The sequence below is a fragment of the Acinetobacter sp. WA-87 genome, from assembly GCF_039938935.1.
Taxonomy (GTDB): domain Bacteria; phylum Pseudomonadota; class Gammaproteobacteria; order Pseudomonadales; family Moraxellaceae; genus Acinetobacter; species Acinetobacter seifertii.
In genome coordinates, this window is the sequence record NZ_JBDUVF010000001.1 from 1 (window position 1) to 230,686 (window position 230,686).

A 230,686-nucleotide genomic window follows, 5' to 3' on the forward strand; every position below is an offset into this window, starting at 1 on the left:
CTTTTATACAGGTTATGGTGTTTATGTCGGCTATAACCAGATCAAATACAGTGATAACTCGTATAAGTTACTGTCTGCCAACTTAAGCGGAAGTTTGAACAAGAACTGGGGTTTTTATAGTTCTGCATATAAGGATTATGAAAACCATAAGGACTATGGCATTTACTTTGCGCTGCGCTATACGCCATCTACCAGAGTCAATGCAATTACAAGTGTATCTAATGACAGTGGTAAAACAACCTACAGACAAGAAATCAATGGATTTACAGATCCGCAAATTGGTTCATTTGGATGGGGTGGTTATGTTGAACGGGATCAAGATGCACATGCTAACAATGCATCGGTCTATGGATCTTATCGAGCACGAGCTGCGTACCTGACAGGTCGTTATAACCGAATTGGAGATAATGACCAAGTTGCACTTTCAGCGACAGGATCTTTAGTTGCAGCAGCAGGCCGTATATTTGCAGCCAATGAAATTGGAGATGGTTATGCTGTTGTCACCAATGCTGGACCGGAAAGCCAAATTATAAATGGTGGAGTAAATTTAGGAGAGACAGATAAGTCAGGAAGATTCTTAATTGCGAATTTAAGACCGTATCAATCTCATCATATCTATCTAGACCCATCTTATTTACCACTGGAATGGGATGTGACAACGACCAATCGAACAGCACTTGTGGGCTATCGCCAAGGAACTTTAGTTGACTTTGGTGCTCATCGAGTTGTTTCAGGATTAGTCAAAGTTGTAGATAAAAATAACTCGCCATTGTTACCGGGTTATAGCGTCCGAATTAATGGGCAACAAGATGCGGTAGTGGGCTATGATGGTGAGGTCTTCGTTCCAAACCTATTAAAGCAAAATAAACTTGAAATAGACCTTCTTGATCATGGTTCATGTCAAGTTAATTTCACTTACGAAAGTCAGCAATACAGTGCTAAAAAATTGGGGCCTTATGTATGTCAATAAGTATTGTAAGTCATAGTTCCTACATGCTAGCCAAAAAGTTTTCATCTACTTTAAAGTATGTTTTAGCTAGTTTATTGTTATTTGTGCTTTATGCTTTTTTTAGTTCAGCACATGCTGGCTGTACGGTAACTGGAACCACAAATAGTACTTATAATTATACAGCAGCAACGATTAATAGTGACGCTACCATTACTTATACTGGAACTATTCGGTGTACGAATGTTGGGAATACTGCTCAAATATCAAGATATATGTGCATGAAGACAGTATTTACTGGAGCAACTACTTCAAATAGTAATGTTTCATTACCTTATACGGTTATTGCAACGGTAGGCGGAGCAGGTTCTTCTACTGCAAATCAAACTTCAAACTTTTGGTATGGTCCTGTTACTACGGTGGCACCAAATAATATTATTAGTTACTCAGTAAGTATTAAAGTTCCAGCAAGATCGGGCTCTTTAACAGCCTATCCGGTAGGGACTTATATTGGCTCCGTTCAAGTATTTTGGGACATGCAAGCAAATTCGAGCAGTGTTTGTGAGGGTGATAGTGGCGGTGGCTGGGACTCGGGTAATATGACGATTACAGCTAACTATGTAGTACCAAGTTTCTGTCAGCTAGATTCCACATCAAATGTCGATTTTGGCAATATTAGTGATATTGGTACAACAAGTCGTGACTACACGGCTCAAGGTGCGATTAATGCAACTTGCAACAATGGAACACCTTATAGCATTTATTTGGGGGACGGCAATAACCGTATAAGCGGTGGATTTAGACGTATGACCAATGGAAGCAGTCAATATATTCCTTATCAGTTATACAAAGATTCTGCTTATGGCACAGTGTGGGATGCTACAGGTGGTACAACAACGGTGGGTGGTTCTGGTGGAGTGTCAAAGACAGGATCTGGCACTAGTCAAATTTCAAATGTATATGGAAAAATTCCGCAAGGAACCGCTATTTCAAGTACGCCCGGTAACTACTCAGATAGCATAGTTGTTACAGTGACTTACTAATGGCTGCCAACTCACTATTCACTTAAAGTAAGCAGATGGTGAGTGGGTAAGTGTATGTTTGTTAAGAATCTTATTTAGTTTGTAGAGAGCTTTGTTTTCGTATTAGGAATATAAACAGTGTGATTAATAAGCTAAATCCGAAAATAGGCAAACTAATTCCTAAAATAGTAAAAGTAAGTATAGTTAATATTTTTTGTTGATTGGTTGCGCGCTTCCAGACCAATAAAGTTTGGCTAACAAAATGGCTAGTCGTAAGTTTTAAATTAGATGTTTTAAACCAAGCTTTATATGCATAAATAATCATGATACATAGCCCAAGAGCATATAAGGCGAGTATCAATTGATTGATCCATCCAAATAACACTCCAATATGAGCATCGACTCCCCAGCGTGTAAGTCTTGCAAATAACGAGTAATCTTTAAAAGCTAGTTTGTCGATGACTTTATGTTGATGTACATCAATCGCTACACTGTCTGCTTGAGTTGGCCATTTGCGCTGTAGTTCAGTAACAGTCCAAGCCTGATTTGCATCAACTGGTGGTTTGATTTGTATTTGGGCTGAATGAATTCCATTTGCCCTAGCAATTGCTAATGCAGAGTCGAATTCAGTTGGCATGATCTCTAAATCCGAAGTTTCCATGACCATATCATGATGTTCTTTATGCTCATCATGAGACATTTGGGGTAATGGAGCATTATTTAAAGTTGTGGCTAATGTTGGTGTTTGCCAATTTAACCATTGACGAGCGATACGAATATTATCGCCAGCCCATTGGGACCATGTAAGACCAGTAATCGAAATGAACAATAAAAGTGGTAATAGAGTCAAGCCGATAGAGCTATGCCACTTTAATAAACGATTTTTAGATGTCTGTCTGATTTTAAAATTTTGACGACGCTTCCACCAGCTATATAGGCCCGTTAGGGTTAAAATGCCCAGCCAGCTTGCTGCAAGCTCACTATAAAAACGACCCCATTTCCCTAATAATAAATTACTATGCAGTTGATCTAAGAAGGTACGAAATGGAAGTACTCCACTGGTCCCATATACTGCAAGTTGACCTTTTATAGAGAGTGTATAAGGGTCTACAAAAACAGCTTCATTATTTAAATGATGAGCGTTATCAGAAAAAATAACTCGTGTTGTTTGTGTGGAGCTTGGAGCTGGCCTAACTTCTGTAATTTGTGCAGATTCGGGCATCGCTTTTTTAGCTGCCTCAACCTGTTGGCTTATGGGGCGCATATCTTTATTTAAAGGCTGAACATATAGTGCATTTTTATAGATAGATTGTTCTATCTGAGGAGTAATTGCATATAGAAGACCTGTAAATGCCGCAATGAATATAAATGGGGCAATAAAAATACCAGCATAAATATGCACAAGACGAAAAAGACTACGCCAAAAGCTAGGGGGATGAGGCATTGTGAAAGATGTCGAACAAACTTTGGTGTGAAGTATAGCTATTTTATTCTTAAATTTTAAAATAATTAAGGGATGAGATTATTCTATGTATCTAAGTTATTGTAAAAAATGTTTTTTTAACTAAGTAGATTAGATGGCTGATATAAGGTTTTGTTATCATGATTTTTATGAAAATTGGATAAGATTGACTATAGTCAGTTAAGGCAAAAAGATATTCAGATATCTTTATGGTGGATGGCTTAAGCAATAGATTGATCAAACGACTAATAGAAATAACTTATCAGCTATTAAATTTCTACTAACCTAATAGTTTATAATTGCATTTTATATAATTAAACAATTTATATAGCTATGAAAATTCATCATTTGCGAAGTGCAACTTTTATTATTGAAACTGGCCCTTATTTTATTTTAATTGATCCTATGTTGGGTGATAAAGGTTCGCTTCCTGCTTTTTCATACATCCGCTTTAAGGCTAAAAAGAATCCTTTAGTTGATCTACCTTTGAATGCCCAAGAATTATTAAACAAAGTTACTCATTGTTTAATTACTCATAGCCAAACTTTTGGAATAAAAGCATTTCAACATACTGATCATCTAGATCAAAAGGGCGAGGACTTTCTTGTTCAAAAGCAAATTCCTGTTTATTCCTTTCAAAATGATGTGTCGTATTTATCTAAATATGGGATAAATGTTCAGGCAGGTATTGATTACTGGAAAAAAATCGAGTTTTTAGGTGGAAGATTGGTCGCGATACCGGCGCACCATGGGCATGGCTGGATTAGTAAATTGATGGCGAATGGTTGTGGCTTCTATTTAGAATTGCCAAATGAACCTTCTTTATATATTAGTGGTGATACCGTACTTACTCATGATGTTAAAAATGCCTTACTTAAATTCCGACCTGATATTGCGGTAGTTGCTGCGGGACAAGCGCAAATGGATGTGGGGCAGCCGATTCTTATGTCGAAAGATGAAGTACGCGAATTTATTGAGCTTTCGCCTAAATATATTATTGCTAATCATCTTGAAGCATTAAATCACTGTCCTGTAAAACGAGATGAGATAAAGCAAATTCTGCATGGAATGAATGTAGTTGACCGTGTACAAGTACCCGATGATGGACAAACACTTATTTATGAAAATTAAGACAAGATTTAATCAATATTTATTAAATGAAAATCTTGTAATTCCATATCTTCTATTATGAATAACGCTATGAGTTTTTTATGTAAATGATAGAATTGCGACAGTCGGTAAGTTGATATCTACTTTGTCTAACTAATGCACAGTCTACAAAATGTTTAAAATTAAGTTTGTAGACTGTTGAACTACAAGTGAGGGTAAATGTAGATATACATATGCAACCATCTAAAATTTTAACCTATTGAAAATACAAAGGTTTATTACTTGCTCCCATCACTTACAATCCAAACCAGACTTGGTGGATTCTATTTTTTCTATTATTCCATTGTTGGTACATTCATGCCGTATTGGAATTTATATCTTCAAGATCAAGGGTTTAATTATCAGCAAATCGGGATTTTATCATCTATTGCGATTGTGACACGATTTTTTGCACCTTTAGTTTGGGGGTGGATCGCAGATAAATCTGGTAAAAGAATGCTTTTGGTGCGACTGGCAACTTGGATGGAAGCCTGTATATGGTTGGCTATTTTTATAGTTCCTAATACCTTTCAATCTGTCGCTTTACTCATGCTTATTTTTAGTTTTTTCCAAAATGCAATTTTAGCTCAGTTTGAGGGGGTAACCTTATTTTGGTTAGGTGATCAAAGAGCAAAACTCTATGGGAAGATTCGAAAATGGGGATCAGTTGGATTTATTGTAGGTGTATTTACTATAGGTGCCATTTTAGAAATTATTCCAATTTCTATGTTGCCTATTTTATTGCTTGTTATTGCTTCACTTGCTTTTATTTGGGCTTTCACTATTCGTGAGCCTGAGGGAGCTCCAACTTCTCAAAAGCATTTAGAGCCTTTATTACCTGTGTTAAAGCGTCCTGAAGTTGCTGCTTTTTTTACAATCGAATTTATTCTCCTTTTTTCGCATGCACCTTTTTATAGTTTTTATAGTAACTTTCTAAAATCTTTAAATTACAGTACGACTGAAATTGGCTTCTTATGGGCAATGGGGGTTGTCTCTGAAATCGTAATGTTTGCATGTGCGGCTACTTTCTTCAAATATTTTTCTTGGCGTAGTCTTGTTGCTATATGTTTGGTTTTAACCAGCATACGTTGGTTGCTAGTAGCTCTCTTTTCTCATTACTTTATAGGTCAGCTATTTGCACAATGTTTACATGCTTTTAGTTTTGGTCTATTTCACCTTATTGCAATGCGGCTTATTTTCCAAAACTTTTCAATAGGACAGCAAGGTCGTGGACAGGCTTTATACAGTACCATGTGGGGATTGGGAGTGGCATTTGGAAGTATTTTAGCGGGTCATTATTGGAAAACTCTGACGGGTGAGCATATTTTTATGATTGCTGCGCTCATTGTGCTATTCGGTTTATGTTTTGTATTTTGGTTACCTAAACAAATTGAAAAGCCAGCTTCTTAATCGAAACATCACTAACATTGTTAAAATTACGTGGTTAAGCGGCTAAATTGTTTTATGGAAAGTATCTATTCGTTACGGTTGAAAAATATTGTTTTTATATGGTTATGAAGCAATGTTTTTCTAAAAAAATGTGCTAACTTAAACTCATGCGTTTAATGATTAATAAATCTATGAAAAATATTTATATTATGGGATTATTATTAGCTTTTTCTGGTTTTGCTATGGCTGAAACAGCAACGCAACAACCTGCTGAACAGCCTGTTCGAACTGCAAGTAATCCTAATGCTATACGTATTGTTACGCGTCCTGAGATTATGGGATTATGGGGAATGGAGATTCCAAATAATAAGAAATGTGTAGAGTACTATAACTTCCGCAGTAGTAATGATGTAGTGATCAAAAGTGGTGAGGAATGGTCATATGGTATTTATGAATACCAGCCATCTGATGACCCTAAAGAGCAGTTATCTGCTTTAGTTATGCAGATTAAGTTTGATAATAATAAAGTAGATTGCTCTGGTCAGCAGCAAGATCAGACTGGTGATGTTTCCCAATATTTTGTGCAGTGGAAAAATGACCATACTATTAATTTCTGCTCAACTGCTAAAGGTGAGCAATGTTTTGCAACTTTACGTCGAATGTTGCCATAAATCTAAATAGATATAAAAAAGCCTCTTATTTAAGAGGCTTTTTTATTATGCATGTTATGCAGTTTCAGCTTTCTTCTTTTCTTCCAATTGCTTCAACAAGTGCTTTTCAAGGTAATGGATGTCCATTGCCTGTTCACAGAAGCTTTTGTCTTGCAAGATAAGATCTTTATGCAAAGGAATGTTGGTTTTAATTCCAGTAAGAATCATTTCGTCTAACGCTTGACGCATACGAGCAAGCGAAGTTTCGCGATCTTTACCATGAGAAATTAATTTTGCAATCATTGAGTCGTAGTATGGAGGAATACTATATCCAGGATAGATATGAGAATCTAAACGAATACCTGCACCGCCTGGCGCATAGAAGCTCTCAATTTTACCTGGTGAAGGTAAGAAAGTTGTTGGATCTTCTGCATTAATACGACATTCAATAGCATGACCACGAACTTCAATATCTTTTTGTTGAAGCTCTAGACCCAAACCAGCTGCAATACGTAATTGTTGCTCAATGATATCAACACCAGTAACCATTTCAGTTACAGGGTGCTCAACCTGAACACGAGTGTTCATTTCGATAAAGAAGAATTCACCATCTTCGAACAAGAACTCAAATGTACCAGCACCACGATATTGCATTAACTGACATGCGTTAACACAAGCTTCTAAAATATCAGCACGTGCTTTTTCTGGTAGATTTGGAGCAGGAGCTTCTTCTAAAACTTTTTGATGACGACGTTGTAATGAACAGTCGCGATCATATAAATGAATCGCATGACCATTACCATCACCTAAAACTTGAACTTCGACATGGCGAGGTTTTTGTAAGAAGCGTTCCATGTATACGGTGTCATCACCGAACCACATTTCTGCATCACGTTGAGCCGCTTGAACTGACTCAAGTAATGTATCTACGCGCTCAACAATACGCATACCACGACCACCACCACCAGCTGCCGCTTTAACAATGAGCGGGAAACCGATTTCTTTAGCTTCTGCTAAAGCGTTGTGGATAGTTACAGCATGGTCGCAACCAGGTACTGTAGGTACACCAGCTTTTTTCATTGCAACAATTGCAGAAACCTTGTTACCCATTAAACGAATATGTTCTGGGCGAGGGCCAATGAATGTGAAACCGGAGCTTTCTACAATTTCGGCAAACTCAGCATTTTCTGAAAGAAAGCCATAGCCTGGGTGAATTGCATCAGCACCAGTAATTTCTGCAGCAGTAATAATTGCTGGGATGTTTAAATAGCTGTCACTACTTGCACCCGGACCAATACATACTGCTTCATCAACGAAACGTAAATGCATCAAATCTTTATCTGCATCTGAATAGATACCGACAGTTTTGATTCCTAATGTTTTGCAAGCCCGGGTAATTCGTAAAGCGATTTCACCACGGTTTGCAATTAAAACTTTTTGCAACATAGTTGTCCCCGGGGTATTACGCGCGATAACGGAATAAAGGTTGACCGAATTGGATCACATCACCATTTTTCACTAAAATTTCTTCAATCACGCCGCTTTGAGTTGCTTCAATCGGGTTCATGATTTTCATTGCTTCGATAATACCCAAAGTCTCACCAGCAGATACAGTTTGACCTACTTTAACAAATGGTGCTTCACCTGGGCTTGGAGCAGCATAGAACACACCAACCATAGGAGAAGTTTCAACTGCTCCACGTGGGGTTTTTGCAACAGGTGCTTCAGCAACAGGAGCTGCTGGAAGTGCTACACCAGCCGCAGCAACGACAGGATTACGACGAGTTAAAGCGATTGATTGATCACCTTCTTTAACTTCAATCGCTTGCAAGTCAGACTCAATCATTAAATCGATGAGTTTTTTAATTTTGCGGATATCCATGGGCGACTATTCCTGAACTAGTTTGGGTTAGATGGTTGAATTTTTTTAATGGCGTAATCGAGTGCAAAGCTATAACCTTTTGCACCTAGACCACAAATCACGCCAATTGCTTTGTCTGATAAATAAGAGTGGTGTCTAAACGCTTCACGTGCGTGAACATTTGACAAATGCACTTCAATAAATGGAATGGCAACGCCAAGTAGAGCATCACGTAAAGCAACTGAGGTATGAGTAAGAGCAGCAGGGTTAATAATAATAAGTTTTACGCCTTCAGTTTGTGCCTGATGAATACGGTCAACAATGGCACCTTCCCAATTGCTTTGAAAAGTATCGAGTGTAATAGAGGCTTGTTTAGCTTGAGCAATAAGTTGTTGGTTGATATTGTCTAGGGTAAGATGACCATATACTTCTGGTTCGCGTTTTCCCAGCAAATTCAAATTCGGTCCATGAATTACCAAAATGGTCGAACTCATTCAGATTGCTCCAGCTCTAAAGTTGCAAATAGTCTTTGCAAGATGTCTGCAAAGTTTGCTTATTATGGCATATGTTTCTACAAGTTTTTTATAATTTCTTTTAATTGTCGCAGAAAGGGTACACCAAATTCGGCTTATATATTGTAAATTTTGCGACGAATTAGCAATGTTAAAAAATGACAAAATTTCAAGTAATTTAACAAGGCTCATTTTAAACCGAATTGACAAAAACAGTTCATGTATTTTGTGTAACGACGGTATGGGCATCTTCAATTGTTAACATTTCATTCCAGCGAGTTAGGTAGTTTTTTGAGCGATGGCATTGTTTCATTTGCCAAGATGGATTGCGCGAGTGATATCCCACTTGTAAATAATGACTACCAAAACGCTTATGAACTGTACCTAAAGTTTCCATTAATTGTTGTCTTTGATGAATAAGTTCCAAAGGTTGCCATAAATCATCAATATGTTGTTGACGCGCGTGTAGACCACAAAATAATACTCCAATTTTTATATAATTTTTATTTTCTTTATATAAAACATCAATTTGATGCATTGCTGCTTTCGTGATTATGCATAAGTCATCTGTTGCATAGTGAAGACCAATGGCCTGAGAAGTGGCTTTTTTATAAGGTGGCTTATCGGTTTTCTCATAAAGCATGACTTGAATGCAGGCACAAAGTTGTTCTTGTTTCATTAAGCGGCGATGCGCTCGATTAAGATGAAAAATAAGTGCTTGTTTAATAATCTCGATACTGGATAAAGCTTGAGCAAAACTTCGTGACGCTAAAATCCGTTTAGTTGGAATACTAGGATCGTCAAGTTCAATACATGATTGGCCTTTTAGCTCACGAATAGTGCGTGCCATGACCACAGAAAATGCCTTTGCCATATGGTGTTCATTGGCAAAAGTTAAGTCTAGGCATGAATATACTTCATAACTTTGTAGTTGTTTGACCAGTTGATAACCAATTCCCCATACTTCTTTGACCGATGTCTGTTGCATGAGGTCTTCCGTAATTAATGGATCTAAGGTGATGAAATTACAGATTCCCTTAAAACTTTTAATTTTCTTGGCAAAATGATTGGCAAGTTTTGCTTGTGTTTTTGAATATCCAATTCCAATACAACAAGGTAGACCTAACCATTGGAGGAGAGTCTCTTTCACCTTAAAGCAGTAGTCAGATATATCAATAGATTGAAGGTAAGGAGTGAGATGAATAAAGCACTCATCTATAGAGTAAGCTTCTATATCATCTGGAGAGAAAAATTCACCGAGAACAGCAAAAAAACGACGGGACATCTCGGCATATAAAGTGTAGTTGCTTGAATAGACTTGAACACCAGCTTGCACGGCATCTTTCTCAATTTGAAACCACGGTACTCCCATCTTAATACCTAAAAGTTTTGCTTCTTCACTACGTGACACAACACAACCATCGTTGTTAGATAAAACAACTACAGGTTTATCAATGAGTTTGGGGTTGAAAAGTCGCTCACAGCTGACATAACAATTGTTAATATCAACCAGTGCATAAACTTCGCGGTGTGAGATCTCTCTCATTATTTCATCCCCCCAAATTCATCAACTCAAAATTCATATTTTGAATTTGTAACATAATCAAGTTAACAAAATTATGCACAGATATCTAGGGTAGTTCTGGTTGTTCGTCGAAATTATGAAAAGGATGTAAAAGTAATGAATTGTCAGTTATTGATATGAAAATGTCTGAAAATGATATGTTTAGACAGATATGATCATTTCCATAAGCGCTATATTTTCAATGGATCAGTTGAGCCTGGAAAATATAGTAATGCGTGTTTCGCATTTTGTCTTATGGGTCTTTCAAGCTGTCTTTTTTATAAAAGACAGCTTTTTTTATGCTGATTTGACTCTTAGATAGCTTATGAAGAATATCGCTGTTTGGCTTGTTCATAAGCCTCAAGATTAATGCATTGAGCACCCAAGCTTGTGATTTGTGCTTGGTCAATTTGAAGTTCATCCCACTTTTGCATTTGTTCAAATAGCCAATGGAAATCTTTAGGTTGTGGGGCAGCATTTTCTTTAACTAAGTTTTTTACAATATTTTGAATCATATAGTATTTATCGACATGTACTTCTTCAGAACAGTGAAAGCGGACAATTCCAAAATCGACCAACAACTTTAAGACAGGTGAAAAGTCTTTCAAATCACTCAATTCCTTTTGAGCTTTTATAATTGCTGTGGTGAGTGCAATTAAAGTTTGAGGATGTTGTTCAGCCCATTCTTGAGTTACTGCAAGAACTTTATCTGCCACATTGGGAATAATGTCTTGACTTGAACATACGATTTTACTTAAGCCTAAAAGTTCGCCCTGTGTATTCCACGGTTCTCCTACACAAAAACCATCAATGACATGATTATCTAAAGCTTCGACCATATACGGTGGTGGAAGGGCTTTGAGCTTAAGTGTTTGAGCTATTTTTGAGTCTCCCAAAGCAAGCCATTCTCTTAAACAATAATGATGAATTGAATGTTTAAATACATGAGCTAAGGACAAAGAATGATCTGCTTCAATATAGCTCGTCACTTTTTGGGCGGTAGCTTGTGCATTATCGTTTTCTTGAATAGCCAGTTGATGAGTTAATTTTTGGCTTAAGCTAATAAAAGCACGGTTTTTACTTAAAATAAGAGGGGTTTGCAGTGCAATACCAATTTGGTCTGCACCCACGGCTGCTGCAGGTAGCATGGCAGATAAACAGTGGGCAGCATCTAATAGCCCAAAAGCTAAACGGTCTCGAAGACTTGCCCATGATGCTTCTTTAACTAAAGTAACATCTAAACCGACTTCTTCGAAAAAACCTTGCTGTTTTGCCCAAAGCAATGCAAGACAATCAAGTAAAGGAATATAGCCGAGTTGCAATTGAGTCTTTTCTAATGTGCTCATTTATTCGTCCTTTAGTTGATCATTTAGTAGTTTTTGAGCGTCAAGTAAACGGCGTGCCATTTCTCCAATCGTGATCCGGTGGCTCATGGCATTTTTTCTAAGAAGTTGAAATGCAGTTTCTTCAGGTAAGCCATGCAGTTGCATGAGTAGAACTTTAGCTTTCTCAACATCCTTACGGTCAGCAAGTTTGGTTTGAGCTTCTTTTAAATCACCTTCGAGTTTTTTGTGCTTTTTATATTGCTCGATCGAGATTTCTAAAATGGTATGTAAGCGGGTAGGATCTATGCCATCTACAATATAAGCAGTTACACCTGCATCGATGGCTTGTTTGATGGTGTCTTTATCTGAATTTTTAGTGAATAGAACAGTTGGTAGGTCATAGCTACTCACACAACTTTCAATAATGTCACGATGGGGATGATCCATGTCGAGCAAGATGACATCGGCTTGTAAATCTTCAAGACGAAAAATATTCAAGTGATCCAAAGTAAGGCAGGCCACCACTTCAAAGTCATTTTCAAGCAAACTATTTTTTATATAGTCGGCTCGCGCATGATCATCATCGATAAGAGCTATTTTGAGTTTTGGCATAAGTTCAGAAAATCAGGCTAAGAAAATGCGCCAATTCGACGCGTTTTTTGTTATTGAGTTTTAAGCAAGATTAGTGCCATCCAAAATTAAACCAAAAATCAGGAGTTGTTGACAATCTAGGAGGCTAAAAAGTTGTTTTGATCGATATTGGTGCAAAACTGCGATTCATTTTGTGGCAAAACTTATTTTTATTTAAACCATATAGAGGAGCAGTAATAGTGCAGGTAAAATTAAATACTCTTTATAGATGAAAATAGGTTTTAATTTAAACATTTGAAAATAATAATAAAAAATTATTAATATTAATCTTAAAAAGAATTGGCATGCAAAGTGCTTACTTAATTACAGGTCGAAGACGACCATGAGTTTTAAAGACGGCCAACGATGTCCGTTCTGATCGAGTTTGTGAGTGCAACCGCACATACAAAGAAGTTACGTTCAGTCGGAGTGAAGGTCATGTCTTTATTTTTATTGCATAAAAAAGTTACATCTGAATTATTTAATTTTTCAGTTCCAGCGATGCGAGCCTTCTCTAAAAGGGGGCTCGCTTTTTTTATTTCTTTTTTTGATTTTGCTGTGCATTGGGTGTCGTTAACGAGTGAAAAAAATTGGTTTCAAGCAGCTACATGCCATGTGAGCTTGATTCATTTCTCGATAGAGCACAAAGCAAAAAAACAATGTCTATTTGAGAACGCAATAACGCAGCTTAAAAGCAACGTGATTTGAGGAGAAACACTATGAAATTGGTAATGATTGGTCATGGTATGGTGGGCCACAAATTCATCGAAGCCATTTTAGAAAAAGCAGATGATGAACTGGAAATCACTATTCTCGCGGAAGAACCTCGTATCGCCTATGACCGCGTGCATTTGACAGAATATTTCTCTGGGAAATCGGCAAAAGATTTATCTTTAGCACGTTTTGACTTTGCCGATGCTCATGGCATTGACTTACGTCTTAATACAAAAGCAACTGCAATTGATACGACTGCACAAACTGTAACAACCAATCATGGTGATGTGATTAGTTATGACAAATTGGTACTGGCGACTGGTTCATATGCATTTGTTCCACCAATTCCGGGTAATGACCGTGAAAACTGCTTTGTTTACCGTACGATTGAAGACTTAGACGCGATTCGTGCAGCGAGTCTTAATGCAAAAACAGGTGTCGTGATTGGTGGTGGTTTGCTTGGACTTGAAGCTGCAAAAGCTTTACGTGATTTAGATTTAGAAACACATGTTGTTGAGTTTGCACCACGTTTGATGGCAGTTCAAATTGATGACTTAGGGGGCAAGGTTTTACGCCGTAAAATTGAAGACCTCGGTGTAAAAGTTCATACACAAAAAGCGACTCAGTCTATTGAGTCTGGTGTAAATACCACTCATGTGATGAAGTTTGCCGACGGTAGTGAACTCGAAACTGATGTGATTTTATTCTCTGCGGGGATCCGCCCACGTGATGAGCTCGCACGCAATAGTGATCTGGCGATTGGTGAGCGTGGTGGTATTGTCATTAATGATTATTGCCAAACATCAGATAACAACATTTATGCTATTGGTGAATGTGCGCTTTGGCAAAATAAAATTTATGGCTTGGTTGCACCGGGCTATGACATGGCACGTATTGCAGCAAAACATATTTTAGATGAAGAGTGTCATTGCTTCGCTGGCGCGGACATGAGCACCAAGTTGAAATTAATGGGTGTGGATGTTGCTTCTGTTGGTGATGCGCATGCCATGACTCCGGGTGCATTAAGCTACTTCTATGCAGATGAGCATGCGCTGGTTTATAAAAAGATTGTTGTAAATGCGGATAAAACCAAATTGCTGGGAGCGGTTTTGGTGGGCGATGCAAAAGAGTACAACGACCTTTTGCAAATGATGTTAAATGGTCTGGCTTTACCGGAAGTGCCTGAAAGTTTAATCATGCCAGGCTTTGAGCAGTCGGCAGGAAAATCTGGTGGTAGCGGAGTCGATTTACTTCCAGACAGCGCGACCATTTGTTCATGTAACAACGTATCAAAAGCGGACATCTGCCAAGCAATTAGCGATGGTTCGACCTCTTTAGGTGCATTAAAGAAATGCACCAAAGCAGCAACTGCATGTGGTGGCTGTGCACCATTAGTGACTCAAGTGTTAAAGTCAGAGTTACAACGTCAAGGTGTGACTGTAAATAACCATATCTGTGAACATTTCCCGTACTCGCGTCAAGAGCTACATCACTTGGTACGTGTCAATGAAATCAAAACGTTTGATGACTTGATTCACCAACACGGCCATGGTTTGGGTTGTGACATCTGTAAACCGACTGCTGCAAATATCTTGGCTTCTTGTTGGAACGATTTCGTCCTTGAGCCAAGTCATGCAGGTCTACAAGACAGTAATGACTACTACTTGGGTAACATCCAAAAAGATGGCTCTTACTCAGTTGTACCACGTATGGCTGGTGGTGAAGTGACTCCAGATGGTTTGATTGCCATTGGCCAAATTGCGAAGAAATATAACCTGTACACCAAAATTACTGGCGGTCAACGTGTTGATATGTTTGGTGCACAAGTTCACGAGCTTCCATTCATTTGGGAAGAGTTAAATGCTGCGGGCTTCGAGTCTGGTCATGCTTACGGTAAATCATTGCGTACCGTGAAATCTTGTGTGGGTAGTACTTGGTGCCGTTACGGGGTAGACAATTCAGTTGGTTTAGCGATTGAACTTGAAAACCGCTACAAAGGTTTACGTTCACCGCATAAATTAAAAATGGCAGTGTCTGGCTGTACACGTGAGTGTGCGGAAGCGCAAGGTAAAGACGTGGGTATTATCGCGACCGAAAAAGGTTGGAACCTTTATGTCTGTGGTAACGGTGGTATGAAACCACGTCATGCAGAGTTACTTGCATCTGACCTTGATAAAGCAACGCTCATCCGTTACATCGACCGTTTCTATATGTTCTACATTCAAACCGCAGACCGTTTACAACGTACGAGTGTATGGCGCGACAACATGGAAGGTGGTCTAGATTATCTTAAATCTGTAGTTGTTGATGATTCTCTTGGTTTGGCTGCCGAGCTTGAACGTCGTATGGAACATATTATTGGTACATATCAAGACGAATGGCGTACAGCTGTCGAGAACCCTGAAGTTCGTAAACGCTTCCAAACGTATATCAACGCAGGTGCAAATGAGCAGGCCGATCCACACATTCAATTTACAACTGAACGTGGTCAAATCCGTCCATTAACCGAAGCTGAACGTTCAGTAGACCGTATTCCAATGGTTGAAGCATAAAGGAGAACTTATATGAATATTGTACAAGACAAAAATATGCTTCCTGATGATCAATGGATTGATGTTTGCGCCCTCGATGATTTAACCCCAAACACTGGTGCAGGAGCTCTAGTGGGCGGTCAAGCTGTTGCAATCTTTCGTGTGGGGCATGAAAAACGTGTTTACGTGCTGAGCAATAAAGATCCGTTTAGCCAAGCGAATGTGATGAGCCGCGGGATTATTGGTGATTTACAAGGCGAACGCGTCGTTGCATCTCCAATCTATAAACAACATTTCAGTTTAGCTACGGGCCGTTGTTTAGAAGATAAAGACCAAAAATTGGCGGTTTATCCGAGCAAAATTGTTGATGGCCGTGTTTGGGTCAATGCAGTGCCGCAAAAAACTTATATTACCAATACAGGTGTATCACAAGACAAACTTAAACTGGTGCTGATCGGGAATGGTTTAGCAGGAATGCGTTGTCTAGAAGATTTACTTGATATGGCACCAGATCGTTATGAAGTCACGGTGATTGGTGAAGAACCTTGGGGTAACTATAACCGTATTATGTTGTCTCCGGTTTTATCGGGTGAAAAAACCATTGAAGATATTATGCTGCATCCACCAAAGTGGTACGACGATAAAGGCATTAAATTTATTGCTGGTGATAAAGCGGTAAAAATTGATCGTCCACGTAAAGTGGTTTACACCGAAAAAGGGCAAACTGTTGATTATGATCGTTTGATTTTGGCAACAGGTTCGGCTCCGTTTATTCCACCAGTTCAAGGTGTCAACTTAAAAGGGGTGTTAACTTTCCGTGATATTTATGACGTTAACACCATGATTGAGTACTGCGGTTCAAAAACTAATGCAGTCGTGATTGGTGGTGGTTTACTCGGTTTAGAAGCAGCCTACGGTTTAAAACAACGCGGTATGAATGTGACAGTATTGCATTTGATGGACCGCATTATGGAGCGTCAACTTGATGGGCGTGCAAGTCAGTTACTGCGTAATAGCATTGAGCAAAAAGGTATTAACATTATTACCGAAGCAAATACAGAAGCGTTAATTGGTGATGAAAACGGTCATGTCAAACAAATCCGTTTGAAAGATGGCACAGTGTTAGATGCTGACCTTGTGGTGTTTGCTGTAGGTATCCGCCCGAATATTACTTTGGCCCAAAGTGCTGGTCTACGTTGTAATCGTGGTGTGTTGGTGAATGACACCATGCAAACATTTGACCCAAGTATTTATGCTGTGGGTGAGTGTATTGAGCACCGTGGTCAAACTTTTGGTTTGGTTGAACCACTGTGGGGGCAAGCTTTTATTTGCGCGACCCATTTGGCTGAACACGGCAGCTTAACTTTTAAAGCACCCACTGTGCCGACTCAGTTAAAAGTCAGTGGTGTCGATGTATTCTCGGCAGGCAATTTTGAACCGAAAGATGATTATGAAGACATTATTTTAAACGATGAAAAACGCCAGATTTATAAGCGTATTATCATTCAAAGCGATCGGGTAATCGGTGCAGTATTGTTTGGAGATACTGAAGATGGCATGTGGTATGCAGAGTTAATTGCAGACCAAACACCTGTTTCTTCATTTAGAAATAAGCTGCTATTTGGTCGAGATTTTGCATTAAAAAAAGCAGGCTAAATAGGGAAAGGAGCAGTTATGAATAGTATTCCAAGCGTTGAAATCGATAGCTCCGACCATGTTGCAAAAACAACTAAAACAACATGTCCATATTGTGGTGTGGGTTGTGGTGTTAGTGTAACCGTTCAACAAAAACCTCAAGGACCTGTGGTGCAAGTTGAGGGGGATGTTGAGCATCCTTCCAACTTTGGACGCTTATGTATCAAAGGTAGCCGACTTGCGGATACTTTAGGGTTAGAAACACGTGTTTTACAACCAATGATCGGGCGCAAAGCTGATCGGGTAGTAACCACATGGGATGCAGCAATTAATAAAATTGCCGATAAATTCCAATCTTGTATCGATCAATATGGTCGTGACAGCATTGCATTTTATGTTTCTGGTCAGCTTTTGACTGAAGATTATTATGTGGTGAACAAGTTTGTAAAAGGTTATTTGGGCACTGCAAATATCGACACCAACTCACGCCTTTGCATGTCATCGGCTGTTGCGGGGCATAAACGTAGTTTTGGTGAAGATATTGTCCCAGCAAGCTATGAAGATTTTGAACATGCAGACATGGTGGTTTTGGTGGGTTCCAATATCGCATGGTGCCATCCTGTGCTGTATCAGCGGATTATGCAGGCTAAAAACCACAATCCCGATATGTTTGTGGTGGTAATTGACCCACGGTTTACCAGTACTTGTGAGCAAGCGGATTTGCATTTGCCGATCTTACCGGGTCAAGATGTCGCTTTATTTAATGGTTTATTTCAATATCTATATCAAAAAGGTCATGCCGATCAGGCGTTTGTAGAGGCTTACACGGAAGGTTTGCAAGAGGTTTTGGCAAGTAGTCAGCCAGAAACTGATATTGAACATGTGGCAAAGCGTACAGGAATTGCACTCGATAAGCTGCAACAGTTTTTTAAAAAGTTTGCACAGACTGAAAAAGTAGTCACCCTATTTTCAATGGGTGTGAATCAATCAAGTCAGGGTGTAAATAAAGCCAATAGCATTATTAACTGCCATTTATTGACTGGAAAAATTGGTAAGCTCGGCGCTGCACCATTTTCGATGACAGGTCAGCCCAATGCTATGGGAGGCCGAGAAGTGGGTGGCCTAGCCAATATGCTGGCAGCGCATATGGACTTAGATAATCCACTACATCAAAAAGTAGTGCAGACCTTTTGGGATAGTCCATTTATTGCGACTCAAGCTGGCTTAAAAGCAGTTGATTTGTTCCGTGCTGTTGAAGCTGGAAAAATTAAAGCCATCTGGATTATGGCGACCAATCCAGTGGTAAGTTTACCAGATGCCGATCAGGTGAAACGTGCTTTAGAGAAATGCGAATTGGTCGTTATGTCAGATATCTGTGCCGATACGGATACTACGGCTTACGCTGATATTTTGCTTCCAGCTTTAGGTTGGGGTGAAAAAGATGGAACTGTGACCAACTCTGAGCGTCGTATTTCACGTCAGCGTGCATTTTTACCTGCGCCGGGTGAAGCAAAAGCAGACTGGTGGTCAGTGAGTCAAGTCGCGAAAAAATTAGGCTTCGATGGTTTTGAATTTACCAGTGCTGTTGATATTTTCAATGAGCATGCAGCGTTATCTGCACAAGACAATGCAGACATAAATGCTCGTGCAGAAAGTAATAATTTCCGTTATTTCAATCTAAAAGGTTTAATGAACCTAAGTAATGCTGAGTACGATGCTCTGCAACCAGTGCAATGGCCAGTGTGGAATAAAAACCAAGACGCTAAAGCCGTTCAACAATTGTTTGGGAAAGGGCAGTTTAGTCATAAAAATGCCAAGGCAAAACTGATTCCAACTGTTGTAATTGATCCAGTTCATGCAGTTTCAGAAGATTATCCGCTCATTTTAAATACAGGGCGTATTCGTGACCAATGGCACACCATGACGCGTACTGGCTTGTCACCAAATCTGACCAGTCATCGTGCTGAACCATTCTGTGAGATTCACCCAAGTGATGCCTTGAAGTTTGGTGTACGTGATCAAGGCTTAGTAGAAGTTCGTTCGAAATGGGGTAGTTGTGTACTACGTGTGACCTTCTCATCGGGTGTGCGTCGTGGGCAAATTTTTGCACCAATTCACTGGACTGAACAAGTTGCGTCCGATGCCCGTATTGGCAAAGTGGTTAACCCAGAAGTCGATGCCATTTCAGGTGAACCAGAGTTCAAACATACGCCTGTGACCATTCAGCCGTTCTATACCACTTGGCAAGGTGTGCTCTATATTCGTGAAGGATACGATTCGCATATTCAAGAATCGCTACATCACTGTGCATGGTGGACTAAAGTCAAAATGGTGAAAACCAGCCGCTATGAACTTGCAGACCGCCAAACTTTTCATAATACTCAAAAGAATCTGAAAAGCTTTTTACCATTTGCCGATGAAACCTTTGAATGGTTGAGCATAGAAGATATTTCGTCACAACTGAGCCATAGCGTTATTTTGAAAGATGGCATTGTAATTGCAAGTCTATATATCGCACCTCCAGATTTATTGCCAGACCGTGACTGGGTAGCGAGTCTGTTTAAACGAGAGCGTTTAAGCGCCTTGCACCGTAAAGCTTTACTAGCAGGTATGCCAATGTCGGCTACCAATAATGATGGGCCTTTGGTGTGTAGTTGTTTTAAAGTAGGTAAGAATAAAATTATCGAAGCAATAAAAACACAAAGCATTATCCATGAAAAACAGGTCACTGCTTGTTTAAAAGCTGGTGGCAATTGTGGATCATGTTTACCTGAAATCCGAGGCTTGATTAAAGCTTGCCAGCAAGAGGTGGAAGTGTGAATAAGGGATATCCCGTAACTGATTTGGTCATTCTGGCAGGTGGACAAGCCCGCCGTATGAATGGTTTAAATAAGCTGTTGCAGCAATTCGATGGCGATACGCAACTACTCAAAATTCATCAAAAACTAAAGTCATCTGTATCTGAAATTTGGGTGAATAGTCATCGTGACTATTCAATCTATCAAAGTATTGTGCCCGATATTAAGTGTTTTCAAGATGATGCTTCCGGTTTTTTTGGTCCACTGATGGGGATGAAAAGTGCATGGTCACATGTAAAAGCAGATTATGTTTTGTTTATCCCTTGTGATGTGACCTACATACCTACGCAAGTCGTTGCAAAATTACACAGCGCTCTTCGGAAAAATAAACAGGCTCAGGCAGCTTACGTTTCAATTAATGGAGATGCTTTATACCCATTTTGTTTGTTAAAACGTGAAAGTCTCATCACCATAACGGAGCAAATTGAAAAGCAACGATTAAGTTTGAAAGAATGCTTTAAGCTTTTGCATGCGCAAGTCGCTATATTTCAAAAGCAAAACTTATTTTTCCATAGCATTAATTCTTTAGATGAACTTCAACAATACAAACAAATTAAAGCATTTAAAGAGATTTTTTCGACAAATTAGAACTTCAATCATATCGATTTAAAATTTACATTGATAATCTGAAATCATTTTTTAAATTTTGAGTTATTGACTGTTTAGAATTTAAGTTCTATTTTGGAACTTGTTATTTTCATTCTAGCCAGATGTATAAAAATAAACGGAGCCAGAAAAATGATGGACGCAGCTCAGCAAAGTAAAACAGATGTGACCGCATGTATTTTATGTTCAAGAAACTGCGGTTTGAGCGTAGAAATTAAAGATAACCAATTTGTCAAAATTAAAGGTAATCCTGAGCATCCATTTTCTCAAGGTTACATTTGCCAAAAAGCCGCAAGATTACAGCATTACCAGAAACATGCAGACCGTTTAACCGCACCTTTAAAACGCCAGCCAGATGGCTCATTTCAAGAAATTAGTTGGGACGTGGCTATACAAGAAATTGCCGATCAATTGGTTCAGATTAGAGATAATTTTGGAGGTACAGCTTTTGCCTCTGTTGGGGGCGGTGGTCAGGGTAACCACCTCGGTGCAGCTTATGGTCGACAACTTTTATTGGCTATGAAAAGTTATTATGCATATAACTCACTTGCCCAAGAAAAAACAGGTGATTTCTGGCTCAATGGCCGCCTGTTCGGTAGTCAGGCTTGCCATACGACAGAAGATGTTGAACATGCAGATTACGTACTTTTTATTGGAACAAATCCATTTCAAGCACACGGTATTCCTAACGCACGAGACACGCTAAAACATATTAAGAAAGATCCGAACCGAACCATGGTGGTGTTCGACCCGCGTGTTACCGAAACGGCAAAACAAGCAGACATTCACGTACAGTTAAAACCGGGAACAGATGCTTTTTTAATGTCGGCCATGATTGCGATCATTATTAAAGAAAAACTTTATGATACAGCATTTATTGAGCAGCACACACATGGGTTTGAAGAAGTAAAAGCTGCATTTAACCATGTCCCGATTGAAGACTATATTGCTAAAGCTGATGTACCTATTGATTTGATTTATCAGATTGTTCGAGATTTTGCCAAGGCAAAAAGAGGCTGTGTACGTATCGATTTAGGTATTCAACATACTTTGAATACAACATTAAATGGTTATTTAGAAAAGCTTTTATACTTGCTGACAGGGAACTTTGGAAAACAGGGTACCAATAATTTGCATACCATGTTTATTCCAATTTTAAGTGATACAGATGAAAGAAAACCAAAATATCGACGTAGCGTTTATCATAAAATGTTCCCGATTTCAGGGTTTTTCCCGCCTAATATTTTACCCGATGAAATCCTAAAAGCAGGGGAAAAACAAATTCGTGCGGTGTTTGTAGATAGTTGTAATCCACTATTAACTTACCCTGATACACCTGCCTATGAAAAAGCCTTTAAAGCATTAGATTTATTGGTTGTAGTTGATATTGCGATGACAGAAACCGCGAGACTTGCAGACTATATTTTGCCAGCGCATACTCAGTTTGAAAAATGGGAATTTACTGGCTTTAATCTTGAGTTTCCTAAAAATGGTTTTCACCTACGTCATCCTGTATTGACCGCTCAAGCGAATACTTTGCCAGAGGCAGAAATTTATACACGATTACTTGAAGCCATGCAGGTGATTCCAAAACGCTTTCCAATTTTAGAAAAAATAGCTGCGGTCGACTCGAAAAAAACAGCCTACTTACCCTACTTGTCTGCGCTAGGACTTACCTTGGCACGCCATAAAAAATATATCCCTTTTGCTGCCTCTATCATTTATCGAACTCTTGGCAAACGACTTGGCAATTCTGCAGATTCAGTTGCTTTTTTATTGCCGCTATCTATTCAATATGCTGTTTTACATACCAAAGCAGTACGCCGTGCAGGTTATAAAGGTAATCCATTAACACAAGGTGTCAAAGTATTTGAGCAGATATTAAAGCAACGTTCAGGTATGGTTTTATCGCAACATGAATATGATGAAGTCTGGAAACTGGTGGCTTATAAAGATAAGAAAATACGTCTTGCAATTCCCGAGATGTTAAGTGAACTCGCAAGCTTGAAAAGCCATAACGTTAATATTGAAGAGTTTCCTTTCATCCTTTTGTCAGGTGAACGCCGTAGCTATAACGCCAACCAAATTTACCGTGACCCTGCTTGGCGAAAAGTAGATGCAGAAGGTGCACTACGTATTCATCCCGAAGATGCAAAGCACTTAAATGTAGATACAGGAGAGCAGCTTAAATGTATCTCACAGCATGGAGAAATTCAGGTAGCTATTGAGTTAGATGATGGGATGAGAAGAGGTGTTGTGTCACTGCCACATGGCTACGGTATGCGCTTTCAGAATGGAGCACCGATTGGGCCACAATTAAACTTACTTATTTCTGCTGAACATTGTGATCCATTGTCGAAAACGCCGTACCATAAATATGTACCCATCCGTCTAGAAAAGTGTTAGAAATAGAATCAAGTAAAACATAGATTTTACCGTGCTAACTTGAGATTTATTTTTTAGTTGTTCTTAAGGTAGTGCGATGAAAAGTCTATAAAAAATTTAAATATTATGGAAAATAAGTAGAGCTGGAACAAATTTTGCTATTAAAAATCAAAGCACTATTAAGATGCAATTTTTTGTATTTGATTGTTCATAATCGGTGCTCGCAAGATTTGAAATGTTCTAGATATGAGTGCAAATGATGAAACAATATCACTCTGAAAATGCGCCAAGCCTTCTGCAAGATCAATATGGGCGTATCAAGCGTAAGTTACGAATTTCTGTAACTGATCGCTGTAATTTTAAGTGTGTATATTGCATGCCTGAGCATCCAGAATGGTTAAATAAACAGGACTTGCTTAGTTTTGAAGCGCTCTTTCAATTTTGTCATTTTATGGTGCAGCAAGGTATCGAGAGTATTCGCATTACGGGTGGTGAGCCATTAATGCGTCAAGGCATTGTTCATTTTGTTCGTGATTTGCAGGCCTTAAAAGCATTAGGTTTAAAACGTATATCGATGACTACAAATGGTCATTACCTTGCAAAATACGCTAAACAACTAAAAGACGCGGGATTAGATGATTTAAACATTAGTTTAGATAGTCTTGATTCAATTCAATTTAAAAAGCTTACTAAGAAAAAGTTAGAACCAGTTCTTGAGGGTATTCAAGCTGCTAAAGATGCAGGACTGCCTTTTAAAATTAACTGCGTATTAATGAAAGATAAAAATGATGATCAAATCTTACCTATGGTGAAGTGGTCAATTGCTAATCATATTCCTTTACGTTTTATCGAGTTTATGCCGCTTGATGGTGATGCACTTTGGTCAAATAAAGATGTGGTAAGCGAGGCTGAAATTTTACAGGTATTGCAACTGTATTATTCGGTACAAGTCATCGAGCAGCAACATGAGCCAGCGCGTCAATATCTAATTAACGGTAGCTACCATTTAGGAATTATTTCAACAATTACGCATTCATTTTGTCATCAGTGTGACCGCATACGAATTACAGCAAAAGGCGAACTATATAACTGTTTGTTTGCACCGAAAGGCTTAAATATTAAGCCTCAGCTTGAAGCATTGGTAAGTAAACAACACACGCCAGAATACGATATGACGGTCCAAAATTTAAATCATTTGGTTCATCCTTATATCTGGCACAAAGCCAAAGGTTTCCATGCCTTACAACATCAACAAACCCGTAAAATCAGCATGCATATGCTTGGGGGATAAATGCAACAATCTATTCAAATTAAAGTCGAAGCATTTGGTGCAATTGAAAAATTGCTACCTGAAAATCTTTCGCTAGTTTGTCCTAGCCATATTTTGGTTAAAGATGTATTAGATGAAATTGTTTCATTACATCCAGAATCTATAAAAGCCATGGAAAAATGTGCATGTGCGATTGGTGACAATGTTATCACCAGACAAGCTACCTTAAGTGAGCCATGTACTTTGGTTTTATTATCACCAGTTGCGGGAGGTTAAACCATGCGAGATTTTGCACGTATACAAGAGCAAGCTTTAAGCCTTGATACTTTTGATCCGATTCAATCTTTTCCTGAGTGTGGCGGTATCGATATTTTTATGGGTACGGTTCGTAATCACCACGAAGGTAAAGCGGTAAAGGCGCTGAAATATACATCGTATAAACCGCTTGCAGAAAAAATGATACGTGAAATTGAACTAGAAATTGAGAAAAAGTATCAGGTATCTTATGTGCGAGTGGTTCATCGTATTGGGTATCTAGATGTCGGTGAAACAGCCATTATTGCGATTGCGTATGCAGCCCATCGTCGTGAAGCTTTTCAAGCATGTGAGGAAGCGGTTGAGCGGGTAAAACATGAAGTGCCTGTCTTTAAAGAAGAGTTCTTTACAGATGGCACGAGTCATTACGTAGAGGGCTGTTGTATTCGTAAGGATGCATCGCACGAGCACAAACATCACCATCATCATGCCGGCCATGAACACTCACACTGAAATATGTAACACTAGGATAAATAATGAAAAACGTAGGAATGAAGCCGGAAAGTTATCGTGTTGCCGAAGCACAAGCGATTTTATATGCACCACCGCACTGTATTGAACTATTAAGACAAGGAAACACGGAAAAAGGTGATGCATTAAAAACAGCGCGTGTTGCAGGAATTTTGGCAGCCAAACGAACTGATGAGCTGATTCCATTATGTCATCCGCTACCGATTTATCGGGCAGATGTTGAATATGAATTAGAACATGACTTTGTAAAAATTATTGCTGTTGTTGAAACTATTGGTCCAACTGGCGTAGAAATGGAAGCTTTAACGGCGGCAAGCCTTGCAGGCTTAACTATCTATGACATGTTAAAGCCTCATTGTGAACCAGAAGAACTCTGGATGGATCAATGTAAACTACTGAAGAAAAAAGGCGGAAAATCCCATTTTAAACGGGTATTGCGTCAACCTGTTTCGGCTGCGGTTATTGTGTTATCCGATACCGTCGCAGCGGGCAGAAAGCCGGATACTGCCGGAAAATCTGTGGTTGAAACGTTAACTGAAGCAGGATTTGATCCGATTCACTACCAGATTTTGCCAGATGAAGCAGATACTTTAAAAAACTTAGTGCTTGAGTTGAGCAAATCATATGCTTGCATTATGACTGTTGGTGGTACAGGAATTGGCAAGCGTGATATTACAGTTGATACGCTAGAGCCTCTTTTAGAACGTAAATTAGATGGTTTAATGGAAGCTGCTCGCTCATTTGGACAAAAACGCACGCCATATGCTGCTATGTCACGTGGAGTGGCAGGGTTTATTGATCGTTCATTAGTAGTGACTTTACCGGGAAGCCGTGGTGGAGCAAGCGAATCAATGGCTGCTATTTTACCTGCCTTAGTCCATATTTTTGATGTTTGCCGTGATTTACCGCATCCAGGAGGCTATGAATAATGTCAGGTTGTGGTGCTGAGCGTGGATTAATCAGTATAGATGAAGCACTAGATTTAGTGATTAATAAGCCTAAAAACTTAAACTCTATTCAAAAGACTCTAACAAATAGCCTAGGTAGTTATCTTGCAAAAGAGATTTACTCTGAAATTAATCTACCAAGTTTTTCTCAAAGTGCGGTAGATGGCTATGCACTTTGTAGCCATGCAGAAGACTTAAATTATCAAAAGTTCCAAGTCACAGGTGAGATTCGTGCTGGAAGTGAGAGTCATGACATACTCGGTGAAGGTCAGGCGATTCGTATATTTACGGGCGGCAAAATTCCTGAAGGGACAACGCATGTAGCACGACAAGAAATCGTATCGGTTATTTCGGCCCAAGAAGTTTGTTTAACGGAACATATACGCCCTCAAGCCGATATCCGCTTTACCGGAGAAGAAATCCAGCAAGGGCAGTTACTTGCTCAAGTAGGACAGTTTCTAAATATTGGAAGCTTGGCTGCTTTAAGTATGGCAGGTGTACAAGAACTTACTGTTTACCGCAGACCAAAAGTTGCAGTTTTAGTCACAGGTGATGAAGTTGCTCAAACGGCAGATGATTTAATTGATGGAAAAGTCTTTGATGCAAATGGTCCATTACTAAAAGCTTGGTTTGAAGATTATGGTTTAGATATTGAACTCATTCACGTGGCAGATGAAGCAGAGCAGGTCACCCATTACTTTAACCAGTTAAAAGATAGTCATGATGTCATTATAACAACAGGCGGAGTTTCGGTAGGAGACTACGACTTTGTTCGACCATGCGCTTTCGAAGTTGGGTTTGAACAAATCTTTTGGAAAGTTAAACAAAAACCGGGTAAACCTTTATTCTTTGCCGAATACCATAATTCACAAGCTAGCCATTCTTGCTATTTGTTAGGCTTACCGGGCAATCCAGCTGCGGTATATGTAGCAATGCAAGTTTACGGCAAATCTTTGCTTGATGCATTGCAGGGTAATAGACAGGGACCAGAATGGTTTACTGCAATTTTAGAGCATGATTTAAAAGAAGATGCACGTGAGCGTTTTTTGCGAATGTATGCTTATTTTGATGCAGGACAACTTAGAGTAAAAAGTTTGGCTAAGCAGCAGTCTCATATGCTGAGTAACCTTATGCAAGCCAATTGTTTAGTCCGTATTCCTACGAGTACAAAACTAGAGTCAGGTGCTTTATTAAAAGGAATCTTTATTTCAAATTAGCCTATAAATAAGCTGAATATGATTAATTTATACTTATAAGTTAATCATATTTTATAAGTATTTCTATTCATTGTTATTTAAAAAATAAGCATCATAAGTACATTAAAAACTTATTTTTAAGCTGAATATTGCATATAACATATTAAGTGGTTTAGGGTATAAATAATAAGGCAAGTAAGCCAGTTATATATTGAGGTAAGCATAAAGATGAAATGGGATGACATCGGTGATCAACCTTGTTCTGTTGCCCGTATGCTATCAGTAATTGGTGATCGATGGACGATGCTAATATTACGTAATGCTTTTATGGGAATTCGCCGTTTTGATGATTTTCAAAAATCGCTAGGTGTCACTCGTCATGTCCTATCGGATCGTTTAAAGCGTTTGGTTGAATACGAAATTTTAGTCAAAGCTCCTTATTTTGATCGTCAGGAACGCTTTGAATATCGTCTCACCGATAAAGGATTTGAGCTTTATCCAATTATATTATCTATGGCGAACTGGGCAGATAAATGGATGGATCAAGGTTTAGGTAAACCTTTGGAATATCGTCATAAAGCTTGTGGTCATAAATTTGAACCAATCATGATATGTTCGGTCTGCAGTGAACCTTTGCATGCAAAACAAGTTCAAGTTACGGCTGGACCGGGCTATTTTGCTTATATAGAACAAAAGCAAAAACAAGCTTAAAGCGTTTTCTTTAAAGACTCTTGCTGAAGTGCCTCTGTAAGAGTCTTATAAATATAATCATGATTTGATTGGGTAATATTAAAACGAATAAATTGGCCTGCCGATTGTGCTTGGCTAAAGGCATTACCCGGAGCAAGAATTACTTCTCGATTCAGACAAAACTGAGCAATCTTCGCTGCATCTACTCCTTCGGGTAACCGACACCACACAAAAATTCCGGCCTTTGGTTCAATCCATGGTTCTATTCCAATCGATTTAAGTTTCGCTATTGTTTCCTGCATGGCTTGAGCTAAACGAACTTTTAACACATCTAGATGCTTACGGTATGAGCCATCAGTTAAAGCTGTATGTAATATTTTGGCTGAGAGCCCATTGTGAGAAAAGCTGGTAGCTATTTTTAAATCGGTAATTTGATCAATCCATTCTGGTTTAGCAATAATGTAGCCGCAGCGAATAGAGGCAGAGAGTGTTTTAGAGAAACTTCCAATAAAAATCACGCGTGAAAGGTTGTCTAGGGCCGCAAGTCGTGGCGCTGAAGTATGTTCAAAATCTGAAAATATATCGTCTTCAATCACAATCAAATTAGACTGCTCAATCAGTTTTAATAATTGATGAGCGATCGAAAGTGAGAGTGTTGCACCAGTGGGGTTGTGTATTCCAGAATTTGTAATGTAAAGCCGTGGATTATGGGTCTCAATCGCTTCTTTAAATGCTTCTAAATCTGGACCATTTGGTGTGTAAGGAATACCAATAACTTTAACTTGATGAACTTTAAGTAGGGCATGGAAGTTAAAGTAGCAAGGGTCATCAATCAAAACAACATCATCTGGTTTAAGTAAGAAACGGCAAACCAGATCAATTGCTTGGGTACCCGAATCAGTTAAAAGAACTTGGTTCAAGTTTGCATCTATACCTTTACTTTGCGCTCGCCTAGCGAGTAAATCTCTTAATGCTGGCAGCCCTAAAGGTGACGAATAGCCCATTAAGTTATCATCTTCGTTACGTGTAGCAGATCTTAAAGCTTTACGAATACTCTCAAGTGGCATCCAGTCATTTGGTAACCAGCCACAACCAGGTTTAAATGCATCGGGTTTTGCTTCCAGAGACTGACGCGAAATCCATAACGGATCTATAGAACGATCTAATTTAGGGCCTAATTCACTTAAAGCTAAAGGGGCAAGCGGTCCTACGACATAAAAACCGGAGCCACTACGAGATTCAATTTTACCTACGGCAATTAACCGTTCATAAGCTTCAACAATAGTAGAAACAGAAAAACCTAAATCTTTGGATAGTTTACGTACAGAAGGTAAACGGGAGCCTGGTGTTAAAGAACGATTTTTAATTTGCTGTTCAATCTGTGAGATAACAAGCTCGATTTTTGTTTTTGACTGATTCACGTTAACCATCTCTAACTGTACTGCTTATTTATACATAACAGTTTTTTGAAATTGTACTGCTTTGTATCTGGTTTTGACACCATATCACAGCTTAAATTCTTCGTATAGTTGCGGAGAATAATATGCAAAAGTTTATGAATGGTTGGGTAAATGGTTTTATTGGGGTTGCGATTTTTGCAGGCTCATTACCAGCCACCCGTGTTGCGGTTACCAGTTTTGATCCTGGTTTTCTCACGGCGGCAAGAGCAGCCATTGCGGGTATTTTAGGTTTAATTCTTATCTTTTTGCTTAAAGAAAAAAGACCCGCTAAACAATATTGGGGGCCACTTGCTATAGTTGCTTTAGGTGTTGTGGTGGGTTTTCCCTTATTTACGGCACTTGCTTTGCAATCTATGAATGCAGCACATTCAATTGTCTTTGTTAGTCTTCTACCGCTTGCAACAGCGATATTTGCAGTAGTGAGAGGCGGAGAAAAACCAAATTTATTTTTTTGGATATTTGCAATTTTAGGCAGTCTGATTGTTTTTACCTACATGTTTTTTTTATCGGGTGAAGCTTCTTTCAGCATCGGCGATTTATACATGCTTATTGCAATTATTCTATGTGGATTTGGCTATGCAGAAGGCGGAGTACTTTCGAAAAAAATAGGTGGCTGGCAGGTGATTTGTTGGGCGCTTATTTTAGCTTTACCGATTATGTTATTTGCTACTATTTTTTACATGCCTGTTTCTTTCCAAGATGTATCTACATCGGCGATAGCAGGGCTGGTTTATGTATCGTTATTTAGTATGCTTATCGGGTTCTTTTTCTGGTACAAAGGGCTTGCACAAGGCGGTATTGCTGCAATTAGCCAGCTACAGCTTTTACAACCTTTAATGGGACTCGCGATTGCCGCACTGTTATTACATGAACATGTAAGTTGGTCGATGTTAATGGTAACGGCAGTAACAATTCTATGTGTCGCTGCCGCTAAAAAGTTCGCATAAAAAATTTATAGACAATTTGCCGGTTTAGGAATGCCTGCCAAACGACTGAGATGGCGTGCAACTAGGCCGGTATTAAATTTTTGCTGTAAAACAGCATTATTAATATCTGGACTGACGGTTTTCATTAAAAACTTAATCAGAGGGCGTGTTGCAGGAGAATGCCCAAATTGCTGATAAAATTGGCGAACCGCAGCTAAAACTTCAAAATGCCAATCTGTTAATTCAAGATCGAGAGATTTGGCAAGTTCCTGTGCGACTTCGGGGTTCCAAATCGTATAGTCGACTAAATGACCATCTTGATCTAATTCTAAATTCATAAAAATGAGCCTAACTATATTATTTCAAAGAAATACATCGATTAAATTGTAAAACCAGATCCGCAAACTGGTCATAATTTAATATCTTAACGTGAGCTAAGGTTTCTGCATCAATTAAATCTTTTTCATGAGACAAACAAGAAACTGAGCCAAACTGCTGACAAATGCTTACGGAAAGCTGTGCGGTTGAATCGCCCATAAAAACAATCTGATCGTCTTTATTAAAAAGCTTTTCAAGTTCTTCAATAATACGAGGGGTATGGTGATAAGAAGCTTGCACCAGATAAAGTGTTGATTGCGTCATTAAATTTACACCTTTATCTACCAATATAAGACATGATTGAAGGATTGGATGAGTTCAGTATCTAACTGAACAAACTCTAGCTCCTGCTCACTGTTTTGAACAAAAGGATGCTGTTTATTTTTGGTCTCAACAAGAATGGGGCTCAAGTCATAAAACTCAAAGCTATCCACCATGTTTGAAGCAATTTTAAAAGCATGCTGCAACTGGTCAAAGTTATGTTCATTTTGTAAGAGGCTAAGAGCTGCATCTTTCAATAATACTTTGACTGGTGAGCCAAAGGTTGCTAAAACCATAGTAGCGGCGAGGCTTTCATTGACTTGTAGGCTGGTTAGATTGGCTTGGGTCAAAATAACGAGTACAGTTTTCACACAATATACCTTTTAAAAGCAACAATCTAAGTTAACAAAGTAACTTAGAATTGAAGAAGACGAGAGGCTGACTGTACTGCATCAGCAAGTTCACCTAGTCCAACTAACTCAAAGTTGTCTGCTAGGTTGTGATGACTAAGTTGATGGCGACTCGCATTTTCTGCATCGGTAATACCACGTGCAAGGGCGGCGCTGACACAGACAGGAAGTCGGATCGAGAGCTTTTGCCATTCATGCGTTAAATTACGCTGGTCGTCAGGAACCCACTGAAAATCATTCGCAACCTGAACGCCATCTTGGTAAAAGAATACACGAAAGTCTTCATTTTTACTTTTGAGTGCCTGAGCAAGGCCCAGCGCATGCCAAGCATGGATTGAAGTAGGAGCAGAGGTTATTAGTAGTAATGTACTCATTGAGAATTCACTATGGTCATACGTCTAAATGGGCGTAGATACATTAAGAGAAAGGTAAGTATACAATGATTTTAGTGACAGGTGGTTTAGGCTTTATCGGTTCACACATTGCATTGAGTCTGTTGGCTCAAGGCCAAGAAGTGGTTATTGTCGATAATTTGGCTAACTCGACCTTGCAAACGCTTGAGCGGTTAGAATACATCTCTGGTATGTACGTTCCGTTTGTTAAACTTGATGTACGTAATACACCTGCATTGAATAAGGTATTTGAACAATACTCAATTGATGCTGTCATTCACACCGCTGGTTTTAAATCCATTGAAGAATCTAACTTAAAACCGCTCGAATATTATAACGATAATGTCAGTTGCATCATGAGTCTATTACGTGCGATGCAACGTACAGGAGTTCGTCATTTTATCCATTTATCTAGCTTGGCAGTCTATGGAAAATCTGATTTAGAACTGAGTGAAACACAAGATTTCAACTACGCTTATCCAAATCCATATATCAAATCTCAACAGATGATTGAAGAAATCATTCGTGATACCTATAAAATTGATCATGAATGGAAAATTGCGATCTTACGCCTATCAAATATTGTAGGTGCTTTTGAGCATGGTGTATTAGGTGAGTATGTTGCGCAGCTTCCTAAAAATATTGTACCGCTTGCATTGCAAGTAGCAGCCATGCAGCGTGATTTAATTGAATTACAAGACCAAGTGTCTACCGAAGACCATACTGTAGAGCGTAGTTTTCTACATGTCTTAGATGTATGCGAAGCTGTAAGTGCAACTCTACTATGGCTACGTGATCAAACCCATTGCTGTGAAGCATTTAATATTGCACATGACCAAGTACATTCAATTCGTCAGTTATTAGATGAAATTTCACAAGTGACCCAAGCTGAAATTCCGACACAATCGGCAATTTATAAGCATGAAGAATTGGCTCAACTTGGTGCAAATGTAGGAAAAGCAAAAACTTTATTACAATGGAATCCGAAACGAACTTTAAAGCAAATGATTGAAGATGAATGGAGATTCTATCAAAACACATTAAATGGAAGATAAGATAATGATTCTTATTTACAATAATGGAATGCTTGAGTACGATACTAAAATTAACTAGCCAAAGCAAAAATTGCTTCAGCCCGTGAGTTCTTTAACCAGATAACCGAGGTTTCTATGCAAACACGAATTGAACATGACACTATGGGTGAGATTGAAGTTCCAAATGAAGCGCTATGGGGAGCACAAACCCAACGTAGCTTACAGAACTTCAAAATCGGGCAGGAGCGTTTACCCCGTGCCATGATTCGAGCGATGGGATTGGTAAAAAAAGCAGCAGCAATAACCAATGCAGAGTTAGGACAGTTACCACAAGATTTAAGTCAATATATTGTGGGCGCTGCTGAAGAAGTGATTGCAGGAAAATGGGACTCACAGTTCCCACTCGTAGTTTGGCAAACAGGTTCTGGTACACAAAGCAACATGAACTGTAATGAAGTGATTGCCAATATTGCCAACCAAAAATTAGGTGAAGTGCTGGGCGCACAAAAACCAGTACATCCAAATGATCATGTCAATCGTGCGCAATCTACCAATGACTCATTTCCAACAGCTATTCACGTAGCAGCAAGTTTGCAAATTAATGAATTGCTGATTCCAGCTGTAGAGCAGCTTAAAGTGACTTTGCAAAAGAAGTCCGATGAGTTTCACGATATTGTTAAAATTGGCCGTACTCATTTGCAAGATGCTACACCATTAACCTTAGGCCAAGAATTTAGTGGTTATGTTTCTCAACTTGAGCACGGTTTAGTACGTCTGCAACAAGCTTTAACTGGTTTGTATGAGTTGCCATTGGGCGGCACAGCAGTAGGAACAGGGTTAAATGCTCATCCTGACTATGCTGTTAAGGCAGCAACTCAGCTTGCAGCTTTAACGGGTTTGCCATTTGTTACTGCTCCTAATAAATTTGAAGCACTTGCAGGGCGTGATGCCGCTGTTTTTGCATCAGGCGCATTAAAAACTTTAGCAGTAAGCTTAAATAAGATTGCTAATGATATTCGTTGGTTAGCAAGTGGCCCACGCTGTGGTTTTGGGGAAATTCGCATTCCTGAAAATGAACCAGGCTCAAGTATTATGCCAGGTAAAGTGAACCCAACTCAAAGTGAAGCAATGACCATGGTGGTTGCACAAGTGCTTGGTAACGATACCACTATTAATATCGCTGGTGCTTCGGGTAACTTCGAATTAAACGTATTTATGCCAGTGATTGCTTATAATTTATTGCAATCTATTCAGCTTCTTGGCGATGCATGTAATAGTTTTAATGATCACTGTGCGGTTGGAATTGAACCTAATCGCGATAAAATTGACCACTTCTTGCATAACTCTCTCATGTTAGTTACTGCATTAAATCCCGTTATTGGTTATGAAAACTCTGCAAAAGTAGCGAAAACTGCCTATAAAGAGAATAAGACTTTAAAACAAGTGGCTGTTGAGCTTGGTTTAGTAACAGCAGAACAGTTTGACGAGGTCGTTAAACCTGAAAAAATGGTTTCGCCAAATAGTAAATAAGCAGTCTATATAGCCATCAGTAGTGCCATTTTGTACTGAATGTACAGATAAACTACTGATGGCTATTATATGTACGCATTAAATCTATAGCTTTTGATATGTGCTCTAACTTATTAGGTTGAGAATAAAAGCTACATCAGTAGATCTTCTATATATTCCCAACTATTTACTTTCATTTCTTCAAATTTTCTTTTTAGTTCTTCTTTCGTGTATTCATGAGCATCTTTTGCTAAAAGAACATGATAAGAATTAGAGGTCGGATCTATAGTGACCTCTATAATTTCTATCGGTTCAATCACACCATTTTCGGTCAAACCAAGATCGGTAAAGCACATTCCTTTTACTGGAATAACGCTGCATTCATATTCTTTTGAAATAAAATAGTGATTTGAATAAGTTGAATAGGTACGTGAAGCTCGAATCTTCATTGATCTCTCCTTTATTTGTAGGGAAGACATCAATAGTTTGGTGTCTTTTAACAGTTAAAACTGTTTAATTTTTATTGTTTATTTACTATGAATCTTTGTTTTTTATAATTTTTAACCTTCTATCTCAAAAATTCTTATAGAAGCCTTCCATTAAAAGAAGGCTTCAGAATATATAAAAGCTTATTTTAAAATTTTGTAAACTTTCTCTTTGTATTCATCATTGGAAATGACTCCTTTATCGTATTGCTGTTTTAATGATCTATATTGTTGAATACGAATATCTCTTTTGAGACCTATATCATCATGATTTCTAATATAGTAGAGACTTCGGTCATGATCACTCATATTCACAGTTGGATCTGGAGAATGAGAGTAGGTATTTTGTGGTTTCTCATCTTGGTATTGTTTGGCAATTTCAAAAAAATCTACTGTTTTCTTGTTTGAATCAGAACGAAAAGGATTATGTTGTGATTCGTTAAACTTATGATTTGAATTGTTTATCTCAAGCATACTTCTATGGCGATTCGATTTTTGGTCATAAAACTCTTGTTCAGTTGGGAAGGTAATCGTTTCAGAAAATACAGAAGAAGAAAAAGTACAAATACTTAAAAATAATAAAATTAACTGTGATCTATTCATTTCTTTGGGAGCCAGATGAAATTGAGTAAATCACTGTATTGTAACATTAAATCTGAATAAGAGGCTGAGTTGTAGTGTATTTAATGAGCACTCGCTTTTTGAGCTATTAATTCATATCAGCGCTCTTTACAAAGTTAATTGAATTTAATTGTTCTTATATAGCTTAATCAAACTAACTTAGAGTTGAATAAGCTGTCATAATTGTTAAAATGCCCACCTTATCCTGTTTTTGTATTGTTTTTAATTTGCATTTGTTTTGCGGTATAGAAATTAAACACATAATAAACAGTTGCTTAGCTAAGGATTTTTGAATGCTCTCGATTTATTTAACAGATACCGAACAACATGTACAGTTTAATGATTACCCAAGTGATCAGCCTGTTAAATTTCTGTTAAATCTTAAAAAGATTTTTCCAAGTACTGGTGATTTACTGTTACCTGTTTTACCCGAAGATAATAATCTGGAAAACGTAACTTGGGAATCAACGACAAAAGACTTTGAAATCTTCAAAAAATTGTTGGCAGGTTGGGGTGTTATTGAGCTTCGTTTAAATGCAATCACAACATATAAAGATAAAAATTTTGCAAATGAGCTCATTAAACAAGCTCAATCTAAACGTAAAAAAGTAGCACAAAAAAATCATCAACTGTCTTTAGTCGCGCTGGATTATATTTTTATGCACGAAATTCATGCACTCATTGATGCGGAGTTGGTCACAATTGGTGAGAAGTTTTATTTACCAGCTTTGAGAGAGCAATGGAAAGGTCTAGTTTCTGACCAAGTACTTGAAGGAAAGCTCTAATAAATAGCAAAAGGTGAATTTCAATAATTCACCTTTTTTTATAATTAAATCAAATACTTTCTTATTTAATTAAATTGTTGTACAAAAGTTTACAAGAAAAGAATGCGTTTTTTTAAAAGTGGCAGATACATTGCTTATATAAATACAAAATTATTGCGGGAGAGAGGTTCTTAGGAACCCGCCGAAGGAGCAACAGGCCCGGAAACTCTCAGGCAAAAGGACTGTAATAATTAAAAAATCTGGAGAGCAGCTTAAGATTTATAAGCATGAAGAATAAAAACTTATAAGTCATAAACTCACCGAAGGGGAAGATCGAAATGCTAAAAGGTAGTATTTAGGTCGAAACTCTCAGGTACAAATGACAGATGGGCTGTACTGATGAAATGTTTTTGCATTTCAGAGGAGTCTGTTATGCCACATGTTATTGTGATTGGTGCAGGAATCACAGGGGTTACTTCAGCCTATGAATTATCTCAATTAGGTTACCAAGTCACAGTGATTGATCGCCATCTTTATCCAGCTATGGAAACATCATTTGCAAATGGAGGGCAATTATCTGCTTGTAATGCAGAAGTCTGGAACCAGAAAGCGACCGTTATAAAAGGTTTTAAATGGATGAGGCAAAAAGATGCTCCTCTATTACTTAACCCTTCTTTTAGCTTGCACAAATATAGCTGGTTAGTTGAGTTTCTATCTCATATTAAAAATTATGAGGCTAACACTATAGAAACTGTTCGCTTAGCATTGCTCGCTCGTAAGCGCTTGTTTGAAGTCGCTGAAAAAGAGCAGCTTCAATTTGATTTGGAGAAACGCGGTATTCTTCATATGTATCACAGTAAGGCTGATTATGATGTTGCGAAACAGGTGAATGACGTCTTAAACAAAGGTACTTTGGAGCGCTATTCAGTTTCACCAGAGGAAATGAAGACAATCGAGCCATCTTTAACTGGTGATTACTTTGGGGGGTATTACACTCCAAGTGATGCAACTGGAGACATTCATAAGTATTCAACTTCTTTAGCTGAAAAGACTAAACAATATGGTGTTCAGTATAAATTTGGGCTTGAAGTGACTGATATTAAATGTCACACAGATAAAGTAGTGTTGAATTGTCAGCCAAGTGCTGAACATCCTCATCTTTCTCAATCAGATAGCTTTCAATTGGAAGGTGATGTTCTGGTTGTTTGTGGTGGTGTCGGAAGTTATCAGTTGGCTGATATGGTCGGTGAGCGTGTAAATGTTTATCCAGTTAAAGGCTATTCAATTACTGTCCAATTGAAAGATGAGAAAAGTATTAAAAATGCGCCATGGGTGAGTTTGCTTGATGAAAGCGCCAAAATTGTAACGTCTCGCTTAGGCCAAGATCGTTTACGTATTGCAGGTACGGCTGAGTTTAACGGCTATAATCGAGACATTCGAGCGGATCGTATTCAACCTTTAGTGAATTGGGTGAATCGTAATTTTGACATTTCAACTGAGCATGTTGTTCCATGGGCAGGTTTAAGACCGATGATGCCTAATATGTTGCCAGTCGTAAAACAGTCTAAACAGCCACGAGTTTTTTATAATACCGGACATGGCCATTTAGGTTGGACTTTATCAGCAGCGACAGCTGTTTTGGTGAGTCAAGATATTCTGCAAAAATATCCAACTTAAAAAAGAAAAGCCAGTGTAGATTCACTGGCTTTTTTGTTTTATATCAACTAATCATATAGTCTATAAACACCTGTAAATCGTTCACAACCTTTTTGTTGGGTTTTCACTACAAGTAAAGCTTTTTGGAAATCGAACTTATATTTGCAGTTATGTTCGTTATCTAAAATTTCACTTTTCTGTTCAGGAGAGCTATAAGCCATTAGTGAAATAGTTTGCGTATCTTTTCGGTTATTCGGATTACGGTAAGCTAATCCTTCGATTTTGATTTTATCTTTAGCAAGTTGATGAATTTGTAAATGAACAGGTTGAGCTGCAATATGCCCATTTTCAAATTTAAGATAATGCTGTGTTAGGGTTTGCTTAAGTGATGCATAAAAGTTTAAATCATCCCCACGTATATCAAACTGTTGTTGAAAACATGAAGTGTTTTTGCATTGTTGAGTATGTTTAAACCACAAAGTCTGCGTATCTTGTAGAAGTTTTAAGGGGGCATCTGTAACTAAGTATGCAGAAAGATATTGATTGTTGAGTTGCTTACGCGCTTCACTAAAGGTTTTTGAGCAGATTTTGAGCTCAGATTTTGAATTTGAGCAGTCGATAGATTCCGCAAAAACAAATGGTGAGCATAAACAACTCAATGTCACGACAAAACTTAATCTTTTCAATTGATTCATATCAGTATTCGACGGCATGATCGCTTATACTTTCAGTCTACTTTGCTAAGTGTACTATAGCGAAACACAACAGCTGAATACAAGATTTCTTAAGTTTTTATAAAAGGGAAGAGTTGATATGGTTGCTCAAATTCGTATTGGACAAGGAATGGATGTACATGCCTTTGAAGAGGGTAACTTCGTAACTTTGGCTGGCGTTCAGATTCCACATACGCATGGCTTGAAAGCACATTCTGATGGCGATGTTGTGTTACATGCGCTATGTGATGCTTTACTCGGTGCACTGGCGCTTGGTGATATTGGTCAGCATTTTCCAGATACCGATCCAGAGTTTAAAGGAGCGGATAGCCGTGTACTGCTAAAACACGTTTATCAATTAATATTAGACCGTGGTTATCGTTTGAATAATGCTGATATTACTGTAGCTTGCGAACGTCCTAAATTAGCGAAACATAATTTAGAGATGCGCCAAAGCATTGCAGATGTTTTGAATGTGGATTTAAATCAAATTAGTATCAAAGCGACCACCACCGAAAAACTTGGGTTTACGGGTCGCCAAGAAGGAATTTTAGCAACAGCGACGGTATTAATCTCTAATTAAACTAAATCATCAGTTTGTTGCAAAGACTGTTGAAGTTCTAAGGTAGCCTTACGGCCTTGTAGCTGTAAGGTAATGCTATGGATTAGTCCTGTCCAAGTTTCATTTGGTTCCCAAATTTCGTGCAGTAAATCTTGAGAAGTTGGCATGTCCATATTCATATAAAATTGTCTGTATACGTACATGAGACAACTTACACGTTTGTTTTTGGCACAATGTAACCAAACGATTTCATTTTGAACCAAATGATCAATTAAATCTAAAACCAATAAGCATTGGTCAGAAGAAGGTGTTTCCCAGTCAATTGGAATATGAATGTAATTTAAACCATGCTCAAGACAAACCTGATCTTCATTTTCAATACAATTCGATGAATTTGTCAAAGCTAAATTGATAACAGTACTACAGCCATACTCTTTAATGAGTTTGAGCTGTTCAACGGAAGGTTGTGCTGAACTAAATAAGTGTTCGTGAATAATTGAAAATGCAGGGATTTGAGATAGTGATTCTTCAAGGGTTGTCATAATCGCACTCTACAAGAGTAGGCTTGGCTTATTGTGTAGAATGTTATACACGATTCTGGAGTGTAGTTGAAATATAGACTGTTTATATATTCAGCAACATCGTGAAAAATTTTAAAAAATAAATAAGAAAAATAAGAGTTTTATGGAAATAAAAAAAACAGCACCTTAAAGATGCTGTTTTTCTATCGAGATTAAGTTTTTTTCAAATTTTCATTCAATAAAAATTCCATTAAAGCTTTCTGAGCATGTAGGCGGTTTTCTGCTTCATCCCATACGACTGAATTTTTATGATCAAGCATGGTTTCTGAAATTTCTTCACCACGATGTGCTGGTAAACAATGCATAAATAAACAATCTGGATGTGCAAGACTCATCAGTTTTTCATTGACTTGAAACGCTGAAAAAGCATTCTTACGTAATTTTTGCTCTTCTTCTTGCCCCATGCTTGCCCATACGTCTGTAACGATAAGGTCAGCATTTACAGCGGCATCTTCAGCATTGTCAAAAAGCTCAACACAATGTCCAAACTCTGCTAAAAATTCAGGTTTAGGTTCAAAACCCTTTGGCGAAGCAATTTTTAATTTAAAACCCATTAAATGTGCAGCTTCAATATATGAATTACACATATTATTGCCATCACCAATCCAAGCTACGGTTTTACCTTCAATACTACCGCGATGCTCAATATAAGTTTGTAAATCTGCAAGTAACTGACAAGGGTGGTGGTCATCGGTTAGGCCGTTAATCACAGGAACTTTTGAGTAAGATGCAAAGCGTTCAACAATGTCATGACCAAAAGTACGAATCATCACAATATCAAGCATGCTTGATATAACACGTGCTGAGTCTTCAATAGGCTCACCACGACCTAGTTGTGTGTCGCGAGGTGATAAAAAGATGGCACTGCCACCAAATTGGTTAATACCAGCCTCAAAAGAAATACGAGTGCGTGTGCTCGATTTTTCAAAAATCATTCCCAATACTTTACCAACAAAAGGCTGGTAAACCTTATTGCCTTGTTGCATTTTTTTTAGTTCACTTGCGCGTTCTAAGATGCGGTTAAGTTCTAATGTGGATAGATCACGTAAAGTCAGGAAATGTCTTAGAGCCATGTAGCTACTCCATAATAATTGTCTTTGAAATACAACAATTATCTGTTGTTGGCTGGGTGGATGTGGAGAAAAAGAAGTCTACTATACTATAAGCATTTCAAAATGCAAAAGAATTAGACTTTATGGTGGCCTTTTAAGAAAATGTCTACACAATATTCAATATAATCAAATGCTTCTTTCTCATTGGGTAGAGCGGGCATACCCATAATCATACGCCACTCAATATCGCGTAAAATCCCAAAGTACATGAGTGAAGAATGATAAGGAGAAGGACATGTGATTTCTCCTGCATTATGTGCAAACTCTAATGCTTGAGTAAGTGTATTCTGTAAGTTGTGTACCCATTTGTCATAAAGGTATTGTATGAGGACCGTATTACATTCTGTCTGTTCGATAATAAGTCGTAAAAACGCGATATGTTCCGGTTGAATGATATGAACGTAAACACGTTCGAGCGTTTGAATCAGATATTCTTTTAAAGTACTTTTTTCAGGATTAAATGGAATACACACATCTTTAAAAAACATTTCACGCTTATAGTCACAAATCGCGGTAAAAAGTCCTTCTTTGTTTCCAAAATATTTATAAATAGAGGCCTTTGAACCACCTGCATGATTTACGATATCGTCAAGAGATACGGCATCATATCCTTTTTCCAAAAACAGCTCGGTTGCGCTTAGCAATAAAGCTAAACGACGTTCGATACCGCGGCGCGTCTGAGGTTTGTCACATATAGGATGATGTGACTCAAGGACTGGATCATGCATAAAATTTAATAACAACGATTAATACTGCTTAGCTAGTATATCAAAACTATCTTTACCGATGGACATTGCTATATTCTTAGATTGTCTGCTAAACAATCATATAAGTATGAAACTGAATAAATATTTTAAAATATAAAAGCTTACACGATCTTTTGGAGTTTTTTAGTGATGTAACTATATGTTCACGTTTTAATTTAACGATTAATTTCCTTATCAATAGATATAAAGAAAAAGCGGCTAAAATCAATTAGCCGCTCTTATTATGTATTTTACAATTAAGCTTCAGACAAAGTCGCTTTGTGTTCGTCCTCATCATCGTCATCAGCAGAATCCATTCCTAGTTCCTTTAACTTTCGGGTTAGGGTGTTCCGTCCCCAACCTAATAGTTCAGCTGCATGACGTTTGCGTCCACGAGTTTGTTGTAGGGCAGCATTAATTAATGTGCGTTCAAACATCGGTGTTGCAATATCCAAAATCTTCATTTCGCCATTTTTGAGCTTTTGAATTGCCCATTGGTTTAGCAATTCATCCCAATGATGTAAAGAAATACGTTCAAAAGACGGGGCTGGCTGACTAGTTTCACTAGTTTTTTGAAGTGGTACTTGTTTTAGTTCAGAAGGTAAATCTTCTGGATAAACTTCACGACCAGTAATCATGACAGTTAACCAACGACAGGTATTTTCAAGCTGACGCACGTTACCTGGCCATGGCAGTTGTTGCATATAGTCTGTTGTTTCAGTACGTAAAATCTTTGGACTTACACCTAACTCTTTGCCTGCACGGGCCAAGAAGTGTTGAGCAAGCATTGGTATATCTTCGCTACGATGCGCAAGCTTAGGAATATGAATACGAATTACATTTAAACGGTGATATAAGTCTTCACGGAATCGACCTTCATTCACCAATTTTTCTAAATCTTGGTGTGTCGCAGCGACAATTCGAACATCCACTTTAACCGGGATATGCCCACCCACTCGATAAAACTCACCATCTGCAAGTACGCGAAGTAAACGAGTCTGTGTTTCAAAAGGCATATCACCAATTTCATCAAGGAATAATGTTCCGCCATTGGCTTGTTCAAAACGACCTTGATGTTGAGTGTTTGCGCCCGTAAAAGCACCTTTTTCATGACCAAATAATTCCGTTTCGATTAAGTCTTTCGGAATTGCTGCCATGTTTAGCGCAATAAATGGTTTGGCACGGCGCGGTGAATGCTTGTGTAAAGCATGTGCAACAAGCTCTTTACCAGTTCCTGACTCGCCATTAATTAAAACGGTAATGTGTGATTGCGATAACCGCCCAATTGCTCGGAAAACCTCTTGCATGGCAGGAGATTCACCAATAATTTCTGTCGATTGTAGCGGAGAAGCAGTTTTTGTAGCTTCTTGCTGCTGCAATTTATTGATATGCAAAATCGCACGATTGACTAAAGCTAAAGCTTCATCAATATCAAATGGCTTTGGTAAATATTCAAACGCACCAGTTTGATAGCTTGATACAGCTGACTCTAAGTCTGAATGAGCTGTCATAATAATGACGGGTAAGTCGGGGTGTGTGTTTTTTACTTTGGATAAAAAAGTCAACCCATCGATACCAGGCATACGGATGTCAGTTAAGATGACATCGGGCGCATCATGATGTAAACGTTCGAGTGCTGTTTGAGCTTCTTCAAAATTGGTGACGTCAAATCCTTCTTCTTTAAAGGTCTTTTCAAGTACCCATCGCATGGCGCGATCGTCATCAATAACCCATATTTTATTTCGCGACACGGTCTGACTCCCAAGGTAAATATAAGCTAAACATTGTTTTTCCAGGAACTGATTGGCATTCAATCATTCCGTTATGTTGATGCATAATGTTCTGTGCAATACTCAGGCCAAGCCCTGTACCTTTTGCTCGCCCTGTAACCAACGGGTAAAACACAGATTCTAAAATGCTTTCTGGAATACCCGGTCCATTGTCTTCAATATCAACTCGTACAGCAGAGCGGTTGAGCACACCATTAATAGTGACTAGACGTTGAATTCGGGTACGTAAAATTAATTCGGGTTCTTGATCTATAAAAAATGACTTATTTTCTGTAATCGCTTGAATGGCATTAACGCTAATATTGAGCATAACTTGAATTAATTGGTCTCGGTCAGCATTCACATCTGGCAAAGACAAATCATAATCACGCGTAATTTTAATTTTTTTCTTGGTTTGGTTTGCAATTAAAGACCGAACTCGTTCCAAAGGTTCATGAACATTTACGTTCTCATAACTCGGCAGTTGTCTTGAACCTAACATAGTGTCAGCTAAGTTAGTAAGACGATCTACTTCATTAATAATAACATCTGTAAATTCCGCATAACTCTCGTCATTCAAGCTCCGAGCAAGTAATTGAGTGGCCCCTCGTATCCCAGCCAGTGGATTTTTAATTTCGTGAGCAACGCCTCGAACCAACTGTCTAGCCACTTGATGTTGTTGAATTAAGTTTTCTTCTTTAGAAATTTTCAACATACGGTCAATTGGATTTAACTCAATAAGTAAAAGTGGATGATAACTTTTACCTGCATTTAATTGTGAAACCGTATAATCAACATGTAAGTCTTTAAAGTTGACATTAATCACAGCTTCACGACGTGTATAAGGTTGTCCTGTTTTTAAAGTATTGAGTAAAGCTTCATGTGTATTAAAGGTATCATCGGGCGCATGAAGTAAATTTAAAACCGGCTGCCCAGAAGCACGTAGCAAACTAATGTCGAAAAGTGCTTCGCAAGCTGAATTCAAATAAAAAATATTAAAATTACTATCGATTAATAAAATCGCAGTAGTTAAATTGTCTACCAAAAGGCGATAGTCGATAGGTACGTGTTGATCCATTAGCGAATCGTTCCTGTCTTAAAATGGCGCAATGGCATCTTCATTGGTTATCGGTATTCACCGTTATAGAACATGAATGATGCAAAATGTACGCCAACTTTGTTTATGGATTATTTTGAGGTTTCAAGCGTAATTAAAGCGCGCTAAAATCGTTCTTAATATCTTTTGGTCAAAAATAGCAGCCTGCTTGCTAATAATAACATGTTCCAACTTGGTGCAATATTGGGTTTTGGTGCAAATATTGGTTGTATTTTGGTGCATTACACAAAGAGTGGGGTTTCCACCTATGCGTGAGACGAGAAAAGACATACAATACGCGCATTCAAGTGGAGCGCAGATTCATGAAGACCCCCAAAGTCGGTTTTGTTTCTTTAGGTTGTCCTAAGGCATTGGTAGATTCTGAACGAATTTTAACTCAGTTAAAGACTGAAGGTTATCAAGTTGCATCAGATTATGATGGTGCTGATTTAGTAGTTGTTAATACCTGTGGTTTTATTGAATCTGCGGTACAAGAGTCGCTAGATGCAATTGGCGAGGCCATGAGTGAAAATGGTCGAGTAATCGTTACAGGATGCTTAGGTAAAGACGAAGATAAAATTCGTCAAATGCATCCGAACGTTTTAAAGGTTACTGGTGCGGCAGCTTATCAAGATGTGATGGAAGCTGTACATGAATATGTACCAGCACCGCCAAAACATAATCCTTTTATTGATCTTGTTCCTGAACAAGGTATCCGTTTAACGCCTAAGCATTATGCTTATTTAAAAATATCTGAAGGCTGTAACCACCGTTGTACCTTCTGTATTATCCCGAGCATGCGTGGTGATTTAGTATCACGTCCAGTTGGTAGCGTGTTAGAAGAAGCAGCTGCGTTAAAACGCGCAGGTGTGAAAGAAATATTGGTTATTTCACAAGATACTTCAGCTTATGGTGTAGATACTAAATATAAGTTGGATTTTTGGAACGGACAGCCAGTAAAAACTAAATTCTTTGACATGTGTGAAGCACTTGGTCAGCTTGGAATTTGGGTGCGTCTACATTATGTATATCCATATCCACATGTTGATGCAGTGATTGATTTGATGGCTCAGGGTAAAATCCTGCCCTATCTGGATATTCCATTCCAACATGCGAGCCCACGCGTTCTTAAATTAATGAAGCGTCCAGCGCATAGTGAAAATACTCTAGAAAAAATTAAATTGTGGCGTGAAAAATGCCCGGATCTTGTGATCCGTTCTACTTTTGTGGTTGGTTTTCCAGGCGAAACTGAAGAAGATTTCCAGATTTTGCTAGATTGGTTAGTTGAAGCTCAACTTGATCGTGTAGGCTGCTTTACCTACTCACCAGTAGAAGGCGCTACGGCCAATGATTTACCAGATCATGTGCCAGAAGAAATTAAGCAAGAGCGTTACGAGCGCTTTATGCAAGTGCAGCAGCAAATATCTGCTGCCAAATTACAAAAACGTATCGGTCAAACGATGACTGTATTAGTCGATGGTTTGGAAGATGAATATCCTGTTGCTGTTGCACGTTCTTATGCCGATGCTCCGGAAATTGACGGTAATGTCTTCGTAGAAGATATCGATAAGAGCACGATTCAACCAGGTGATATGTTGGAAGTCGAAATTACCGATGCGGATGAATACGACTTATTTGCAAAGTTAATTAAAATTAAATCGGTCTAATCGAATCACGATTCAAAAAGCATTCAGTTTAAGAGGTCTTGGAGCAAAATCATGGCGGAAACAATAAGCCCCCGTTATTCACGAATTTTATTAAAATTATCTGGTGAGGCATTATCAGGTAATAAAGATATGGGTATTGATGCTCAAGTTTTAGATCAGATGTCACTTTCTATTGCACATTTGGTGGGCTTGGGTGTGCAAGTAGGTATCGTTGTTGGTGGGGGTAACTTATATCGTGGTAGCCAGTTACAAAAAGATGGCTTGGTTGGCCGTGTAACAGGTGACCAGATGGGTATGCTTGCAACTGTCATGAATGGTTTGGCAATGCGTGATGCATTAGTGCGTCGAAACATTAGAACTCGTCTTATGTCTGCATTACCAATTGGTACTGTTGTAGAGTCATATTCAAGTCGTGATGCAATCCGTCATTTAAGCCAGGGCGAAGTTTGTGTTTTCGTTGCGGGAACAGGTAATCCATTCTTTACAACTGATACAGCAGCTTGTCTACGTGGTATTGAAATTGAAGCAAATTTAATTTTGAAAGCAACCAAAGTAGACGGTGTTTATAATAAAGACCCTAGCAAATACGAAGATGCAGTCAAATATGATCATTTAACATTTGATCAAGTGTTAGATGAGAAGCTAGGCGTTATGGATTTAACAGCAATTTGTCTATGCCGTGACCATAATGTTCCATTGCAAGTATTTGATATGAATAAATCTGGTGCGCTTTTATCAGTTGTGATGGGTGAAAAAGAGGGTACGCGCGTTACTAAATAATGTACGTGTGCTGCAAAGCTCTTTATACTAGCGCTAAATTAAATTTGTTATATACATCCTTGAATAAATAAGTAAGGAAGATCATATGATTAACGATCTGAAAAAAGACAGCGAACAGCGTATGATGAAAACTCTTGAGTCTTTGGAACAAGGGTTTAATAAAGTTCGTACCGGCCGTGCACACCCATCAATTTTAAATGGGGTAATGGTTCCTTACTATGGTTCTGATGTGCCTTTAAACCAAGTAGCGAACGTTGGTGTTGAAGATTCTCGTACGCTTATCGTTCAACCATTTGAACGTACAATGGTTTCTGCAATTGATAAGGCAATTCGTGAAAGTGATTTAGGTTTAAACCCTATTACTGCTGATTCAATTCGTGTGCCTTTACCAGCTTTAACTGAAGAAACACGTCGTGATATGCAAAAAGTTGCAAGAAGTGAAGCTGAAAATGCAAAAGTTGCTATTCGTAACATTCGTCGAGATGTTTTAGGTGATATCAAGGCACTGTTGAAAGAGAAAGAAATCTCTGAAGATGATGAGCGTCGTGCAGGTGATGATATTCAGAAAATCACTGATAAATATGTTGCAGAAGTAGATAAACGTCTTGCAGCGAAAGAAGCAGAATTGATGAAGGTCTAATTTTATGACCGAATCAGAAGAGTATCATCTTCCTCAGCATGTTGCCATCATCATGGATGGCAACAACCGCTTTGCCAAGAAAAATCAAATGCAAAAAGGCGATGGGCATCGAGAAGGTAAAAATATTCTTGATCCTATTGTTGAGCATTGTATAAAAACTAGCGTCCGTGCTTTAACTGTTTTTGCATTTTCGAGTGAAAATTGGAATCGACCACAATATGAAGTCGATCTGCTTATGAAGCTTCTTGAAGAAACAATTCATGAGCAAATACCTCGCATGAAAAAATTCAATATTGCTTTGCGTTTTATAGGGGATCGTTCTCGATTACCTTTACATTTAGTTGCCTTAATGGAAGATGCAGAGCAACAAACAGTACATCATGACACCATGACATTAACTATTGCGATTAGCTATGGTGGTATGTGGGATATTGCAAATGCAGCTAAAGAGGTTGCACAAGCAGTTTCTCGTGGTGAAATTGACGCTGATCAAATAAATGTTGATTTGTTCGGAAAATATGTCAGTCTAAACGATCTGCCAGCTGTGGACTTGTTGATCCGTACAGGTGGAGATTTCCGTATATCTAACTTCTTGTTGTGGCAAGCAGCTTATGCGGAACTGTATTTTACGGATACATTATGGCCGGAATTTACAGTCGAGGAATTCGATCATGCACTGAATGTATTTTCAGGGCGTGAACGTCGTTTCGGTAAAACATCTGAACAAATTCAGCAAGAGAAAATCGAGAAATTATAATGTTAGAGCGGATTGTTACCGCATTGGTACTTGTTGCAGTTGTTTTGGGCTGTATGTTTGCTACGCAATCACATTATCCAATGTTGGTACTTATGATTGTGGCGGCAGCTGTTGCGGGGTATGAATGGTATAAGTTAATGCCTCATGAAGCTGGTGCGGTAGTAAAGCCTAAAGCATGGGGTTATGGTCTACTTGTTGCCTTTGTTTCTGGTGTTGCCTTATTCTTTCATGACATTGCATTGTTGCTATGGTCTGCTTCAATTTTAACTTGGCTCGTTAGTGTATATTGGGTTAAGTCTTTTCCGGAATTTGATGGTTGGTATAACGCGACTCTCTATATTATTGGTTTAATTCTTATCTGTGCAGCAGTGACTGCAATCTTTGTAGTATGGCAAAGCTCACCATGGTGGTTGATGTATTTGTTCTTGCTTGTATGGGGTGCAGATAGTGGAGCTTACTTTGTAGGCCGCAAATTTGGTAAAAGAAAGTTGGCACCCACAGTAAGTCCAAATAAATCGGTAGAAGGATTGTATGGTGGTATTTTAACTACAGTGATTGTGATGATTGTAGTGCAATATCAATATTTAAATCTAACTTGGGTTCAACAACTTTTATTCCTGATCTTATCTTTAATTACAGTATTTGGTTCAGTATTAGGTGATTTGTTTGAATCAATGATCAAACGTCGTGCTGGTATTAAAGACTCTGGGCGTGTGTTGCCTGGTCATGGTGGTGTGTTGGATCGTATTGATTCTTTACTCGCAGCAGCCCCGATTTTTGCAACGGGAATGTATATATTAAAGCTTATTGGTGTAGATTTATAGATGACACAATCTGTTTGCATATTGGGTGTAACTGGTTCTATTGGACAAAGTACCTTAAAAATTTTAAGTCAGCATCCAGATAAGTATTCAGTTTTTGCAGTTTCGGCACATAGTCGAATTTCTGAACTTGTTGAAATCTGCAAACAGTTTCGCCCTAAAGTTGTTGTTGTTCCTGAACTGAAGATAGCTGAATTAAAAACATTATTTGCGCAACAAAACATACAAGACATTGATATTTTAATTGGGCAAGATGGTCTGATTGATATTGCATCACATGCTGACGTTGATATTGTAATGGCTGCAATTGTAGGTGCTGCAGGTCTTTTACCTACTTTGGCAGCTGTTAAAGCTGGTAAACGAGTATTGCTTGCAAATAAAGAAGCATTGGTGATGTCTGGTGAAATCATGATGCAAGCTGCTCTTGATCATCAGGCATTATTATTGCCAGTGGACTCAGAACATAATGCTATTTTCCAGTCATTACCTCATAATTATTTAGAAGTTGAGAGAACTGGGCAACCGCAATTAGGTGTATCCAAAATACTACTGACTGCATCTGGTGGTCCCTTTTTAAATCATTCCCTAGAACAATTGGAACATGTAACACCACAACAAGCATGTAAACATCCAAACTGGTCTATGGGCCAAAAAATCTCAGTTGACTCCGCCACTCTTATGAATAAAGGGTTAGAGTTAATCGAAGCGTGTCATTTGTTTTCAATATCTGAACATTTTGTTACAGTTGTTGTTCACCCACAAAGTATTATTCACTCTATGGTGCAGTATGTTGATGGTTCAACATTAGCACAAATGGGTAATCCTGATATGTGTACGCCAATTGCACATGCATTAGCATGGCCTGAGCGTTTACAAACAAGTGTTCCTGCTTTAGATTTATTTGAGTATTCTCAGCTTAATTTTCAAGCTCCAGATACCCAAAAATTTCCTGCACTAAATCTTGCAAGACAAGCAATGCGTGCAGGAGGTTTGGCACCTACCATTTTGAATGCAGCGAATGAAATTGCTGTTGAAGCATTCTTAAAGGAAAGGATTGGATTTACACATATTCCGCAAGTGGTAGAGCATACTTTGCAAGATTTAGAGAATGCAGCCGCTGAGAGCATTGAGTGCATTTTAGACAAAGATAAAATGGCTCGCTCAGTAGCTCAACAATATATATCAAGTATTGGAGGCTGAAATGAATGCTCTTTTTATGATTGCAGCAGCGGCTCTTTTACTTGGTCCGTTAATTGCAATTCATGAGTTTGGTCATTACTGGGTTGCACGTAAACTTGGTGTTAAAGTTTTAGTTTATTCAATTGGTTTTGGTCCAACTTTACTCAAATGGACCTCTAAAAAGTCCGGTATTAAATATCAGCTTTCTGCTTTACCTTTAGGTGGCTACGTTAAAATGTTAGACGAGCGAGAAGGTAATGTGGCAGAACAAGATTTACCATATGCTTTTAACCGTCAAAAACCATGGAAACGTATTGCTATTGTTGCGGCAGGGCCATTAATTAATTTAATTTTTGCCGTATTGCTTTTTTGGGTTTTATTTTTGCCAGCGCAACAACAATTAAATACTAAAATCGGTAAAATTATACCAAACTCGCCAGCTGCAGCTGCTCAGTTACATGTAGGTGATAAAATTATTGCTGTTGATGGCAAAGAAACAGCAACTTGGGAAAAGTTAAATTTTGCTTTGATTGATCGGGTAGGTGAAACCGGTACTGTAAATATCGATGTAAATCGTGCAGGCACCGATAAAAATTTTGTATTACCGATAAAAGATTTTTTAAAAAACCAAAATGAATCTGCACTCGATGTATTAGGCTTCTTACCTTATCGACCTGTAATTCCTGCTGTTGTAACAGATTTAACAGCAGATGGTGCTGCAATTCGTCAAGGAATGAAAGTGGGTGATCGTATTGTTGCGATTGACGGTCAGCCTATGAAAGATTGGTTTGATGTTGTTGAGGTTGTTCAGCGCTCTCCAGAAAAGTTACTTAATATTGATGTGTTGCGTCATCAACAGTTGGTTCATTTGCAAGTGATGCCTCAAGGAAAACGCGACAACATGGGACAAGTAAATGGTGTCCTTGGTGTAAAAAGTGATGCTGGAAAAATTACAATTCCTGACGAATATAAGCAAACAATCCAATATACTCCAATACAAGCTTTTGAAATGGCTCTTGATAAAACTGGCCAGATTTCGAGCATGATTTTGAACTCAATAGTGAAAATGGTAAAAGGACTTATTGGATTGGAAAATCTTTCTGGACCTATCACTATTGCAAAAGTAGCTGGGCAAAGTGCAGAAATGGGATGGCAAACTTTTATCTCTTTCATGGCATTGATGAGTGTAAGCCTTGGAATTTTAAATTTATTACCAATTCCAATGTTAGATGGTGGTCATCTAGTGTATTACATCATTGAAGCTATTCGAGGAAAGCCTGTTTCTGAACAAATACAAATGTTTGGTCTGAAAATTGGTATGGTACTGCTCGGTAGTATGATGCTTTTAGCTTTATTTAATGATTTTATGCGTTTGTAAACGTGTATGGATTTATAACTTACTGGAAAAAACTGGCATGCGGCACACACATTTTTTAATGCCTTTGGCACTTGTTAGCGCTATGGCAGCGGTACAACAAGCATATGCAGCTGATGATTTCGTTGTTAGAGATATTCGTGTAAACGGTTTAGTCCGTCTTACTCCTGCAAATGTTTATACCATGTTGCCAATCAACAGTGGCGATCGCGTTAATGAACCGATGATCGCCGAAGCAATTCGAACATTGTATGCCACGGGTCTTTTTGATGATATTAAAGCGTCAAAAGATAACGATACTTTGGTTTTTAATGTTATTGAACGCCCTATTATTTCAAAACTTGAATTTAAGGGTAATAAACTTATTCCTAAAGAGGCGTTAGAACAAGGCCTTAAAAAAATGGGTGTTGCAGAGGGTGAGGTTTTTAAGAAATCTGCTTTGCAAACCATTCAAACAGAATTAGAGCAGCAATACACTCAACAAGGTCGTTATGATGCTAGCGTTACTGTTGATACGGTTGCGCGACCAAATAATCGCGTTGAATTAAAAATTAATTTCAACGAAGGAACGGCAGCAAAAGTTTTTGATATCAATGTAATTGGTAATACTGTTTTTAAAGACAGTGAAATCAAGCAAGCATTTGCTCTTAAAGAAAGCGGCTGGGCTTCAATCGTTACACGTAATGACCGCTATGCGCGTGAAAAAATGGCCGCAAGCCTTGAAGCATTACGTGCTATGTACCTTAACAAGGGTTATATTAATTTCAATATTAATAACTCTCAGCTTAATATTAGTGAAGATAAAAAACATATCTTTATTGAAGTTGCAGTTGAGGAAGGTAATCAGTTTAAATTTGGCCAAACTAAATTTTTGGGTGATGCACTGTATAAGCCTGAAGAATTACAAGCCTTAAAAATTTATAAAGATGGCGATACTTATTCTCAAGAAAAGGTAAATGCTGTTAAGCAATTACTTTTGCGCAAGTATGGTAATGCAGGTTATTACTTTGCTGATGTAAATATTGTTCCGCAAATTAATAATGAAACTGGTGTTGTTGATCTAAATTATTATGTTAATCCAGGTCAGCAAGTTACCGTACGTCGTATTAATTTCACTGGTAATAGTAAAACTTCTGATGAAGTATTACGTCGTGAAATGCGTCAGATGGAAGGCGCTTTGGCAAGTAATGAAAAAATTGACTTGTCTAAAGTTCGATTGGAGCGTACAGGTTTCTTTAAAACTGTTGATATTAAACCTGCCCGAATTCCAAACTCACCTGATCAAGTCGATTTGAATGTAAATGTTGAAGAACAACATTCAGGTACCACAACATTGGCGGTAGGTTATTCGCAAAATGGTGGTATCACGTTCCAAGCAGGACTTAGTCAAACCAACTTCATGGGTACTGGTAATCGAGTTGCAATTGATTTGTCTCGTTCAGAAACTCAAGATTATTATAATTTAAGTGTCACTGACCCATACTTCACCATTGATGGAGTAAGCCGTGGTTATAACGTTTATTATCGTAAAACTAAGCTAAATGATAACTATAACGTTAATAACTATGTAACTGATAGTGTGGGTGGTAGTTTAAGTTTTGGTTATCCTATTGATGAAAATCAAAGTTTAAGTGCTTCAGTTGGTGTTGATAATACTAAAGTCACCACTGGTCCTTACGTCTCTACCTATGTACGTGATTATTTATTAGCAAATGGTGGTAAAGCAACTGGTAAGTCGACTTGGTGTCCAAGTGGTAAGACAGAGACAGATCCTAAAACAAATGAATCAATAGCTGATACATGTCAAGGTGGATTTGAAGACTACAATAGTGCTTTTGATGGTGAATTCTTTACTTATAATTTAAACTTAGGTTGGTCATATAACACGTTAAATAGACCAATTTTCCCAACATCTGGTATGTCTCACCGTTTAGGCCTTGAAATAGGCTTACCAGGAAGTGATGTTGACTACCAAAAACTTACTTATGATACGCAAGCATTCTTACCGATTGGTAATTCAGGCTTTGTACTTCGTGGTTATGGTAAGCTTGGTTATGGTAATGATTTACCATTCTATAAAAACTTCTACGCGGGCGGTTATGGTTCTGTTCGAGGCTATGACAACAGTACTTTGGGGCCTAAATATGCTAGTGTAAATTTACAAGAAACAAAACAAAATGATCCTTCACCTGAAAATGTGGGTGGTAATGCTCTAGTTCAATTTGGTACTGAGTTAGCATTACCTATGCCATTTAAAGGAGATTGGACTCGTCAAGTACGTCCTGTACTGTTTGCTGAAGGTGGTCAGGTCTTTGATACTAAGTGTAACATTAATAACTCTGTATATGGCGATAAAGGCATGAGGATTAATGGTCAGACAATTACAGACGTTAAGAAGTATTGTGAAGATAATTATGGCTTCGATTTAGGTAACTTACGTTATAGCGTGGGTGTGGGTGTAACTTGGATTACTATGATTGGGCCACTGTCACTTAGTTATGCATTCCCATTAAATGATAAGCCGGGTGATGAAACTAAAGAAATCCAGTTTGAAATTGGTCGTACTTTCTAAGTACGGCTTCATTGAACAACGAAATAAGGAAAGTGATTTATATGAAAAAATTAAATGCATTAATGTTAGGGTTGGGTTTAACGGTAGCTTCAGTGGCAGCTAATGCAGCTGGTTATGGTGTAATTGATCTAGCTAAAGTTGTTGAGAGTAGTACTTATTTGAAACAGCAAAATGCAAGCTTAAACCAGTCAGTAAAACCAACGACAACTAAGCTTGAACAACTTGGTAAAGAGTTAGAGGGACTTCAACGTCAGGCCCAAACTCAAGGCCAAAAAATGAAAGAAGATGATATTAAGAAATTGCAATCTCAGTATCAATCGAAACTAAATGAATTTAATTCAACACAACAAGGCTTACAATCTAGAGTTCAAGCTAGCTTACAAAGTATGAATACAACGTTTGAAACAAGAGTTAAGCAAGCTGCTGAACAGTTACGAAAAGAAAATAATCTTGACTTTGTTTTGAATAAAAATTCAACTGTTGCCTATGACCCTAAATATGATTTAACTGATAAAATGATTCAAAAGGTTAATTCAATGAAATAAATTAATGAAAGTGCAACAATATCGTTTAGATGAATTAGCTCATCTGGTTCAAGGTGAGCTAATTGGTGAAGGTAGTCTTCAACTTTCGAACTTGGCAAGTTTAGAAAAAGCTAATTCGAACCATATTACTTTTATAAATGGTGAGAAATATCTTGAGCAAGCCAAAATGAGTAATGCTGGTGCCTTCATTGTTACAGCTACTTTAAAAGAACTTCTTCCAGAAAAACATAATTTCATTATTGTTGAAAATCCTTACCTTGCATTTGCAATTTTGACTCATGTGTTTGATAAAAAGGTTTCCCTAACGGGGATAGAAAGCACTGCTCAAATTCATCCTTCTGCTATTATTTCGGAAACGGCATATATTGGTCACTATGTGTTTATTGGTGAAAATTGTGTGGTAGGTGATAATACGATCATTGAGTCACATACAAAACTTGATGATTATGTAGAAGTTGGAAAAGATTGTTTTATCGATTCTCATGTCACCATTACGGGCAGTTCTAAATTACAAGATCGTGTGCGTGTACACTCGAGTACTGTGATTGGCGGTGAGGGCTTTGGCTTTGCGCCATATCAAGGTAAGTGGCATCGTATTGCTCAGCTAGGTTCGGTCTTAATTGGAAATGATGTTCGAATTGGATCAAATTGTAGTATTGATAGAGGTGCACTTGATAATACAATTTTGGAAGATGGAGTAATTGTTGATAACCTTGTGCAAATTGCACATAACGTTCATATTGGTTCAAATACTGCTATTGCAGCCAAGTGCGGTATTGCTGGAAGTACAAAGATTGGCAAAAACTGTATTCTAGGTGGAGCATGTGGAGTATCAGGTCACCTTTCAATTACCGATAATGTGACTTTGACTGCAATGTCAATGGTCACAAAAAATATTTCTGTTGCAGGAACTTATTCATCGGGAATTGGATTATTTGAAAATAGTCATTGGAAAAAGACTGTTGTACGCTTGCGACAATTAGCAGATGTGCCATTGACCCAAATCACTAAACGACTTGATCATATACAGGCTCAAATAGAGTCTCTTGAATCAACTTTTAATTTGCGTAAATAGAATATTATGACCGAGTCAACTACCCCTAAATTTGCCATCCCTGAATTACCAATGCAGATTCAAACGATTCGTCAATATTTGCCGCATCGTTATCCATTCTTGTTGGTTGATCGTGTGACTGAAGTTACTGACAATAGTATTGTTGGTTATAAAAATGTTTCTATCAATGAAGAGTTCTTACAAGGACATTTCCCAGAATATCCAATTATGCCTGGTGTTCTAATTGTTGAAGCACTTGCTCAAGTTTCAGGTGTTCTTGGTTTTATTATGAACAATGAAACACCAAAACCAGGTTCTTTGTTCCTGTTTGCTGGTGCTGAAAGAGTTAGATTTAAAAAACAAGTAGTTGCAGGTGACCAACTTGTATTAAAATCTGAGTTGGTAATGCAGAAGCGCGGCATTTACAAATATAATTGTACAGCTAGCGTTGATGGCATTGTAGCAGCAACCGCTGAGATTATGATTTCACACCAAAAAACAGAGCAGGCATGAGCAATCACGATTTAATCCATTCTACCGCCATTATTGATCCATCTGCAGTAATTGCTGCAGATGTTCAAATAGGACCTTATTGTGTTATTGGTCCTCAAGTGACTATTGGTGCTGGTACTAAATTACATTCTCATGTGGTAGTAGGTGGTTTTACCAGAATAGGCCAAAATAATGAAATCTTTCAATTTGCAAGTGTTGGTGAAGTTTGCCAAGACCTCAAATATAAAGGTGAAGAAACTTGGCTTGAAATTGGTAACAATAATTTAATTCGCGAACATTGCAGCTTACATAGAGGCACAGTGCAGGATAATGCATTAACCAAAATAGGTAGCCATAATCTATTGATGGTAAACACGCATATTGCACATGACTGTATTGTAGGTGACCATAATATTTTTGCTAATAATGTTGGTGTCGCTGGGCATGTACATATTGGTGATCACGTTATTGTGGGTGGGAATTCTGGAATACATCAATTCTGTAAAATTGATTCTTACAGCATGATTGGTGGTGCTTCATTAATTCTTAAAGATGTACCTGCCTATGTGATGGCTTCAGGTAATCCTGCTCATGCTTTTGGTATAAATACTGAAGGTATGCGAAGAAAAGGTTGGTCTAAAAATACAATTCAAGGTTTAAGAGAAGCTTATAAATTGATATTTAAGTCTGGACTAACCTCTGTTCAAGCTGTTGAACAAATTAAAAGTGAAATTTTGCCTTCTGTTCCGGAAGCTCAATTATTAATTGATTCTATTGAGCAATCAGAGCGTGGAATTGTACGCTAATTAATAAGACATAAAAAAAGACACTGTTTAACAGTGTCTTTTTTTATGTCTAAATTATTTTTTAAAGAATTTAACTTCTTCAGATTTAGGATATTGCGTAAGTAATTTGTTCTTATATTGGTTTGCTGATGCAGTATTCTTATCAACATCCTTTGCAATACTATACAGTTGATACAATGCTCGAGGAGCTTTACTAGAGTTTGGATATTGATTCGCAACAATATTATAGTTTTTCTTCGCTTCATTGTAGTTCACAGGATCTGTGGCTAAATGAAATTCAGCTAACCAAAAGTAAGCATTACCTGTATAAATACTATTAGGGTGGTTTTTAATAAAGTTTTGCATTGGGGCAATAGCTTTTTTCGCTCCGCCTTGTTTGTAGGCATCTAAAGCTACTGTATAAGCGGCTTTTTCTAATTCAAGTGGATTTGACTGGTTTTGAGCAGCGGTGGTTGGTTGAGCGTTTGTTACTGGTGCGCTAGGTTGTTGTCCAGAGGTGGTTGGAGTAGGCGGAGTTGCAACTACTTTGTTGCCATCTGTAGGCTGAGAAGAAGGTGCTGATGTATTTGTAGTGGCGCTACTATCGGCAGTCGTATTTGAGCTATCATCTTGAGTCGCACTGTCTGGGTCAACTTTTTGATGTAGTAGCTCTAAACGTTGATCTAGGTCTGTATAGCGGTTGGCTAGATCTTTCTTTAGTTGCTCAATATCATTCGCTTGTTCTTCTAATTGTCCTCTTAATGTGCGGATATCATTCTCTAATTGTTGATTTTTTTGCATCAACTCCCAGTTTAAATTGGTGGGAACTGAAATATTGCTTGAAGAAGTATTAGATGCACTACCATCATTTTGACTTAAACCACGAGACTCAATAGGAATATTTGCGTATAGAGAAGTGGTACTCATTAAGGCAATAAATAATAAAGAATGCTTCTTCATTTGCATGTGTATAAATCCATAATTTTATATAAAAGCTACCTTGAACACCGGAATATAAAAATCAATTCACTAAATATCTAAGGTTTTTCATTGATCAATGCAATTAAAACAGTTAACAGTTTAAATGCAAGGATAGTTTACAATCTTCAAGCATATTTTATGCAAAATGAAAAAGGAACTTAAGCTCATAAAATTACATTTTCAAATTTTAAGCGATTATTGTTGATGAATTAATCAATCGAAACAAAAACTTGCTGAAAACGGTATAGAAGGGTTGCATCTCTTTTAAAAATCTCTATACTTTGTTTTGCAATGGTAGCCCCGCTGGTGGCTTCGCAATTGTACTCTGTGAACCCCGCCAGGACCGGAAGGTAGCAACGGTAGCAGATCTATGATGTGCCGAAGTTTTGCTAGTGGGGCTGCCACCTTTCTTTTAATCCAATTTTCTTTGGATTACTTTTAAAATTACATCTAAATCAAACCCTCTATATTGTAAAAATCTAATTTGTTTTGCTTTAAGCTTTGGGTCTTTTTCAACCATTTCTCCAAATTTCTTAACTTTAAGCTGATAAGCTTGCTCTACCCAATCAATTTCGTGAATTTCATCAGCGATTAAATCGTTCTCAATCTGTTTGGTTTTTAAAGCTTGTTGAATGCGTTTTGGACCTTTACCTTTACGAATCTGACTTGCAAGCATTTGCTCTGCAACACGTTGGTCGCTTTGATAGTTTTGCTCAGATAACTCTTCAACGAGTTGTTTCACTTCTTCTATATTTTGTGCATAACGGGCTAATTTCTCAATCAGTTCTGCTTTAGAGTAGTCTCGGCGAGTAAGTAAAGCAAAAGCATATGATCGTAAACGCTGGCCAGTAAGTGGGGGACGCTGTTGAGATTGCTCGTCGTTTCTTTTGAACATATAGGTTTCCTTGTAAAAAACGCCCCGAAGGGCGTTTTATGACTCATCTATAATTAAGATTCTAATAATAGATCTGGCTCTTCTTCGTCATCTTCAACTTGTACTGCGCCATTTGTACCTGTGGTCAGCAATTGCTCTCGAATATTGCGTTCAATCTCTTCAGCGATTTGCTTATTTTCTTCAAAATAACGAATCACGTTATTCTTACCTTGGCCAATTTTATTACCTTGATATGAATACCATGCACCAGCTTTTTGAACGATATCTTGTTGAACTGCCAAATCTACAAGTTCACCAAGTTGGTTAGTGCCTTTGCCGTATAGGATTTGGAAAATAGCTTCTCTAAATGGAGGAGCCATTTTGTTTTTAACGACTTTAACTTTAGTTTCTGAACCAACGATTTCGTCGCCTTCTTTTACTTGACCGATACGACGAATATCTAAACGAACTGACGCATAGAACTTAAGAGCGTTACCACCCGTTGTAGTTTCTGGGCTACCAAACATAACACCAATTTTCATACGAATTTGGTTAATGAAGATAACCATACAGTTTGAACGTTTAGCGTTACCCGTAATTTTACGAAGCGCTTGGCTCATAAGACGAGCTTGTAGACCCATGTGAGAATCACCCATCTCACCTTCGATCTCTGCTTTAGGTGTAAGGGCAGCTACCGAGTCCACAACGATTAAATCAATTGCGCCTGAACGGACAAGCATATCGGCGATTTCAAGTGCTTGTTCACCATTATCAGGTTGTGAAACAAGTAGGTTGTCAATATCTACACCAAGTTTACGTGCATATTGAGGATCTAGGGCATGCTCGGCATCGATGAATGCACATGTACCACCAGACTTTTGACATTGGGCGATTGCTTGCAATGTCATTGTGGTTTTACCAGAAGATTCAGGACCATAAATTTCGATAATACGGCCTTTTGGTAAACCACCAATCCCCAATGCGATGTCTAAAGTTAAAGAACCTGTAGATACGGCTTCAACTGCTTGAACAGTGTTATCACCGAGACGCATAACCGTATTTTTGCCAAATTGTTTTTCAATTTGACTCAAAGCGGCTTGTAATGCTTTGCTTTTATTCTCATCCATCTCAAAAACCTCAATACTCTATGTTCATCACGTTTAACCCAAGTGGATGCATTGAATCTCAACTTGTTTCACAGGGCTAATAGTGACAGATTTTTTCTTTAGCTTCTATATCTTATATATGTGAGTGCGACATAACTCGACGTTTCTATTCATCATCATAAGACCAATGGTCTTCATAATGTTGATCGTTATCCTGTTTAAACCGATTGATTTGTCGCCGATCTTTCTTACTTGGTCTATGGTCAGGTCGAGCTAGATTATGCAATTTTCGTTGGGACGCAATCAACTCCCGTCTCGCAATACTTACTTCAGTTTCTTCATAAAGTTGCTGCGCAACTGGAGCTGGTCCTCGGGTGTTGGAAAGTGCTTTGACAACAACTGTCTTTTTTTCGAAACCTTGTTGAACAACAAGTTCCATTCCAACACGAATTTCTTTAGAAACTTTTACACGCTCATTATTGTGATGTACTTTACCACCTTCAATTGCAGCTTTAGCAATAGAACGAGTCTTAAAAAAACGTGCTGCCCATAACCATTTGTCGACACGCATTGTGTCTACAGCATCGTTTTCATGCAATTTTGACATCATTATCCTTTCTATCAGTTTGATTCAAAACAGACAGTAGCTCTGTAAGCTGATCTAGAGCTTTATACTCTAAATCTTGTGGCTGTCTTTTACTCTTAAGAGTTGAGGGCTGTAATATAGTAAACAAGTGTCTTATACCAAATTTTTCTGCAGTTTTTAAAACTTGAAGAGTATCGTCTAAAAAAATAGTGGTTTTTGGTTCAAAATAATGCAAGCGTTGTAACTCTTGCCAAAACTGAAGATCTTCCTTCGCATAGCCCATTTGTTCACTAGATACAATCACATCAAAAAAATCTTGAATAGGGATGTTATTAAGTTTTAATTGTAAACTTGCGCAGTCTGCATTGGTCACTAACCAACATTGATAACCTTGTTCTTTTAGAGCATTAAGTAGCTCCATACATCCTGATCGCGTTTTAATTTTGTGTTGAAATTCTTTCTGAAGATTTAAAATATCTACTCCAGTAGTTTTCGTCCAATAATTTGAGGAGTACCATGAAAGAGTGTGCTTATTACTAAGATAAAATTGAGTCAATATTTCTTGGCTTTCTGTTAAAGAGAGTTGATGCGTCTGAGAATGCCGTACAGGTAGACATTCGTTCCAGATAAAGTCGTCAAAAGCCAAATCTAACAAAGTTCCGTCCATATCGAAAAGCACTATTTTAGCCATGTTTTAAGGACTCCAATTTGAATAGACAAGGAAGAAAGTTAGGCTAAGATTATAAGCATTAAAGCCTATAAAAACGGATTGATTTGTTATTATTTCATCATTTAGATGTCTATCGAGGCTGATTAATAATGATTGTTAAAAGTGATAAATTCAAATGCTGCCAAGGACTTGATTGTTATTTTTTAGATGGAGAGTCTAATGAAAATTGAGTGAGCGCAATTCTGATCAATTTATTCAAAATAATAAATGGAACTTTAAATGATGGGAATCTATCAATAGTACTCTTATGTCTATAAAAGTAGTAATCGCACTATTTTGATTTACATAGTGTACGTATTGAAGAACATTTTATAAATTGAACTGTGCATGTTTAAAGTTATATTAAAAATTATCCGAATAATAATTTAGAGTAGGCAATGAAAATTGGATTTATTGGAGGAGCCAATGATGGCATAGTTATCAATGCCGCAAATGGCATTGATACTTATAAACTTGAATGGCATTACAAGGCTGAAAAGCACTGTCAAGAACCATCACTGGGACTAAATGGTCCTGAATATGACTATTACAATTTATTAATTTTGAGAAAAAACAAAGAGGCAAAACTTTTCTATGTTTTAACTACAATGGACAAAGAAGCTATTGCAGATAAAATTAATGAGTATTGGGAGCATTCAACTTCGGTAGGTTATGACTTTGATGAATAGCTCTGGTTTAAATTTATTAGTAATCTTTGATCATATCACTATTTAATATACTCATAACTCAAATTAAGGATTGTATATTTCATAAAGAACGTGTTCTTGAAGTGCGTGCCCATCTGGAAGCTTGGGATGATTGAAGTGTTTAACTTTACGCATTCCTAGTCTTTCCATTACAGCTTGAGAAGGCTTATTCACTGTTGCTGTAAAAGAAACCACTTTATCTTTATTAAGCACATTGAAGGCATAGTCTAATGCTGCTTTTGCTCCTTCTGTGGCATAACCTTTTTTCCAGTATTTTGTAGCAATCCTCCAGCCAATTTCAATGCAAGGGGAAAAATCAAATTGTTCTGGTTGGTCGTGTAGGCCAATAAAACCAATAAAGTCGTGGCTTTCTTTTAATTCTACAGCCCAAAATCCCCAACCTTTTTCATCAATAAGGGCCGATGCTCTTTGAATTAAATTTATACTTTCAGTAGCAGATAAAAGCTTTGGAAAAAAACGCATAACATCTTTATCCAATCCCATTTCGATAAAGGGGGCAGCATCAGTTTCTTTCCATTGTCTTAAGATTAAACGTTCGGTTTCGATCATAGTAAAAGCTCTTTAAATATAATTTTTAATTTAACCATATAGTCTACAGTGGCTTTTGTATAATTTTCTGTAAGATAATCTTAGAATTAATGCTTACCACTCCTTTAATTTTATTGAGTGTATTAATAACAAAGTGAGAAAAAGAATTTAGATCTTTAGTGGCGACATGCAGAACATAATTAGATTCGCCTGTAATGATATAAGCATTAATCACTTCATCAAAATTCTTGATCTGGCTTAAAAAAAACTGATGATCATTTTCAGTGAGTTGAGCAAGTTTAATTTCAACTATGGCCTCAATTTTTATACCTAATTTTTCGTAGTTAACTTTCGCTTGATATTTTTCAATGATCCCGTTGGTTTCTAAAATCTTGACACGTCGGTGACAAGCAGATGCTGAGAGATTGACTAGATCAGCAAGTTCTTGGTTACTTAAGCGGGCATTATCTTGTAAATACTTCAAAATTTTTAGATCGATTGCATCCACATTCATTTTCGAATTACATCCATATTTTTTAATTTTAATTAGAATTTTATACGAAATTAGTCATTTTTTATCAAATATTATCGAATAAATCACAAGAATTGGCGTGATAAAATTCAAATACAAAGGAAATGTTGAAATAGGTGCAATACCAAATGATTACTCATGAACAGTGTCTATATTGGGATCAGGAAGATGAACTCAAAAAATTTAAAGATGAATTTGCATTGCCAGAAGGTGTCATTTATTTAGATGGTAACTCTTTAGGTGCTAGACCAAAGAAATCTTTGGCTGTCGCCCAGCACATTATTTCCCAAGAATGGGGAGAAGATTTGATCAATAGCTGGAATAAGGCTGATTGGTGGGGGCTACCTACTAGACTGGGAGATAAGGTAGCCACATTGATTGGTGCTGAGCAAGGCGAAGTTGTTATTTCAGATTCAACTACACTGAACTTATTTAAAGTTTTATCAGCAGCGGTAAAAATTCAGGCTGAAAAAAATCCTGAACGTAAAATCATCGTTGCGGAAAAAGATGCTTTTCCAACAGATATTTATATTATTGAAGGTTTCATTGATTTAATTCAAAAGGGCTATCAAGTTGAATTGATTGATGGCGTAGAAGACTTAGCTCGTGCGTTAGAGAAAGATGTTGCTGTAGTGGTACTTTCTCACGTGAATTACCGTACTGGGTATTTCTACGATATGTCATCTATTAATGAGCAGATTCACTCTAAAGAAGCTTTGGTGATTTGGGATTTATGTCACTCCGTTGGTGCTGTTCCAATGGACCTGAACCAAAGCGGCAGTGATTTTGCGATTGGTTGTACCTACAAATATTTAAATGGTGGTCCTGGTTCTCCAGCAATGTTGTGGGTCAATGAAAAGCACCGTGATCAGTTTTGGCAACCTTTATCTGGCTGGTGGAGTCACAAGAAACCATTTGATATGGCACAGCATTATGAGCCTGCTAATAGCATTCGTCGCTATTTATGTGGAACACAGCCCATTATCTCTATGAGTCTTATTGAATGCGGCGTAGATATTTTCCTACATGCCGATATGCAAAAAATCCGTGAGAAATCTCTGAAATTAACTGATTTATTCATTCAACTGGTACAGCAAGAATGCTCTGAATTTGGTTTTGAGTTAATTACGCCTTTAGAACATAAATATCGTGGTAGTCACGTTAGTTATCGCCATGAATTTGGTTATGAAATTATTCAAGCGCTTATTGCACGTGGTGTGATTGGTGATTATAGGGAACCTGCGGTGTTGAGATTTGGTGTTACACCTTTGTACTTAGGATTTGAAGATATTTGGAATGCAGTACAGCACTTAAAAGAAACTATGTTGAATAGTGAATGGAAAAACAAGCGCTATTTAGTTCGCGGTGAAGTGACCTGATTTTAAGGAATCAAAATAAAAAAATGGCTAGGAGGGCCTATGAGTAGTTTTGATGAAATACAAAATAGAGAAGCTGGGCTACATAAAAAGTTATCTGCAAAACAGATGGGTATGATTGCCATTGGTGGAGCAATTGGAACCGGATTGTTTATGGGAAGCAAATTTGCAATTAGCTTTGCAGGTCCCGCAGTCATTGTCAGCTATGCGATTGGTGGTTTAATTGCATTTGCACTTATGGCTTGCTTGGCTGAAATGACGGTTCAGCATCCTACTTCTGGCTCATTTGGGGCGTATGCAGAACATTATATGAGTCCACTTGCTGGCTTTTTAGTTCGCTACTGTTATTGGGCTTGTATTGTGCTGGCTGTAGGTACCGAGATTACCGCTGTAGCTGACTATATGAAGCTTTGGTTCCCCAATGTAGGCTCTTGGGTCTGGATTGGTTTTTTTTCACTAACTTTACTTGTTGTAAATGCCTATAGTGTTAAAGCCTTCGGACTAGTTGAGTACTGGTTTTCCACAATCAAAGTTTTTGCCATTATCGTGTTTATTCTTTTGGCTATTGGTATCTTGACTCAAAGCAATCAGGGAATGAAGCAAGTTGTGACTAATTTGTCAGGGCATGGAGGCTTTTTCCCCAATGGGTTTAGTGGGGTATGGATTGGTGTCATTATTTCAATATTTAGTTATTTAAGTATAGAAATGATCGCCGTCGCAGCTGGTGAAGCAAAAGACCCTGAAAAAGCAGTAAAAAAGGCATTTAAAAGCACAGCACTCCGACTCATTTTATTCTATTTATTGTCCTTATTTCTCATCGTTACTTTGGTGCCATGGACGGTTTTGATTGGAGCAGATGCAACAAGTCCTTTTGTTATGGTCATGAGGATTGTTGGTATTCCATATGCCGATAGCATTTTAAATTTTATTGTAATTGTAGCTGCCTTATCTGCAATGAATAGCATGCTTTATATTTCAACTCGTATGTTGTTTAGCTTATCCCGTGCAGGTGATGCACCAAAAGTTTTTGGCCGAATCAGTAGCAACGGTGTACCGGTAAATGCACTGTTGTTATCAGCGGTGGGGATTGGTATTGCTAGTATTGTTTATACGATTAATCCGGCTTCTGCGTTTCCAATCATGATTGCGCTATCGATGTTTGGTGCATTGTTCACGTGGGGCAGCATCTTTGTAACACATATGTTTTTTAGAAAACATATGGCTCAGCAAAGCATCGAGCTGAAATTTAAAATTCCTGCTAGTCGATTCATCTCACTATTTGGTTTTATTGCGATTTTGAGTATTACAGTAACTACTTGGTTTACCAATGAGTTTAAGTCTACTTTACAGTTTGGCGTACCTTTGGTGCTTGTTCTGATATTTTGCTTCTACTTAAAACGTTCAACCTTAAAAGTAAGTCTTAAGTCTACTGAAGAGACATTGAAGTAATCGCGATATGAGACAATATGACAATGCTACAACGGTAGCAAATGAAGGTGAAATATTAGCAAGCTTTCAATATAGAAGCTTGCTAAGTTATCAGGCCTATCATCACGTAAAAGATATTAAGTATGGTTCACAGAACCGATCAACGATGGATTTTTTCCCTTTAGAACATGCCAATAAAACCGTGATTTTTATACATGGAGGATATTGGCAGTGGTGTGATAAATCGGACTTTGCCTTTATAGCACCGTATATTTTGGCAAAAGGAGCGCAGTGTGTACTTGTAGAATATGACTTGGCTCCTCAAAGCCATATTTCGCAAATTGTGGCTCAGACTCAAAAAGCCCTCGATTTTATTGCACAGCAGAATTGGAAAACGGATGAGGTTTTATTAGTGGGCCATTCAGCAGGGGCGCATCTCGGAGCATTATGTTTAAGCCACCCTTTGTTATCTGAGGTGGCTTTATTAAGTGGAATATATGATTTAACACCTATACAAGCGACTCATTTAAACCATGCATTAAAGTTATCACAAGACGATATTTTAAAATATAGCCCTATTCATCGGGAAGAGAATGTTGATATTCCTTGTACGCTTTTGTGTGGAGAGTTGGAGCTAAGTGAGTTGAAATGGCAAAGCCAAAACTATTTTGATCATAAGTGCAAACAAAATCAGAATCTTATGTCATTAGATATTATTTCAGAAGTTAATCATTATTCTATTTTAGATTATTACTTTAAGTATATATTTTAATAAAATCGAAAAATGCGAAATAGAAAACTTCGGGAATTAAATTGGATAAATTATAGATTTTAAAAATCAAAAACTTATCCTTGCTCTATAAAAGAGAATACCTCCATCTCAATTGTTAATTTAAGTGTATAGACGATTTTAAGTGATTGTTAGACCTTATGTGGTAAATCAATTACTTGAACCTAGAGCTAGATTATATATATTTATTTAAATTTTAATGATATATATTCATTGTTTATTATATGTGGATTGAACTGTGAACTTTTTCACATTTAATTAACTTTTTTATTGATATATATGCTTTAGAGTTGACCTAAACTAATATCTCGATTAGATTAAAAAGATAGTGTTTTCTCTCTACGCGACAAATTGTTTAGCTGTTGCTTAGATGAGTTTTATAGTCCGTAGCTTCCCAAGATACGGACTTTTTTATTTTTAAACTTTGCTGTTGAAAAATATTTTAGTACATAAAATCATCAAATTTGCTCATACTTATAGTCATAAGTCACTAAATTTATCAAAGAGGTATTGAAAATACATCTTTAAGCGATTATAGTAGTTCAAGCATATACTGCGTCTGTAAAGTTATTTATTTTTTAATACCCTCATATTTTTTAATATGGGGGTATTTTTTATTAAGAACTAAATCAATAATTAATATATTTATACATTTCTGATACGAAAAATTTGTAGTTGAATAAATTGTAAAATTCTTATGGTTGATAATTTGATTGAATTTTTAAATAATTTTTAAAAGTTTGGTTGTTTCTATGATTTTATGGATATATTGAAGTTTCTAAAAAGTTTTAATACAGTTGGTACTTATTTGACTGTTATGCTAGTTGTTTTAATAAGTATGCTTTTATATTTTTATATAATTGCTCCTCAAACGTAAAAAGAAAGGTCCTGAAGGACCTTTTTTAAATTTTTGCATGAGTACCATATTTATCTATCATAATTGAGCTCGCTTCATTTAGACCGCGAACAGTTACTTTAATATTGTTCTTTTGAAATTTATTTACTACAGAATCTAGCATAGCAACTGAAGTCACATCCCAAATATGAGAGTGGGTAAGGTCAATAATTGCTTCTTTAATTTAATATCTTCTTTAAAGTTAAAGCTTTGCATAAGTTTCTCAGATGAACTAAAAAATATTTGACCACTTAACTTATACAGACGAGCTTCACCTTCTAAGGAGGTTTCTATACGAATATCATTTTCAAGTTTATTTGCTAAGAAAAGTGCTGAAAGTAATACGCCCGTCAATACGCCTAACGCTAAGTTATGAGTGGCAACTACCACGATAACTGTAGCAATCATAACAATATTACTGCTTTTAGGATTATTTTGAAATTGTGTTAGTGAACTCCACAGCAGAAAGTAGATAAACGTGTGCGGCCACCCGATTTTACATTAATCATTGATTGACCAATCATGGCACAACCGGCCATACCACCCAAAAAACCTGAAGCAATATTAGCAATCCCTTCACACGTAACTACACGACATCACTAAACAGTGATGAGTTATTTACAAGAAATAAGAGGATGTAAACTTAAGGTGGCGTAAGCATCATGGATATAGAGTTTGAAGCATTTAAAAGTGTTTGAGGAATAGCATAAGATCTAAAAATTAATAAAAGAGATAAGAATAAATTTAAGTTGTTTAACTTAAAAGAAGTTTATAAAGATGTTGAGCTCTTTTTAATAGCTACTTTTATGCAACAGAGCCTTTCATAAATTTGGATTTTAATAAATGTGCTATTCATCATAATACAAATCATATAGAGAGCATGTACCAAACTTTTGCTAAAAGTTTAAAAATTCTCGTAAATTTTGAAAATTTATAAGGTGGACATATGAATAAACATTTATTGACTAAAATTGCTTTAGTGGGTGCTGCCCAGATATTTGCATTCAATACAGCGTTTGCTGATATTCCTCTTACCCCTGCACAATTTGCTAAAGCAAGAACAGAAAATTTTGATAAAAAAGTTATTTTGTCTAACTTAAATAAACCGCATGCTTTGTTATGGGGGCCAGACAATCAGATTTGGTTAACTGAACGAGCAACGGGAAAGATTATAAGAGTCAATCCTGAGTCTGGTAGTGCAAAAACAGTGTTTCAGGTTCCTGAAATTGTGAATGATGCAGATGGACAAAATGGTTTATTAGGCTTTGCCTTTCATCCTAATTTTAAACATAACCCTTATATCTATATTTCGGGTACTTTTAAAAATCCAAAATCTACAGATAAAGAACTACCAAACCAAACAATTATCCGTAGGTATACCTATAATAAAATAACAGATACATTTGAAAAACCTGTCGATTTGATTGCAGGTTTACCATCATCGAAAGATCACCAGTCTGGTCGTCTTGTTATTGGCCCCGACCAAAAAATCTATTATACAATTGGTGACCAAGGTCGTAACCAGTTGGCTTATTTGTTTTTACCAAATCAGGCGCAACATACCCCAACTCAGCAAGAGCTTAACAGCAAAGACTATCATACCTATATGGGCAAGGTATTACGCTTAAATCTGGATGGAAGTATTCCTAAAGATAACCCGAGCTTTAATGGGGTAGTTAGCCATATCTATACTTTAGGGCATCGTAATCCACAAGGTTTAGCATTTGCTCCAAATGGAAAGCTTTTACAATCTGAGCAAGGTCCAAATTCTGATGATGAAATTAATCTCATTTTAAAAGGTGGGAACTATGGTTGGCCAAATGTAGCAGGTTACAAAGATGACAGTGGTTATGCTTATGCCAACTATTCGGCTGCAACTAATAAATCACAAATTAAAGATTTGGGTCAAAATGGAGTAAAAGTAGCCGAAGACGTTCCAGTGACTAAAGAGTCTGAATGGACTGGGAAAAACTTTGTAGCACCTTTAAAAACGCTATATACCGTACAAGATACCTATAACTACAATGATCCAACGTGTGGTGATATGACTTATGTCTGCTGGCCAACGGTTGCACCGTCATCGGCATATGTATATACGGGAGGCAAAAAAGCGATTCCGGGATGGGAAAATACATTATTGGTACCATCTTTAAAACGTGGGGTAATTTTCCGTATTAAGCTAGATCCGACATATAGTGCGACTTTGGATGATGCTATCCCGATGTTTAAAAGCAATAACCGCTATCGTGACGTGATTGCAAGTCCAGAGGGCAATGTTTTATATGTACTGACCGATACAGCGGGGAATGTGCAAAAAGACGATGGTTCTGTAACGCATACTTTAGAGAATCCTGGTTCTCTTATTAAATTTACGTATAACGGAAAGTAGTTTATGTAAAAAACCCAGCTCTATAGCTGGGTTTTTTATACAAGTTTAGATTTATTTATTCAGTTACGACCAATACTGGTACATGGATTTCTCCTAACAGTGCTTGAGTTACACTTCCTAAGAAGAACTTTTTAAAACCTTTTCGCCCATGAGAACCAATTACCAATAAATCAGCTTTTAGCTCAGTTGCTGCTTTGATAATTTCTGTGTGAATTGTTTGACCTTCAACAATCTTTGTTTCAACAGAAATTCCGTGTTGACTAAATTGCTCTTTAGCTTGATCTAAAATGCCCTGAATCGAAGCTCTCGCTTTATTAAAGTAATCTTGCGCGATTTCTGTACTATCGATGATTTCAACTGAAATAAAAGGATCAATAGTGAGCGCATATACTAAAGTAACTTTACTGTTAAATGCTTTTGCAAGACTTGCAGCATGATTAACCGCAATAAGTGAAGTAGGAGAACCGTCGACTGGAACTAAAATATGGTGATAACTCATATATTGCTCCTTATTGCCTTGTGACAATATTTATTGTTGAAGAACTAAAAATTAGTTATCGTTATGATTATATTATCGCCAATTTTATGGTTTTTATTGTGTGTTTTTAGTGTGTAAAGCGAGCGACTTCTTTTGAATATTCAGACTAATTCATAGAATAGTGGCTTTCTATATAAGCCTGACCTTGTTTAAGAATAGATATAACCTGATTCGCATCAATAGCTTGTTCAAATAAGAAACCTTGTCCAATGTTATATCCGAACTGGAGCAGTAACTCTTGTTGTTCTGGTGTTTCAATACCTTCTGCTATTAGCCTAAGGGAAAGATTGGGTGCAAGTAAGCCAATTGCTTGGACGATTGCATAAATTGATGGGTCATGTTGCATCTTTTGTATAAAGCTACAATCGACTTTTAGGCAATCAATTGGATAGTCTCGTATATGCGTTAGAGAAGAAGATCCTGTTCCGAAATCATCTAAAGCAATGCGTACACCATGTTGTTTTAGTTTATTGAGTGCACGAATAACATATTCAGAACCACGATCACCAAGCATATGCTCAGTAACTTCTATTTCAATTAAATGTGTAGGAACTTCAAACTGATAAATCTTTTTTAATAGGCGTTCAGCGTAATTGTCTCTTAAAAACTCAACTGGCGCTGCATTCAGAGATACAGGAAGTGGCTGAAAACCTAATTTTATCCATTTAGCCATATCATGCAAAACTTGATGCTGCATAATTTCACCGATCTTACTGGCTAAATCATAGTCTTTAAAAGCTTCAGCAATTTGTGAAGGCAAACCTGTTTGAGCTGATGTTGTGTGCCAACGTAATAATGCTTCAAATCCTAGGACAGCATGAGTTTTTAAATCAACTTTGGGTTGATAGTAAGGTTGGATGGTATGGTGACGAATAAGCTGCCTAGCAATGTTAAGCTGAGATGCGATTGCTTCGGTTAATTGCATCATACTGGGGTTATACATACGTATACCACCACGACCTCGAGCTTTTAAGTCATGTAATGCCATGTCTGCACAGCTTAATAAACTCGACTGATCAACAGCATCTTGCGGGTAAATGGCACAGCCGATACTCATTCCACCGTTGAGCACATTGCCAGCATATGTAATAGGGTGATTGAGTTGTTGGAGTAATACTTCAGCAAGTTCTCGGACATCATTTTCATTTTTTAAATGGCTGACAATAACTGCGAACTCATCGCCACCTAACCGAGCGACAGAACATCGTTCATGGTCTACGCACTGATTAAAACGTTTAGACAGGATTTTTAATAAGTGATCGCCAGCACTATGACCTATGGTGTCATTAATGTGTTTGAAATGATCTAAATCAATCAAAAGTAACCCTACGCTGGTTTGAGTTTCTCTTGAGTAAGTTAATGTACGCTTTAATTGTAGTTTAAATGAACGTCTATTAAATAATCCGGTAAGTTCATCTCGCTCACTAATATCTCTAAGACGATTCTCAGTAAGATATTGCTGAGTAACGTTCCGAGAAACACACAATATTTGAATAATTTCGCCGTTTGTATGTTGAATTGGGGTAAGCATGTTATCCCAATATTCAGGATCTTGATTTGGTAAACAACTCATGCCAGCGAATCGAGCTACTTTACCTTGTAAGGCTTTTTTTAAAGCAACTCTTCCACGTTTACGTATATGAGGTGGTAAAAGGTCTAACCATGGCATTCCAAATTTTTTTTCATTTTCAGGCACGCCTAGAGCAACGCATCCTGATTTATTCATATGAGAGACTGTGCCATCTGTATTTAAAACTTTAATACAATCGACACTGATATCAAGCATTTGATTTTGTATATCAATATCTTTAAGTAAGCTTTGTTGTTCTTGGATGTCTTGATCAATATCTAAAAAACTAATAAACCATTCATTTTTAGGCAAAGATTCATGATATTTTGACAATTGAATTGAAAGCTTACACCATCGATAGTGATGGCTTTTATGTAAAAGACGACATTTAAATTCGATTCTTGACTGGAGTCGTATAGCATCTAACCATTTGTTTTTAACTTCTTCTAAATCGGCAGGGTACACGAAATCTAACCATTGTTGAGATAATGGGGGAGAAGTATCGTGCCAGTATTTTGTACACTCCGTATTGCAATATAAAATTAAGCCTTTTTCATCACTAACCCATGTCGGTAGAGGAATCTGCTCAACAATAAAATGCTTTTGGGTAGTGTTCGACATTGAAGTCATAACATGCCTAAAAATTGCTGAAGAATTAAACTATTTATAAACTGTATTGTAATAGTTGTGTCGTCAGCACAAAAGCTATAAAAACTGGACATTTGGTGTTTTTTTGAGCTTAAATAAATATTTTTCTAAAATATAATTGTAATTACTCATGTATGCGTATGTTATTTATTAATTTTTAATTCTATTTAGGTTACTAAAAATAGAGTTTTAACTTTAAAAAATTATGCTTATTTTTGTAAAAAAATTGTTATAAACAGTTGTTTATATATTAGAAAAAAGAAGAGATTATGGAGGTATATAAATGAGATAAAATATTTTTTAAGGCGCAAGTTAGTTTAAATTCACTATTTTACTTAGAAAATTTATATAAAAAATTAATTTAAATTATTAAGCACAAATACAATAAATACCATTAAGTTTACAAAAGTAATATAAAATAAGGCCTTATATTATCGTAAAATTCATTCTGTCGAAAAGGATATATACATCCTTTTTGTGCATTTTATAGCCTACATTTTCCCCAAGATGTAGGTTTTTTTTATGCCATAATTTTTATTATCTTACTGTTTATTAACTTTTAAATTATATAAAAAAAAGCCGTGATGGCTTTTTATACGGTTTCTGGTTTTTTCAATTGTTGTTGAATATAAAGGTTCATATAATACTGCTCTATATAGTCATCAGCATAATTGTTAGCTAAAGTTTTTGTAGCTACCTGTTCATGCTTATTATAACAATTAGTTTCTAAATCCTTCTCAAGTACCCACCATTGACGGTTAATACGACGTACCTGAAACTTATCACTTTTATATTTTCTTTTAGCCATTTTCCAAAAATTACGATGTAGATAATAGAAGAGAGTTTCTACTGGAGTTGAAAGAACAAGTCAACACGCATAGTGTTTAATTGACTATTTTATGAAATTTAAGTTTCGAGTCATGGCCAGTAAATGTAAAAAAGCCCTCATAAGAGGGCTTTAAAATTCAGTAAGTTATAGAAAGTAATTAACGAGATAGATTCTTTAAAAGCATTTTTAAGCTTTCCATCATTTTTTCTAACTGTAAAGGGGTTATGCCTTCAAAAGATTGCTCAAGTACGACGCTGGTTAGGTCATTAATTTTATTTATCATTTCAGTGCCACGTTCAGTAAGATATACACGTGTAATACGTCCATCAGTTTGGCAAGAATATGTTTCAACTAAACCTTCGTCTTTTAAGCGATAAACAATTTTAGTTGTTGTCGACATCTTTGAAATGATCATGTCGGATAGCTCAGAAACGCTAGCATGTGGTTTGCTACTGAGTGCAAGCATAATCCGTCGACGAGAATTATCTAGGCCATATTTTTTGAGGGCATTGTCAATATTCTGAACATATTGAGCATGGACCTGAGTAATCCAATAATATGGAAAATCTTCAAGAGTGAAAGATTCTGTTGTAGGTAAAAAACGCGCATACTTCTTTGTCATTGACTTTTCCCCATACCTTGGTGGATCGCATTTTATGAAACTAATCTTAATAGTTGAAAAATATAGTTTCACTAAGCAAGTTATATCAGGACTTTAGATCGTGAGCAAAATTTATATTGTTTGATTTAACAAGGACAAACTATAAATTTTGCTAATCTGATAAAACTTATTTCTTACCGTTGATTTGAACTTGGCTGCTCGCTTGTTCGTAAAATGAACGATATCTCTTTGCCAGAGAATCCTAGAAAAAAAAATTTGCTTTGAACGTGACATTTCTCTAAATATTTTTTGTCTACAAAGTCATAACCATAAAAAATAAATGCATTTAATAATGAAATATTAAATATAATCAATAGCTTAATTGATATTAAAAGCTAAAAAATTTACCAGACATTTAACATGATTGATATATTAATAATAAAATTAAACTTTACAAGTGTATTTCAATTAATGATTTGCTTAATTGTTAAACTGTTGCATTGTATCTTAATTGTTATTTTTTGTTTGTTTTAATATAGTGCGTTTTCAAATAATGATAGATAAATTTTTTCGGATTAATGATGAACAAATTATTACTTACTTCAATGTTAGCTTTGACTTTAGGATTAAATGGTTGTGCGAGTATTATTACTGGCTCTTCGCAAACACTTACTTTTACAAGTGTGCCTGAATCGGCAACTATCGAAATTAAAAATCGTAATGGGATGAAAGTACATACAGGGCAAACACCTGCCACAGTAAGCTTGAAGAAAGGGGCAGGTTATTTTAAACCTGAAAGTTACCAAGTATCTTTCAGTAAACCAGGTTATCAAAGCAAAACTGTAGAGGTTACAGGTACTCTAAGCGGCTGGTATTTGGGTAATATTATTTTTGGTGGTTTAATTGGTCTTTTAATTGTAGACCCTGCTACTGGTGCAATGTATACACTAGCGCCGAAAGATGTAAATGCAGTTTTAGAAGCTCAAAACTTAGTAGGAGATGCTAAGCAAAAACCAACGCTTACAGTAATGTTGGCCCAAGACCTTCCTGAACAAGTTATGGCGCGAGCAGTGCAAATTCAACATTAAAAATTAGCTAGCAATAGAAAGGGAGAATTAATATTCTCCCTTTCTATTAACTTATGAGTTTGTTAATAGTTTTTCTTCTTGGTTCCTTTTTAGGATGGCATAACTTACACCTGTTACGATGCTTCCGGCTGCAATTGCTGCTAGATATAACCAAGCATGATTAATTGCATTTGGAATTAGGAGTACAAATACACCGCCGTGTGGGGTAACGAGTTCACAGTGAAATAACGCAACCAGTGCTCCAGTTACTGCGCCACCTAAAATACAAGTTGGAATAACACGCATTGGGTCTTTTGCAGCAAATGGAATTGCACCTTCTGAAATAAAGCATAAACCAAGCACGAAAGCAGCTTTACCTGCATCTTTTTCACCAGTACTAAATTTATTTCTAGCGAGGAAGGTCGCAATTGCCATACCTATTGCAGGAACCATTCCGCCAGCCATAGTGGCTGCCATTGGCATATAGGTATTGGTTGTAAGTAAACCGACTGTAAAAGCGTAAGCGGCTTTGTTAATTGGGCCACCTAAATCAATACACATCATACTTGCCAGAATAATTCCCATTAATACGGCATTTGTTGTGCCCATGTTATTGAGGAAATCTTTCATTAACTCAAAAATATGTGCTACAGGTTGACCAACCACATAGAACATAATGAGACCAACAAATAACGTTCCTAATAATGGAATAATTAAAATAGGTTTAAGAGACTCTAAGCTAGTTGGTAGTTTAAGTTTTTTAGCAATAAATAATGCGATATAACCAGCAAGGAAGCCAGAAACAATTCCACCTAAAAAGCCCGCTTGTAGCTGTGCAGCTAATAATCCACCAATTAAGCCAGGGGCAAGACCAGGGCGGTCTGCTATGGAATATGCAATATAACCTGATAGCATCGGTACCATCAGCATAAATGCTGCTGCACCAATCTGTTTTAATATAGCTGGCAGGCTACCAGCTTGTTCTGCTGCATTCAGGCCAAAACATAAAGAAAGGGCAATTAATAGACCACCTGCAACAACCATAGGTAGCATATAAGAAACACCAGTTAATAAGTGTTTATATACTCCAACTTTTTCAGTTTTCTCTTTATTTTCCGTTGTAGCTTGTTGTTTACCTTGTTCTAAAACTTGTGCATTCGCAATTGCTTCGGCAAAGGCCTTATCGGTTTGTTTTAAGGCAAAGCCAGTACTGCATCGATAAACACGTTTACCTACAAAACGGTCTGTGTTGACTTCAATGTCAGTGGCAAGAATAACAATATCGGCGTCCGCAATCGCTTGTGCTGATAAAATATTCTTTGCACCCACAGAACCTTGAGTTTCTACATTGATTTGATAACCAAGTCTCTCTGCACCTTGCTGTAACGCTTCGGCCGCCATAAATGTATGGGCAACTCCAGTTGGGCAAGCAGTAATTGCAACAAAGTGAGTTGCTGCATTTGAAGTCTGCTTAGGTTTTTGATCCCATTCATTTGCTGGTTTCGAGTGTTCAAGCGCCGTTAAAAGTGCTTTATCAGCATCTTCTTTAATATCTTGAATAGACACTAAAGACAAAGCACTTTGACCAAAAATATTTAGGTTTTTAGGTTGTTGCCCAACAATAATCACATGATTAAAGTCATCACTTGATTCAAATTCATCGAGTGAAATAACGCTGTGTTTATAGCCATGTTGTGTTGCGACTAAAGCAAGTTTACGAGCTAAAATCAAAGCATTAACTTGCTGTTGCGGACTATTCGTGACAAATAATAAATGTTTAGCAGTTTGCATCAGATTCACTCAATGAATTGATAGTAGTTTGTGCTTTTAATTGGTCTAGAACTTCTGGACTAGGAATTCGAAAACCAATTTGTGTTACAGCATGGCTTGCAATTGCTGTCGCAGTTTTTAAAGTTTCTTCAGGGGAAAGTTGGCTTACAAGTCCATGAATCATACCTGCTAAGAGGGAATCACCAGCACCAACTGTACTTTTTACAATAACTTTTGGTGCTTGAGCATGTAGGGGGTGTAAGGCATGCAGCCAATTTACGCCACCTTCACCCATTGAAATAACCACATGCTCAATATTGGTTAAGCTGTCGAAAAGTTTTCTTTGTTCAGCATAGCTTGTTGCAGGACGTTGATAACTTTCTACGAGCTCATCAGTATTAGGCTTGATCATCCAAGGTTGACATGCAATTGCGGCAACCAAAGCTTTACCACTGGTATCTAATGCAACTTTTTTATTTTGTTTTTTGATTAGTTGAATAAGTTGTTGTAACTCATCAATACTAAAACCTTGGGGTAGGCTACCAGCTATTGCAACCACCTCAACTTGGGGTAATAGAGATTCAATCTTATTAAATAGGCTTTGTTTGTCTGTTTCAGAAACAAAGAAACCTTTCCCATTTAAATCGGTCATCTGCCCAGACTGCTCAGCAATTTTTATATTTTGACGTGTTTCGCCATCAATATAAATAAATTCTGATTGAAATTGAGCTTGGGCAAAATGTGTATCGAAAATTTGTCGATTATGTTCGCCTAAAAAACCAATTACGATTACATCGTGACCTAAGTCTTTTAATACTTGTGCAACATTAAGGCCTTTACCAGCCGCATGAATTTCTACCGACTCTTGTCGATTCACTTCACCTACCTGTAACTCATTTAGTTGGATGGTTACATCAATTGCAGGATTTAAAGTAACTGTTAAAATTTTAGCCATTACTATTCCCAATTTTATAAGTCTTGTTCAGAGAGCTGGCGTACAGCAGGAGCGCTATCACACAGTAAAGCTTGTTGCGCAAGTTTTTGAGCATGACTATAGCTCAGCGTACGAATTTGAGCTTTTACTAGTGGAATGCTATTTGGTGACATACTCAGTTCGTCCACGCCCAATCCCATGAGAATAGGTACAGCTTTCGGATCTGCTGCAAGCTCACCACAGATTCCGACCCATTTGCCGTGTTTGTGGGCAGCCTGAACAGTTTGATCAATCAAGTTCAGAATACTTGGGTGTAACCCATCTGCTTCAGCTGAGAGTATTGGATGGCCTCTGTCAATCGCTAAAGTATATTGAGTCAGGTCATTTGTACCGATACTGAAAAAGTCGACTTCTTGTGCAAGAATTGGTGCAAGCAAAGCGGCAGAAGGAACTTCAATCATAATGCCAACTTGTAAATTGTCACATGGATGTTGAGCTCTTACTTCATCAAGAATCGCTTTCGCAGCACGCCATTCTTCAACGCGCCCAATCATAGGGAACATAATTCGTAATGGACGATTATCCGATGCTTTTAATAAAGCAGTTAATTGCTGTCTTAAAAGCTCAGGGCGTCTTAAAGTTAAACGAATTCCTCTTAATCCTAAGAATGGGTTCTCTTCCTCAGCAATTGGCAGATAAGGTAAGGGCTTGTCACCACCTACATCTAATGTGCGTACTACAAGTGGGCGGCCAGCAAGTGCATCTAATACCACGCGGTAGTCAACTTCTTGAACAGTTTCATTAGGTGCACTGCTATGAGACATGAAAACCAGCTCTGTACGAAGTAGTCCAATCGCTTCTGCACCACATTCTACTGCTTGTGCTGTTGCTTGAACTTTACCTAAATTGGCAGCAATTTCGATTTGGTGTTGATCTAAAGTAATAGCAGGTTCTTGGCTATGACGTTCGGCTTCTTCACGAATTTGACGTTGTTGCTCACGCTCTTGCTTAGCTTGTTCGATTTGAACTGTATCTGGATTTAAAACAAAAGTTCCCGTGTCACCATTAATGAGTAGGGTACTTTTCTGATCAATTTCCAAGACTTGTTCACCAGCACCAACAATAGCTGGAATGCCTAAAGCACGTGCCACAATTGCACTATGAGCACTTGCACCACCTATAGCAGTTAAAATACCTGCAACGCGGTCTTTGTTAAGACGAGCCACATCGCTTGGCCCAACATCGTGCATAATTAAAATATACGGCTCTTTAGGCTCTTCAATAACCACTTCACCACATAGTTGTGTTAAAACACGGTCACCAATATCACGTAAGTCTGTTGCACGTTCAGCGAGTAAACGATCTGATAATGCTTCCTGCGCTTTAGCTGCAGCCTCAATGTGCTCATGCCAAGCAGCTGGCGCTGATAGATTGTGGTTAATTTTTTGATAGACACCATTAATCAAATCAGGGTCATCAAGTATTTCTAAATGAGCTTGAAAGATTTGCTTAATTTCAGAAACATCGGATTTGGCAATAACTTGATGGATATTGTTCTTTACTGCATGTAATGCAATATCTAAATTTTCTTTTTCAGCTTTTACGCTTAAACCCATACGTTCATATTGATAAACCTTTGGTTTAATCACATGTACTGGTCCAAAAGCCAAACCGCTCGATGCCGCGATTCCTGTGTTGTTGTTTCCTAGAATTTTTACGCTTGATGTAGATGGTTGTAAAGAAACCTGTTCGGATACTTGACTGGTTATTGCTATTGCTTCGACTTCTTCGCCTAAGCCTTGCTCTACTGCAAAAATCACTTTATCTAAGGCATCTACTGCATCGGTTTCTGGTTCTGCGATAAAACGTAGAGTTTGACCACGTTTACAACCTAAGGCTAAAAGACGAGTTAAACTTTTAGCGGAAACAAAGTTGCCATCATCTACAGCAACTTGAATGTCGCCTTGAAAAGTTTTGGTCAAATTGACTAAGTGCGTAGCTGGTCGAGCATGTAAGCCATGTGCATTTGCTAATACAACTGAACGTTGAGGCCAGTCTGGAATAACATCAGCCCCAATAATTTTAGCAATTTCGTTTGGAGTTTGGGTTTTATCTAACTCTGCAACTTGTTCTGGGTTAAATAAAATATCAATTAAACGATTAAATCTTGCATTATCGAGCTGATCATTCGCTGCTATACAAACTAATGTATTTAGCTTTTTCCCATTTAGTTCTAAAGCGTTTGATGGTTTAGTAATGCTAATAGCAGGTTGTTGAACAAATTGATTGCTAGAAATAGACCAAATTTGATCTTGTAATTGGATGGCTTGTTCTGGATTTAGTGAACTTAAGAAACCACATTTTACAAAATTATGTTTTTTTAGTGTCTGAGAAGCTGTCCAAAATAAGTCTTCGATATCTTGCGCATCAATTTCAGTTTGAATGAGATTTTCATGAAGAGCTAAAGATAGAGGCTGAGCTTGTAGTAATTCTATAATTTGTTCAGGTTTAGAAGCATTTTTTACTTGTTCACTCACATCATGCATTAATGCACGAGTAAGAATTTGCAAAACTTGCAAATGTTCATCAGATTTTGCTGCAATAACGACAGCTAAATAGATTTTATTTTCTCCATCCCAAATTACGCCTTCCGGAAAATGGGCTAAGCGAATACCTGTTTTTAAAATATATTCACGTGATTGGGGAGTGCCGTGTGGAATGGCAATACCTTGGCCTAAGTAAGTCGCGCTTTGTTGTTCACGATTGATGAGTCCTGTTATATATTCAGGTGTAACTAACCCATCATTTTCTAATATATCTACTAGACACTTTAATGCATGTGTTTTATCAACAGCACGTTGATTCATATGAATATGTTGAGGCTCTAGTGCTAGCATAATTATCCTTGAACAATTTCTTTGGCTTTAGCTAAAACAGAAAAAAAGAAGCTGTATGCATTAAACAAGTATATTTACTTATTTTTGACAACAGCTTCAGATGAATTACCTTAGCAGAACTTTAAATGCATATCGACGCATTTAAGTAAAAAGTAGTTCGTTTTTAATACAAAAAAACCTCTAAGTAGGATTACTGACTTAGAGGCGAAAATAAAACCAGTGATTAATGATTAATTTCTTGTTCTAAAATAGACCAAAGTTTTTGATGTGATTTTTTGAATAACAACATATGGCCAATTGATTTATATCCTAAATCTTTTGGATTAAGTTCAATCATTTTTTTATTTGCATTTGGATATAGACTTAATAATTCTTTTACATTGCAATTGGTTGAAATCTCATCGTCATCAGCCCAAATCGCAGTAATTGAACACTGAATTTCTGAATGAAAATCATGAAAAATAGTCTTGCCGATGGCATTTTTGACATATCCGGGATGGTTACAAAACTCTCGCCATTGTTGAGCAACTTTTTTAGGTAGGTTTTCTCCCATACCAATGAATTGAGTTGCGCCATATCCTTTAACGAGACTAGAAATAGGGAAGATAAGATTAAACATCACTGGCGCTAGAAACTTAGTTTTTCCTTTAAGACCTTTAATGTTTCCTGTTGAACATGCAACGGCTATAACTTTTGCGACTTTATTATAATTAGGCACGACTCCAAGTAATTGTCCGCCAGCACTGTGTCCAATAAGAATAACCTGATCTGCTCCAGTTTTAATTAATAGAGTATCAATGGCAGCTGGTATATCGAATATGCCCCAATCGGTAATGCTTGCACTACTTTGCTTTAAAGTACCATGTAATGATTCACCAATTCCTCGGAAGTCAAAACTCAATACATCGTGGCCTTGTTGGCTTAACCATGCCGCAAAGGAGTGATAAAAGTTTTTAGTAATACCCGTTGCTGGACAAATAAGAATAGGGTGGTCAGCTTTCTTTTCTTGAGCAGGATAAAATTGTGCTGCAAGTTGATAGCCATCTTTACAGGTAATCCAAAAAGATTCAAAAGTCTTATCCATATATTTAAAGCTAATTATTTAATCATTCATCTTAATGTACATGAGTTCTGAAAAGGTACTTGATTAAAATGTGACTATAAAGTCAAGATTTATGTTATACAGCTCTTCAAATTTTAATAAAACGAATAAAGGAAATGATGGAAATATCGAAAGCTGTACAGTTGGCTATTGTCTTTAGTGGTGTCTTTTTATGGATAGGAATGTTAACAGGAGTATGGAAATATTGGCAAATTCGCCGTTCTGAATTAAGCCGTGCACATTATTATGTAGACATTGCACATAGAAGTAGTTTGCTTTATGCAGCAGCTACACTCACTTTGGCTGCATTAAGCTATTTTACGGTTTTAAGTGAAGATATTGCTCTATGGTGTGTATTTGCAAATATACTATTTTTTAGTTTCTCAATTTTAGTTTATATCATTCATGGTTTTTTGCAGGATACGAGCAATCAGTTTAAACAACCACATAGGTTAGGCCATTTAAGTTTACCGACATGGTTGATGACTTTAATGATGATTGCTTTAATTATTACTGAGTTATTAGCCACTGCTATTTTACTAATGGGAACCATTCTATTATTTTTAGGTAAATAAAAAATGGATGATCGCTCATCCATTTTTTTAAATTCTATTATTTCTGTCGACTCATTCGTCTTTTAGCTAATTTTCGCATTTTGTGATCGACAAAGGCCCATACACAAAATACAAAAGAAACAACCATGGCGTATACAAAGTACTCGGGTTTCAGATTCCCTTTAATCATACCTTGAAACAGTAAAGTGAGCATAAGAGCAAGCGTGGTTACCCCATACACAACTGAATCTTTACTGTTCAGAGTGTTAATGAAGACTTGTTTGTTGAAATGTAATGATAACATCTCCATCCCTCCTTGTGGTTGCGCTAAAACCAAATGTTTTAGTCAAGAATAAGTTTAATGTTGTACTTGTATTTTTAGCTTAATTCAATAGTCAATTGAAAAATTTTTGAACAGTTTTATGAAAACCTCTATATTTATAAATAGTTAAGGTATAAGAAAGGTAAATATTAAATATTTTTGTATAAAATACTTAATATTTTAGAAAAGAGAAATTTTTAGGTGAAAAGTATAATAATTTCTCTTTTCTTACAATTTACTTTAGTTGCTTTGTTTCTTTAAAAACACATCAATGGCATGTTGTGCAATTTCAGCATCTTCAAAAGATTGGACACCAGAAACACCAATTGCGCCTAAAATCTGGCCTTCATAAATAATCGCTTTTCCGCCTTCTAGCATACCTTTAGCACTTGGCAGACTTAAGAAACCAAGACGGCCATTTTGAAGAAGTTCTTCGTAAAATTTTGAAGGGCGGCCGCTCATTGATGAGCATTTAGCTTTTTCTAGACAGATATGTGTACTGAGAGGAGAAGCGCCATCTAGACGTTTCATAAGTAATAAAGAACTTGTTTCATCAACAATAGCGATACTAACTTTAAAGTTATGTTCTATTGCATATTTTTGAGCTTCTTCCATTAAAAACTCTGCATCTGCTAATGTTAGATAATATTTACTTTTCATTTATGCTCTTCTTTCCTGAGTAAGCTAAAAATTATTTTAGTGTAATATTACAGTAAAAATTAATTATATCTATAGTTGAATTGTCATGAAATACTGGTGTTTGAAATAAAATGCTGGTTGGGTAAACGCAGCATTTTATTCGATATATAAAATCATGTTTGGGTAAAACTCGATTTCAAAAAACACCAGATTAAATGTTTTTGTGTTTAACTTTGTCGATAAGGGTTGTTACTGCAAGAACAATTAAAGATGGGATCAGCCATGCTAGGTTTTGTTCATTTAATGGTAAATGCTGAAGGAATGTAGGAAGATTATCTCCAAAACCTGCAACTTTAAGTCCATCGATGATTCCGAAAATGAAAGCAATACTTGTTACCGAACCAACAATAAAAGACGGCTTATGCCAAAATTTCCAGAAGAAGCTAAGCATAATCACCACAATAGCAGGTGGATAAATTGCACTTAAAACTGGAACAGATACGGCAATCAGTTTGGTCAATCCAAGATTAGAAATAATGAAAGAGAAACCAACTAGAATGAAAACTAAAAGCTTATAAGGTAACTTGGTCAATTGGGCAAAATATTCACCACATGCACAAGTTAAACCAATTGCAGTCACCATGCAGGCTAAGAAAATGAGGCCAGTTAGGAATAATGAACCCATATTACCAAAAGCATGTTGAACATAGGCATGTAAGATTACAGCACCATTTGCTGCATTTGGTGCAACTTCGTGGCTACCCAAACCTAATTTAAATAAGCTTAAGTAAACTAAAGTAAGACCAACACCTGAAATAAGGCTAGCAATAATGGCATACTTGGTTACTAGTTTGTTATCGGTAACGCCGCGCGAGTAAATTGCTTGAATAATTACAATACCAAATACTAAAGCGCCTAAAGTATCCATCGTCAAATAACCATTTACGAAACCTTCTGAAACAGGAGAGTTCACGTAATGATTGATTGGAGCAGGAACATAGCCCGAAGGAATCATAACCGCTGCAATTCCTAAAATTGCGAGAGCAATAATTTTTAGGGGAGCGAGTACATGTCCAACAGTATCTAAAAGCTTGTTTGGATATAACGAAACTACAGTTACAAAGGAAAAATAGATTGCGCTATAGATTAAAAGGCTACTACTTGATGTTCCAAAATATGATGAAAAACCGATTTCATATGAAACAGTTGCAGTACGTGGAGTAGCAAATAAAGGACCTACTGATAAATAACAAACAACAGTTAAAATCAGACTTGCTATTCGGCCTAAAGGAGAACTAATAATTTCAATGGAACCCTGCATGCGAGAGAGTGCCATAATCGTAATGACAGGTAGGCCAACTGCAGTAATCAAAAATCCTATGGCTGCCAACCATACATGATCACCTGCTTGTTGAGCGACAATGGGAGGAAAGATAATATTGCCAGCTCCAATAAAGAGCGCAAAGGTCATAAAACCTAAAGCAATAATATCTCCAGTACGAAGTTGTTGCATAAATCAAATTTAACAAAAAAGAAAGAATTTTAGAGCAAACGAGAGCATGATCAAGCGCTATTTTATGTGAAAAAGCTTTTTTTCCGACCTTATAAATCATTCAGAGATATGAAAAATATCAAGTGGTTAAGTTATCTAGTTGAAAAACCTTTGAAAGAAATAAAGAAAAGATTTTTTATATCTGACTTTTTAAGAAAATTATGTAAAAATAAAAATATCAATTTCTATTATGAATGTTGAATATTTGGGCATTTACAGCTTCCTGCCTACTCTACATCCGTTCTAAAATATTCGAAATTAACTTACATTTTTGTAGACATGGTAAAAGCAATGTCTACGAGGATAAAATTGAATGAGAGCTTCTACTGTTACAATTAAAACTGAACAAGACCTGGAAAAATTGCGGATTTCTGGCCGTTTGGCTGCACAAGTTTTAGAAATGATAGGTGAGTATATTAAACCCGGTGTAACAACCGAATATTTAGATAATATTTGTAATGATTACATCGTAAATACCTTAAAAGTGATTCCTGCCAATGTGGGTTACCACGGTTTCACAAAAACAATATGTACCTCAGTTAACGAAGTGGTTTGTCATGGTATTCCTTCACCAAATAAAATTTTAAAAGATGGTGACATTATTAATATTGATGTAGCAATTATTAAAGATGGCTACTTTGGTGATACAAGCCGTATGTACTATGTGGGGAATGTCAATCCACATGCCAAAAAACTAGTTGAAACAACTTATGAGGCAATGGTTGCTGGTATTCACACAGTTAAACCTGGGGCAACTTTAGGTGATATTGGTTACGCTATTCAATCCGTTGCTCATCGTGAAGGGTATAGCATTGTTCGTGAATATTGTGGGCATGGCATTGGTAAAGTCTATCATGAGCAGCCTAATATTCTGCATTATGGGCAACGTGGACAAGGATTAGTTTTGAAGAAAGGTATGGTCTTTACGATTGAACCTATGGTGAATGCAGGGAAACCTCAAGTTAAAGAATTAAACGATGGTTGGACGGTTATTACTCAAGATCTTTCTTTATCTGCCCAATGGGAACATATGGTCGCTGTTACAGATACAGGTTTTGAATTGTTGACACCATGGCCAGAAGGTGTGGGAAGCTATCCGAAAATTTAATCGCTAAAAGTATAAAAAGTTCGATGTCTCATCGAACTTTTTTATTTTTTAATATTATGAATGCTCGGAAAGATGCTCTACCAAATAGTCAATGAATACGCGTACCGCTGGAAGCAATCCTCTACGAGACGGATAAACTGCATGAAATATACCATGAGCCGCTTTCCAGTCTGGCAAAATTTGTACAAGCTGACCGGATTTCACAAAATCTTCAGCAGCTGTTTCTGGTAATAAGGCAATACCGCAATTTTGACTTGCAAGTTGGGCAAGCATATAAAGGTTGGTTCCCATCACAGTTGGACTGACTTTGACTTTTTTCAATTGGTTGTCTGGTCCATGTAAAGTGAATTGTTGGTCTAAATGCTCTTCAGATAGACTTAAAATACGATGCTCACTCAGTTGTTCTGGCGTCTTGATATTGCCAAATTCATTTAAATAAGCCTGACTTGCAAATAGACTTTGCTCTATAAGTGAAAATTGTCTTAATACTAAGCTTGGATCATCATCTAATTTAGATCTGACACGTAAAGCAACATCAATACCTTCATTAATAACATCAACACGGCGGTTACTTACGATAAGTTGTAAGCGTATTTCAGGATATTTTTTTAAAAAGGCTGGCAAAATTTTAGGTAGTTGGTTTTGGGCAATATCTACAGGAACACTTACTTTGACCACACCTCTAGGTTGAATACTTAAGTGGTCGACTAGATCATGAGCAGCTTGAGCAGCATTCATCATGACTTGAGCATGTCTATAGATATCCATCCCGATATCGGTAACAGCGAAATGGCGTGAGCTGCGTTGTATTAAACGGACTCCTAAATTTTCTTCTAAATTATAAACACGACGACTTAATTTTGATTTTGGGATGTCAGTAACACGTTCAGCGGCGCTAAATCCACCATGCTCAACAACAAGGGCAAAACAATAAAAATCATCAAGATCGGTGAGCATTAAAATATCCTATTTATGCAACACTAAAGATTTTACATTATTATTTTTGCAACGATAAAGTTTGATTTTAATTTTTTGTAAAAAGCATATAAAAAGGACTCGAAAAGCAAATTTAGATGGTTTGAAATGCAAATGTAATGACGTTGAAATTGTTTTGTATGCCGTTTTTCGAATTAAAAATCAAATATGGTGTTTATACGTTATTTTTCATAAAATATATTTTTATCAAATTTTTTTTAAGTATGTCTTACCAGTTAGTTGAATTAAAAGATGCAACTGCAAATATTCTTTGCCCGATTTGTAAGCTTGCAGTTATTGATTGGTCACAAGAGCAATACGTTCAACCTTGTGAACATACATTGTTTATTGCAATGGATTTAGGCTTTGAATTTGTGGCTGACCGTTTTGAAGAATCTATGACTCAAAATGTAGATGAGTTACATGAAGATCCAAATATGAATGTTTTTGAAGCGATAACGAGCACATCATATAAAAATTTGACTATTTTTAAATCAGATCTTGGTGTTGATGGTTTGTTCCGTTATGTCGGCATAAGTGATTGTTAATTTGATGAGTATAAAAAAGCCAATCTTTCGATTGGCTTTTTTATTATTAAGCTTCTGGAGCTGCGCTATATTGTTCAACTAATGGTTTTAATTCGCCATTTTGGAACATTTCAAGCATGATATCGCTACCACCGATAAGTTCGCCATTTACCCATAGCTGTGGGAAAGTAGGCCAGTTTGCAATTTTTGGTAAAGTTGCACGAATATCAGGGTTTTCTAAGATGTTCACATATGCGAATGGACGACCAATTTGACTGAGCGCCTCTACTGCACGTGCAGAGAAACCACATTGTGGAAACTGTGGAGTGCCTTTCATGTAAAGTAAAACGGGATGCTTCGCAATTTGATCGCGAATTAACGCTTCAGTATCACGTGCTTGTTCAGTCATATGTAGATCCTCAACTAATCTTGCAGCATTATAGGGGGTGTTCACATTGGTTTGCAAACCACCTTACTGTCTAAAGTTGCATAGAATATTCAATATTTTATTGTATAAACCGAAGTGATAGTAAAAAGCAGACGAAATTTTAGATAAATGAGTGATGAGCCTTTTCATCAGCGCAAGTTTTTGTTTATATAAACCCTTCTTAAAACCTCATACAGACAGAGTTCGTGATGACTGATATTACCCTAGCTCCAGTACAACCTGATCAACCAACACACTTAATGGCTACTTATGGTCGCCAAGCGATCAGTTTTGTCCGAGGCCGAGGGGCATATCTATACACACAAGATGGTACAGAATATTTAGATGCATTAACGGGTATTGCTGTCTGTGGTTTAGGACATGCTCATCCTGCTATTGCTGAAGCAATTGCTGACCAAGCAGCAACACTCGTACATACCAGTAATTTATTTGAAATTCCTTGGCAAACTGCTGCTGCTCAGAAGCTTGCTGAAGTTTCTGGTATGGAAGAAATCTTCTTTTCAAATAGTGGTGCCGAGTCAAATGAAGGTGCAATCAAAATTGCTCGTAAATTTGGTACTCAACAAGGTATAAGTCTGCCAAAGATTATTGTAGCTGAACAATCATTTCACGGTCGTACTTTGGCGACACTTTCTGCAACTGGTAACAAGAAAGTACAAGAGGGTTTTGCTCCTTTGGTAGAAGGCTTTATTCGAGTGCCATTTGGTGATATTGAAGCGATTCAAGAAGCAGCCTTACAACATCCCGATATCGTTGCTATTTTGATTGAACCGATTCAGGGTGAAGGTGGCATTAATATCGCGCCACAAGGGTTTAGCTATTTAGAAGAAGTTCGCCATCTTTGCAATCAGCATAACTGGTTGATGATGTTAGATGAAATTCAAACTGGTAATGGTCGTACTGGTAAATACTTTGCATATCAACATACCAATATTATTCCAGATGTTTTAACCACTGCTAAGGGATTAGGGAATGGTTTTCCTGTGGGTGCTGTAATGACCCAGGGTAAAGCTGTAGGGTTATTAGGGCCTGGCAGCCATGGGTCGACTTATGGTGGTACGGTATTGGGTTCTCGTGTGGTTTATACGGTAATTGATACGATCCAGAAGGAAAATGCAGTAGAGAATGCAGCAGTCGTGGGTAACTATATTGTTGATCAATTACGTGCTCAACTAGCAGATAATGGCGTACAAGTGCGTGGTTTTGGTATGATGATTGGTATTCAATTACCTAAAGATTGTGCTGAACTCGTTGCGATTGCTCGTGATGAATACAAGCTTATTATTAATGTAACAGCAGGTTCTGTAGTTCGTTTATTACCTCCAATTAATATGACTCAAGCTCAAGCTGATATTTTGTTAGAACGTTTAGTTGCTTTAATTACCAATTATCTTTAAGTTTTAAAGGCAATAAAAATGGGCGATTAACGCCCATTTTTATTTTGTACGTTTAGCCAGAAATATATTGCTTTAATTGTTCAATTAAAACTTTTTGGTCTTCCATTGCTGCTTTAACTAAGTCACCGATTGAAATAAAACCAACTAGTTTTCCATTTTCTAATACAGGTAAATGACGTAAATGACGATCGGTCATGAGCTGTAAACATTCTTCAACTGTATTGTTTAGGCCTACAGTGATTACTTTTGCTGTCATAATTTCAGCAACTGTTGTGCTATAAGATGAGCGTTCCATTAGAGTTACTTTTCGAGTGTAATCACGCTCAGATAGTATTCCGACTACTGTTTCACCCTCTGCTACGACTAAAGCTCCAATTCCTTTTTCAGCCATAATCGTAATTGCTTCAAGGACAGTTGCTTCGGGTGAGATTGTGAAAATAGCTTGTTGTGATTTGTTCTTAATTACTTGTGCAACGATAGTCATTTCTTCTGTCCTGTTGTTTTATCATTTTGATTTAAATTAGCCTGATTTTAGAAAATTGCAAAGACTCCATAGTCACTCAAATACAAGTTTTATGCTCAAGCGTTCAAAAAGCACTCTATATTTGGTGGCTTAAAAATTAAGCTACCTGCCATTTAGGATGATTAAAAAAGAAATGATGCATTTGCTGAGTAGATAGCTTTAACTTGCGGTGAGATGAATTAAATAAAGCAGGGGTAACTTTTAACCGTGTTAAGGTTGGTAGTAGAGATTCATGGAAGTCTTTTGGAGTGATTTTTCTAGGTTTGTAATTAGGCCAGTGAGTTTTAGCATATCGATGCGCCTGAACTCCATTTAACCAAAACGGGAAAATGAAATCTTCCTGATCCGATTTAATGGCCCATCCTTCATCAAATAGTCCCCAAAGAACCCCGCAGTACATCATGGTTCTTAAAATATAAATCTTGATCATCAAGTCTTTAGAAACCGGTTGTAGATTACTTAAATTATTCATTTTTCAATTTAAAGGTTTTTAACTTATCTAGCTTATTATAAGAGAATCACATGACATTTCAGTTTAAACAGGTGTCAAAACGTAAACAAATATTGATGACTAGAAATATCAATGATAAATACCAAATGAAAATATTGTTTTCGTAGTTATTGAAGAAGCTTATTAGGCTTATTATTCATTAAGTTTTTACGGGTATAAAAACGCCCCCTGAGCAAGATAAAGCGACTAAAGCTTTGGTGAAGCGCAAGAAAAATAGCAATTTAGTTTGTCTATATTGAATTTTTATAGGCATAAAAAAACGCCACCTAAGTGACGTTTCTTTATGCTTGCATGGTGGCCAGTTTCTGCCAATATTGTGCTTTCAGGGAGTCACGTTCAACACGGAAACCTTGATAGTATAATTCTGCTAAGAATAGTGCAGCTTTACCGTGACCAGCACGAGCAACTTCTTCTAACTGTGCAACTGCATCTTGGAAATTCATTTGAGAGTGAATTGTGTTAACTGCAGTTGCGTATACATGTTCTAAATCATGATGAGAGATACGTTGAATCATATAAAACTCCTTATTGTAATTATGATTACTTTTTCTAAAGGTCGCTGCCTTTAATCTAATTTAACTTAGAATTGTTAAACTAATATTACAGATTAATTGATTTGTCAACTATTGATCAGCTTTCTTTATTTCACTATTAGGATACATGATTAAACATTATTCGCAAATAATTTTGAGTAAAATCAATATGAGAATAAAAGACAAGGAGAATAACTATGACAAATACAATCGATGGCTTTGTTTTTGATACTCCTCCTAAAGAGGACCAAATAATAGAGCTTGCTCATTATCATCGTAAATTATTAGACGAAGCAATTTTTCATCAAGAAATACATTTAGGTGATTATTGTTTGGCACAAAGAAAACGCGTTTTTGATTACGCTAGCCAATTAGATCCTAGTCAAAAAGCTCAGTTCTATAATATATATGATGGTGAGCTTAGAAAAATTGCAGATGAAGATGAATTGCACCCAGCAGATGCAGAAGAAGGTTTGAGCATTTTTGCTATGTTCCTTGTTTTAGTGATTATTGCTGCAATTTTATACTTCTCTGTAATTCGATCTCTCATCAGCTAAAGTTTGCGATCCAGTAAGGATAAAGAATATTAGCCTTACTGGATTTTGATCTTGTGCTGAAGTGCATTGAACCCTACACTACATAAATTAGAGGTAGGTCATGCTCACATTCAAACAAAATTTTCTTAAATTAAAGTCTGAGTTAAAGGCAGAGCAATGTTTTAATCTAGTTGTGATTATTATTATTGCCTGTATTTTTGTACTTTCTTATTTAGCATTACTTCGTCCTGTCAATTCAGAGCAATACCAAAGAATTGTACAACTTTCTCGACAGGCGACTTATCCTAGAACTCAGGATATGGCTGAGTTGATTATGACGCAATCTGAGATTCATCGAGCAGAGTATCTGAAATTAATGCATGCGTATCAATTTGAACACAATCATATCAAAGAATATCCAGCATTAGCGCAAGAAGATACTCAATAAGTATTGTCTTTATTTCAACAAGGTTTTGCTCGCTATTGGAGCAGGCAAAAACTTGAATTTATGCTAAACTTTCCGTTTTTTAACACGCTGCTTTTCAAGGAATCGGCATGCAACAACAATCGAATATGCAAAATAAATTCTTGATAGATGCTGAGATCGGGGATGACGATGTCACATTGCCTAATTTACCTGCTATCGATGTTCCTATCGTTGAATCACCTGTTAAGCAAGAAGTAAAAGTTGAAGAAGCTGTTGAAACTGCACCTTCTTTAGAGTCAGAAAAGCCAAAATCTGGTTTCTTTGGACGAATGAAAGATGGTTTGACTAAAACCCGTCGTAATTTCACTGATGGTATGGTCAACATCTTAATTGGTGGTAAAGAAATTGATGATGAGTTGCTTGAAGAAGTAGAAGAGCAGTTATTAGTTGCTGATATTGGTGTTGAAGCAACCAAAACAATTATTACCAACTTGACTGAACGTACCGCTCGTGGCGATTTGATTTATTCACATTCGCTTTATAAAGCTTTACAAGAAGAGTTGGTTGCTTTGCTTGCGCCTCGTGTTAAGCCTTTACATATTGACCCAAATAAATCGCCATATGTGATTTTAATGGTTGGTGTGAATGGTGTAGGTAAAACAACGACAATTGGTAAACTTGCTAAGCGTTTACAAGGCGAAGGTAAAAAAGTAATGCTAGCTGCAGGTGATACATTCCGAGCAGCTGCTACTGAACAATTGCAAATTTGGGGTGAGCGTAACGATATTTCTGTTGTTGCTCAAGGCCACGGTGCAGACAGTGCTTCGGTTATTTTTGATGCTTTTGAAAGTGCGCGAGCAAAAGGTATTGATGTACTAATTGCTGATACCGCAGGTCGTTTACATAACAAAAGCAACTTGATGGAAGAACTTAAGAAAGTTAAGCGTGTTATGCAAAAAATTGATGCGACCGCACCGCATGAAATTATGTTAGTAGTGGATGCTGGTACAGGGCAAAATGCAATTAACCAAGTACAAGAATTTGACCAAGCAGTGGGATTAACTGGTATTACTATTACTAAGTTAGATGGTACTGCTAAAGGTGGTGTACTGTTCAATATTGCAAGCCGTACTCATGTGCCAATTCGTTTCATTGGTGTTGGTGAAAAAATTGATGATTTAAGACCGTTCTCGGCGAAATCATTTGTAGCAGCATTATTTGAAACAGAAAAATAATGTCTAGTTAAGTTGATAAGACCTCACGAAATAGTGAGGTTTTTTTATATTAATATCTTTTTTTATTGTTGCGAAAATAAAACGAACTGTCATATTTTTAATGCTGATTATAAGAAATGAGTTTCATAGACTATATTCATTCCCAAACAACGGCCAATGGTCAATCAAATAGGTAGGAAATAACAAAATGTCTACTTTCTTAGATAAAATTAAAAACCGTCGTACTATTTATGCAATTGGTAAAAATGTTGCATTAGATCGCACTAAAATTGAAGAAACAATTCGTGAAGCGGTTAAACATAGTCCATCATCATTCAACTCGCAATCTTCACGTGTAGTGACACTTTATGGTGAATCACATGCTAAATTTTGGAATTTAGTTCGTGAAGCATTACGTAAAATTGTTCCTGCAGATTCGTTTGCTGGTACAAATGCAAAAATTGATAGTTTTGTTGCTGGTGTTGGTACAGTATTATTTTATGAAGATCAAGCTGTTATTAAAAGCTTACAAGAGCAATTTGAATTATATGCAGACAACTTCCCAGTTTGGTCTGAACATTCAACTGCAATTGCTCAGTTCGCAACTTGGACAGCACTTTCAGAGCTAGGCTTAGGTGCTTCTTTGCAGCACTATAACCCAATTGTTGACGCAGATGCTGCTGCTGCATTTGATGTACCTGCAAATTGGAAATTACGTGCTCAACTAGTATTTGGTTCTGTTGAAGCTCCTGCTGGTGAGAAAGCATTTATTAGCGATGAAGATCGTTTTAAAACATTCAACTAAGTTTAGTTGATGAAAAGAGCACCTTGTAGGTGCTCTTTTTTTATGCTTGAAAAATGGGTTGTAACTTTTTTTTAAAATAGATAATGACTAAAATTCAATAATATATTTTAAAAAAAATAAGGCTAAGTTTGTATAAATAAAGCTTGTCATAAAATGGTCATAATCATGTTGCATATTGCTCATGTTTTTACAAACTATTAAATATTATAGAGACGTGAACAGATGACTTTAAGATTAAGTGTTACTGCGATTGGTTTATTACTCAGCGGTTCAGTATTTTCAGCAGTTACAATTACAGCACCAGAGGAAATTGTAATCCTTGCGGTGAATGGTCAAGAAGTCAACTCTGGATTATTTCGTTCTTCTAAAAATAGTTACAAAGTCGATGCCGGCGAAACAAACTTAAGTGTACGTTATCAAGAATATTTTGAACATTTAAATGGTGAGCACGATATCGTTAAGTCGGGCGTGGTTACAATTCAAACACCAACATTAAAAGACGGCCAAACTTATAAGCTGGCGATGGTTGATGTGCCAAAAAAATATGAGCAAGCAAAGAAATATGCTGAGCAACCAACAGTGGCTTTATATAATTCAAATAATGAACTAGTTGTTCAGCAAACTGGTGCAAACAACGAAGCAAAACCTTGGTTTGCAACTGGGTTGTTGGGTAAGGTAGCAGACTTTACAACAAAACCTTCTAAACCTCAGCCTCAAGCTGTTTATGCTGCTGCCAAGCCATCTACTTCTCAAGTTACTACATCTGTTGCTGCAACGGTTCCTTCGACAGGTGCTGCGCAAAGTAATGATCAACGGTTGGTTGAAGTGTGGCAGAAATCTTCTAAAGCTGAGCGTCAAAAATTTATGGCTTGGTTGGCAGAGCAATCAAATTAAATTATTGCTATTCAAAATAAAGCCGATTTAATATCGGCTTTATTTTTATAATATTTTAAATAGCCTAAGTATATTTATGATGAACTTAAATTTCCGTCTAGCAGAATTGAGTGACATAACGTCACTGGTCGATTTAATTAATCAATCGTATAGAGAACAACAAGGTAGAAGCTGGACAACTGAAATTGAATTTGTAAAAGGGCAACGTATTAGTCAAGAGCAACTACAACAGCAATTAGAGTTGTCTAATTCATTACTAATAGTTGCAGAAATAGATTCTTCAAAAATTGTTGCGTGTATCGGGTTAAATTTTCAGGATAATAATGTTGAGATTGGAACGTTCTGTACCGATCCTAATTTACAGAACATGAAAGTAGGCCGCTATGTTTTGGAATATGCAGAACAGTTTGCTTTGCAAAAAGTCCCTGAATTAGACAGTGCGATCATGTATGTATTAGATGTTCGTTCAGAACTGATTGCTTATTACGAAAGACGCGGATATACAAAAACAGGTCATGTAGAACCATATCCATATGAAGCAGATGTTGGCGTTCCTCTTGTGCCTATACAACTGATTGAAATGAAAAAGGACCTCAAATGAGGTCCTTTTTTTAGGTTAAAAACCAGATGTAATAGCCTAACAGCATAAGAGGCCAAGCTATCCAAGGGCTAAATAACCATTTCCATAACCAGAAGTGGGGTACGAAACCAACACCGTAGATAAACCCTCCGGAAATTCCCACCATAACCAGCATAAGCTGACTATGGTTGTAGTGTCCGTTTGCATCTAGCATCAGTGAAGGATGAATCAATAAAATTGCAGCAAGCGGCAATGCCAACAGAAATGAAATGGCCATTGCAAATGCTTGAGCTTTTCGTTGATTTGATGTTGTCATTGCATTTGCCATGATCTATTCCTCATCTAAATCTTGATGATGTTCGATATAAAGTGCACTGAGTACACCCGCAAAACATGCCATCAAAATTCCAAGAATCCATGCGAAATACCACATATGCTTCTCCTTATTAGTACAAGCTGTGCGAGTTTGACTCGATATGTTTATTGGTAATCACGCCCCACATTTTGTAATACGACCAAGTGGTATATATCAAAATGATTGGAACAAATATACAAGCAGCAACTGTCATAACACCTAAAGTACGATGACTTGATACAGCATCCCACATTGTTAAGCTAGAGTTCGGATTAACACTCGATGGTAACAAAAATGGGAAAAGAGCAAACCCAGCAGTTAAGATTGCACCTACAATCATTAAGCTTGTTCCAGCAAAACTTAAACCTGCTTTTGCTTTTGATGCCGTAAAGAGTGCGATAAGTGCCCCTAAAATTGCGAGAACTGGAGCAACTTTAGTGATTGGATAGTTACTGTAATTGTTCATCCAACCAGGATTATTATTTGTGATGACTTGTTTCGCCAAAGGATTAAGGGCAGCATTTGGATCAATTGCGGCTGCATAGCTATAACCTGGTACTTGACCGAAGTACAACCATGCACCAATGACAAGGAAACAAATTAAGAATACTGCTGCCATAATTTGTGTGGCTTTAGCAGAACGTTGTTTTAAAGCACCGTCTGTACGTAGCATTAGCCAAGCACCGCCATGCGCACACAACATGGATAAACTAACAATACCGCAAACTAAGGCAAATGGGTTAAGAAGAGCAAAGAAGCTACCTGAATATTCAGAGCGCAATGTGCTATCTAAACTAAAAGGGATACCTAAGAATAAATTACCGAACGCTACACCGAAAACTAGAGCAGGCACTGCACCACCTATACATAGTCCCCAATCCCAAGAGTTACGCCATTTTGTATTCTCAAGTTTAGAACGATAGTCAAAACCTACGGGGCGTAAGAATAGGGCAAATAGCACAAGTAATAAGGCCCAATACATTCCCGAGAATGCAACTGCATAAACCATTGGCCATGCAGCAAATAAGGCACCACCTGCAGTAATAAACCAAACCTGATTTCCATCCCAGTGCGGTGCAATGGTATTAATAGCCGCACGGCGTTCATTATCAGTTTTACCAACAAAAGGCATAAGTGCCATTGAGCCCATATCGAAGCCATCGGTTAAAGCAAACCCGATGAGTAATACTCCAACTAACACCCACCATATGATTTTTAGGAGTTCGTATTCAATCATGATAAAGCCTCCCCATTAACAGATGCTTTTGTCTCTTGCTTTTCAAAATGATATTTACCAGTGTGAAGTGAGCTTGGTCCTAAGCGAGCAAATTTAATCATTAAGTACATTTCAATAATAAGCAGGACAGTGTAGAACGCTGCTAACGCGAGGATAGAGCCCCATACATCACCTGTACTTAAACTCGAAGTTGATAAGTGAGTTGGTAGAATTTCACCAATAGACCAAGGTTGACGGCCACCTTCAGCAACGAACCAGCCTGTTTGAGCTGCAATCCATGGAAGTGGTAACGCAAACAATGCATATTTGAGTAACCACGGTTTATTTTCAGCATTTCTTTTTGCTACAGCCCAAGTGGCTAAAATGAAAAGAAGCAACATTAAGAAACCAGAGGCCACCATTGCACGGAATGAGAAGAATAGAGCAGTTACATTTGGAATGGTGTCTTTAACAGCGGCTTGAATGTTTTGTTCACTTGCATCCACGACATTTGGTGCGTATTTCTTAAGAAGTAAGCCATAGCCTAAATCTTTTTGATTTTTTTCAAATGAAGCTAATAACTCTGGTGAACGGTCTCCAGCACGTAGTTTTTCAAGTTCAGCATAAGCAAGCATACCGTTACGAATACGGACTTCGTGCTGTTGCATTAAGTCTTTTAGACCAGTGACTTCTTTGGTTGTTGAGCGAGTTGCAATTAGACCTAATGCATAAGGAATTTTAACTGCATAGTCTGTTCGCATTTCTTCATGGTTTGGTACACCAAATAAAGTAAATGGAGCAGGAGCAGGGTGAGTATCCCATTCCGCTTCAATTGCAGCGAGTTTAGTTTTTTGTACATCGCCTAGTTCATAACCAGACTCATCACCAAGCAAAATCACTGAAAGTGTAGAGGCAAGACCAAAAATGGCAGCAATCGCGAATGAACGGCGGGCAAAAGGCAGATCACGTTTTTTAAGTAAGTAGTAACTTGAAATTGCGAGTACGAAAATTGCACCTGTTACGTACCCAGCAGAAACAGTATGTACAAACTTAACCTGTGCTACAGGGTTAAAAATAAGTGCACCGAAATCTACAAGCTCCATACGCATTGTTTCAAAGTTGAATGCTGCACCTACAGGGTTTTGCATCCAACCATTGGCAACTAAAATCCAGAGTGCTGACATATTAGAGCCAAGGGCAACTAACCAAGTAACCCCTAAATGCTGTACTTTACTCAGACGGTCCCATCCGAAGAAGAATAAACCGATAAATGTTGACTCAAGGAAAAATGCCATCAAGCCTTCAATTGCTAATGGGGCACCGAAAATATCACCAACATAGTGTGAGTAATATGCCCAGTTTGTTCCGAATTGAAACTCCATGGTGAGGCCAGTAGTTACACCTAAGGCAAAGTTAATACCGAATAGTTTTCCCCAAAATTTAGTCATATCCTTGTAAATTTCTTTACCCGATATAACGTAAGTGGTTTCCATAATAGCCAGAATGAATGCAAGGCCTAGGGTCAAGGGTACGAAAAGAAAGTGATACATTGCGGTCATCGCAAACTGGAACCGCGAAAGATCAACCACGCTTTCAGAAATCATCAACGTGTCTCCTTAATATGGGAAGTATTATCGCCAGCAATATGCTCAGCGACTTGATTGTCGAAATTTTTGGGGATGGTGGGAGCATCAAACCAAATATGTTTGATTGTTAAGAGAAGCACGACTTTAATTATTAGAATAATCGTGATTTCTCTAACTAATTTGGCATTTATATCTAGATTTTTAAGGCTCATAAAATAAACCTCGATACATATTAATTTTATTATTAATCAAAATATATTAAAAATAAACAATAAATATATTTTAAATAAAAACTTAATTATCTTTATTATTTAAAACAATAACTTAGGTGTTTAAATAATTTAAAATAAAATATCTTACTAAAATAGTTTGAATTTATTGTTAAATCCAACTAAAACACTTGTAAATAATAAAAATTAAATCCAACTAAAATACTTGGTTATTTTTTATTCTGAGTGTTTTGGTTGGTTTAAAATAAAAAATGAACAAATAGAAGGGAGTGGATATGACTCAGTTAAGAAAGAGCATCCATAAAAAATATTGTTTTGATAAATCTTAAAAAGGGTATAAAAGTATAAAAATTAGTCGGGTGCAAATAAGTCGTTGGACATCGAAATCTTTTTTGCAAGATAGTGGCTTTTTTGAACTCTCACTAAAATTACTTGTGAATATAATTCTAATTCACCATATTCTGGTTCAACTTGAACATAATGTAGTTGACCAAATTCATCTCTTACGCGTGCTTGAGCTGAAAAACCTGGTCTAGCACTGCCACTTGAGATAGTTGCTAGTCGTCCTAACAGATTGTAATTGGTGTGAGTGAGCTTTGGTTTAATCACTTGGTCAAGACAGTGGATCATGAATACAGTAAAAAAGATTGCGATGACCAGTGCAGGAATAATTAAATAAAAAGGAGTAATAAAGTAATGCTGTATTGCAAAGAAAGAGAGTTGTAAGAAATAACCTGCAAAGCTGAAATTAATAAGTAAAAAAACGAAAATTAGAGCTTTAGAAAATTTAACATTCAGTAATGGGGAGTTAGTAAGCCAATCGGGTGCAATTTTTTTAAGTAGTTGGCTTGGACGTAATCCAATATACATACCAATGGTTTCTACCACGCTGAGCAATATCAAAGCCACAACACTTAAATGAAATGGCATAAGATAATAATTAAAAAAGAAATCAGCCATGGTAGAAACTCTAATGTTGATGATCTTAGTCTACGATATAAATACCGCCATCTGAATGGACTTTAATCTCAACTTTATTTAAAAAATCACCTAAACAAGGACCTGATATACATTCACCCGTTTCCACGTTAAATAAAGCACCGTGAGTAGAACATTGAATATATTCTTGGTCTTGATCTAGAAATTGATTTTCTAAGTATTCAAGTTCTGTTTGCAAATGTGGGCATAAATTCTGATAAGCATAGAATGAGCCATCACGCTGTGTAATGAAAATAGTCGTTCCTTGTAAAGTGTCAAAAGCTCTAGCTTCACGCTCAGGAACTTCTTCCGTCATACAGATCCTTTCCATTTCAAGCACATTCCTTCTGAAAATTTTCAAGAAGTTTAGCATAGTCATTAATGGCTAAACGAGGACCAAATTGAGACACAACTTCACTAGAAATTAGGATGGCTAACTGTGCAGCAGCATTTAAATCTTCGTGATGGTTTAATGCATAGAGGAATGCGCCTGCAAAAGCATCACCAGCGCCATTTGTATCTACAGCTTCGACATGACGACCTGCCACATGAAAATGTTGCGTAGGGTTTGCAACTAAAGCACCTTTTGCACTTTGTGTAATCACAATGGTGTGGTTTTTAAAGCGTAATTGAGCAAGTGCATCTTCTACGGTAGTCGTATTGGTATACATTAAAGCTTCTTGTTCATTACAGAACAATAAATCTACACCATCATCCATCAGTTCTTCTAGGCCTTCACGGGCATATTGAACCATTGCAGGATCTGATAAAGATAAAGCGATTTTAACGCCGTGAGCTTTTGCAATTTCTCGTGCTTGTTTTACTGCTTTACGAGCTGTTTCACTTGTAGAGAGGTAACCTTCAATATAGAGCCATTTTGCTGTTTTTAACGGCTCAAAATCGATTTGATCATGAGAAAGTTCAGCCGTAATACCTAAATAAGTATGCATGGTACGCTCAGAGTCTGGGCTAATAAGTACCATACAGGTACCTGTTACACCTTCACTGATTGACTTAGGAGTGGTTTGGATGCCAGCTTCGTTTAGACCTTGTAGATAAATTTCGCCCAATTGATCATGACCAACACGACACCCATAAAAAGCGCTACCACCTAATGCACTAAAGGCTACAGTTGTGTTTGCAGCAGAACCACCACTTGCTTGGCCTTTGTAATCTTGAGTTTGCTTTAAATTTTCATATAAAGCAGATTGTGTTTCACCGTCAGACAACTGCATTGTGCCTTTTTGTAAGCCTTGCTGACTAAGAAAATCATCAGACACTTTAAATTCTTGGTCGATTAATGCATTACCAATTGCAAAAAGATCTACAGTTGTCATATGTGTTGTCACAGAGTAAAAAATCAGATTTATAAGTTTACACCATTGCTCACATTTGCTGTAGTTTGTTGAATAAAATTCAGGTAATTCAGCGGTTAGCAGACAAAGTATGTTTTGACTAGGCTATTGAAACAATCCTTTTAATAAATATTATCAATTAATAATGATTCTTGATAATATTTACAAATGTATAGTATTTCATTGAAACTTCGCCTGAAATTATTCGTAGCGAACTTACATGAAGCGTTCTATTTTATTTATTTCATCATTTGGGGTTATAACAGGCCATGTATATGCCGCAGAGGCAGACTCACAGGCTGTAACCAACCTTCCAACAATTTCAGTAAAGGCTGAGAAGGAAAAAAGTTTAAAACAAGAAGTAGGTCAAGCATCCAGTGCCACTAAGGGACTTATGCAATTAAAAGATGTTCCTCAAATTGTAAATGTTGTACCGAAACAAATTTTAAGAGAGCAGACAGTGACCTCTATGCAAGGTGCCTTGCAAAACGTTGCTGGTTTAAGCTTTAGTGTCGGGGATGGACAACGTGATCAGGTCATGATTCGCGGTTTCTCAGCAATCACAGATAATTATGTAGATGGTATTCGCGATGATGCATTGTATTTTCGTGATATGTCGAATGTTGAACGAATCGAAGTATTAAAAGGACCTGCCTCTGTACTTTATGGGCGTGGTTCGGCGGGTGGTTTGGTCAATAAAATTAATAAAAAACCAATGGATCAATCTTTGCGGGAAGTGAGCCTGATTGGTGGTACTACAGGTCAACGCCGTGCAGAAGTCGATGTGAATGAAAAAGTAGCAGAGAATGTTAAGGTTCGTTTAACTGGTGCAGTTGAAGATTCAGATGGTTATCGTGATCAGGCCTTTTTAAAACGTCAGGCGGTGGCTCCATCAGTACAGTGGGATATTAGCGATAAAACTAAACTTTTACTTCAGGCTGACTATTTGCATGATGATCGTTTAGCTGATCAAGGCTTCCCGACAGATCCAATTACAGGTAAACCTGTTAAAACAAATCCTAAAACTTTTTATGGTGCATTAAACGGTAAAGAAGTTGGGGATGTTGACACTGAAATCTCAAGTCAAACTATCAGCTTAGACCATGAGTTTAATGATCAACTCAAATATCATGGTGCAGTTCGCCACTATAACTACTCATTAGACCGTCAATATAGTGTTGATACGCATCCTGCTGATAAGTCAAAAATTACTTTGACTCAAAATAAACGCTTGCGGAATGAAGATGGTGTATATGTTCAACAAGAGTTGAGCGCTTTATTTAATACAGGTTTCTTAAAGCATAGTACCTTAATAGGTACTGAATATAGCAAGCAGCATAAAGATGAGATACTTTGGCAAGGTGCTAAAACAACTACAGATTTATATGATCCTAAATTAGAGTACTGGGCGCCTATTAATACTGGAACTACAGCTGCACGTAATAACAATAGCAATACTTTTGAAAACTACGGCGTGTATCTGCAAGACTTAATGACTGTTACAGACCAGCTTAAAGTTTTAGTTGGTTTACGTTATGACAATTTATCTCAAGATCGTGATGATAAAACAAGCGCGAATTTAGACTTAAACCGTACTGACAATACTTATTCTCCACGAATTGGAGTGGTCTATCAGCCAATAAGCAATCTTTCACTCTATACTTCTTATAACCGTTCTTTCCAGCCTTTGGCTGATTCATTTGTTTTTTATCAAAACAGTGATGATTTAAAGCCAACAAAAACCGAAAATTATGAGGTGGGTGCAAAGTGGGATGTAAATGATCAATTGAATGTGACATTGGCTTTATTTGAAATGAGCCAAACCAATATTCAAAATCAAGATCCAGCTAATCCAACGCAAGCACTGTTAGCAGGCGAACAAAAAACCAAAGGTGTTGAACTTTCATTAACAGGTCAGTTGACTGATCAATTGTCCGTGCTAGCTGGCTATTCTTATATGAATGGTAAGATTGAAAAATCGACTATTGGATTTACGGATAATCACTCAGCGCTTACGCCAAACAACACAGCTAATCTGTGGTTAAAATACCAAATTAATGATCATTGGTATGCAGCTGTAGGTGGTCGTGGTGAATCATCACGTTTTAGCGCGCCAGATAACAAAAACGTTTTACCAGGTTATGCTGTTGTAAATGCGGCCTTAGGTTATCAAAGTGAACGTTATGATGTGAACTTGAACCTAAATAACTTGTTTGATCGTGATTACTTTGTTTCAGGTCATAGTGGAGCAAATGATTCAAACATGATGGGTGACCCGCTAAATGCACAAGTCGCACTTCGCTATCGTTTTTAATTAACAAATATCAAAAAAAGCTCATCGAAATGATGAGCTTTTTTGTGTGTTGTATAGCATATAGATAGTATTAAAAGGTTTTGTTCTGCTAGGATACAACCACGTGGGCTATGTGTTTGATATCAAAGCTATGCCCATGAAAACTAATACTCAACAAAAACATAGTATTTTACTTGGCTTTTGTTCGCCAATCTCAAGCCGACTCAGGCTATAATGAGACTTATTCACTTATCCGATATGTTAGGAGATCACATGACTGTAGATGTCACTGAAACCATTTCTCAAACTGTTCACCCTGCGTTTCAGTTGCTACGTCAGCACCATGTTGAAGCATTAGATATTTTAGTGTCTGAATATAAGCATAAAGTCACAGGTGCGGTGCATTATCACTTGGCAACTGATTATGATGAAAATGTATTCCTTGTTGCGTTCAGAACACAACCGATGGATTCTAAAGGAACTGCACATATTTTAGAGCATACAGCTTTATGTGGTTCTGAAAAGTTTCCTGTTCGTGACCCATTCTTTTTAATGATTCGCCGTTCATTAAATACATTTATGAACGCATTTACAGCAGCAGATTGGACAGCCTATCCATTTGCAACTCAAAATAAGAAAGATTTCCAAAACTTACTCTCTGTTTATCTTGATGCGGCTTTTTCAGCAAATTTAAATCCTCTTGATTTTGCTCAAGAAGGTATTCGTATTGAACTTGAAAATGATCAGCCTGTATATAAAGGCGTAGTGTTCAATGAAATGAAAGGTGCAATGAGTGCACCGTCTGATCAGCTTTATCACCAGTTGGCTCATCATCTATTCCCTGAAACTACATATCACTACAACTCAGGTGGTGATCCTAAAGATATTCCTGATTTAACGTATGAACAGTTAGTCGAATTTTATAAAACTCATTACCATCCAAGTAATGCGGTATTTATGACCTTCGGTAACCAAACGGCATATGAGTTACAAGAGCAATTTGAAAAACTAGCTCTACATAAGTTTGCTGCGGGTACAACTTTATATTCAAAACCAGAAAAACGTTTAACAGCACCTATAGAAGTTACAGAAAACTATGCTGTTGATGGAGATGAGTTAAAAGATAAAACTTACCATGTATTGTCTTGGTTGTTACCGCAAGCGAGTGATATCAAACTACGTCTAGGTATGCGTTTGGTTGAAGGTGTTTTACTTGAAAACTCCGCGTCGCCACTACGTCATTATTTAGAAACTTGTGGTTATGCTCAGTCAACTGGTCCATTAATGGGCGTAGATGACAGTAACTTTGAAATGACATTCTACTGTGGTGTTCAAGGTTCAAACCCAGAGTATGCCGAAAGCTTTAAAGATGGTGTTTTAAATATTTTACGTGAAGTAGCTGCAAAACCAATTGATTCAGCTTTAGTTGATGCGATTTTGCATCAAATCGAATTGCATCAACGTGAAATTAATGGTGACGGTACACCATATGGTTTAAGTTTGATTTTAAATGGTTTAACTGGTGCTATTCATCATAATGACCCAATTCAGATCTGGGATGTTGATAGTGCCATTGCTCAGGTCAAAGAAGAACTCCAAGACCCAATGTGGTTATCTAATTTAATTCAAACACATTTGTTAGATAACCCACATCGTGTCCAAATGACTTTAGTACCTGATGCAACCAAGTCTGTAAAAGAGCAAGAAGCTGAAAAGGCACGTTTAGCTGCGATTGGTGAAAAGCTTACTGAAGAAGACAAAGCAGAGATCGTTGCTAAAACCAAAGCATTACAACAACGTCAAGATACACCAGACAATCTTGAGCTATTACCTAAAGTTGGTCTAGAAGACGTTCCTGCTGACTTGCATATTGTACAAGGTCAATTGCGTGAAATTATCTGTAATCGAATGGATACGCCGTTGAATTTGTATCATGCTGGAACGAATGGCATTTACTATCAACAAGTCCTCATTCAGATTCCTGATGATGTTGTTAGCTCACCATATTTCAATTTACTCTCTATCTTAATGGGTGAAGTTGGTGCAGGTGAGTATGACTATCTTGAACTACAAAACTTACAAACAGCTGTAAGTGGTGGTTTGGGAATGGGTGCTTCGTTACGCAGTAAAGTTGACGATAAAGACAAAATTAGTGCTTGGTTAACTTTAACGACTAAATCTTTAACTCAGAAGTTCGATGCGATTCATTTATTAAAACTAGCATTTGAACAACTTCGCTTCGATGAGAAAGAGCGCATTATTGAGTTGTTACAGCAACGTAAGACACGTTGGCAGTCTCGTTTATCAGGAGCTGGTCATAGTTATGCGATGCAGATTGCTTCTCGTAATATGAGTGCATTAGCTCAACGCGACTATCAAAACACTGGCTTAGGTGCGTTGAACTGGTTGGGTGAGCTTGTTACTAAAATTACTCAAGACGATGCCGCTTACGATGCACTTATTGCTGAATTGAAGCATATCCATACCAAATTATTGCAAGCACCTAAACAGTTCTTATTGGTATGTGAAGAGCATCAGTCAGAGCGTTTGGTTGAAGAAATTCAAAACGTTTGGGATAAATTAAACGTTGATAATGCAGCGGCTGAGTTAAACCAAGTTGAGCAAGAAAATACGAACGAACATGAAGCTTGGTTAATTCAAACCAATGTTCAGTTCTGTGCTTCTGCATATCAAGCAGTTGAAGTGTCTCATCCAGATGCAGCACCTTTAATGGTGTTGGCAGCCTACTTGCGTAATGGTTTCTTACACAGCGCTATTCGTGAAAAAGGTGGTGCTTATGGTGGTGGTGCTAGCTATGATGGAAATGCATGTTCATTCCGTTTCTTTAGTTACCGTGACCCACGTTTAGCTGAGACGTTTAAAGACTTTGAAGCGAGCGTGCAATGGTTATTAAATACAGAGCAACAACCTCATCAGCTTGAAGAAGCAATTCTTGGTCTGGTGGCAAGTATGGACAAACCTGGATCACCGGCAGGTGAAGCAATTACAGCATGTTATGCACTGTTACATGCAAGAACTCCAGCTTTCCGCCGTACCTTACGTGAAAGACTATTGCATGTGACTCTAGAAGACTTACAGCGTGTTGTGCGTCAATATTTAATTGAACAAACACCTGTAAAAGCTGTGGTTGCACCTTTTGCAAAACGTGATGAATTGCAGCAACTGGGCTTTACAATTAAACAAGTTAATTAAAATAAAAATTGGAGATGAACATGGCGTTCAGACAATTTGAACGCACATCATTACAGCTAAGTATGGGAACCCTGCTTAGCTGTTTATGTGCGTCGGTGGTATATGCTGACACCTTAGCCCCTGTAAAACCTGCGACCGTAGATGCATGTGTTGCCCTTGCTTCAAATGCTGATCGCCTAGCTTGTTATGACTCTGTATTTAAACCCTCGGCTTTGCCCGCTCTGCAAGCTGCAGCAGTCCCAGAGCCTGTTAAAAAAGTTGATCAGCCTGCTGTTCAACCTGAAACATTTAAAGAGAAGGTTGTAGATACGGTTAGTAATATAAAAGTAATAGGGAAGGCTCCAAAAATTGAGCCTACTACTTCTTTACTAGACCAACGGTGGGAGTTATCTGAAAAGAGTAAGCTCGGTGTTTGGAATATTCGTGCTTATCAGCCTGTCTATTTACTACCAGTATTTTGGACTAGTGATAAAAATGAATTTCCAAGTAGTCCAAATCCCAATAACACTGTTAAAGAAGCTCAAGATTTGAAATCGACGGAAACTAAATTTCAAATTTCTTTGAAAACTAAAGCTTGGGAAAATATTTTTGGCAACAATGGTGATTTGTGGGTGGGGTATACGCAATCTTCACGTTGGCAGACATTTAATGCTAAAGAATCTCGTCCTTTCCGTGAAACGAACTATGAGCCTGAAGCAAGTTTAATGTTTAGAACAAACTATGAGTTGCTCGGTTTAGATGGTCGTTTATTAGGTGTAACTTTAAATCACCAGTCAAATGGTCGTTCAGATCCTTTATCTCGTAGTTGGAACCGTGTCATTTTTAATGTGGGCTTAGAGCGTGGTAACTTTGCTGTCATGCTTCGTCCTTGGGTACGCATTAATGAAGCTGCCAAAGATGATAACAATCCTGATATTGAAGATTATGTTGGGCGTGGGGATTTAACTGCTTTTTATAAGTGGAAAGATAACGATTTCTCTTTAATGCTACGCCACTCTTTAAAAGGTGGTGATGACTCTCATGGTGCAGTTCAGTTTGACTGGGCGTTCCCAATTAGTGGTAAGTTACGTGGTCACTTTCAGCTATTTAATGGATATGGTGAAAGCTTAATTGACTATAACCACCGCGCAACTTATGCAGGTTTGGGTGTTTCACTCATGAACTGGTACTAAGTTCAAGCTGATAAAAAATGCCGCTGTAAAAGCGGCTTTTTTTATTAACCAATTTGAATGTTGGCCTGAGGATGTTTAAGGCGACTCTTTTTAGGTGTGGCGATCAAATATGCCAGAGTTAAAGGTCCAAGTCTTCCTGCAAACATAAGTAGGCTTAAGATAAATAGGCTACCATTGTGTAAATCTGGTGTAATACCACGAGAGAGTCCAACTGTGCAGGCTGCCGATACTACTTCAAATAATAAGTTCATAAAGTCAGCTTTCGGTTCTAAAAGCAAAAGTATGAAGAACCCAATAAATATAAGAATGCTGGTAATTGCAGTAACTGCTAAGGCCTTATAAGTAGTTTCATGAGAAACAGAATGATTGAAGACTCTAATTTCATCTGTACGTCTTAGAAATGAAAGTACACTTAAAACCAATATCGCAAAGGTTCCTACCTTAATACCACCAGCGGTACTCAGTGAGCCGCCACCAATAAACATAAGCAGCATCATAACCAATGAACTACTATTGGTCATTGCACCTGTATCAATAGTATTAAACCCTGAAGATCGTGGAACAGTCGCTTGGAACCAAGCATGTAAAGCTTGATCGCCTACACTCAGCATTCCTAATGTATGTGGGTTCTGCGCTTCTAGAGCCCAGATTAATATGAAGGCGACTAAATTAATAATCGCTATTGTTGTAAGTATTAGTTTGCTATTGGGGCTTAGTTTTTTCCACTTTTTATTCTGCTTGATATCCATCAAAACTAAAAAGCCAAGTCCACCTAAGATATAAAGTAAACTCACTGTAAGGCAGATTACATAGTTGTTTTGGAACCCCATTAAACTATTATTAAATAAAGAAAAACCCGCATTGTTAAATGAAGAAATACTATAAAAAATTGCATAATACAAACCGCGAGCAAAACCAAACGCAGGTGTAAATGCAGTCGTAAGAATTATGGTTCCGATCAATTCAAAAAGAAAAGTATAGGCGACAACACCTTTTGCAACAAAAGTCACTTTAGAGAGGCTAGTTTGACCGAGACTGTCTTGAGCCATCATTTGTTGCTTAAGGCCTACTTTAGGCGATAGACTTAATGCGGCTAAAATGGCAAAAGTCATAAAACCTAAACCACCTGACTGAATCAGTAATAAAATAATGACTTGCCCAAAAAGTGTAAAAGATTGATGAATATTTAAAACAGATAAACCTGTAATGGTAACCGCTGAGGTTGCTGTAAATAATGCATCCATCCAGCTGACATGTCCGTTATTGGCAATAGGAAGCTTAAGCAACAATGTGCCGAATATAATAAATGCTAGAAACCCTAACGCTAATAAAGATGGAGGACTTAAATTTAGTGTTTTGTGTGGCTTAGGTTTAAGAGACATATTTTCTAGTTCGTTTTCTTATAAGAAACAATGTGAGAGTTTTTTAAGTTGCTGTAAATGACCTTCCAAAATAATAATATCATGCATTTTTAAGGTAAAAGTCTCATCAGTTTCAAATAGAATTTGCTGCTGTCTTTTTACAAGTAGTGTTTTAACCTGTGGTGCTTGCTGCATAATTCCATACAAGTTAATGCCATTCAATTTCTCGGGAATATCAATTTTCACAATATAGTGATCATCATCTAAAGACATGTAGCGGCTCACCATAGGGTAATTGAGTGCTTGTGCAACACGTACACCCATGTCTTCTTCGGGATGAATGATTTTATTGATATTGAGGTGAGACAAAATTGTGTGGTGGGCTTTAGTTTTTGCTTTTACCCAGATTTTATCAATACCGAGATTTTTTAAATTCAGCACACATAAAATACTGGCTTCAATATCTTCACCAATTGCAACGACAACTGCATCACAATTTTGAATGTTTAATTCATCTAGTACATGTTCATCTGTAGCATCAGCAATGACCGCATGAGTTAAAACATCGGCAAGGTTCTCTACATTCTTTTTGACTGTATCAATGCCAATAACATCATGATTTAATTTTGTGAGTTCTTGAGCAACTGTTGCTCCAAAACTTCCCAAGCCGATGACCGCGAACTGTGCCATAAATAACCTTTTATACTTAATTAGGGCTTTATTTTTAATGAAATTTTCTTTGAGATAAAGACAAGCAATGTAAATATAAAAAAATATTGAGCTTAAATTATAAAAAAGCCGACAAATTTGCCGGCTTTTTATCAAAAAAAAAGATTATTTCAAGAAACGCTTATAACCCACATTGTCAGTAATTTCTGCATATGGATAGCTAATTTGCTCTAGAGTTTCGATTAAGCCATCTGGATTTTGTTTGGCATCTGTTGCTTGTAAACCAACCAATACGCGACCTTCAGCAGCACCGTGGTTACGGTAATGGAACAGGGTGATATTGTGGGTTGGGCCTAAACGAGTTAAGAAGGTGAGTAATGCACCTGGACGCTCAGGGAACTCAACACGGAACAATCTTTCATCGTCCAGATTAGCATGACCACCAATCAAGTAACGAATATGCAATTTAGCAACTTCATCATCAGATAAATCATCGACAACATAATTTTGCTGTTTAAGCTGCTCTAAAATTTCATGACGTTCAGCATCACCACCTTTTAAGCTAATACCCACAAACACTTGGGCTTCATCTGTGTTATTTGCACGGTAGTTAAACTCGGTAATATTGCGGCCTTGTAGGGCACGGCAGAAACCTAAGAATGCGCCTTTTTCTTCAGAAAGCGTAACCGCATAAATTGCCTCGCGTTGCTCACCTAGTTCAGTACGCTCTGCAATGTAACGTAAGCGGTCAAAGTTCATGTTGGCACCACAAACAATCGACACCATGTTTTTACCGGTAATTTTATGCTCAGCTACATATTTTTTAATACCAGCTAACGCCATTGCACCTGATGGTTCAACAATGCTACGGTTTTCATCAAAAGTATCTTTAATTGCAGCACAGATTTCATCTGTATTTACAGTCACAATGTCTGGGTCAACAATTGGACCTGAGTTATCAGATTTGCGAAGACGAATAATATCAAACGGCAAAGCACCAATTTGTGCAACAGCAGTACCGTCTGCAAATAAGCCTACATGTGGCAAGATTACGCGCTCATTGGCTTCTAGTGCTGCTTTTAAACAAGCAGACTCTTCATATTCAACGCCAATAATTTTCACATGGGGTGCAACTTCACCAAGGTAAGCTGCTACACCCGAAATTAGGCCACCACCACCTACAGCAACAAACACATATTCTACATCACGCCATTGACGTAAGATTTCATTTGCAATGGTGCCTTGACCAGCAATGACAAGTTCATCGTCATAGGGTGGAATGAATACAAGTCCTTCAACTTCGGCACGTTGTTGCGCATATTTATTTGCTACATCAAAACTATCACCATGCAATACAACTTGGCCACCCAAGCGTTTAACTGCTTGAACTTTAATGTCAGGAGTTGTACTTGGCATAACAATAATTGCAGGAATGCCTAAACGTTGACCGGACAATGCTACACCTTGAGCATGGTTACCCGCAGATGCACAGATTACACCACGCTCAAGTTGGTCTTTCGGTATTTGACTAATACGGTTATAAGCACCGCGTAATTTAAAAGAAAAAACAGGTTGTAAATCTTCACGCTTAAAACGAATTGTATTATTTAATTTTTGACTAATTCGTGGAGCTGCTTCGAGAGGTGTTTCAATTGCAACATCATAAACCGTTGCTTGTAAAATTTGTCGTACCACACGAGACAGCATGTTCATCTTCCCTATAACAGTTTAAAATAGGAAATTATTGTAGCAAACCCTTGTGCATTTGCGCCGTTTATTGGCGCATAAATGTCAAAAAATAGTTGAGTGATGTAATGAGCCTATATGCAACCCAAGATGAAAAGAAACAAGCTGCTGCGAAAGCTGCTTTAAAACACTTACCCAAAGGTGGCATTTTAGGGGTAGGAACTGGAAGTACTGTAAATTTTCTAATTGATTTGTTGCCTGAATTACAGTTAGAAGCAGCAGTAGCAAGTTCGCAAGCAACAGCAGACCGTCTTAAAAAATTAGGTATCGAAGTGGTTGATATGAACCATGTAGGTGGTTTAGATGCCTATGTGGATGGTGCAGATGAAATTGATCGCCATATGCATATGATCAAAGGCGGCGGCGCAGCATTAACTCGTGAAAAAATTGTAGCTTCAATTGCTAAAAAATTTGTATGTATTGTTGATGATTCGAAATGGGTTGATCAACTTGGTCGTGATTTCCCATTACCAGTAGAAGTAATTCCAATGGCGCGCTCTGCTGTAGCTCGTAAATTGGTCAGCTTAGGTGGTGATCCAGTTTACCGCGAAGGTGTGGTGACAGATAATGGAAACGTTATTTTAGATGTATTTAATTTGAATATCTTAAACGCAATTGATTTGGAAAAGACCATCAACAACATTCCGGGTGTTGTGACTAACGGTATTTTTGCGTTAAACCCTGCAACAATTGCAATTGTTGCGACAAATAATGGTATTGAAGAGCATACTGCACAGTAATGTCTGTGGAAATGCCAGAAATTAAAATTGTTCGTCACGTAAGGGCAAGAAAATTGCGCTTACGTGTTGAGCCTGCCTCTATACGACTGACTGTCCCGCTATTTTGTAGCAAGAAACAGATTCAGCTGTTTTTGGCGCAGTCTGAACAATGGTTGATCGAGACGTGGAGTAAACAGCAGCACGTTCAATCAGCATCCGTTGAGATTCCTTCAGAAATTTCCTTTTTCAATAGAGAACAGCCTTTTCAAATTGTGGTGCAAAAGCAACATCGCATTTTTCAGTTTGATTGGGAAAATAATTATTTATTTATTAAAGACCAACAGCCTTACCAAGCTTTACAAAATGCCGTGATTGCTTATGCCAAACAAGAGTTGCCACTTCTTTTATCAGAACTTAGTCAAAAAACGCGTTTAACGTATTCAGAATGTACAATTCGACGTCCTAAAACACGTTGGGGAAGTTGTAGTAGTCAGCATAATATTATGTTGCATGCAGGCTTGGTTCTTATGCCAGCCCAAATTACCCGTTATGTTTGCATTCATGAGTTAGCACACACCAAACACTTCGATCATAGCCCTGCATTTTGGGCCGAAGTTGCAAAGTTCGACCCCAACTATATGCAGAACCGCAGACAATTAAAAGCCAATCCATTGCCTGCGTGGTGGTATATAACAGCTTAGCTAAAGCTACATTCCAATTGTTTTGTTTGTAATACATCTGGGGCTTTGCGGCTATCAAGGCCAGCTTGGGCACTGACAATTTTATTGGCTTTAATATGTAACTGTATAAAATTATATTGCTGCGTTGAGTTGTTTGGTTCAGATGAGCTTGAGTTAAGTAAGTAACTATAACTTGCAGCATCTGTTTGCAGTAAGTTGTCTGTACTATCCGCACTCAATGCAGAACGATAAATCTGAGAACCTTGAATTAACTCAATTTGTCCATTTGCACGGAAATTAAGTTGGCAGCCTGATGCGCTGTTTTCATAGTGACCGACTAAATAGTCTGTGGCAGGTAGTTTAGGGTCAGCTATATTGATGCTGGTCAAACCTTGTTTACATGGATAAGCCGAACCATTACAAGTCGCCGTAATACCACTAAAACCAACAGCACGTCGATAATCACCCGTACCATCTATACGGAAAAAATCAGTCGTATTGCCAATAGGAACTATACCTGCGTATTGTTTATTTTTTAAAAGGTCGTAACCTACTGGGTCTAGAAGAAGTTGATCTTTCAAATTTGCTAGTTGTAATGTGGCCGCTTTTAGATTGATTTCAAAATAATCACGAGTTACTTTTTGATTGGCTGCAATGTCCAAAAGCGTATTTTTTGCTGGGTCAATATTATCTGGTGAGGGGTTAAAAATAGTTGTTATGGTTGTATTATCACCAATAAGTTTTTTGCCATCCAAATATCCATCTTTTAAATCGGTTGCAAGACTATTTGTGAGTTCTTGGTAAGAATTCGGATTACCATGGATCGTATTCCAATATTGTAAATATCCAAAGCTAAGATAGCTGTCCACATAAGTACTTGGCTTTGTGGTTGAGTATTTCAATACATTTAAAATTGTAAGCGTATTTATAGGACTTAAACTTGGAAGATTCGTATCTTTAAAAGCATTAAGAAGAGACCTGAAAACATCTTGAGAAGCTAAGTCAACATGTAATTGCTCAATACGGGTCGGATCTATCGTTTCTTGTGGAAGTTGTCCTGATCGGATTACAGCACGCTGATAAATTGCTTCTGAACTTGGACTAATCAGTTGAGTTTTATTACTTATTGCACTTGGGGTAATAAAAGCATGATAGACGCCAGAAATATTTTGATATTTAGAATTAATCGGGTCAAATACTTGAGATGAAGCCTGAGTTATGACTTCGACTCGATAAAGACGGTTCAATTTAGTACTTGGAAGTTTAATATTATAACTTGTTAAACTCGCAACTTGGGTATCAATCAAAATACTATTGTCGGTATTGTCATAGACTTTAAGTTGAACATTACGCATTTCGACAGGGGTTTTAAGTGTGAAATCTGTCGTAACTTCAGGAGTTGGCACAGTAGGTGTCGTTGTATTAGATGAACCGCTACTACTGCCACCACCACATCCCACAAGGGCTGCGCTTAAAATTAAAGTACTAAGGCCGAGATAAGTGCGCAACTTTGTTTGTTTTGATTGATCAAGCATCCTAGCTCTCCAAAAATGAATCTGGTATTTATTTACTGATATTTGTTTGGTTCTGACAGACCAGCAAGTGCTATGTAATTAACGCTAAAAAATAAAAAAATTAAAATTACCAAGCATGAAATGGTTTTGTAAGCCTGGACATCCTGTCATACTACCGCAAGTATAGATTCAATATTTGAGGTAATGCACGTGATTTCTGTCGGAATTGTTGGTGGAACTGGTTATACAGGCGTTGAACTATTACGTATTTTATTACGACATCCAAAAGCGCAGGTTCGAGTTCTGACTTCACGTACAGAAGCAGGCAAACCAGTTGCTGATATGTTCCCAAACTTACGTGGGCATACAGATCTTCAATTTTCAGATTTAAATATTGATGCATTAAAAGAATGTGATGTTGTATTCTTTGCAACCCCACATGGTGTTGCGATGCAACATGCAAAAGATTTGATCGAAGCAGGGACCAAAGTTATTGATTTGGCAGCGGACTTTCGCCTGCAAAATCTTGAACAGTTTGAAAAATGGTATGGCATGGAACATGCGTGCCCAGATGTACTAAAAGATTCTGTTTATGGTTTAACTGAGTTAAATCGTGAAAAAATTAAGCAAGCTCAAGTCATTGGTAATCCAGGTTGTTATCCAACAACTGTTCAATTAGGTTTGGCTCCACTTTTAAAATCTGCACAAGCATTGATTGAAACCAAGAATATTATTATTGATGCAAAATCAGGGGTTTCAGGTGCTGGCCGTAAAGCAAGCTTAGGCATGATTTACAGTGAAAATGCCGATAACTTTAAAGCCTATGGTGTTGCAGGTCACCGCCACCATCCAGAGATTGTTGAAGCACTAGAAAATATTGCGGGACAGAAAGGTGGCTTTGAAGGGCTCTTATTTGTACCGCATTTGGTGCCAATGATTCGCGGTATGTTGAGTACAATTTATGTGGACTTGACAGAGACAGGTAAGCAAACAGACTTACAAGCTTTGTATGAAAACTTCTATGCAAATGAAAAATTTGTAGATGTTATGCCTGCAAATAGCTCACCTGAAACACGTAGTGTACGTGGAGCAAACGAGTTACGTATTGCTTTGTATAAACCACAACCAAATAAACTCATTATTTTGGCGGCGCAAGATAACCTTGTAAAAGGTGCATCTGGTCAAGCTGTACAAAATATGAACCTTATGTTTGGTTTTAATGAAGACGAAGGCTTACAAGGGATTGGTTTATTACCATAAAAAACTCTTTTTTGCTTCACACACATTTAAATTTCGATTTAAATGTGTGTCTTGACTCTGATCTTAAACACTGAGATGACGATGCAAAACTCGGAACAGACGACTTCTGTAGAAAGTTCGTTGCAAAAGAAAAAATTTTTAAACACTAATAAACCTTTGTTTATTGGTGCCGCTATTTTAGTAAGTGGTTGTTTTGCGCTCGGCTATACAATTGGACACCGTCAAGGTTTAACTGTTGTAGGTTACGATGCAGATGCAGAGCAATTGGTTGAAGTAGTGCAAAAGCAAAAAACAGCGTTAGATGCAGTCAATAAAAGCCTGAACGCTGCTGTACAAGAGCGTGATGTTGCTGTTACAAATGCGAATGATCTGTTTACAGCACTGAATCAAGCAAATGCTGATAAAACACAACAAGAAGGTATGAGTAATATCTACCGAGAAATTTTAAGACAACGCGGTGGTTTAAGCTTAACGATTCAAAATTTGGCAATTAAGCCATTACCAGAAAATGCTTATGAATATCAGCTTGATCTGGTACAAGTGAGTCCAAGTAAACGCCGTGCTTCTGGCTCAGTAGAGATTAGACTGATTAAAGATACAGAAGTTTTGGTTGTACCGCTTGAAGATAAGAACTTTAACTTCACTGATTTTGAGCGTTTAACAGGCCGTTGGACCATGCCTAAGGGTTTCACACCTCAGTTTATTGAAGTGCGTTTAACGGGTGGTTCTGATACACCTGTGATTAAGCGTTTTAGTTGGCAGCGTGGTGCACCTGTCGAAACACCTTCTGCTTTTGTTGCAGAAATTCCCCAAGCTGAAGCAAATTCACAATAGTAACATCATATGCGAACAAATAAGCGTCAAACAAATTTAAAAGATATTAAGGCTTCTTTTCAGCAGTCTGGCTATGTCGATTGGCACTTCAATCCACGCTTAAGTGATTCGCAAAACGAAGATCATGATGGAGAGGTTGTTGTTCAAACAGCACCTCCCGAACTCAAGCGTCCGCCCTTATATGCAGTAGTATTATTGAACGACGATTACACACCAATGGACTTTGTAATTGAAATTTTACAACAATACTTTGCAATGAATCTTGACCAAGCAACTCAAGTAATGCTAACAGTACACTATGAAGGTAAAGGTACTGCCGGGGTATATCCAAGAGACATCGCGGAAACCAAGGCAAACCTTGTTAATAATTACGCTCGATCGCAAGGTCATCCATTACTTTGCCAGATTGAGCCTAAAGCATAAGGGGGTCACATGCTCAGTCGTCAATTAGAAGTATCATTACGTTTGGCTGTTAGCATGGCTCGTCAAAAGAGACATGAGTTTCTTACAGTTGAACACTTACTATTAGCCTTACTCGATAACGATTCGGCTGTGAATGCATTAAAAGCATGCGGAGCTGATATTGTTTCTTTACGTAAAGAATTAGAAGAATATGTAGAACAACATACTCCTAAGCTTGGCGAAAATAGCGAGCAAGCTCCACATCCAACTGAAAGTTTCGACCGCATTTTGCAACGTGCAATTTTCCACGTTCAATCGAGTGGTGGTGATCGTACTGTTGAAGGTGCGGATGTTTTGGTCGCAATGTACTCAGAGCGTGATTCTTTTGCTGTTTATTTACTTAAACGTCATCAAATTAATCGTTTGACTTTGACTCAATACTTGTCTCATGGGACGCGTAAAGACGAAGTTCAAGTTGAAGAAGAAGTTGAAGACATTGAGGGTGAAAGCAATTCAGGCAATGCAGGGCCATTGGAACTTTATACGCTCAATTTAAATGTTGAAGCGCAAAAAGGAAAAACAGACCCACTTATTGGCCGTGAAAAAGAAATTGAGCGTACAGCGCAAATTCTTTGCCGCCGTCGTAAAAACAACCCATTGCTAGTGGGTGATCCAGGTGTAGGTAAAACTTCCATTGCAGAAGGCCTTGCTTGGCTCATCGTAAATGGTAAAGCACCAAAACCATTGAGCAATGCAGAAGTCTATAGTCTCGACATTGGCGCATTGGTAGCAGGTACAAAATACCGTGGTGATTTTGAAAAACGTTTAAAACAATTGCTGAATGCTTTGAAGAAAAATCCAAACGCGATTTTATTCATTGATGAAATTCATATGATTATTGGCGCTGGCTCAAGTATGGGCAGCACTATGGATGCATCGAATCTCATTAAACCAGCTTTGGCAAATGGTACTTTACGTTGCATTGGTTCAACGACTTTCCAAGAATATCGTCAGGTATTTGAAAAGGATCATGCGTTATCTCGTCGTTTCCAAAAAATTGACGTAAATGAACCAAGCATTTCTGAAACTATCGATATTTTACGTGGCTTGAAAACCAAGTTTGAAGATTTCCACCACGTACAGTATGACGACAAAGCTTTGGTTTCTGCGGTTGAGCTTTCTGCGAAATTTATTAATGATCGTTTCTTGCCAGATAAAGCAATTGATGTCATCGATGAAGCAGGTGCACAACGCCGCTTAAAAGCAGAAAGTGAAGACAGCTTAATTACTGTAGAAAATATTGAAGACATCGTTTCTAAAATTGCGCGTATTCCACCTAAGACTGTGTCTAAAGATGATAAATCAGTACTTGAAAATCTTGAGCGTGACCTAAAACGTGTTGTCTTTGGTCAAGACGAAGCAATCACTGCTTTGGCTTCTGCAATCAAGTTGTCACGTGCTGGTTTGAAATCGCCAGATAAACCTGTTGGTAGCTTTGTGTTTGCTGGCCCAACGGGTGTTGGTAAAACTGAAGTTACTAAACAATTAGCGAAATTGCTAGGCGTTGAGCTTGTTCGTTTCGATATGTCTGAGTATATGGAACGTCATGCTGTTTCTCGTTTAATTGGTGCTCCTCCAGGTTATGTAGGTTATGACCAAGGTGGTTTGCTCACAGATGCGATCCATAAAAATCCGCATTGTGTCTTGTTGCTTGATGAAATTGAGAAAGCACATCCTGATGTGTTTAATCTGTTGTTGCAAATCATGGACCATGGTGCGTTGACAGACAATAATGGTCGTAAGTCAGACTTCAGAAATGTCATTATTGTATTGACCACAAACATTGGTGCAGAAAGTATTTCACGTGCAAGCATTGGATTTACAGAGCAAGACCATAGCTTAGATAACCAAGATGCAATGAAGCGTGCATTCTCACCAGAGTTCCGTAACCGTCTAGACAGTGTTATTCAGTTTAAAGCTTTACCAACCACAGTAATTGAATCTGTAGTTGATAAATTCTTAACAGAATTACAAGCACAGTTAGATGAAAAACGTGTGGTTCTAGATGTAGATCAAAGTGCGCGTGACTGGTTAGCAACCAATGGTTATGATCGTTTAATGGGTGCTCGCCCAATGCAACGTCTCATTCAAGAACACTTGAAGAAACCATTAGCTGAAATGATTCTGTTTGGTGAACTTGCAGATCATGGCGGTAATGTGGCGGTATCAGTGAAGAAAGAAGATGGCAAAGCAGTTGGTCTTAAACTTGAAGTTTTTGAAGATCACCATACGGCAGAACCTGCTTAATCTATGTTAATTGATAGTCTTTCTATAACCCGAATACTTAGTGTGTTCGGGTTATTTATTATTACTGCCATCGCTGAGATTTTAGGGTGTTACTTTCCTTATCTTATTTTAAAAGAGGGGAAGTCTGCTTGGTTATGGTTACCAACAGTCTTAAGTTTGGCTTTCTTTGTCTGGTTGCTTACATTACATCCCGCTGCCTCTGGACGAATTTATGCGGCCTATGGGGGGATTTACATTTTTACTGCGCTGATGTGGCTGCGTTTTGTCGATCAGGTTGCTTTAACGAGATGGGATATTTTAGGCGGCTTTATTGTGCTTTGTGGTGCAAGTTTGATTGTTTTACAGCCGCAAGGATTAATTCGTTAATTATGAAAGTGGTCAGTTAAGTTTTAAGTGAAAAAGTAAGAAATATTTTCGCAAAAAACACTTGTCAAACTCATCAACAATGCGTATTTTAGATTTAAGGAACATTTTTTAATATTTGAGATAAAGATGTTAAATCAATCTGTGAATTCTAACGCTTACTTTTATTTCTGGCAATTTAGATAGTTGCCTGAGCGTATTCGGGCACGAAAGTTGCCCATCACAGTTAATACCTGATCGGCAACCCCGATCAGGTTTTTTTATGCTTTATCTTTTTCAAATCGAGGAACTCAAAATGAACAACATGACTTATTCATACTTTAGCAACTTTTATTGGTTTTACTTTTGCCTACCTTTGCCAACGAATAGATCCAAAACGCTTAAATAAATGATCGGACTGATTAGGTTTCAGTCCAAAGGAAAAGACCAATGAATGCTTTAAATACTCTACTAACTCAAAGTAATACAAAAGAAACACCAGTTAGTTTACCTGTCCAGTTAAAAGCTAAATATCCGCTTGTGCAGACCTTCGCACGTCAAATTGCAGAACACCGCCAAATTATTCAAAATATTCTTGCTGGTAAAGATCAGCGCTTAATGGTTATTACAGGACCATGTTCAATTCATGACCCAGTTGCGGTTCTTGAATACGCAGAAAAACTGCAAAAATTACAAGAAAAAGTAAAAGATCAAATATTCATTGTAATGCGTGCTTATATTGAAAAGCCGCGTACAACTGTGGGTTGGAAGGGTTATATGTATGATCCAAATCTTGATGGATCATCTAATCTACAATTAGGTTTAGAAAAATCCCGTGAGCTTTATTTACAAATTATTGAAAAGGGTTTGCCAATTGCGAGCGAAATTTTAAGTCCAATGGCAACTGGTTATTTTGATGATTTGTTGGCTTGGGGAGCAATTGGTGCTCGTACCAGCGAGTCTCAGATTCACCGTGAAATCTCAAGCCACATGTCATATAGCATTGGCTTCAAGAATGGTACAGATGGTTCAATTCAAATTGCTTTAGATGCTATTCAGTCGGCACAGAATGAGCATCAATTTTTAGGAATGAATCAGCAAGGTTTGCCTTCAGTTATTCAGAGTGCTGGAAACCCATTGCCGCACTTGATTTTGCGTGGAGCAAATCATGGTCCTAATTATGACTTAGCTTCAATTCAGGCAATACGAGAAAAGCATAAACAGAATCTTCCTGCTTTAGTCATTGATTGTAGTCATGGCAACAGTGGTAAAGATCCTTTACGTCAACCAGAGGTTTTACAGCAAATCGTTGCTGAGCGCTTAAAAACTCAAGTAAAGGGTGTCATGATTGAAAGTCATTTAGTTGATGGTAATCAGAAAATTTCATGTGAAATGACTTATGGTCAGTCAGTGACAGATGGTTGTTTAGGCTGGGAAAAAACGGAGCAGCTTTTGTTAAGCGTTGCTGAACAATTAAAGGTAAATGAGTTAGCTCATTCAGCTTAATATTTTATAGATTTAAAAAAGGGATCTGTTTAGCAGATCCCTTTTTTTAAGAAGCATGTTTTAGTTCGGATAAAAAAGTGGTGATTTCATGACCGAACTTTTTCGGTTCGGTTAATAATGGCGTGTGACCTGAGCGCTCGAAATAAATTGCTTTTGCATGTTCAACACTGTGTGCAATAAGTGTTTGACCAGTTTCTGGGTAAAGTGTCGAATTACGACCAATAAAGAAAGTAGTAGGGCACTGTAATTGTTGAAGCGCCTCACGATAATCTTCATTGTGAAAAAGATAATTTTCGACATACCAAAATAAGTAGTCTAAACGTTGAATGGGTAATAGATACTTCTGTAAAAAAGGTTGTTTTAAAGCCGTTTTAAAAACAAATGGACTAAATGGATTGTTGCTTTGCAATTCAATAAAATCTACCCATAATCGTACAAGTTCCTGACGGTCTGGAAGCGATAATTCATAAAGGTATTTAGCATTTTTGTGTTTTGATAATAATTGATAAATATCATTGAGCAGTTGTTTAAATTGAACATGTAGCGGGCCAAATAAACCATATTGCCATGTTGAATCTACTGATATTTTTGGAGTTTGATCAATATGTAAATAAGCTTTTAATTGCTGCGCTAGATGAGCATGCTTCATACCATGCATTGCTGTGGTTGCGCCCATTGAGTAGCCCATTAAAATAAAGTTATCAAGTTTTAATTGCTCAATTAAATGAGCAACATCTTGCCAGTGACTTGATATAGCATCTTGATCGGGAATGGCACAATTTTTTGAACCGCCAAAACCACGCCAGTCAGGAATAATAAACTCGTATTCTTTACGATTTGCATAGATAAAAGGTAGCCATTGCCAACTCTGCATACCTAATCCAGATAATACTAATACCGGTTCACCACGACCAACACGGCGTACAAATAAACTTTCCTGATCGGGCATGGTGTAATAAGGCATGTTTATTCTCCAGATACGTTATCTTGAGCAAAAAGTTTTAATTGAGGAATGACTTGTTCTAACCATTTGATCCATTCAGTTTCCATGGTAATACCGAGTTCCAAGATCATTTTGTGGATATATAGCACTCGATTATTCAAGTCATCGTTATCTTTAAAATCTTTATCATAAATACTTTGATAAAGCTTAAGCTTTTCTTTGTGTAAACCAAGATGTCGCAATAGTTCGGGCAATATTTGATTATTGCTCAATTGTGCTTCTGCACGCAATCTTACCATTAAGTCATCTCTAAGCTGTGCAGGTTCACTTTGCTGTGTCATCCATGAAGCCAGTTCTATACGCCCAAGTTGTTCGACCTGATAAGTTTTTTTTCGGCCACTATCCATCTCATTTTCTAAAGTAGAAACCCAGCCTTTTTTTAGCATGTTATTGAGTTCACGATAAATTTGCTGATGTGTGGCATTCCAAAAAAAGCCCATAGAACGGTCAAAACGGCGAGCGAGTTCAAAGCCAGTGCTTGGACGTTCTAGTAAGCTGGTTAGTAAAACATGGGGAAGTGACATGGCAATCCATTTGTAAGCAAAAGTAAAGTGTGACTCATAAGATTATGCAACATGTTGCATAAAAGTCAAAATTTGATTATAAATTTGTGCAACAAGTTGCATTAAGCAAGCAGATTAGCAAGCCAAGGAGTTGTTATGTCGTTATATCCACATTTATTAAAACCATTAGATTTAGGTTTTACGACATTAAAAAATCGCGTATTGATGGGATCTATGCACGTTGGTCTAGAAGAGGCGCCAGGTGGTTACGAACGTATGGCAGCTTTTTATGCAGAGCGTGCTAAAGGGGATGTTGGACTCATTGTTACTGGCGGTATTGCACCCAATCAGGCAGGTTTAACTTTTGCTCATGCTTCTAAGTTAGATAGCACAGAAGAAGCTGAAAAACATAAAGTCATTACCGAAGCCGTCCATGCTGCTGGTGGAAAAATTGCATTACAAATATTACATACGGGCCGATATTCTTATCAGCCTGAAATTGTTGCACCTTCGGCAATTCAAGCACCAATTAACCCAATTAAACCTAAAGCAATGACTTCTGCTGAGGTTCAACAAACCATTGATGACTTTGCAAACTGTGCGAAACTTGCGCAATATGCCGGTTATGATGGCGTTGAAATTATGGGCTCTGAAGGTTATTTAATTAATGAGTTTATAGCAGCCAGAACAAACCATCGTGATGATGAATGGGGTGGTAGCTATGAAAACCGCATTCGTTTTCCTATCGAGATCGTAAAACGCACACGTGAAATAGTCGGTGAAAACTTTATTATTATTTATCGTTTATCAATGCTCGATTTGGTTGAAGGTGGCTCTACTTTAGAAGAAGTTATTCAGCTTGCTAAAGCGATTGAAAAAGCAGGCGCTACCATTATTAATACGGGTATTGGCTGGCATGAAGCCCGTATTCCAACAATTGCCACTAAAGTTCCAAGAGCTGCATTTACTTGGGTCACTGAAAAATTAAAAGGCGAAGTTTCAGTTCCATTAATTACCTCAAACCGTATTAATACACCTGAAATGGCTGAGCATGTATTAGCATCGTGTCATGCAGATATGGTTTCAATGGCACGTCCAATGCTTGCAGATCCTGAGTTCGTTTTAAAAGCTAGTGAAGGTCGTAGTGATGAAATCAATACCTGTATTGGTTGTAATCAGGCCTGTCTCGATCACATTTTCTCTATGAAAATCGCAACATGTCTAGTTAACCCTCGTGCATGCTATGAAACTGAACTGATTTTTAAAGAAGCGCAAAATCACAAGAATATCGCTGTTATTGGTGCAGGACCAGCAGGTTTAAGTTTTGCTGTATATGCGGCAGATCGTGGACACCAAGTTAAAATTTTTGAAGCAAGCCATCAAATTGGTGGTCAGTTTAATATCGCTAAAACTGTACCGGGTAAAGAAGAGTTCTACGAAACATTACGTTATTTTAATCGTCAAATTGAACTACGTCCAAATATTGAACTTGTATTAAATCATAAAGCGACTTATGAAGAGTTGAGCCAATCGGGCTTCGATGAAATTGTAGTTGCAACTGGTGTAACACCTCGTCAATTACAATTTGAAGGTGTTGATCATCCAAAAGTACTGAGCTACTTACAAGTCCTTAAAGAGCGTGTACCAGTAGGTCAGCGTGTTGCCATTATTGGGGCAGGTGGTATCGGTTTTGATACAGCTGAGTACCTAACCCATGAAGGTGAAAGTGGTAGTTTAAATCCAGAAAAATTTTATGAAGAATGGGGTATTGATACTCACTATGAGCATATTGGTGGTTTAAAGCAGCCGAAAGTTGAGGCCTCTGAGCGAGAAATCTATTTGTTACAACGTAAAGCTTCTTCTGTGGGTGCGGGACTAGGTAAAACAACTGGTTGGATTCACCGTACAGGTCTTAAGAACAGAAACGTGAAAATGTTAGCAGGCGTACACTACGAAAAAGTCGATGATCAAGGACTTCATATTACGGTTGATGGAAAACCAACAGTGCTTGAAGTTGATAATGTCGTAATTTGTGCGGGCCAAGAATCATTTACTGCAATGTATGACCAATTAAAAGCAGATGGTAAGAATGTTCATTTGATTGGTGGCGCTAAAGAAGCTGGTGAGTTGGATGCTAAACGTGCTATTCGTCAAGGTGCTGAACTAGCAGCGGTTCTTTAATGAGTTAAGTGAGCATTGTCTTAATTAAGAGAATGCTCACTACTAAAACCAATTTGAAGGAAAAGAAAAATGACACTTGAAACAACGAAACAGTCATTAGAAAAATGGCACCACATGATTCAATCAAACGACTTATCGAACTTAAATGATTTGCTCGCAGATGAAGTTGTTTTCCGTTCACCAGTTGCTTATAAACCTTATGAGGGAAGACAAGTTGTTTTCTTTATTCTTACTAACGTGATTCAGGTATTTGAAAACTTTACCTATCACAGAGAATTCTACACAGAAGATGGCGAAAATGTAGTGCTTGAGTTTAGTGCGAATGTAGGTGACAAATCATTGAAAGGGATTGATATGATCCGTTTTAATGAGCACGGTAAAATTATTGACTTTGAAGTAATGATTCGTCCAATGAGTGGTTTAGCTGCATTGGCTGAACAAATGGGTGCAAGAATTACTCAGTTCAAACCTCAATAGTTTTTTATTAAATAGCCTAAGTTTTTTGAGGTATATTAAATGTGGTTAAAACTTTCAACATTGCTTTTATTGCCTGTATTATTTGTGCAAGGCAATAAAGTCCGAAAGAACACTCCACGTTTATTAGAGCCTAAAGGTGAACGAGAAGGTAGCATTGGTCAAGGCAAGCCCTTATCTCTGCTTATTTTGGGAGATTCTGCAGCAGCTGGCGTGGGTGTACAAACACAAAAAGATGCTTTGTCTGGTGCTATTATTCAAGAACTGCAAAATGAATTTTTCCTCCAGTGGAAACTTCATGCCAAAACTGGTGATACGACCCGACAAGTTTTTCATGCTTTACAGCATTTAGAAGAGCGGAAGTATGATGTAATTGTGACATCTATTGGTGTAAATGATGTTACTAAGTTGACTTCTGCCAAATCATGGATACAGCAACAAAAACAATTATTTGAGCATATTCAGAAACGTTTTCAACCAAAACTGATCATTGTTTCTGGAGTGCCTCCAATGCAACATTTCCCAGCTTTACCCAATCCATTGGCTTGGTTATTTGGGCAATATGCAGAGCAAATGAATCAAAAATTACAGCAATGGTTAGCACCACAGAGCCAGTTTAAATTTCTTCAATATGATATTGAAACTTTTCAAGCCATGAATTTGACAATGGCAAGTGATGGTTTTCATCCTAGTAAGGAAGTTTACGAAATTTGGGGAAGGCAGATTGCAGCTTTAGTGCGGCAATCATTTCACTCATAGTCATAGGTAGTCATTGGATATGGGCATATCTGTTTTTAGTAAAATTAAAGATTTCGGTTCAGAGTTGTTCGATTTAGTATTAGGGGCGGAGCATCCAAAAGTTTATTATGATCCTCAAGGGCAAATAAAAGATGTGTTGGAGAAGCTCCCTCAACTCAAGCAGAAATATCGTCCTACACCTTGGTTGACGAATAATCATGTTCATTTACTCTATTTCGATCTTATTAGAAAACAATCAATAAAATTGGAATATGACCGGATTGATCAACTTACGATGAGTGATGGCGGTATTACCGCAATTGCTTGGTATGGCTATAATTTACCAGCAGATACACCAACGGTTGTAATCATGCATACCATTACAGGTACTCCTGAGAGTATGCGTGAGTTGGTACGCGATTTAAATCAATATACAGGCTGGCGAATTGCATTATGTCTTCGCCGTGGTCACGCAGGTTTACCAATGCCTGTGCCACAAATTTCTCTTTTTGGTTCTACTCGTGATTTAAAAGAACAGCTTGACCATATTCAAAGCTTATTTCCCACATCAGATTTATATGCGGTAGGTTCATCGGCAGGTACAGGCTTGCTTGTTCGCTATTTGGGTGAGCAAGGTGAAGATACGCCTTTTAAAGCTGCCTTTGCGATGTGTCCAGGTTATAACACGGAAATTGGTTTTAAAAATGTTCATCCTTTTTACAGTAAAATGATGACCAAAAAGCTCTTTAAGTATTTTATTTATCCGTATCAAAATACGTGGAGCAAAATTGCATCTTTAGAAAAAGTTTTATCGACTACCAATTTAGAAGAATTTGAAAAAGAGTACTTCGAAATGGCCGGTTTTCAGGACTATCAAAGTTATTGTCAGGCGATTAATCCCATTTATGTATTTGAAAATGTCAAAATTCCATTAATGATTCTTAATGCTGAAGATGATCCAGTCTGTTCTATTAAAAATTTAGAGCCTTATAAAGAAACTATTCAGCAAATGAGTAATATTGCAGTGATAACCACTAAAAAGGGCAGTCATTGTGGTTTTTACGAAGGTTGGAAAAGTACTTCATGGGCAGCCAAATTAATATCGAATTATTTTATGGTTGATCATAAACAATGATTGCGTTGCCGTAATTGGTTCAATAAAGCCCATTCAATAGATGGGCTTTATGGTTTTATCGGATCAGGATAAAAGTAATTTTGAATTTTTTAGACCAATTTTGATTTTAGTACTGGCAACCAGATCTTTTTCGTCAGTTTGGTTGGGATGAAAATCAAAGCGATAATAGTCAAAAAATTTCGGAGTTAAAATTTTATATTGTGTTGCTGCAAAACCAAGAAACTTACGCCAAGATTTAAAATTAAGAAGTTGGCCATCCCGCTTCATAAGAACGAATTGATAAGTGGTTGAAAGGCCTGTAATTAGAAATAAACTTAAAGTAAAGACAGTGATACGTGGGAGATATGCGCTCAGTCCACTTCCATACAAGTGTTCATAAAGATCAAAGGCTACAGTTTTATGCTCAGTTTCTTCAATACTGTGCCATAACCATAAGTTACGAATAGTTGAGTCCGTCATCAGTTCATTAATAGACTGCATCATGCTAACTACAAGTACTGCGGTGTAGTGTTCAAGACCTACCGTTACAAGCAGGTTCCATTTTTTACTAAAAACTTTTTCAATACTTTTTAAAACAATACCTGTTACTTTTTCTAAAGATTCTGGATCTAAACCATGTTGTTGTGCACTCACATGAAAAGCATGATGTTCTTTAGAATGCATTGCTTCTTGACCAATAAAAGCACTAATTTCACGATCTAGAAGTTCATTCGACTTTGCTTTTGCGCGTAATGCTCTAACTGAACGAACAAAATATGATTCACCCTCGGGGAACAATGTAGATAAACCCGTAAAGTAATGTGTAAAAGTGGGTTCGTTATTACACCAATAGCGAGGTACATTTTCAAAATTATAGTCCATACGACGGACTGGAAATGAGGCTGGCACGCGATTTGATACGGTATTCATTTTAAGCTCCAATTTTCTTTTAATTAAAGTTCCAAAAAGGAACTTGTTGATAAAAAGTATAAGTAGATAGAGTTGGAGTCAATGATTTTTGAATGGATGAAACTAGATTGTCCCGAAATGATAGACAAAGAAGTTTTGAAGATAAAAGCAAAGAAATTAAATTTATTTTTATTATGAATATTATATAAATGCCCAAATCAAAAAATTAATTTGGGCATTATCCGACACACGCTTAGTTCTTAAGCGCTGGTGTTGCAGCGGCAATTGCAGCAGCCACTGCATCATCTTCTGTCTTAGCAGATTCAGTTGCCTTAGCTGGTTTTGACTGAGCTTTTTCAGCTTTAGGTTCTGCTTTAGCCTCAGTTTTCTTTTCTGGTTTAGGTTCTACTTTTGGTGTCTCAGATTTAGGTTGTTCAGCAACTTGTGTCTGTGAAGATTCATCAGAATGTGCAGGACGAGTTTCACGGCGAATTTCAGTTGTAGTGTTGTTTGTTTCTTCACGATGAACTTCAACTTGTGGTTGTGCTTCAACTTGAGCTTCTTGATGAGTATCCACACTCTCTAAAGACTCAAATTTTGCAGGCTTCGCTGGTTGAGGTTCTGAAACAGCAGTTTCAACCTTGTCTTGCTCTTCTTCTTTAGGTGTCTCTTTTTTAACGCATGCGGTTAACAATAGTCCAGCCGCAATTGCAGCACAGATTAAAAGTTTTTTATTTGCCATTGCCCTAAACAACATTTAATTGAGGAATTGGCATTATAACAGTAAATAGCAATGAAAAAATCATGTGAGATTGAGCTAATTTTTTATTAAAAATGCTGCTAGAATAACCAGTTGTTTATTGTTCTTTGAATTGATGCGGTTTGACTTTGCTTTATAGGGGCAGAGTACAGTAAAATTGCCAAACATTGTAGGCCGATTTCGGCTTGATTGTATGAGAAACTTAATGACCCATTTTATTTTTGTCACTGGTGGTGTGGTTTCATCACTAGGTAAAGGTATTTCTGCTGCTTCTGTTGCTGCACTTTTGGAAGCTCGTGGCTTAAAAGTCACAATGGTTAAAATGGATCCTTATATTAATGTCGATCCAGGGACAATGAGCCCATTCCAGCATGGTGAAGTTTTTGTTACCGAAGATGGTGCAGAAACCGACCTCGATCTGGGTTATTACGAACGTTTCTTACGTCGCGCTAAAATGACCAAGCTAAACAACTTTACGAGTGGTCGCGTATATCAAGACGTTTTAAATAAAGAGCGTCGTGGTGATTACTTGGGTGGTACAGTTCAGGTTATTCCTCATATTACCGATAATATTAAAGAACGTGTTCTTCGCGCAGGCGAAGGCTATGATGTTGCTATTGTAGAAATTGGTGGCACCGTAGGTGATATCGAATCATTACCGTTCATGGAGTCGGTTCGTCAGTTAATGGTTGAGCTTGGTCATAAACGTACCATGCTTATGCATTTAACCTTGTTGCCATATATTAAATCGGCAGCAGAGTTGAAAACTAAACCAACTCAGCACTCTGTAAAAGAGTTACTTTCAATTGGTATTCAGCCAGATATTCTGATCTGCCGTACTGAATATGATGTAGATGTTGATACTAAACGCAAAATTGCATTGTTCACTAACGTCGAAGCGCGTGCTGTAGTGGTATGTAAAGATGCGAAAACAATTTATCAAATTCCACGTACATTCTATGAGCAAAATGTTGATGACTTGATCTGTGAACGTTTTGGATTTAATGATCTTCCAGAAGCAAACCTAGAAGATTGGGACAATGTAGTCGAAGCATTATTGAATCCTGAATACACTTTACGTGTAGCTATGGTAGGTAAATATGTTGAATTACCAGATGCTTATAAGTCTGTAAATGAAGCATTATTACATGCTGGTATTAAGAATCGCGTAAAAGTACAAATTGATTACGTCAATGCTGAAGAGCTTGAGAGTCAAGATGTATCTATTTTAAGTACAGCTGATGCAATTTTAGTTCCGGGTGGTTTTGGTGAACGTGGTACTGAAGGCAAAATGAAAGCTATTCAGTACGCTCGTGAAAATCGTATTCCTTTCTTAGGAATTTGTTTAGGCATGCAATTGGCAGTTATTGAATATGCTCGCCATGTTGCAGGTATGCCAGAAGCCTCTTCTACAGAATTTAACCGCTCTACAAAATATCCACTTATTGGTTTAATCACTGAATGGTTGGATGAGCGTGGTGAATTACAACAACGTAGTCTCGAATCTGATTTGGGCGGAACAATGCGTTTAGGTGCACAAAAATCAGAATTGGTTGAAGGCACAAAAACACGTGAAGTCTACGGAAAAGCTGAGATCACTGAACGTCATCGTCACCGTTATGAAATGAATAACCGTTTCATCGAGTCGATTGAAAAAGCTGGTATGAAAATTTCTGGTTATTCTTCAGCACAACATTTAGTTGAAACTGTAGAAATTCCTGAACATCCTTGGTTTATTGCTGTACAATTCCACCCGGAATTTACAAGTTCACCACGTGATGGACATCCATTATTTGCTAGTTTTATTGACGCTGCGAAAACTCAGCATCAAAAAAGTAAATAATGCGATTTAAATAAACTGGGAAAGTTTAAATGTCACAATTAAAACCACAAGAAGTTGTACGTTTAGGCGATATACAAATGGCAAATCATTTGCCATTTGTATTATTTGGCGGAATGAACGTACTTGAATCAAAAGATTTAGCTTTTGAAATTGCAGAAACGTATGTAGATATTTGCAAACGTTTAGAAATTCCTTATGTTTTTAAAGCGAGTTTCGATAAGGCAAATCGTTCTAGTCTACATTCATTCCGTGGCCCTGGACTTGAAAAAGGTATTGAATGGTTAGGTGATATTAAAAAGCATTTTAATGTTCCGATCATTACTGATGTGCATGAGCCATATCAAGCTGCACCAGTTGCAGAAGTAGCCGATATTATTCAGTTACCTGCTTTCTTAAGTCGTCAGACTGATCTTGTTGAAGCGATGGCAAAAACACAAGCTATCATTAATATTAAGAAAGCTCAGTTTTTAGCACCTCATGAAATGCGTCATATTCTGCACAAATGTTTAGAAGCAGGAAATGACAAACTCATTCTTTGTGAACGTGGTTCAGCATTTGGTTATAACAATCTTGTTGTAGATATGCTTGGCTTTGACATCATGAAAGAAATGAATGTGCCAGTTTTCTTTGATGTGACACATGCGTTGCAAACCCCTGGTGGTCGTGCTGATTCGGCAGGTGGTCGTCGTGCTCAAATTACAACTTTAGCACGTGCTGGAATGGCAACTGGCTTGGCTGGGCTATTCTTGGAAGCTCATCCAGATCCAGAACATGCAAAATGCGATGGACCTTGTGCATTACGTATGTCACAACTTGAGCCATTCTTGGCGCAAATAAAAGAATTGGATACTTTAGTTAAAGGATTCAAAAAGTTAGACACCCATTGATGCAGTAATCTGCATCTCGTTATTCATTCAACAGAGGAATTGTTCATGAGCCAAATCGTTGACATTCGTGCACGTGAAATTTTGGACTCTCGTGGTAACCCAACCATCGAAGCAGACGTAATTTTAGAATCTGGCGTTGTTGGTCGTGCATGTGCACCGTCTGGTGCTTCAACTGGTTCTCGTGAAGCTTTAGAACTGCGTGACGGTGATAAATCACGTTACTTAGGTAAAGGCGTTCGTACAGCAGTTAATAACGTTAATACGTTAATTCGTGATGCTTTGTTGGGTAAATCAGTTTTTGAGCAAAAAGACATTGATAACACAATGATTGCGCTTGATGGCACTGAAAACAAAGAAAAATTAGGTGCTAATGCAACTTTGGCTGTGTCATTGGCTGCTGCGCGTGCTGCTGCTGAAGAAAAGAAACTTCCTCTTTTCCAATACATCGCAGATCTTCGTGGTCAAACAATTTTGACAATGCCTGTACCGATGATGAACATCTTGAACGGTGGTGAGCATGCAGATAACACTGTTGATATTCAAGAGTTTATGATTGAGCCAGTAGGCTTCACTTCATTTGCTGAAGCTTTGCGTGCTGGTGCTGAAGTATTCCATTCTTTAAAATCAGTTTTAAAGAAACAAGGTTTGAATACTGCTGTGGGTGATGAAGGTGGTTTTGCGCCTAACCTTCGTTCAAACGAAGAAGCAATTACTGTAATTCTTCAAGCAATTGAACAAACTGGTTATAAAGCTGGTTCAGATATGATGCTTGCACTTGACTGTGCATCTTCAGAATTCTACAAAAACGGTCAATACGTTTTAGAAGGTGAAGGTAACCGTGCATTTACAAGTCATCAATTTGCAGACTACTTAGCTGGTCTTGTAAATCAATATCCGATTATCTCGATTGAAGATGGTCTTGACGAGTCTGATTGGGAAGGTTGGAGCTACTTAACTTCAATTCTTGGTGATAAAATCCAATTGGTTGGTGACGATTTATTCGTAACTAATCCTAAGATTTTACAACGTGGTATTGATGAGAAAGTTGGTAACTCGATTCTTATCAAATACAACCAGATTGGTACATTGACTGAAACTTTAGATGCAATCTACCTTGCTAAAGCAAATGGTTACTCAACTGTTATTTCTCACCGTTCTGGTGAAACAGAAGATTCAACTATTGCTGATTTGGCAGTAGGTACTGCAGCTGGTCAAATCAAAACTGGTTCACTTTGCCGTTCTGACCGTGTTGCTAAATATAACCAATTGCTTCGTATTGAAGAAATGACTAAAGCGGCTTACCGCGGTAAAGCTGAGTTCAAAGGTTTAAACTAATCTTTTGAATAATGCTTTGCTTATTTAAATATTGATGAAAAATTAATATTTAAAATAAAAGTGCTATTTCTACTTCTTAGAAATAGCACTTTTTTATTTATCCTAAACGCCGAGTTTTTAAAGATTCAGCCCAACTATGATGATGACAACGAGAACATTGTTGATCGAGTTTATTTAAAACCTTAGTCTCGCCACATTTCATACAAGAATAAAAAGTATTAATTTTAAGTACATCAGCTTTATGATAGGCATCTGGGAATAAAGGAAGTCCCCATTTAACATCTTCATCCTCATAATAAAGTAAGCTCAAAATGCCATCGGATTCAAGTAAGGCTGTTCTGACTTGACCTAAATGTTCTACGTTTTGCTGGCGCATTTCTGAGAAAAATTCATCGTGAGAATATGTTTGTTTCTGAAAATCTTTGTAGACCAAAAGACCCTCTTTGACGACGCAAAGAGCTCTTCCTTCTAACAATGTTTCAATTTTTTTGTGCTTTACCATACCCCAAGTGATAAGGCGATATAAAAAGAGGATTGCAACAAAAACCACTAAAGCGTGTGCAATTGGAACGTCTTTAGTAAACATAGGGTCACCAGCTGCAGATCCTAAACATAAAATGATAGCCAGTTCGAATAAAGAGAGTTATCGAATACCACGTTTACCAGATAGTCTTAAAAAGCTAATGATAATAATGAACATGACAGTGCATCTTATTAAAATTTCTAAAGCAAAGCCCCATGTGGTATCACCAATAAAAATATTAGAAAGATCCATCTTTATCTCGCTTTTTCAAATTTTAGATATAGGGTAGATTTAAAATTCATAGCAAAATAAAAATCAAAAAACTATAGTTTTTAAGTGGTTATTGGTTAAAAGTACAAAAGATGTGTGATCGTGTATTAATTAAAAATAAATGAAATTCGTAGTGCGATTTTAATACATGGATTATTGTATTCTCTTAAGAATAATTATTTTGGTTTGGCCTATGATCTATGTGGCACTGGCTTTTATTGGAGTTCTTTCAGGGCTGATTAGTGGAGTGGTTGGAACTGGATCATCAATTATTTTATTACCAATTCTTGCTTATATTTTTGGGGCCAAACTTGCTGTACCTATTATGGCAATTGCTGCAATTATGGGGAACATTTCACGTGTGATAATGTGGCGTAAAGAGCTTAATATTAGAGCATTTCTTTTATTTACAAGTTTGGGCATACCAGCAACGATACTAGGAGCCAATACATTATGGGTGATGTCACCAGTATTGTCTAACTTATGTATAGGTGTATTTTTCTTCTGTTTAATACCGATTAGGCATTATGCCAAACGTCATAGTTTTAAATTTAGTTCATGGCAAATGGTCATTGCTGGGGGAGTGCTGGGCTATATCACAGGTGTTGTTTTTTCGACAGGCCCCTTATTACTCCCAGTTTTTAATGGTTTCGGTTTAACGAAGGGAGCTCTCTTGGCGACTGAGGCTGCCGCTTCATTTGGTATCTACGTAACAAAAAGCTTAACTTTTGGTGCACTAGGCGTTTTAAAACAAAATATTTTAATTGCGGGAGTTGCTGTTGGTTTTTCTCTAATTATTGGTAATTATATTGGTAAAACTTTTGTAATAAAGATGTCTGAGAAAACTTTTGATTTATTGCTAGATTGTATGTTGGTGGTTGCTGGTTTTTCGATGATATTGGCAGTTTTTAATCATTCTTAACAGTAACTTTTATATGCATAGATTGATTTATAAACAGTTGTGTTTATAAACATTATTTTCCTTTCCAATTGAGTTTAATTTTGACAAAATGAAACACGTCACAATGGTCAATTTAAAGTAATATGGCCATTCATAGTTTTGCAGGAATGTTGCAGGAATTTTGCATGTCGCTTGTAAATTGTCATACAATACAAAAACTTAATAAAGTTTTTAATTAAAGCTCTTAATGCTATGTTAGAAGTATTTCGATCCACTTCAAGCAAACTTATTTTGCTATTGGTTATTGTTTTAGTAGCTATATTGCAATATCAGTTCTGGTTAGGTGAGGGGGGTTATTTTCCTCATCAAGCACTTATGCAGCAAATTCAACAACAAGCTGAAGTAAATGATGAGCTTAAAGAGCGAAACCGTATTTTGGCAGCTGAGGTTTTCGACCTAAAAAATGGTACGGAAGCGATAGAAGAACATGCTCGTCTGGATCTTGGTTTGGTTAAGCCTCACGAAACATTTGTTCAAATGAGTACGATCAGTACTAATTATAAACCTATTTATATTGACCCGAACGCTAAAGTAGATTTGGAAACTAATGAGACACCTCCATCACCAGATATCCCAGACTAAACTATGGGCAGTTATTCCTGCTGCTGGTTCAGGAAGTCGTTTTTCCAAAACTGAATTAAAGCAATATCAATATATTCAAGATGTGACAGTGTTAGAGCATACTGTTAAGCGTTTAGCTGAGCTTCCATTAGCTGGCTATGTCTTAGCAATTGGTGCGCAGGATACTCTTGCTTCTACTTTAGCTTTTAGCGAAAAGCATAAGGCACATTTTTGTAATGGTGGTGCTGAGCGAGTCCATTCGGTTTTAAATGCGCTAAATTATCTGTCACAAATTACAGATGAAGATGATTGGGTGTTGGTACACGATGCTGCACGACCTTGTGTAACCCTTGATTGCTTAAATGCTCTTGTTTTGCATGCGATAAGTTCAAATCAAAGTGCTATTTTGGCAATTCCTGTGCGCGATACGTTGAAGCTTGTAGATAAAGAACAGCAGATTAATAAAACGGTAAGTCGAGAGTTATTGTGGCAGGCTCAAACGCCTCAAATTGCAAAAATTGGGACACTTAAAAAGGCGATTGAACAAGCGCTAATTAATAATTTGACTATTACTGATGAGGCAAGCGCGCTTGAGTTTATGGGGGAGAGCGTACATGTAGTTATGGGACGGTCTGATAATATAAAAATTACTTATCCCGATGATTTAGAACTTGCGCGTTTGATTCTGCAATCACAATCTTAATATTTTATATACTTAATAGCAGGCTATTTTATTTTAAAATAGCCTAAGTATACGTTTCATTTCTACACATCTATTCAAAATAATTTATATTTTTTTATAGCGGAAGTAGATAACATCATTATGTAATTTAATTAGATAATGTTCGATAGTCGAACAAAAAAATCCTAAATCGAACAAAAGTGTATGTAGCTTACTAGATCAAAATCTGAAAATTATCAAAAATAATCAAAAGGGAAATCTAAGGGAAACACTCGGGATTGAGTGAAATATTTATCTATCTTATTACCCCAGTGTGCCTATTTTCTTACCTTTCTCTTCTTCAATGAGCACAATGGAGTTGTCTAATGATTGACAAAAGTAAGTCCTCTCTAAGCGAGGTTCTATCGCAAATTAAAGATGGTGCAACCATTCTAATTGGTGGTTTTGGTACCGCAGGACAACCCGCTGAACTCATTGACGGTCTTATTGAACTGGGTATTAAAGATTTAACCATTGTCAGCAACAATGCCGGTAATGGCGATTATGGATTGGCGAAACTTCTTAAAGCCGGTTCAGTTAAAAAAGTGATTTGTTCTTTCCCACGTCAATCAGACTCTTATGTGTTTGATGAGTTGTACCGTGCTGGGAAAGTTGAGCTTGAAGTGGTTCCACAAGGTAATCTGGCGTGTCGTATTCAAGCTGCTGGTATGGGTTTAGGTGCTGTATTTACACCAACAGGTTTTGGAACACTTTTGGCCGAAGGCAAAGAAACTCGCGAGATTGATGGGAAAGATTACGTACTTGAATATCCGATCAAGGCTGATTTTGCCTTGATTAAAGCCTATAAGGGCGACCGCTGGGGCAATCTGGTTTACCGTAAATCTGCACGTAACTTTGGCCCGATTATGGCCATGGCTGCGGATGTCACCATTGCTCAAGTTTCTGAAGTGGTTGAACTGGGTGGACTAGACCCGGAACACATCATCACCCCAGGTATTTTTGTACAACACGTTGTACAAGTAGCGCCAGCACAGTAAGCAATAAGGAGAAATAACATGAGCTACCAGAAACTCAGCCGTGACCAGATTGCAAAACGTGTGGCACAAGATATTCCAGATGGTGCCTATGTAAATTTAGGTATTGGCCTACCAACCAAGATTGCAAGCTACTTACCTAACGACAAAGATATTTTTCTTCATTCTGAAAATGGCCTGTTGGCATTTGGCCCACCACCAGCAGCAGGTGAAGAAGACCCTGAACTGATTAATGCAGGTAAAGAGTTTGTGACCATGCTTGAAGGCGGCAGCTTTTTCCATCATGGCGACTCCTTTGCGATGATGCGTGGTGGTCACCTTGATATTGCCGTGCTTGGCGCATTTCAGGTTGCAGCGAATGGTGATTTGGCGAACTGGCACACGGGTGCTCCCGATGCGATTCCTGCGGTAGGTGGTGCTATGGATTTGGCTGTAGGTTCTAAAAAAGTATTTATCACCACAGACCATGTGACCAAGCAAGGTGAGCCGAAAATTGTTGCTGAGCTGACTTATCCGGTTACGGGGAAACACTGTGTTGACCGTATTTACACCGATCTTTGTGTGATTGATGTGACTAAAGATGGTTTAAAGGTGATTGAGAAAGTTGACGGTCTTAGCTTTGATGAGTTACAGGCTTTGACTGGTGCAACTTTGATTGATGCGACTCAAGGGTAAGGAAGTAGGGAAATGACATTAAAAAACGCTTATATCATCGATGCCATCCGTACTCCATTCGGTCGTTATGCCGGTGGCCTTGCACCTGTCCGTGCCGATGACCTTGGCGCTGTGCCGATTAAAGCTCTCATGCAGCGTAACCCAAATGTAGATTGGGAACACGTCGATGATGTGATCTATGGTTGTGCCAACCAAGCTGGTGAAGATAACCGTAATGTTGGCCGTATGTCAGCACTGCTTGCTGGTTTGCCGTATCAAGTACCAGCAACCACCATTAACCGTTTGTGTGGTTCTTCACTCGATGCGATTGCTATTGCTGCCCGTGCTATTAAAGCAGGTGAAGCAAATCTAGTAATTGCAGGTGGTGTAGAGAGTATGAGCCGTGCACCCTACGTGATGGGTAAGTCTGACAGTGCTTTTGGCCGTAGCCAGAAGATTGAAGACACCACTATGGGTTGGCGCTTCATTAATCCTAAACTTAAAGAATTGTATGGTGTAGACACCATGCCCCAGACTGCCGAAAACGTCGCTGAACAGTTCAACGTAAATCGTGCAGATCAGGACCAGTTTGCCTTGGTGAGCCAACAACGCACCGCAAGCGCGCAAGCCAAAGGCTTTTTTTCTAAAGAAATCGTGGCAGTTGAAATCCCTCAGCGTAAGGGTGATGCTGTTGTGATTGATACCGATGAACATCCACGTGCATCGACCACACTTGAAGCTTTAAGCAAACTTAAACCTGTGGTTAAAGCAGATGGCACTGTAACAGCAGGTAATGCTTCAGGCATCAACGATGGCGCAGCAGCTCTACTGATTGCTTCCGATGATGCTGTTCAGGCTTATAACCTCAAACCACGTGCCAAGATCATTGCTTCAACAGCGGTGGGTGTAGAACCACGTATTATGGGCTTTGCTCCGGCACCAGCCATTAAAAAACTACTTAAACAAGCCAACCTGACTTTAGATCAGATGGATGTAATTGAGCTCAATGAAGCTTTTGCTGCACAAGCTTTGGCAGTCACCCGTGATTTAGGTTTGCCAGACGATAGCAACAAAGTAAATCCAAATGGTGGTGCCATTGCATTAGGTCATCCGCTTGGTGCATCAGGTGCACGCCTCGTGACCACAGCCTTAAACCAGCTTGAACAAACAGGTGGTCGTTATGCCTTATGTTCAATGTGTATTGGTGTAGGTCAAGGTATTGCTTTGATTATTGAGAGAGTCTAATCATGAGCCAGTTATATGCCAGTTTGTTTTATCAAAAAGATGTCACCGACATCTTTAGTGACTCATCTTTAATCAAATATATGATTGAGGTTGAAGTCGCGTTAGCTCAAGCACAGGCACAAGTTGGCGTGATTCCTCAAAATGCGGCTAACGCCATTAACCAAGTAGCTGAGCAAGCAATAGAAAAGTTTGACTTTTCAGCCTTAGCCGTGGCAACTGGCTTAGCTGGAAACATTGCAATTCCGTTCGTAAAACAACTAACGGCAATTGTTAAAGATGTTGATGAAGATGCTTCACGTTATGTGCATTGGGGCGCAACAAGTCAGGATATTTTAGATACAGCTTGTATTTTGCAATGCCGTGATGCGTTGAATATTGTAGAAGCTCAACTTCAACACTGCTATGCGACTGCATTAGAACAAGCCAAGCAATATCGCTATCAAGTCATGATTGGGCGTACATGGTTACAGCAAGCTTTGCCTATTACCTTGGGACACAAGCTTGCTCGTTGGGCTTCTGCATTTAAGCGTGATTTAGATCGTATAAATGCAATGAAATCACGTGTGTTTACTGCTCAGTTAGGTGGGGCTGTGGGTTCTTTAGCTTCTTTGCAAGATCAAGGTTCATCTGTGGTCAGTGCATTTGCCAAAAAACTAAATCTGACTGTACCGACAAGTACATGGCATGGTGAGCGCGACCGTATTGTAGAAATCGCAAGTGTGCTTGGCATGATTGTTGGGAATACGGGCAAGATGGCACGTGATTGGTCGCTCATGATGCAAACTGAAATTGCAGAGTTGTTTGAGCCAACCGCGAAAGGTCGTGGTGGTTCATCGACTATGCCTCATAAGCGTAATCCAGTTGCAGCAGCTTCAGTACTTGCAGCAGCAAATCGTGTACCAGCACTTATGTCTAGCATCTATCAAAGCATGGTGCAGGAACATGAGCGTAGCTTAGGTGCATGGCATGCAGAATGGTTAGCTGTTCCTGAAATTTTTCAGCTTTGTGCTGGAGCATTAAGTCGTACTGGTGAAGTTTTACAAGGTTTCGAAGTTAATACTGAGCATATGCAGCAGAACCTGGAGTGTACCAACGGGCTGATTATGGCAGAAGCTGTGATGATGGCGCTTGCTCCAAAAATTGGACGTTTAAATGCACATCATGTTGTTGAAGCAGCTTGTAAAACAGCCGTGGCTCAAAAGCAGCATTTATCTGAGGTTGTTAGTCAGTTAGATGAAGTAAAAGAACATTTTAGTCAAACAGAAATTTTGGAAATATTTAAAGCAGAAAACTATTTGGGCAACATTCAAGCTCAAATTGATGCTGTTCTGCAAGAAGCACAGGGAGGAGACATAAAGTGAAACAGCTTATAACCAATCGACAAGGTAAACAGCTCGCTGTATATACCGATGGATTAAAAGATGCTCCAGCACTTGTGTTATCTAACTCGTTAGGAACAGATCATGGAATGTGGCAGCCGCAAGTAGATGAGCTTAAAAGTCATTTTAATGTCATTACATACGACACACGTGGTCATGGCGAAAGTGATGTGATCGCTGAAACATCTTTACAAAATTTAGCTGAAGATGTGGTTGATATTTTAGATGCCTTAGATATTGAAAAAGCCCATTTTTGTGGAATTTCAATGGGCGGAATTACAGGGCTTTGGTTGGGTATTCATTATCCAGAGCGCTTTCTAAGTATTACCGTTGCGAACTCGGCAGCCAAAATTGGACAGGCTGAAGCGTGGTTAAGTCGTGCCGAATCAGTAGAACAAAATGGGCTCGCTGAATTGGTAAAAACCACACATACACGTTGGTTTAGCGAAAAATTCGACTATCAACATAATGTAGTTGCACAAACGACGATTCAAAGTCTGGCAAACACACCAGCACAAGGTTATGCCAATGCGTGTCGTGCTTTAGCACATGCTGATTTGAGAGATGAAATTGGAGAAATTCAAATTCCAGTGTTGCTGATTGCAGGAACGGAAGATCCAGTAACTACAGTAGTCGATGCTGAGTTTATGCAGAAGGCTATTAAGAATAGTCAGCTTGCTAAATTGGAAGCATCTCATCTTTCTAATATTGAGCAACCGCAAAGATTTACTCAGGAATTGACTAGGTTTATTCAGCAAATCTAATAGCTTAGTAGTTTAAAAGGAATTGGCCTTAAGGAGGCAAATATGGCGTCTCAGGATTACGCTACACCAAACAAAAGTATCGATGCTCAAGCACTAATTAATGATGCACCACTCAGTAAGTATCAGTGGATGATCGCAATTATTTGTTTCTTAATTATTTTTACTGATGGTATCGATACAGCTGCAATGGGTTTTATTGCACCAGCATTGGCTCAGGACTGGGGTGTTGATCGCTCTCAGTTAGGTCCAGTAATGAGTGCTGCACTTGGTGGAATGATTATTGGAGCTTTGGTTTCTGGCCCAACAGCTGACCGCTTTGGCCGAAAAATTGTTCTAGCTATTTCTATGCTTGTATTTGGTGGTTTTACCTTAGCTTCTGCTTATGCAACCAACTTAGATAGCCTTGTCGTTTTACGCTTTTTGACAGGTATTGGTTTGGGTGCAGCGATGCCAAATGCCACTACATTGTTTTCTGAATACTGTCCAACTCGCATTCGTTCACTGCTCGTGACATGTATGTTCTGTGGTTACAACCTCGGTATGGCAACAGGTGGTTTTATTAGCAGTTGGCTCATCCCGACCTACGGTTGGCACAGTCTATTCTTACTTGGTGGTTGGTCACCTTTAATTTTAATGGTTCTAGTGGTTTTAGTTTTACCTGAGTCTTACCGCTTCTTAATTGTTAAAGGTAAAAACCCAGAAAAAGTACGCAAAATTTTAAATCATATAGCACCTACTCAGGTTCAAGATGCCACTGCATTTCATGTACCTGAAGAGAAAACTGAAACAGCTCAAAAGAAAAATGTCTTTGGGATTATGTTTTCTAAACCTTATGCGAAAGGAACACTTTTACTTTGGTTGACCTATTTCATGGGCTTAGTAGTTGTTTACTTGCTTACAAGCTGGTTACCAACATTGATGCGTGAAACGGGTGCTTCAATGGAACGTGCTGCATTTATCGGTGGATTATTCCAGTTCGGTGGTGTGGTAAGTGCATTGTTCATCGGTTGGGCGATGGACAAATTCAACCCGAACCGAGTCATTGCCATTTTCTACTTTGCTGCGGGTCTATTTGCGATTGCTGTTGGGCAAAGCTTAGGAAACTCAACATTACTTGCTGTACTCGTTCTTTGCGCAGGTATTGCGATTAACGGTGCTCAATCTTCAATGCCAGCTTTAAGTGCTCGTTTCTATCCAACACAATGCCGTGCTACGGGTGTGTCTTGGATGACAGGTATTGGTCGTTTCGGTGCGGTATTTGGTGCTTGGATTGGGGCTGTATTACTTGGTAATGATTGGTCATTTACTGCCATTCTTAGCTTATTACTAATTCCGGCGTCTGCTGCTGCTGTTGCTGTATTTGTTAAATCACTTGTTGCGCATACCGATGCAACTTAATAGAGGTCTATCACGATGAATGATGAACAACGCTATAAACAAGGCATTGAGGTGCGGACGGAAGTTTTGGGTGAAAAGCATGTTGGTCGGTCTTTGCAAAACTTAAATGACTTTAACCAAGATTTTCAAAACTTTATTAGCCGTTACGCATGGGGTGAAGTGTGGTCTCGTCCGGGCCTACCGCGTCATACACGTAGTTTAGTCACTATCGCAATTTTATTGTCGCTTGGCCGTGAAGATGAACTACGCATGCATTTACGCGCTTGTTTCAACAATGGTGTAACTAAAGAAGATTTAAAAGAGTTGATCTTACACAGTTCACTCTATGCAGGTTTACCTGCGGCAAACGCTGCAATGCATATGGCTGAAGAAGTCTTTAAAGAGTTGGGAATAGAAGTAAACCCAATTGCAGCGAAAGAACAGGATTAAGGAGATAAAGATGTCACAACATAGCTGGGGTGCTTACGCCCAACGTAATACAGATGATCATCCACCAGCGTATACGCCAGGTTATAAAACAAGTGTATTGCGTTCGCCAAAAAATGCATTGATCTCTATTAACGAGACTCTAACCGAAGTTACTGCGCCGCATTTTTCTTCAAACTTGTTCGGTCCAAAAGATAACGACTTGATTTTGAACTATGCCAAAGATGGTTTACCAATTGGTGAACGTGTCATTGTCCATGGCTATGTTCGTGACCAATTTGGTCGTCCTGTAAAAAATGCACTTCTAGAAGTATGGCAAGCCAATGCTTCTGGTCGTTATCGCCATCCAAACGACAAGTTTATTGGTGCAATGGATCCTAACTTTGGTGGTTGTGGTCGTACCTTAACTGATGAAAACGGTTTTTATATTTTCCGTACCATTAAACCAGGTCCATATCCATGGCGTAACCGTATTAATGAATGGCGTCCTGCCCATATCCATTTCTCTTTAATTGCTGATGGTTGGGCTCAGCGTTTAATTTCGCAATTTTATTTTGAAGGCGACACTCTTATCGACACTTGCCCGATCTTAAAAACAATTCCTTCTGAAGATCAACGTCGTGCCTTGATTGCACTAGAAGATAAAAACAACTTTATCGAAGCAGATAGCCGTTGTTACCGTTTTGACATCACTTTACGTGGCCGTCGAGCGACTTACTTCGAAAACGAATTGACTTAATCAGGAGCACGAGCATGAACAACTGGAATTTTCAGGAATTAAAAGAAACTCCATCTCAAACAGGTGGTCCTTACGTTCATATTGGGTTATTGCCACAACAAGCAAATATTGAAGTGTTTGAAAACAACTTTAATAACCAGTTGGTGCAAGACCAGACTAAAGGTGAGCGCATTCGTCTCGAAGGTCAAGTATTTGACGGATTAGGTTTACCGCTACGCGATGTGCTGATCGAGATTTGGCAGGCTGATGCAAATGGTATTTACCCAAGTCAGGCAGATACACGTGAGCAAAAAGCTGATCCTGCATTTCAGGGCTGGGGCCGTACAGGTGCTGACTTTGAAACAGGTATTTGGAGCTTCAATACAATTAAGCCGGGGGCGACAGTTGGCCGTAAAGGTTCAACTCAGGCACCACATATTGCATTAGTCATTTTCGCTCGCGGTATTAACTTAGGTCTTCATACACGTGTTTATTTTGACGATGAAGCTGAGGCAAATGCTAATGATCCGATCTTAAATAGTATTGAGTGGGCACCGCGTCGCCAAACTCTTGTTGCTAAACGTTCTGAAGAGAATGGTGAAGTTGTTTACCGTTTTGATATTCGTATTCAAGGCGATGACGAAACAGTATTTTTTGATATTTAAGGAACACCTAAGGCTACACCTGATTATTCATGGATATGTGTAGCCTTTTTAAGGATGAATGATATGAAAATGAAAACATTATTAAGCTTAAGTTTGCTTACACTCCCATTTTTTGTAGCACAGGTGAATGCTGAACCTGTTGCTTTGGCTGCCCAGACACAACCTGCTATGACAACAGTTAAAACGATTGTTCCGATCACTGCAAAAACTAAAGAGCAAGCTTTAGCTCAAGCTCAAGTCATTGCAAATACAGCAGATGCTGATTTAGCTGAGTTTCGTATCGATTTACTCAGTTTTGCAAGTGATACAAAACAAGTGATTGCATTAGGACATGAATTGAAAAAGATTTTAGGTCATAAGCCAATGATCGCCACCATTCGTACTAAAAATGAAGGTGGTCAGCTCGAAATTAGCGATGCTGATTATGGGAAGACTTATCAAGCTTATTTAAAAAATCCGTTCATGGACTGGTTAGATGTTGAAATGTTCCGTGATCAAAAAGTAGTTTCAGAAATTGTTCAAAAAGCACATCAAAAGAAAGTGCTGGTTGTTATGTCTAATCATGACTTCCAAAAAACACCAAGCCAAGATGAAATTGAAAAACGCTTGTTAAAACAAGATCAGATGGGTGCAGATGTTCTCAAAATCGCTGTAATGCCTAAATCTAAACAAGACGTCTTCACTTTAATGAATGCCACTTTAAAAGTAAGTCAGCAAACCACTAAGCCATTATTGACAATGTCGATGGGGCAATTAGGTACGATTTCTCGTGTTGCAACTGCCAATATGGGCGGAAGTTATAGCTTTGGCATGATTGGTCAGGCTTCTGCACCGGGTCAAATTGATGTGGCTAAGCTCAAACAGATTTTACAAACCGTTCAACCAACAAACCCATAAATCATAAGGATATGATGAAATGAATACATTACGTTTAACTACTCTTGCATTAGGTTTAATGGTTTCAGGAATAACCGCAGCACAAACTTATGTTGTTGATCGGTATCAAGATGATAGCAACAAAGGTTCTTTACGCTGGGCAATTGAGCAAGCTAATGCTAACCCAAGTGAAGCAAGTGATATTTTGATTCAGGCGGTAGGCAAAGCACCTTATGCGATTAAATTAAATAGCGCACTTCCTGAAATTAAAGCACCTGTCAAAATTATTGGTACAGAGTGGGATAAAACTGGTGAATACATCGCAATTGATGGATCAAATTATATTAAAGGCGAAGGAGCAAAAGCATGCCCAGGTGCAAACCCTGAGCAGTATGGTACCAATGTTCGTACTATGACTTTACCGGGTTTTGTACTACGTGATGTCAATAACGTGACTTTAAAAGGATTAGATATCCATCGCTTCTGTATTGGGGTATTGGTTAATCGTTCAAGCAATAACCTTATTCAGCATAACCGTATTAGTAATAACTATGGTGGTGCTGGTGTCATGATTACGGGCGATGATGGTAAAGGTAATCCGACAGCAACCACTACAAATAACAACAAAGTTTTAGATAACATTTTCCAAGACAATGGTGATGGTTTAGAGCTAACACGTGGTGCTGCATTTAACCTGATTGCAAATAACCATTTTATTTCTACTAAAGTAAACCCTGAGCCTTCACAAGGTATTGAAATCTTGTGGGGCAATGACAATGCTGTAGTTGGTAATAAGTTTGAAAATTATTCGGATGGCTTACAGATTAATTGGGGCAAGCGTAACTATATTGCCTACAACGAAATGACCAATAACTCGATTGGTCTAAATATGACTGGTGATGGCAACATTCTTGATAGCAATAAAGTTCATGGTAACCGTATTGGTGTTGCCATTCGCTCAGAAAAAGATGCAAATGCAAGAATTACATTGACTAAAAACTTAATTTGGGACAATTCTAAAGATATTAAACGCTGTGAAGCTGGTGGATCATGTGTGCCAAATCAGCGTTTAGGTGCAATTGTATTTGGTGTACCTGCACTTGAACATGAAGGTTTTGTTGGTTCACGTGGTGGCGGTGTAGTGATTGAGCCATCTAAACTACAAAAAACTTGTACTCAACCAAATGAACAAGGCTGTAACCCTCAACCTAATCAGGGTATTAAAGCACCTAAGTTAACAGCAAATAATGATTCAGTTAATATCGAGGTTAATGGTTTACCAAACCAGCGCTATCAAGTTGAGTTTTTTGGCAACCAAAAAGCGACTTCAAAAGAAGCTGAGCAATATTTAGGAACAATAACAGTTGCTACAGATACACATGGCAACGCAAAAGCCAATTGGAAACCAAGTGTCAAAGTTGCATCAATTACAGCGAATGTAACAGATCACTTTGGCGCCACTTCTGAGCTTGGCTTTACGCAAATTAAATAACAACAAATAAAGCGCCTCAAACAGGGGGCGCATTTAGAAAAGATAAAAGGATTTAAAATGCCAAATTTAATGAAACTGAGTGTGTTAACGATTGCTGTGATGGGTAGCCAATTTGCTCTTGCAAATGAACCGTGGTCGCAAGACCGTCAATGGTTACTTGGTGATTGGAATGGCGAGCGCCAACAGCTAGAGCAACAAGGCTATAAATTTACAGCTTCTATCATGAGCCAAGCTGCTACAAACTTAGATGGTGGCTACAATGACAATAATACTTTTGAAAACGCTGCACAGCTTTCTTTAGGTGCAAACTTTGATTTAGAAAAAATCGCTGGATGGAAAGATACAACAGCGAGTCTCGTTGTGACTAAACGTGATGGTAATGCGCTTACTTTAGAGCGTATTAAAGACCCACGCTCTAGCCAATTAGGTAACGCGCAAGAAATTTATGGTCGTGGAAAAATCTGGCGCTTATCTCAAGCATGGATCAAAAAAGGTTTTGCGGATAATACTGTACAAGTCAAAGTTGGCCGTATGGGTATGTCAGAGGATTTTAATAGTTCTCAATGTGAGTTTCAGAACTTATTGCTTTGTGGTGGGCAGTTAGGAAAATCAATTGGTTCAATTTGGTATAACTCACCAGTTGGTATTTGGGGTGCAAACGTTAAATATCAGTTTGCACCTGAGTGGACTTTTGGAATTGGTGCGTATGAGGTCAATCCAGACAATATTAAAACAGCATCAAATAGTGATGGTTTTAATCTGGATATGAATAATGTGAAAGGTGCAACCATACCAGTTGAGCTTGCATGGAAACCAAAACTTGCTCTATTTAATGGTTTACCGGGTGAATATAAAGTTGGTGCACTGTACTCAACCGCAGAGGCGAATGATGTTAAAACCGCGGGTAAGGTTCATGACGGGAAACAAAGTTTCTGGATTAATGCACAGCAACAACTTAGCCATGCTGGCCAAGATCCAAAACGTGGTTTATACGTAACTTTTAATGGCGTTGTAAATGATAAAGCAACGACTTTTGTTCAAAGTACTCAACAACTTGCACTTTGGTATAAAGGGCCATTTGACAGCCGTCCAAATGATTCGATTGGATTTGGTATTGCCAATTATGTAGTCAATGATCGTGCTAAAGATAAGCAAATCGCAACAAACGAAAGCCGTGGATACTATAGCTATGATCCGATCGCATCTAACTATATTCCAATTCAAGACGACGAGCTAAATGTCGAGTTGAACTATACCTATCAATGGTCTCCAGCTGTCATGTTGCGTCCAAATATTCAATATATCCATCAACCTGCTGGTGTAAAAGAGGTTGACGATGCTTGGGTGGCGGGCCTGAGTGTGAAAGTCAATTTTTAACAATGATGATGGCTGGTTAGACATGGTTTAACTGGCCCAAATGCTTGAACTATTCGGGTTCAGTATATGTGGAGTAGGATCTATGTCTGAGTCAGATTCTAAGTTTCATATCTTATTCAAAATATGGTGTTTTATATTAGGTCTAGTTTTATTGGCTACCGGTGTTTTTTACATCGTAGGTGGTGGAAAGCTAGTATCTCTCGGTGGTTCTTGGTATTTCCTTATCTCAGGACTATTTATAACAGTTTCAGCAATTAGTATTTTCCGTAAAAAAGCACTGAGTGTATGGATTTTTGCGGCTGTTTTTGTTGGTACGGTAATTTGGTCATTTGTTGACGCTGGATGGGAATTTTGGCCGTTATTCTCGCGCTTAATGTTTCCTGCTGGCCTTTTTGCTGCCTTGCTATTTACTTTGCCTTCAATTCGACGTTACCAATTTCAAAACGGTTCGGCAGCTCCAGCGTATGCTGTTGGTGGTCTAGTTGTTATCGGTATGTTGATTGCGCTTTACCAAATGTTCCAGCCGCATCCAACAGTAGCAAGTTCGGGCGAAAAGCTACCTTTAGTACCAGTTGACCCAGCTAAAAAACAGGTAAATTGGGAAAATTATGGAAACGATACGGGCGGTAGTCGTTTTGTTGCTCTCGATCAAATTAACCGAGATAACGTTCATAAGCTAAAAGAAGCATGGCGCTTTAGAACAGGTGATTTTACAACGGGTAGCGGTAATGGTGCTGAAGACCAAATGACACCACTACAGATTGGAAATAAAGTCTTTTTATGTACACCACATAACAACATTTTTGCAATCGATGCTGATTCGGGCAAGCAACTCTGGAAAGCTGAAGTTAACTCTAAAGCCGATGCATGGGAACGTTGCCGTGGTGTTGCATACTTTGATTCGACAAAACCACTTGTTCAACCAACTTTGGCTGGTGCGAATGCAGTAACTACGGTTGCGACCAATACAGCATGTCCACGCCGTATATATACCAATACTCCAGATGCTCGTTTAATTGCAGTGAATGCGGATACTGGTGAGCGCTGTGCAGACTTTGGTGTGAATGGAACAGTTAATCTACTCGAAGGCTTAGGCGATGGAACAAAAGCTCCACGTTTTGAAGTCACTTCTGCACCAACGATTGCAGGTACAACCATTGTGGTGGGTAGCCGTATTGCTGATAACGTAGCAGCGGATATGCCGGGTGGTGTAATCCGTGGTTATGACGTGATTACAGGTAAACTCCGCTGGGCATTTGACCCACGTAATCCTGATCCTAACCATGTTCTAAAACCGGGCGAAACTTATAAACGTAGTTCGGCAAACTCTTGGGCCGCCATGTCGTATGACCCACAAATGAATACAGTGTTCTTACCTATGGGGAGTTCATCTGTTGATATTTGGGGTGGTAACCGTAATCCGTTAGATCATAAGTACAACACTTCTGTTTTAGCACTTGATGCAACAACAGGTAAAGAGAAGTGGGTATATCAAACTGTTCATAACGATTTATGGGACTTTGACTTACCAATGCAACCAAGTCTAGTCGACTTCCCATTAAAAGATGGTACGACTAAACCGGCTGTTGTGATTGGAACCAAATCAGGCCAATTCTTTGTTCTTGATCGTGTAACGGGCAAACCGTTAACTAAAGTGATTGAGCAGCCAGTGAAAGCGGCAAATATTCCGGGTGAGCAATACAGTTTAACTCAACCACGTTCAGTTGAAATGCCTCAAATTGGTAATCAGACTTTAACCGAGTCAGATATGTGGGGTGCAACGCCGTTTGATCAACTTATGTGCCGTATTAACTTTAAGTCAATGCGTTACGAAGGTTTATTTACTGCACCGGGCACTGATGTTTCATTAAGTTTTCCAGGCTCTTTAGGCGGTATGAACTGGGGCAGCATTGCTTTTGATCCAACTCATCGTTATATGTTTGTGAACGATATGCGTCTTGGTTTATGGGTGCAACTCATAAAACAAACCCCTGAAGATATCAAGATTCAGGCGAGTGGCGGTGAAAAAGTAAATACAGGTATGGGCGCGGTACCAATGAAAGGTACACCTTATAAAGTGAATAAAAACCGCTTTATGTCTACTTTAAGTATTCCTTGTCAAAAACCACCATTTGGTACCATGACTGCAATTGACATGAAAACTCGTCAAGTTGCATGGCAAGTACCATTGGGTACAGTTGAAGACACGGGACCTATGGGTATTAAGATGGGCTTGAAAGCACCGATTGGTATGCCGACTATTGGTGGCCCAATGGCAACTCAGGGTGGTTTAGTATTCTTTGCTGCAACTCAAGATTACTATTTACGTGCTTTTGATTCTTCTACGGGTAAAGAACTTTGGAAGTCACGTATGCCTGTTGGTAGCCAAGGAACACCTATCAGTTATGTTTCGCCTAAAACAGGTAAACAGTATGTGGTTGTTTCTGCGGGAGGAGCACGTCAGTCTCCTGACCACGGTGATTATGTAATCGCATATAGCTTAGAGAAGTGATTAAAGAGGGCAAAAGGATAAATTTTCTTTTGCCCTTATTTTTTTATATCTTTTTTATATTAAGGTATTTGTGGAAATTCTATATTTTTAGTTAGATAGCTTTACCAAATAGTAAAAAAGTGCTTGAAGTTATTACTAAACTTAGAAAATTCTTATAAACGATTCGACATGAAAACTAGTCATAGCCTAACTATTAAGCAATTTTTTATAATGTTTTAACTATAAATAAACTTTAAAAATTTATTAAGTTTTGTTTAACTTAAGATCGTGAATTTTAATTAAAAATAAACATTATTCAGTTTTTAATCATCAAAAACCAGTTTTTTTTGTTGGAAAAACGAGCGTAAATATATATTTATATTATATTTATATAATTTATTGCATTACGCTAGAATGGTCGGCGCAGGTTATTACTACCCAGTAATAATTTGTATTTCAGGAATTTAAGCTTTAATTGGCTTAAGGCTCATCGAAAGATGGGCCTTTTTTTATGTGCATTCTATCCTAATTTTATAAAAATCTGAAAATAGCCTAAGCATTACTAAATAAAGAGACGAAAAATGAGTCTTTAATGACAATTTAGATATGATTTGTTAGATTAAAGCCACTTGATAATAATAGGTGATGTAATGAGATTTTTAGTTCTTGCAACTTTATCTGGTTTAGCTTTAATGGGTTGTGCTTCTGTTCAGCAAGCACCTAATACACAAGAAACAATTCGTTATGCTTCTAGTCCATGTTTTGGTGCATGTCCAATATACTCTGTAGAAGTAACACCTACTGGTTTAATTCGATTTGAAGGTAAACAATATACAAAAACACTTGGTGTTAAAGAAATCCAAGGTAGTGTAAAAGATTATCAAAAACTTGCCAGTGAATTAAAAACTTATCGTCCTCAAACAGGAACTCAATCAAAAACTGCGGGTTGCCAGCAAACTGCAACTGACATGTCTAGCTATTACATTACTTGGATTAAACCTAATGGCACGGAAACAAAATTAAGCCATTACACAGGTTGTATTTCTCCAGCAAACAACAGACTAAATAAAGTTATGGAAAAGTTACCTGAACAATTAGGCATTAAAGATTTAATCTAACGATAAAAGCCCCATAATTTGGGGCTTTTTCTTGTTAAGAATATTTATAGACTTAAGAGTTTTATTTTAAGTATTTCTAAATAAATAAGCGTATAATACATATTATAAAAACATATATTGTTTGGGTAAGTACATGTCAAATATTGTTTATGCTTTCTTAGGTGGTTTGCTACTGGGCATTGCAACAGTCGGTTATTTATATATAAACGGTCGCATCGCTGGAATTAGTGGTTTGCTTGCTCAAATCATTAATCCGTCTAAAGATATCTTTAAAGGCTCTGCATTCTGGTTTATTGCTGGATTAATTATTACACCCTTTATTTATGGTTATTTTTTTCAACCCGAAATTGAAATTAAAGCGAATATGTTTGCTCTTATTTTAGCAGGTTTATTGGTTGGTTTTGGTACTAGGCTTGGATCAGGTTGTACAAGTGGTCATGGTATTTGTGGGATGAGCAGATTGTCAAAACGCTCCATGATAGCAACAGCAGTTTTTATGTTCGCTGGCATGTTAACTGTTTATATCGTTCGTCATGTTTTGGGGTAATGTCATGAAAAACATTTTGGCTTTTATATTTGGTAGTTTGTTCTCTTTAGGTTTAATGATTTCGGGCATGTCTAATCCTGAAAAAGTATTAGGTTTCTTAGATATTTTTGGGCAGTGGGATATTAGCTTAATGTTTGTAATGTTAGGCGCGATTGCTGTGGCATTTATTCCATTTCAAAAGGCTATAAAAAGTCCTAAAACAATCTTTAATGAACAAATTCAATTACCAATGAATACACAGATTGACCAAAGGCTAATTGCTGGTGCTTTGATTTTCGGGATAGGCTGGGGAATAGCTGGAATATGTCCAGCGCCAGCTTTAACACTTATCGGATTAGGACATTTTGAAGCGCTTTATTTTATTGTCGCAATGTTATTAGGAATGTTTATTTACCGAGTTTTAAATAAAGGAAATTAAACTTATGCAACAACCTCTAGTAAAAGATTTTTTTGATGAAAACACCAATACTTTTAGCTATGTTGTTGCAGATTTAGCGACTCGTCAATGCGCGATTATTGATAGTGTGCTTGACTACGACGCAGCTTCAGCAACTACAAAAACAACCAATGCTGATTTAATTATCGATTATGTCTTGGCGCAAAACTTCAAAGTACAATGGATTTTAGAAACCCATGTACACGCCGATCATATGACCGCGGCTAAATATTTAAAGTCTCAATTGGGTGGTACAATTGCGATTAGTCAAAAAATCTTGGTAGTACAAAAAACATTTTCTGCTATTTATAATTTTGATTTTAAGAAATTCAATGAAAATCAGCCTTTTGATTATTTATTTGAAGATCATGAATATTTCAAAATAGGGGATATAGAAGCCTATAACATTCCTACACCTGGGCATACACCCGCTTGCTTAAGCTATGTGATTGGTGATGCTGTTTTTGTTGGCGATACTTTATTTATGCCTGATTATGGTTCTGCTAGATGCGACTTTCCTAAAGGAAGTGCCGCTGCACTTTATGATTCGGTACAAAAGCTTTATACACTTCCTGACGACATGCGCATGTTTTTATGCCATGACTATAAACCCGAAGGCCGTGATGAATATGTCTGTCAAACAGATATTAGAACTCAAAAGCAAAGCAATATTCATTTAAACCAAAGAGTTTCCAAAGACTCATTTATAAGAATGCGCCAAGAAAGAGATGCTACGTTGGCAATGCCAAAATTAATTCTGCCTTCAATTCAAATTAATATGAACGGTGGAAACTTTCCAGAACCAGAATCGAATGGTATCCGTTATTTGAAAATACCTTTCAACTACTTCGAAAAATAACCTAAGCAGTTATTCTGGATCTTTTTTATCTATCCGAATAGCCTAAGCTAATTATAAAATTGACACCTTGTGAAATAGCCTAAGCAAGATTTAAAGAACTTGTCTTAAATCCCGCGAAGTCTCTTGCAATAAAGGCAAAATGTGTTGGATTAAATATTCTTCAGTTGTTTTCATAGTTGGAGAAACAATATTTAAAGCTGCAACCACTTTAAAGTCTTGTCCATAAATTGGTACCGCAAGCGCATGAACACCTAATTCGTGTTCTTCACGTGAATAACACCAATCTTGCTCTCGAATTTCTTTTAGTAACTCTAAAAATTTATCATTTTCGACATGCGTATATTTGGTTAGACGCTGAAGAGGATATTTTTGAAGCCAGTCCAATTGTTCTTGCTGGCTTAAATGTGCCAGTAAAATTTTACCCGCCGATGTCGCATGAGCAGGTAAGCGGTTACCCAAATGTAAACCATATGGATTTACACGGTCGGTTTGTTGGTGGGCAGCACTACGGGCAATGGTAATGGCCTCATAACCATCAAGCACCATCACTGAATAAATGAGAGAAGTTTGGTTAGTCAACAGATTTAATAAAGGCTGAGACACTTTTGGAAGTTGAGCTGCACCTAAATAAGCTCCTGAAAATTTAAGAACTTTCGGAGTTAAATAGTAATAGTGACCATCTGACTCAAGATAACCTAAATATTCTAAAGTTAATAAATGACGTCTTGCGGCCGCTCGGGTGAGTCCGGTTTTTTCAGCCGCCATAGAAATGTTTAAACGATGTTGATTACTGCTAAAGCTATCTAAAATCGCCATGCCTTTACCGATGCCAGCAATGTAATCTTCATGACGAATCGTTTTTTTGTTGTCCTGATTCTGGATTATCCGTTCATCTTTACTCATTACTGGTCCTTGTACGATAGAAGCTTGGTAGATCAATTTGCTTTACTGAAAAAGTTTAATAATTTCATGTCGCAAAAATTGATGTCTTAAATTATCCCTTAAATCTTCGTGCCAAAACATACCCATTTTAATATTGCTTATCTCAAAAGGTAGAGAATGTAAGCAAATTTTAGGACTATAAGATAAATGCTGCAAAATCATACGAGGCATGGTCAATATTGCGTCGGCTTGAGCTCCCAAAACTTGTAACGCCGTTGAGTAGTTTTGACAGCGCATAAATACATTTCTTGAAATTTTCTGATGTTGGTTTAAATAAATATCTTCAAGCAAAGCGCCCGTACGGCGTGACGAAACACCGATGTGTCGTCCATTAATATAACGAGATAAATCGACTTCTTTAAGTTGGCTGCAAATGACGAACTCATCTGTGACCAAATGATCAAAGGTAATTTTAGGAGACAAGTATTGTTCTAGGTCAATCACGAAATCGAGTTGCTGCGTCGCCAAGTCCGCCATAATATGTTTTCGATCTAGCTTCATACTAACAAACTGCAAATCTAAATTAAGATTTTGAAAATGTTGAGCAAGCTTTGGAAGAATAATTGGTTCAATTTCATCATGCACGGCGATTTTTAAGCTTTTTAAGCTTGTTGGGTCGAACACATGTTTCTGTTGGCTAATGTTTTGAATGGTTAAAAGTGCTTGCTTCACAGTTGGGTAAATCTGCTCTGCAAAAGGCGTTGCAGACATTTTATTGCCTACTCGTATAAACACATCATCTTCAAGTTGCTGGCGTAATCGTTGTAAAGCATGACTTGCTGCCGACTGCGTAATATTGAGACTACTTGCCGCATTTGAAATACTTTTTTGCTCATAAATTGCGATAAATAGCGGATATAAATTGATATCAATTCGGTGAAAAAAGCTTAAGTCTAAACCGTGAAAGTTATGAATATTATTCATGTGATGGTATTTAATAAAATCATTTCATTCATATTAAGTTTCAAGTTATGTTGATGTAAAGACCAGATAATGATGTAAAGGAAAAAGAATGTTTGAACTCTCAAAAAAAGCTCAGGATTTTACCGAGCGAACAAGAAAATTTATTTTAGAAGAAATAGAACCTGTCGAAGCAAAATTTTGGGAAGAAGTTCATGAGTTAAATCCAGATGGAAACTGGAAAAAATGGCAATGGCCTGAGCTTTTAGAAACTTTGAAATCTAAAGCTAAGCAAGCTGGTCTTTGGAATATGTTTTTACCCGATGAAAAGCTGGGTGCAGGGTTAACTGTTCAAGAATATGCGCACATAGCTGAATTAACTGGCCGCAGCTTATTGGCACCTACCGTTTTTAACTGTAATGCACCAGATACAGGAAATATGGAATTGTTATGGCGCTATGGCAGTGAGCAGCAAAAAAAGCAATGGTTAGAACCTTTATTGGACGGAAAAATCCGTTCAGTTTTTTGTATGACTGAACCAGATGTCGCGTCAAGCGATGCAACCAATATGCAAGCCACTGCACTCATCGACGGTAATGAAATTGTTTTAAATGGCAAGAAATGGTGGTCGTCTGGCTTAGGTGACCCAAATGCTAAAGTCATTATTTTTATGGCACATACCCCAGATGAAACCAAAGACCGACATCATCAACACTCTATGGTTTTAGTACCGATTGACAAGGCGGGCGTTGAAATTCAACGGATGTTACCTGTGTTTGGTGACTATGATGCCCCGCATGGACACGGTGAAGTCCATTTTAATAATGTTCGAGTGCCTCTTGAAAACTTTATTGGTGGAGCTGGCCAAGGTTTTGAGATTGCACAAGGTCGTTTAGGACCAGGGCGTATTCACCATTGCATGCGTTGTATTGGAGCTGCTGAAAAAGCTTTAGAGCTTATGATTGATCGAGGCATGTCTAGAACGGCGTTTGGCAAAGAAATTTTAAAACTTGGTGGGAACCTCGAACGCGTAGCTGATGCAAGGGTAGCCATAGATCAAGCCAGACTTTTAACCTTGTATGCCGCTTATAAAATGGATACTTTAGGAAATATGGCTGCTTTAACAGAAATATCTGCAATTAAAGTAGTCGCTCCAAGTGTATTAGAAAAAGTAGTCGATATGGCGATTCAGCTACATGGCGGTGCGGGCGTTTCAAGAGATACGCCATTAACGGGTTTCTTTGCCCAAGCACGCAGTTTACGTTTAGCTGATGGACCAGATGAAGTACATAAAGGCATGATTGCCAAATTAGAGTTGGCCAAACGTGGTTATTTCGGTCGTCATAAGAAAGTATAAGTTTAAAGGAAGTGAAGATGTCGGTAATTGATATAGGCGGTGAAGTACGTGAAGGTGAAGAACTTGATATTGGGGCAGTTGAAAACTGGTTAAAAAAACAAGGTGTTGAGTTGGTTGGCCCAGCGGTCGTTACTCAATATACAGGTGGGGCGTCGAATTGGACTTATCGTTTAAAGTATGAAAATACCGATTTAATTTTACGTCGTCCTCCAAAAGGAACAAAAGCGAAATCGGCCCACGATATGTCCCGTGAATATATGGTGCAGAAAAATCTTGCACCTTATTATCCGGTGCTTCCTAGAATGGTGGCACTTTGTCAGGATGAATCGGTCATTGGCTGTGATTTTTATGTCATGGAACGCATTGAAGGTATTATTCCTCGTGCAAAATTACCGCCTGAGCTTGGCTTTAATGAAGAAAATGTTCATGAGCTTTGCGTAAATGTTATTGATAAGTTGATTGAATTACATCAAGTTCCTTATGAGAAAACGCCTTTAGCTGAACTTGGCAAAGGAACAGGATATTGCCGTAGACAAGTTGAAGGTTGGGATAAGCGTTATGAAAAAGTCCGCACAATCAATGTCCCTTCTTTTAAATATGTCCGAAAATGGTTAAATGATAATATCCCTCAAGACTCTACGACTTGTATTATTCATAATGATTGGCGTTTTGATAATGTGATTTTAGATCCAGGGCATCCAACAGAAGTGATTGGGGTGCTGGATTGGGAAATGGCGACCTTAGGTGATCCATTAATGGATTTGGGTAGCGCTTTGGCCTATTGGGTTGAGCCAACGGATAACATGATTTTTAGATCGACGCGCCGTCAGCCGACTCACTTAAAGGGAATGTTTTCTCGTAAAGAAGTCGTTGAATATTATTTACAAAAAACAGGATTGAAGCCTCAAAACTGGGCTTTTTATGAAGTGTTTGGTGTATTCCGTTTAGCAGTGATTGCCCAGCAAATCTATTACCGTTATTACCACAAGCAAACCCGAAATCCTGCATTTAAAGATTTCTGGATCGTGATTCATGCGCTACATATCCGAGCTTTAAAACTTATCGTACAGCAAAAATTGCAGAAATCTGAATTTGCTCAGCAATCTATACAGAAAATACAGGGTATTTTAAGAAAATGACCACAATTTATCTGGTAAGACATGGACAGGCATCATTTGGTAAAAGTAACTATGATGAGCTTTCTGAAAATGGTGAGGCTCAGGCGACTTTATTAGGCCATTATTTTAAGCAAATATTGAAAGAACAACCTTATGTGGTTGCTGGAACTATGCAGCGTCATGAGCAGACTGCAAAGCTCGCACTAAATGAATGCTTTCCAGATGCGGTAATTCATCATAATAATTTATGGAATGAGTTTAACCACCAACAGGTTTTTGCCCGTTATGAACCGCGTTTTGAACAGCCTGAAATGTTAAAAGCTGACGTAGCGCAAGAACAGAATCCACGCGCATATCTTGCCAAAATATTTGAAGGGGCCATTGGACGATGGACAGATGGTGACTTTCATCATGAATATGATGAGTCTTGGCCACATTTTAAAGAAAGAGTCGAAACGGCGTTGCAGCAACTTTGTGATGAGTTAGCAAAAACCAAACCTCGTTATGCAGTCGTTTTTACCTCTGGTGGTGTGATTTCTGTAGCAATTGGAAAATTACTTGAACTGAGTCCTAATCGAACTTTTGCGTTGAATTGGGCAATTGCGAATACAAGCCTCACGACTTTACGATTGGTTGGAAATGAAGCTCAGGTTTTAAGTTTAAATGAACATCATTTTATAAAAGCTGAGCGTCCAGATTTACTGACATGGATTTAAAATAAGGATAAAAGCATGGCGAAGACAATTTTAATTACAGGTGCAAGTTCTGGTTTAGGCGCGGGTATGGCGTATGAATTTGCAGCCAAAGGTTATAACTTAGCGATTTGTGCACGCCGTTTAGACAGATTGGAAACTTTAAAAACTGAACTGGAAAATCAGTACGGTATTAAAGTCATTGCAAAAAGTCTGGATGTCACCAATTACGATCAAGTTTTTGAAGTATTTCGCGCCTTTAAACAAGAGTTTGGCTATTTAGACCGAATTATTGTAAATGCGGGAGTCGGAAATGGCCGTCGTATTGGTAAAGGTAATTTTGAAATTAACAGAGCCACAGCTGAAACAAACTTTATTTCTGCTTTAGCACAGTGTGAAGCAGCAGTTGAAATTTTTAGAGAGCAAAACGCAGGTCATTTAGTGGTCATGTCATCCATGAGTGCTATGCGCGGATTGCCAAAACATTTATCGACCTATGCAGCGAGTAAAGCTGCGGTCGCTCACTTGGCTGAAGGTATTCGTGCTGAATTACTGGATACACCAATTAAAGTTTCAACCATTTTCCCAGGTTACATCCGTACCGAAATGAATGAAGGTGCTAAACGTCTACCTTTTGAGGTAGATGCCAAAACAGGATGTAAAGCTTTGGTCAAAGCTATTGAAAAACAACCTGTAAAAGCTTATGTGCCGCAGTGGCCATGGTTACCAATGAGTATTGCTATGAAGGTTTTGCCTTTAAGATTAGTTAATAAATTAGGATAAAAAATACCCCCTAAATTTAGGGGGTATTTTTTAATTAAAACTTTTTGGTGTAATTGACAAAAAAACGGTCTTCGTCAAAGTCATTGCCGTGCTTAACATTGTAATCAATACGAATATATTGCAGAGCCACGCCTTTTAAGAAGGGTTGCTGAAACGCATAGTTTAGAATGACATTTGACTCAGTTTCATGATTTTTTTCACCATTGGCTGCTTTAAAGTCATTTCCGTAAACATATTTCACCATCGCATTTAAGCCCGGCACGTAATCTTTAAAGTCGTAGCCATACATGACATGGTAAGACTTTTCATCTTTTTTAAAGAATCCCGTGGCATTCCAGTTAATGAAGTAGGTCTCTGGCAAAAAGCCATCCGGTAAGGGATAGGCTGACTCGCCGATAATTTGCTGGTAACCCAAACCAAAGGTATGATTTTTTACTTTGAGTGTTTCTAAAACTCCAATGTTTTGCGCATCGATATCAAAAATATTGCCGTCATTTTTTGCATTGAAGTACTTAAACTTAGAAGTAAGCGTAAAGTTAGGTTGTTTCCAATTATGCTCTAATCCTACATAGTGTTTGTTGTAGAGGTCTTCTAAATTACCAAAGTAATATTCGCCCTTGAGTGACGGCGTAAATTGATAGCGCAGGTCAATGTAATTCAAGCCATCAGATTCTTTGGTAATGCCATTTGAAGTGAACGAAAACTTTTTAAAGTCTTCTTCATTTCTTGGCGACACTTTTTCCACTCGGCCAATTTCGGCATAGAGCTGATCTGAAAGTTGTGACTTTAAGTTGGTTCCCCAATACGAAGTGAGTAACTGACGACTAGCATCGACTGCCGTTACAGGTAAATCTAGCCAGAGTTCACCGACACTTAAAAGTGTTTTGTCATAGCCCAGCTTTAAAGTCGCGCCGTATTTTAAATAGTCTGAAGCCTGAGATTGCGTTTCTTTATTAAAAGGCAGAACAGTATCTGCGACGTGTTTGTCAGAACTTAAACGCACGGCATATTGAACAGAAGCATCAGCCCCAATCGTGATTGGCTTGTCTGCTATAACTAACGGAGTGTCATGCATTTTCGATTTATAAAATAAAGATGCTGCCTGAGACCAGCTACCCGTATCTTTGAGTGCATCATTATCAAAATCGCGATTGATATAAGCATTCTTTAAAGTGAATTTCCATTCATCTTCAGTTTGCTGATTTGGATTTGCAGCCCATGAGTTGCTGCACATCAGTAATAAAGTGGCAACAGCTAAAGTGTGTGGTTTAAAGCGGTGAAATAATTCCATAATCCATTTCCCAAGTGTAAGCCAGTCCTCGGCACTACGTAATTTTGAATATTTCGGTACTCTCTAAGCGTTTAGTTAGAGAGTACATTTTTGCAATTGGTGAGACCTATTAATTTAATTTTTCAAGCTTCATGCTTTGACTAAAGAATTTGCAGCCTTTAAAAAGTAGAATTAAAGCCAGTACACAAGACAAACCACCCACAATAGATAAAGAAGAACCCACCATTAATGGGCTACCAAAAACTTTATCTGTAATTATGGCTACCAGTGTTGTACCAATACCGAGTCCAATTAAGTTACTCACCAAAAGGAATAGGGCAGAAAGGCGTGCTCTAAATTGGTTGGGTGCTAACATTTGTAATGCTGTTGCCGAAATTACTAGAGGGAAAGATGCAAAGAACATTGCAGGAATCAGTAAGCTGACTGAAAGCCAGAGTTGATCTGTTTGGGTAAAAAATGCAATTGGAATAATCAGGCCAACAATCCCAATCACACCTGTGAACATCGGTGCATCTTGACGACCTTTTTTTATAAACCAGTCGTTTAGCCAACCTGCACAAAACACGCCTAATGTATTTGCAACTAGCAATATAGTGCCGAGCATATAGCCTGTTTCAGTCGGCACGAGTTGAAACTTACGAATATAAAATGCTGGTGTCCAACTAGTCAGACTGTAGAGTGCCATTGCATAAAAGGTAAAACCTAAATAGTGACAAGCAAATGTTTTTGCATGTTTCTTGATAAACTGAAGGCACTGCGTGAATTTAACTTGGTCAACTTGTCCGCTTTGGTTGAGCTGTTGACCTTTACGTGCAGGGTCTTTAACGGTCAAAATAAAAAGCAAACCAATAATGATGCCGGGTAAACCTACTACAAAAAAGGCAATTTGCCATGCTTTAAGTGCGCCTAATAGTGGAACTTCAATGAGTGTCACGCCTTTAAGTAAGTTAATCACATAACCGCCAACTAAGAAGGCAATACCTCCACCCAAAAAAGCGCCAATTGAATAAATCCCGACCGCGCGGCCTAGTTTGTCCTTACTAAACATGTCGCTGAACATTGAATAAGCGGCTGGAGATAACGCAGCTTCACCCACACCGACTGCCATACGGCTCAAGAACAGTTGAATAAAGTTTTTACTTAGGCCACAAGTTGCCGTTGCTAGACTCCAAACAATAATCCCGATTGAAATTAGTTTTGGTCGTGAAAAACGATCGGCAATATAGGCTAAGGGTAAACCCATAACAGCGTAAAACAGTGAGAAGGCAAGGCCATGTAACAGGCTAAATTGTGTATCTGAAAGTTGGAGATCTGCTTTGATGGGTTCAATCATCAGCGCCAGAATTTGGCGATCAATAAATGAAAATATATATGCCAACATACAAAGTGTGACGACATACCATGCATAAGCATTGCTTTTCTTTTGTGTCCTTTCAACAGCGATATTACTTTGGTTCATACACTTAATCCTTATGTATAAAACGCTTAAAGAAATTGATATCTAACTTTTATTATTCCTCTGAAGTTTTCGATATTTCCCCCTTTTAGATAAGAATAATAAATAGGCTAGAAATGAGTAATTTGGTCTCGTACAGACCGGAAGAGTGCGTCTAAACCCAATTAGGAGTTAATGGGTTTTTAAAGATCATGGAATTATTATTTTCTTTTTATATGTAAAATTCCATTACTTATTGAGTATGTTAGAATACCTAAAAAGTATGTTAAGTAAACAGATAGTAATAATTTATTAAATTAAAATACTGATTTTTATTTATTTTTTAATATTAAAACTTATTTTAATAAAGAGCAGCGAGAAAAGAAGAACTGTTTCATGCTGCTCTTGAGCGCATTGAACCCGATATCAAGTCAAATAATTAACTTGATGGCATGAGATCAAATAATTTTTTTAACTGGTGATTTAAATTGTGAAGCTCATCTTCTGAAAAAGCATTTAGGATGCCTGCCAAGGTAACCACACTAATTTGATTAATCTGTTCAACCAGCTCAACACCTTTGGCCGTTAATTTCACCATCGAGATGCGTTCATCGGTGGTAGAAGAGTAGACCTCAACAATTCCATCTTCTACTAAGCGATATACAGCTTTTGTTGCCGTAGTTAACTTTAAGGTAGAAAGATTAGCGATATCGGTAATGCTGGCTTCACCCAAAGCATTAGTACTTAAAATGATTTTACGGCGTGTATTATCAATACCTAGTTTTTTTATTGATTTTTCAATGAGTTGTGAATATTTTCCGTTAACTTGGGATACCCAAAAAAAAGGGAAGTTTTGAATACTCGACGGTTCTTTATTAGGAAGAAATTGTTCTAAATGATCAAGCATAGCTAAGCAATAACTTAGTGAAAAAAGGGTAATCCTATTATAAACAAAATTTTGGATATTTCCTTGAGAACAAATTATAAAAAATACTTGACAATTCCATTAAATTTTCCGATATTTTGATTAATGAATAAAAATACATGGAAAAGTGAATGAATATTGTTAGCCAAAGCGTGCACAAAGGAAGTGGCAAGCTCAAGGTGATGGTCAAGGACACAATTGATATTCAAGGTCTAAAAACCATTGCTGGTAGTCGAGCTTTATTAAATGTTGAACCTGCTCAAGATGATGCTGAGGTGGTTAAAAACATTTTAAAAGCTGACTGTGAAATTATTGCCAAAACAAATTTGCACGAATTGGCTTTTGGTATTACAGGCATTAACCACGCTTTTGGTACACCCATCAATCCAAAATATCCTGAACTTATTCCAGGCGGATCTTCGAGTGGTTCGGCTGCGGCAGTTGCTGCTAAACAAGCTGACTTTACTTTAGGTACAGACACGGGTGGCTCTATCCGTATGCCCGCTGCGTGCTGCGGAGTTTTTGGATTAAAGCCAACTTTCGGTCGCGTGAGCAGAAAAGGCGTATATCCGCCGTCAAGTTCTTTAGATTGCGTGGGTCCTTTTGCAAATTCAGTCGAGATGATTGAAAAGGCCATGCAAATTATTGATCCAACTTTCAAACCTACTGAATTTACTAGTGCACCAAAACTTGCGGTTTTAGATGTCAAAGCAGATGAGGTTGTTTGGAGCTGTATTCATCAAGCACTTCAAAAAGCCAATTTACAGACCACTTCAGAAAAGGTTGAACATTTTGAAGCAGCTTATGATGCAGGCATGCAGATTATTAACTATGAAAACTGGCAAGCTTTTGGTGAGTTAACCCAAACAGGCTTAATTGGTTCTGATGTAAATAGTCGTTTATTAAAAGCAGCCCACACCACTTTAGAGCAAGTGCAACAAGCGGAAGCTGTGAAAGAGCAGCTCATCCAAGAACTCGATGCTTTATTAGAAAAATATGATGCATTGGTTCTACCGACACTTCCGCAAATTCCACCAAAAGTTTCTGAAGCTGAAAACACTGTCGCTTTTTTGAATCTTACTGGTTTAGTTCGACCATTTAATTTATCAGGTCATCCCGTTATTTCAGTACCACTTGAAACCAGTGAAGGTTTACCAGTGGGCTTACAGATCGTATCGAAGCATCAAAAAGATGAGCAATTATGCGCTATAGCTAAATTTTGTGTTGATGCAATGCAATAAATTACAAGGAGTTAGATGATGAATAAGTTGTCTAAAATGGAGTTTGATTCTCAAGATAAAGCAATTGACTTAGATGCTTTGTGCCAAGAAATTCGTGAGCGTGCCTGTACAGGTGAATTTGATAATCAGGCTTATGTAAGCCAAGACGTTATCGAAAAGCTAAAGCAAATCGGTGTTTACCGTGCACTGGTTCCTAAACGTTTTGGTGGTGAAGAATGGTCACCAAGACAGTTTTGTGAATTGATCGAGACTTTATCTAAAGCTGATGGTTCAGTGGGTTGGGTAGCAAGTTTCGGTATGAGCCCTGCGTATTTAGGAAGTTTGCCAGAAGAAACGCTTAAAGAATTGTACCAAAACGGACCAGATGTGGTGTTTGCTGGAGGTATTTTTCCGCCACAACCTGCTGAAATTACCGATGAAGGTGTCGTGGTTCGTGGACGTTGGAAATTTTCCAGCGGCTGTATGGGAGCAGACATTGTTGGCGTGGGGATTTCACCGCTTAAAAACAATGAAATGCAGGGTTTACCACGCATGGCAGTGATGCCTGCGAAAAAAGCCAAAATTGAAATGACTTGGGATACCGTTGGCCTAAAAGGTACGGGAAGCCATGATTTAGTCGTTGAAGACGTATTAGTCGAAAAGAAATGGACCTTTGTACGTGGTGAACCTTCAAAACTAAGCGAGCCATTTTTTAAATATCCGTCACTGTCTTTAGCGACTCAAGTCTTAACCGTGGTGGGTATTGGTGTTGCAGCTGCTGCATTAGAAGAATTTGAAAAATTAGCGCCAGGTAAAGCATCTATTACGGGCGGGTCAGAAATTGCAAACCGTCCAGTGACTCAATATGAGTTTGCTCAAGCAGATGCAGAGTTTCAGGCTGCAAAATCTTGGTTTTATCAAACCATGGATATTGTCTGGAATGAAATTATTGCTGGGCGTGAAGCAACTGCTGAACAAATTAGTGATATGCGTCTGGCATGTACCCATGCAGCGCGAGTTTGCGCCAAAGTGACCCGAAAAATGCAAATGCTCGCGGGTATGACAGCGATCTATACCAACAATCCATTTAGCCGTTTTGTGAATGACACCAACGTGGTGACTCAGCATGCCTTTATGGGTGATGCGACTTTACAAAATGCAGGCTCAATCAGTTTCGGGTTAAAGCCAACCCCAGGTTATTTATAAGTTTAATTTTTAAAAGGATATTGAGATGGAAGCTAAAAAATCATTACGCGTTTTGTTCTGCATGGGTATTAACCAAAACTTTTTTGATGCAGAGCCTGCTGAAGCAAAAGCAGTTTGGGCAGCGTTTGGTGAAATGTGGAATGGTATTCATGACTTACCGGGCGTACATGTTTTTGGAAATCTTGATGATGACCAAAGCATGGTTGGCCCAAGTGCTGGCTGGCCTTGGACAACGTACTTGCTTGCAGATGTTCCAGATATTGAAACAGTACATGCGGCTTGTAACTTGTTTAGAACGACGGTGGTGGGTGAAGGTCCATACAAACTTTGGAAATATTGCAAAGTTGAAGCTCGTGTTGGGCGCGAATTGATTATCCAACGTTAAGGCGACCGCAATGACTGACAAAGTGAATTTTGCAGAAATCTTAGAGCGACTAGAACAGTTAGAAGCGCACAACGCCATTCGCAACTGCCTGAACCGTTATATGGAAATCTGCGACGAGCTCAATGCAAATACAGACCTTGACGAGCTGATGAATCTTTTTGATCAGGACTGTATTTGGGAAGGTGTTGGCGAGAAATATGCCAAATCCTTTGGCCGTTATGATTCTTGGCAGTCGATTTACGACATGTTTAAAAGTTATACCCAAAAAGAATCTCACTTTGTTATGAATGCACACTTTGTAAATTCTGAACAAATTTATGTAAATCAAAATGATGCATATGCTTCATGGCTGATGTTGCAAACTTCAACGTTTAAAGATGGCCGTAGTCATTTGAATACAGCAAAGCTCACCGTGAAGTTTCAAAAGCAAGCAGATGGAACATGGAAAATTAAACATTTCCAAACACAGAATATTTTCAGTCGTCCCGTATCGCATTGGCACAGTGAAGCCGAATTGCCAGTACCTTCCCAGGAATGACCCAGGACATATTTAAAAGGACTATTGATATGAACAGTATTATCCCGACGCATAACATTGGCACTGATTACGATACTTTGGTTCAAAGTGACCGTGCCCACACCTCTCTTTATAAAGATGAACGCATTTTTGATGAAGAAATGGAAAAAATCTTTTATAGCACTTGGGTGTGGGTTGCACATGCCAGCGAAATTCCAGAAGGTGGAAGCTATAAAACGATTAACATCGGTAAACAGCCTGTGGTTGTGGTGCGTGACCGTAAAAAGAAAGTCCATGTACTTTTAAACCGTTGCCGTCACCGTGCAGCAACCGTATGCGAACATAAAAAAGGAAAAACCAATAGTTTTGTATGTCCGTACCACGGTTGGAGTTACGCACTTGATGGTAGTTTACGTGGTGTGCCATCTCCAGAAAGCTACGGCGATTGTTTAGATAAGTCAGAATTACCGCTGGTGAGTCTACGGGTAGAAGAATATAACGGCATGATCTTCGCTTCATTTAAAGAAGACATTCAACCGCTTGAAGAGTTCCTTGGGCCTGCGAAAAAATGGATTGACCTGTTTATGAAACAAGGTGCGGGTTATCCAATTAAAGTGTTGGGTGAACACCGTTTCCGTTTTCCGGGTAACTGGAAAATCCAGCTTGAAAATACCACCGATGCATATCACTTCCCGTTGGTACATAAGTCATTCTTAAGTTCTGTAGATGAAAAAACAGAAGAACTCTTTAACTTCGAAAACCAACCGGGCTTTGTTGAAGACTTAGGTAATGGTCACAGTGTTATGGTGATGATTCCTGATCTTGTCGATTTAGACGAAGAGCTCATGGAGCGTCCAATTCAAGAGCGTTTTGAAGATTTGGCTCAAGCTTTGCGTGATGAAGGCCATGAAGAATTAGAAGTGCGCCGTATTGTTCGTGCAGTCGGTGGTTCTGGCTTTAACTTAAATTTATTCCCGAATATTGCATGTTCGATGGCGTTCTTCCGAGTGTTACAGCCAATTTCAGTTGCAGAAACAGAAATTCATCACTCGGTAATTACGATGGACGGTGGTCCACAAATTGCCAATCAATATCGCTTACGTTTGCATGAACATTTCCAAGGTCCATTTGGTTTTGGTACACCAGATGACTCAGAAGCTTGGGAGCGCGTACAGCACGGTGCCAATGCGGGTAATGATTTATGGATTATGCTCAACCGCGGTTTACCGGGCGAAGTCAAAACTGAAGATGGCTTAAAAAGTGATGTCAGTGCTGAAACAGGTATGCGCGCAGCATATCAGCAGTGGAAAAAGATGATGAAGGCTTAAGGAGAGAGCAATGAATATGAATCTGCAATTATTAAATGAAGTCACTGCTTTCATCTGGGCTGAAGCAGATATGTTAGACCACAGTGAATATCGTGAATGGCTGAATTTATGGAATGAAAAAGGCATTTATATCATTCCAATTGACCCAAACCTCACTGACTACGAAAACAACTTAAATTATGCCTATGACGATAATCATATGCGTACTTTACGTGTACAGCGTCTTGAAAATGGTGAAGCGATTTCTACAGCGCCTAAAGCAAATACTGTGCGTAGCATTTCTCGTGTAAGAGTGATTCAAGATCAGGATGATGAAATAGTTTTACGTTGTGCTCAAAACTTACGTGAATTCCGTAAAGAAAACCTCAAGCATTACACAGCTGATATTACCTACCATCTAACTCGCGATGCGGCTACAGGTTTTAAGATTAACCGTAAAATCATTAACTTGGTTAACTCAACCGATACCTTAGCTGGTATTAGCTACATTCTTTAGGAGCGGTAACATGAAACAAGTTGTTTTAGTGACAGGTGCTGCTTCTGGACTCGGTAATGTCATTGCTGAATATTTTGCGAGCCAAGGCCATCAAGTGATTTTGTCAGCGAGTACGCTTGAAAAAGCCGAAAACGCCAAGGCACAAAGTCAATATGCACAACATATGTTTCCCTTGAAATTAGATATTTCAGTTGAGGCAGATTTTCATGCTGCGGTGCAATGGATTGAAGAGAAATTTTCTAAACTTGATGTGTTAATTAACAATGCCACCGTAACCAAAGCAACGCCGGTATTAGAAATTACTGCAGCCGATTTTGATTGGGTGACCCAAGTTAACCAACGCGGCACCTTCCAAGCTTGTCAAATTATTGGTCAATATATGGCTAAAAAAGGTTATGGACGCATCATTAATATGGCGTCGTTAGCAGGACAAAATGGCGGTACGGCAACAGGTGCACACTATGCGGCAACCAAAGGTGCGATTGTGACGTTAACCAAAATTTTTGCCAAAGAGTTTGCGGCAAAGGGGGTGACGGTCAATGCGGTTGCACCGGGTCCGATGGAATCTCCAATCGTTCATAGTGTGGTGTCTGACGAAAAAATGGAACAGTTCATCCAAAATATTCCGGTTAAAGCCTTAGGAAGTATGCATTTTATTGCTGAAACTTGTGGGTTGCTTGCGAGTCCAAATGCGGGGTTTGTGACTGGCGCAACATGGGATATTAACGGTGGTTTATTCATGCGTTAAGCCAATCGCTTAACCATGAAAAGGGAGTTAAATCATGACTACACTTTATGATGTTGTCGTTAAAAATCGCCATGTGGAAGGTGGAAATATTGCAGTCATGGAATTTGAATCTGCAACTTCTACAACATTGCCAAAAGTTGAAGCGGGTGCGCATATTGATGTGCACTTACCAAATGGCATGGTGCGCCAATATTCACTTTGCCAAAATCCAAATGACGAAGGTAAGTTCCGCCTTGGAATTTTACGTGACCCTGAATCACGTGGTGGCTCAGTCTCGGCTTTTGATGAAATTAAAGATGGCATGCAAATTCAGGTGAGCGAGCCAAAAAATTTATTTCCACTTTTAAAAGCCAAACACAGTGTATTGATTGGCGGTGGAATTGGAATTACGCCGTTAATCACGATGGCCTATCAACTTGCACATGAAGGTGAATCATTTGAGCTTCACTACTGTGGGGCTAGTCCTGAACATTGTGCTTTTGTTGATGAAATTAAAAATGGTGAGTTAGCAAAATACACGACTTTCCATTTTAAATCCGAAGGTGCAAGCCATCGAGCATTTTTTGAATCTGCTATTAAAGATATTGACTTAGAGAGCCATATTTACACCTGTGGTCCAGTCGGTTTCATGGATTGGGTGATTAACCTTGCCACGACTCATGATTTTCCTGAGCAGCAAATCCACAAAGAATATTTCCAAGTCGAAACTGACATCTCTGGAGATTCATTTGAGGTGGTGGCTGAGCGTAGCGGAAAAATCATTATGGTTGAAGCTGGCGAAACCATTTTGCAGGCTTTGGCTAAAGAAGGCATCGACATTGAAATGTCTTGCGAGCAAGGCGTATGCGGAACCTGTATGTGCGATGTAATTGAAGGCGAACCTGATCATCGAGATGTTTATTTTACTGACGAAGAAAAAGCCAGCAATGAACAAATATTGGTGTGCTGTTCGCGCTCTAAAACACCGAGACTAGTTTTAGATATCTAATGTTCTCGCGATTTATATGGATGTAAGAGAAGGTTTAGGAGAAAGATGATGAATGTATTACAACAAATAGATGAGTTTACGGTCGATCCACTACAGTTCCGACGAGCATTAGGAAATTTTGCAACAGGTGTTACCATTGTTACTGCACAAAATGCACAAGGTGAGAAAGTCGGTGTAACTGCAAATAGTTTTAACTCGGTGTCACTCGACCCACCGCTTATTTTGTGGAGTATTGATAAAAAATCGTCAAGTTTTTCAGTATTTGAACAAGCCACACATTTTGCAGTCAATATTTTATCGGGCACGCAAATTGAACTGTCTAATAAGTTTTCGAGACGCAATATTGATAAATTTGCAGACACCAATTTTCAACTTGGTGCAGGACGTGCACCAATCTTAGAAAATTGTTCTGCGGTATTTGAGTGCGAACGCTATCAAGTGATAGAAGGTGGTGACCACTGGATTATTGTTGGTAAAGTGGTTCGTTTCCATGACCAAGGCCGAAGCCCGTTGGTCTACCATCAAGGCGCATATTCTTGTGTCATGCCGCATCCGAGCCTTCAAGTTAAGCAAACTGAACAGAACGGCGTAGACCAAACACATTATGGACACTTATATAACAATGTCTGCTATTTAATGAGTCGTGCTTTTAAAGCCTATCAAACCGACTATATTCCTAAGCAAATGGCTTCTGGGTTCCGTACTAGTGAATCACGTCTCTTACTTGTTTTGGCTAGTGGTACTGCTTCAAGTAAGGAAGATTTACCGCGCGATATTGCTATGCCAATGCAAGAAGTTGAACGGTCGGCTGAAATTCTAAAATTTGAAGGGTTGCTGGTCGATCACGATAATTTGTACGCACTGACTGAGAAAGGTAAACAAACGGCGCAGTATTTGTTTGATATTGCCGATAGCCACCAAAATGAGGTGTTTAAAAAGTATTCTGAGGAACAAAAGGATATTTTTATTACCATGCTGCGAGATTTTGCAGGAGTAGCATAAGTCCCATTAAGCTGATAAATTGAATTGATTTATCAGCTTCTTTACATCTAGCTGACTATCATCAAAACAATTCCAAGGATAAGGAATTTTTGGCACACAATTTGTTTATCAATAAAACAAGATTGCAAATAAGCCAAGACAGTGCACCACCACAAACGCAAAATTTTGAGCGGTTGCACATGTATAGAGAGGTAAGGGATGAACCAATATGTAAGCGATGCATTACTCACATGGACGCACCATATTAAAAGTGTGTGCGGCAATTTTGAAACCGATTTTGACGGAACCCGTAATTTATTCATTGGTGAAGTTCAGTGCTTTTTATTGGGCGATACTGAAATTGCTTTTATCAAAAACAATGCCAATAAGATTGTCCGAAAAGCCGATGAAATTGATCGAGTGAATAATCGCTTTTGTTTTTTGATTTTGCAGTATTCGGGAAAAATGCTGCTCGAGTATAAAAATGAAACTCTTAGCCTAAATGAAGGAGATATTGTGTTGGTCGACCCAGTCGAAACCATTTCAATGTATCCGCAAGGTTTGGTAAGTCAGATTTCAGTCCATCTGTCGCGTGAAAAATTACTGAAAGAAAATATTAGTACCGAATATTTTGGAAAACTGATTACGCAAAATATGAGTGGTTTTTTACTCAAGAATATTTTGAAAAATATGTCTGCTGAAAACATCAAACTTTGGTACGCAACTGAAGATGGTAATGCTTTTGAAGATGCATTGATTGCCTTAATCAAACCGACAATTAATTATAAAAATATTAATAGCTCCAATAACCTCATGGAAAAAGCTGAGCGTTATATTATAGAAAACTTAGCAAAACCAGATTTAACACCTAAATTAATTGCAGAGCATATTGGAGTGTCGCTACGTCATCTCTACCGTCTATTTCTTCAAGAAAATTTATCTATTAACAAATATATACAGCTCAAACGCCTAGAAAAAGTTAAAGCAGATTTGCTTGATAAAAAGAACAAACAAAGCTCAATTACCCAAGTTGCCTTGAAATGGGGTTTTTGGGATGGCGCTCATTTTTCAAAAATCTTTAAAAAGACTTATGGTATTTCCCCTAAAGAATTTAGAGAGGGTATGTCGGTTTAATTCTTTCATCTCTCAATGTCATTTTTAGACAAGTTCGACGTCATTCTTGAACAAGCTAGCCCTATGTAACTGTGTTGAAATTAAATTCATTAGAACAGGTTAGATAAGCTTAATAACCATAAAACTATTAAGTTGGTCTAATGAATTTCACTCACAGGAAGTGCATTTTAACTATCTGATTCAGATAGTTCAGGGATAGATGAAAAGGATGAAACCAATGCGTAAACAACGATTATTGAATGACATACAAAAAATACTGGCACTTAACTTATCAATCGCTGCAAGCTTTTGGGGACTCAATACTCAAGCGTTTGCTCATGGCGGCCATGCCGAAATGGTCTCACTTTATCAAAACATGAGTGAGCAAGGTGCTAAAGTTGTTAAAGATGATTTTACCAATACTTATATGATCACCAAAGGTTCTATGGTGGTTCGGGCCAAACCCAATTCAGATCAGGTCTTGGTGAATGGCAAACCTTTCAAACTCAGCGTGCCTTTATTAATTAAGGATGGTAAACCTGTTATTGGAAAAGATTTTTTTAATGAAGTATTCCAGTCTGGTTTAGATCAAACTTTTAAAATTGAAAATACGTTTCACCCGCTCAATAGCCTAAACTCTGACGAAATCAAAAAGACCTTTGATGTGATTAATCGCTCGAAATACGCCTATAAAAATATGCGTTTTGCCGAGTTAAAGCTTAAAGAACCGGAAAAAGCCAAAGTCTGGGATTACTTTATTAATCACAAAGAATTTAAAGAAGATCGTATTGCCTCATTTATTTTGTTAAAGGGTAGTCAAGCGATTGAAGGTGAAGTTAACCTTAACACTCAACAAGTCACTAAATGGAATGTACTTAAAGACACTCATGGAATGGTGTTACTCGATAATTTTGAAGCCGTACAGCGTGTAATTGAAACGAGTAAAGAATATCAGGAAGCTTTGCGCAAACGCGGCATTACCGATGCGAAGAAAGTGATTGCTACACCGCTAACTGTTGGATATTTTGGCGGTAAAGATGGGCTTGATAAACAACTCAACATATTAAAAGTCGTCGCTTATCTCGATGTGGGCGATGGCAATTATTGGGCACATCCTATTGAGAACCTAGTTGCTGTAGTCGATTTAGATAAAGAGAAAATTATAAAGATTGAAGAAGGTGCGATCATTCCTGTGCCAATGGCAAATCGACCTTATATGTCGGATAAGCCCGTAGCAAGTAAGCTAAAACCACTCAATATTACTGAACCTGAGGGTAAGAACTTTAGCATTACTGGCCAAACCATACATTGGGGGAATTGGTGTTTGCATGTGGCGTTAGACTCTCGTGTTGGCTTGCAGCTTTCAACAGTGACCTATAAAGATAAAGGTGTGAAGCGTAAAGTCATGTATGAAGGGAACCTTGGTGGAATGGTAGTTCCATATGGTGACCCTGATATTGGATGGTACTTCAAATCTTATTTAGACTCTGGCGAATACGGTATGGGAACACTTACCTCATCTATTCTTCCGGGAACAGATGCACCTGACAACGCTGTTTTACTTGATGCCGTGATTGCAGACTATAAAGGCCAGCCACAAGTGATTCCAAATGCCATAGCTGTATTTGAACGTTATGCTGGACCTGAATATAAACATCATGAAATTTTTGGCAATCAGGATGCGAGTGAAGCTCGCCGTGAACTTGTGGTGCGCTGGATTAGTACGGTTGGAAACTACGATTACATGTTTGACTGGGTATTTGCCCAAAATGGTGTAATTGGAATTAATGCGGGTGCAACGGGTATTGAAGCTGTTAAAGGCGTTAAATCACGCACCATGCATGACAGTACCGCAAAAGAAGATACCAAATATGGAACTTTAATTGACCATAATATTGTGGGCACAACGCATCAGCACATCTATAACTTCCGCTTAGATATGGATGTCGATGGTGAAAATAACAGCTTTATGCATATGGACCCTGTGGTGAAAGCCAATGACAAAGGTGGTGTTCGTACAAGCTCAATGCAAATTGATAGTAAAGTCATTACCAATGAGCAAAATGCGGCTGAAAAATTTGATCCATCCACTATTCGCTTACTCACCAATTTCAACAAGGAAAATAAATTAGGCAATCCAGTTTCTTATCAAATTATTCCTTTTGCAGGTGGAACACACCCTGTGGCGAAAGGAGCTAATTTTTCTAAAGATGAATGGTTATTTAAACGTTTGAACTTTATGGATAAGCAAATTTGGGTGACTCAATACAATCCAGCTGAACGCTATCCTGAAGGGAAATATTCAAACCGTTCAACTCATGATACAGGGTTAGGACAATTCATTGGCAACAATGAAAATATCGAAAATAAAGACCTTGTGGTGTGGATGACAACAGGTACAACCCATGTAGCACGTGCTGAAGAGTGGCCAATCATGCCAACAGAATGGGTGAATACACTCATCAAACCTTGGAACTTCTTTGACAGCACCCCGACTTTAAATTTGGGTGAACAAGAGCAAAACACACAGCACGACCATCACTAAACGAGTAAATGATCTAGGGTGGGTAATGAATTGTTTACCCACACTTGAGCACGGTTAGGCCGTTCGCAAAAAAAGGAATTTCTCAATGAAAAATTTATTTTCTCAGGTTGTGAGAGGGACTCTCTTTGTCTCATTTTTTTCAACTGTGCATGCCGGTGAGCTTGAAATTAAGCCAACTTTTGAAGCAACTTTTGGAGCTTTTAGTAGTGGTAAAAGCTATAACGGCGAAAATCTAGAGGATGAAAGAATTAATTGGCAAGAAGGTCATCTTAAATATGGTGCTAAAGGACAGTACACCTTTAAAAACAATCAGCTCTATGCAGGTTTGAGCGGTATTAGCTCGGCAACATTTGGTGATGGTGATGCCGGCCAAAATAGTAATGGCAAAGAACGTAAAACAGATGTAAATGAATGGATCATTGGTTTTAAAGATGGCACTAATAAAGATGAGTTGACGACCTATGATTTAAGTATTGGTCGGCAAAATATCATGATTGGTGACGGGTTCTTCATTGCAGGTGATGCGTTAAACCTTGGTAAAGCGCCTGCGGATGGTACATTAGATCGGGGCGGGGCATATTATCTGGCAGCTCGTCGAAGCTTTGATTTTACAAGTTTGCTTCAATACAAACCGCAAGAGAACACAACCTTAAAGTTGGCTTATTTAAAGTCCGACAATAAAGCACAATTTTCACCTGAACTCTTTGTGACTGATCTGATGTATCAGCTTAAAGATAAAGGCGTTGGGTTCACCTATTTAAATGTATTAGACCTTGATGATGCTGAACACATTTCAGGGCGCAAAGATCTTAAAAACTATGCTTTACGTTTGAATTATCAACCTTTACCAGAATTACAGCTCAAAACTGAGTTTGTGGTGCAAGATAAAAAAGATGGCAAAGAAAATGCTGGCTACTTGGCACTGAACTATAACTTTTTATCTTCAAAATATACGCCCTCATTAGGCTATCGTTTTAGTCATTTTTCAGACCAATACGACCCTATGTTTTATGGAAATACAGTCGGGTTTGGTACATGGTTTCAGGGCGAAGTTGCCGGAAACTATGCGGGTCCATTTAATAAAAATGCAGATATTCATCAAGTTTCTTACATGATGAACTTGAAAGAAAATTTTATGTTGGGTGCTTTGGCCTATAAGTTCAAAACAGTAAATAAGTCTTTAACCAATGTGGATGGACATGAGCTGGATGTATTTTCGGTCTGGTCGGTTAATAAAAAATTCAACGTTATTCCTTTAGTGGGAATCTATAAACCAAAACACGATATCCATAGCGGTGGTACTCAAAACTACGATGACAAAACCAATGTCTATGCGCAGTTAATTTTGCAATACATCTATTAATAGATCCTTTTAAATGAATTGAGAGAAATAAAAATGAGTGAAGTTCAGATTTTACAAAGCGTGCAGCAATTTATGGCACGTCAACATGGACATTTTATTGATGGAAAGTTAGTTGCTGCCGAGCTTTTAGATAAAGTGGATATTGTGAATCCATCGACTGAACAAGTTGTTGCTCAAATTAGTATTGGTAGTCAACACGATGTTGAAAGCGCGGTGAAAAGTGCTGAACATGCTTTTCAAAATGCTTGGGCTGAAACAACGCCGTATGAACGTGGCGTTAAACTGAACAAGCTAGCCGATTTAATTGAGCAATATGGTGAAGAACTTGCACAGCTCGAGACGTTGTCTACAGGAAAACTTATCAATATTTCCCGTCATCTTGAAGTCGCACAATCCGTTATTTTCTTAAGGTATTTTGCGGGTTGGGCAACTAAAATTAATGGTCAAACCATGCAACCCTCTATTCCTTCTATGCAAGGTGAAAAATATACGGCATTTACTTTAAGACAACCGATTGGTGTGGTTGCAGGGATTGTGCCGTGGAATTTCTCACTGATGATTGGCGTTTGGAAAATCGGTTCAGCTTTAACAACTGGCTGTACCATTGTGCTTAAACCAAGTGAGTTTGCCAGCTTATCTTTATTACGTTTAGCTGAACTTGCCATTGAAGCAGGTATTCCGGCTGGTGTAATTAATGTGGTTACAGGTAAGGGCGATACAGGGCAATATTTAATTGAGTCGCCACTCGTTAAGAAAGTCTCATTTACAGGTTCAGTACCAACAGGTATTGCGATTGGTAAACTTGCGATGAGTAGTGATTTAACCCGTGTCAGTCTAGAGTTGGGTGGTAAAAATGCCATAGCCGTTTTGGCCGATGCAAATATTGATGAAATTTTGCCGACTTTATTGCAAGCAACTTTTGTGCATCAAGGTCAAGTTTGTGCATCTCCAGAGCGTTTTTTTGTACACCGTACAAAGCATGATGAACTAGTTGATAAACTCTCTAAAGCACTCTCTATTTTCAAAATTGGATCGGCTATGGATGAGGGAAGTATGTTTGGTCCACTCTCTAATCAGCCACATTTTAATAAAGTAAAACATTATTTAGATATGGCCAAAGCCAACAACCAGATTATTGCAGGGGGTGAGGCTCTAGATCAGACAGGATATTTTGTACAGCCGACTTTAATTTCCTTTAAAAATAAGGATGATCCTTTATTTTCAGAGGAAACTTTTGGTCCAGTGGTTGGGATAATGCCATTCGAAACTGATGACGAACTCGTTCAACTGATGAATCAGTCGCGCTTTGGTTTAACCGCAAGTATCTGGACAAATGACTTATCTAAAGCTTTGCGTTTAATTCCTAAGATTGAAGTAGGGACCTTGTGGGTCAATATGCATACGTTCTTAGACCCATCAGTTCCATTTGGCGGGGTAAAAGCTTCAGGAATTGGCAGAGAGTTTTCAGATGCATTTATTGAAGATTACACCGAATTAAAATCGGTGATGATTCGGTATTAATTTTAAAAACTAAATGCAGATATAAAAAATGGCCCTATAGGCCATTTTTTTGAATCATTAAATTAACCTAATAAAAAATCCTTTAGGATTTTATTAAAAGCTTCAGGCTGTTCTACATTGGAAATATGAGATGCTTCTATTTCTGCAAGTTGTGATTGTGGAATGCGTTGCTGCATAAATTCCCCATCTGCGACAGTCGTTACTGGGTCTTGAGTTCCAGCAATCACCAATACAGAAATTTTAATGTCTTTTAATTGCTCTCGGACATCCGCTTTAGCCAAAGCCTCACAACAATTGGCATAACCCATTGCGCTGCCAGCACTTAAGTCGTTACACAGGTTGTTGACAATTGAAGCATGACTTTGGATAAAGGGATCTGTAAACCATCGCGAAGCTGCTGTGGCTGCGATTGGCTGTAAACCTTGCTCACGTACTAATTTTGCACGGTCAAGCCATGTCTGTTCTTGTCCAATTTTAGCGGCAGTGTTTGCCACAACTACATGACTAAAACGGTCAGGGTAGTGAATTGCCAGCCATTGACCAGTTAAACCGCCCATAGAAATACCACAAAAAGCAGCTTTGCTAATATTTAGATTGTCAAGTAAACGGATAACGTCTTCACCTAGTTGCGCTATAGTGTATGGGCCGTCAGGCGTAGATGATGAACCGTGACCACGAGTGTCATAGCAGATCACAAAAAATTGATCTTTTAACTCATTAAACTGTTTTTGCCACATACCATAGTTGGTACCCAAAGAGTTGGAAAACACCAGAGCAGGGGAAGATGGCTCGCCAAAGGTTTGATAGTTGATTTGTGCATCGGCAGATTGAAAAGATCGCATTTGTTTCTCCTTAAAGTGCTTCAACACGTTCAATAATCAATGCGATACCTTGACCTACACCAATACACATTGAACACAAAGCGTAACGACCACCTGTTTGCTCAAGCTGGTTTAAAGCTGTGGTCACTAGGCGTGCACCTGATGCACCAAGCGGATGACCTAATGCAATTGCACCACCGTTTGGATTTACCTTGCTGCTATCATCTGGCAAACCTAAATCACGGGTCACTGCCAATGCCTGTGCAGCAAAGGCTTCATTGAGCTCAATTACATCCATTTGCTCTAAAGTCAGGTTGACTTGTTTGAGTAATTTTTTAATGGCTGGTGCCGGAGCAAAACCCATAATGCGTGGTTCTACACCCACCGCTGTTGAAGCAATGATCTTGGCACGTGGTTTGAGGTTGTAAGCCTGAACTGCATCATCAGAAGCAATCAGCAATGCTGCTGCACCATCATTAATACCTGAAGCATTGCCTGCAGTGACTGTACCATCTGCTTTAACCACAGGTTTAAGTTTGCTTAAACCTTCAAGGGTGGTCGATGCACGTGGATGTTCATCGGTATCAATCACAACAGCATCACCCTTACGCTGAGGGATTTCAACTGCCACGATTTCTTTAGAAAAAAAGCCTTTGGCTTGCGCGCTTGCGGTACGTTGTTGGCTCACCAAGGCAAACTGGTCCTGATCTGCACGATTGACGTTGAACTGTTCAGCGACGTTTTCGGCAGTCTGGGGCATGGTGTCTACACCATACAATTCTTTAAGTTTAGGGTTAATGAAACGCCAACCCATAGTGGTATCTTCAATCTTCTGACTACGGCCAAAAGCACTGTCAGACTTACCCATCACATAAGGTGCACGGCTCATACTCTCTACGCCGCCTGCAATCACCAAGTTCGCTTCACCTGCTTTAATAGCACGGGCAGCAATAGCAATCGCATCGAGTGAAGAACCACACAAACGGTTAATGGTGGTTGCCGGCACCTGATAAGGTAACCCAGCAAGCAGTGCTGACATACGGCCAACATTACGGTTATCTTCACCAGCTTGGTTAGCACAACCATAGATCACATCATCGACCTGTTCCCAATCTACACTTGGGTTACGCTGCATGAGAGCTTTAATCGGCACAGCGCCAAGGTCATCGGCACGGACAGGTGCAAGGCCACCGGCATAACGGCCGAATGGAGTACGGATGGCATCGATGATATAAGCGTTTTTCATTCTTACATTTCCATTTTGAAATCTGTTGCTGTCATTGCCACAAATGATGGGTTTATCCATTCTTCCTTTGCATAGGCAATGCCTCACTTTTGACAGGGCAAAAGTGACAAAACCCTTTGTTACTCAGACACAACATCCCTGTTGTGCTGAGCAACGAGGCGACATTCATGTCGCCACCTCGTATCCACTAGCAGTTTGCTATCGTGACAGGTGACATGGATGTCACCCGTTGGACAGGGAGGCAAGGAAGCCTCCTCTGTTCAACATAGATTTTTGTTACTTTTCATCTTTGAAAAGTAAGGTACTGCCTATACAAAAGGCTTTTGAATATCAATGTAATTCAAGGCCGTGATGCTATTTATTAACTGTAGCGACTACATCATTTACAAACTTAATTCGTTGCATCAATCAAAGTTGCACCTGTTAAAGCCTGCAACTCATCGAAGCTAAGACCTTCAACTTTCTCAATCACTTTTAAACCATCTTTAGTCACGTCAATCACACAAAGATCGGTGTAAATACGGTCAACGCAGTGTTTACCCGTAACTGGATAGCTCAGCTCAGCCACAATCTTCGGCTCACCTTGCTTAGTTACATGGTCTGTGGTGATAAATACTTTTTTAGCACCAACCGCCAAATCCATCGCACCACCCACGGCAGGAATCGCATCCGGTGCTCCCGTGTGCCAGTTCGCCAAGTCACCATTCGCAGCAACCTGAAATGCCCCAAGTACGGCAATATCAAGGTGACCACCACGCATCATCGCAAAGGAGTCACCATGGTGAAAAAAGCTGCCGCCTTCAAGCATAGTCACAAACTCTTTACCCGCATTAATCAGTTCAGGGTCTTCTTCACCTGCCGCTGGTGGTGGGCCAAAAGCCAATAGACCATTTTCAGAATGAAGGAAAATATCTTTGTCGTTAGGTAGATAGCTCGCAATTTTGGTTGGTAAACCAATACCCAAGTTCACATAGGCACCATCTGGAATGTCTTGTGCCACACGTTTTGCAATCTGGTCACGGCTGAGTTTCTGGTAGCTCATGTTATTTCTCCTTATTGCTTACTGTGCGGGCTGTACTTGTACAACGTGCTGTACAAAGATACCTGGGGTGATGATGTGCTCTGGATCTAGGTGGCCTAGCTCAACCACTTCGGAAACCTGAGCAATCGTGACATCAGCAGCCATGGCCATAATCGGGCCAAAGTTACGTGCAGATTTACGGTAAACCAGATTGCCCCAGCGATCGCCCTTGTAAGCTTTAATCAAGGCAAAGTCAGCCTTGATCGGATACTCAAGTACGTAATCTTTCCCATCAATCTCGCGGGTTTCTTTGCCCTCAGCCAAAAGAGTTCCAAAGCCTGTTGGAGTAAACACAGCACCAAGTCCCATACCTGCTGCCTGAATACGACAAGCCAGATTACCTTGTGGTACTACTTCAAGCTCGACCTTTCCAGCACGGTACAGTTCATCAAACACATAAGAGTCTGACTGACGTGGGAAAGAACAGATTACTTTTTTAACCGAACCTGCTTTAAGCAGTTTAGCCAGACCATAATCGCCATTACCGGCGTTATTGCTGACAATTGTTAAATCTTTAATACCCAGTTCAATCAGTCCGTCAATGAGTTCAGCGGGTTGTCCTGCGGTACCAAAACCACCAATCAGAATGGTTGCACCATCTTTAATCTGCGATAGTACCTCGCTAAGAGAGGACTTACTTTTGTCAATCATGTGAGAAACCTTAGAGCATGAGGTAACGTGATGTATTACTACCGCTAAAAATTTATTGAAATTCTTAATGGTAGTAATAAATGGAATAAATTTTGTGAGTCAAAAGCGAACTTTTAACTCACATACACTTTCAATTAAGCGCTAGCGCGACGACGTTCAACTTCAGTTGAAGGAGCCGCAGCGGCATCTTTAACAAGTTCGATGTTAAATGTGATGTGCTTGAAAGCGTGATCTAAACCACGGCGTTGGATTTCAGCTGGGTCAGTTACATCAACTGCTGTTGCCACTAAGCCATCACGAGTTGCGAAGGCAAAGTCGTCCCATAAGTACTCATCACCCTCAATGTTGAATTGAGTAGTCAGCTTGCGGAAACCTGGTGCAGAAACAAAGTAGTGGACGTGAGATGGACGGTTACCATGACGGCCTAATTTGTTAAGAAGGGCTTGAGTTGTACCTTCCGGTGGGCAACCATAACCTACAGGCATCGTGGTTAACGCAACATATTTACCATCTGCATCCGTTAAAATACTACGGCGTAAGTTGAAGTCAGATTGAGACTTATCAAAGAATGAATAGTTACCCAAACTGTTAGCATGCCATACTTCAACTTTAGCATTTTCAATGATATTACCATCAGTATCAGTCACAGTACCTTCAATAATTAAGGTATCGATTTTGCCAGATTCTGTACCATCATCCATACGCGCAAAACCAACTGATTCAGGCGCACCCGCTACATAAAGTGGACCTTCAATAGTACGAGGTGTGCCGCCAGTAACGCCAGCTTTTGCATCAGCTTCATCAGCACGTAAATCAAGATAGTGCTCTAAACCTAAGCCAGCTGCTAAAAGTCCAAGTTCGTTTGCTTGGCCTGCATCGGTAAAATATTCCAAACCTTTCCAAACTTCAGAAGGCTGGATGTCTAAATCTTCGATGGCTTGAAATAAATCCCCGAGAAGGCGCACAACAATTTGTTGAACACGTGCATCGACTTCACCTTTAGCAGTGTCGACATTCATTTGTTTTACAAGCGCATCAATTTGTTGACGGTTCATACTAAAACTCCTTAAGTATGCAATACGGTTTTGGGTGGCAGCGCTGCGGGCATTTTGTTTTGCTAGCGAATAAGTGCCGCCACGTTCCTTGTTACCTTCTGAATAATCTGCTTGGTTTTTAAATGGACTTCAGAGATCACATTTAAAAAATTCTTTTGGTTTACGAATCATCATCACGAACAGAAGAAGGGTGGCGATTAAGTGCCATCACTTCAATGTCCATGTATGGATAGAGAGGTAAGCCCTGTAAAATGTTGTGCAATTCTTCATTGCTCTCAACATCAAAAATACTAATGTTCGAGTACTGGCCTGTAATACGCCAGATGTGACGCCATTTACCTTGACGTTGTAAATCTTGCGAGTAAGCCTTTTCAACAGCCTTAATTTCATTTGCTTTGTCGGCTGGCATATCAAGTGGAATATGCACATCCATACGTACATGAAATAACATGGGAAACTCCTTATCCTGTTGCCTTAACGACGTAATTTCTCAATCTTATCTTCATCAATTTCAATGCCTAAGCCCGGAGCTGTTGGCAAATGCAATTCAAAGTTTTCGTAACGTAGCGGCTCTTTTAAAATTTCTTCGGTCAGTAATAACGGACCAAATAATTCAGTACCGAACGCTAACGTTTCAAAAGTTGCAAATGCATGAGCAGAAGCAATACTTCCTACAGGGCCTTCAAGCATGGTACCGCCATATAGGTCGATTCCAGCTAAACCAGCAATTTTGCCAACTTCACATGCTTCAATCAGGCCACCTGATTGTTCAATCTTCACGGCAAATACATCTGCACCATGATTTTTTGCAATACGGTATGCGCTGTCAGGACCAGTTAAGGCTTCATCTGCCATAATTGCGACATCAAAACGCTGGGTGAGGCGAGCAAGTGCTTCGGTATTTTGAATTGCACATGGCTGCTCGATTAAATCGATTCCACCATCTTGTAGCTGTTGAATACCTTGAATACATTCAAGTTCTGACCATGCACGGTTTACATCTACACGTACACTAACATCAGCACCTAATGCTTTTTTAATCGCAATCACATGGTCAACATCTTGCTGTAAAGGACGCGCACCAATTTTAAGTTTGAACGTGTTATGGCGCTTTAGCTCTATCATTTTGCGAGCTTCAGCAATATCTTTTTCCGTGTCACCAGACGCAAGCGTCCAAAGCACAGGTAAACTATTACGCAGACGTCCACCTAAAACTTCGCTTAATGGCACACCTAAACGTTTGGCCTGAATATCAAGTAGGGCAGTCTGAATGGCACATTTGGCAAAGCGGTTGCCATTAATATTTTTACGAATCAGTTTTAGCGTTTGTGCAACATTTAAATCTTTAACTGATGTCAGTAATGGTGCAAAGTAAGTATCAATGTTGGCTTTGACACTCTCAGGACTTTCTTCACCATAGTTCAGCCCACCAATGGTGGTGGCTTCACCCCAACCGACAATACCATCCGTGGTCGTAATTTTAACGAGTACCAAAGTCTGGGTACGCATAGTAGTCACAGACAACTGGTGAGGACGGATAGTTGGAATATCCACAAGTATGGTTTCTATGGTTCTATACATGAAGTTTCAACTATTACGAACTTGTTTGTATACCATAGAAGAATGTAATAGCCTAAAATAGATATAGAACGGTATTTTAAGATACTAAAAAGGTATATTAATGGAATTAAGACATCTACGTTATTTTGTTACCGTGGTTGAAGAACAGAGCCTGACCAAAGCCGCAGAAAAGCTTTTTATTGCCCAGCCGCCTTTAACACGCCAAATCAAAAAACTAGAAGAAGAATTAGGGATCGATTTATTCGAAAAAGGCTCTCGTCCATTAAAAGTGACGGAAGCAGGGCTGTTTTTTTACCAACATGCGGTGCAAATTTTGACGCATACGGCTCAAGCTGCTTCGATGGCTAAAAAAATGAAGCTAGTCGAGAACGTTGTTAAAGTAGGGTATGTGAGCTCGCTTCTTTATGGGCGATTACCGCAAGTCATTTATCTATTTAGACAAAAAAATCCTGACATTCATGTTGAGCTTATTGAATGTGGTACAAGAGATCAGGTCGAGGCTTTAAAGTTAGGAAAAATCGATTTAGGTTTTGGTCGCTTGCCAATTAGTGACCCTGCCATTAAAAGGCTTTTACTTCGCAAAGAAAAATTAAAACTCGCAATCCATAAAAAACACCCATTAAGTGAGTTCCAAGAGTCAGGAATTTATTTATCTCAAATTATTAATGAGACGATTTTTTCTTATCCAACTACACCTAAACCAAATTTTTCGACCACTATTCAAGCTTTATTTACCAAATTAGGTCTAGTTCCTGCGAAGCTAACTGAAGTCCGAGAAATTCATATGGCACTTGGACTAGTGGCATCTGGCGAAGGTATTTGTATTATTCCGGAAAGTGCCTGTGATATTGGTATGAAGAATCTAACTTACTTAAATATCTTAGATTTAGAAGCCTATAGTCCAATCTCTCTATCCATGCGAAACATGGATCAAAGTTCTTATATTCCTAAAATTTTAGATTGTATTGAAGAGATTTATAGCGAAGAAGATGTGTCTAGAAACTTGAATTTATAAACCTTTAAGGTTTTTAAAGTAGATGTTTCATGTTATTTTAAAACTTTAAACCTATAGGTAATATGTAAAAGGAATTATTGAATGAGAAAAATTTTAGGTTTAGTTTCACTTATTATGTCTACTAGCGTTGTAAATGCAGAACAATTAAAAGAACAAGAAAAAACATCTCCTTATAGCGCGAATGTTACTTTTGCTAGCCAATATATTTCACGTGGTTTTCAACAAACTTGGGGTAAACCAGCCTTACAAGGTGGATTGGATTATGCCAATCCTAATGGTTTTTTTGTAGGGACTTGGGCATCAAGTGTCAGCTCTAACTATCTGCGAGATGCCTCGGTTGAGTGGGATTTTTATACAGGTTATTTAAAAACAATCGATAAATTTTCAATTGGAATGTCGGTTTTTTACTATTATTATCCTGGTGCGAAAAGTACACCAGAAACGGGCAGTAGCAGTTACAACTATGGTGAAATTGTACCTCAAATTGGCTATGGTCCTTTAAGCCTCAAATACTTTGTGACTTACACACCAGATTATGCTGGTTATAACTCTAAAACCATGGGTGGACCTGCTAGTAAAAGATCGAGAGGATCAAGTTATTTAGACCTGAACTTTACCCAGCCTATCAATGACACTTGGACTTTTGGCGCCCACTATGGCTATGAAAGAATCAAAAACTTTTCAGAGTCGAATTTTCAGGATGTTAAAGCCGAACTTATTAAAGATTTAGGTGATGGTTGGAGTACAGGACTAACGTATACAAAAGCATGGGATAAAAATGCTTATTATAAAAAGTATAGCAATGGTGAGGCAGGTGCACCTGTTTCAAATCCGATCGATTCGACTTTTACAGTATCTGTAAAAAAGGTGTTCTAAGTTAAATTTATAAGTAATGCCTAATTAACTACGCGTGAAAAAATACCTCTAAATTCGAAATTTCAAACGTAGTTAAAATGGACTTTTTATTTATGCTTTTAAATTAATTACGGTAGGCAAATTAAGCACTATCTTAGTGTCTTCAGGAATCTCTAAACCTGGGATTATCCGTAGTGAAATATAAAATTGGAAATATAGAAAATTAGTATTTTTTGAACTCTAATAAAATTATTATGGATACTTAATATTAATCTTCAAAGACAATTGTGGGCTGATTATAAATAAAAACTATTATATGAAACAAAATAAGTATTGGCATTTAGATGGGGATTTTTTCATTCTTAAACTGTTTTATGTACACGTTCCAGTAGGTAGCTGTCTCGGAAAATACAAGGGATTTGTTGTGTCTAACTTTGCCTGAACTTCGTATTCCGTTTTTATACCTTCAGTAACGCAGTATACATTCAATTTTGCAGTTTAAGGAAATATTGATGTCGAATTCTGCTGTTGTTGATTCAGTTGCTTTTGCCTTAAGACAAGCTGAACTATCACAAACTGCGATTATTCCTATTCGTGCTGAACTTGGTGGTGAACAGGCAAATGTGGATATCGCTTATGCAGTACAGGAAATCAATACTGTACGTGCACTCTCGGAAGGGCGCCGTTTAGTAGGTCGAAAAATTGGCCTAACTTCTAAAGTGGTACAAGCCCAACTCGGCGTAGATCAACCTGACTTTGGGATGTTATTTGCTGATATGGCATACGGCGATGGCGAAACTATTCCAGCGGGTAAGTTGATTCAGCCAAAAGTTGAAGCTGAAATTGCGCTCGTACTCAAAAAGGATTTAACCCAAGCCCGACATACGTATGCAGACATCATTAGTGCGACAGACTATGCCTTACCGGCTATTGAAATAGTCGATAGTCGCATTGAGAACTGGAAAATCTCATTGATTGACACGGTTGCTGATAATGCATCAAGTGCAGCTTTTGTGTTGGGCTCATGTCCAGTACAGCTTAATCAACTTGATTTAGTTAACTGCAAAATGATTATGACTCGCGGTGAGGAAGTTGTTTCGCAAGGTGTTGGTAAAGCTTGTTTAGCCAATCCATTGAATGCAGCAGTTTGGTTAGCAGATGAAATGGTAAGACGCGGACGTCCATTACAAGCAGGAGATATTGTCCTGACTGGGGCATTGGGTCCAATGGTGGTGGCTCATCCTGGGGATGAGTTTAAAGTTGAAATTGAAGGCTTCAATTCAGTTGTTGCATGCTTTGCTGCTGAATAAAGGATAAGGAAATGAAAAAGATAAAATGTGCCTTAATCGGTCCAGGAAATATTGGAACAGATTTGTTGTATAAATTACAGCGTAGTGAAGTGCTAGAACCTGTATGGATGATAGGGATTGATCCTACTTCTGAAGGCTTGGCCCGTGCTGCAAAAATGGGATTAAAGACTACATCGGATGGAGTTGATGGTTTATTACCTCATGTACTTGAAGATGATATCAAAATTGCTTTTGATGCGACTTCTGCTTACGTACATGCAGAGAATAGCCGTAAGCTTAATGAGCTTGGCGTGTTAATGATTGATTTAACGCCTGCGGCAATTGGTCCATTTTGTGTGCCGCCAGTGAATTTGGAAGCTTTATTAGATGTAGGTGAAGTACCCAATGTCAATATGGTGACTTGTGGTGGGCAAGCAACTATTCCAATGGTCGCGGCAATTTCACGGGTACAAACTGTTAACTATGCTGAAATCATTGCAACGGTTTCTACTAAATCGGTTGGTCCTGGTACGCGTAAAAATATTGATGAATTTACCCGTACAACTGCTGGAGCAATCGAAAAAGTTGGTGGTGCTAAACAAGGTAAAGCCATCATTATTATTAACCCGGCTGAACCACCATTAATGATGCGTGACACAGTACATTGTTTAGTTGAAGAAGAGCCTGACCAAGTTGCAATTACTGAATCAGTCAATGCCATGATCAAAGAAGTCCAAAAATATGTTCCGGGCTACAAACTAGTGAATGGACCTGTATTTGATGGCAATCGTGTTTCTATGTTTCTTGAAGTAGAAGGCCTAGGCGATTATTTACCAAAATATGCAGGTAATCTTGACATTATGACTGCGGCAGCTGCACGTACTGCAGAAATGTTTGCAGAACGCGTTTTATCTAATCAAAAAGCTGAAGTTGTTTAAGGAGGAACCGTATGTCTAAGATTATTGTGCATGATATGACTTTACGTGATGGTATGCATCCACAACGTCATCAAACTACAGTTGAGCAAATGATTGCCATTTCAACCGCGTTAGACGAAGCGGGTGTGCCATTAATTGAAGTGACTCATGGTGATGGCTTAGGGGGTAGTTCCGTTAATTACGGTTTCGCTGCTGCAACAGATGAAGAGTATTTATCTGCTGTTGTACCACGCATGAAAAATGCCAAAGTGTCAGCGTTGTTATTGCCTGGCATTGGAACAGTTGATCATTTGAAAATGGCACATGAGATTGGTGTTTCAACCATTCGTGTTGCAACACACTGTACAGAAGCAGATGTATCTGAACAGCATATTACTGCTGCCCGTAAATTGGAAATGGATACAGTAGGCTTTCTAATGTTGGCACATATGGCATCGCCACAACATTTGCTAGAAGAGGCAAAGAAAATGGTGTCTTACGGTGCTAACTGTATTTATGTTACAGACTCTGCTGGGTACATGTTGCCACAAGATGTTACCGATCGGGTTGGGTTACTTCGTCAAGAACTTGATAGCAGTATTGAGTTAGGTTTCCATGGTCACCATAACTTGGGTATGGGCGTTGCCAATACTGTTGCTGCGGTTGAGGCTGGCGCAATTCGGGTTGACTTAGCGGCAGCTGGTCTAGGAGCTGGGGCAGGCAATACGCCGCTTGAGTTATTTATTGCAGTTGCAAATCGCATGCAAATAGAAACAGGCGTAGACTTGTTTAAAGTACAGGATATTGCAGAAGATCTTGTGATTCCAATGATGCTAAACCCAATTCGTGCTGATCGTGATGCAGCAACGTTAGGTTATGCAGGTGTATATTCATCTTTCTTGTTATTTGCAAAACGTGCTGAAGCTAAATATGGCGTTTCTGCGCGTGAAATTTTATTGGAGCTTGGTCGCCGTGGTACGGTTGGGGGACAGGAGGATATGATTGAAGATCTTGCCTTGACCATGTCAAAAGCGAAAGTAATGAGCGTATAAGTTTTTTAAAAATGTAAAAGAGCACTCCACAAGAGTGCTTTTTTACATCTAATGATTTGATTTAGATGAAATAACTTGGATATAAGCGTTATTTTCTATAAATGGATAGACATCATTTTTGATTGGATGTATTTCTATTTAAATAAAAAAACGATTAGAAAATTAAAAATAGCGAATTTAAATAAAGATATTTTAATGAAAAAAATATATATAACAAAGGTTTATTCTGGTTTTTAGGTAATGATTAATCGTTTTTAATGATCTGTTAAAAAGCCTCATTACTGGAAAAGTAACATTTTTTTTAAGGCATTGAGTTTAAAAAGAAAAATATCTTAATACTCTAGTCGCATTTTTCATAAAAATAGAGTTGAGCATGATAGGGCTTGGTTTCATGGATTGATTGAAAGGAAGTACGCAATGCGTCGTCAAACGTTATGGATCGCAATGGCTTGCGCAATAGCAACAATAGGGGCTACTGGCACATATGCAGGCTTTGTTGAAGATAGTCAGGTTCAGCTGAAATTTAAAAACTTCTATTTAGATCGTCAGTATGATGATACCCCTGCAAAAAACTGGGGGAGTTGGTCGCAAGCTGTGACACTGGATGCAAAATCGGGCTATGCACAGTTTGGGGCGTTACAACTCGGTATTGATGTGTTGGCACAATATGCCGTGCGTCTGGATGGCCGTGACCGTAACGCAGACTGGGTTCTGCCATACAGTGGGATTTCTGGTACAGGCACGGGGAAACAAGAGCGTCAGTTTGGCAAAATAGGAGCAACCCTTAAAGCGAAAATCAGTCAGACTGAATTACGAATTGGTGAAATCTTACCTATAACGCCAGTGGTTTCTTTTGATCCATCACGTCAATTATTAACGACTTATAATGGTATATGGCTAGAGTCAAAAGATCTTAAAAACACCAAATTAACGCTAGGTTATTTGGATAGTATCAATGCCCGTTATGAAAATCAGCCAATGGATTTTGGTTTGTGGCCTAAGCCATTAAATAATAAAGGCAAAACCGATGGCATGTATATTGCGGGCATTGATTACCAATTAAATAAAAACTGGTCTACAAGTTACTTTTATGGTGATGTGACGAATATCTATCGTCAAAATTACTTGGGAGTGAATTATAAAAACAATTATGACAAGTTAAAAATCGATTCACATGTGCGTTTTTTTGACAATGCAGAGTCGGGAGATGCCTTGTATGGTGATATTGATAATCGGGCATTATCAATAGGATCAACCTTAACTTACGGTCCACATAGTTTGGGGCTATCTTATCAGCAGATGTTTGGCGACTATGGTAGTAATCCGAGCGCAGCAACAGGAGCTCCATATTTTCCAACTATTGCTGGCTGGGTACCTCAACCTTATTTGGATAACTGGTCAGTTGCGAGCTTTATCCGTAAAGATGAGAAATCGGTGGGTGTGGCTTATAGCTATGATTTCAGTGATCTTGGCATTAAAGGTTTAAAAACCACTGCAAAATATTGGCATGGTTGGGGCATTGATTCAGCTTATGAATCAAGTGCATTAACAGGCAAAGGCAAAGAAGATGAATTCAACTTTATTCTGAATTACGTTGTGCCAGAAGGGAAGTTCAAAGGCTTAGGTTTTCAGTGGATGTATATCGATGTGAACTTCGACAATATTGCAGGCCAAGCAAGTGATTTGCAGGAACATCGTATTGCAACGACATACACCTATAAATTTTAAATAGTTTAAAATATTTATTTAAATAACAAATGGTTATTAATATTTTTTTTGTATCACCTTATCGTAAACAAGTATCAGTTTAGGCGCTGTGAACAGGTAAGATGAGTGAGTAAAACATTTAAAATTTGGCCTAGTAAAAGCAGCTTAATCTTGAGTTGAGCTGTATAAATTGTAAGAGGAATGACATGGGCACAGTACAAATCCCCGAATATAAAACAGATCCATTTTTTGGTTTGGAAGATAAATGGATTGAAACTGCAGCAGGCGAGCTCACTCATTATCATGAGCTTGGAGAAGGTACTCCCGTTTTATTTTTACATGGTTCGGGTACTGGTGTTTCAGCAGCAGCAAACTGGTGGTTGAACTTACCACAGATTGCTGAGCAGGCACGCTGTATTGCTATTGATTCGATTGGTTATGGACAAACTGTTGTTGCAGAAGGCACAGCTTACGGTATCCGTGCATGGGTAGATCATGCAGTCCGTGTATTAGATGCTTTAGGAATTGAAAAAACCTGGTTAGTAGGTAATTCTTTAGGTGGTTGGTTAGCATTCCAGTTTATATTGGATTACCCTGAGCGTGTACTGGGTATTGTATCAATGGGAACGGGTGGTGCTAAACAGACGGCAGCACTTAAAGCACATGCTAATCCTGAATTGACAGAAGCTGGTATCCGTAAAACTTTAGAAATGTTTGTGGTCGATAAGTCTTTAGTCACAGATGAGTTGGTTAAAGTTCGTTTTGCCTCAGCAAAAAATGACTACGCTTCGGATCGATTGATGGATGTTGTTGGTGCACGAGACCGTGACCGTTTTGAGTTCCCACTTGATTTTGAAAAGATGAAAGAGATTCAAGTTCCTGTACTACTCATTCATGGGGTGCAAGATGTAGTTATTCCTGTATCTCGTACATGGGATATTTTGAATATTGTACCTTATGCTGATGCTCATATTTTTAGTCAATGTGGTCATTGGTCGCAAGTTGAAAGAGCACAAGAATTTAACCAGATTATTAAACAATATTTAGCAGTACATGATGTTAAATAAAATATAAAAAATACAGGAAGGATAAATTATTATTCTTCCTGTATTTAAATTAAAAATTTTGGTTTTTTGTTGAGCCTCGTCATTTTATCTTAGACTTTTGTATTAAATAAGAGAAGTTAGATCTGGTTAATATTTAAGTAAAAAACTTTACTTAATAAATCCATGAATTCTTTAACCCCAGAATATTCTGCGTCTTTGCGATAGCTTACAAATAAATCTAAAAAAGGTAGATCGACATCAAGGGGTCTAGTGACAATATTGTTTAAAGTGAGCGGCTCTATATAGCTAGGCAAGATCCCGCAACCTAATCCCATCCCTATTGAATTAATATTAAATAAAATATTATGAGCAGTTTGCACAATATTAAATTTAATTTTATGAAGTTCAGCAAAATTAAGAATTGTATTATGTAAAATCGATGACTGTTCTGACGATGGGATAATAAAATCAATATTATTCAAAAGTTTCACGGGAATACGCTCGTACTGAGCAAGTGGGTGATCTCGAGGAAGCAATAGCATTAGAGGTTCACGTAATACAAACTGACTCTGAATTTCATCGTTATTTAAGTTATCTCTCATAAAGGCAATGTCAATTTCACCTTTCTTTAAGGCTTCCATTTGTTCGGTATTATTCATGCTCCGTAATTCAATTTTTAAGCTTGGATTTTGTATGCGTAAACTCGGAAGAACACACGGGAAAACTTTCATTTCTACTACTGGAACAAAACCAATGGTCAGTTGTTGTTTTTTAAATTTTGAAACTTGACGAGCCATTGCAATTGCTTTGTCCGCCTGAGCTAAAGTCAGACGGGCTTGTTCAAGAAATACACTACCTTCTTCAGTGAGTTCAACTTTACGTTTAGTACGATGTAGTAAAGTAACGCCAACCTCATCCTCAAGGTCTTTAATTTGTTGACTTAATGATGGTTGAGCTGTGTAGAGGCGAAGTGCAGCTTTACTAAAGTTGAGTTCTTCAGCCACCATTACAAAGTAGCGTAAATGACGTAATTCCATATCAGTTGTGATCCCAAAATCCTATTATTAACTTTGGATAGTTAATAAAATATGCAAAATGCTTGAAAACCATAAATCCGTTTATAAAACCACTGATTAGTATCAGTCGAACTTAATTTTAATATTTAAAATCTATAATGAATAATTCATAAAAAGTCTAATTTGAAACAAATAAAATATTTCACTTAAAACAGTTAAAAAATCATTATCCATTCAAATTGAATTTTATGTTGTGCGTTTTTGGCGACAGCAGGAGTGCTTCTCATGAATGGAAAAATTGAAGTGTGTGAAATCGATGCTTTAGTCGATGCACAAAATGGACGTATCTCGCCAACTATCTATACAGATCCACAATTATACGAACTAGAGTTAGAGCGTGTTTTTGGACGTTGTTGGTTATTTCTTTGTCACGAAAGCCAGATTCCAAAATCAGGCGACTTTTTTAATACGTATATGGGCGAGGACCCAATTATTGTTACGCGTCAAAAAGACGGTTCGATTAAAGCATTATTAAATCAATGTCGTCACCGTTCTATGCGGGTTAGCTATGCTGACTGTGGGAATACGCGTGCGTTTACCTGCCCATATCATGGCTGGTCCTATGGTATTGATGGTTCTCTTAAAGATATTCCATTGGAAGGTATCGCTTTTCCACATGGGGCTTGTAAAGAAGAATGGGGATTGCAAGAGGTTCCTCGTGTTGCAAGCTATAAAGGTTTGGTTTTTGGTTGTTGGGCAGATGACACACCCGAATTACTCGACTATATGGGGGATATTGCTTGGTATCTCGATGCAATGATTGACCGCCGTGAAGGTGGTTCGGAAGTTATTGGTGGGATTCATAAATGGGAAATTAACTGTAACTGGAAATTTGCAGCAGAACAGTTTGCTTCTGATCAATACCACGCGCCGTACTCGCATGCCTCTGCAGTACAAGTTTTAGGTGGTAAACCGAATGATGATGCTTCTAAAGCATTAGGAACAGCACAAACTGCACGTCCAGTTTGGGAAACAGCAGAAAGCTGTGTGCAATATGGTCAACGTGGCCATGGTTCAGGTTTCTTTCTGACCGAAAAACCAGATGCCAATTTCTGGGTAGATGGCCAAGTAGCAGATTACTTCCGTGAAACATATGAGGAAACCAAAGAGCGTTTGGGCGATATTCGTGCTTTGCGTTTGGCAGGCCATAACACCATGTTCCCAACTTTGTCTTGGCTGAATGGTATGACGACGATGCGTATTTGGCATCCACGAGGACCAGATAAAACCGAAGTTTGGGCTTTTTGTATCACGGACAAACTAGCACCGCAGCACATCAAAGAAGCGATGGAGTTGAATGCTTGCCGAGCATTTGGCCCAGCTGGTTTTGCTGAAGCAGACGATGGTGAAAACTGGATTGAAATCCAGAAAGTGTTACGTGGTTATAAAGCGCGAAAAAGCAAACTCATTATGGAAATGGGCGTTGGCAATGAAAAATACCGTGAAGATGGTATCCCCGGTATTACTAACCATGTTTTTTCTGAAACAGCTGCACGTGGCATGTATCGTCATTGGGCAAACCTGTTGATGCATGAAAAATGGGAAGACGTACAACGGGCAGATGAGGCTTATGAGCAAGAGCTTTTGAAAAAAGCGGCTAAAAAGGATGAGAAGGAGCTTGTGAAATGAACCAGATCATTGACTCATTAAAACCACAGCCAGTATGGCGTTCTATTGGATTGGAACTTCACCACGACATTAGTCAGTTTCTATATGCAGAAGCACAGTTGTTAGATGACTGGAAATTCCGTGATTGGTTGGACATCTTAAGCGAAGATATTTTATATACGCTCAAAACGACGACAAATGCGCAAACACGTGATCGTCGTAAATGTATTGCCCCACCATCAACATGGATTTATCACGACGACAAATTTGTACTAGAGCGTCGCGTAGCAAAATTAGAAACAGGGATGTCGTGGTCCGAAGAACCGCCATCACGTACTCGTCACTTGATTACTAATATTCGGGTCGAAGCAACTGCACAAGCAAATGAATATCAAGTTTTTAGTAATTATTTGCTTTATCGCTCGCAAAAAGAAAAAGACGTATTGACCTATGTTGGTAAACGAGTTGATCTGATTCGAAAAGATGATAGCAGTAGTTTAGGTTGGAAAATTGCTAAACGCGATATCACTCTCGATCAAGCGACTTTGATTTCTCACAATATTACGGTGTTTTTCTAATGAATAAGATTTTCGTTTGTCAGATTGATGAGTTGGATGAAGGCGAAGCGCTAAAAGTAGATTGTAATGTAGGTGATATTGCTGCACTCGCTGTGTTCAATTTCAATGGTGAGTTTTTTGCCATGAATGATAAATGCAGTCATGGTAATGCTTCTATGTCAGAAGGCTACCTAGAAGATGATGGCACGGTTGAATGTCCACTTCATGCATCACGTTTTTGTTTGAAAACTGGCGTACCACAATGTGTACCAGCGACTGATCCGATTCAGACATTCTCTGTCGTGATTGAAGATGGTGCACTTTATGTCGAAATGGCAGGAGTGTAATGATGGGCTGGCTAGAGGGTGAAGTTACACTAATTACCGGTGGTGGTTCAGGACTAGGGCTTGCGTTGGTTGAGCGCTTTTTGCAAGAGGGTGCACATGTTGGTGTGTTGCAACGGTCTCAAGCAAAAATAGATGAATTGATTGCACGCTATGGTGACAAAATTGTGGCGATTAATGGAGATGTGGCTAATTTTCAGGATAACGTTCGTGCTGTGCAGGCTACAGTAGAACGTTTTGGAAAACTGGACTGTTTTATTGGTAATGCTGGTATTTGGGATCATTATGCCGACATCGTTAACATGAGTGGCGAACAGTTAGATAAAGCCTTTGATGAAATCATGAGTATTAACACGAAAGGTTATTTACTTGGTGCAAAAGCAGCTTTAGATGAGTTACTCAAAACTGAAGGCTCGATGATTTTTACCTTATCTAACTCAGCGTTTTATTCATCTGGTGGTGGTCCAATTTATACCGCATCAAAACATGCTGGTGTAGGTTTAGTGCGTGAACTGGCCTATGAGCTGGCACCGAAAGTGCGTGTGAATGCAGTTGCTCCATCTGGTATGAATGTCAATGTGAAAGGTGCCGCATCCCTTGGGCAGGAAAATCTAGGATTACTTGATGCACGCGATCCGCAAAAAATTGGACAAGGCATGCCATTGAGATTCTTACCAGAACCAGAAGACATGACTGGTTCTTATGTATTGCTTGCATCTCGTCAAAATAACCGTCCATTATCTGGTGTTTTTATAAATGCTGACTGTGGTTTGGGTATTCGTGGCTTACGCCAAGCGAACGCTGGTTTTTTTGATGCTTAATTTTAATCCGATATTAATGGACTAATAAGACAGCTAAAAACTGTCTTATTTCGGAGCTAATCATGACTGTTAAACTTATTTGTGCTTCTCATAGCCCGCTAATGGAATTTGCGTCTCCAGCAGAAAAACAACAAGAACAAAAGGTGCGTAAGACTTTTGAAAAACTGGCAGCCGAGGTCAAAGCATATGACCCAACTTTAATTATTGCTTTTGGGCCAGATCATTTTAACGGCTTCTTTTATGACCTGATGCCGAGTTTTTGCGTGGGTGTACGTGCGACGGCGGCAGGTGATTGGAATTATGGTCCGGGTGAGCTCAATGTGCCAGAAAACACAGCATTAGGTTTAATTCGACGTGTACTTGATGAAGGTGTGGATGTTGCATATTCATATCGTATGCAAGCGGATCATGGCGTAACCCAACCGCTGCATTTTTTATGTGATGGTCAACTTAATCGTTACCCAACCATTCCAATATTTATTAATGGTGCTGCTGCGCCAATGCCTACGACAAAACGAACGATTGCTTTAGGACGAGCGGTTGGGGCTTTCATCAACTCAATTAATCTAGAAAATGAACGTATATTGATTTTGGGCACAGGTGGACTTTCACACGATCCACCCACTCCTCAAATGGGCTCTGTACCCCCAGAAGTTGAAGAGTTTCTAATTGCCGGACGTAACCCAACTGTTGAAGCTCGTAATACACGTCAGGCCAAAATCATTTCAGTGGGACAGCGTTTAGCAGCAGGTGACAAGAGCGTATCTGTACCACTTAATCCAGAGTGGGACGAACAGTTATTGGAAAAATTCAAAAATGCAGACTTTGCTGCGCTTGAAAATATGACTGAAGATGAGATTCGTCGTGAAGGTGGGCGTGGTGGGCAAGAAGTTCGTACATGGATGGCTGCTTTTGCGGCATTAGAAGCTGTTGGCGATTATGAGATGACCTTACATTGCTATGAACCTATCAGTGAATGGATTGCTGGTTTTGGCATTGTATCTGCCGAGCTGAAATAAAGGATAAAACGATGAATATTCAAACTATTGTCATCATCGGTGCTGGACAGGCAGGTGCAAGTGCTATTCTGGAACTACGTAATAACAAATACGACGGTAAAATCATTTTGATTGGAGATGAATCACATCTGCCTTATGAGCGTCCTCCTTTATCTAAAGATATGATTTTAAGGCCTGAACAGACCAAAATTGAAATTCTGTCACAACAAAAATTGAAAGATTTAGGTGTCGAAGCCATTCAAGGCAATGCGGTTGTACGCATTGAGCCTGAACAATATCAAGTGATTTTGAAAAATGGTGAAAGTATTCACTATGACAAGTTATTACTCGCGACAGGTGGGGCTCCTCGTCGTCTTCCAATTTTAGATGCAGTTGGTAAACATGTGTATACCCTGCGAAATTTGGAGGATTCACAAGCTTTGGTTCCAGTCTTTCAAGCAGGGAAGCGCATTTTGCTTGTAGGTGGTGGGGTTATTGGTCTTGAATTAGCATCAAGTGCTCGGTTTAAAGATTGTCAGGTGACCTTAATTGAACAAAGTCCAATGATTATGGGGCGTTCACCAGCAATTATTAGCCAATTTTTACTTGATGAACACCGCAACCGAGGGGTCGATATTCACTTAAATGTGCAAATTGCCAATGTCACCTTACGTGGTGAAGAGATAGTCGTAATATTGGAAAGTGGTGAAGAGCTGATTGCCGACGCTGTTGTTTATGGCATTGGGATTGTACCGAATGCTCAATTGGCCATAGATGCTGGTTTAGACGTCGATTTTGCTATTAAAGTGAATGAAAACTGCCAAACTTCTCATCCAGATATTTATGCTGCTGGTGATGTAGCAACTCAGTTGCGTGCAGATGGTAATTATGCCCGTATTGAAACTTGGGAAAATGCCAATAATCAAGCAGGCACTTTTGCTCGTCATGTCATGGGATTAGCGCAACCTAAAGCTAATCCATCATGGTTCTGGACAGATCAATATGATATTAATTTCCAATTCGTTGGGGATATGTCTGCAAAAGAATGGTATATACGAGGCAATATGAATCCGCAAGAAGACAAAAATGTTGGATTCACTTTATTTGGCTTAGACCAAGGTATCGTTGTAGCGGGTATTGCAGTCAATCAGGCGCGTGATGTTAGGCATTTAAAAAAATTGGTTTCTAGTTCTAGCGCCTTTGATAAAGATAAGTTGCTAGATGTATCTATTGAATTACGCAAATTAATTTAATTAGGATTGTTATACTAAAGGCCTATTTAATGTTGAAAAGAAAAACCGTCATGATTATATGACGGTTTTTTTTATTTTGATTATAAATATTTCTTATAAATCAATAGAATTAATAGTTAATTTGGACTGCATTATAACTTTTAACTATTGCTGAAGCAGTTTTGTTTCATCATGATTAATAAATTTTTTAGATATATAAATTTTGAAATTCGATGTTTTTTATTATAAGTTTTTGAAATTTAATTTAATTTTTTATTTCATTATAAGCAATTTGTCTAAGAATAAAATGTTTGAAAGAAATATAAGAATTTTCATTTTTTATTTTTTATGAATTTATAAAACTTAAGGCTAATGTAGAAATAAAAGCGGTTAATAAATGATGTGCTGTGATTTTTCAAACTGATAGAAAAGGATTTTTCTATGAACCGTGCAGGAAATAAGCACTCTATTATTACGATCGTCATTTGTTTTTTAATAGCTGTGATTGAAGGAATTGATATTCAGGCAGCAGGTATTGCGGCTGCTGGTATTCGAGAATCCTTTGGTTTAAATAGTTCTCAACTCGGTATTTTTTTTAGTGCAGGAATATTAGGTCTATTACCTGGTGCGTTAATTGGTGGACGTTATGCAGACCGCATTGGTCGTAAGATGGTATTGATTGGGGCCGTAACTATTTTTGCAGTATTTACCCTTTTTACAGTCTGGGTAAACACTTTCTATACTTTGTTATTGGTACGTTTTCTAGCTGGAGCAGGTTTAGGGGCTGCAATGCCAAATTTAATTGCTCTAGTTTCAGAAGCTGTTTCTAACGAAAATCGTGGGCGTGCTGTAGGTCTGATGTATTGCGGTATGCCAATAGGAGCCATCTTAGTATCTTTATTGGCAGCCTATGATGTAAGTGGACACTGGCAAACTATTTTCTATGTAGGAGGCGTGGTTCCACTTTTGGTGCTTCCTCTTATGATCAAATTTTTACCAGAGTCACGGGAGTTTTTACAAACTAGATTTCAGGATAAATCTATTACACGTATAGAAAGCTCTTTTAAAAATCTATTTAGAAATAACTATGCAGGGCAGACACTATTACTTTGGGCAAGCTATTTTTTTACCTTGATGGTTGTATACATCATGTTGAGTTGGTTGCCGTCTCTCTTTATGGAGTTAGGATTCTCTCGTCAACAGGGTAGTTTAGCTCAAGTCTTTTTCCAAATGGGCGCTGCACTAGGTACGGTTGTTTTGGGTATTCTGATTGATCGCTGGAATAAAGCTTATGTCATTATATTGATGTACATAGGTATTTTAGCTGGTTTATTTAGTTTAAATGGAGCTGGAAGTCTTACTGCGATGTATGCAGCTGCAGCCTTAATGGGAACATTTACAATTGGTGGGCAAGGCGTTTTATATGCATTTGGTAGCATTGTATATCCAACTGAGATTCGGGCAACGGGTGTAGGCAGTGCCGCAGCGGTTGGGCGTATTGGTGCAATGTTAGGACCTGCGATTGCTGGACAATTACTCGCGATGGGAAGCGGTGCTACAGGCGTAATTTCTGCTGCCATCCCTGGAATTATCATTTCAGCATTACTGATGCTTTTAGTGATTCGCAAATTACATCAGGCCCAATAATTTGAATATCACAATGAAAAAAGCTCATATTTAGGAGCTTTTTTCATATTTGGCATTATTTGAATGAAATTTCAAATTTGATCATCCGAATGTTTTAGTAAGTTCATAACTGTATCGAGCATATGAGTCGAATTCTGGTTTTACTAATCATCTATATTGAGTAAGAAAAATGTATTCAGTTAGCAAGGAAAAGCTTTGGAATCGTTCATTTATTCTGTGTGTATTGAACAATCTTTTTTTATTCATTTATTACTATGCATTACTCACAATATTACCACTTTATATTTTAAAAGAATTATCCGGTTCAATTAGTCAGGCAGGTTTAGCACTAACTTTATTTTTGATTTCATCGATTGCCATTCGTCCTTTTGCTGGTTTGATCATTGAACGGTTAGGCGAAAAAACCGCATTGCGCGGTTCAACATTACTGTTTGCATTTTTGGCCCTTGGTTATTTATTTATAAATCAACTATGGATATTACTGTTTATTCGGTTCGCGCATGGCATCTGGTTTAGTATTTTGACTACAGTAACAGTACCCATTGTAAATGAATTCATCCCAGAGCAGAGAAAAGGCGAAGGCATGGGATATTTCGTCATGTCTACAAATTTAGCGGTTGTATTTGGGCCAATGATTGCGCTAGCTACTGTACGTTACACTAGTTTTTATAACCTATTTATTCTTCTCACTTTAATTGTGTGTCTAGGTTTGGTTTTTTGCTTTCTTATACCAGTTGTGTCGTTAAAAGATAGAGAGGTTGTTCAAGTAAAGCAAAAAATTAGCTTGAACGATATTATCGAAAGAAGAGTGGTACCTATAGGTGTGATTGCATTATTTGTTGCGATGGCTTATTCAAGCATTATGAGTTTCATTAGTGTCTATAGCGAAACGAAACACTTACTCGCTGAAACAAGTATTTTTTTTATTATCTTTGCAATATCAATGATTATCGCGCGTCCTTGGGTTGGCTATTCATACGATAAAAGAGGAGCTAACTCAGTGATTTATCCTTCGTTTATTCTTTTTGCGGTAGGATTATTCTTGGTGAGTCAAATGCAAACCCAGTGGGAATATTGGTTTGCTGCGGTTTTAATTGGTGCAGGGTACGGATCACTTTTTCCTGTTTTTCAAACGATGGCTATACAAACGGTTGAGAAAAACAGAATTGGGTATGCCGTTTCAACCTTTTTTACTTTATTTGATTTAGGGATGGCAATTGGTTCAGTTTTGGTAGGATTAATTATTGCCCAAATAGGCTATGAGAAAACTTACCAGTTGTGTGCATGGGTAACGATAATGACTTTATTTTTATATCGTTGGCTATGTGAACGAAATATAAAGACAAAAATTGGGATATGACATGGAATTACGTCACTTACGTTATTTTGTTGCGGTTGCTGAAGAGCTAAATTTTACAAAAGCGGCATTACGAATGCATACGGTACAGCCTTCGCTCAGTCAACAAATTAAAGATTTAGAAGATGAAGTTGGTGTTCAGCTTTTTATACGCAGCAAACGAAAAGTCGAGCTTACAAAAGCAGGGGAAGTTTTTTTAAAAGAAGCTCTAATCATTTTAGAACATACAGAGAATGCTAAAAGTTTAACTGATGATGTTCAACTACAGGCGCTTAAAAAGGGGGAAATAGATATTGCTTTTACGCGTTATGCGGCAAATACAGATGAACTGGTTTCTATTCAAATCTTCCATGAGCCACTCACTTTAATTATTCCTAAAAACTCGCCAGAAGCACAGCAAGAACGCATTAGTATAAAAAGTTTTGAGCATCATAATTTTGTGATGTGTAATGAAGAAGCCTCACCTGAGCTTTATCGAATTATTGATGGTTTTTTTAAAAAATCTAAACTTAATATTCATATTGTGCAGCATTCAACCAACATCTTACTCAATGTTAATTTAGTTGGAATGGAAATTGGTTGGAGCCTTGTTCCTCAGTATGTTATCCCATTGTTAGGGGATAAAATTCTAGTTAAAAAGACGGTAGAACCTTTACCAATGATAGGTCTATATGTTTCTTATCGCAAAGATCATGTAAACAAAGCTATAGATTTAATTTTGGATGTACTTAAAAAACAGTTTCATCTAAATTTTGCATTTTAAAAAAGCCATTCTAAAGAATGGCTTAATTATATTTAGTTGATCAAATACATTTTTTGGAACAGCTCTTCACTTATACTATTTACAGTTTGAGGAATAGCGAGCCCTGCAATAAAACGGTCAGGTCTTAAAATCACCATAGATTGATTTGTTTGGCTAAACCATGAGCGAATTTCAGTGTCTACATCACCAATGGTAATTACATGTTCGTCAGAAGATCGATTCGGGGCGTCTAACTGAACCTCAGGTATGACTTGAATAAATTTAATGCCTAATTTAGCCCATTTTTTCATACTATTTGGTGCGATTCCCCAAGTAGGATTTACTCCCCAAGCAAGAATGGCAAAGTTATTACCAATCACTTCGTCGAGTAAAACTTTGTCTTTATTTTCAAGCTGAACATGAGGCTGGATGAACATCTTGCCAACAGGTGTATTTTTTTCTGGAAAAGGTGCCAATATGCCTTGATGATATTTCGGCATGGGTTTAAAACGCATTTCTAACAAATAACGTTTTATTGGTTGTATGTAATTTAGTACATAAGCAATACCGTCACGAACAACACCTTGCCATTTCTTTGGTGGAGCAAGAACATGTCCTGCCAAAACAGATAAATTAATCATGGCTTGAGCGTGGTCTTTTCTTTCTAGTTGGTAACTGTCTAGAATCTCTGGCTTTGCAATTTTTTTAATGACTAATGCCATTTTCCAAGCAAGATTAAAAGCATCACGCATGCCACTGTTGTAACCTTGACCTTGCCATACAGGCATAATATGCGCTGCATCTCCAGCTAATAAAATACGGTCTACACGAAAACGATCTGCAATGCGTGCATTATGAGTATAAACACGTTGACGTATCACTTCGATATTGTCTGTATGAGGTAAAACTTTACCTAATAAACGATTAATATTTTCAGGTTTACTCAATTCTTCCTGAGTCTCACCAGGCATTACCATAAACTCAAAACGACGAATACCATGTGGTAAAGCTGCCGATACATAAGGACGTACTGGATCACAGCATAAATATACATGAGGCGTCGCTAGTGGATCGTTGGCAAGGTCAATAACAATCCATTGGTTTGGAGCAGTTTCACCCTCAAAATTAATGTTAAGTGTACGGCGTACAAATGAATTCCCGCCGTCGCAAGCGATTAAATACTGCGCTTGAACAATTTCCTGCTTTTGATCTTTAGTCGTTAAATTTAACGTTACATGGTCTTTGTCTTGAGTGAAGCTATTTAATTGACGTGAAAAACGCACCTCTGTGGTTGGATAGGCTGCTAAACCTTCCAGTAAAACACGGTCAACTTGGGGTTGGATGAACGCATTACGACGTGGCCAGCCAAATTCGCGAGTCATAGGCTGAATATCTGCAAAACAGCGACCTTTAGGGGTTAAAAACCGCATAGCATGATTAGGAGTAGTGTGTGGTAAAACTTGTTTGATTAAACCTACTGATTGAATGGTGCGTAATGATTCATCATCAATACCAATCGCTCTTGGATAATCAATGAGTTGGTCTAGTTGCTCAATAACGGTAACTTGTACACCTTGTTTACTTAAATAATTTGCAATTGTTAACCCAACTGGGCCCGCACCTAAAATTGCAACTTCCGTGGTGTGATGATGTGGTTGATTCACAGTAAATATCCCTTACTATCAAGTTTTCTTATTAATATCAAAATTGAAACAAAGCTAAATTTAATCGATAGTTTAATAAGATGATTTTTTGAAGGGTAATGTATACATTTTTTATTTTAATACATTGTATTTAAATGTTTTTTAATTATTTTGTAATAGGTTTTTTAAATCCAATCATTGTTTTAAATTATATATTATTGCATGGAGATTGAGAGTGAGGTTTAATTAACCTTTTCATTTACCATTATTTTCATCTAACTATTTTCGCAAAAGTATAAAACTCAGTACTAGAAGAGATATCAACCTTTGATTTATCATAGATTTGGATGTTACATTTTTTTAAGCATGCTATTTTTTTATGACTCCTGAATTGTGAAATGACCAGAGAAGCAATCTAAAAATAAAAAGAGACCATAAATTGGTCTCTTTTTGATATTTCGAATAATAAACCTATAGTGGAGTAGGCAAATTAAGCACCACCTGAGCATCCTCTATAACATCTAAGCGTAAAATTTTTGAAGCGCCAAGTTCATTTAATAACTTTGTTAAAGGCCCCTCATTTTTCTCAAGTTGAACATTCTTTGGAAAAAGTTTTTGTGCAAAAGAAAGAATGTTGGACTGAACCTCTGTCTGGTGCCATTTTCCATCGACTACATGGAGCATGGTGGTTTTATTAATATGTGTTTCAGAATCGACACGTTTTAAAGTAGGAACAGCAGTTTTTAAACTTAAATCTAATTTTCCATTAACATCAAAAATATTGGCTTGCACTTCTTTTGAGTTAATCTCGACATCAATTTTAGTTAACCATTTTGGTAGTTGGTAACCATATACACCACGCACTCTGGCAATTTCAGTATCAACAGGCAAAGCTAAAACATGCGCATAAAAATGACGTTGACGCATCGATTTCATTAACTCTGCGATGTGTGGCCCACGAGCATTAGGCTTACGGACAACAATCGCAATCGACACTTCGTTATAAGGGTCATTGTCACAAACAGAATAGGTAAAGAAGGTAACGGCGACCAAACCATAACCTGGAAATGGTTGTAATGGTGTTAAGGCAGCAGGCAGTTTTGCTTTAATTTGCTTAATAGGCGCAAGTATGAGCAGTTGTACATTTGCACTACGATAATAAAAGTTGGGTGCCCAGACAGGACCTACTCGTGATTCCACAATTTTTTTAGGAATATGGCGGAAAAAGTCGATATTGCCAGCAGTTGGATCTTGAGCCACTTTGTCTAGGTCAGGATTCATTCTAAAGCGGTCATAATAACCACCTTTGGGTACTTTGACTTTTTGTTGTCCGAATTCAACCTCAGTAAATTGTTGTTTTATATTCATTGGAGTTCACCTTTACATTAATTGACTGAGTAGCTACCGTTGTCTTTATCAAGACGTGTTAATTAATAGCCAATGTGGGCACTATAAGTTTAAAGCTAACTTTAAAGTCAAGGCTTTAATTTTGACATGTCAAATCTTTGACATTTAAAAGAAATAAAATAAAAACAATTAAAGTTTAAAAAGATACAAACTTGATGAGTGTCTTCATATAAATTTTATTTTTAAAAGATGATTAAGATAGTTGACCTTAAAGTTAACTTTAAGCTTAGTATAAATATTCAAATCTTTATAACGAATCAGCAAGCAGTTTTTCACCAGGAGAACAAAGATGGGATATGTAACCACAAAAGATGGCGTAGAAATTTTCTATAAAGATTGGGGGCCACGCGATGCCCAAGTTTTATTTTTTCATCACGGTTGGCCTTTAAGTTCAGATGATTGGGACACACAGTTGCTTTTTTTCCTTAAAGAAGGTTTTCGTGTAGTTGCTCATGACCGACGTGGGCATGGGCGTTCGAGTCAGGTGTGGGATGGTCATGACATGGACCATTACGCAGATGACGTTGCAGAAGTGGTGAAGCATCTGAATATTAAAAATGCAATTCATATTGGCCACTCAACAGGTGGTGGTGAAGTAGCTCACTATATTGCTCGCCATGGTCAAGAAAACGTTAAAAAGGCTGTGCTTGTTAGCGCAGTACCGCCGCTTATGGTTAAAACTGAAAATAATCCAGAAGGTTTACCAAAAGAAGTTTTTGATGACCTTCAAAATCAGGTTCTCACAAACCGTGCACAATTTTTCCGAGACCTTCCATCTGGCCCATTCTATGGTTTTAACCGACCAGATGCGAAACCATCTGAAGGCATTATTGCTAACTGGTGGCGTCAGGGTATGACAGGCAGTGCAAAAGCACATTACGACGGTATTGTGGCATTCTCACAAACTGACTTCACCGAAGATTTAAAGAAAATCACCATTCCTGTTTTGGTGTTGCATGGCGATGACGACCAGATCGTGCCTTATAAAACGTCTGGCGTAAAATCTGCAGAGTTACTTCAAAATAGCCAACTCAAGATCTATCCGGGTTTTTCTCACGGTATGTTAACTGTAAACCATGAAGTGATTAATGCTGACTTATTGGCGTTTATTCGTGAATAATTTAGCTTTAAACTTTAAAAAAGAGGCCTATTAAGTGCCTCTTTTTTTATTTGTAAGTAAATGAAATTGAAAGTAATAAATATAGAAATGCTAAAAGGTATTGACATTAAAGTTAGCTTTAATCTTAAAGTAAAGCCATACTGAATGAGGTCATTCCAATGAAAGTGTTCGAAAAATTAGTATTCCCAAATGGCTCATATGTTCCTAACCGTATTGCTAAAGCGGCAATGGAAGAAAATATGGCTGATTTAAACCACGCACCATCAGAAGAATTAATGCGTTTATATCAGGCTTGGGCAAATGGTGGCGTAGGTCTAATCATTACCGGAAATGTGATGGTAGACCGCCGAGCGATGACTGGACCGGGCGGCGTAGTGCTTGAAGATGAAAAGCATCTAGATACTTTCAAAAAATGGGCACAAATTAGCCGTTCCAAAGGTGCTCAGGTTTGGCTTCAAATTAACCATCCGGGTCGACAAATGCAGTCAAATTTAGGACAACAAACATGGGCGCCTTCTGCTGTCGCTTTAGATTTAGGAAAAATGTCAAATCGCTTTAACACACCAATTGAAATGACTGAATCTATGATTGCAGAAGTGATTCAGCGTTTTGCAAACACGGCACGATTAGGTGAAAAAGCAGGATTTACTGGTGTGGAAATTCATGCAGCGCATGGATATTTACTAAGCCAGTTTCTTTCTCCACTGAGCAATAAACGCCAAGATCGTTGGGGTGGTTCTTTAGAAAACCGCGCTCGTATTTTAATTGAGATTGTGAAAGCAGTTCGTAAAGTAGTTTCGCCTCAGTTTACGGTTGCAGTGAAACTAAATTCAGCCGATTTCCAGCGTGGCGGTTTTAGCGCTGAAGATGCTCAGCAGGTGGTTAAAATGTTAAATGAGCATGCAGTCGATTTGGTTGAACTCTCAGGTGGTAGCTATGAAGCGCCTGCAATGCAAGGCCAAGCACGTGATGGTCGTACACTTGCCCGTGAAGCTTACTTTTTAGAATTTGCACAAGAAATTCGTAAAGTTGCCAAAATGCCTGTTATGGTGACAGGTGGCATACGCCGTAAACAAGTGGCAGACAAAGTAATTGAAAGCGGTGTCGATATGATTGGCATTGCCACAGCTTTAGCGATTGAACCCAATTTGCCAAATGCTTGGAAACAAGGCCAAAATATTTCACCTGAACTCAAGCCAATTACATGGGAAAATAAAACATTGGCTTCACTTGCCAATATGGCTGTGGCCAAATTCCAGTTACGTAATGTAAGCGCTGGTAAAAAAACAAAACCAAATGTTTCACTAGCTTGGGCTTTAATTTTGCAACAATCAGCGATGTCATGCCGAACCCGCCAATACAAAAAAGGCATGCGTGACTATACATTTGCTTCTTAATAAGTGAGTTGTGTTATGACAAATCCTAACGATTCAAACTGGTTAATTTATGGAGCAAATGGCTACACGGGCGAGTTAATCGCTCGTGAAGCTGTACGCCAAGGTCTAAAACCAACTTTGGCTAGTCGTAACAAAGCTAAAGTTGAAACATTAGCTCAAGAGTTGGGACTCGACTATAAAGCTTTTGGGCTCGATAACGTAAATGCGGTCAGTGAGCAACTCCAAGGTTTTAAACTGGTTATGCACTGTGCAGGGCCATTTTCAGCAACATCAAAACCCATGATGGAAGCTTGTATAAATGTCGGCGCTCACTATTTAGATATTACCGGTGAAATCGCTGTATTTGAGTTGGCTCAGTCACTTAACAGCCAAGCCGAAAAAGCCGATATTGTGCTTTGTCCGGGTGTTGGTTTCGATGTGATTCCGACAGATTGTGTTGCTGCTGCACTGAAAGAAGCATTGCCAGATGCGACCCATTTAGCACTTGGTTTTGACTCTAGAACAGGGTTTTCACCGGGTACTGCTAAAACGAGTACAGAAGGTATGGCCGAAGGCGGAAAAATTCGTAAAAACGGAAAAATTACCACCGTTCCATTAGCACATTATGTTCGAACCATTGATTTTGGTGACGGTAAAAAAAGTGCTATGAGTGTTCCGTGGGGAGACGTATCTACAGCGTTCTATACAACAGGTATTCCAAACATTGAAGTATTTGTACCCGCATTTCCCAAAATGATTTTTGGTGCAAAAATGCTGAACTATGTACGTCCAATATTAAAAATCAATGCGGTGCAGAAGTTTATTAAATCGCGTATTGAAAAAACGGTTGTGGGGCCAAATGAAGAGCTTCGTGCGAAAGTACCTACCTATGTTTGGGGTGAAGCCAGAAATTCACGTGGGGAAATCAAAACTGCCCGTATCCAAACAGAAAACGCTTATAGCCTTACCGTAAATGGTTCACTGACTGTGGTGAATTATTTACTCAAAAATACCATGAAAGGCGGTACATATACGCCAGCAAAATTGATGGGTTATAAGCTAGTGACTGAGTTACCGGGTTCTGGTCCGCTAGTCATTACTTAACCAAGTCTTTATTAAAACAGCATGTTTATAAATAGTCTCGAATAAGGAGTTATTCTTGTTCGGGTTTTTTTTAAATATTTCAAGTAAATATAGCTTTCTATAGATAAAAAGAAAAACAGAAAACAAAACACTCCATAAGAAATAATTCAAATTGAATATACTAAAAAGTGATAAATATTTTTCATAACAAAGGAATGAGAATAATGAGAAAACTCATACTATTTCTACATGCATCGCTAGACAGTTTTGTCGAAGGTCCAAATGGGGCAATGGACATCGGATGGATTGCTTACGATGCCGATTTAGCAAATCATGCGAAAGAAATTTTGAGCACTGCCGATACGGTGATTTGGGGACGTGCGACTTACGAGATGATGCATAATTATTGGCCAACCATGCTTTCAAATCCAGAAGCTTCGGAGCATGAACGAAATCATGCTGAGTGGATTGAAAAGACCGAAAAAATCGTTTTTTCAACCACCTTAGATACAGTTGAATGGAATAATTCCCGTCTTGTAAAAGACCATGTTGAAGAAGAAATTAATAAGCTGAAACAGCAACCGGGTAAGGATATGGTGATTTTAGGAAGTCCACGGTTCGCGCACTATTTGATGCAACTGGGTTTAATTGATGAATATAAAATTACCGTTTCACCCGTGCTGATTGGTAGTGGTTTGCCACTATTTCAAGGCATTCAGCAAAGGAGCAATCTTAAACTCATTGAAAATAAAACGTTTGCTTCAGGTGCGATAGCTCTTCACTATCAAAAGATAAGCTGATTTTTTCTATAATATTTAAATAAAAAACCAATTACAGCGTTGGTCTGTAATTGGTTTTTTTAGCTTTATTACATGTTGCTTAAACGCTTAACAACTGCTTGGGCAATTTCTTTACTCGACTGCGGGTTTTGTCCAGTAATAATTCTATCGTCCGAAACCACAAACGAAGTAAAAGGAATAAATACTTCTTTGTATTTTGCACCACGTTCAATGAGACCATTTTGTAAAGAAAATGGAACTTGAGACTTAATACCTGAAAGTCTTTCTTCAATATTTGCAAAACCCGTAACAGTTCTACCTGTAATTAAAGGTTTGCCATTTTCATCTTGTAGAGGCAATAAACCGCCTACGCCATGACATACCGCTGAAACGATTCCACCTTGGTGATAGATTTCTTCGCTAATGTTTTGCAAGGCTTTATTGTTTGGAAAATCCCACATGGTGCCGTGTCCACCAGTATAGTAAATGGCTTTGTATTGGGTAGGATTAATCGCGTTCGGAGCTAATGTTGTTTTTAACCGTTGCATAAATGCGGGGTCGGCTAAATGCTGACGGGCAGATTTGTCTAGGTAAATGGACTTTAAACTACGTTCATCTAGTGGTACTTGACCACCTAAAGGACTTACAAAATCCATTTCATAACCAGCAGCCAAAGCGACATCGTAAAAATGAGTGAGTTCAGTCAGCCAAAGTCCTGTTTTATCCGAACGGGAAGGGTAAGCCGAGTGATTGGTCATTACGACTAAAATTTTTCCATTTGCTTTGGTAAGGCTTTGAGCTTTATTTGACTCAGTGGCATGTACCACATGTGTAGTCAAAAAAATGGCAAAAATAATGGTTAACCAACGCTGAAAATTCCAAACTTTAAACATGACAGGTCCTCATTCATCACCTGTAGCCAATCGTATGTTTAAAGCACACTTTAAGGTCAATAGGTCTCGAAGAAATTACGGTGTTTTTGCTTTATCAAAATAAAGTGTCATGAGCCGTTCTGCATTTTGCTCGCAGGTAATTTCATCTGGTTTGTCATTAATGGCATGAATCATGGTGCGTAAGTTTTGCTTACTCACCTTGAGTTTTTGTTCTAAAAGCTCTATTTCCTGAATTTTTAATTCAATCGTTTGGATGAGTGCGTCATGGTTCCAAGTGGCAACTTTTGAAGGCAAAAAAGCTTTAATTTCTGCTAAAGAAAAACCAACTTGCTGGGCTTGTTGAATTAAAGAAAGTTGCTTCAAATCGTTATCTGTATATTCACGATAACCATTCGATTTTCTTTTTGCTTTAGGCAAGAGTTTGATCTGTTCGTAATAACGAATTGTAGGGGTGCTTAAACCGCTTAGTTTCGATAACTCGCTAATATTCATGGCCACAGACTCTATTGACATTCAAGTTAACTTTAGACTTATAGTCACTTAAAAGCAAGGTTCATAACTTTACCAAGCACACACTTTCAGTAACAACTTTCTATGCTTTGATAAACGAAAGAATAGAATTATAAATATGAAAAATGAGGTGAGAAAATGTCTAAACGCATATTACATGTCGTGACTAATATTTCACGCTATAAGGATGTTGATGAACCAACAGGGCTATGGTTAGGCGAACTTACCCATGCCTATGATGAGTTTGAAAAGCAAGGTTACGTGCAAGATATTGTCAGTCCAAATGGGGGTAAAACTCCAATTGAACCTAAGTCACTTTTGCCTTTAGTTGCCGATAAGTCTGTTAAAGACCGAGAAAAAGATCAAGCTTTTATTACGCTACTGGCAAATACCTTTAAGCCCTCAGATATCAATTGGCAAGACTATGACGTGATCTACTATACGGGTGGTCACGGTGTAATGTGGGATTTTTTAGATAACCCAGAACTGCAAGAAATCACCAAAAATATTTATGAAAAAGGCGGTATTGTTTCAAGTGTTTGTCATGGCTATTGTGGGTTACTTAATGTACGACTCTCAAATGGTGAGCGACTGATAAAAGATAAGACGTTAACAGGCTTTGCGTGGAGTGAAGAGGTTTTGGCAGGAGTTGCGAAAAAAGTGCCGTACAATGCCGAAGAGTTAGCGAAAGAATGCGGTGCTCATTATGAAAAAGCTTTTATTCCCTTTGCACCATACGTCGTTCAAGATGGCAAGTTAATTACGGGGCAAAACCCTTTTTCAGCTAGAAAGACAGCTTTAGCAATAGTAGAAGAGCTAGAAAAGTCGTAATTGTTAATGATTGAAATATAAATCAGAAAAGCAAAACCAGTGACGGTTTTGCTTTTCGACTGTTTAAATAAAGTGATGGGATTTAGCAAGGCTAACTTTAAGGAACAATCACAAAATCAGGGTTTGCTATTGCAAAAACTGCTTCACGATCTGCGGCTGGTGGGTAAATCCAGACGGTATTAATTTCCTGTTTAATTTTTTTAGCTTCATCACGCACAAATTGAACCTGACGATCCCAACCTTCGCTATAAAGTGCCCCCCAAGGTCCTAAGTCAACACACGTCACATACTTCGGTTGACTGTATGGATGAAGTGGTAAATCAACTAGTTCTGCCGCAGCGTTGTAACCCGCTACACGGCCTAGACTCATGGCATGTTGGCAAGACATCACGTTAAAGTTACCTAAATCATCGGTTGGAACTTTTACAGTGTCACCAGTTACAAAAATATTTTTTGCTTCAGGTGCATGTAAATAAGCATCCCCTAAAATACGTCCTAAATTATCTTTTTCACCAGTAACTTGAGAGGTGAGTGGGTTGGCTCGCATGCCAGCAGTCCAGATCACGGTTTCTGTTTCAATTCTTTCACCATTAGAAAGTGTTACACCTGATGCATCTAGTGCTGTAACCCGTAGCCCAGCTTTACCTTCCACACCAAGCTCGCTAAGAGCTTCTCGAATAACGTTAGCTGCTTGGTCACCCATCGCCGCGCCAATTTCTGTTGAGGAATCAACTAAAACTACACGGACATCAGTTGCACCTAAAATGCTACGCAGACGTTCAGGCATTTCGGTAACGGTTTCTAACCCCGTAAGACCACCACCTGCAACAACCACCGTATTACGCGCTGCATTTGCAGGTTTATTGGCTAAGTTTTTAAGGTGCTGATCTAGTTTTTCAGCATCTTCTAGGGTGCTTACGCTAAAGCCATATTCGGTAAGACCCGGTATTGGGGGTATAAACGTAGTACTTCCGGTTGCCAGAATAAAACGGTCATAGCTTAAAGTTTGTTTGCTGCCATCGGTGGTTGAAACTTCAATTGCCTGTTGGTCGACATCAATTTTATTTACCCAACCTGCCAGAAATTTAACCCCAACCACGCTTAATAACTCTGAAATATCAGGGTTCATGTTTTCAAGTACAGCTTCATAAAGACGAGGACGAATCCCAACATTCGGGCTAGGGGAAACCATCAGCACTTCAATGTTTTGTTCTTGTGACGCTAAGTGAATTGCTCTTTGTGCTGCGAGTGCAGCCCATAAACCAGCAAAGCCAGAACCTGCAATAATAATACGCTTGCTCATTTGATTATCCTTTTGATCGATTTTTCGGACAATACATTCCAACTCATCACTAAATTTAGGGTGAGCGAATCCTTTCCCTGATTGTCCGAAAAATCTGAGAAGGCGTTTAAAACGATTAAGGGAGTTTTACATTAGGGCATGAAGCCCTATAAGCTCATTTAGTCTGGTGTATCCCGTGAGATTTTGTTTTTCCGCATTTTTGCTGTTCTTCCTTCGATGCGTTCATTGATCCAGCCATTTACATCACTAAAAAATACGTCGGGTGCATAACGGCCAAAACGGTCAGCAATATCACCAAGTGTATGGGCACCTAAAGCGTCTCGCATGGCTTTTTCAGCCTGTAGCATGACTGCATGCACTGCACACACACCGCTGGTTGCCCAATCTGGTGGAGCATGATTAAAGACCGCGCATTTACCACGAACTTCTTGGCACTCAAAAAGCGGTTTTTCACCCTCGATTGCATTCACGATATCTAAAAAACTAATTTCATGAGCGGATCGAGCGAGTAAATACCCACCACGAACACCTTCTTGAGCAATAACGAGACCTGCCTTTTCAAGTTTAGGAAAGATCTTTGCCATAAAACTTGGAGAGACTCCTTGTAATTCAGCAAGATCCTTACTACTCAAAGGTTTATCTTCATTGTTCACAAGAAAAAGAAGACAGTGAATCGCATACTCGACGCTACTAGTGATATAAGCCATTTAATTTCATAATTGATCAATTACAAACACAGACTAATGTAGTCTGTGTTTTAAGTCAATAATAAAACTAAGACAAAGTTGGTCCTAGTTTTAGGTAAACGCTGTGAAAGTGTTAATTATGAATTTATCTAGTTGAATAATTTAAATTTTATTAAATAATAAATCTTTAATAATTTATTTAGTTCTATTGAGTGTAAAAATATCTAATAGATGTTTAATGAGGTAGTTCAGAACTTGTAAGTAAGATAGAGGAAAGGGGTTAGACATTTATCATTTATTTATAGAGTCTTTTAAATTATATTTATGTAGATTGTTTCAATTAAAATATTGAATAGCTTTATCTGAATAAAAATATTTTTTACATAGCATGATGAATGAATAAGAGAGTTGTTTTGAAAACTGAATTTATTATTAGATGTATTTATGCACTTTGTCTTATCGGTGCAGGGTTCAATCATTTACAAACAGTTCTAATGCACGGTTTGTTTTGGGACTATAACAATGCACCACTATTTACCTGTATTTATTGGACATCTTTAACCTTTATTGATCCACTTGCAGCAATTTTTCTATTTTATAGACCTCGTATCGGCCTAATTCTAACTTTTCTCATTATATTTAGTGATGTCATTCACAACACTTGGATTACATTAAGAGTGGGCCGAGACTTGCTGAATTATATGTATATTTCTCAATTTTTATTTCTGGTTTTTGTTTTGTGCACAATTAAGTTTCCTTGGAAGGCACATAAGACAAGTTAAAATTTAAAAATCGGAGAGCAAAAGCATTCTTTTACTCTCCAAATAATTTCTTCAAACTTACGAACGCCACCAATAATTTTCGACATTTGGTTCATTAAGATTCAAGAGTTCACCCATTTGCGGTGTGCTAATGGCTAAATTATTTTCATGAGCCAAACCGACAATACGTTCAAACGGATCATCCCAAGCATGAAGCGCCAAATCAAAAGTACCGTTGTGTACAGGCAACAAATGACGACCTTTTAAATCGATATGTGCTTGTAAAGTTTGCTCTGGTTGCATGTGAACATCCGGCCATTCAGGGTCATAAGCACCTGTTTCTAACATGGTCAAATCAAACGGACCATAACGATGTCCAATCTCTTTAAACCCATCAAAATATCCCGTGTCACCGCTAAAAAATACACGTAAGTCATTATCAATAATCACCCACGAAGCCCAAAGCGTCGCATTGCTATCACCCATACCACGGCCTGAAAAATGATGAGCAGGGGTAGCCACCAATTTTAGTCCATCCACATTGGTAGTATCCCACCAGTCAAGTTGTTGAACTTTTTCTGCTGGAATTCCCCATTTAATGAGCGTGTCACCCACACCAAGCGGTGTTAAGAAATGCTCAACTTTATCGTTAAGTTGCATAACCGCATGGTAGTCGAGGTGATCGTAGTGGTTATGCGACAAAATCACACCTTTAATGGGTGGTAATTCGGCAATGCTAATCGGTGGTTGGTGGAAACGTTTTGGACCAATCCACTGAAAAGGTGAAGCACGATCCGAGAAAACAGGGTCGGTTAACCAAAACTCATTTTGCAGTTTTAACAAAATGGTTGAGTGGCCCAAACGAAATAGAGAGCGGTCAGGCGCACTTAAAAGCTGTTCTTTCGACAAACTTAAAACAGGAATTTCTTTGTTAGGTACTGTGTCTTTTGGTTTGTTAAATAGAAACTTCCACATAAGCTGAATTGTTTTACCAAAAGAAGGCTTGTGTTGGTTCGGACGCGTATTTCTAAATTTGCCATTGTGCTGTTGAGATGGCATTAAGGGAGAAGGCAAGTCTGTTGTGTTTGAAATAGTCATCTTGTTTTTCCTTATTGGAACAAACCTATATGTACAAATAAGAACTTGGGCTAAGTACTTATTTTGATTTATTTAAATGAGTATTTGCTCACTCATTAATTGGTTTAAAAATAAGGACGCTCGTGCATCCTTAACTTTTATCTAAATTGAAACTGCATGCCAAAACGCTTCAAAACCAGATTTACGATAACGCTCGGTTTGAGAAGGGTCTTGAGCAATAAAATTAAGTGTAACTTCGGCAAGCGCACCTAAAATTGAAGCAATAAATAACGGTGGATAATCTCTTAATTTGCCATCGTTAATACGTTCTTGAATGTTTTGGGTGAGATCACAAAAGGTTTGCATGCCAATTTGTTTGCTTTGCTCGGTAATTTGTTCCGAGGTCGAAAGCTGTGCCATTACTTTACGCTTAAGGGGAGCTTCTAAACTCCAGTCCAAATAGCTTTGCCAGATATGCGACATTTGTGTTTGTAGGTCAGCGTTAGTTGGGTAACTAAGCATCATGACCTGACGTAGCTCAGCCTTGAGCGAAAGATATAACTGATTCAGCAATTCTTCTTTATTACTAAAATAGGTAAATAAAGTACCTTCTGCCACGCCAGCAACTTTAGCGATTTTTGAGGTAGACGCACGCTCGCCAAGCTCTGCTAATGTTTCAATAGCAGCACTTAAAATTGCATTACGTTTATCTTCACTGCGTGGACGAGCCATATACAAACACATTAATTGAGTGATTACTCAATCATACATAAAAATAGTAAGACAGCAAGATATATTTTGTTAGATCCACATTATTGATTCGTTCTAAAAGTAATGGGTGTTTGACCTGTCCATTTCTTAAAAGCTCGTGTGAAATTTGTAGGTTGTATATAGCCCAGATAAAGCGCAATTTCTTGTATATCCATATCACTATTAAGTAATAAGTTTTCAGCTTCTTTTTGTTGAGCTTCTTCAAGCAGTTGCAAATATGAAGAACCTACTTGGTTCAAATGGCGCCGCAATGTTCGGCTAGACATGTTTAAGCGAGTCGCAATTTCATCAAATGAGGGATAACCCACCTGCGGTTTTAAGTTTAGTTCGGCCTTTACGGTCAGGCATATATCTTTAATTTGCTCGGAAAAACGGATTTGTTCAGCTTCACACTGCGCCAGAGCTTGTTTAAAGGCAATCGGATCTGCCATTTTAATGGGTAAATCTAGAAGCTGTTTTTTATATCGAATTTGATTAGTTGCTTGGTTAAATCGAATAGGTGGCAATAAATGCTGATAGGCTTTGTGATAGGTAGGTTCTGGCCAATCCACCCATAACTCAATTTCAGTAAAGTCATGCTCTATCAAAAACTGACCAGCTTGAATCACCCCAATCATCAAACATTCATAAAAAAATCGTCTAAGCTTTTCCACTTGCGCGGGCTGATTGCTGACAATAGGGTGAGTTTCATTTATTTCAATAATAGAAAACTCATTATTTTCAAGCAAAGCAATACGATAATCTTTTAATCGCATATTAAAGAATTGCGTTGAAACCTCAATGGCTTGACGAAGGTTTGAACTACTCATAAGGGCGTATCCCATCGGGCCATGAGCAGTTAAACGCAGTTTTAGTCCATATTCATATCCCAAGCCAGAATCTTTCGACAATAACAAGCTTTCCCACGCTAGCTTAGACCACTGCACAGGGGTAATTCGCGCATCTAGTTGATCTAAAAGGTTTAATGAAATTTTACTTTTCTTCAAAATTTCAAGGGCTGAAAATCCTTTGTCGACCATGATTTCTAATAATAAATGCGCATAAGAAATAGGAATGCTGGCTTTGGAAAGCCCATACGGATCTTTCATATTACTTTTTGTTTTGGCCGAAAATGATTATCAGTATGTCTGATCCACATCTCACGCTCAAGTTAAAAGTTCGGAATAATCAATTTACTGTATTTTGAGCATCAATTATGAGCTTACCTATTCCACAAGCTTCCTCTCGAGTTGTGATTACTGGCGCTTCATCAGGCATTGGTGAACAGCTAGCAAAACAGTTTGCTGTACGAGGCTATTCTTTAGTTTTAGTGGCTCGCCGTGTAGAAAAATTAGAGGCACTTGCTGAAAAATTAAAAGCCGAATATCAAATATCCGTAGATTTATATCCATGTGATTTGGGTGATCGCGCGGCGCGAGCTAAATTTCGTGATTATTTAGAAAATATTGAAGTAGCTGTTCTTTGTAATAACGCTGGATTTGCAACTTTTGGTTGCCTACAAGACTTAGATGCAGACCGAGAGCGCGAAGAAGTTGAAGTTAATTCGGTGGCAATTCATGACCTGACTTTAGCTGTGTTGCCACAAATGATTAAAAGAAAAGCTGGCGCAATACTCATTGTAGGGTCAACTTCTGGTCATCAGCCAACTCCAGCCAACGCAACTTATGCAGCAACCAAGGCATTTGCCAATTCTTTTGCCGAGTCATTACATAGCGAACTTAAAGGGACAGGGGTTAGCTGTACGCTACTGGCTCCGGGGCCAACAAAAACTGGTTTTAATGAAGTTGCAGGCATTACAAAAATTGATGGCGTTGGTGGCGATCTTGTTTGGGTAACCGCAGAACGCGTCGCCAAAGAAGCCATTCAAGGAATGGAGCGTAATTGTCGAATTGTGATTCCGGGTTTCGTAGCACAGGCGCAAACTTTTGGAGGGCGTTACACACCACGCATTATTTTACTGCCCATCCTTAAACAAGTATTTTCGAGATTAAGCCCATGAAACAGTTGATTAATGACTTACGTGTGCCTGTGGGTTTAGCCAATATTGGCAATAAGCTTTATCACAATGCCCACTATTTAACAGCTGTCGTTGAAGTCGGTGAAAAAGCGATGGCACGTTGGTTACCGTCTGGAATGACACTGGTTAAACCTGCCAGAGCCGATCTGTTTTGTGCGTATTTCCCTGAAAATGTCTATACAGGCGCTTACCATGAAGCGGGTCTATTTATTCATATTAAAGTTGGTAATAAAACTGGAATCTTTTGTCCTTGGATGATCTTGGACGATGACCGCGCCATGATTATTGGCCGTGAATTACTTGGCTACCCTAAAAAGATGGGGGAAATTAGCTGGGAAAATGATGGCAAACGCATTTTAAGCAAAGCTTCACGCCGAGGTACAACACTCATTGAAATGGAAGCCAAGCTGGGTGAAGTCATTCATGATGCACCTCCAATTTTAGGATTACCACATCGGAATATTACGGGTGGATTAGGAATTGGTTTACCACGTGAAGTCCGATTTACCCCAAAAGAGCATCCCGTTGAAGTGCGTCAGGTTGAAATGAACCTACGTTTTACAGGTACAGCAAACGACCCTTTACATGATATGGGGTTAGGCGAAGTTATTGAGGCCAGATTACATCGCGTTGATTTGTCGGGAGGATTAATTCCACCGATTCAAATACCTCGTTTACGCACGCCATTATTTTTATTACGCCAGTTTAATCCACGCGTTTTATAACTGGAGAATAAATATGAATGCATTCTTTCAGTCAAAGCCAGCTCAAGATTTTTCTAAAATTTCTGCATCAATTGACATTACAGTGCGCCAATTAGATTTGTCTTTTCCAGATGAAATACCAGAGTTTTGGTTCAAAAATAATCCCTTGCTGACCATGTTATTTACTGCCTTGTCGAGTGCTTTCCCAGATGGTGAACGGCAGTTTATTTATAGTGTGCGTAATTATCAGGACAAAATTAGCGATCCTATTTTGCTTAAACAAGTCCGATCTTTTATTGGTCAAGAAGCTCATCACGGCAAAGAGCACGATGCGCTTAATGCTGTCATGCTTAAAAAAGGTTATCCAGTTGAACGTATTTATAAGCGTTTTAAAAAGATGAACCGTATGTTGCAACTTAAGTTTTCTTTAGAGCATCAGTTGGCTTGCACGGTATGTATGGAGCATTTAACAGCCATTTTAGCGGACTATTTTATTAGTATCGCGCCCGAAGACTTAGAGTTGTTTGATGTTCATTTGCGAAAAATTTGGGCTTGGCATGCCATTGAAGAAACAGAGCATAAAGCTGTGGCATTTGATGTCTATCAATCTTTAGTGAATAGACCTTATTTCTTACGGTTGGTGATGTTAGAAACCACGCTTTCTTTTCTCATAATTACCACCAGAGGAACAAAAGAGCTTTTAAAGGCTTCGGGCAAAAATAGAGATTTTAAAAATCTATATGTGGGTTTGAAATATTTGCTTGGCAGTCAAGGTGTGATTCGAAAAATTAGCCGCAGTTACTTAGATTTTTATTCTAAAGATTTCCACCCTTGGCAACATGATAACCGTGAACAAATGATGAAATTAAAAGACCTATATCTTAATGAATGATTTTTAAATTTAGGAAGAAAGAAAATGACAAAACCTAATACAAAGCCCACATTAGTTAGCCCTTTAACTTTAGCCCGTGGCATTACCATTCCAAACCGAATTGCCAAATCTGCCATGAGTGAACAACTTGCTGATCGGCATGGTTCACCGACCACTGACTTACAACAGTTGTATGCAGCTTGGGCCAGAGGTGGAGCAGGGTTATTAATTACCGGCAACGTGATGATTGACCACCGTGCTTTTGTGGAACCACGAAATGTGGTTTTAGAGTCAGCAGAATTTCTGCAAGCAAATAAGTTATGGGCTCAGGCTGCTCAGGCCAATGGCAGCAAAATTATTATGCAAATTAACCATCCCGGCCGTGTTGCAGTTTTACCACTTTTGAAAAAGCCAATAGCGCCTTCAGCAGTTGGGCTTGATCTACCTGCCATGAATATTATTCGCATTCCACGTGCGATGACCGAAGCGGAAATATATGAACAGATTAATCGATTTGCTCAAACCGCTCGACTTGCTATTGAAGCTGGTTTTGATGGAGTACAAGTGCATGCAGCACATGGCTATTTACTCTCACAATTTTTATCACCTTTGGCTAATGTTCGGACAGATCAGTGGGGCGGTAGTCCTGAAAACCGACGCCGTATGCTCATTGAAACAGTTCAGGCTGTACGAGCTGCAATAGGAAAAAACAAAATATTAAGCGTAAAACTCAACTCTGCCGATTTTCAAAAAGGTGGATTAAGCTCTGAAGAGTCGATAGATATTGCTTTAGCACTCGAAAAAGAGGGAATCGATTTACTCGAAATTTCGGGTGGAAATTATGAGTCTCCAGCACAGCTTGGATATACGCCAGAACGACAGGTAGAGCGCGATGCTTATTTTATAAATTATGCAGAAAGTCTAAGACAGCAAAGTAAATTACCACTCATGTTAACTGGTGGGTTACGCAAAGCGAGTTTTATGAATCAGATTGTGGCGGATGGAGTAGTTGACCTTGTAGGAATGGCTCGTCCATTTGCAACACAACCAGATGTGGCGAAACAACTCTTGTCTGGGAAATCGATAATAGAACCCGCTCATGTACCTTCAATTGGCTATAAACCTGTAGATGCCTATTTGCAACTCGCTTGGCATGCTTCGCAATTTCGCCGTATTAGCAGTGGGCAACAACCTAAAGCGATTAAGGGATTACTTAAAACCTTTGTTGCCTTTGGTCCGCGTATGGGATGTAACATTCTGACTCAGAAATAATGAATAAGAGCTTTTAATTCATCTTATTCATGGTCTATAGCCGCCATTTGAGCGGCTATATAATTTTCGAACCCTTGCGTAATCTAGATAATATTTGAGCTATGTACCTTATTCATCAAATTGTAAAACAACTTTCCCTTTTGCTCGTCCAGTATTTACATATTGGAGCGCTTCTTTAATTTGAATAAAGTCATAGGTTTGGTCAACTACGGGTTTAATTTTTCCAGCTTCTACCAGTTCAGTAATTTTTGAGAGCTGGTGACCATTTGGCTGCATAAATAAAAATGTATAAGTAATGCCGCGTTTTTTTGCTTTATGTCGAATTGACCAGCTTAACATCGGAATAACACATTTTAGGAACCAGTTCGGATTAATTGCCTCTGCAAAAGCGTGATCGGGAGGTCCTGAAATACTGATAAGACGTCCACCGCGTTTAAGTACATTGAGTGATTTTTCTAAAGTTTTTCCGCCTTGTGTATCTAAAACCACGTCATAGTCTTTAAGTTCTTGCTCAAAGTCCATTGTTTTATAGTCAATGATGATGTCAGCACCTAGCTCTTTCACCCAACCACTGTTTTTGGCACTAGTTGTGGTCGCAACCGTAGCGCCAAGTGATTTGGCAAGTTGAATTGCAATTGAACCTACACCACCTGAACCTGCATGAATAAGTACTTTTTGACCAGCTTTAACTTTTGCAATTTCAACTAGTGCTTGCCATGAAGTTAAGGCAACTAATGGTAGGGCTGCCGCCTGTTCCATTGAAATATTTTGCGGTTTCAGTGCAAGTGAAGACTGTTGAACCACAGTATATTCAGCAAAAGCGCCGTTTAAATCTGTCTTGGCATAGACTTCATCTCCAACTTTAAACTGGGTAACCTTCGATCCAACTTCTACGACTGTACCTGCAAAATCATTGCCTAATATAAAAGGAAACTTCACTGGGAGAATTGCTTTAAATTCACCCTCTAAAACTCTTAAGTCTAGAGGGTTAATGCTGGCTGCATGAACTTTAACAAGCACGGCATCTTCGGTTAGAGAAGGTTTGGGCTGTTCATCGAACTGTACGTGATCAATGTTGCCATAACGGCTAATGTAGGCTGCTTTCATTTGAAACCTCTATTTCTCGAAATTATTTTTAAAGTTTTATAGGCTTGGGTTTGTTCTAAACTTTCAAGCTGCGGTGAATTAATTTGTCAAAGATCTTTGCAGGTACAAATCGTCTTAACGCTTTTAAGCTTTTTGCAGTTTTTCCTGCTGTGTAGCGTGACACAACATGTTGACTTTGAATGACCGCTAAAATTGTATTGGCAACCACACTCGGGTCATCTGACTTATTAATTGAATTAATCATTTGTTTATGTAGCTTTTCACGCGTTTGATCGTAAAAAGAAATTTTATTGTCTGCTTCGAGTAAGTTTAATCCCAAAGACGTATTGGTATAAGCAGGTTCAATCAAAGACACACGAATGCCTTGTGATCTTAACTCGTGGTCTAAAGATTCAGAATAACCTTCAAGTGCATGTTTAGACGCAGAGTAAAGCGCGGCAAAAGGCATAGGTACAAGTCCAAGAATTGAACTGATATTTAAAATAAGGCCTGAGTTTTTCTGGCGCATGTGCGGAATAACTGCGCGAGTCATTCGAACGGCACCGAAAAAGTTGGTATCAAAAATAGCCTGTGCTTGCTGCATTGAACTTTCTTCGGCGCCAGCAGGTGCTATTGCAAACCCAGCATTATTAATTAAGACATCAATTTTTCCTTCGCTTGAGATGACTTTCTCAACGGCTTGGGCAACTGAATTATCTTGATTTACATCTAACTCAATAAGATAAAACTTATGATTTGATGAATCTTTTGCTCGTCGGCTTGTGCCATAAACCGTAAATCCTGCTTCATGTAAAAGCTCTGCTGTTGCCAAACCAATACCCGATGATGCACCTGTAATGAGAACTACTTTACCAGCCATATCATGTTCCTCACTTAAATTTTGTAGTCAATTCACGAATGAATTTCGACTTGATTTTTTAATCATAATCTAAAAATAAAATAGTTACTACTAAAAAGATAGTGACAATACATTTTTGTCCATGTATAGTTAGTACTAAATCGATATTAACTCTGTTTTTTATCTTTTCTCCCTTTGAAAGATCACTCATAAAAAACAGATAAATCAGATCAATGAATTAAATTTGAGGATCAGAGAAATGAAATTTTTATTAAATACAGTTGCTATGAGTTTGACGGCATTATCTGTTTTTAGCGCTCCCTTAACTCAGGCAGAAGTTGTGCCATCGGTTTCTTTTAATGAACCATCAATTCAGGCAAATAAAGTGTCATCAAGTGCTGTTAGCAATCCGCAAGCAGGGCAATACGCCGAGCAAGATACAAATTGGAAGAATGTACCAACTCAATTTATTAGTGCAGGTGGCGTTAACTTCGCTTACCGAGAATATGGTCAACAAAACGGTGGAACACCTGTCATTTTCTTAAACCATTTAGCTGCTGTACTAGATAACTGGGACCCACGAATTATTGATGGAATTGCGGCTAAACATCATGTTGTGGTGTTTGATAATCGCGGCGTTGGTGCTTCGACTGGTGAACCAGCAAAGTCAATTGAACAAATGGCAGATGATGCGATTACTTTCATTCAAGCAAAAGGGTTTAAACAGGTTGATTTATTCGGCTTCTCGATGGGCGGCATGATTTCACAAGAGATTGTTTTGAAGCAGCCAAATTTAGTTCGAAAAATGATTTTATCGGGAACTGGCCCTGCGGGCGGTACTGGAATTAGTACAGTCGGGCGAGTTTCTAATTGGGATTTAGTTCGTGGAATGGTGACTGGTCAAGACCCTAAGGTTTATCTTTTCTTCACTCGTACAGAAAATGGTAAAGCTTCTGCAAAAGCCTTTATTCAACGTATTAATGAACGTACTGAAAACCGTGATAAAGAAATCACTATTTCTGCCTATCGTGCCCAGCTTAAAGCATTAAAAAAATGGGGAAGTAAAAAACCTGCTGACCTTTCTGTGATTCAACAACCTGTTCTTGTTGCCAACGGTGATCATGACCGAATGGTGCCAACAGTAAATACTTATGATTTAGCAAAGCGTTTACCGAATAGCTCACTTGTAATCTATCCAGATGCAGGTCATGGGGGAATATTTCAGTTTAATGAAGATTTTGTAAAACAGTCACTTACATTCTTAGCGAAATAAGAACTTAAATTTAGGACTATGACCATGACAACAATTACACACCAAACAGCCGAGACCCAATTCATTGAAGTAGATGGAGCAAATTTTGCCTATCGTCGATGGGGTAATGCAAATACAGAGCAACCACCGCTATTTTTTCTTCAGCATTTCCGAGGCGGTTTAGACAATTGGGATCCACTGATTACTGATGGTTTAGCGCAAGGACGTGAAGTCATTTTATTTAACGGTCGCGGCATTGCTTCATCTACTGGCCAGCCCCGTACTCGCATTGAAGATATGGCAGACGACGCGGCAGCAGTTATTCGTGCACTAGGCTTAAAGCAGGTTGACCTATTAGGCTTTTCACTGGGCGGGTTTCAGGCACAAGATTTAGTACGCCGCCATCCTGAACTCGTCAGAAAATTGATGCTTTTAGGTACAGGGCCAAGAGGGGGTAAACCACGCGGTGATGACCCAGAAGTAGCTGCATTGGTATTGAAACATGCAACAACTGCTGTGCCATCTGAAGAAGACTTCTTCTTTTTATTTTTTGGCCGATCTGAAGCTGCTATTCAGGCGGGTCATGAATTTTGGCAACGTCGCCATGAGCGTAAAAACCAAGATCCAGCAAGTTCACTTGAAGTCATGCAGGCACAGATAGAAGCCAATATGCATTTTTTACCTAAACTTGATGAACAAGATCCTTTTGCACATTTACGTGAGATTAAACAACCTACTTTCATTTTAAATGGTGTCGATGATGTGATGATTCCAACCATCAATGCATATCACATGGCACTTAATATTCCAAACGCTCAGCTATTTATTTATCCCGATGCAGGACATGGTGCCCAATTTCAGTACCCTGAACGCTTCGTAAAACATGCAATCCAGTTTTTAGATGAATAATGCCCATGAGTTCGGTCCATTCAATTTGATGAATCAAGAAGATAAAAATGATGAAATTTAAATTATTGCTGTGGATGCTGACCAAGCTCATGCAGCGTTCTGTAAAAAAGAACCCGAAATGTGCAGCTTATGTGAAAGATAAAAATGTCATCTTTCAGATTCAAACAGCAAGTGGTGAAGGCCGCTATTTCGAAGTAAAAAATGGCAAGATTAACTCTTATTCAGGGCTAACCAAGTCACCAAGTTTTACCTTTACGTTTAAAACGGGTAGCAAAGGTTTTGCTGTGTTGTCAGCGAAAGATAGTGTAAACACTTTTTTAACTGCACTTAAAACACAAGACCTTGTCATTACTGGAAATTTTGTGGATGTGATGTGGTTTCAAAGTTTAGTGGACTTTATTCAACCCCATTCAAAACCCTCTTTAACTGTGTGAGATAAGCCATGACTCATCTGCAATTAAAAACGAATCTTTTGAATCAGCCTTTAACTTTACCGAATGGTGTCATCATTCCAAACCGGTTAGCGAAGGCTGCAACCAGTGAAACTTTAGCCAGCTATTCAAATAATCCAAACGAAAAACATGTTCGGCTATATCAGCGTTGGGCGGCATCAGGGATTGGGATGATCATAACTGGCAACATTATGATTGACCGCAAAGCCTTAGGTGAGGCTGGTAATGTGGTGGTTGAGGATGAGCGTGATTTTGCAATTTTACAGAAATGGGCAAAAACCGTGACCGAACAAGGTTCTCAATTGTGGGCACAGTTAAATCATCCGGGAAAACAATCACCGAAAGGATTAAATGTACGTAACATTTCTGCATCGGCAGTGCCATTTGGTGCAGAAATGCAGTCTTTATTTGCAACACCTGATGAAGCAACACACGAAGAGATTTTAGAAATTATTCAGCGTTTTGGGCGTAGCGCTGCGATATGTAAAAAGGCTGGCTTTAGTGGAGTTGAGATTCACGCTGCTCATGGTTATCTGATTAACCAGTTTTTGTCACCTTTGCACAATTTAAGAAATGATGAGTGGGGTGGTACACCAGAAAAACGTCGCCGTTTCTTAATGGAAGTTTATACAGAGATCCGAAAACAAGTCGGTAAAGAGTTTCCTATTGCGATTAAGCTTAACTCGGCAGATTTTCAAAAAGGCGGTTTTACCGAGCAAGACTCCTTAGAAACCATTCAAGCTTTAGCAGATGCAGGCATTGACCTGATTGAAATATCAGGCGGTACCTATGAGTCTGGCGTAGCCAAAGCACCACAAAAAGCATCGACAATCGCACGCGAAGCTTTCTTTATTGATTTCGCAGAAAAAGTAAGAAAACTCGTAAAAACACCTTTAATGGTTACAGGAGGTTTTCGTACTGTAGAAGGTATGAATCAAGCTTTGCAGTCTCAAGCATGTGATGTTATTGGGATTGCAAGAATTATGGCCATTGAACCTGATGTCCCGAAATATTTGCTGGCAGGAAAAAATGGTCTTCAGTCAGTGCAACTCATCAAAACTGGTATTAAGAAGGTCGATAGTCTAGGTATTATGGAAGTACTTTGGTATACCCAACAACTCAAACGGATTGGTAAAGGTAAAGAACCGAAACCTAAAGAAAGTGGCTTATGGGCATTTATTAAATCAGTTTTACGCAGTGGTTGGGGAACGTATGCCACTCAACGCGCACGAGCAAAATAACCCATTTACTTTACTTCAGGCCAATAAAAGCACTCCAATTGAGTGCTTTTATACATTTAAAATTTACTATTTTTGACTAATAGGGCGGGTTCCAATTTCTGCGCCAGTCATTTGGTCAATCACAATAGGCTTAATTTCTGTGCCTTGTTCTGCATCAATAAAAGTCACCATTTTTTCAGGTTGCTCAAAGGGCTTATATTTTCGACCCCATGCGCCAATCACAAATAAAGCTGGTAAAAAATCTTTACCCGCTTGAGTTAATACATACTCTTCACGTGGTGGGTGTTCAGAATATTGTCTTTTTTCGAGTAAGCCTTCCTCTACTAAAACAGACAAACGTTTAGTTAACATGGTTGGTGCAATGCCTAAGCTTTTACGAAACTGATCAAAACGTGTAAAACCTGCATGAGCATCTCGTAATATCAACATGCTCCACGCATCACCTAAAACTGAAAGTGTTCTGGCGATTGGGCAGACTTCAAGATTGCTATTTTTACTCATATCAAATTAATCAACTTAATGGTGACTACTAAAAAAATAGTAACACAATTCCACTTAATAAGCTATTAAGGGTTTGTATTAGTCTAAGAAAATGATTGTATTTATAAGATATTATTAAGTTGATATTTATAGTTTTAGTTAATAATGTAATCTAATGAAAAATAATAATTAATTAAATAATTTCTAGCCAATTTCACATTGACACCTTAATTTTTGAAGATTACCATTTGCGAGCTGGCCTACATTGCCAGTCGGTTTTGACGGACCGAGTAGTAAGACCACATCAGAGTTATTCCTTCTGAGGAATACTTATATGTGTGTGCACCCCGTTCCCTCCCGTAGCGGTAGGACGGGAGTGGGACACCTTCGGGTGTGCTGGAGTCTTACCCAGTCCGTCAACCTGCTTCCGTTCTGCCACCATAATTTATAATGCTTTGGCAGAACTCCCAAAAGAAGGAGTTGGCTATGCACATTCATAAATTATTGGCAGTCACTGTCAAAATCTATATCGACACCACTTAAATCACTTTAAAGCAGCTCGATCGCCGTAAGGTTTTCAGGCTTTAAATCGTCACAACTAAAACTTAGCAACAATAAAACTTGAGATGTGCCAAGCACAGTCTTTATGGCTTTGCTGTGCCTTTTTTTCTCCCAGAAAAGGCACAGGCTTTTTAATCTCTTTTAGAAACAACAAGAACTTAAAACGGTAAAACTATGTCAAATTTAGAAATATCTTCGAAAAAACTAAATGTTGTTCAAACTGCTATACGACTATTTACAACTTATGGGTTCCACACAGCAGGTGTAGACCTCATTTCCAAAGAAGCCAAAATACCGAAAGGCTCCCTTTATAACTACTTTCGCTCGAAAGAGCATCTCATTGAAATGTGCATTGCTTTTCAAAAGAGCAAGCTTAAAGAAGAAGTGCTCGCCATTATTTACTCAAGCCGTTACCGCACTTCAAAAGATAAACTCAAAGAGATTGTCATTTTACATGCCAACTTTAATAGCCTGTACTACCTTTTACTTAAAGCCTATTTTGAAACTAAAATCGCTTACCCACAGGCTTACCGTATGGCAATGGAGTATAGAAAATGGCTGCATCATGAGATTTTTGACCTTATTTTTAGTTTAGAAACTCATGATTTAAAACCAAATGCTGACTTGGTTTTAAATCTAATAGATGGCTTGATGTTCCAGATTTTAAGCTCAAATCGTTTGGATGAAAGGGATGTGGTGGTGGAGAGGTTTTTTGGGTAATATTTGTCAATGATTAATTCTAGATTTTACTCACTAAAGGTTAGAGATTAATTTAAAGTTATAACTGTAGATCATTAAAACTAAACAAATAATGAGGGGATTTTAATGCAAGATGTGAGGACAGGCTTATTAATACTTGAAAATAAAGAAGTTGAGAATATCGCTGAAGTCTATTCTTTTGAACAAATTAGAGAAATACTGATTTTTGCTCTAACTGATACTACTTCTGAATATTGGACTATATTAGCTCTAAACCTATTGAGTAAAAAAACCGAGTATATTTCTGATGAAATAATCTTAATGCTTAAAGAAATAGCTGGCATGCCAAAAAAATATACACAAAAAACCAGACATGAGGCATTAAAAATATTTAAAAAACAAAATGGAAATACTAATTAGGGGATTTATATGAATTGAATTTTTTAAAGAATATAGTAGTTTATTTAACATAAGCGTGGCTATGTATAGATTGGATATATCGCAGTGAAAATTATGAATGAAAACTACGTTAATATTTTCATAGTGTTGGAGTTGTATTGTGAAAAATATTAAAATGAAAAATGATACATGTCATTTTTTTACTGAACAAGATATTAGTACTAAAAAAATTATTAAAGTTTGCTTTGATATATCTGATTTTGAAGAAATTCAAGAGGTTTATGATTTTTTTGGCGAGAAAATATATGGAAATAATCGAGAGCACTTGAATGACATTCATGCAAATACAAAATATTTTGGAAGTAATTTGTCTGCATTTCATGACTACTTAAGAGGATATCTCATTGGTGTTTTTCTAGAAAAAAGAGATGAAATTTTATCAGTAATTATAACTAATAAAAACAATAAAAATATTGATGAGGATTGGTTGGCTTTTTTTAATATAATAGTGCAAACTTTTTTTGATTCGCATAGAGATATAAAATATGCGCTTTATATGACATTAGATTTTTCAAGAAGTATCATGGTTAATATGATGGATTATTTTAGTTTTTTAATTTCTGATTATAAGAATAGACCAAAAGATGAACTGGATGACAGTGGTAATTATGTGAGATATTTAACTTAATTTATGAAGTTAAATTATAACCGTTATATAGAAATAGAGTAGAAAGCAGTGCATGTTGTAATTGAGCAATCAGTTCTTAGAACCAAATCTCCATTTTTTATTATTGCTAAAAATTTCTTTATTTTTGGATTGCTTTGGATTTTATCTTCATTCTTGTATGGTGTTTTTGACTATGAGTCATATTCTTCCATATTTATTTATCTAATTAGTTTCTATGCTACTTATTTTTTTGGATATTTAATATCTAAACCTATTGTTTTAGATCTTGACTCTAATACTTTTAATCGAGTTAAGTTTTTAAGCCTTATATTTTTTGCTCTTTATTATGTAATAATACCTCTACGGTTCTTTCTATTTGATATTAATAATGAGTTATATGGTTTTAGAGTTGGATTTGGGTTCGTTTTTCCGTTCTGGACACTAACCCCAATTTTTATCACTAATCTGAAGAATAAGTTTTATATTTATTTATGTGTCTTACTATGTGCTCTAGAAGTAATTTTTTGGATATTGTTTTTTAAAATGAGTGGGTCTGAATTTTACAAGAGACCTTCATTTGTTGCTATGTTCACAAGTTCTCTTGTATTCGCCTTAACTTTTCCTTGGTATTTATCCTGGCTAAGAGAAATAGACATCAATAAATGGGTTTTACCATTCTTTTTTAAAGAGTATAGATTTACATCTAAACTAATATCATGGATAGCAATAGGACTTGGTAGTTTATTTATGTTTTTATTCTATCTTTTCTTC

The 230,686-nt window shown here is 38.1% G+C and carries 226 protein-coding genes, 1 other RNA gene, 2 pseudogenes and 1 riboswitch (1 of these 230 cut by a window edge); of the genes and pseudogenes, 143 read left to right on the plus strand and 86 right to left on the minus strand.

Annotated elements, in window-relative coordinates:
* A partial coding sequence (locus tag ABFY81_RS00005; RefSeq protein ID WP_347912721.1) for a fimbria/pilus outer membrane usher protein occupies window positions 1-970 on the plus strand: 970 nt, incomplete at its 5' end.
* The gene (locus tag ABFY81_RS00010) at window positions 961-1,989 is read left to right on the plus strand and encodes a spore coat U domain-containing protein (protein ID WP_347912722.1); all 1,029 of its coding nucleotides are present in this window, start codon (window positions 961-963) and stop codon (window positions 1,987-1,989) included. The genes ABFY81_RS00005 and ABFY81_RS00010, both read left to right, overlap by 10 nt.
* A gap of 70 nt (window positions 1,990-2,059) precedes the next feature.
* On the opposite strand, the gene ABFY81_RS00015 is transcribed toward ABFY81_RS00010, so the two are convergent.
* Entirely contained in the window at window positions 2,060-3,412 is a 1,353-nt protein-coding gene (locus tag ABFY81_RS00015) for a PepSY domain-containing protein (RefSeq protein WP_347912723.1), read from the minus strand.
* A 351-nt stretch (window positions 3,413-3,763) separates the two neighbouring features.
* Between ABFY81_RS00015 and ABFY81_RS00020 the strand changes: the two genes are divergently transcribed.
* The 3 genes from ABFY81_RS00020 to ABFY81_RS00030 all read left to right on the plus strand — a co-directional run bounded on the left by ABFY81_RS00020 (window position 3,764) and on the right by ABFY81_RS00030 (window position 6,639).
* Window positions 3,764-4,561, plus strand: coding sequence for an MBL fold metallo-hydrolase (locus tag ABFY81_RS00020; protein ID WP_347912724.1), 798 nt, complete (start codon window positions 3,764-3,766; stop codon window positions 4,559-4,561).
* A gap of 261 nt (window positions 4,562-4,822) precedes the next feature.
* Window positions 4,823-5,989 carry an MFS transporter gene (locus ABFY81_RS00025; protein ID WP_347912725.1) on the plus strand — a complete coding sequence of 389 codons (1,167 nt, stop codon included), beginning with the start codon at window positions 4,823-4,825 and terminating at the stop codon, window positions 5,987-5,989.
* Window positions 5,990-6,135: 146 nt separating this feature from the next.
* Window positions 6,136-6,639, plus strand: coding sequence for a hypothetical protein (locus ABFY81_RS00030; protein ID WP_068933635.1), 504 nt, complete (start codon window positions 6,136-6,138; stop codon window positions 6,637-6,639).
* Window positions 6,640-6,693: 54 nt separating this feature from the next.
* Here ABFY81_RS00030 and accC read toward each other — a convergent pair whose 3' ends face one another.
* The 4 genes from accC to ABFY81_RS00050 form a co-directional block, all read right to left on the minus strand.
* A complete protein-coding gene (gene accC / locus ABFY81_RS00035) occupies window positions 6,694-8,064 on the minus strand; it encodes an acetyl-CoA carboxylase biotin carboxylase subunit (protein ID WP_004701123.1) in 1,371 nt (456 codons plus the stop codon).
* A gap of 16 nt (window positions 8,065-8,080) precedes the next feature.
* The gene (gene accB / locus ABFY81_RS00040) at window positions 8,081-8,500 is read right to left on the minus strand and encodes an acetyl-CoA carboxylase biotin carboxyl carrier protein (protein ID WP_004701124.1); all 420 of its coding nucleotides are present in this window, start codon (window positions 8,498-8,500) and stop codon (window positions 8,081-8,083) included.
* Window positions 8,501-8,517: 17 nt separating this feature from the next.
* Window positions 8,518-8,973 carry a type II 3-dehydroquinate dehydratase gene (gene aroQ / locus ABFY81_RS00045; RefSeq protein WP_347912726.1) on the minus strand — a complete coding sequence of 152 codons (456 nt, stop codon included), beginning with the start codon at window positions 8,971-8,973 and terminating at the stop codon, window positions 8,518-8,520.
* A gap of 235 nt (window positions 8,974-9,208) precedes the next feature.
* Complete coding sequence (locus ABFY81_RS00050; RefSeq protein ID WP_347912727.1) at window positions 9,209-10,537, minus strand: Y-family DNA polymerase; 1,329 nt, start codon at window positions 10,535-10,537, stop codon at window positions 9,209-9,211.
* 220 nt (window positions 10,538-10,757) lie between these two features.
* On the opposite strand from ABFY81_RS00050, the gene ABFY81_RS00055 reads away from it, so the two are divergent.
* A complete protein-coding gene (locus ABFY81_RS00055) occupies window positions 10,758-10,877 on the plus strand; it encodes a hypothetical protein (protein ID WP_081408021.1) in 120 nt (39 codons plus the stop codon).
* Between the two features lies 1 nt (window position 10,878).
* On the opposite strand, the gene ABFY81_RS00060 is transcribed toward ABFY81_RS00055, so the two are convergent.
* Both ABFY81_RS00060 and ABFY81_RS00065 read right to left on the minus strand, forming a co-directional pair.
* On the minus strand, window positions 10,879-11,901 hold the full coding sequence (locus ABFY81_RS00060) for an ABC transporter substrate-binding protein (protein ID WP_347912728.1): 1,023 nt from the start codon (window positions 11,899-11,901) through the stop codon (window positions 10,879-10,881).
* Entirely contained in the window at window positions 11,902-12,492 is a 591-nt protein-coding gene (locus ABFY81_RS00065; protein WP_004701132.1) for an ANTAR domain-containing protein, read from the minus strand.
* Window positions 12,493-12,876: 384 nt separating this feature from the next.
* Between ABFY81_RS00065 and ABFY81_RS00070 the strand changes: the two genes are divergently transcribed.
* The 12 genes from ABFY81_RS00070 to ABFY81_RS00125 all read left to right on the plus strand — a co-directional run bounded on the left by ABFY81_RS00070 (window position 12,877) and on the right by ABFY81_RS00125 (window position 28,149).
* Window positions 12,877-13,218, plus strand: coding sequence for a hypothetical protein (locus ABFY81_RS00070; protein WP_347912729.1), 342 nt, complete (start codon window positions 12,877-12,879; stop codon window positions 13,216-13,218).
* Between the two features lie 11 nt (window positions 13,219-13,229).
* Window positions 13,230-15,776 carry a nitrite reductase large subunit NirB gene (nirB, locus tag ABFY81_RS00075; RefSeq protein WP_347912730.1) on the plus strand — a complete coding sequence of 849 codons (2,547 nt, stop codon included), beginning with the start codon at window positions 13,230-13,232 and terminating at the stop codon, window positions 15,774-15,776.
* Window positions 15,777-15,788: 12 nt separating this feature from the next.
* Window positions 15,789-17,411, plus strand: a complete 1,623-nt coding sequence (gene nirD / locus ABFY81_RS00080; protein WP_347912731.1) for a nitrite reductase small subunit NirD — start codon at window positions 15,789-15,791, stop codon at window positions 17,409-17,411.
* A gap of 18 nt (window positions 17,412-17,429) precedes the next feature.
* A complete protein-coding gene (locus ABFY81_RS00085) occupies window positions 17,430-20,210 on the plus strand; it encodes a molybdopterin-dependent oxidoreductase (RefSeq protein WP_347912732.1) in 2,781 nt (926 codons plus the stop codon).
* Window positions 20,207-20,836, plus strand: coding sequence for a molybdenum cofactor guanylyltransferase (locus tag ABFY81_RS00090; RefSeq protein ID WP_004701141.1), 630 nt, complete (start codon window positions 20,207-20,209; stop codon window positions 20,834-20,836). The genes ABFY81_RS00085 and ABFY81_RS00090 overlap by 4 nt, the downstream gene beginning before the upstream one ends.
* A gap of 150 nt (window positions 20,837-20,986) precedes the next feature.
* Window positions 20,987-23,260, plus strand: coding sequence for a molybdopterin-dependent oxidoreductase (locus ABFY81_RS00095; protein WP_347912733.1), 2,274 nt, complete (start codon window positions 20,987-20,989; stop codon window positions 23,258-23,260).
* 229 nt (window positions 23,261-23,489) lie between these two features.
* Window positions 23,490-24,530, plus strand: a complete 1,041-nt coding sequence (moaA, locus tag ABFY81_RS00100; protein WP_347912734.1) for a GTP 3',8-cyclase MoaA — start codon at window positions 23,490-23,492, stop codon at window positions 24,528-24,530.
* Window positions 24,531-24,785 carry a MoaD/ThiS family protein gene (locus ABFY81_RS00105; protein WP_191010035.1) on the plus strand — a complete coding sequence of 85 codons (255 nt, stop codon included), beginning with the start codon at window positions 24,531-24,533 and terminating at the stop codon, window positions 24,783-24,785.
* A gap of 3 nt (window positions 24,786-24,788) precedes the next feature.
* Complete coding sequence (locus ABFY81_RS00110; protein WP_191010034.1) at window positions 24,789-25,277, plus strand: molybdenum cofactor biosynthesis protein MoaE; 489 nt, start codon at window positions 24,789-24,791, stop codon at window positions 25,275-25,277.
* A 23-nt stretch (window positions 25,278-25,300) separates the two neighbouring features.
* On the plus strand, window positions 25,301-26,224 hold the full coding sequence (gene moaCB, locus ABFY81_RS00115) for a bifunctional molybdenum cofactor biosynthesis protein MoaC/MoaB (RefSeq protein WP_014207007.1): 924 nt from the start codon (window positions 25,301-25,303) through the stop codon (window positions 26,222-26,224).
* Window positions 26,224-27,459 (plus strand): molybdopterin molybdotransferase MoeA, encoded by a 1,236-nt coding sequence (locus ABFY81_RS00120; protein ID WP_191010033.1) that lies wholly within the window; start codon window positions 26,224-26,226, stop codon window positions 27,457-27,459. The genes moaCB and ABFY81_RS00120 overlap by 1 nt, the downstream gene beginning before the upstream one ends.
* A 207-nt stretch (window positions 27,460-27,666) precedes the next feature.
* Window positions 27,667-28,149 (plus strand): helix-turn-helix domain-containing protein, encoded by a 483-nt coding sequence (locus tag ABFY81_RS00125; protein ID WP_288421080.1) that lies wholly within the window; start codon window positions 27,667-27,669, stop codon window positions 28,147-28,149.
* On the opposite strand, the gene ABFY81_RS00130 is transcribed toward ABFY81_RS00125, so the two are convergent.
* Complete coding sequence (locus ABFY81_RS00130) at window positions 28,146-29,549, minus strand: PLP-dependent aminotransferase family protein (RefSeq protein ID WP_288421079.1); 1,404 nt, start codon at window positions 29,547-29,549, stop codon at window positions 28,146-28,148. The two genes, ABFY81_RS00125 and ABFY81_RS00130, sit on opposite strands and share 4 nt — an antisense overlap.
* A gap of 122 nt (window positions 29,550-29,671) precedes the next feature.
* On the opposite strand from ABFY81_RS00130, the gene ABFY81_RS00135 reads away from it, so the two are divergent.
* A complete protein-coding gene (locus ABFY81_RS00135; RefSeq protein WP_347912735.1) occupies window positions 29,672-30,535 on the plus strand; it encodes a DMT family transporter in 864 nt (287 codons plus the stop codon).
* Between the two features lie 5 nt (window positions 30,536-30,540).
* Here ABFY81_RS00135 and ABFY81_RS00140 read toward each other — a convergent pair whose 3' ends face one another.
* The 4 genes from ABFY81_RS00140 to tusD are packed head-to-tail and all read right to left on the minus strand — an operon-like array spanning window position 30,541 to window position 31,937.
* Window positions 30,541-30,852: a TusE/DsrC/DsvC family sulfur relay protein gene (locus ABFY81_RS00140; RefSeq protein ID WP_001047539.1), complete on the minus strand. Its 312-nt coding sequence runs from the start codon at window positions 30,850-30,852 to the stop codon at window positions 30,541-30,543.
* A 19-nt stretch (window positions 30,853-30,871) separates the two neighbouring features.
* Window positions 30,872-31,156 (minus strand): DsrH like protein, encoded by a 285-nt coding sequence (locus tag ABFY81_RS00145; protein WP_347912736.1) that lies wholly within the window; start codon window positions 31,154-31,156, stop codon window positions 30,872-30,874.
* A 17-nt stretch (window positions 31,157-31,173) separates the two neighbouring features.
* On the minus strand, window positions 31,174-31,524 hold the full coding sequence (locus tag ABFY81_RS00150) for a hypothetical protein (RefSeq protein ID WP_077163348.1): 351 nt from the start codon (window positions 31,522-31,524) through the stop codon (window positions 31,174-31,176).
* Between the two features lie 44 nt (window positions 31,525-31,568).
* On the minus strand, window positions 31,569-31,937 hold the full coding sequence (gene tusD / locus ABFY81_RS00155; protein WP_004701165.1) for a sulfurtransferase complex subunit TusD: 369 nt from the start codon (window positions 31,935-31,937) through the stop codon (window positions 31,569-31,571).
* 65 nt (window positions 31,938-32,002) lie between these two features.
* Between tusD and galE the strand changes: the two genes are divergently transcribed.
* Both galE and fumC read left to right on the plus strand, forming a co-directional pair.
* On the plus strand, window positions 32,003-33,010 hold the full coding sequence (gene galE, locus ABFY81_RS00160) for a UDP-glucose 4-epimerase GalE (RefSeq protein WP_019458726.1): 1,008 nt from the start codon (window positions 32,003-32,005) through the stop codon (window positions 33,008-33,010).
* Window positions 33,011-33,124: 114 nt separating this feature from the next.
* A complete protein-coding gene (fumC, locus tag ABFY81_RS00165) occupies window positions 33,125-34,519 on the plus strand; it encodes a class II fumarate hydratase (RefSeq protein WP_347912737.1) in 1,395 nt (464 codons plus the stop codon).
* Between the two features lie 131 nt (window positions 34,520-34,650).
* On the opposite strand, the gene ABFY81_RS00170 is transcribed toward fumC, so the two are convergent.
* On the minus strand, window positions 34,651-34,947 hold the full coding sequence (locus ABFY81_RS00170) for a hypothetical protein (protein ID WP_347912738.1): 297 nt from the start codon (window positions 34,945-34,947) through the stop codon (window positions 34,651-34,653).
* Window positions 34,948-35,127: 180 nt separating this feature from the next.
* Window positions 35,128-35,586, minus strand: coding sequence for a hypothetical protein (locus tag ABFY81_RS00175; protein ID WP_347912739.1), 459 nt, complete (start codon window positions 35,584-35,586; stop codon window positions 35,128-35,130).
* A gap of 311 nt (window positions 35,587-35,897) precedes the next feature.
* Between ABFY81_RS00175 and ABFY81_RS00180 the strand changes: the two genes are divergently transcribed.
* Together ABFY81_RS00180 and ABFY81_RS00185 are read left to right on the plus strand one after the other, a co-directional pair.
* Window positions 35,898-36,389 carry a hypothetical protein gene (locus ABFY81_RS00180; protein WP_077166176.1) on the plus strand — a complete coding sequence of 164 codons (492 nt, stop codon included), beginning with the start codon at window positions 35,898-35,900 and terminating at the stop codon, window positions 36,387-36,389.
* A gap of 146 nt (window positions 36,390-36,535) precedes the next feature.
* Window positions 36,536-36,623, plus strand: a riboswitch (glycine riboswitch).
* A gap of 177 nt (window positions 36,624-36,800) precedes the next feature.
* The gene (locus ABFY81_RS00185) at window positions 36,801-38,045 is read left to right on the plus strand and encodes a D-amino acid dehydrogenase (protein WP_191107826.1); all 1,245 of its coding nucleotides are present in this window, start codon (window positions 36,801-36,803) and stop codon (window positions 38,043-38,045) included.
* Between the two features lie 47 nt (window positions 38,046-38,092).
* Here the strand turns inward: ABFY81_RS00185 and ABFY81_RS00190 are convergent, their stop codons facing one another.
* On the minus strand, window positions 38,093-38,737 hold the full coding sequence (locus ABFY81_RS00190; protein ID WP_049064217.1) for a hypothetical protein: 645 nt from the start codon (window positions 38,735-38,737) through the stop codon (window positions 38,093-38,095).
* A 100-nt stretch (window positions 38,738-38,837) separates the two neighbouring features.
* On the opposite strand from ABFY81_RS00190, the gene ispF reads away from it, so the two are divergent.
* Window positions 38,838-39,320 (plus strand): 2-C-methyl-D-erythritol 2,4-cyclodiphosphate synthase, encoded by a 483-nt coding sequence (gene ispF / locus ABFY81_RS00195; protein WP_004701182.1) that lies wholly within the window; start codon window positions 38,838-38,840, stop codon window positions 39,318-39,320.
* Here the strand turns inward: ispF and ABFY81_RS00200 are convergent.
* The 5 genes from ABFY81_RS00200 to glnL all read right to left on the minus strand — a co-directional run bounded on the left by ABFY81_RS00200 (window position 39,317) and on the right by glnL (window position 44,585).
* On the minus strand, window positions 39,317-39,841 hold the full coding sequence (locus ABFY81_RS00200) for a protein tyrosine phosphatase family protein (protein WP_004701184.1): 525 nt from the start codon (window positions 39,839-39,841) through the stop codon (window positions 39,317-39,319). The genes ispF and ABFY81_RS00200 overlap by 4 nt on opposite strands.
* 191 nt (window positions 39,842-40,032) lie before the next feature.
* Window positions 40,033-40,953, minus strand: coding sequence for an ornithine carbamoyltransferase (gene argF, locus ABFY81_RS00205; RefSeq protein ID WP_347912740.1), 921 nt, complete (start codon window positions 40,951-40,953; stop codon window positions 40,033-40,035).
* Window positions 40,954-41,066: 113 nt separating this feature from the next.
* The gene (locus ABFY81_RS00210; RefSeq protein WP_004701188.1) at window positions 41,067-41,720 is read right to left on the minus strand and encodes a TetR/AcrR family transcriptional regulator; all 654 of its coding nucleotides are present in this window, start codon (window positions 41,718-41,720) and stop codon (window positions 41,067-41,069) included.
* A 275-nt stretch (window positions 41,721-41,995) separates the two neighbouring features.
* Window positions 41,996-43,489: a nitrogen regulation protein NR(I) gene (gene glnG, locus ABFY81_RS00215; RefSeq protein ID WP_004701189.1), complete on the minus strand. Its 1,494-nt coding sequence runs from the start codon at window positions 43,487-43,489 to the stop codon at window positions 41,996-41,998.
* Window positions 43,476-44,585, minus strand: a complete 1,110-nt coding sequence (gene glnL / locus ABFY81_RS00220) for a nitrogen regulation protein NR(II) (protein WP_347912741.1) — start codon at window positions 44,583-44,585, stop codon at window positions 43,476-43,478. Before glnL ends, glnG begins: the two co-directional genes overlap by 14 nt.
* A 341-nt stretch (window positions 44,586-44,926) precedes the next feature.
* Between glnL and rimO the strand changes: the two genes are divergently transcribed.
* From rimO to lpxA, 12 genes are all read left to right on the plus strand, one after another.
* Window positions 44,927-46,270 (plus strand): 30S ribosomal protein S12 methylthiotransferase RimO, encoded by a 1,344-nt coding sequence (rimO, locus tag ABFY81_RS00225; RefSeq protein ID WP_004701193.1) that lies wholly within the window; start codon window positions 44,927-44,929, stop codon window positions 46,268-46,270.
* 51 nt (window positions 46,271-46,321) lie between these two features.
* The gene (gene pyrH, locus ABFY81_RS00230) at window positions 46,322-47,050 is read left to right on the plus strand and encodes a UMP kinase (RefSeq protein ID WP_000852257.1); all 729 of its coding nucleotides are present in this window, start codon (window positions 46,322-46,324) and stop codon (window positions 47,048-47,050) included.
* 85 nt (window positions 47,051-47,135) lie between these two features.
* Window positions 47,136-47,690 (plus strand): ribosome recycling factor, encoded by a 555-nt coding sequence (frr, locus tag ABFY81_RS00235; protein ID WP_004701195.1) that lies wholly within the window; start codon window positions 47,136-47,138, stop codon window positions 47,688-47,690.
* Window positions 47,691-47,694: 4 nt separating this feature from the next.
* A complete protein-coding gene (gene uppS, locus ABFY81_RS00240) occupies window positions 47,695-48,447 on the plus strand; it encodes a polyprenyl diphosphate synthase (protein ID WP_134263017.1) in 753 nt (250 codons plus the stop codon).
* Complete coding sequence (locus ABFY81_RS00245; RefSeq protein ID WP_019458735.1) at window positions 48,447-49,271, plus strand: phosphatidate cytidylyltransferase; 825 nt, start codon at window positions 48,447-48,449, stop codon at window positions 49,269-49,271. The genes uppS and ABFY81_RS00245 overlap by 1 nt, the downstream gene beginning before the upstream one ends.
* The gene (gene ispC, locus ABFY81_RS00250; protein WP_019458736.1) at window positions 49,272-50,468 is read left to right on the plus strand and encodes a 1-deoxy-D-xylulose-5-phosphate reductoisomerase; all 1,197 of its coding nucleotides are present in this window, start codon (window positions 49,272-49,274) and stop codon (window positions 50,466-50,468) included.
* Window position 50,469: 1 nt separating this feature from the next.
* Window positions 50,470-51,825, plus strand: a complete 1,356-nt coding sequence (gene rseP, locus ABFY81_RS00255; protein ID WP_347912742.1) for an RIP metalloprotease RseP — start codon at window positions 50,470-50,472, stop codon at window positions 51,823-51,825.
* Entirely contained in the window at window positions 51,806-54,394 is a 2,589-nt protein-coding gene (gene bamA, locus ABFY81_RS00260) for an outer membrane protein assembly factor BamA (protein ID WP_019458738.1), read from the plus strand. The genes rseP and bamA overlap by 20 nt, the downstream gene beginning before the upstream one ends.
* A gap of 41 nt (window positions 54,395-54,435) precedes the next feature.
* Window positions 54,436-54,939: an OmpH family outer membrane protein gene (locus ABFY81_RS00265; protein ID WP_347912743.1), complete on the plus strand. Its 504-nt coding sequence runs from the start codon at window positions 54,436-54,438 to the stop codon at window positions 54,937-54,939.
* A 4-nt stretch (window positions 54,940-54,943) separates the two neighbouring features.
* Window positions 54,944-56,014 (plus strand): UDP-3-O-(3-hydroxymyristoyl)glucosamine N-acyltransferase, encoded by a 1,071-nt coding sequence (gene lpxD / locus ABFY81_RS00270; RefSeq protein WP_347912744.1) that lies wholly within the window; start codon window positions 54,944-54,946, stop codon window positions 56,012-56,014.
* 6 nt (window positions 56,015-56,020) lie between these two features.
* Window positions 56,021-56,506 carry a 3-hydroxyacyl-ACP dehydratase FabZ gene (gene fabZ, locus ABFY81_RS00275; RefSeq protein ID WP_000140523.1) on the plus strand — a complete coding sequence of 162 codons (486 nt, stop codon included), beginning with the start codon at window positions 56,021-56,023 and terminating at the stop codon, window positions 56,504-56,506.
* Complete coding sequence (gene lpxA / locus ABFY81_RS00280) at window positions 56,503-57,291, plus strand: acyl-ACP--UDP-N-acetylglucosamine O-acyltransferase (RefSeq protein WP_004701211.1); 789 nt, start codon at window positions 56,503-56,505, stop codon at window positions 57,289-57,291. The genes fabZ and lpxA overlap by 4 nt, the downstream gene beginning before the upstream one ends.
* Window positions 57,292-57,345: 54 nt before the next feature.
* Here lpxA and ABFY81_RS00285 read toward each other — a convergent pair whose 3' ends face one another.
* Window positions 57,346-58,236, minus strand: coding sequence for a YbgF trimerization domain-containing protein (locus ABFY81_RS00285; protein ID WP_284119102.1), 891 nt, complete (start codon window positions 58,234-58,236; stop codon window positions 57,346-57,348).
* Window positions 58,237-58,552: 316 nt separating this feature from the next.
* Between ABFY81_RS00285 and ffs the strand changes: the two genes are divergently transcribed.
* An RNA gene (ffs, locus tag ABFY81_RS00290) (signal recognition particle sRNA small type) lies at window positions 58,553-58,649 on the plus strand.
* Between the two features lie 14 nt (window positions 58,650-58,663).
* On the opposite strand, the gene ABFY81_RS00295 is transcribed toward ffs, so the two are convergent.
* The 4 genes from ABFY81_RS00295 to ABFY81_RS00310 form a co-directional block, all read right to left on the minus strand.
* Window positions 58,664-59,146 (minus strand): regulatory protein RecX, encoded by a 483-nt coding sequence (locus tag ABFY81_RS00295; protein WP_347912745.1) that lies wholly within the window; start codon window positions 59,144-59,146, stop codon window positions 58,664-58,666.
* Between the two features lie 53 nt (window positions 59,147-59,199).
* Window positions 59,200-60,252: a recombinase RecA gene (gene recA / locus ABFY81_RS00300; protein ID WP_004701217.1), complete on the minus strand. Its 1,053-nt coding sequence runs from the start codon at window positions 60,250-60,252 to the stop codon at window positions 59,200-59,202.
* A 145-nt stretch (window positions 60,253-60,397) separates the two neighbouring features.
* On the minus strand, window positions 60,398-60,838 hold the full coding sequence (locus ABFY81_RS00305; protein ID WP_004701218.1) for a S4 domain-containing protein: 441 nt from the start codon (window positions 60,836-60,838) through the stop codon (window positions 60,398-60,400).
* Window positions 60,822-61,508 carry an HAD-IA family hydrolase gene (locus tag ABFY81_RS00310; RefSeq protein WP_347912746.1) on the minus strand — a complete coding sequence of 229 codons (687 nt, stop codon included), beginning with the start codon at window positions 61,506-61,508 and terminating at the stop codon, window positions 60,822-60,824. Before ABFY81_RS00310 ends, ABFY81_RS00305 begins: the two co-directional genes overlap by 17 nt.
* A 416-nt stretch (window positions 61,509-61,924) precedes the next feature.
* Between ABFY81_RS00310 and ABFY81_RS00315 the strand changes: the two genes are divergently transcribed.
* Entirely contained in the window at window positions 61,925-62,215 is a 291-nt protein-coding gene (locus tag ABFY81_RS00315; RefSeq protein ID WP_004701224.1) for a hypothetical protein, read from the plus strand.
* Window positions 62,216-62,278: 63 nt separating this feature from the next.
* Here ABFY81_RS00315 and ABFY81_RS00320 read toward each other — a convergent pair whose 3' ends face one another.
* Both ABFY81_RS00320 and gigD read right to left on the minus strand, forming a co-directional pair.
* Window positions 62,279-62,803 carry a GNAT family N-acetyltransferase gene (locus ABFY81_RS00320; RefSeq protein ID WP_004701226.1) on the minus strand — a complete coding sequence of 175 codons (525 nt, stop codon included), beginning with the start codon at window positions 62,801-62,803 and terminating at the stop codon, window positions 62,279-62,281.
* 43 nt (window positions 62,804-62,846) lie between these two features.
* The gene (gene gigD, locus ABFY81_RS00325) at window positions 62,847-63,296 is read right to left on the minus strand and encodes an Lrp/AsnC family transcriptional regulator GigD (RefSeq protein ID WP_004708427.1); all 450 of its coding nucleotides are present in this window, start codon (window positions 63,294-63,296) and stop codon (window positions 62,847-62,849) included.
* Between the two features lie 146 nt (window positions 63,297-63,442).
* On the opposite strand from gigD, the gene kynU reads away from it, so the two are divergent.
* From kynU to ABFY81_RS00345, 4 genes are all read left to right on the plus strand, one after another.
* Window positions 63,443-64,693: a kynureninase gene (gene kynU, locus ABFY81_RS00330; RefSeq protein WP_347912747.1), complete on the plus strand. Its 1,251-nt coding sequence runs from the start codon at window positions 63,443-63,445 to the stop codon at window positions 64,691-64,693.
* Between the two features lie 39 nt (window positions 64,694-64,732).
* On the plus strand, window positions 64,733-66,139 hold the full coding sequence (locus ABFY81_RS00335) for an amino acid permease (protein WP_068933709.1): 1,407 nt from the start codon (window positions 64,733-64,735) through the stop codon (window positions 66,137-66,139).
* A 7-nt stretch (window positions 66,140-66,146) separates the two neighbouring features.
* Entirely contained in the window at window positions 66,147-66,890 is a 744-nt protein-coding gene (locus ABFY81_RS00340) for an alpha/beta hydrolase (RefSeq protein WP_191010015.1), read from the plus strand.
* A 778-nt stretch (window positions 66,891-67,668) separates the two neighbouring features.
* Window positions 67,669-67,785 (plus strand): hypothetical protein, encoded by a 117-nt coding sequence (locus tag ABFY81_RS00345; RefSeq protein WP_077163328.1) that lies wholly within the window; start codon window positions 67,669-67,671, stop codon window positions 67,783-67,785.
* Window positions 67,786-67,810: 25 nt separating this feature from the next.
* Here the strand turns inward: ABFY81_RS00345 and ABFY81_RS00350 are convergent.
* Window positions 67,811-68,381 (minus strand): annotated as a pseudogene (locus ABFY81_RS00350) (STAS domain-containing protein); the annotation flags it as partial.
* Window positions 68,382-68,749: 368 nt separating this feature from the next.
* Between ABFY81_RS00350 and ABFY81_RS00355 the strand changes: the two are divergent.
* Window positions 68,750-70,192, plus strand: coding sequence for a glucose/sorbosone family PQQ-dependent dehydrogenase (locus tag ABFY81_RS00355; RefSeq protein ID WP_347912748.1), 1,443 nt, complete (start codon window positions 68,750-68,752; stop codon window positions 70,190-70,192).
* 55 nt (window positions 70,193-70,247) lie between these two features.
* Here the strand turns inward: ABFY81_RS00355 and ABFY81_RS00360 are convergent, their stop codons facing one another.
* From ABFY81_RS00360 to ABFY81_RS00375, 4 genes are all read right to left on the minus strand, one after another.
* On the minus strand, window positions 70,248-70,691 hold the full coding sequence (locus tag ABFY81_RS00360; protein WP_002050707.1) for a universal stress protein: 444 nt from the start codon (window positions 70,689-70,691) through the stop codon (window positions 70,248-70,250).
* A gap of 145 nt (window positions 70,692-70,836) precedes the next feature.
* A complete protein-coding gene (locus tag ABFY81_RS00365) occupies window positions 70,837-72,930 on the minus strand; it encodes an EAL domain-containing protein (RefSeq protein ID WP_347912749.1) in 2,094 nt (697 codons plus the stop codon).
* 610 nt (window positions 72,931-73,540) lie between these two features.
* Window positions 73,541-73,756, minus strand: a complete 216-nt coding sequence (locus tag ABFY81_RS00370) for a hypothetical protein (protein WP_004701241.1) — start codon at window positions 73,754-73,756, stop codon at window positions 73,541-73,543.
* Window positions 73,757-73,934: 178 nt separating this feature from the next.
* The gene (locus ABFY81_RS00375) at window positions 73,935-74,399 is read right to left on the minus strand and encodes a MarR family transcriptional regulator (RefSeq protein WP_002050629.1); all 465 of its coding nucleotides are present in this window, start codon (window positions 74,397-74,399) and stop codon (window positions 73,935-73,937) included.
* A 560-nt stretch (window positions 74,400-74,959) separates the two neighbouring features.
* On the opposite strand from ABFY81_RS00375, the gene ABFY81_RS00380 reads away from it, so the two are divergent.
* Window positions 74,960-75,466, plus strand: a complete 507-nt coding sequence (locus ABFY81_RS00380) for a hypothetical protein (protein WP_347912750.1) — start codon at window positions 74,960-74,962, stop codon at window positions 75,464-75,466.
* A 51-nt stretch (window positions 75,467-75,517) separates the two neighbouring features.
* On the opposite strand, the gene ABFY81_RS00385 is transcribed toward ABFY81_RS00380, so the two are convergent.
* From ABFY81_RS00385 to ABFY81_RS00400, 4 genes are all read right to left on the minus strand, one after another.
* Window positions 75,518-77,236: a fructose-specific PTS transporter subunit EIIC gene (locus ABFY81_RS00385; protein ID WP_347912751.1), complete on the minus strand. Its 1,719-nt coding sequence runs from the start codon at window positions 77,234-77,236 to the stop codon at window positions 75,518-75,520.
* The gene (pfkB, locus tag ABFY81_RS00390) at window positions 77,223-78,170 is read right to left on the minus strand and encodes a 1-phosphofructokinase (RefSeq protein WP_347912752.1); all 948 of its coding nucleotides are present in this window, start codon (window positions 78,168-78,170) and stop codon (window positions 77,223-77,225) included. The genes ABFY81_RS00385 and pfkB overlap by 14 nt, the downstream gene beginning before the upstream one ends.
* Before the next feature lie 14 nt (window positions 78,171-78,184).
* Window positions 78,185-81,046: a phosphoenolpyruvate--protein phosphotransferase gene (ptsP, locus tag ABFY81_RS00395; RefSeq protein ID WP_347912753.1), complete on the minus strand. Its 2,862-nt coding sequence runs from the start codon at window positions 81,044-81,046 to the stop codon at window positions 78,185-78,187.
* Window positions 81,047-81,269: 223 nt separating this feature from the next.
* Window positions 81,270-82,130, minus strand: coding sequence for an alpha/beta fold hydrolase (locus tag ABFY81_RS00400; protein ID WP_347912754.1), 861 nt, complete (start codon window positions 82,128-82,130; stop codon window positions 81,270-81,272).
* A 137-nt stretch (window positions 82,131-82,267) separates the two neighbouring features.
* Here ABFY81_RS00400 and ABFY81_RS00405 point away from each other — a divergent pair, with 137 nt between their 5' ends.
* The gene (locus ABFY81_RS00405; protein ID WP_191109482.1) at window positions 82,268-82,723 is read left to right on the plus strand and encodes a hypothetical protein; all 456 of its coding nucleotides are present in this window, start codon (window positions 82,268-82,270) and stop codon (window positions 82,721-82,723) included.
* Between the two features lie 37 nt (window positions 82,724-82,760).
* Here the strand turns inward: ABFY81_RS00405 and ABFY81_RS00410 are convergent, their stop codons facing one another.
* The 3 genes from ABFY81_RS00410 to brnQ form a co-directional block, all read right to left on the minus strand.
* On the minus strand, window positions 82,761-83,006 hold the full coding sequence (locus ABFY81_RS00410; protein ID WP_004701257.1) for a hypothetical protein: 246 nt from the start codon (window positions 83,004-83,006) through the stop codon (window positions 82,761-82,763).
* Between the two features lie 258 nt (window positions 83,007-83,264).
* A complete protein-coding gene (locus tag ABFY81_RS00415) occupies window positions 83,265-83,684 on the minus strand; it encodes a heme-binding protein (protein WP_002050687.1) in 420 nt (139 codons plus the stop codon).
* Window positions 83,685-83,874: 190 nt separating this feature from the next.
* A complete protein-coding gene (brnQ, locus tag ABFY81_RS00420; RefSeq protein ID WP_019458757.1) occupies window positions 83,875-85,176 on the minus strand; it encodes a branched-chain amino acid transport system II carrier protein in 1,302 nt (433 codons plus the stop codon).
* A gap of 352 nt (window positions 85,177-85,528) precedes the next feature.
* On the opposite strand from brnQ, the gene map reads away from it, so the two are divergent.
* Window positions 85,529-86,323, plus strand: coding sequence for a type I methionyl aminopeptidase (gene map, locus ABFY81_RS00425; protein WP_004701262.1), 795 nt, complete (start codon window positions 85,529-85,531; stop codon window positions 86,321-86,323).
* 54 nt (window positions 86,324-86,377) lie between these two features.
* Here the strand turns inward: map and ABFY81_RS00430 are convergent, their stop codons facing one another.
* Window positions 86,378-87,280, minus strand: a complete 903-nt coding sequence (locus ABFY81_RS00430; RefSeq protein WP_039250583.1) for a LysR family transcriptional regulator — start codon at window positions 87,278-87,280, stop codon at window positions 86,378-86,380.
* A 242-nt stretch (window positions 87,281-87,522) separates the two neighbouring features.
* Between ABFY81_RS00430 and ABFY81_RS00435 the strand changes: the two genes are divergently transcribed.
* Window positions 87,523-87,846 (plus strand): hypothetical protein, encoded by a 324-nt coding sequence (locus ABFY81_RS00435; protein WP_347912755.1) that lies wholly within the window; start codon window positions 87,523-87,525, stop codon window positions 87,844-87,846.
* A gap of 46 nt (window positions 87,847-87,892) precedes the next feature.
* On the opposite strand, the gene grxD is transcribed toward ABFY81_RS00435, so the two are convergent.
* Window positions 87,893-88,234 carry a Grx4 family monothiol glutaredoxin gene (gene grxD, locus ABFY81_RS00440; RefSeq protein ID WP_002120913.1) on the minus strand — a complete coding sequence of 114 codons (342 nt, stop codon included), beginning with the start codon at window positions 88,232-88,234 and terminating at the stop codon, window positions 87,893-87,895.
* A gap of 227 nt (window positions 88,235-88,461) precedes the next feature.
* Here grxD and ABFY81_RS00445 point away from each other — a divergent pair, with 227 nt between their 5' ends.
* Complete coding sequence (locus ABFY81_RS00445; protein ID WP_347912756.1) at window positions 88,462-89,670, plus strand: aspartate aminotransferase family protein; 1,209 nt, start codon at window positions 88,462-88,464, stop codon at window positions 89,668-89,670.
* A gap of 52 nt (window positions 89,671-89,722) precedes the next feature.
* Here ABFY81_RS00445 and ABFY81_RS00450 read toward each other — a convergent pair whose 3' ends face one another.
* From ABFY81_RS00450 to ABFY81_RS00460, 3 genes are all read right to left on the minus strand, one after another.
* The gene (locus ABFY81_RS00450) at window positions 89,723-90,154 is read right to left on the minus strand and encodes a CBS domain-containing protein (RefSeq protein ID WP_004701271.1); all 432 of its coding nucleotides are present in this window, start codon (window positions 90,152-90,154) and stop codon (window positions 89,723-89,725) included.
* A 136-nt stretch (window positions 90,155-90,290) separates the two neighbouring features.
* Window positions 90,291-90,665, minus strand: coding sequence for a DUF2750 domain-containing protein (locus ABFY81_RS00455; RefSeq protein WP_004701273.1), 375 nt, complete (start codon window positions 90,663-90,665; stop codon window positions 90,291-90,293).
* Between the two features lie 320 nt (window positions 90,666-90,985).
* Complete coding sequence (locus ABFY81_RS00460; protein ID WP_002121063.1) at window positions 90,986-91,219, minus strand: hypothetical protein; 234 nt, start codon at window positions 91,217-91,219, stop codon at window positions 90,986-90,988.
* A gap of 215 nt (window positions 91,220-91,434) precedes the next feature.
* On the opposite strand from ABFY81_RS00460, the gene ABFY81_RS00465 reads away from it, so the two are divergent.
* The 6 genes from ABFY81_RS00465 (at window position 91,435) to ABFY81_RS00490 (ending at window position 95,714) form a co-directional block, all read left to right on the plus strand.
* Window positions 91,435-91,794 (plus strand): hypothetical protein, encoded by a 360-nt coding sequence (locus ABFY81_RS00465; RefSeq protein WP_004701275.1) that lies wholly within the window; start codon window positions 91,435-91,437, stop codon window positions 91,792-91,794.
* Between the two features lie 100 nt (window positions 91,795-91,894).
* The gene (locus ABFY81_RS00470; protein WP_004701277.1) at window positions 91,895-92,221 is read left to right on the plus strand and encodes a hypothetical protein; all 327 of its coding nucleotides are present in this window, start codon (window positions 91,895-91,897) and stop codon (window positions 92,219-92,221) included.
* Between the two features lie 107 nt (window positions 92,222-92,328).
* Entirely contained in the window at window positions 92,329-93,435 is a 1,107-nt protein-coding gene (gene ftsY / locus ABFY81_RS00475) for a signal recognition particle-docking protein FtsY (protein WP_019458763.1), read from the plus strand.
* A 187-nt stretch (window positions 93,436-93,622) separates the two neighbouring features.
* Entirely contained in the window at window positions 93,623-94,219 is a 597-nt protein-coding gene (locus ABFY81_RS00480; RefSeq protein WP_004701282.1) for a nitroreductase family protein, read from the plus strand.
* Window positions 94,220-94,441: 222 nt separating this feature from the next.
* Window positions 94,442-95,113, plus strand: a complete 672-nt coding sequence (locus ABFY81_RS00485; RefSeq protein WP_347912757.1) for a DUF2057 family protein — start codon at window positions 94,442-94,444, stop codon at window positions 95,111-95,113.
* 76 nt (window positions 95,114-95,189) lie between these two features.
* On the plus strand, window positions 95,190-95,714 hold the full coding sequence (locus tag ABFY81_RS00490) for a GNAT family N-acetyltransferase (protein ID WP_347912758.1): 525 nt from the start codon (window positions 95,190-95,192) through the stop codon (window positions 95,712-95,714).
* 10 nt (window positions 95,715-95,724) lie between these two features.
* Here ABFY81_RS00490 and ABFY81_RS00495 read toward each other — a convergent pair whose 3' ends face one another.
* The 8 genes from ABFY81_RS00495 to ABFY81_RS00530 form a co-directional block, all read right to left on the minus strand.
* Window positions 95,725-96,024: a cyd operon YbgE family protein gene (locus tag ABFY81_RS00495; RefSeq protein ID WP_151740752.1), complete on the minus strand. Its 300-nt coding sequence runs from the start codon at window positions 96,022-96,024 to the stop codon at window positions 95,725-95,727.
* The gene (gene cydX, locus ABFY81_RS00500) at window positions 96,025-96,126 is read right to left on the minus strand and encodes a cytochrome bd-I oxidase subunit CydX (protein ID WP_002120988.1); all 102 of its coding nucleotides are present in this window, start codon (window positions 96,124-96,126) and stop codon (window positions 96,025-96,027) included.
* Between the two features lie 13 nt (window positions 96,127-96,139).
* Complete coding sequence (gene cydB / locus ABFY81_RS00505) at window positions 96,140-97,285, minus strand: cytochrome d ubiquinol oxidase subunit II (protein WP_019458767.1); 1,146 nt, start codon at window positions 97,283-97,285, stop codon at window positions 96,140-96,142.
* Entirely contained in the window at window positions 97,282-98,868 is a 1,587-nt protein-coding gene (locus ABFY81_RS00510) for a cytochrome ubiquinol oxidase subunit I (RefSeq protein WP_151762120.1), read from the minus strand. Before ABFY81_RS00510 ends, cydB begins: the two co-directional genes overlap by 4 nt.
* The gene (gene cydP, locus ABFY81_RS00515) at window positions 98,868-99,062 is read right to left on the minus strand and encodes a cytochrome oxidase putative small subunit CydP (protein WP_004701293.1); all 195 of its coding nucleotides are present in this window, start codon (window positions 99,060-99,062) and stop codon (window positions 98,868-98,870) included. Before cydP ends, ABFY81_RS00510 begins: the two co-directional genes overlap by 1 nt.
* Before the next feature lie 369 nt (window positions 99,063-99,431).
* Window positions 99,432-100,040 carry an OB-fold-containig protein gene (locus ABFY81_RS00520; RefSeq protein WP_004701294.1) on the minus strand — a complete coding sequence of 203 codons (609 nt, stop codon included), beginning with the start codon at window positions 100,038-100,040 and terminating at the stop codon, window positions 99,432-99,434.
* A 25-nt stretch (window positions 100,041-100,065) separates the two neighbouring features.
* Window positions 100,066-100,374 (minus strand): Rieske (2Fe-2S) protein, encoded by a 309-nt coding sequence (locus ABFY81_RS00525; protein ID WP_004701295.1) that lies wholly within the window; start codon window positions 100,372-100,374, stop codon window positions 100,066-100,068.
* A 16-nt stretch (window positions 100,375-100,390) separates the two neighbouring features.
* A complete protein-coding gene (locus ABFY81_RS00530; RefSeq protein WP_347912759.1) occupies window positions 100,391-101,395 on the minus strand; it encodes an adenosine kinase in 1,005 nt (334 codons plus the stop codon).
* A gap of 238 nt (window positions 101,396-101,633) precedes the next feature.
* Between ABFY81_RS00530 and ABFY81_RS00535 the strand changes: the two genes are divergently transcribed.
* From ABFY81_RS00535 to ABFY81_RS00545, 3 genes are all read left to right on the plus strand, one after another.
* Entirely contained in the window at window positions 101,634-103,727 is a 2,094-nt protein-coding gene (locus ABFY81_RS00535) for a TonB-dependent siderophore receptor (RefSeq protein ID WP_347912760.1), read from the plus strand.
* Between the two features lie 252 nt (window positions 103,728-103,979).
* Window positions 103,980-106,919, plus strand: a complete 2,940-nt coding sequence (locus ABFY81_RS00540; RefSeq protein ID WP_347912761.1) for an insulinase family protein — start codon at window positions 103,980-103,982, stop codon at window positions 106,917-106,919.
* Window positions 106,920-106,939: 20 nt separating this feature from the next.
* A complete protein-coding gene (locus ABFY81_RS00545) occupies window positions 106,940-108,091 on the plus strand; it encodes a phospholipase A (RefSeq protein ID WP_347912762.1) in 1,152 nt (383 codons plus the stop codon).
* A 44-nt stretch (window positions 108,092-108,135) separates the two neighbouring features.
* Here ABFY81_RS00545 and ABFY81_RS00550 read toward each other — a convergent pair whose 3' ends face one another.
* The 3 genes from ABFY81_RS00550 to ilvA form a co-directional block, all read right to left on the minus strand.
* Window positions 108,136-109,473, minus strand: coding sequence for a TrkH family potassium uptake protein (locus tag ABFY81_RS00550; RefSeq protein ID WP_039249846.1), 1,338 nt, complete (start codon window positions 109,471-109,473; stop codon window positions 108,136-108,138).
* Between the two features lie 18 nt (window positions 109,474-109,491).
* Window positions 109,492-110,142 carry a TrkA family potassium uptake protein gene (locus tag ABFY81_RS00555; protein WP_049066688.1) on the minus strand — a complete coding sequence of 217 codons (651 nt, stop codon included), beginning with the start codon at window positions 110,140-110,142 and terminating at the stop codon, window positions 109,492-109,494.
* Window positions 110,143-110,286: 144 nt separating this feature from the next.
* A complete protein-coding gene (ilvA, locus tag ABFY81_RS00560) occupies window positions 110,287-111,834 on the minus strand; it encodes a threonine ammonia-lyase, biosynthetic (protein WP_347912763.1) in 1,548 nt (515 codons plus the stop codon).
* Between the two features lie 101 nt (window positions 111,835-111,935).
* On the opposite strand from ilvA, the gene rpiA reads away from it, so the two are divergent.
* A complete protein-coding gene (rpiA, locus tag ABFY81_RS00565) occupies window positions 111,936-112,607 on the plus strand; it encodes a ribose-5-phosphate isomerase RpiA (RefSeq protein WP_347912764.1) in 672 nt (223 codons plus the stop codon).
* Window positions 112,607-113,287: a SprT family zinc-dependent metalloprotease gene (locus tag ABFY81_RS00570; protein WP_347912765.1), complete on the plus strand. Its 681-nt coding sequence runs from the start codon at window positions 112,607-112,609 to the stop codon at window positions 113,285-113,287. The genes rpiA and ABFY81_RS00570 overlap by 1 nt, the downstream gene beginning before the upstream one ends.
* On the opposite strand, the gene ABFY81_RS00575 is transcribed toward ABFY81_RS00570, so the two are convergent.
* On the minus strand, window positions 113,284-114,801 hold the full coding sequence (locus ABFY81_RS00575) for a hypothetical protein (RefSeq protein ID WP_347912766.1): 1,518 nt from the start codon (window positions 114,799-114,801) through the stop codon (window positions 113,284-113,286). The genes ABFY81_RS00570 and ABFY81_RS00575 overlap by 4 nt on opposite strands.
* 183 nt (window positions 114,802-114,984) lie before the next feature.
* On the opposite strand from ABFY81_RS00575, the gene argC reads away from it, so the two are divergent.
* From argC to ABFY81_RS00605, 6 genes are all read left to right on the plus strand, one after another.
* Window positions 114,985-116,040, plus strand: coding sequence for an N-acetyl-gamma-glutamyl-phosphate reductase (argC, locus tag ABFY81_RS00580; RefSeq protein WP_212511273.1), 1,056 nt, complete (start codon window positions 114,985-114,987; stop codon window positions 116,038-116,040).
* A gap of 75 nt (window positions 116,041-116,115) precedes the next feature.
* Window positions 116,116-116,874, plus strand: a complete 759-nt coding sequence (locus tag ABFY81_RS00585) for a DUF6776 family protein (protein WP_077163309.1) — start codon at window positions 116,116-116,118, stop codon at window positions 116,872-116,874.
* Window positions 116,875-116,883: 9 nt separating this feature from the next.
* On the plus strand, window positions 116,884-117,297 hold the full coding sequence (gene clpS / locus ABFY81_RS00590; RefSeq protein ID WP_001260033.1) for an ATP-dependent Clp protease adapter ClpS: 414 nt from the start codon (window positions 116,884-116,886) through the stop codon (window positions 117,295-117,297).
* A gap of 9 nt (window positions 117,298-117,306) precedes the next feature.
* On the plus strand, window positions 117,307-119,583 hold the full coding sequence (clpA, locus tag ABFY81_RS00595; protein WP_004701310.1) for an ATP-dependent Clp protease ATP-binding subunit ClpA: 2,277 nt from the start codon (window positions 117,307-117,309) through the stop codon (window positions 119,581-119,583).
* Window positions 119,584-119,586: 3 nt separating this feature from the next.
* Complete coding sequence (locus ABFY81_RS00600; RefSeq protein ID WP_347912767.1) at window positions 119,587-119,949, plus strand: YnfA family protein; 363 nt, start codon at window positions 119,587-119,589, stop codon at window positions 119,947-119,949.
* A gap of 426 nt (window positions 119,950-120,375) precedes the next feature.
* Window positions 120,376-121,431, plus strand: coding sequence for a 3-deoxy-7-phosphoheptulonate synthase (locus ABFY81_RS00605; protein ID WP_347912768.1), 1,056 nt, complete (start codon window positions 120,376-120,378; stop codon window positions 121,429-121,431).
* A 46-nt stretch (window positions 121,432-121,477) separates the two neighbouring features.
* On the opposite strand, the gene ABFY81_RS00610 is transcribed toward ABFY81_RS00605, so the two are convergent.
* Together ABFY81_RS00610 and ABFY81_RS00615 are read right to left on the minus strand one after the other, a co-directional pair.
* Entirely contained in the window at window positions 121,478-122,395 is a 918-nt protein-coding gene (locus tag ABFY81_RS00610; RefSeq protein ID WP_347912769.1) for an alpha/beta hydrolase, read from the minus strand.
* Window positions 122,396-122,397: 2 nt separating this feature from the next.
* Window positions 122,398-122,958 (minus strand): PadR family transcriptional regulator, encoded by a 561-nt coding sequence (locus ABFY81_RS00615; RefSeq protein WP_004701316.1) that lies wholly within the window; start codon window positions 122,956-122,958, stop codon window positions 122,398-122,400.
* A gap of 135 nt (window positions 122,959-123,093) precedes the next feature.
* Here ABFY81_RS00615 and ABFY81_RS00620 point away from each other — a divergent pair, with 135 nt between their 5' ends.
* The 4 genes from ABFY81_RS00620 to ABFY81_RS00635 all read left to right on the plus strand — a co-directional run bounded on the left by ABFY81_RS00620 (window position 123,094) and on the right by ABFY81_RS00635 (window position 127,465).
* Entirely contained in the window at window positions 123,094-125,118 is a 2,025-nt protein-coding gene (locus tag ABFY81_RS00620) for an NADPH-dependent 2,4-dienoyl-CoA reductase (RefSeq protein ID WP_347912770.1), read from the plus strand.
* 69 nt (window positions 125,119-125,187) lie between these two features.
* Entirely contained in the window at window positions 125,188-125,595 is a 408-nt protein-coding gene (locus ABFY81_RS00625) for a nuclear transport factor 2 family protein (protein ID WP_019458784.1), read from the plus strand.
* A 39-nt stretch (window positions 125,596-125,634) separates the two neighbouring features.
* On the plus strand, window positions 125,635-126,351 hold the full coding sequence (locus ABFY81_RS00630) for an SGNH/GDSL hydrolase family protein (protein WP_308964817.1): 717 nt from the start codon (window positions 125,635-125,637) through the stop codon (window positions 126,349-126,351).
* A gap of 19 nt (window positions 126,352-126,370) precedes the next feature.
* Window positions 126,371-127,465, plus strand: a complete 1,095-nt coding sequence (locus ABFY81_RS00635; protein ID WP_347912771.1) for an alpha/beta hydrolase — start codon at window positions 126,371-126,373, stop codon at window positions 127,463-127,465.
* 63 nt (window positions 127,466-127,528) lie between these two features.
* Here the strand turns inward: ABFY81_RS00635 and ABFY81_RS00640 are convergent, their stop codons facing one another.
* Both ABFY81_RS00640 and ABFY81_RS00645 read right to left on the minus strand, forming a co-directional pair.
* Entirely contained in the window at window positions 127,529-128,374 is an 846-nt protein-coding gene (locus tag ABFY81_RS00640; RefSeq protein ID WP_347912772.1) for a metal-dependent hydrolase, read from the minus strand.
* Between the two features lie 232 nt (window positions 128,375-128,606).
* Entirely contained in the window at window positions 128,607-129,095 is a 489-nt protein-coding gene (locus ABFY81_RS00645) for a hypothetical protein (protein ID WP_004701329.1), read from the minus strand.
* A 223-nt stretch (window positions 129,096-129,318) separates the two neighbouring features.
* On the opposite strand from ABFY81_RS00645, the gene ABFY81_RS00650 reads away from it, so the two are divergent.
* The 3 genes from ABFY81_RS00650 to eno are packed head-to-tail and all read left to right on the plus strand — an operon-like array spanning window position 129,319 to window position 133,178.
* Window positions 129,319-130,956 carry a CTP synthase gene (locus tag ABFY81_RS00650; protein WP_004701331.1) on the plus strand — a complete coding sequence of 546 codons (1,638 nt, stop codon included), beginning with the start codon at window positions 129,319-129,321 and terminating at the stop codon, window positions 130,954-130,956.
* A 29-nt stretch (window positions 130,957-130,985) separates the two neighbouring features.
* A complete protein-coding gene (kdsA, locus tag ABFY81_RS00655) occupies window positions 130,986-131,843 on the plus strand; it encodes a 3-deoxy-8-phosphooctulonate synthase (protein WP_004701333.1) in 858 nt (285 codons plus the stop codon).
* Between the two features lie 45 nt (window positions 131,844-131,888).
* Window positions 131,889-133,178 carry a phosphopyruvate hydratase gene (gene eno / locus ABFY81_RS00660; RefSeq protein WP_004701335.1) on the plus strand — a complete coding sequence of 430 codons (1,290 nt, stop codon included), beginning with the start codon at window positions 131,889-131,891 and terminating at the stop codon, window positions 133,176-133,178.
* A gap of 97 nt (window positions 133,179-133,275) precedes the next feature.
* Here the strand turns inward: eno and ABFY81_RS00665 are convergent.
* Window positions 133,276-133,953: pseudogene (locus tag ABFY81_RS00665) on the minus strand (YetF domain-containing protein).
* A 211-nt stretch (window positions 133,954-134,164) separates the two neighbouring features.
* Between ABFY81_RS00665 and ABFY81_RS00670 the strand changes: the two are divergent.
* The 20 genes from ABFY81_RS00670 (at window position 134,165) to ABFY81_RS00765 (ending at window position 153,654) form a co-directional block, all read left to right on the plus strand.
* Entirely contained in the window at window positions 134,165-134,893 is a 729-nt protein-coding gene (locus ABFY81_RS00670) for a sulfite exporter TauE/SafE family protein (protein WP_039249882.1), read from the plus strand.
* A 231-nt stretch (window positions 134,894-135,124) separates the two neighbouring features.
* On the plus strand, window positions 135,125-135,514 hold the full coding sequence (gene ftsB, locus ABFY81_RS00675) for a cell division protein FtsB (RefSeq protein ID WP_004701341.1): 390 nt from the start codon (window positions 135,125-135,127) through the stop codon (window positions 135,512-135,514).
* Window positions 135,480-136,196 (plus strand): 2-C-methyl-D-erythritol 4-phosphate cytidylyltransferase, encoded by a 717-nt coding sequence (gene ispD, locus ABFY81_RS00680; protein ID WP_004701344.1) that lies wholly within the window; start codon window positions 135,480-135,482, stop codon window positions 136,194-136,196. Before ftsB ends, ispD begins: the two co-directional genes overlap by 35 nt.
* Before the next feature lie 344 nt (window positions 136,197-136,540).
* Window positions 136,541-137,212: a 3-oxoacid CoA-transferase subunit A gene (locus tag ABFY81_RS00685; RefSeq protein ID WP_004701345.1), complete on the plus strand. Its 672-nt coding sequence runs from the start codon at window positions 136,541-136,543 to the stop codon at window positions 137,210-137,212.
* A gap of 18 nt (window positions 137,213-137,230) precedes the next feature.
* On the plus strand, window positions 137,231-137,884 hold the full coding sequence (locus ABFY81_RS00690; RefSeq protein WP_347912773.1) for a 3-oxoacid CoA-transferase subunit B: 654 nt from the start codon (window positions 137,231-137,233) through the stop codon (window positions 137,882-137,884).
* Window positions 137,885-137,896: 12 nt separating this feature from the next.
* A complete protein-coding gene (pcaF, locus tag ABFY81_RS00695; RefSeq protein WP_347912774.1) occupies window positions 137,897-139,108 on the plus strand; it encodes a 3-oxoadipyl-CoA thiolase in 1,212 nt (403 codons plus the stop codon).
* A 2-nt stretch (window positions 139,109-139,110) separates the two neighbouring features.
* Window positions 139,111-140,469: a 3-carboxy-cis,cis-muconate cycloisomerase gene (gene pcaB, locus ABFY81_RS00700; RefSeq protein ID WP_347912775.1), complete on the plus strand. Its 1,359-nt coding sequence runs from the start codon at window positions 139,111-139,113 to the stop codon at window positions 140,467-140,469.
* Complete coding sequence (gene pcaD, locus ABFY81_RS00705; RefSeq protein ID WP_191009992.1) at window positions 140,466-141,251, plus strand: 3-oxoadipate enol-lactonase; 786 nt, start codon at window positions 140,466-140,468, stop codon at window positions 141,249-141,251. Before pcaB ends, pcaD (ABFY81_RS00705) begins: the two co-directional genes overlap by 4 nt.
* A 42-nt stretch (window positions 141,252-141,293) precedes the next feature.
* The gene (locus ABFY81_RS00710; protein ID WP_019458798.1) at window positions 141,294-142,649 is read left to right on the plus strand and encodes an MFS transporter; all 1,356 of its coding nucleotides are present in this window, start codon (window positions 141,294-141,296) and stop codon (window positions 142,647-142,649) included.
* Window positions 142,650-142,664: 15 nt separating this feature from the next.
* Window positions 142,665-143,078 (plus strand): 4-carboxymuconolactone decarboxylase, encoded by a 414-nt coding sequence (pcaC, locus tag ABFY81_RS00715; protein ID WP_004701356.1) that lies wholly within the window; start codon window positions 142,665-142,667, stop codon window positions 143,076-143,078.
* A 10-nt stretch (window positions 143,079-143,088) separates the two neighbouring features.
* Window positions 143,089-143,814 (plus strand): protocatechuate 3,4-dioxygenase subunit beta, encoded by a 726-nt coding sequence (gene pcaH, locus ABFY81_RS00720; RefSeq protein WP_000077913.1) that lies wholly within the window; start codon window positions 143,089-143,091, stop codon window positions 143,812-143,814.
* 14 nt (window positions 143,815-143,828) lie between these two features.
* Window positions 143,829-144,458: a protocatechuate 3,4-dioxygenase subunit alpha gene (gene pcaG, locus ABFY81_RS00725; protein WP_039249896.1), complete on the plus strand. Its 630-nt coding sequence runs from the start codon at window positions 143,829-143,831 to the stop codon at window positions 144,456-144,458.
* A 69-nt stretch (window positions 144,459-144,527) separates the two neighbouring features.
* On the plus strand, window positions 144,528-145,355 hold the full coding sequence (aroD, locus tag ABFY81_RS00730; RefSeq protein WP_347913398.1) for a type I 3-dehydroquinate dehydratase: 828 nt from the start codon (window positions 144,528-144,530) through the stop codon (window positions 145,353-145,355).
* A 19-nt stretch (window positions 145,356-145,374) separates the two neighbouring features.
* Complete coding sequence (locus ABFY81_RS00735) at window positions 145,375-146,826, plus strand: right-handed parallel beta-helix repeat-containing protein (RefSeq protein ID WP_151761696.1); 1,452 nt, start codon at window positions 145,375-145,377, stop codon at window positions 146,824-146,826.
* 57 nt (window positions 146,827-146,883) lie between these two features.
* Entirely contained in the window at window positions 146,884-148,203 is a 1,320-nt protein-coding gene (locus ABFY81_RS00740) for a carbohydrate porin (protein ID WP_347912776.1), read from the plus strand.
* Window positions 148,204-148,285: 82 nt separating this feature from the next.
* Window positions 148,286-150,715 (plus strand): glucose/quinate/shikimate family membrane-bound PQQ-dependent dehydrogenase, encoded by a 2,430-nt coding sequence (locus tag ABFY81_RS00745; RefSeq protein ID WP_347912777.1) that lies wholly within the window; start codon window positions 148,286-148,288, stop codon window positions 150,713-150,715.
* Window positions 150,716-151,344: 629 nt separating this feature from the next.
* Window positions 151,345-151,812 carry a DUF6438 domain-containing protein gene (locus tag ABFY81_RS00750; protein ID WP_004701369.1) on the plus strand — a complete coding sequence of 156 codons (468 nt, stop codon included), beginning with the start codon at window positions 151,345-151,347 and terminating at the stop codon, window positions 151,810-151,812.
* Window positions 151,813-151,945: 133 nt separating this feature from the next.
* Entirely contained in the window at window positions 151,946-152,359 is a 414-nt protein-coding gene (locus tag ABFY81_RS00755) for a YeeE/YedE thiosulfate transporter family protein (protein WP_019458806.1), read from the plus strand.
* Window positions 152,360-152,363: 4 nt separating this feature from the next.
* Entirely contained in the window at window positions 152,364-152,777 is a 414-nt protein-coding gene (locus ABFY81_RS00760) for a DUF6691 family protein (RefSeq protein WP_100193549.1), read from the plus strand.
* Between the two features lie 4 nt (window positions 152,778-152,781).
* Window positions 152,782-153,654, plus strand: coding sequence for an MBL fold metallo-hydrolase (locus ABFY81_RS00765; protein WP_347912778.1), 873 nt, complete (start codon window positions 152,782-152,784; stop codon window positions 153,652-153,654).
* Between the two features lie 90 nt (window positions 153,655-153,744).
* On the opposite strand, the gene pcaU is transcribed toward ABFY81_RS00765, so the two are convergent.
* Both pcaU and ABFY81_RS00775 read right to left on the minus strand, forming a co-directional pair.
* On the minus strand, window positions 153,745-154,557 hold the full coding sequence (gene pcaU, locus ABFY81_RS00770) for an IclR family transcriptional regulator PcaU (protein WP_004701378.1): 813 nt from the start codon (window positions 154,555-154,557) through the stop codon (window positions 153,745-153,747).
* Window positions 154,558-154,599: 42 nt separating this feature from the next.
* Complete coding sequence (locus ABFY81_RS00775) at window positions 154,600-155,520, minus strand: LysR family transcriptional regulator (protein WP_347912779.1); 921 nt, start codon at window positions 155,518-155,520, stop codon at window positions 154,600-154,602.
* A gap of 88 nt (window positions 155,521-155,608) precedes the next feature.
* Between ABFY81_RS00775 and ABFY81_RS00780 the strand changes: the two genes are divergently transcribed.
* From ABFY81_RS00780 to ABFY81_RS00795, 4 genes are read left to right on the plus strand one after another with little or no spacing between them, the layout of a single operon-like run.
* Window positions 155,609-156,853 carry an acyl-CoA dehydrogenase family protein gene (locus ABFY81_RS00780; RefSeq protein ID WP_263613824.1) on the plus strand — a complete coding sequence of 415 codons (1,245 nt, stop codon included), beginning with the start codon at window positions 155,609-155,611 and terminating at the stop codon, window positions 156,851-156,853.
* A gap of 17 nt (window positions 156,854-156,870) precedes the next feature.
* Window positions 156,871-157,992, plus strand: coding sequence for a phosphotransferase family protein (locus tag ABFY81_RS00785; protein WP_347912780.1), 1,122 nt, complete (start codon window positions 156,871-156,873; stop codon window positions 157,990-157,992).
* Entirely contained in the window at window positions 157,989-158,687 is a 699-nt protein-coding gene (locus ABFY81_RS00790) for a histidine phosphatase family protein (protein ID WP_347912781.1), read from the plus strand. Before ABFY81_RS00785 ends, ABFY81_RS00790 begins: the two co-directional genes overlap by 4 nt.
* A gap of 15 nt (window positions 158,688-158,702) precedes the next feature.
* Window positions 158,703-159,446 carry an SDR family oxidoreductase gene (locus ABFY81_RS00795; RefSeq protein ID WP_347912782.1) on the plus strand — a complete coding sequence of 248 codons (744 nt, stop codon included), beginning with the start codon at window positions 158,703-158,705 and terminating at the stop codon, window positions 159,444-159,446.
* A 34-nt stretch (window positions 159,447-159,480) separates the two neighbouring features.
* Here ABFY81_RS00795 and ABFY81_RS00800 read toward each other — a convergent pair whose 3' ends face one another.
* The 3 genes from ABFY81_RS00800 to ABFY81_RS00810 all read right to left on the minus strand — a co-directional run bounded on the left by ABFY81_RS00800 (window position 159,481) and on the right by ABFY81_RS00810 (window position 163,079).
* A complete protein-coding gene (locus tag ABFY81_RS00800) occupies window positions 159,481-160,737 on the minus strand; it encodes an OprD family outer membrane porin (RefSeq protein WP_347912783.1) in 1,257 nt (418 codons plus the stop codon).
* 109 nt (window positions 160,738-160,846) lie between these two features.
* Window positions 160,847-162,196, minus strand: coding sequence for an MFS transporter (locus ABFY81_RS00805; protein ID WP_347912784.1), 1,350 nt, complete (start codon window positions 162,194-162,196; stop codon window positions 160,847-160,849).
* Window positions 162,197-162,611: 415 nt separating this feature from the next.
* Window positions 162,612-163,079 (minus strand): MarR family winged helix-turn-helix transcriptional regulator, encoded by a 468-nt coding sequence (locus tag ABFY81_RS00810; RefSeq protein ID WP_009392094.1) that lies wholly within the window; start codon window positions 163,077-163,079, stop codon window positions 162,612-162,614.
* Between the two features lie 149 nt (window positions 163,080-163,228).
* Between ABFY81_RS00810 and ABFY81_RS00815 the strand changes: the two genes are divergently transcribed.
* The 13 genes from ABFY81_RS00815 to ABFY81_RS00875 all read left to right on the plus strand — a co-directional run bounded on the left by ABFY81_RS00815 (window position 163,229) and on the right by ABFY81_RS00875 (window position 177,508).
* Window positions 163,229-164,338, plus strand: coding sequence for an amidase (locus tag ABFY81_RS00815; RefSeq protein ID WP_347912785.1), 1,110 nt, complete (start codon window positions 163,229-163,231; stop codon window positions 164,336-164,338).
* Between the two features lie 36 nt (window positions 164,339-164,374).
* Window positions 164,375-165,523 carry an acyl-CoA dehydrogenase family protein gene (locus tag ABFY81_RS00820; protein ID WP_347913399.1) on the plus strand — a complete coding sequence of 383 codons (1,149 nt, stop codon included), beginning with the start codon at window positions 164,375-164,377 and terminating at the stop codon, window positions 165,521-165,523.
* A 25-nt stretch (window positions 165,524-165,548) separates the two neighbouring features.
* On the plus strand, window positions 165,549-165,908 hold the full coding sequence (locus ABFY81_RS00825; protein WP_000387554.1) for a hypothetical protein: 360 nt from the start codon (window positions 165,549-165,551) through the stop codon (window positions 165,906-165,908).
* 10 nt (window positions 165,909-165,918) lie between these two features.
* Complete coding sequence (locus ABFY81_RS00830; protein WP_347912786.1) at window positions 165,919-166,446, plus strand: nuclear transport factor 2 family protein; 528 nt, start codon at window positions 165,919-165,921, stop codon at window positions 166,444-166,446.
* 29 nt (window positions 166,447-166,475) lie between these two features.
* Entirely contained in the window at window positions 166,476-167,753 is a 1,278-nt protein-coding gene (locus tag ABFY81_RS00835) for an aromatic ring-hydroxylating dioxygenase subunit alpha (RefSeq protein ID WP_174765838.1), read from the plus strand.
* 10 nt (window positions 167,754-167,763) lie between these two features.
* Window positions 167,764-168,249 carry an aromatic-ring-hydroxylating dioxygenase subunit beta gene (locus ABFY81_RS00840; RefSeq protein WP_174723697.1) on the plus strand — a complete coding sequence of 162 codons (486 nt, stop codon included), beginning with the start codon at window positions 167,764-167,766 and terminating at the stop codon, window positions 168,247-168,249.
* Window positions 168,250-168,259: 10 nt separating this feature from the next.
* Window positions 168,260-168,997, plus strand: a complete 738-nt coding sequence (locus ABFY81_RS00845; protein ID WP_347912787.1) for an SDR family oxidoreductase — start codon at window positions 168,260-168,262, stop codon at window positions 168,995-168,997.
* A gap of 34 nt (window positions 168,998-169,031) precedes the next feature.
* Window positions 169,032-169,985: a PDR/VanB family oxidoreductase gene (locus ABFY81_RS00850; protein ID WP_347912788.1), complete on the plus strand. Its 954-nt coding sequence runs from the start codon at window positions 169,032-169,034 to the stop codon at window positions 169,983-169,985.
* Between the two features lie 45 nt (window positions 169,986-170,030).
* Window positions 170,031-170,987, plus strand: a complete 957-nt coding sequence (locus ABFY81_RS00855; RefSeq protein WP_081399139.1) for a p-hydroxyphenylacetate 3-hydroxylase reductase component — start codon at window positions 170,031-170,033, stop codon at window positions 170,985-170,987.
* 198 nt (window positions 170,988-171,185) lie between these two features.
* Window positions 171,186-172,100, plus strand: coding sequence for a transcriptional regulator FeaR (gene feaR / locus ABFY81_RS00860; RefSeq protein WP_004701415.1), 915 nt, complete (start codon window positions 171,186-171,188; stop codon window positions 172,098-172,100).
* A gap of 208 nt (window positions 172,101-172,308) precedes the next feature.
* A complete protein-coding gene (gene tynA, locus ABFY81_RS00865; protein WP_347912789.1) occupies window positions 172,309-174,624 on the plus strand; it encodes a primary-amine oxidase in 2,316 nt (771 codons plus the stop codon).
* A gap of 145 nt (window positions 174,625-174,769) precedes the next feature.
* Window positions 174,770-175,987, plus strand: a complete 1,218-nt coding sequence (locus tag ABFY81_RS00870; RefSeq protein WP_347913400.1) for a hypothetical protein — start codon at window positions 174,770-174,772, stop codon at window positions 175,985-175,987.
* 33 nt (window positions 175,988-176,020) lie between these two features.
* Window positions 176,021-177,508, plus strand: coding sequence for an NAD-dependent phenylacetaldehyde dehydrogenase (locus ABFY81_RS00875; protein WP_347912790.1), 1,488 nt, complete (start codon window positions 176,021-176,023; stop codon window positions 177,506-177,508).
* A gap of 62 nt (window positions 177,509-177,570) precedes the next feature.
* Here ABFY81_RS00875 and pcaD (ABFY81_RS00880) read toward each other — a convergent pair whose 3' ends face one another.
* The 7 genes from pcaD (ABFY81_RS00880) to ABFY81_RS00910 form a co-directional block, all read right to left on the minus strand.
* Entirely contained in the window at window positions 177,571-178,350 is a 780-nt protein-coding gene (gene pcaD, locus ABFY81_RS00880; protein ID WP_347912791.1) for a 3-oxoadipate enol-lactonase, read from the minus strand.
* A 10-nt stretch (window positions 178,351-178,360) separates the two neighbouring features.
* The gene (pcaF, locus tag ABFY81_RS00885; RefSeq protein ID WP_347912793.1) at window positions 178,361-179,575 is read right to left on the minus strand and encodes a 3-oxoadipyl-CoA thiolase; all 1,215 of its coding nucleotides are present in this window, start codon (window positions 179,573-179,575) and stop codon (window positions 178,361-178,363) included.
* 391 nt (window positions 179,576-179,966) lie between these two features.
* A complete protein-coding gene (locus tag ABFY81_RS00890) occupies window positions 179,967-180,617 on the minus strand; it encodes a 3-oxoacid CoA-transferase subunit B (RefSeq protein WP_151792747.1) in 651 nt (216 codons plus the stop codon).
* Between the two features lie 18 nt (window positions 180,618-180,635).
* Entirely contained in the window at window positions 180,636-181,307 is a 672-nt protein-coding gene (locus ABFY81_RS00895; protein WP_039252208.1) for a 3-oxoacid CoA-transferase subunit A, read from the minus strand.
* Between the two features lie 134 nt (window positions 181,308-181,441).
* Window positions 181,442-182,362 carry a catechol 1,2-dioxygenase gene (gene catA, locus ABFY81_RS00900; RefSeq protein WP_019458831.1) on the minus strand — a complete coding sequence of 307 codons (921 nt, stop codon included), beginning with the start codon at window positions 182,360-182,362 and terminating at the stop codon, window positions 181,442-181,444.
* A 160-nt stretch (window positions 182,363-182,522) separates the two neighbouring features.
* The gene (gene catC / locus ABFY81_RS00905; protein WP_000897235.1) at window positions 182,523-182,813 is read right to left on the minus strand and encodes a muconolactone Delta-isomerase; all 291 of its coding nucleotides are present in this window, start codon (window positions 182,811-182,813) and stop codon (window positions 182,523-182,525) included.
* A gap of 23 nt (window positions 182,814-182,836) precedes the next feature.
* Window positions 182,837-183,943, minus strand: coding sequence for a muconate/chloromuconate family cycloisomerase (locus tag ABFY81_RS00910; RefSeq protein ID WP_077169803.1), 1,107 nt, complete (start codon window positions 183,941-183,943; stop codon window positions 182,837-182,839).
* A gap of 100 nt (window positions 183,944-184,043) precedes the next feature.
* On the opposite strand from ABFY81_RS00910, the gene ABFY81_RS00915 reads away from it, so the two are divergent.
* The 7 genes from ABFY81_RS00915 to ABFY81_RS00945 all read left to right on the plus strand — a co-directional run bounded on the left by ABFY81_RS00915 (window position 184,044) and on the right by ABFY81_RS00945 (window position 191,845).
* The gene (locus ABFY81_RS00915) at window positions 184,044-184,958 is read left to right on the plus strand and encodes a LysR family transcriptional regulator (protein ID WP_019458833.1); all 915 of its coding nucleotides are present in this window, start codon (window positions 184,044-184,046) and stop codon (window positions 184,956-184,958) included.
* 81 nt (window positions 184,959-185,039) lie between these two features.
* Entirely contained in the window at window positions 185,040-185,834 is a 795-nt protein-coding gene (locus tag ABFY81_RS00920; RefSeq protein ID WP_347912794.1) for a TorF family putative porin, read from the plus strand.
* Between the two features lie 491 nt (window positions 185,835-186,325).
* Complete coding sequence (locus tag ABFY81_RS00925) at window positions 186,326-187,123, plus strand: fumarylacetoacetate hydrolase family protein (RefSeq protein ID WP_191001552.1); 798 nt, start codon at window positions 186,326-186,328, stop codon at window positions 187,121-187,123.
* Between the two features lie 11 nt (window positions 187,124-187,134).
* Window positions 187,135-188,040 carry an acetaldehyde dehydrogenase (acetylating) gene (locus ABFY81_RS00930; protein WP_346789548.1) on the plus strand — a complete coding sequence of 302 codons (906 nt, stop codon included), beginning with the start codon at window positions 187,135-187,137 and terminating at the stop codon, window positions 188,038-188,040.
* Between the two features lie 11 nt (window positions 188,041-188,051).
* Window positions 188,052-189,071 (plus strand): 4-hydroxy-2-oxovalerate aldolase, encoded by a 1,020-nt coding sequence (gene dmpG / locus ABFY81_RS00935; RefSeq protein ID WP_068934727.1) that lies wholly within the window; start codon window positions 188,052-188,054, stop codon window positions 189,069-189,071.
* Window positions 189,072-189,488: 417 nt separating this feature from the next.
* Window positions 189,489-190,799, plus strand: coding sequence for an OprD family outer membrane porin (locus ABFY81_RS00940; protein WP_191001555.1), 1,311 nt, complete (start codon window positions 189,489-189,491; stop codon window positions 190,797-190,799).
* 185 nt (window positions 190,800-190,984) lie between these two features.
* On the plus strand, window positions 190,985-191,845 hold the full coding sequence (locus ABFY81_RS00945; RefSeq protein ID WP_068934731.1) for an alpha/beta fold hydrolase: 861 nt from the start codon (window positions 190,985-190,987) through the stop codon (window positions 191,843-191,845).
* A 116-nt stretch (window positions 191,846-191,961) separates the two neighbouring features.
* On the opposite strand, the gene hcaR is transcribed toward ABFY81_RS00945, so the two are convergent.
* Window positions 191,962-192,861 carry a DNA-binding transcriptional regulator HcaR gene (gene hcaR / locus ABFY81_RS00950; protein WP_191001557.1) on the minus strand — a complete coding sequence of 300 codons (900 nt, stop codon included), beginning with the start codon at window positions 192,859-192,861 and terminating at the stop codon, window positions 191,962-191,964.
* 264 nt (window positions 192,862-193,125) lie between these two features.
* Between hcaR and hcaE the strand changes: the two genes are divergently transcribed.
* From hcaE to ABFY81_RS00995, 9 genes are all read left to right on the plus strand, one after another.
* Entirely contained in the window at window positions 193,126-194,529 is a 1,404-nt protein-coding gene (gene hcaE, locus ABFY81_RS00955; RefSeq protein WP_347912795.1) for a 3-phenylpropionate/cinnamic acid dioxygenase subunit alpha, read from the plus strand.
* Window positions 194,526-195,086, plus strand: a complete 561-nt coding sequence (hcaF, locus tag ABFY81_RS00960) for a 3-phenylpropionate/cinnamic acid dioxygenase subunit beta (protein WP_045125554.1) — start codon at window positions 194,526-194,528, stop codon at window positions 195,084-195,086. The genes hcaE and hcaF overlap by 4 nt, the downstream gene beginning before the upstream one ends.
* Complete coding sequence (gene hcaC / locus ABFY81_RS00965) at window positions 195,086-195,412, plus strand: 3-phenylpropionate/cinnamic acid dioxygenase ferredoxin subunit (protein WP_347912797.1); 327 nt, start codon at window positions 195,086-195,088, stop codon at window positions 195,410-195,412. Before hcaF ends, hcaC begins: the two co-directional genes overlap by 1 nt.
* A 2-nt stretch (window positions 195,413-195,414) precedes the next feature.
* Entirely contained in the window at window positions 195,415-196,230 is an 816-nt protein-coding gene (hcaB, locus tag ABFY81_RS00970; protein WP_347912798.1) for a 3-phenylpropionate-dihydrodiol/cinnamic acid-dihydrodiol dehydrogenase, read from the plus strand.
* Between the two features lie 62 nt (window positions 196,231-196,292).
* Complete coding sequence (locus tag ABFY81_RS00975; protein WP_347912799.1) at window positions 196,293-197,249, plus strand: 3-carboxyethylcatechol 2,3-dioxygenase; 957 nt, start codon at window positions 196,293-196,295, stop codon at window positions 197,247-197,249.
* An 11-nt stretch (window positions 197,250-197,260) separates the two neighbouring features.
* On the plus strand, window positions 197,261-198,481 hold the full coding sequence (gene hcaD, locus ABFY81_RS00980) for a 3-phenylpropionate/cinnamic acid dioxygenase ferredoxin--NAD(+) reductase subunit (RefSeq protein WP_347912800.1): 1,221 nt from the start codon (window positions 197,261-197,263) through the stop codon (window positions 198,479-198,481).
* A 420-nt stretch (window positions 198,482-198,901) separates the two neighbouring features.
* Window positions 198,902-200,107 (plus strand): 3-(3-hydroxy-phenyl)propionate transporter MhpT, encoded by a 1,206-nt coding sequence (gene mhpT / locus ABFY81_RS00985; protein ID WP_347912801.1) that lies wholly within the window; start codon window positions 198,902-198,904, stop codon window positions 200,105-200,107.
* 169 nt (window positions 200,108-200,276) lie between these two features.
* A complete protein-coding gene (locus ABFY81_RS00990; RefSeq protein WP_347912802.1) occupies window positions 200,277-201,467 on the plus strand; it encodes an MFS transporter in 1,191 nt (396 codons plus the stop codon).
* Window position 201,468: 1 nt separating this feature from the next.
* A complete protein-coding gene (locus ABFY81_RS00995) occupies window positions 201,469-202,227 on the plus strand; it encodes a LysR family transcriptional regulator (RefSeq protein WP_347912803.1) in 759 nt (252 codons plus the stop codon).
* A gap of 32 nt (window positions 202,228-202,259) precedes the next feature.
* On the opposite strand, the gene ABFY81_RS01000 is transcribed toward ABFY81_RS00995, so the two are convergent.
* Entirely contained in the window at window positions 202,260-203,870 is a 1,611-nt protein-coding gene (locus tag ABFY81_RS01000) for a bifunctional 3-(3-hydroxy-phenyl)propionate/3-hydroxycinnamic acid hydroxylase (protein ID WP_347912804.1), read from the minus strand.
* Between the two features lie 450 nt (window positions 203,871-204,320).
* Window positions 204,321-205,217 carry an acetoacetate decarboxylase gene (locus tag ABFY81_RS01005; protein ID WP_347912805.1) on the minus strand — a complete coding sequence of 299 codons (897 nt, stop codon included), beginning with the start codon at window positions 205,215-205,217 and terminating at the stop codon, window positions 204,321-204,323.
* Between the two features lie 328 nt (window positions 205,218-205,545).
* Between ABFY81_RS01005 and ABFY81_RS01010 the strand changes: the two genes are divergently transcribed.
* The 4 genes from ABFY81_RS01010 (at window position 205,546) to ABFY81_RS01025 (ending at window position 209,635) form a co-directional block, all read left to right on the plus strand.
* The gene (locus tag ABFY81_RS01010) at window positions 205,546-206,376 is read left to right on the plus strand and encodes an alpha/beta hydrolase (RefSeq protein ID WP_000542615.1); all 831 of its coding nucleotides are present in this window, start codon (window positions 205,546-205,548) and stop codon (window positions 206,374-206,376) included.
* Window positions 206,377-206,534: 158 nt separating this feature from the next.
* The gene (locus tag ABFY81_RS01015) at window positions 206,535-207,773 is read left to right on the plus strand and encodes an NADH:flavin oxidoreductase/NADH oxidase family protein (RefSeq protein WP_347912806.1); all 1,239 of its coding nucleotides are present in this window, start codon (window positions 206,535-206,537) and stop codon (window positions 207,771-207,773) included.
* Between the two features lie 15 nt (window positions 207,774-207,788).
* Window positions 207,789-208,856: a saccharopine dehydrogenase NADP-binding domain-containing protein gene (locus ABFY81_RS01020; protein ID WP_347912807.1), complete on the plus strand. Its 1,068-nt coding sequence runs from the start codon at window positions 207,789-207,791 to the stop codon at window positions 208,854-208,856.
* 203 nt (window positions 208,857-209,059) lie between these two features.
* Window positions 209,060-209,635, plus strand: coding sequence for a dihydrofolate reductase family protein (locus ABFY81_RS01025; protein ID WP_347912808.1), 576 nt, complete (start codon window positions 209,060-209,062; stop codon window positions 209,633-209,635).
* A gap of 68 nt (window positions 209,636-209,703) precedes the next feature.
* On the opposite strand, the gene ABFY81_RS01030 is transcribed toward ABFY81_RS01025, so the two are convergent.
* Window positions 209,704-210,507: a type 1 glutamine amidotransferase domain-containing protein gene (locus ABFY81_RS01030; protein WP_347912809.1), complete on the minus strand. Its 804-nt coding sequence runs from the start codon at window positions 210,505-210,507 to the stop codon at window positions 209,704-209,706.
* A 75-nt stretch (window positions 210,508-210,582) separates the two neighbouring features.
* Entirely contained in the window at window positions 210,583-210,999 is a 417-nt protein-coding gene (locus ABFY81_RS01035) for a MerR family transcriptional regulator (RefSeq protein ID WP_191900906.1), read from the minus strand.
* A gap of 156 nt (window positions 211,000-211,155) precedes the next feature.
* On the opposite strand from ABFY81_RS01035, the gene ABFY81_RS01040 reads away from it, so the two are divergent.
* Window positions 211,156-211,848: a type 1 glutamine amidotransferase domain-containing protein gene (locus ABFY81_RS01040; RefSeq protein ID WP_347912810.1), complete on the plus strand. Its 693-nt coding sequence runs from the start codon at window positions 211,156-211,158 to the stop codon at window positions 211,846-211,848.
* Between the two features lie 97 nt (window positions 211,849-211,945).
* Here the strand turns inward: ABFY81_RS01040 and ABFY81_RS01045 are convergent, their stop codons facing one another.
* Window positions 211,946-213,151, minus strand: coding sequence for an FAD-dependent oxidoreductase (locus tag ABFY81_RS01045; RefSeq protein ID WP_347912811.1), 1,206 nt, complete (start codon window positions 213,149-213,151; stop codon window positions 211,946-211,948).
* A gap of 158 nt (window positions 213,152-213,309) precedes the next feature.
* The gene (locus ABFY81_RS01050; RefSeq protein WP_003651943.1) at window positions 213,310-213,858 is read right to left on the minus strand and encodes an Rrf2 family transcriptional regulator; all 549 of its coding nucleotides are present in this window, start codon (window positions 213,856-213,858) and stop codon (window positions 213,310-213,312) included.
* Window positions 213,859-214,250: 392 nt separating this feature from the next.
* On the opposite strand from ABFY81_RS01050, the gene ABFY81_RS01055 reads away from it, so the two are divergent.
* Window positions 214,251-214,619, plus strand: coding sequence for a hypothetical protein (locus ABFY81_RS01055; protein WP_347913401.1), 369 nt, complete (start codon window positions 214,251-214,253; stop codon window positions 214,617-214,619).
* Window positions 214,620-214,676: 57 nt separating this feature from the next.
* On the opposite strand, the gene ABFY81_RS01060 is transcribed toward ABFY81_RS01055, so the two are convergent.
* The 3 genes from ABFY81_RS01060 to ABFY81_RS01070 form a co-directional block, all read right to left on the minus strand.
* Window positions 214,677-215,696: an MBL fold metallo-hydrolase gene (locus ABFY81_RS01060; protein WP_347912812.1), complete on the minus strand. Its 1,020-nt coding sequence runs from the start codon at window positions 215,694-215,696 to the stop codon at window positions 214,677-214,679.
* A gap of 141 nt (window positions 215,697-215,837) precedes the next feature.
* Window positions 215,838-216,407, minus strand: a complete 570-nt coding sequence (locus ABFY81_RS01065) for a TetR/AcrR family transcriptional regulator (protein ID WP_191009963.1) — start codon at window positions 216,405-216,407, stop codon at window positions 215,838-215,840.
* A gap of 80 nt (window positions 216,408-216,487) precedes the next feature.
* Complete coding sequence (locus tag ABFY81_RS01070; protein WP_347912813.1) at window positions 216,488-217,534, minus strand: AraC family transcriptional regulator; 1,047 nt, start codon at window positions 217,532-217,534, stop codon at window positions 216,488-216,490.
* 107 nt (window positions 217,535-217,641) lie between these two features.
* Here ABFY81_RS01070 and ABFY81_RS01075 point away from each other — a divergent pair, with 107 nt between their 5' ends.
* From ABFY81_RS01075 to ABFY81_RS01090, 4 genes are read left to right on the plus strand one after another with little or no spacing between them, the layout of a single operon-like run.
* Complete coding sequence (locus ABFY81_RS01075; RefSeq protein WP_151761213.1) at window positions 217,642-218,445, plus strand: SDR family oxidoreductase; 804 nt, start codon at window positions 217,642-217,644, stop codon at window positions 218,443-218,445.
* A complete protein-coding gene (locus ABFY81_RS01080) occupies window positions 218,442-219,188 on the plus strand; it encodes an acetoacetate decarboxylase family protein (protein WP_347912814.1) in 747 nt (248 codons plus the stop codon). The genes ABFY81_RS01075 and ABFY81_RS01080 overlap by 4 nt, the downstream gene beginning before the upstream one ends.
* A 13-nt stretch (window positions 219,189-219,201) precedes the next feature.
* A complete protein-coding gene (locus tag ABFY81_RS01085; RefSeq protein WP_347912815.1) occupies window positions 219,202-220,059 on the plus strand; it encodes a metal-dependent hydrolase in 858 nt (285 codons plus the stop codon).
* A 24-nt stretch (window positions 220,060-220,083) separates the two neighbouring features.
* Window positions 220,084-221,310: an NADH:flavin oxidoreductase/NADH oxidase family protein gene (locus ABFY81_RS01090; protein WP_347912816.1), complete on the plus strand. Its 1,227-nt coding sequence runs from the start codon at window positions 220,084-220,086 to the stop codon at window positions 221,308-221,310.
* A 108-nt stretch (window positions 221,311-221,418) separates the two neighbouring features.
* Here ABFY81_RS01090 and ABFY81_RS01095 read toward each other — a convergent pair whose 3' ends face one another.
* Both ABFY81_RS01095 and ABFY81_RS01100 read right to left on the minus strand, forming a co-directional pair.
* Window positions 221,419-222,417, minus strand: a complete 999-nt coding sequence (locus ABFY81_RS01095) for an NADP-dependent oxidoreductase (RefSeq protein ID WP_347912817.1) — start codon at window positions 222,415-222,417, stop codon at window positions 221,419-221,421.
* A 55-nt stretch (window positions 222,418-222,472) separates the two neighbouring features.
* Window positions 222,473-223,276: an oxidoreductase gene (locus tag ABFY81_RS01100; protein WP_347912818.1), complete on the minus strand. Its 804-nt coding sequence runs from the start codon at window positions 223,274-223,276 to the stop codon at window positions 222,473-222,475.
* 238 nt (window positions 223,277-223,514) lie between these two features.
* On the opposite strand from ABFY81_RS01100, the gene ABFY81_RS01105 reads away from it, so the two are divergent.
* The 4 genes from ABFY81_RS01105 to ABFY81_RS01120 are packed head-to-tail and all read left to right on the plus strand — an operon-like array spanning window position 223,515 to window position 227,109.
* Window positions 223,515-224,528, plus strand: a complete 1,014-nt coding sequence (locus ABFY81_RS01105) for an alpha/beta hydrolase (protein ID WP_347912819.1) — start codon at window positions 223,515-223,517, stop codon at window positions 224,526-224,528.
* A 24-nt stretch (window positions 224,529-224,552) separates the two neighbouring features.
* Window positions 224,553-225,416, plus strand: coding sequence for an alpha/beta hydrolase (locus tag ABFY81_RS01110; RefSeq protein ID WP_347912820.1), 864 nt, complete (start codon window positions 224,553-224,555; stop codon window positions 225,414-225,416).
* Window positions 225,417-225,463: 47 nt separating this feature from the next.
* Window positions 225,464-225,850 carry a helicase gene (locus tag ABFY81_RS01115; RefSeq protein ID WP_347912822.1) on the plus strand — a complete coding sequence of 129 codons (387 nt, stop codon included), beginning with the start codon at window positions 225,464-225,466 and terminating at the stop codon, window positions 225,848-225,850.
* Between the two features lie 8 nt (window positions 225,851-225,858).
* A complete protein-coding gene (locus ABFY81_RS01120; protein ID WP_347912823.1) occupies window positions 225,859-227,109 on the plus strand; it encodes an NADH:flavin oxidoreductase/NADH oxidase family protein in 1,251 nt (416 codons plus the stop codon).
* A gap of 66 nt (window positions 227,110-227,175) precedes the next feature.
* Here ABFY81_RS01120 and ABFY81_RS01125 read toward each other — a convergent pair whose 3' ends face one another.
* Window positions 227,176-227,610 (minus strand): helix-turn-helix domain-containing protein, encoded by a 435-nt coding sequence (locus ABFY81_RS01125; RefSeq protein WP_347912824.1) that lies wholly within the window; start codon window positions 227,608-227,610, stop codon window positions 227,176-227,178.
* A 714-nt stretch (window positions 227,611-228,324) separates the two neighbouring features.
* Here ABFY81_RS01125 and ABFY81_RS01130 point away from each other — a divergent pair.
* The 4 genes from ABFY81_RS01130 to ABFY81_RS01145 form a co-directional block, all read left to right on the plus strand.
* Window positions 228,325-228,870, plus strand: coding sequence for a TetR/AcrR family transcriptional regulator (locus ABFY81_RS01130; protein ID WP_347912825.1), 546 nt, complete (start codon window positions 228,325-228,327; stop codon window positions 228,868-228,870).
* A gap of 105 nt (window positions 228,871-228,975) precedes the next feature.
* Entirely contained in the window at window positions 228,976-229,269 is a 294-nt protein-coding gene (locus ABFY81_RS01135) for a hypothetical protein (protein ID WP_347912826.1), read from the plus strand.
* A 139-nt stretch (window positions 229,270-229,408) separates the two neighbouring features.
* Entirely contained in the window at window positions 229,409-229,936 is a 528-nt protein-coding gene (locus tag ABFY81_RS01140) for a hypothetical protein (RefSeq protein WP_347912827.1), read from the plus strand.
* A gap of 48 nt (window positions 229,937-229,984) precedes the next feature.
* Window positions 229,985-230,686, plus strand: partial view of a hypothetical protein gene (locus ABFY81_RS01145; protein ID WP_347912828.1) — the 5' portion only. The gene runs 3 nt beyond the window's last position; the window shows 702 of its 705 coding nt (coding positions 1-702); it begins with the start codon at window positions 229,985-229,987; the stop codon falls past the right edge of the window.

Bases quoted from the DNA above. Each gene is read 5' to 3' on its own strand.
- ABFY81_RS01025 (WP_347912808.1), top strand. From the start codon at position 209,060: ATGAGAAAACTCATACTATTTCTACATGCATCGCTAGACAGTTTTGTC.
- ABFY81_RS00435 (WP_347912755.1), top strand. From the start codon at position 87,523: ATGTCTTACCAGTTAGTTGAATTAAAAGATGCAACTGCAAATATTCTT.
- ABFY81_RS01115 (WP_347912822.1), top strand. From the start codon at position 225,464: ATGATGAAATTTAAATTATTGCTGTGGATGCTGACCAAGCTCATGCAG.
- ABFY81_RS00210 (WP_004701188.1), bottom strand. From the start codon at position 41,720: ATGCATGATCCAGTCCTTGAGTCACATCATCCTATATGTGACAAACCT.
- nirB (WP_347912730.1), top strand. From the start codon at position 13,230: ATGAAATTGGTAATGATTGGTCATGGTATGGTGGGCCACAAATTCATC.
- ABFY81_RS00830 (WP_347912786.1), top strand. From the start codon at position 165,919: ATGACTGACAAAGTGAATTTTGCAGAAATCTTAGAGCGACTAGAACAG.
- ABFY81_RS00550 (WP_039249846.1), bottom strand. From the start codon at position 109,473: ATGTCTCTTAAACCTAAGCCACACAAAACACTAAATTTAAGTCCTCCA.
- ABFY81_RS00285 (WP_284119102.1), bottom strand. From the start codon at position 58,236: ATGCAAATGAAGAAGCATTCTTTATTATTTATTGCCTTAATGAGTACC.
- ABFY81_RS00140 (WP_001047539.1), bottom strand. From the start codon at position 30,852: ATGAATTTAGAATTAGATCAAGATGGTCATTTAGTCGACTATACGATT.
- ispD (WP_004701344.1), top strand. From the start codon at position 135,480: ATGAGACACCTCCATCACCAGATATCCCAGACTAAACTATGGGCAGTT.
- ABFY81_RS00685 (WP_004701345.1), top strand. From the start codon at position 136,541: ATGATTGACAAAAGTAAGTCCTCTCTAAGCGAGGTTCTATCGCAAATT.
- ABFY81_RS00520 (WP_004701294.1), bottom strand. From the start codon at position 100,040: ATGGCTGATTTCTTTTTTAATTATTATCTTATGCCATTTCATTTAAGT.
- ABFY81_RS00760 (WP_100193549.1), top strand. From the start codon at position 152,364: ATGAAAAACATTTTGGCTTTTATATTTGGTAGTTTGTTCTCTTTAGGT.
- ABFY81_RS01110 (WP_347912820.1), top strand. From the start codon at position 224,553: ATGACAACAATTACACACCAAACAGCCGAGACCCAATTCATTGAAGTA.
- hcaE (WP_347912795.1), top strand. From the start codon at position 193,126: ATGAATGGAAAAATTGAAGTGTGTGAAATCGATGCTTTAGTCGATGCA.
- ABFY81_RS00200 (WP_004701184.1), bottom strand. From the start codon at position 39,841: ATGACAACCCTTGAAGAATCACTATCTCAAATCCCTGCATTTTCAATT.
- ABFY81_RS00790 (WP_347912781.1), top strand. From the start codon at position 157,989: ATGACCACAATTTATCTGGTAAGACATGGACAGGCATCATTTGGTAAA.
- accC (WP_004701123.1), bottom strand. From the start codon at position 8,064: ATGTTGCAAAAAGTTTTAATTGCAAACCGTGGTGAAATCGCTTTACGA.
- ABFY81_RS00525 (WP_004701295.1), bottom strand. From the start codon at position 100,374: ATGACGGAAGAAGTTCCTGAGCGTGAAGCTAGAGCTTTTGACACTTTA.
- aroQ (WP_347912726.1), bottom strand. From the start codon at position 8,973: ATGAGTTCGACCATTTTGGTAATTCATGGACCGAATTTGAATTTGCTG.
- ABFY81_RS00385 (WP_347912751.1), bottom strand. From the start codon at position 77,236: ATGCAAACTGCTAAACATTTATTATTTGTCACGAATAGTCCGCAACAG.
- ABFY81_RS00340 (WP_191010015.1), top strand. From the start codon at position 66,147: ATGAGACAATATGACAATGCTACAACGGTAGCAAATGAAGGTGAAATA.
- ABFY81_RS00445 (WP_347912756.1), top strand. From the start codon at position 88,462: ATGACTGATATTACCCTAGCTCCAGTACAACCTGATCAACCAACACAC.
- ABFY81_RS01060 (WP_347912812.1), bottom strand. From the start codon at position 215,696: ATGACTATTTCAAACACAACAGACTTGCCTTCTCCCTTAATGCCATCT.
- argC (WP_212511273.1), top strand. From the start codon at position 114,985: ATGCACGTGATTTCTGTCGGAATTGTTGGTGGAACTGGTTATACAGGC.
- ABFY81_RS00890 (WP_151792747.1), bottom strand. From the start codon at position 180,617: ATGAGCTACCAGAAACTCAGCCGTGACCAGATTGCAAAACGTGTGGCA.
- ABFY81_RS00915 (WP_019458833.1), top strand. From the start codon at position 184,044: ATGGAATTAAGACATCTACGTTATTTTGTTACCGTGGTTGAAGAACAG.
- ABFY81_RS00735 (WP_151761696.1), top strand. From the start codon at position 145,375: ATGAATACATTACGTTTAACTACTCTTGCATTAGGTTTAATGGTTTCA.
- ftsB (WP_004701341.1), top strand. From the start codon at position 135,125: ATGTTAGAAGTATTTCGATCCACTTCAAGCAAACTTATTTTGCTATTG.
- uppS (WP_134263017.1), top strand. From the start codon at position 47,695: ATGACCGAATCAGAAGAGTATCATCTTCCTCAGCATGTTGCCATCATC.
- ABFY81_RS01095 (WP_347912817.1), bottom strand. From the start codon at position 222,417: ATGAAAGCAGCCTACATTAGCCGTTATGGCAACATTGATCACGTACAG.
- ABFY81_RS00430 (WP_039250583.1), bottom strand. From the start codon at position 87,280: ATGCTCACCGATCTTGATGATTTTTATTGTTTTGCCCTTGTTGTTGAG.
- catC (WP_000897235.1), bottom strand. From the start codon at position 182,813: ATGTTATTTCATGTACGTATGGATGTGCATATTCCACTTGATATGCCA.
- ABFY81_RS00670 (WP_039249882.1), top strand. From the start codon at position 134,165: ATGATCTATGTGGCACTGGCTTTTATTGGAGTTCTTTCAGGGCTGATT.
- ABFY81_RS00320 (WP_004701226.1), bottom strand. From the start codon at position 62,803: ATGATCGAAACCGAACGTTTAATCTTAAGACAATGGAAAGAAACTGAT.
- ABFY81_RS00105 (WP_191010035.1), top strand. From the start codon at position 24,531: ATGCAACAATCTATTCAAATTAAAGTCGAAGCATTTGGTGCAATTGAA.
- ABFY81_RS00795 (WP_347912782.1), top strand. From the start codon at position 158,703: ATGGCGAAGACAATTTTAATTACAGGTGCAAGTTCTGGTTTAGGCGCG.
- ABFY81_RS01020 (WP_347912807.1), top strand. From the start codon at position 207,789: ATGACAAATCCTAACGATTCAAACTGGTTAATTTATGGAGCAAATGGC.
- ABFY81_RS00065 (WP_004701132.1), bottom strand. From the start codon at position 12,492: ATGCCAAAACTCAAAATAGCTCTTATCGATGATGATCATGCGCGAGCC.
- ABFY81_RS00145 (WP_347912736.1), bottom strand. From the start codon at position 31,156: ATGACGCAATCAACACTTTATCTGGTGCAAGCTTCTTATCACCATACC.
- cydX (WP_002120988.1), bottom strand. From the start codon at position 96,126: ATGTGGTATTTCGCATGGATTCTTGGAATTTTGATGGCATGTTTTGCG.
- clpA (WP_004701310.1), top strand. From the start codon at position 117,307: ATGCTCAGTCGTCAATTAGAAGTATCATTACGTTTGGCTGTTAGCATG.
- ABFY81_RS00055 (WP_081408021.1), top strand. From the start codon at position 10,758: ATGGATCAGTTGAGCCTGGAAAATATAGTAATGCGTGTTTCGCATTTT.
- clpS (WP_001260033.1), top strand. From the start codon at position 116,884: ATGCGAACAAATAAGCGTCAAACAAATTTAAAAGATATTAAGGCTTCT.
- pcaG (WP_039249896.1), top strand. From the start codon at position 143,829: ATGAACAACTGGAATTTTCAGGAATTAAAAGAAACTCCATCTCAAACA.
- rimO (WP_004701193.1), top strand. From the start codon at position 44,927: ATGAAGACCCCCAAAGTCGGTTTTGTTTCTTTAGGTTGTCCTAAGGCA.
- ftsY (WP_019458763.1), top strand. From the start codon at position 92,329: ATGCAACAACAATCGAATATGCAAAATAAATTCTTGATAGATGCTGAG.
- accB (WP_004701124.1), bottom strand. From the start codon at position 8,500: ATGGATATCCGCAAAATTAAAAAACTCATCGATTTAATGATTGAGTCT.
- eno (WP_004701335.1), top strand. From the start codon at position 131,889: ATGAGCCAAATCGTTGACATTCGTGCACGTGAAATTTTGGACTCTCGT.
- ABFY81_RS00740 (WP_347912776.1), top strand. From the start codon at position 146,884: ATGCCAAATTTAATGAAACTGAGTGTGTTAACGATTGCTGTGATGGGT.
- gigD (WP_004708427.1), bottom strand. From the start codon at position 63,296: ATGAATGTGGATGCAATCGATCTAAAAATTTTGAAGTATTTACAAGAT.
- ABFY81_RS00450 (WP_004701271.1), bottom strand. From the start codon at position 90,154: ATGACTATCGTTGCACAAGTAATTAAGAACAAATCACAACAAGCTATT.
- ABFY81_RS00930 (WP_346789548.1), top strand. From the start codon at position 187,135: ATGAAAAAGATAAAATGTGCCTTAATCGGTCCAGGAAATATTGGAACA.
- ABFY81_RS00485 (WP_347912757.1), top strand. From the start codon at position 94,442: ATGACTTTAAGATTAAGTGTTACTGCGATTGGTTTATTACTCAGCGGT.
- ABFY81_RS00605 (WP_347912768.1), top strand. From the start codon at position 120,376: ATGAATGCTTTAAATACTCTACTAACTCAAAGTAATACAAAAGAAACA.
- ABFY81_RS00530 (WP_347912759.1), bottom strand. From the start codon at position 101,395: ATGACAACTGTAGATCTTTTTGCAATTGGTAATGCATTAATCGACCAA.
- ABFY81_RS00020 (WP_347912724.1), top strand. From the start codon at position 3,764: ATGAAAATTCATCATTTGCGAAGTGCAACTTTTATTATTGAAACTGGC.
- ABFY81_RS00945 (WP_068934731.1), top strand. From the start codon at position 190,985: ATGGGCACAGTACAAATCCCCGAATATAAAACAGATCCATTTTTTGGT.
- moaCB (WP_014207007.1), top strand. From the start codon at position 25,301: ATGAAAAACGTAGGAATGAAGCCGGAAAGTTATCGTGTTGCCGAAGCA.
- ABFY81_RS00630 (WP_308964817.1), top strand. From the start codon at position 125,635: ATGTGGTTAAAACTTTCAACATTGCTTTTATTGCCTGTATTATTTGTG.
- ABFY81_RS00835 (WP_174765838.1), top strand. From the start codon at position 166,476: ATGAACAGTATTATCCCGACGCATAACATTGGCACTGATTACGATACT.
- ABFY81_RS00470 (WP_004701277.1), top strand. From the start codon at position 91,895: ATGCTCACATTCAAACAAAATTTTCTTAAATTAAAGTCTGAGTTAAAG.
- cydP (WP_004701293.1), bottom strand. From the start codon at position 99,062: ATGAGCCTTAAAAATCTAGATATAAATGCCAAATTAGTTAGAGAAATC.
- hcaC (WP_347912797.1), top strand. From the start codon at position 195,086: ATGAATAAGATTTTCGTTTGTCAGATTGATGAGTTGGATGAAGGCGAA.
- pcaD (WP_347912791.1), bottom strand. From the start codon at position 178,350: ATGCGATCTTTTCAATCTGCCGATGCACAAATCAACTATCAAACCTTT.
- ABFY81_RS00625 (WP_019458784.1), top strand. From the start codon at position 125,188: ATGACACTTGAAACAACGAAACAGTCATTAGAAAAATGGCACCACATG.
- ABFY81_RS01040 (WP_347912810.1), top strand. From the start codon at position 211,156: ATGTCTAAACGCATATTACATGTCGTGACTAATATTTCACGCTATAAG.
- kdsA (WP_004701333.1), top strand. From the start codon at position 130,986: ATGTCACAATTAAAACCACAAGAAGTTGTACGTTTAGGCGATATACAA.
- hcaB (WP_347912798.1), top strand. From the start codon at position 195,415: ATGGGCTGGCTAGAGGGTGAAGTTACACTAATTACCGGTGGTGGTTCA.
- pcaF (WP_347912793.1), bottom strand. From the start codon at position 179,575: ATGAAAAACGCTTATATCATCGATGCCATCCGTACTCCATTCGGCCGT.
- ABFY81_RS00785 (WP_347912780.1), top strand. From the start codon at position 156,871: ATGTCGGTAATTGATATAGGCGGTGAAGTACGTGAAGGTGAAGAACTT.
- ABFY81_RS00845 (WP_347912787.1), top strand. From the start codon at position 168,260: ATGAAACAAGTTGTTTTAGTGACAGGTGCTGCTTCTGGACTCGGTAAT.
- grxD (WP_002120913.1), bottom strand. From the start codon at position 88,234: ATGACTGAACAAGCACGTGATACTGAAGCGTTAATTCGCGATCAAATT.
- ABFY81_RS01125 (WP_347912824.1), bottom strand. From the start codon at position 227,610: ATGAGTAAAAATAGCAATCTTGAAGTCTGCCCAATCGCCAGAACACTT.
- ABFY81_RS00365 (WP_347912749.1), bottom strand. From the start codon at position 72,930: ATGACTTCAATGTCGAACACTACCCAAAAGCATTTTATTGTTGAGCAG.
- catA (WP_019458831.1), bottom strand. From the start codon at position 182,362: ATGAACCGTCAACAAATTGATGCGCTTGTAAAACAAATGAATGTCGAC.
- ABFY81_RS00335 (WP_068933709.1), top strand. From the start codon at position 64,733: ATGAGTAGTTTTGATGAAATACAAAATAGAGAAGCTGGGCTACATAAA.
- ABFY81_RS00050 (WP_347912727.1), bottom strand. From the start codon at position 10,537: ATGAGAGAGATCTCACACCGCGAAGTTTATGCACTGGTTGATATTAAC.
- ABFY81_RS00295 (WP_347912745.1), bottom strand. From the start codon at position 59,146: ATGTTCAAAAGAAACGACGAGCAATCTCAACAGCGTCCCCCACTTACT.
- fumC (WP_347912737.1), top strand. From the start codon at position 33,125: ATGCAAACACGAATTGAACATGACACTATGGGTGAGATTGAAGTTCCA.
- ABFY81_RS00460 (WP_002121063.1), bottom strand. From the start codon at position 91,219: ATGATTCAACGTATCTCTCATCATGATTTAGAACATGTATACGCAACT.
- ABFY81_RS00030 (WP_068933635.1), top strand. From the start codon at position 6,136: ATGCGTTTAATGATTAATAAATCTATGAAAAATATTTATATTATGGGA.
- ABFY81_RS00995 (WP_347912803.1), top strand. From the start codon at position 201,469: ATGGAATTACGTCACTTACGTTATTTTGTTGCGGTTGCTGAAGAGCTA.
- pcaU (WP_004701378.1), bottom strand. From the start codon at position 154,557: ATGAGTAAAGATGAACGGATAATCCAGAATCAGGACAACAAAAAAACG.
- ABFY81_RS00765 (WP_347912778.1), top strand. From the start codon at position 152,782: ATGCAACAACCTCTAGTAAAAGATTTTTTTGATGAAAACACCAATACT.
- map (WP_004701262.1), top strand. From the start codon at position 85,529: ATGAGAGCTTCTACTGTTACAATTAAAACTGAACAAGACCTGGAAAAA.
- ABFY81_RS00855 (WP_081399139.1), top strand. From the start codon at position 170,031: ATGATGAATGTATTACAACAAATAGATGAGTTTACGGTCGATCCACTA.
- ilvA (WP_347912763.1), bottom strand. From the start codon at position 111,834: ATGAACATGCTGTCTCGTGTGGTACGACAAATTTTACAAGCAACGGTT.
- ABFY81_RS01010 (WP_000542615.1), top strand. From the start codon at position 205,546: ATGGGATATGTAACCACAAAAGATGGCGTAGAAATTTTCTATAAAGAT.
- ABFY81_RS00400 (WP_347912754.1), bottom strand. From the start codon at position 82,130: ATGGATAAGACTTTTGAATCTTTTTGGATTACCTGTAAAGATGGCTAT.
- ABFY81_RS01105 (WP_347912819.1), top strand. From the start codon at position 223,515: ATGAAATTTTTATTAAATACAGTTGCTATGAGTTTGACGGCATTATCT.
- ABFY81_RS00805 (WP_347912784.1), bottom strand. From the start codon at position 162,196: ATGAACCAAAGTAATATCGCTGTTGAAAGGACACAAAAGAAAAGCAAT.
- ABFY81_RS00095 (WP_347912733.1), top strand. From the start codon at position 20,987: ATGATGGACGCAGCTCAGCAAAGTAAAACAGATGTGACCGCATGTATT.
- ABFY81_RS00750 (WP_004701369.1), top strand. From the start codon at position 151,345: ATGAGATTTTTAGTTCTTGCAACTTTATCTGGTTTAGCTTTAATGGGT.
- ABFY81_RS00875 (WP_347912790.1), top strand. From the start codon at position 176,021: ATGAGTGAAGTTCAGATTTTACAAAGCGTGCAGCAATTTATGGCACGT.
- ABFY81_RS00645 (WP_004701329.1), bottom strand. From the start codon at position 129,095: ATGGCAAATAAAAAACTTTTAATCTGTGCTGCAATTGCGGCTGGACTA.
- ABFY81_RS00920 (WP_347912794.1), top strand. From the start codon at position 185,040: ATGAGAAAAATTTTAGGTTTAGTTTCACTTATTATGTCTACTAGCGTT.
- ABFY81_RS00535 (WP_347912760.1), top strand. From the start codon at position 101,634: ATGAAGCGTTCTATTTTATTTATTTCATCATTTGGGGTTATAACAGGC.
- ABFY81_RS00775 (WP_347912779.1), bottom strand. From the start codon at position 155,520: ATGAATAATATTCATAACTTTCACGGTTTAGACTTAAGCTTTTTTCAC.
- ABFY81_RS00895 (WP_039252208.1), bottom strand. From the start codon at position 181,307: ATGATTGACAAAAGTAAGTCCTCTCTTAGCGAGGTACTATCGCAGATT.
- ABFY81_RS01120 (WP_347912823.1), top strand. From the start codon at position 225,859: ATGACTCATCTGCAATTAAAAACGAATCTTTTGAATCAGCCTTTAACT.
- pyrH (WP_000852257.1), top strand. From the start codon at position 46,322: ATGGCGGAAACAATAAGCCCCCGTTATTCACGAATTTTATTAAAATTA.
- ABFY81_RS00125 (WP_288421080.1), top strand. From the start codon at position 27,667: ATGAAATGGGATGACATCGGTGATCAACCTTGTTCTGTTGCCCGTATG.
- ABFY81_RS00640 (WP_347912772.1), bottom strand. From the start codon at position 128,374: ATGAATACCGTATCAAATCGCGTGCCAGCCTCATTTCCAGTCCGTCGT.
- aroD (WP_347913398.1), top strand. From the start codon at position 144,528: ATGAAAACATTATTAAGCTTAAGTTTGCTTACACTCCCATTTTTTGTA.
- ABFY81_RS01090 (WP_347912816.1), top strand. From the start codon at position 220,084: ATGACAAAACCTAATACAAAGCCCACATTAGTTAGCCCTTTAACTTTA.
- lpxA (WP_004701211.1), top strand. From the start codon at position 56,503: ATGAGCAATCACGATTTAATCCATTCTACCGCCATTATTGATCCATCT.
- dmpG (WP_068934727.1), top strand. From the start codon at position 188,052: ATGTCTAAGATTATTGTGCATGATATGACTTTACGTGATGGTATGCAT.
- mhpT (WP_347912801.1), top strand. From the start codon at position 198,902: ATGAACCGTGCAGGAAATAAGCACTCTATTATTACGATCGTCATTTGT.
- ABFY81_RS00465 (WP_004701275.1), top strand. From the start codon at position 91,435: ATGACAAATACAATCGATGGCTTTGTTTTTGATACTCCTCCTAAAGAG.
- ABFY81_RS00380 (WP_347912750.1), top strand. From the start codon at position 74,960: ATGAACAAATTATTACTTACTTCAATGTTAGCTTTGACTTTAGGATTA.
- ABFY81_RS00585 (WP_077163309.1), top strand. From the start codon at position 116,116: ATGACGATGCAAAACTCGGAACAGACGACTTCTGTAGAAAGTTCGTTG.
- rseP (WP_347912742.1), top strand. From the start codon at position 50,470: ATGAATGCTCTTTTTATGATTGCAGCAGCGGCTCTTTTACTTGGTCCG.
- ABFY81_RS01075 (WP_151761213.1), top strand. From the start codon at position 217,642: ATGAGCTTACCTATTCCACAAGCTTCCTCTCGAGTTGTGATTACTGGC.
- frr (WP_004701195.1), top strand. From the start codon at position 47,136: ATGATTAACGATCTGAAAAAAGACAGCGAACAGCGTATGATGAAAACT.
- ABFY81_RS01015 (WP_347912806.1), top strand. From the start codon at position 206,535: ATGAAAGTGTTCGAAAAATTAGTATTCCCAAATGGCTCATATGTTCCT.
- ABFY81_RS00345 (WP_077163328.1), top strand. From the start codon at position 67,669: ATGGATATATTGAAGTTTCTAAAAAGTTTTAATACAGTTGGTACTTAT.
- ABFY81_RS00745 (WP_347912777.1), top strand. From the start codon at position 148,286: ATGTCTGAGTCAGATTCTAAGTTTCATATCTTATTCAAAATATGGTGT.
- ABFY81_RS00070 (WP_347912729.1), top strand. From the start codon at position 12,877: ATGTCCGTTCTGATCGAGTTTGTGAGTGCAACCGCACATACAAAGAAG.
- cydB (WP_019458767.1), bottom strand. From the start codon at position 97,285: ATGATTGAATACGAACTCCTAAAAATCATATGGTGGGTGTTAGTTGGA.
- ABFY81_RS00405 (WP_191109482.1), top strand. From the start codon at position 82,268: ATGGAAATATCGAAAGCTGTACAGTTGGCTATTGTCTTTAGTGGTGTC.
- hcaF (WP_045125554.1), top strand. From the start codon at position 194,526: ATGAACCAGATCATTGACTCATTAAAACCACAGCCAGTATGGCGTTCT.
- hcaD (WP_347912800.1), top strand. From the start codon at position 197,261: ATGAATATTCAAACTATTGTCATCATCGGTGCTGGACAGGCAGGTGCA.
- ABFY81_RS00545 (WP_347912762.1), top strand. From the start codon at position 106,940: ATGGCGTTCAGACAATTTGAACGCACATCATTACAGCTAAGTATGGGA.
- ABFY81_RS00245 (WP_019458735.1), top strand. From the start codon at position 48,447: ATGTTAGAGCGGATTGTTACCGCATTGGTACTTGTTGCAGTTGTTTTG.
- ABFY81_RS00120 (WP_191010033.1), top strand. From the start codon at position 26,224: ATGTCAGGTTGTGGTGCTGAGCGTGGATTAATCAGTATAGATGAAGCA.
- brnQ (WP_019458757.1), bottom strand. From the start codon at position 85,176: ATGCAACAACTTCGTACTGGAGATATTATTGCTTTAGGTTTTATGACC.
- ABFY81_RS00110 (WP_191010034.1), top strand. From the start codon at position 24,789: ATGCGAGATTTTGCACGTATACAAGAGCAAGCTTTAAGCCTTGATACT.
- tusD (WP_004701165.1), bottom strand. From the start codon at position 31,937: ATGAGTACATTACTACTAATAACCTCTGCTCCTACTTCAATCCATGCT.
- ABFY81_RS00480 (WP_004701282.1), top strand. From the start codon at position 93,623: ATGTCTACTTTCTTAGATAAAATTAAAAACCGTCGTACTATTTATGCA.
- ABFY81_RS00305 (WP_004701218.1), bottom strand. From the start codon at position 60,838: ATGTCAAAATTGCATGAAAACGATGCTGTAGACACAATGCGTGTCGAC.
- ABFY81_RS00415 (WP_002050687.1), bottom strand. From the start codon at position 83,684: ATGAAAAGTAAATATTATCTAACATTAGCAGATGCAGAGTTTTTAATG.
- ABFY81_RS00800 (WP_347912783.1), bottom strand. From the start codon at position 160,737: ATGGAATTATTTCACCGCTTTAAACCACACACTTTAGCTGTTGCCACT.
- ABFY81_RS00180 (WP_077166176.1), top strand. From the start codon at position 35,898: ATGCTCTCGATTTATTTAACAGATACCGAACAACATGTACAGTTTAAT.
- glnL (WP_347912741.1), bottom strand. From the start codon at position 44,585: ATGGATCAACACGTACCTATCGACTATCGCCTTTTGGTAGACAATTTA.
- kynU (WP_347912747.1), top strand. From the start codon at position 63,443: ATGATTACTCATGAACAGTGTCTATATTGGGATCAGGAAGATGAACTC.
- ABFY81_RS01065 (WP_191009963.1), bottom strand. From the start codon at position 216,407: ATGGCTCGTCCACGCAGTGAAGATAAACGTAATGCAATTTTAAGTGCT.
- ABFY81_RS00540 (WP_347912761.1), top strand. From the start codon at position 103,980: ATGACTGTAGATGTCACTGAAACCATTTCTCAAACTGTTCACCCTGCG.
- ABFY81_RS00815 (WP_347912785.1), top strand. From the start codon at position 163,229: ATGAATATTGTTAGCCAAAGCGTGCACAAAGGAAGTGGCAAGCTCAAG.
- ABFY81_RS00620 (WP_347912770.1), top strand. From the start codon at position 123,094: ATGTCGTTATATCCACATTTATTAAAACCATTAGATTTAGGTTTTACG.
- tynA (WP_347912789.1), top strand. From the start codon at position 172,309: ATGAAACCAATGCGTAAACAACGATTATTGAATGACATACAAAAAATA.
- fabZ (WP_000140523.1), top strand. From the start codon at position 56,021: ATGACCGAGTCAACTACCCCTAAATTTGCCATCCCTGAATTACCAATG.
- ABFY81_RS01080 (WP_347912814.1), top strand. From the start codon at position 218,442: ATGAAACAGTTGATTAATGACTTACGTGTGCCTGTGGGTTTAGCCAAT.
- ispC (WP_019458736.1), top strand. From the start codon at position 49,272: ATGACACAATCTGTTTGCATATTGGGTGTAACTGGTTCTATTGGACAA.
- ABFY81_RS01070 (WP_347912813.1), bottom strand. From the start codon at position 217,534: ATGAAAGATCCGTATGGGCTTTCCAAAGCCAGCATTCCTATTTCTTAT.
- ABFY81_RS00810 (WP_009392094.1), bottom strand. From the start codon at position 163,079: ATGCTTGATCATTTAGAACAATTTCTTCCTAATAAAGAACCGTCGAGT.
- feaR (WP_004701415.1), top strand. From the start codon at position 171,186: ATGAACCAATATGTAAGCGATGCATTACTCACATGGACGCACCATATT.
- recA (WP_004701217.1), bottom strand. From the start codon at position 60,252: ATGGATGAGAATAAAAGCAAAGCATTACAAGCCGCTTTGAGTCAAATT.
- ABFY81_RS00175 (WP_347912739.1), bottom strand. From the start codon at position 35,586: ATGAATAGATCACAGTTAATTTTATTATTTTTAAGTATTTGTACTTTT.
- ABFY81_RS00575 (WP_347912766.1), bottom strand. From the start codon at position 114,801: ATGCTTGATCAATCAAAACAAACAAAGTTGCGCACTTATCTCGGCCTT.
- ABFY81_RS00925 (WP_191001552.1), top strand. From the start codon at position 186,326: ATGTCGAATTCTGCTGTTGTTGATTCAGTTGCTTTTGCCTTAAGACAA.
- ABFY81_RS01035 (WP_191900906.1), bottom strand. From the start codon at position 210,999: ATGAATATTAGCGAGTTATCGAAACTAAGCGGTTTAAGCACCCCTACA.
- ABFY81_RS00310 (WP_347912746.1), bottom strand. From the start codon at position 61,508: ATGGCTAAAATAGTGCTTTTCGATATGGACGGAACTTTGTTAGATTTG.
- ABFY81_RS00185 (WP_191107826.1), top strand. From the start codon at position 36,801: ATGCCACATGTTATTGTGATTGGTGCAGGAATCACAGGGGTTACTTCA.
- ABFY81_RS00840 (WP_174723697.1), top strand. From the start codon at position 167,764: ATGAATATGAATCTGCAATTATTAAATGAAGTCACTGCTTTCATCTGG.
- ABFY81_RS00755 (WP_019458806.1), top strand. From the start codon at position 151,946: ATGTCAAATATTGTTTATGCTTTCTTAGGTGGTTTGCTACTGGGCATT.
- pcaF (WP_347912774.1), top strand. From the start codon at position 137,897: ATGACATTAAAAAACGCTTATATCATCGATGCCATCCGTACTCCATTC.
- ABFY81_RS00820 (WP_347913399.1), top strand. From the start codon at position 164,375: ATGGAGTTTGATTCTCAAGATAAAGCAATTGACTTAGATGCTTTGTGC.
- ABFY81_RS00975 (WP_347912799.1), top strand. From the start codon at position 196,293: ATGACTGTTAAACTTATTTGTGCTTCTCATAGCCCGCTAATGGAATTT.
- ABFY81_RS00190 (WP_049064217.1), bottom strand. From the start codon at position 38,737: ATGCCGTCGAATACTGATATGAATCAATTGAAAAGATTAAGTTTTGTC.
- ABFY81_RS00690 (WP_347912773.1), top strand. From the start codon at position 137,231: ATGAGCTACCAGAAACTCAGCCGTGACCAGATTGCAAAACGTGTGGCA.
- ABFY81_RS00265 (WP_347912743.1), top strand. From the start codon at position 54,436: ATGAAAAAATTAAATGCATTAATGTTAGGGTTGGGTTTAACGGTAGCT.
- ABFY81_RS00315 (WP_004701224.1), top strand. From the start codon at position 61,925: ATGAAAATTGGATTTATTGGAGGAGCCAATGATGGCATAGTTATCAAT.
- ABFY81_RS00015 (WP_347912723.1), bottom strand. From the start codon at position 3,412: ATGCCTCATCCCCCTAGCTTTTGGCGTAGTCTTTTTCGTCTTGTGCAT.
- ABFY81_RS01100 (WP_347912818.1), bottom strand. From the start codon at position 223,276: ATGGCTGGTAAAGTAGTTCTCATTACAGGTGCATCATCGGGTATTGGT.
- ABFY81_RS00085 (WP_347912732.1), top strand. From the start codon at position 17,430: ATGAATAGTATTCCAAGCGTTGAAATCGATAGCTCCGACCATGTTGCA.
- galE (WP_019458726.1), top strand. From the start codon at position 32,003: ATGATTTTAGTGACAGGTGGTTTAGGCTTTATCGGTTCACACATTGCA.
- ABFY81_RS01005 (WP_347912805.1), bottom strand. From the start codon at position 205,217: ATGAATATAAAACAACAATTTACTGAGGTTGAATTCGGACAACAAAAA.
- ABFY81_RS00555 (WP_049066688.1), bottom strand. From the start codon at position 110,142: ATGGCACAGTTCGCGGTCATCGGCTTGGGAAGTTTTGGAGCAACAGTT.
- ABFY81_RS00375 (WP_002050629.1), bottom strand. From the start codon at position 74,399: ATGACAAAGAAGTATGCGCGTTTTTTACCTACAACAGAATCTTTCACT.
- pcaH (WP_000077913.1), top strand. From the start codon at position 143,089: ATGTCACAACATAGCTGGGGTGCTTACGCCCAACGTAATACAGATGAT.
- lpxD (WP_347912744.1), top strand. From the start codon at position 54,944: ATGAAAGTGCAACAATATCGTTTAGATGAATTAGCTCATCTGGTTCAA.
- ABFY81_RS00780 (WP_263613824.1), top strand. From the start codon at position 155,609: ATGTTTGAACTCTCAAAAAAAGCTCAGGATTTTACCGAGCGAACAAGA.
- ABFY81_RS00610 (WP_347912769.1), bottom strand. From the start codon at position 122,395: ATGCCTTATTACACCATGCCCGATCAGGAAAGTTTATTTGTACGCCGT.
- ABFY81_RS00170 (WP_347912738.1), bottom strand. From the start codon at position 34,947: ATGAAGATTCGAGCTTCACGTACCTATTCAACTTATTCAAATCACTAT.
- ABFY81_RS01045 (WP_347912811.1), bottom strand. From the start codon at position 213,151: ATGAGCAAGCGTATTATTATTGCAGGTTCTGGCTTTGCTGGTTTATGG.
- ABFY81_RS00060 (WP_347912728.1), bottom strand. From the start codon at position 11,901: ATGAGCACATTAGAAAAGACTCAATTGCAACTCGGCTATATTCCTTTA.
- pcaC (WP_004701356.1), top strand. From the start codon at position 142,665: ATGAATGATGAACAACGCTATAAACAAGGCATTGAGGTGCGGACGGAA.
- hcaR (WP_191001557.1), bottom strand. From the start codon at position 192,861: ATGGAATTACGTCATTTACGCTACTTTGTAATGGTGGCTGAAGAACTC.
- ABFY81_RS00370 (WP_004701241.1), bottom strand. From the start codon at position 73,756: ATGGCTAAAAGAAAATATAAAAGTGATAAGTTTCAGGTACGTCGTATT.
- ptsP (WP_347912753.1), bottom strand. From the start codon at position 81,046: ATGCTAGCACTAGAGCCTCAACATATTCATATGAATCAACGTGCTGTT.
- ABFY81_RS01030 (WP_347912809.1), bottom strand. From the start codon at position 210,507: ATGTTTAAAGTTTGGAATTTTCAGCGTTGGTTAACCATTATTTTTGCC.
- ABFY81_RS00910 (WP_077169803.1), bottom strand. From the start codon at position 183,943: ATGTATAGAACCATAGAAACCATACTTGTGGATATTCCAACTATCCGT.
- ABFY81_RS00010 (WP_347912722.1), top strand. From the start codon at position 961: ATGTCAATAAGTATTGTAAGTCATAGTTCCTACATGCTAGCCAAAAAG.
- ABFY81_RS00615 (WP_004701316.1), bottom strand. From the start codon at position 122,958: ATGTCACTTCCCCATGTTTTACTAACCAGCTTACTAGAACGTCCAAGC.
- ABFY81_RS00360 (WP_002050707.1), bottom strand. From the start codon at position 70,691: ATGAGTTATCACCATATTTTAGTTCCAGTCGACGGTTCTCCTACTTCA.
- ABFY81_RS00850 (WP_347912788.1), top strand. From the start codon at position 169,032: ATGACTACACTTTATGATGTTGTCGTTAAAAATCGCCATGTGGAAGGT.
- ABFY81_RS00570 (WP_347912765.1), top strand. From the start codon at position 112,607: ATGTCTGTGGAAATGCCAGAAATTAAAATTGTTCGTCACGTAAGGGCA.
- ABFY81_RS01085 (WP_347912815.1), top strand. From the start codon at position 219,202: ATGAATGCATTCTTTCAGTCAAAGCCAGCTCAAGATTTTTCTAAAATT.
- ABFY81_RS00410 (WP_004701257.1), bottom strand. From the start codon at position 83,006: ATGTTATCATTACATTTCAACAAACAAGTCTTCATTAACACTCTGAAC.
- pcaB (WP_347912775.1), top strand. From the start codon at position 139,111: ATGAGCCAGTTATATGCCAGTTTGTTTTATCAAAAAGATGTCACCGAC.
- ABFY81_RS00940 (WP_191001555.1), top strand. From the start codon at position 189,489: ATGCGTCGTCAAACGTTATGGATCGCAATGGCTTGCGCAATAGCAACA.
- ABFY81_RS00710 (WP_019458798.1), top strand. From the start codon at position 141,294: ATGGCGTCTCAGGATTACGCTACACCAAACAAAAGTATCGATGCTCAA.
- bamA (WP_019458738.1), top strand. From the start codon at position 51,806: ATGATTTTATGCGTTTGTAAACGTGTATGGATTTATAACTTACTGGAA.
- ABFY81_RS00635 (WP_347912771.1), top strand. From the start codon at position 126,371: ATGGGCATATCTGTTTTTAGTAAAATTAAAGATTTCGGTTCAGAGTTG.
- ABFY81_RS00490 (WP_347912758.1), top strand. From the start codon at position 95,190: ATGATGAACTTAAATTTCCGTCTAGCAGAATTGAGTGACATAACGTCA.
- ABFY81_RS01135 (WP_347912826.1), top strand. From the start codon at position 228,976: ATGCAAGATGTGAGGACAGGCTTATTAATACTTGAAAATAAAGAAGTT.
- ABFY81_RS00355 (WP_347912748.1), top strand. From the start codon at position 68,750: ATGAATAAACATTTATTGACTAAAATTGCTTTAGTGGGTGCTGCCCAG.
- nirD (WP_347912731.1), top strand. From the start codon at position 15,789: ATGAATATTGTACAAGACAAAAATATGCTTCCTGATGATCAATGGATT.
- ABFY81_RS00990 (WP_347912802.1), top strand. From the start codon at position 200,277: ATGTATTCAGTTAGCAAGGAAAAGCTTTGGAATCGTTCATTTATTCTG.
- ABFY81_RS00455 (WP_004701273.1), bottom strand. From the start codon at position 90,665: ATGAATAATTTAAGTAATCTACAACCGGTTTCTAAAGACTTGATGATC.
- ABFY81_RS00825 (WP_000387554.1), top strand. From the start codon at position 165,549: ATGGAAGCTAAAAAATCATTACGCGTTTTGTTCTGCATGGGTATTAAC.
- ABFY81_RS01130 (WP_347912825.1), top strand. From the start codon at position 228,325: ATGTCAAATTTAGAAATATCTTCGAAAAAACTAAATGTTGTTCAAACT.
- rpiA (WP_347912764.1), top strand. From the start codon at position 111,936: ATGAGCCTATATGCAACCCAAGATGAAAAGAAACAAGCTGCTGCGAAA.
- ABFY81_RS00650 (WP_004701331.1), top strand. From the start codon at position 129,319: ATGACCCATTTTATTTTTGTCACTGGTGGTGTGGTTTCATCACTAGGT.
- argF (WP_347912740.1), bottom strand. From the start codon at position 40,953: ATGGCTCTAAGACATTTCCTGACTTTACGTGATCTATCCACATTAGAA.
- ABFY81_RS00600 (WP_347912767.1), top strand. From the start codon at position 119,587: ATGTTAATTGATAGTCTTTCTATAACCCGAATACTTAGTGTGTTCGGG.
- pfkB (WP_347912752.1), bottom strand. From the start codon at position 78,170: ATGGCTAAAATTTTAACAGTTACTTTAAATCCTGCAATTGATGTAACC.
- ABFY81_RS00135 (WP_347912735.1), top strand. From the start codon at position 29,672: ATGCAAAAGTTTATGAATGGTTGGGTAAATGGTTTTATTGGGGTTGCG.
- ispF (WP_004701182.1), top strand. From the start codon at position 38,838: ATGGTTGCTCAAATTCGTATTGGACAAGGAATGGATGTACATGCCTTT.
- ABFY81_RS01050 (WP_003651943.1), bottom strand. From the start codon at position 213,858: ATGGCTTATATCACTAGTAGCGTCGAGTATGCGATTCACTGTCTTCTT.
- ABFY81_RS00510 (WP_151762120.1), bottom strand. From the start codon at position 98,868: ATGATTTCTGAAAGCGTGGTTGATCTTTCGCGGTTCCAGTTTGCGATG.